Origin of the sequence: Actinorhabdospora filicis, assembly GCF_030269765.1 — a bacterium.
GTDB lineage: Bacteria > Actinomycetota > Actinomycetes > Mycobacteriales > Micromonosporaceae > Actinorhabdospora > Actinorhabdospora filicis.
In genome coordinates, this window is sequence record NZ_BSTX01000003.1 from 282554 (window position 1) to 510271 (window position 227718).

Annotated in this window: 208 protein-coding genes, 2 tRNA genes and 3 pseudogenes (2 of these 213 only partly in view); 95 read left to right on the top strand and 118 right to left on the bottom strand. The window is 71.6% G+C overall.

Annotated features, from left to right (window positions below; all coding sequences use genetic code 11):
- The 3 genes and pseudogenes from QSK10_RS21590 to QSK10_RS21600 form a co-directional block, all read right to left on the bottom strand.
- A pseudogene (locus QSK10_RS21590) lies at positions 1–25 on the bottom strand (class I SAM-dependent methyltransferase); its annotated part reaches 317 nt to the left of the window's first position; the annotation flags it as partial.
- Between the two features lie 223 nt (positions 26–248).
- Positions 249–440: a hypothetical protein gene (locus QSK10_RS21595; RefSeq protein ID WP_285664735.1), complete on the bottom strand. Its 192-nt coding sequence runs from the start codon at positions 438–440 to the stop codon at positions 249–251.
- A gap of 81 nt (positions 441–521) precedes the next feature.
- The gene (locus QSK10_RS21600; protein ID WP_285664736.1) at positions 522–1730 is read right to left on the bottom strand and encodes a Dyp-type peroxidase; all 1209 of its coding nucleotides are present in this window, start codon (positions 1728–1730) and stop codon (positions 522–524) included.
- 30 nt (positions 1731–1760) lie between these two features.
- Here QSK10_RS21600 and QSK10_RS21605 point away from each other — a divergent pair, with 30 nt between their 5' ends.
- Positions 1761–3224 (top strand): right-handed parallel beta-helix repeat-containing protein, encoded by a 1464-nt coding sequence (locus QSK10_RS21605; RefSeq protein ID WP_285664737.1) that lies wholly within the window; start codon positions 1761–1763, stop codon positions 3222–3224.
- On the opposite strand, the gene QSK10_RS21610 is transcribed toward QSK10_RS21605, so the two are convergent.
- Positions 3169–3873 carry a hypothetical protein gene (locus tag QSK10_RS21610; protein ID WP_285664738.1) on the bottom strand — a complete coding sequence of 235 codons (705 nt, stop codon included), beginning with the start codon at positions 3871–3873 and terminating at the stop codon, positions 3169–3171. The genes QSK10_RS21605 and QSK10_RS21610 overlap by 56 nt on opposite strands.
- Positions 3874–4215: 342 nt before the next feature.
- Here QSK10_RS21610 and QSK10_RS21615 point away from each other — a divergent pair, with 342 nt between their 5' ends.
- The 7 genes from QSK10_RS21615 (at position 4216) to QSK10_RS21645 (ending at position 20936) form a co-directional block, all read left to right on the top strand.
- A complete protein-coding gene (locus QSK10_RS21615) occupies positions 4216–6543 on the top strand; it encodes an SdrD B-like domain-containing protein (RefSeq protein ID WP_285664739.1) in 2328 nt (775 codons plus the stop codon).
- A gap of 308 nt (positions 6544–6851) precedes the next feature.
- Positions 6852–8195, top strand: coding sequence for an MFS transporter (locus QSK10_RS21620; protein ID WP_285664740.1), 1344 nt, complete (start codon positions 6852–6854; stop codon positions 8193–8195).
- A 38-nt stretch (positions 8196–8233) separates the two neighbouring features.
- Entirely contained in the window at positions 8234–8698 is a 465-nt protein-coding gene (locus QSK10_RS21625; RefSeq protein WP_285664741.1) for a hypothetical protein, read from the top strand.
- Positions 8699–8932: 234 nt separating this feature from the next.
- On the top strand, positions 8933–10702 hold the full coding sequence (locus tag QSK10_RS21630) for an oleate hydratase (protein ID WP_285664742.1): 1770 nt from the start codon (positions 8933–8935) through the stop codon (positions 10700–10702).
- 5 nt (positions 10703–10707) lie between these two features.
- Positions 10708–11226: a DUF7144 family membrane protein gene (locus QSK10_RS21635; RefSeq protein ID WP_285664743.1), complete on the top strand. Its 519-nt coding sequence runs from the start codon at positions 10708–10710 to the stop codon at positions 11224–11226.
- A 1862-nt stretch (positions 11227–13088) separates the two neighbouring features.
- Positions 13089–13162 (top strand) — tRNA-Ile (locus QSK10_RS21640).
- An 805-nt stretch (positions 13163–13967) separates the two neighbouring features.
- Positions 13968–20936, top strand: a complete 6969-nt coding sequence (locus QSK10_RS21645) for a ricin-type beta-trefoil lectin domain protein (protein WP_285665396.1) — start codon at positions 13968–13970, stop codon at positions 20934–20936.
- Positions 20937–20997: 61 nt separating this feature from the next.
- Here the strand turns inward: QSK10_RS21645 and QSK10_RS34325 are convergent, their stop codons facing one another.
- The 3 genes from QSK10_RS34325 to QSK10_RS21655 form a co-directional block, all read right to left on the bottom strand.
- Entirely contained in the window at positions 20998–21795 is a 798-nt protein-coding gene (locus QSK10_RS34325) for a DUF6907 domain-containing protein (protein WP_432705354.1), read from the bottom strand.
- Positions 21796–21861: 66 nt separating this feature from the next.
- Positions 21862–22665 carry a replication-relaxation family protein gene (locus QSK10_RS21650; RefSeq protein WP_285664744.1) on the bottom strand — a complete coding sequence of 268 codons (804 nt, stop codon included), beginning with the start codon at positions 22663–22665 and terminating at the stop codon, positions 21862–21864.
- Between the two features lie 69 nt (positions 22666–22734).
- Positions 22735–25089 (bottom strand): type IV secretory system conjugative DNA transfer family protein, encoded by a 2355-nt coding sequence (locus QSK10_RS21655; protein WP_285664745.1) that lies wholly within the window; start codon positions 25087–25089, stop codon positions 22735–22737.
- Positions 25090–25393: 304 nt separating this feature from the next.
- Here QSK10_RS21655 and QSK10_RS21660 point away from each other — a divergent pair, with 304 nt between their 5' ends.
- Positions 25394–26314: a phosphotransferase gene (locus tag QSK10_RS21660; protein ID WP_285664746.1), complete on the top strand. Its 921-nt coding sequence runs from the start codon at positions 25394–25396 to the stop codon at positions 26312–26314.
- A gap of 30 nt (positions 26315–26344) precedes the next feature.
- Here the strand turns inward: QSK10_RS21660 and QSK10_RS21665 are convergent.
- The 3 genes and pseudogenes from QSK10_RS21665 to QSK10_RS21675 all read right to left on the bottom strand — a co-directional run.
- Positions 26345–26533, bottom strand: a pseudogene (locus tag QSK10_RS21665) (response regulator transcription factor); the annotation flags it as partial.
- A 191-nt stretch (positions 26534–26724) separates the two neighbouring features.
- A complete protein-coding gene (locus QSK10_RS21670) occupies positions 26725–26946 on the bottom strand; it encodes a hypothetical protein (protein ID WP_285664747.1) in 222 nt (73 codons plus the stop codon).
- 182 nt (positions 26947–27128) lie between these two features.
- A complete protein-coding gene (locus QSK10_RS21675) occupies positions 27129–27569 on the bottom strand; it encodes a hypothetical protein (protein WP_285664748.1) in 441 nt (146 codons plus the stop codon).
- Positions 27570–27895: 326 nt separating this feature from the next.
- On the opposite strand from QSK10_RS21675, the gene QSK10_RS21680 reads away from it, so the two are divergent.
- The 5 genes from QSK10_RS21680 (at position 27896) to QSK10_RS21700 (ending at position 31308) form a co-directional block, all read left to right on the top strand.
- Positions 27896–29119 carry a helix-turn-helix domain-containing protein gene (locus QSK10_RS21680; RefSeq protein ID WP_285664749.1) on the top strand — a complete coding sequence of 408 codons (1224 nt, stop codon included), beginning with the start codon at positions 27896–27898 and terminating at the stop codon, positions 29117–29119.
- A gap of 3 nt (positions 29120–29122) precedes the next feature.
- The gene (locus QSK10_RS21685; protein WP_285664750.1) at positions 29123–29626 is read left to right on the top strand and encodes a hypothetical protein; all 504 of its coding nucleotides are present in this window, start codon (positions 29123–29125) and stop codon (positions 29624–29626) included.
- Positions 29626–30165, top strand: a complete 540-nt coding sequence (locus QSK10_RS21690) for a GNAT family N-acetyltransferase (RefSeq protein ID WP_285664751.1) — start codon at positions 29626–29628, stop codon at positions 30163–30165. Before QSK10_RS21685 ends, QSK10_RS21690 begins: the two co-directional genes overlap by 1 nt.
- A complete protein-coding gene (locus tag QSK10_RS21695; protein WP_285664752.1) occupies positions 30147–30890 on the top strand; it encodes a peptide deformylase in 744 nt (247 codons plus the stop codon). The genes QSK10_RS21690 and QSK10_RS21695 overlap by 19 nt, the downstream gene beginning before the upstream one ends.
- Before the next feature lie 97 nt (positions 30891–30987).
- Positions 30988–31308 (top strand): cysteine hydrolase family protein, encoded by a 321-nt coding sequence (locus QSK10_RS21700; RefSeq protein WP_285665397.1) that lies wholly within the window; start codon positions 30988–30990, stop codon positions 31306–31308.
- Between the two features lie 182 nt (positions 31309–31490).
- Here QSK10_RS21700 and cutA read toward each other — a convergent pair whose 3' ends face one another.
- Positions 31491–31820, bottom strand: coding sequence for a divalent-cation tolerance protein CutA (gene cutA / locus QSK10_RS21705; protein ID WP_285664753.1), 330 nt, complete (start codon positions 31818–31820; stop codon positions 31491–31493).
- Between the two features lie 169 nt (positions 31821–31989).
- Here cutA and QSK10_RS21710 point away from each other — a divergent pair, with 169 nt between their 5' ends.
- Positions 31990–32355, top strand: coding sequence for a hypothetical protein (locus QSK10_RS21710; protein WP_285664754.1), 366 nt, complete (start codon positions 31990–31992; stop codon positions 32353–32355).
- Between the two features lie 449 nt (positions 32356–32804).
- Positions 32805–33431, top strand: a complete 627-nt coding sequence (locus QSK10_RS21715; RefSeq protein WP_285664755.1) for a hypothetical protein — start codon at positions 32805–32807, stop codon at positions 33429–33431.
- A gap of 171 nt (positions 33432–33602) precedes the next feature.
- Here the strand turns inward: QSK10_RS21715 and QSK10_RS21720 are convergent, their stop codons facing one another.
- Positions 33603–34229, bottom strand: coding sequence for a TetR/AcrR family transcriptional regulator (locus tag QSK10_RS21720; RefSeq protein WP_285664756.1), 627 nt, complete (start codon positions 34227–34229; stop codon positions 33603–33605).
- Between the two features lie 87 nt (positions 34230–34316).
- Here QSK10_RS21720 and QSK10_RS21725 point away from each other — a divergent pair, with 87 nt between their 5' ends.
- The gene (locus QSK10_RS21725) at positions 34317–36554 is read left to right on the top strand and encodes an MMPL family transporter (protein ID WP_285664757.1); all 2238 of its coding nucleotides are present in this window, start codon (positions 34317–34319) and stop codon (positions 36552–36554) included.
- Between the two features lie 4 nt (positions 36555–36558).
- Here the strand turns inward: QSK10_RS21725 and QSK10_RS21730 are convergent, their stop codons facing one another.
- The gene (locus QSK10_RS21730) at positions 36559–37254 is read right to left on the bottom strand and encodes a TetR/AcrR family transcriptional regulator (RefSeq protein ID WP_285664758.1); all 696 of its coding nucleotides are present in this window, start codon (positions 37252–37254) and stop codon (positions 36559–36561) included.
- A 230-nt stretch (positions 37255–37484) separates the two neighbouring features.
- Here QSK10_RS21730 and QSK10_RS21735 point away from each other — a divergent pair, with 230 nt between their 5' ends.
- A complete protein-coding gene (locus QSK10_RS21735; protein ID WP_285664759.1) occupies positions 37485–38882 on the top strand; it encodes an MFS transporter in 1398 nt (465 codons plus the stop codon).
- The gene (locus QSK10_RS21740) at positions 38879–39814 is read left to right on the top strand and encodes an isopenicillin N synthase family dioxygenase (RefSeq protein ID WP_285664760.1); all 936 of its coding nucleotides are present in this window, start codon (positions 38879–38881) and stop codon (positions 39812–39814) included. The genes QSK10_RS21735 and QSK10_RS21740 overlap by 4 nt, the downstream gene beginning before the upstream one ends.
- Here the strand turns inward: QSK10_RS21740 and QSK10_RS21745 are convergent.
- Entirely contained in the window at positions 39804–41015 is a 1212-nt protein-coding gene (locus QSK10_RS21745; RefSeq protein WP_285664761.1) for an MFS transporter, read from the bottom strand. The genes QSK10_RS21740 and QSK10_RS21745 overlap by 11 nt on opposite strands.
- A 386-nt stretch (positions 41016–41401) precedes the next feature.
- Positions 41402–41557 carry a helix-turn-helix domain-containing protein gene (locus QSK10_RS21750; protein ID WP_285664762.1) on the bottom strand — a complete coding sequence of 52 codons (156 nt, stop codon included), beginning with the start codon at positions 41555–41557 and terminating at the stop codon, positions 41402–41404.
- A gap of 123 nt (positions 41558–41680) precedes the next feature.
- Between QSK10_RS21750 and QSK10_RS21755 the strand changes: the two genes are divergently transcribed.
- Entirely contained in the window at positions 41681–42415 is a 735-nt protein-coding gene (locus QSK10_RS21755) for a GNAT family N-acetyltransferase (protein WP_285664763.1), read from the top strand.
- A 60-nt stretch (positions 42416–42475) separates the two neighbouring features.
- Complete coding sequence (locus QSK10_RS21760; protein WP_285664764.1) at positions 42476–43675, top strand: hypothetical protein; 1200 nt, start codon at positions 42476–42478, stop codon at positions 43673–43675.
- A 7-nt stretch (positions 43676–43682) separates the two neighbouring features.
- Here the strand turns inward: QSK10_RS21760 and QSK10_RS21765 are convergent, their stop codons facing one another.
- The 9 genes from QSK10_RS21765 to QSK10_RS21805 form a co-directional block, all read right to left on the bottom strand.
- A complete protein-coding gene (locus QSK10_RS21765; RefSeq protein ID WP_285664765.1) occupies positions 43683–44774 on the bottom strand; it encodes a hypothetical protein in 1092 nt (363 codons plus the stop codon).
- Between the two features lie 100 nt (positions 44775–44874).
- Entirely contained in the window at positions 44875–45777 is a 903-nt protein-coding gene (locus tag QSK10_RS21770) for a WXG100 family type VII secretion target (protein WP_285664766.1), read from the bottom strand.
- 2 nt (positions 45778–45779) lie between these two features.
- On the bottom strand, positions 45780–46079 hold the full coding sequence (locus tag QSK10_RS21775; protein ID WP_285664767.1) for a hypothetical protein: 300 nt from the start codon (positions 46077–46079) through the stop codon (positions 45780–45782).
- Between the two features lies 1 nt (position 46080).
- Positions 46081–46263 (bottom strand): hypothetical protein, encoded by a 183-nt coding sequence (locus QSK10_RS21780; RefSeq protein WP_285664768.1) that lies wholly within the window; start codon positions 46261–46263, stop codon positions 46081–46083.
- 33 nt (positions 46264–46296) lie between these two features.
- Positions 46297–46494, bottom strand: a complete 198-nt coding sequence (locus tag QSK10_RS21785) for a YbaB/EbfC family nucleoid-associated protein (protein WP_285664769.1) — start codon at positions 46492–46494, stop codon at positions 46297–46299.
- Between the two features lie 53 nt (positions 46495–46547).
- Positions 46548–47381 (bottom strand): AfsR/SARP family transcriptional regulator, encoded by an 834-nt coding sequence (locus QSK10_RS21790; protein WP_285664770.1) that lies wholly within the window; start codon positions 47379–47381, stop codon positions 46548–46550.
- Between the two features lie 343 nt (positions 47382–47724).
- Complete coding sequence (locus QSK10_RS21795) at positions 47725–48225, bottom strand: winged helix-turn-helix transcriptional regulator (RefSeq protein ID WP_285664771.1); 501 nt, start codon at positions 48223–48225, stop codon at positions 47725–47727.
- Between the two features lie 13 nt (positions 48226–48238).
- A complete protein-coding gene (locus tag QSK10_RS21800) occupies positions 48239–48706 on the bottom strand; it encodes a nuclear transport factor 2 family protein (protein WP_285664772.1) in 468 nt (155 codons plus the stop codon).
- A gap of 73 nt (positions 48707–48779) precedes the next feature.
- Positions 48780–48923 (bottom strand): hypothetical protein, encoded by a 144-nt coding sequence (locus QSK10_RS21805; RefSeq protein WP_285664773.1) that lies wholly within the window; start codon positions 48921–48923, stop codon positions 48780–48782.
- A gap of 94 nt (positions 48924–49017) precedes the next feature.
- Here QSK10_RS21805 and QSK10_RS21810 point away from each other — a divergent pair, with 94 nt between their 5' ends.
- A complete protein-coding gene (locus tag QSK10_RS21810) occupies positions 49018–50022 on the top strand; it encodes an enoyl-CoA hydratase/isomerase family protein (RefSeq protein ID WP_285664774.1) in 1005 nt (334 codons plus the stop codon).
- Here QSK10_RS21810 and QSK10_RS21815 read toward each other — a convergent pair.
- The gene (locus QSK10_RS21815; RefSeq protein ID WP_285664775.1) at positions 49992–50591 is read right to left on the bottom strand and encodes a TetR/AcrR family transcriptional regulator; all 600 of its coding nucleotides are present in this window, start codon (positions 50589–50591) and stop codon (positions 49992–49994) included. The two genes, QSK10_RS21810 and QSK10_RS21815, sit on opposite strands and share 31 nt — an antisense overlap.
- A 50-nt stretch (positions 50592–50641) precedes the next feature.
- Here QSK10_RS21815 and QSK10_RS21820 point away from each other — a divergent pair, with 50 nt between their 5' ends.
- From QSK10_RS21820 to QSK10_RS21840, 5 genes are all read left to right on the top strand, one after another.
- On the top strand, positions 50642–51178 hold the full coding sequence (locus tag QSK10_RS21820) for a GNAT family N-acetyltransferase (protein WP_285664776.1): 537 nt from the start codon (positions 50642–50644) through the stop codon (positions 51176–51178).
- 196 nt (positions 51179–51374) lie between these two features.
- Positions 51375–51563 (top strand): hypothetical protein, encoded by a 189-nt coding sequence (locus tag QSK10_RS21825; protein ID WP_285664777.1) that lies wholly within the window; start codon positions 51375–51377, stop codon positions 51561–51563.
- Positions 51564–51743: 180 nt separating this feature from the next.
- Positions 51744–51917 carry a hypothetical protein gene (locus tag QSK10_RS21830; protein ID WP_285664778.1) on the top strand — a complete coding sequence of 58 codons (174 nt, stop codon included), beginning with the start codon at positions 51744–51746 and terminating at the stop codon, positions 51915–51917.
- A gap of 58 nt (positions 51918–51975) precedes the next feature.
- Positions 51976–52353, top strand: a complete 378-nt coding sequence (locus QSK10_RS21835; protein WP_285664779.1) for a YchJ family protein — start codon at positions 51976–51978, stop codon at positions 52351–52353.
- A gap of 88 nt (positions 52354–52441) precedes the next feature.
- Positions 52442–53392, top strand: a complete 951-nt coding sequence (locus QSK10_RS21840; protein WP_285664780.1) for a Gfo/Idh/MocA family protein — start codon at positions 52442–52444, stop codon at positions 53390–53392.
- On the opposite strand, the gene QSK10_RS21845 is transcribed toward QSK10_RS21840, so the two are convergent.
- The 15 genes from QSK10_RS21845 to QSK10_RS21915 all read right to left on the bottom strand — a co-directional run bounded on the left by QSK10_RS21845 (position 53393) and on the right by QSK10_RS21915 (position 67895).
- On the bottom strand, positions 53393–54202 hold the full coding sequence (locus QSK10_RS21845; protein WP_285664781.1) for an MBL fold metallo-hydrolase: 810 nt from the start codon (positions 54200–54202) through the stop codon (positions 53393–53395).
- Positions 54203–54366: 164 nt separating this feature from the next.
- On the bottom strand, positions 54367–54645 hold the full coding sequence (locus QSK10_RS21850) for a putative quinol monooxygenase (protein WP_285664782.1): 279 nt from the start codon (positions 54643–54645) through the stop codon (positions 54367–54369).
- A 4-nt stretch (positions 54646–54649) separates the two neighbouring features.
- A complete protein-coding gene (locus QSK10_RS21855; protein ID WP_285664783.1) occupies positions 54650–55597 on the bottom strand; it encodes an NAD-dependent epimerase/dehydratase family protein in 948 nt (315 codons plus the stop codon).
- On the bottom strand, positions 55597–56811 hold the full coding sequence (locus tag QSK10_RS21860; protein WP_285664784.1) for an MFS transporter: 1215 nt from the start codon (positions 56809–56811) through the stop codon (positions 55597–55599). The genes QSK10_RS21855 and QSK10_RS21860 overlap by 1 nt, the downstream gene beginning before the upstream one ends.
- A complete protein-coding gene (locus tag QSK10_RS21865) occupies positions 56808–58151 on the bottom strand; it encodes an amidohydrolase family protein (RefSeq protein WP_285664785.1) in 1344 nt (447 codons plus the stop codon). The genes QSK10_RS21860 and QSK10_RS21865 overlap by 4 nt, the downstream gene beginning before the upstream one ends.
- Positions 58148–59401, bottom strand: a complete 1254-nt coding sequence (locus tag QSK10_RS21870) for an ATP-grasp domain-containing protein (protein WP_285664786.1) — start codon at positions 59399–59401, stop codon at positions 58148–58150. The genes QSK10_RS21865 and QSK10_RS21870 overlap by 4 nt, the downstream gene beginning before the upstream one ends.
- A gap of 28 nt (positions 59402–59429) precedes the next feature.
- On the bottom strand, positions 59430–60314 hold the full coding sequence (locus QSK10_RS21875; RefSeq protein WP_285664787.1) for a transketolase family protein: 885 nt from the start codon (positions 60312–60314) through the stop codon (positions 59430–59432).
- Complete coding sequence (locus QSK10_RS21880; RefSeq protein ID WP_285664788.1) at positions 60311–61087, bottom strand: thiamine pyrophosphate-dependent enzyme; 777 nt, start codon at positions 61085–61087, stop codon at positions 60311–60313. The genes QSK10_RS21875 and QSK10_RS21880 overlap by 4 nt, the downstream gene beginning before the upstream one ends.
- 2 nt (positions 61088–61089) lie before the next feature.
- Complete coding sequence (locus tag QSK10_RS21885) at positions 61090–62952, bottom strand: M20/M25/M40 family metallo-hydrolase (RefSeq protein ID WP_285664789.1); 1863 nt, start codon at positions 62950–62952, stop codon at positions 61090–61092.
- Complete coding sequence (argC, locus tag QSK10_RS21890) at positions 62949–63980, bottom strand: N-acetyl-gamma-glutamyl-phosphate reductase (RefSeq protein ID WP_285664790.1); 1032 nt, start codon at positions 63978–63980, stop codon at positions 62949–62951. Before argC ends, QSK10_RS21885 begins: the two co-directional genes overlap by 4 nt.
- Complete coding sequence (locus QSK10_RS21895) at positions 63973–65292, bottom strand: DegT/DnrJ/EryC1/StrS aminotransferase family protein (RefSeq protein ID WP_285664791.1); 1320 nt, start codon at positions 65290–65292, stop codon at positions 63973–63975. The genes argC and QSK10_RS21895 overlap by 8 nt, the downstream gene beginning before the upstream one ends.
- Entirely contained in the window at positions 65289–65870 is a 582-nt protein-coding gene (locus QSK10_RS21900; RefSeq protein ID WP_285664792.1) for a PLP-dependent aminotransferase family protein, read from the bottom strand. The genes QSK10_RS21895 and QSK10_RS21900 overlap by 4 nt, the downstream gene beginning before the upstream one ends.
- A 12-nt stretch (positions 65871–65882) precedes the next feature.
- Positions 65883–66743: an ATP-grasp domain-containing protein gene (locus tag QSK10_RS21905; protein ID WP_285664793.1), complete on the bottom strand. Its 861-nt coding sequence runs from the start codon at positions 66741–66743 to the stop codon at positions 65883–65885.
- Complete coding sequence (locus QSK10_RS21910) at positions 66740–66928, bottom strand: lysine biosynthesis protein LysW (protein WP_285664794.1); 189 nt, start codon at positions 66926–66928, stop codon at positions 66740–66742. The genes QSK10_RS21905 and QSK10_RS21910 overlap by 4 nt, the downstream gene beginning before the upstream one ends.
- Positions 66929–67649: 721 nt before the next feature.
- Positions 67650–67895: a hypothetical protein gene (locus QSK10_RS21915; RefSeq protein ID WP_285664795.1), complete on the bottom strand. Its 246-nt coding sequence runs from the start codon at positions 67893–67895 to the stop codon at positions 67650–67652.
- Positions 67896–68240: 345 nt separating this feature from the next.
- Between QSK10_RS21915 and QSK10_RS21920 the strand changes: the two genes are divergently transcribed.
- On the top strand, positions 68241–68810 hold the full coding sequence (locus QSK10_RS21920; RefSeq protein WP_285664796.1) for a DUF7144 family membrane protein: 570 nt from the start codon (positions 68241–68243) through the stop codon (positions 68808–68810).
- A 54-nt stretch (positions 68811–68864) separates the two neighbouring features.
- Here the strand turns inward: QSK10_RS21920 and QSK10_RS21925 are convergent, their stop codons facing one another.
- On the bottom strand, positions 68865–69701 hold the full coding sequence (locus tag QSK10_RS21925; protein WP_285664797.1) for a Rossmann-fold NAD(P)-binding domain-containing protein: 837 nt from the start codon (positions 69699–69701) through the stop codon (positions 68865–68867).
- Between the two features lie 75 nt (positions 69702–69776).
- Between QSK10_RS21925 and QSK10_RS21930 the strand changes: the two genes are divergently transcribed.
- The gene (locus tag QSK10_RS21930; RefSeq protein ID WP_285664798.1) at positions 69777–70709 is read left to right on the top strand and encodes an AraC family transcriptional regulator; all 933 of its coding nucleotides are present in this window, start codon (positions 69777–69779) and stop codon (positions 70707–70709) included.
- Between the two features lie 55 nt (positions 70710–70764).
- A complete protein-coding gene (locus QSK10_RS21935; RefSeq protein ID WP_285664799.1) occupies positions 70765–72216 on the top strand; it encodes an SDR family NAD(P)-dependent oxidoreductase in 1452 nt (483 codons plus the stop codon).
- Here the strand turns inward: QSK10_RS21935 and QSK10_RS21940 are convergent.
- Positions 72197–73228, bottom strand: coding sequence for a sulfotransferase family protein (locus tag QSK10_RS21940; protein WP_285664800.1), 1032 nt, complete (start codon positions 73226–73228; stop codon positions 72197–72199). The genes QSK10_RS21935 and QSK10_RS21940 overlap by 20 nt on opposite strands.
- Before the next feature lie 53 nt (positions 73229–73281).
- On the opposite strand from QSK10_RS21940, the gene QSK10_RS21945 reads away from it, so the two are divergent.
- Positions 73282–73767, top strand: coding sequence for a DinB family protein (locus QSK10_RS21945; RefSeq protein ID WP_285664801.1), 486 nt, complete (start codon positions 73282–73284; stop codon positions 73765–73767).
- 17 nt (positions 73768–73784) lie between these two features.
- Here QSK10_RS21945 and QSK10_RS21950 read toward each other — a convergent pair whose 3' ends face one another.
- The 5 genes from QSK10_RS21950 to QSK10_RS21970 all read right to left on the bottom strand — a co-directional run bounded on the left by QSK10_RS21950 (position 73785) and on the right by QSK10_RS21970 (position 80082).
- A complete protein-coding gene (locus QSK10_RS21950) occupies positions 73785–74990 on the bottom strand; it encodes an RNA polymerase sigma factor (protein ID WP_285665398.1) in 1206 nt (401 codons plus the stop codon).
- A 214-nt stretch (positions 74991–75204) separates the two neighbouring features.
- Entirely contained in the window at positions 75205–76233 is a 1029-nt protein-coding gene (rsgA, locus tag QSK10_RS21955) for a ribosome small subunit-dependent GTPase A (protein WP_285664802.1), read from the bottom strand.
- Between the two features lie 47 nt (positions 76234–76280).
- On the bottom strand, positions 76281–77894 hold the full coding sequence (locus QSK10_RS21960; protein ID WP_285664803.1) for a hypothetical protein: 1614 nt from the start codon (positions 77892–77894) through the stop codon (positions 76281–76283).
- A 139-nt stretch (positions 77895–78033) separates the two neighbouring features.
- On the bottom strand, positions 78034–79434 hold the full coding sequence (gene lpdA, locus QSK10_RS21965; RefSeq protein WP_285664804.1) for a dihydrolipoyl dehydrogenase: 1401 nt from the start codon (positions 79432–79434) through the stop codon (positions 78034–78036).
- A 129-nt stretch (positions 79435–79563) separates the two neighbouring features.
- Positions 79564–80082 (bottom strand): hypothetical protein, encoded by a 519-nt coding sequence (locus tag QSK10_RS21970; RefSeq protein ID WP_285664805.1) that lies wholly within the window; start codon positions 80080–80082, stop codon positions 79564–79566.
- A gap of 393 nt (positions 80083–80475) precedes the next feature.
- On the opposite strand from QSK10_RS21970, the gene QSK10_RS21975 reads away from it, so the two are divergent.
- Positions 80476–84384, top strand: a complete 3909-nt coding sequence (locus QSK10_RS21975) for a CHAT domain-containing protein (RefSeq protein WP_285664806.1) — start codon at positions 80476–80478, stop codon at positions 84382–84384.
- Between the two features lie 268 nt (positions 84385–84652).
- On the opposite strand, the gene QSK10_RS21980 is transcribed toward QSK10_RS21975, so the two are convergent.
- The 3 genes from QSK10_RS21980 to QSK10_RS21990 all read right to left on the bottom strand — a co-directional run bounded on the left by QSK10_RS21980 (position 84653) and on the right by QSK10_RS21990 (position 87015).
- The gene (locus QSK10_RS21980; protein ID WP_285664808.1) at positions 84653–85414 is read right to left on the bottom strand and encodes a sigma-70 family RNA polymerase sigma factor; all 762 of its coding nucleotides are present in this window, start codon (positions 85412–85414) and stop codon (positions 84653–84655) included.
- Positions 85415–85486: 72 nt separating this feature from the next.
- Positions 85487–86251, bottom strand: a complete 765-nt coding sequence (locus QSK10_RS21985) for a GAF and ANTAR domain-containing protein (RefSeq protein WP_285664809.1) — start codon at positions 86249–86251, stop codon at positions 85487–85489.
- 194 nt (positions 86252–86445) lie between these two features.
- The gene (locus tag QSK10_RS21990; protein ID WP_285664810.1) at positions 86446–87015 is read right to left on the bottom strand and encodes a TetR/AcrR family transcriptional regulator; all 570 of its coding nucleotides are present in this window, start codon (positions 87013–87015) and stop codon (positions 86446–86448) included.
- Positions 87016–87170: 155 nt separating this feature from the next.
- Here QSK10_RS21990 and QSK10_RS21995 point away from each other — a divergent pair, with 155 nt between their 5' ends.
- Both QSK10_RS21995 and QSK10_RS22000 read left to right on the top strand, forming a co-directional pair.
- Positions 87171–87962, top strand: a complete 792-nt coding sequence (locus QSK10_RS21995) for an SDR family NAD(P)-dependent oxidoreductase (RefSeq protein WP_285664812.1) — start codon at positions 87171–87173, stop codon at positions 87960–87962.
- Between the two features lie 26 nt (positions 87963–87988).
- The gene (locus QSK10_RS22000; protein ID WP_285664813.1) at positions 87989–88789 is read left to right on the top strand and encodes an SDR family NAD(P)-dependent oxidoreductase; all 801 of its coding nucleotides are present in this window, start codon (positions 87989–87991) and stop codon (positions 88787–88789) included.
- A gap of 15 nt (positions 88790–88804) precedes the next feature.
- On the opposite strand, the gene QSK10_RS22005 is transcribed toward QSK10_RS22000, so the two are convergent.
- Positions 88805–91504 (bottom strand): ATP-binding protein, encoded by a 2700-nt coding sequence (locus QSK10_RS22005; protein WP_285664815.1) that lies wholly within the window; start codon positions 91502–91504, stop codon positions 88805–88807.
- A 26-nt stretch (positions 91505–91530) separates the two neighbouring features.
- A complete protein-coding gene (locus tag QSK10_RS22010; RefSeq protein ID WP_285664817.1) occupies positions 91531–94203 on the bottom strand; it encodes an ATP-binding protein in 2673 nt (890 codons plus the stop codon).
- A 123-nt stretch (positions 94204–94326) separates the two neighbouring features.
- Between QSK10_RS22010 and QSK10_RS22015 the strand changes: the two genes are divergently transcribed.
- Together QSK10_RS22015 and QSK10_RS22020 are read left to right on the top strand one after the other, a co-directional pair.
- A complete protein-coding gene (locus QSK10_RS22015; RefSeq protein ID WP_285664819.1) occupies positions 94327–95865 on the top strand; it encodes an MFS transporter in 1539 nt (512 codons plus the stop codon).
- Positions 95866–95882: 17 nt separating this feature from the next.
- The gene (locus QSK10_RS22020; protein ID WP_285664821.1) at positions 95883–96680 is read left to right on the top strand and encodes an alpha/beta fold hydrolase; all 798 of its coding nucleotides are present in this window, start codon (positions 95883–95885) and stop codon (positions 96678–96680) included.
- Between the two features lie 44 nt (positions 96681–96724).
- Here QSK10_RS22020 and QSK10_RS22025 read toward each other — a convergent pair whose 3' ends face one another.
- Positions 96725–97945, bottom strand: a complete 1221-nt coding sequence (locus tag QSK10_RS22025; protein ID WP_285664823.1) for an RNA polymerase sigma factor — start codon at positions 97943–97945, stop codon at positions 96725–96727.
- Positions 97942–98271 (bottom strand): YciI family protein, encoded by a 330-nt coding sequence (locus QSK10_RS22030; protein WP_285664825.1) that lies wholly within the window; start codon positions 98269–98271, stop codon positions 97942–97944. The genes QSK10_RS22025 and QSK10_RS22030 overlap by 4 nt, the downstream gene beginning before the upstream one ends.
- A 178-nt stretch (positions 98272–98449) precedes the next feature.
- Between QSK10_RS22030 and QSK10_RS22035 the strand changes: the two genes are divergently transcribed.
- The 4 genes from QSK10_RS22035 to QSK10_RS22050 all read left to right on the top strand — a co-directional run bounded on the left by QSK10_RS22035 (position 98450) and on the right by QSK10_RS22050 (position 102707).
- Complete coding sequence (locus QSK10_RS22035) at positions 98450–98917, top strand: hypothetical protein (RefSeq protein WP_285664827.1); 468 nt, start codon at positions 98450–98452, stop codon at positions 98915–98917.
- Positions 98918–98925: 8 nt separating this feature from the next.
- Positions 98926–99984 carry a sensor histidine kinase gene (locus tag QSK10_RS22040; RefSeq protein WP_285664828.1) on the top strand — a complete coding sequence of 353 codons (1059 nt, stop codon included), beginning with the start codon at positions 98926–98928 and terminating at the stop codon, positions 99982–99984.
- A complete protein-coding gene (locus QSK10_RS22045) occupies positions 99981–100664 on the top strand; it encodes a response regulator (protein WP_285664829.1) in 684 nt (227 codons plus the stop codon). The genes QSK10_RS22040 and QSK10_RS22045 overlap by 4 nt, the downstream gene beginning before the upstream one ends.
- Before the next feature lie 147 nt (positions 100665–100811).
- Positions 100812–102707 carry an APC family permease gene (locus tag QSK10_RS22050; protein WP_432705363.1) on the top strand — a complete coding sequence of 632 codons (1896 nt, stop codon included), beginning with the start codon at positions 100812–100814 and terminating at the stop codon, positions 102705–102707.
- Here the strand turns inward: QSK10_RS22050 and QSK10_RS22055 are convergent.
- Together QSK10_RS22055 and QSK10_RS22060 are read right to left on the bottom strand one after the other, a co-directional pair.
- Complete coding sequence (locus QSK10_RS22055; RefSeq protein WP_285664830.1) at positions 102692–103939, bottom strand: erythromycin esterase family protein; 1248 nt, start codon at positions 103937–103939, stop codon at positions 102692–102694. The two genes, QSK10_RS22050 and QSK10_RS22055, sit on opposite strands and share 16 nt — an antisense overlap.
- Entirely contained in the window at positions 103936–104562 is a 627-nt protein-coding gene (locus QSK10_RS22060) for a CatB-related O-acetyltransferase (protein WP_285664831.1), read from the bottom strand. The genes QSK10_RS22055 and QSK10_RS22060 overlap by 4 nt, the downstream gene beginning before the upstream one ends.
- 111 nt (positions 104563–104673) lie before the next feature.
- Here QSK10_RS22060 and QSK10_RS22065 point away from each other — a divergent pair, with 111 nt between their 5' ends.
- Together QSK10_RS22065 and QSK10_RS22070 are read left to right on the top strand one after the other, a co-directional pair.
- Positions 104674–105207, top strand: coding sequence for a TetR/AcrR family transcriptional regulator (locus QSK10_RS22065; RefSeq protein WP_285665400.1), 534 nt, complete (start codon positions 104674–104676; stop codon positions 105205–105207).
- Positions 105208–105436: 229 nt separating this feature from the next.
- The gene (locus tag QSK10_RS22070; protein ID WP_285664832.1) at positions 105437–110899 is read left to right on the top strand and encodes an ATP-binding protein; all 5463 of its coding nucleotides are present in this window, start codon (positions 105437–105439) and stop codon (positions 110897–110899) included.
- An 82-nt stretch (positions 110900–110981) separates the two neighbouring features.
- On the opposite strand, the gene QSK10_RS22075 is transcribed toward QSK10_RS22070, so the two are convergent.
- Positions 110982–111479, bottom strand: a complete 498-nt coding sequence (locus tag QSK10_RS22075) for an Hsp20/alpha crystallin family protein (RefSeq protein WP_285664833.1) — start codon at positions 111477–111479, stop codon at positions 110982–110984.
- Between the two features lie 128 nt (positions 111480–111607).
- Entirely contained in the window at positions 111608–112006 is a 399-nt protein-coding gene (locus QSK10_RS22080) for a nuclear transport factor 2 family protein (RefSeq protein ID WP_285664834.1), read from the bottom strand.
- A 114-nt stretch (positions 112007–112120) separates the two neighbouring features.
- Here QSK10_RS22080 and QSK10_RS22085 point away from each other — a divergent pair, with 114 nt between their 5' ends.
- Positions 112121–113011, top strand: a complete 891-nt coding sequence (locus tag QSK10_RS22085; RefSeq protein ID WP_285664835.1) for a hypothetical protein — start codon at positions 112121–112123, stop codon at positions 113009–113011.
- Between the two features lie 117 nt (positions 113012–113128).
- Positions 113129–114223 (top strand): alpha/beta hydrolase family protein, encoded by a 1095-nt coding sequence (locus tag QSK10_RS22090; protein ID WP_285664836.1) that lies wholly within the window; start codon positions 113129–113131, stop codon positions 114221–114223.
- Positions 114224–114245: 22 nt separating this feature from the next.
- On the opposite strand, the gene QSK10_RS22095 is transcribed toward QSK10_RS22090, so the two are convergent.
- Complete coding sequence (locus QSK10_RS22095) at positions 114246–115115, bottom strand: LysR family transcriptional regulator (RefSeq protein WP_285664837.1); 870 nt, start codon at positions 115113–115115, stop codon at positions 114246–114248.
- A gap of 83 nt (positions 115116–115198) precedes the next feature.
- On the opposite strand from QSK10_RS22095, the gene QSK10_RS22100 reads away from it, so the two are divergent.
- Positions 115199–115549, top strand: coding sequence for a DoxX family protein (locus QSK10_RS22100; RefSeq protein WP_285664838.1), 351 nt, complete (start codon positions 115199–115201; stop codon positions 115547–115549).
- Here the strand turns inward: QSK10_RS22100 and QSK10_RS22105 are convergent.
- From QSK10_RS22105 to QSK10_RS22120, 4 genes are all read right to left on the bottom strand, one after another.
- A complete protein-coding gene (locus QSK10_RS22105; RefSeq protein ID WP_285664839.1) occupies positions 115546–116130 on the bottom strand; it encodes an acyl-CoA-like ligand-binding transcription factor in 585 nt (194 codons plus the stop codon). The two genes, QSK10_RS22100 and QSK10_RS22105, sit on opposite strands and share 4 nt — an antisense overlap.
- Entirely contained in the window at positions 116108–117535 is a 1428-nt protein-coding gene (locus QSK10_RS22110) for an MFS transporter (RefSeq protein WP_285664840.1), read from the bottom strand. The genes QSK10_RS22105 and QSK10_RS22110 overlap by 23 nt, the downstream gene beginning before the upstream one ends.
- Positions 117536–117886: 351 nt before the next feature.
- Complete coding sequence (locus QSK10_RS22115) at positions 117887–118876, bottom strand: cation diffusion facilitator family transporter (RefSeq protein WP_285664841.1); 990 nt, start codon at positions 118874–118876, stop codon at positions 117887–117889.
- A gap of 97 nt (positions 118877–118973) precedes the next feature.
- Complete coding sequence (locus tag QSK10_RS22120) at positions 118974–120170, bottom strand: hypothetical protein (protein ID WP_285664842.1); 1197 nt, start codon at positions 120168–120170, stop codon at positions 118974–118976.
- 242 nt (positions 120171–120412) lie between these two features.
- Here QSK10_RS22120 and QSK10_RS22125 point away from each other — a divergent pair, with 242 nt between their 5' ends.
- Positions 120413–121090: a hypothetical protein gene (locus QSK10_RS22125; protein WP_285664843.1), complete on the top strand. Its 678-nt coding sequence runs from the start codon at positions 120413–120415 to the stop codon at positions 121088–121090.
- Here QSK10_RS22125 and QSK10_RS22130 read toward each other — a convergent pair.
- Complete coding sequence (locus QSK10_RS22130; RefSeq protein ID WP_285664844.1) at positions 121087–122622, bottom strand: hypothetical protein; 1536 nt, start codon at positions 122620–122622, stop codon at positions 121087–121089. The two genes, QSK10_RS22125 and QSK10_RS22130, sit on opposite strands and share 4 nt — an antisense overlap.
- Before the next feature lie 88 nt (positions 122623–122710).
- Between QSK10_RS22130 and QSK10_RS22135 the strand changes: the two genes are divergently transcribed.
- A complete protein-coding gene (locus QSK10_RS22135; RefSeq protein WP_285664845.1) occupies positions 122711–123082 on the top strand; it encodes a YciI family protein in 372 nt (123 codons plus the stop codon).
- Between the two features lie 33 nt (positions 123083–123115).
- Here the strand turns inward: QSK10_RS22135 and QSK10_RS22140 are convergent, their stop codons facing one another.
- Together QSK10_RS22140 and QSK10_RS22145 are read right to left on the bottom strand one after the other, a co-directional pair.
- Positions 123116–125005 (bottom strand): GTP-binding protein, encoded by a 1890-nt coding sequence (locus tag QSK10_RS22140; RefSeq protein WP_285664846.1) that lies wholly within the window; start codon positions 125003–125005, stop codon positions 123116–123118.
- Positions 125006–125136: 131 nt separating this feature from the next.
- Positions 125137–126141, bottom strand: coding sequence for an NADP-dependent oxidoreductase (locus QSK10_RS22145; RefSeq protein WP_285664847.1), 1005 nt, complete (start codon positions 126139–126141; stop codon positions 125137–125139).
- Positions 126142–126232: 91 nt separating this feature from the next.
- On the opposite strand from QSK10_RS22145, the gene QSK10_RS22150 reads away from it, so the two are divergent.
- Entirely contained in the window at positions 126233–129136 is a 2904-nt protein-coding gene (locus QSK10_RS22150; protein ID WP_285664848.1) for an AfsR/SARP family transcriptional regulator, read from the top strand.
- Here the strand turns inward: QSK10_RS22150 and QSK10_RS22155 are convergent.
- On the bottom strand, positions 129108–129878 hold the full coding sequence (locus QSK10_RS22155) for an alpha/beta fold hydrolase (RefSeq protein WP_285664849.1): 771 nt from the start codon (positions 129876–129878) through the stop codon (positions 129108–129110). The two genes, QSK10_RS22150 and QSK10_RS22155, sit on opposite strands and share 29 nt — an antisense overlap.
- A gap of 145 nt (positions 129879–130023) precedes the next feature.
- Between QSK10_RS22155 and QSK10_RS22160 the strand changes: the two genes are divergently transcribed.
- Together QSK10_RS22160 and QSK10_RS22165 are read left to right on the top strand one after the other, a co-directional pair.
- Positions 130024–131184 (top strand): serine hydrolase domain-containing protein, encoded by a 1161-nt coding sequence (locus QSK10_RS22160; RefSeq protein ID WP_285664850.1) that lies wholly within the window; start codon positions 130024–130026, stop codon positions 131182–131184.
- The gene (locus tag QSK10_RS22165) at positions 131181–131894 is read left to right on the top strand and encodes a maleylpyruvate isomerase family mycothiol-dependent enzyme (RefSeq protein ID WP_285664851.1); all 714 of its coding nucleotides are present in this window, start codon (positions 131181–131183) and stop codon (positions 131892–131894) included. Before QSK10_RS22160 ends, QSK10_RS22165 begins: the two co-directional genes overlap by 4 nt.
- Here QSK10_RS22165 and QSK10_RS22170 read toward each other — a convergent pair.
- Positions 131891–132424 carry a GNAT family N-acetyltransferase gene (locus QSK10_RS22170; protein ID WP_285664852.1) on the bottom strand — a complete coding sequence of 178 codons (534 nt, stop codon included), beginning with the start codon at positions 132422–132424 and terminating at the stop codon, positions 131891–131893. The two genes, QSK10_RS22165 and QSK10_RS22170, sit on opposite strands and share 4 nt — an antisense overlap.
- 86 nt (positions 132425–132510) lie before the next feature.
- Here QSK10_RS22170 and QSK10_RS22175 point away from each other — a divergent pair, with 86 nt between their 5' ends.
- Together QSK10_RS22175 and QSK10_RS22180 are read left to right on the top strand one after the other, a co-directional pair.
- The gene (locus QSK10_RS22175) at positions 132511–133152 is read left to right on the top strand and encodes a winged helix-turn-helix transcriptional regulator (protein ID WP_285664853.1); all 642 of its coding nucleotides are present in this window, start codon (positions 132511–132513) and stop codon (positions 133150–133152) included.
- A gap of 45 nt (positions 133153–133197) precedes the next feature.
- Positions 133198–133932, top strand: coding sequence for a LamG domain-containing protein (locus QSK10_RS22180; protein ID WP_285664854.1), 735 nt, complete (start codon positions 133198–133200; stop codon positions 133930–133932).
- A 1-nt stretch (position 133933) separates the two neighbouring features.
- On the opposite strand, the gene QSK10_RS22185 is transcribed toward QSK10_RS22180, so the two are convergent.
- From QSK10_RS22185 to QSK10_RS22195, 3 genes are all read right to left on the bottom strand, one after another.
- Positions 133934–134830 carry an alpha/beta fold hydrolase gene (locus QSK10_RS22185; protein ID WP_285664855.1) on the bottom strand — a complete coding sequence of 299 codons (897 nt, stop codon included), beginning with the start codon at positions 134828–134830 and terminating at the stop codon, positions 133934–133936.
- A gap of 87 nt (positions 134831–134917) precedes the next feature.
- Positions 134918–137521, bottom strand: a complete 2604-nt coding sequence (locus tag QSK10_RS22190) for a helix-turn-helix transcriptional regulator (RefSeq protein WP_285664856.1) — start codon at positions 137519–137521, stop codon at positions 134918–134920.
- A 20-nt stretch (positions 137522–137541) separates the two neighbouring features.
- Positions 137542–138405 carry a carboxymuconolactone decarboxylase family protein gene (locus QSK10_RS22195; RefSeq protein WP_285664857.1) on the bottom strand — a complete coding sequence of 288 codons (864 nt, stop codon included), beginning with the start codon at positions 138403–138405 and terminating at the stop codon, positions 137542–137544.
- Positions 138406–138476: 71 nt separating this feature from the next.
- Between QSK10_RS22195 and QSK10_RS22200 the strand changes: the two genes are divergently transcribed.
- Positions 138477–139049, top strand: coding sequence for a TetR/AcrR family transcriptional regulator (locus QSK10_RS22200; protein WP_285664858.1), 573 nt, complete (start codon positions 138477–138479; stop codon positions 139047–139049).
- A 19-nt stretch (positions 139050–139068) separates the two neighbouring features.
- Here QSK10_RS22200 and QSK10_RS22205 read toward each other — a convergent pair whose 3' ends face one another.
- Positions 139069–139803 (bottom strand): hypothetical protein, encoded by a 735-nt coding sequence (locus tag QSK10_RS22205; protein ID WP_285664859.1) that lies wholly within the window; start codon positions 139801–139803, stop codon positions 139069–139071.
- A gap of 146 nt (positions 139804–139949) precedes the next feature.
- Here QSK10_RS22205 and ku point away from each other — a divergent pair, with 146 nt between their 5' ends.
- The 5 genes from ku to QSK10_RS22230 all read left to right on the top strand — a co-directional run bounded on the left by ku (position 139950) and on the right by QSK10_RS22230 (position 145984).
- Positions 139950–140792 carry a non-homologous end joining protein Ku gene (gene ku, locus QSK10_RS22210; RefSeq protein WP_285664860.1) on the top strand — a complete coding sequence of 281 codons (843 nt, stop codon included), beginning with the start codon at positions 139950–139952 and terminating at the stop codon, positions 140790–140792.
- Between the two features lie 66 nt (positions 140793–140858).
- On the top strand, positions 140859–143354 hold the full coding sequence (locus QSK10_RS22215) for a DEAD/DEAH box helicase (protein ID WP_285664861.1): 2496 nt from the start codon (positions 140859–140861) through the stop codon (positions 143352–143354).
- A gap of 63 nt (positions 143355–143417) precedes the next feature.
- Positions 143418–144059, top strand: coding sequence for a tRNA (guanosine(46)-N7)-methyltransferase TrmB (trmB, locus tag QSK10_RS22220; protein WP_285665401.1), 642 nt, complete (start codon positions 143418–143420; stop codon positions 144057–144059).
- Positions 144056–144934: a 1-aminocyclopropane-1-carboxylate deaminase/D-cysteine desulfhydrase gene (locus tag QSK10_RS22225; protein WP_285664862.1), complete on the top strand. Its 879-nt coding sequence runs from the start codon at positions 144056–144058 to the stop codon at positions 144932–144934. The genes trmB and QSK10_RS22225 overlap by 4 nt, the downstream gene beginning before the upstream one ends.
- Positions 144935–144976: 42 nt before the next feature.
- On the top strand, positions 144977–145984 hold the full coding sequence (locus tag QSK10_RS22230; protein WP_285664863.1) for a serine hydrolase: 1008 nt from the start codon (positions 144977–144979) through the stop codon (positions 145982–145984).
- 357 nt (positions 145985–146341) lie between these two features.
- Here QSK10_RS22230 and QSK10_RS22235 read toward each other — a convergent pair whose 3' ends face one another.
- Positions 146342–146503 (bottom strand): hypothetical protein, encoded by a 162-nt coding sequence (locus QSK10_RS22235; RefSeq protein WP_285664864.1) that lies wholly within the window; start codon positions 146501–146503, stop codon positions 146342–146344.
- A 167-nt stretch (positions 146504–146670) separates the two neighbouring features.
- On the opposite strand from QSK10_RS22235, the gene QSK10_RS22240 reads away from it, so the two are divergent.
- Positions 146671–147276 carry a GNAT family N-acetyltransferase gene (locus QSK10_RS22240; protein WP_285664865.1) on the top strand — a complete coding sequence of 202 codons (606 nt, stop codon included), beginning with the start codon at positions 146671–146673 and terminating at the stop codon, positions 147274–147276.
- Between the two features lies 1 nt (position 147277).
- Here QSK10_RS22240 and QSK10_RS22245 read toward each other — a convergent pair whose 3' ends face one another.
- From QSK10_RS22245 to QSK10_RS22265, 5 genes are all read right to left on the bottom strand, one after another.
- On the bottom strand, positions 147278–147913 hold the full coding sequence (locus tag QSK10_RS22245; RefSeq protein ID WP_285664866.1) for a hypothetical protein: 636 nt from the start codon (positions 147911–147913) through the stop codon (positions 147278–147280).
- A gap of 123 nt (positions 147914–148036) precedes the next feature.
- Positions 148037–149092, bottom strand: a complete 1056-nt coding sequence (locus QSK10_RS22250; protein WP_285664867.1) for a hypothetical protein — start codon at positions 149090–149092, stop codon at positions 148037–148039.
- A gap of 11 nt (positions 149093–149103) precedes the next feature.
- A complete protein-coding gene (locus QSK10_RS22255) occupies positions 149104–149586 on the bottom strand; it encodes a SigE family RNA polymerase sigma factor (RefSeq protein WP_285664868.1) in 483 nt (160 codons plus the stop codon).
- Positions 149587–149652: 66 nt separating this feature from the next.
- Positions 149653–150693: an aminotransferase class V-fold PLP-dependent enzyme gene (locus QSK10_RS22260; RefSeq protein ID WP_285665402.1), complete on the bottom strand. Its 1041-nt coding sequence runs from the start codon at positions 150691–150693 to the stop codon at positions 149653–149655.
- Positions 150694–150718: 25 nt separating this feature from the next.
- Positions 150719–151351 (bottom strand): hypothetical protein, encoded by a 633-nt coding sequence (locus tag QSK10_RS22265; protein WP_285664869.1) that lies wholly within the window; start codon positions 151349–151351, stop codon positions 150719–150721.
- Positions 151352–151448: 97 nt separating this feature from the next.
- Here QSK10_RS22265 and QSK10_RS22270 point away from each other — a divergent pair, with 97 nt between their 5' ends.
- The 4 genes from QSK10_RS22270 (at position 151449) to QSK10_RS22285 (ending at position 156525) form a co-directional block, all read left to right on the top strand.
- Positions 151449–151658: a heavy-metal-associated domain-containing protein gene (locus QSK10_RS22270; protein WP_285664870.1), complete on the top strand. Its 210-nt coding sequence runs from the start codon at positions 151449–151451 to the stop codon at positions 151656–151658.
- Between the two features lie 82 nt (positions 151659–151740).
- Entirely contained in the window at positions 151741–152790 is a 1050-nt protein-coding gene (locus tag QSK10_RS22275; protein WP_285664871.1) for an NAD(P)-dependent alcohol dehydrogenase, read from the top strand.
- Between the two features lie 83 nt (positions 152791–152873).
- Positions 152874–155978, top strand: a complete 3105-nt coding sequence (locus QSK10_RS22280) for a S8 family peptidase (protein ID WP_285664872.1) — start codon at positions 152874–152876, stop codon at positions 155976–155978.
- Between the two features lie 55 nt (positions 155979–156033).
- Positions 156034–156525, top strand: a complete 492-nt coding sequence (locus tag QSK10_RS22285; protein ID WP_285664873.1) for a GNAT family N-acetyltransferase — start codon at positions 156034–156036, stop codon at positions 156523–156525.
- Here the strand turns inward: QSK10_RS22285 and QSK10_RS22290 are convergent.
- The 4 genes from QSK10_RS22290 to QSK10_RS22305 form a co-directional block, all read right to left on the bottom strand.
- Positions 156518–159061, bottom strand: a complete 2544-nt coding sequence (locus tag QSK10_RS22290; protein ID WP_285664874.1) for a helix-turn-helix transcriptional regulator — start codon at positions 159059–159061, stop codon at positions 156518–156520. The two genes, QSK10_RS22285 and QSK10_RS22290, sit on opposite strands and share 8 nt — an antisense overlap.
- 62 nt (positions 159062–159123) lie before the next feature.
- Positions 159124–159498, bottom strand: a complete 375-nt coding sequence (locus tag QSK10_RS22295; RefSeq protein WP_285664875.1) for a nuclear transport factor 2 family protein — start codon at positions 159496–159498, stop codon at positions 159124–159126.
- Between the two features lie 103 nt (positions 159499–159601).
- Positions 159602–160597, bottom strand: coding sequence for a LacI family DNA-binding transcriptional regulator (locus QSK10_RS22300; protein ID WP_285664876.1), 996 nt, complete (start codon positions 160595–160597; stop codon positions 159602–159604).
- A complete protein-coding gene (locus QSK10_RS22305) occupies positions 160597–161961 on the bottom strand; it encodes a GH1 family beta-glucosidase (RefSeq protein WP_285664877.1) in 1365 nt (454 codons plus the stop codon). Before QSK10_RS22305 ends, QSK10_RS22300 begins: the two co-directional genes overlap by 1 nt.
- 258 nt (positions 161962–162219) lie before the next feature.
- Between QSK10_RS22305 and QSK10_RS22310 the strand changes: the two genes are divergently transcribed.
- The 3 genes from QSK10_RS22310 (at position 162220) to QSK10_RS22320 (ending at position 165540) form a co-directional block, all read left to right on the top strand.
- A complete protein-coding gene (locus QSK10_RS22310; protein ID WP_285664878.1) occupies positions 162220–163533 on the top strand; it encodes an ABC transporter substrate-binding protein in 1314 nt (437 codons plus the stop codon).
- A gap of 100 nt (positions 163534–163633) precedes the next feature.
- Positions 163634–164617, top strand: a complete 984-nt coding sequence (locus QSK10_RS22315; RefSeq protein ID WP_432705355.1) for a carbohydrate ABC transporter permease — start codon at positions 163634–163636, stop codon at positions 164615–164617.
- Entirely contained in the window at positions 164614–165540 is a 927-nt protein-coding gene (locus tag QSK10_RS22320; protein ID WP_285664879.1) for a carbohydrate ABC transporter permease, read from the top strand. The genes QSK10_RS22315 and QSK10_RS22320 overlap by 4 nt, the downstream gene beginning before the upstream one ends.
- Positions 165541–166247: 707 nt before the next feature.
- Here QSK10_RS22320 and QSK10_RS22325 read toward each other — a convergent pair.
- Positions 166248–167492 carry a glycosyltransferase 87 family protein gene (locus QSK10_RS22325; protein WP_285664880.1) on the bottom strand — a complete coding sequence of 415 codons (1245 nt, stop codon included), beginning with the start codon at positions 167490–167492 and terminating at the stop codon, positions 166248–166250.
- 247 nt (positions 167493–167739) lie between these two features.
- On the opposite strand from QSK10_RS22325, the gene QSK10_RS22330 reads away from it, so the two are divergent.
- Entirely contained in the window at positions 167740–168342 is a 603-nt protein-coding gene (locus QSK10_RS22330) for a carbonic anhydrase (RefSeq protein WP_285664881.1), read from the top strand.
- A 51-nt stretch (positions 168343–168393) separates the two neighbouring features.
- Here QSK10_RS22330 and QSK10_RS22335 read toward each other — a convergent pair whose 3' ends face one another.
- Both QSK10_RS22335 and QSK10_RS22340 read right to left on the bottom strand, forming a co-directional pair.
- Entirely contained in the window at positions 168394–168939 is a 546-nt protein-coding gene (locus QSK10_RS22335; RefSeq protein ID WP_285664882.1) for a DinB family protein, read from the bottom strand.
- 61 nt (positions 168940–169000) lie between these two features.
- Positions 169001–170206, bottom strand: a complete 1206-nt coding sequence (locus tag QSK10_RS22340) for a glycosyltransferase (protein ID WP_285664883.1) — start codon at positions 170204–170206, stop codon at positions 169001–169003.
- 238 nt (positions 170207–170444) lie between these two features.
- Between QSK10_RS22340 and QSK10_RS22345 the strand changes: the two genes are divergently transcribed.
- On the top strand, positions 170445–170651 hold the full coding sequence (locus QSK10_RS22345) for a hypothetical protein (protein WP_285664884.1): 207 nt from the start codon (positions 170445–170447) through the stop codon (positions 170649–170651).
- Positions 170652–170764: 113 nt separating this feature from the next.
- Here the strand turns inward: QSK10_RS22345 and QSK10_RS22350 are convergent, their stop codons facing one another.
- The 3 genes from QSK10_RS22350 to QSK10_RS22360 all read right to left on the bottom strand — a co-directional run bounded on the left by QSK10_RS22350 (position 170765) and on the right by QSK10_RS22360 (position 173656).
- Entirely contained in the window at positions 170765–171406 is a 642-nt protein-coding gene (locus QSK10_RS22350; RefSeq protein WP_285664885.1) for a hypothetical protein, read from the bottom strand.
- Between the two features lie 91 nt (positions 171407–171497).
- On the bottom strand, positions 171498–173144 hold the full coding sequence (locus QSK10_RS22355; protein ID WP_285664886.1) for a glycoside hydrolase family 3 protein: 1647 nt from the start codon (positions 173142–173144) through the stop codon (positions 171498–171500).
- 20 nt (positions 173145–173164) lie between these two features.
- A complete protein-coding gene (locus QSK10_RS22360) occupies positions 173165–173656 on the bottom strand; it encodes a DUF3145 domain-containing protein (RefSeq protein ID WP_285664887.1) in 492 nt (163 codons plus the stop codon).
- 802 nt (positions 173657–174458) lie between these two features.
- On the opposite strand from QSK10_RS22360, the gene QSK10_RS22365 reads away from it, so the two are divergent.
- On the top strand, positions 174459–174794 hold the full coding sequence (locus QSK10_RS22365; RefSeq protein WP_285664888.1) for a hypothetical protein: 336 nt from the start codon (positions 174459–174461) through the stop codon (positions 174792–174794).
- Positions 174795–175016: 222 nt separating this feature from the next.
- Here QSK10_RS22365 and QSK10_RS22370 read toward each other — a convergent pair whose 3' ends face one another.
- A complete protein-coding gene (locus tag QSK10_RS22370; protein WP_285664889.1) occupies positions 175017–175733 on the bottom strand; it encodes a TetR/AcrR family transcriptional regulator in 717 nt (238 codons plus the stop codon).
- A 74-nt stretch (positions 175734–175807) separates the two neighbouring features.
- On the opposite strand from QSK10_RS22370, the gene QSK10_RS22375 reads away from it, so the two are divergent.
- Genes QSK10_RS22375 through QSK10_RS22385 form a run of 3 tightly spaced genes read left to right on the top strand, consistent with a single transcriptional unit; the run spans position 175808 to position 178129 of the window.
- The gene (locus QSK10_RS22375; RefSeq protein WP_285664890.1) at positions 175808–176926 is read left to right on the top strand and encodes an FAD-dependent monooxygenase; all 1119 of its coding nucleotides are present in this window, start codon (positions 175808–175810) and stop codon (positions 176924–176926) included.
- A gap of 11 nt (positions 176927–176937) precedes the next feature.
- Positions 176938–177507, top strand: coding sequence for a hypothetical protein (locus QSK10_RS22380; RefSeq protein WP_285664891.1), 570 nt, complete (start codon positions 176938–176940; stop codon positions 177505–177507).
- Positions 177508–177523: 16 nt separating this feature from the next.
- Positions 177524–178129, top strand: coding sequence for an MBL fold metallo-hydrolase (locus QSK10_RS22385; RefSeq protein ID WP_285664892.1), 606 nt, complete (start codon positions 177524–177526; stop codon positions 178127–178129).
- Positions 178130–179010: 881 nt separating this feature from the next.
- Here the strand turns inward: QSK10_RS22385 and QSK10_RS22390 are convergent.
- From QSK10_RS22390 to QSK10_RS22405, 4 genes and pseudogenes are all read right to left on the bottom strand, one after another.
- Positions 179011–180228, bottom strand: coding sequence for a beta-ketoacyl-[acyl-carrier-protein] synthase family protein (locus tag QSK10_RS22390; protein WP_285664893.1), 1218 nt, complete (start codon positions 180226–180228; stop codon positions 179011–179013).
- A complete protein-coding gene (locus QSK10_RS22395; RefSeq protein ID WP_285664894.1) occupies positions 180225–180467 on the bottom strand; it encodes an acyl carrier protein in 243 nt (80 codons plus the stop codon). The genes QSK10_RS22390 and QSK10_RS22395 overlap by 4 nt, the downstream gene beginning before the upstream one ends.
- A gap of 53 nt (positions 180468–180520) precedes the next feature.
- Positions 180521–181477: a beta-ketoacyl-ACP synthase III gene (locus QSK10_RS22400; protein ID WP_285664895.1), complete on the bottom strand. Its 957-nt coding sequence runs from the start codon at positions 181475–181477 to the stop codon at positions 180521–180523.
- Positions 181478–181497: 20 nt separating this feature from the next.
- Positions 181498–182397 (bottom strand): annotated as a pseudogene (locus QSK10_RS22405) (ACP S-malonyltransferase); the annotation flags it as partial.
- 200 nt (positions 182398–182597) lie between these two features.
- Between QSK10_RS22405 and hrpA the strand changes: the two are divergent.
- The 3 genes from hrpA (at position 182598) to QSK10_RS22420 (ending at position 187627) form a co-directional block, all read left to right on the top strand.
- A complete protein-coding gene (gene hrpA / locus QSK10_RS22410; protein ID WP_285664897.1) occupies positions 182598–186512 on the top strand; it encodes an ATP-dependent RNA helicase HrpA in 3915 nt (1304 codons plus the stop codon).
- The gene (locus QSK10_RS22415) at positions 186509–187030 is read left to right on the top strand and encodes a GNAT family N-acetyltransferase (RefSeq protein WP_285664898.1); all 522 of its coding nucleotides are present in this window, start codon (positions 186509–186511) and stop codon (positions 187028–187030) included. The genes hrpA and QSK10_RS22415 overlap by 4 nt, the downstream gene beginning before the upstream one ends.
- 114 nt (positions 187031–187144) lie before the next feature.
- Positions 187145–187627 carry a hypothetical protein gene (locus tag QSK10_RS22420; protein WP_285664899.1) on the top strand — a complete coding sequence of 161 codons (483 nt, stop codon included), beginning with the start codon at positions 187145–187147 and terminating at the stop codon, positions 187625–187627.
- Here QSK10_RS22420 and QSK10_RS22425 read toward each other — a convergent pair.
- On the bottom strand, positions 187602–188306 hold the full coding sequence (locus tag QSK10_RS22425) for an arsenate reductase/protein-tyrosine-phosphatase family protein (protein WP_285664900.1): 705 nt from the start codon (positions 188304–188306) through the stop codon (positions 187602–187604). The genes QSK10_RS22420 and QSK10_RS22425 overlap by 26 nt on opposite strands.
- A 58-nt stretch (positions 188307–188364) precedes the next feature.
- Here QSK10_RS22425 and QSK10_RS22430 point away from each other — a divergent pair, with 58 nt between their 5' ends.
- The 3 genes from QSK10_RS22430 to QSK10_RS22440 all read left to right on the top strand — a co-directional run bounded on the left by QSK10_RS22430 (position 188365) and on the right by QSK10_RS22440 (position 191372).
- The gene (locus tag QSK10_RS22430) at positions 188365–188856 is read left to right on the top strand and encodes an NUDIX hydrolase (RefSeq protein WP_285664901.1); all 492 of its coding nucleotides are present in this window, start codon (positions 188365–188367) and stop codon (positions 188854–188856) included.
- A 53-nt stretch (positions 188857–188909) separates the two neighbouring features.
- A complete protein-coding gene (locus tag QSK10_RS22435; RefSeq protein WP_285664902.1) occupies positions 188910–189227 on the top strand; it encodes a hypothetical protein in 318 nt (105 codons plus the stop codon).
- A gap of 75 nt (positions 189228–189302) precedes the next feature.
- Complete coding sequence (locus tag QSK10_RS22440) at positions 189303–191372, top strand: prolyl oligopeptidase family serine peptidase (RefSeq protein WP_285664903.1); 2070 nt, start codon at positions 189303–189305, stop codon at positions 191370–191372.
- Positions 191373–191390: 18 nt separating this feature from the next.
- Here QSK10_RS22440 and QSK10_RS22445 read toward each other — a convergent pair whose 3' ends face one another.
- The 7 genes from QSK10_RS22445 to QSK10_RS22475 form a co-directional block, all read right to left on the bottom strand.
- Positions 191391–192533, bottom strand: a complete 1143-nt coding sequence (locus QSK10_RS22445) for a PucR family transcriptional regulator (protein ID WP_285664904.1) — start codon at positions 192531–192533, stop codon at positions 191391–191393.
- A gap of 52 nt (positions 192534–192585) precedes the next feature.
- The gene (locus QSK10_RS22450) at positions 192586–193569 is read right to left on the bottom strand and encodes a WXG100 family type VII secretion target (protein ID WP_285664905.1); all 984 of its coding nucleotides are present in this window, start codon (positions 193567–193569) and stop codon (positions 192586–192588) included.
- Positions 193566–193916 carry a YbaB/EbfC family nucleoid-associated protein gene (locus QSK10_RS22455; protein ID WP_285664906.1) on the bottom strand — a complete coding sequence of 117 codons (351 nt, stop codon included), beginning with the start codon at positions 193914–193916 and terminating at the stop codon, positions 193566–193568. The genes QSK10_RS22450 and QSK10_RS22455 overlap by 4 nt, the downstream gene beginning before the upstream one ends.
- A 10-nt stretch (positions 193917–193926) precedes the next feature.
- Positions 193927–194271, bottom strand: coding sequence for a YbaB/EbfC family nucleoid-associated protein (locus QSK10_RS22460; protein ID WP_285664907.1), 345 nt, complete (start codon positions 194269–194271; stop codon positions 193927–193929).
- A 62-nt stretch (positions 194272–194333) separates the two neighbouring features.
- Positions 194334–194933, bottom strand: a complete 600-nt coding sequence (locus tag QSK10_RS22465) for a LutC/YkgG family protein (RefSeq protein WP_285664908.1) — start codon at positions 194931–194933, stop codon at positions 194334–194336.
- Positions 194930–196318 (bottom strand): LutB/LldF family L-lactate oxidation iron-sulfur protein, encoded by a 1389-nt coding sequence (locus tag QSK10_RS22470; RefSeq protein ID WP_285664909.1) that lies wholly within the window; start codon positions 196316–196318, stop codon positions 194930–194932. Before QSK10_RS22470 ends, QSK10_RS22465 begins: the two co-directional genes overlap by 4 nt.
- Positions 196315–197022, bottom strand: coding sequence for a (Fe-S)-binding protein (locus QSK10_RS22475; RefSeq protein ID WP_285664910.1), 708 nt, complete (start codon positions 197020–197022; stop codon positions 196315–196317). The genes QSK10_RS22470 and QSK10_RS22475 overlap by 4 nt, the downstream gene beginning before the upstream one ends.
- A 135-nt stretch (positions 197023–197157) precedes the next feature.
- Here QSK10_RS22475 and QSK10_RS22480 point away from each other — a divergent pair, with 135 nt between their 5' ends.
- Positions 197158–197685 carry a hypothetical protein gene (locus QSK10_RS22480; RefSeq protein ID WP_285664911.1) on the top strand — a complete coding sequence of 176 codons (528 nt, stop codon included), beginning with the start codon at positions 197158–197160 and terminating at the stop codon, positions 197683–197685.
- Here QSK10_RS22480 and QSK10_RS22485 read toward each other — a convergent pair.
- Entirely contained in the window at positions 197682–197813 is a 132-nt protein-coding gene (locus QSK10_RS22485; protein ID WP_285664912.1) for a hypothetical protein, read from the bottom strand. The two genes, QSK10_RS22480 and QSK10_RS22485, sit on opposite strands and share 4 nt — an antisense overlap.
- Before the next feature lie 198 nt (positions 197814–198011).
- Here QSK10_RS22485 and QSK10_RS22490 point away from each other — a divergent pair, with 198 nt between their 5' ends.
- Complete coding sequence (locus QSK10_RS22490) at positions 198012–198842, top strand: ADP-ribosylglycohydrolase family protein (protein ID WP_285664913.1); 831 nt, start codon at positions 198012–198014, stop codon at positions 198840–198842.
- Between the two features lie 28 nt (positions 198843–198870).
- Here the strand turns inward: QSK10_RS22490 and QSK10_RS22495 are convergent, their stop codons facing one another.
- Positions 198871–199887, bottom strand: a complete 1017-nt coding sequence (locus tag QSK10_RS22495; RefSeq protein ID WP_285664914.1) for an NYN domain-containing protein — start codon at positions 199885–199887, stop codon at positions 198871–198873.
- 107 nt (positions 199888–199994) lie between these two features.
- Here QSK10_RS22495 and QSK10_RS22500 point away from each other — a divergent pair, with 107 nt between their 5' ends.
- Entirely contained in the window at positions 199995–200468 is a 474-nt protein-coding gene (locus QSK10_RS22500) for a GNAT family N-acetyltransferase (protein ID WP_285664915.1), read from the top strand.
- A 311-nt stretch (positions 200469–200779) separates the two neighbouring features.
- Here QSK10_RS22500 and QSK10_RS22505 read toward each other — a convergent pair.
- The 3 genes from QSK10_RS22505 to QSK10_RS22515 form a co-directional block, all read right to left on the bottom strand.
- A tRNA-Val gene (locus tag QSK10_RS22505) sits at positions 200780–200851 on the bottom strand.
- Between the two features lie 88 nt (positions 200852–200939).
- Positions 200940–201404, bottom strand: coding sequence for a peroxiredoxin (locus tag QSK10_RS22510; protein ID WP_285664916.1), 465 nt, complete (start codon positions 201402–201404; stop codon positions 200940–200942).
- Positions 201404–201832: a DUF3052 domain-containing protein gene (locus QSK10_RS22515; protein WP_285664917.1), complete on the bottom strand. Its 429-nt coding sequence runs from the start codon at positions 201830–201832 to the stop codon at positions 201404–201406. Before QSK10_RS22515 ends, QSK10_RS22510 begins: the two co-directional genes overlap by 1 nt.
- 213 nt (positions 201833–202045) lie before the next feature.
- On the opposite strand from QSK10_RS22515, the gene aceE reads away from it, so the two are divergent.
- Positions 202046–204784: a pyruvate dehydrogenase (acetyl-transferring), homodimeric type gene (gene aceE / locus QSK10_RS22520; protein ID WP_285664918.1), complete on the top strand. Its 2739-nt coding sequence runs from the start codon at positions 202046–202048 to the stop codon at positions 204782–204784.
- Positions 204785–205192: 408 nt separating this feature from the next.
- Here aceE and QSK10_RS22525 read toward each other — a convergent pair whose 3' ends face one another.
- Positions 205193–206044: a GNAT family N-acetyltransferase gene (locus tag QSK10_RS22525; RefSeq protein ID WP_285664919.1), complete on the bottom strand. Its 852-nt coding sequence runs from the start codon at positions 206042–206044 to the stop codon at positions 205193–205195.
- 99 nt (positions 206045–206143) lie between these two features.
- On the opposite strand from QSK10_RS22525, the gene QSK10_RS22530 reads away from it, so the two are divergent.
- The 6 genes from QSK10_RS22530 to QSK10_RS22555 all read left to right on the top strand — a co-directional run bounded on the left by QSK10_RS22530 (position 206144) and on the right by QSK10_RS22555 (position 211161).
- Positions 206144–206665, top strand: a complete 522-nt coding sequence (locus tag QSK10_RS22530; RefSeq protein ID WP_285664920.1) for a GNAT family N-acetyltransferase — start codon at positions 206144–206146, stop codon at positions 206663–206665.
- Between the two features lie 95 nt (positions 206666–206760).
- Complete coding sequence (locus tag QSK10_RS22535; RefSeq protein ID WP_285664921.1) at positions 206761–207072, top strand: ArsR/SmtB family transcription factor; 312 nt, start codon at positions 206761–206763, stop codon at positions 207070–207072.
- Positions 207069–207311 carry a hypothetical protein gene (locus QSK10_RS22540; RefSeq protein WP_285664922.1) on the top strand — a complete coding sequence of 81 codons (243 nt, stop codon included), beginning with the start codon at positions 207069–207071 and terminating at the stop codon, positions 207309–207311. The genes QSK10_RS22535 and QSK10_RS22540 overlap by 4 nt, the downstream gene beginning before the upstream one ends.
- A 116-nt stretch (positions 207312–207427) precedes the next feature.
- The gene (locus tag QSK10_RS22545) at positions 207428–209488 is read left to right on the top strand and encodes an MMPL family transporter (RefSeq protein WP_285664923.1); all 2061 of its coding nucleotides are present in this window, start codon (positions 207428–207430) and stop codon (positions 209486–209488) included.
- 72 nt (positions 209489–209560) lie between these two features.
- The gene (locus QSK10_RS22550) at positions 209561–210349 is read left to right on the top strand and encodes an NAD(+) diphosphatase (protein WP_285664924.1); all 789 of its coding nucleotides are present in this window, start codon (positions 209561–209563) and stop codon (positions 210347–210349) included.
- A gap of 68 nt (positions 210350–210417) precedes the next feature.
- Positions 210418–211161, top strand: coding sequence for a (2Fe-2S)-binding protein (locus tag QSK10_RS22555; RefSeq protein ID WP_285664925.1), 744 nt, complete (start codon positions 210418–210420; stop codon positions 211159–211161).
- A 97-nt stretch (positions 211162–211258) separates the two neighbouring features.
- On the opposite strand, the gene QSK10_RS22560 is transcribed toward QSK10_RS22555, so the two are convergent.
- From QSK10_RS22560 to QSK10_RS22570, 3 genes are all read right to left on the bottom strand, one after another.
- Positions 211259–213544: an immune inhibitor A domain-containing protein gene (locus QSK10_RS22560; protein WP_285664926.1), complete on the bottom strand. Its 2286-nt coding sequence runs from the start codon at positions 213542–213544 to the stop codon at positions 211259–211261.
- A 112-nt stretch (positions 213545–213656) separates the two neighbouring features.
- Positions 213657–214931 (bottom strand): Gfo/Idh/MocA family protein, encoded by a 1275-nt coding sequence (locus tag QSK10_RS22565; protein ID WP_285664927.1) that lies wholly within the window; start codon positions 214929–214931, stop codon positions 213657–213659.
- A gap of 103 nt (positions 214932–215034) precedes the next feature.
- A complete protein-coding gene (locus QSK10_RS22570) occupies positions 215035–216588 on the bottom strand; it encodes an alkaline phosphatase D family protein (RefSeq protein ID WP_285664929.1) in 1554 nt (517 codons plus the stop codon).
- A 135-nt stretch (positions 216589–216723) separates the two neighbouring features.
- Between QSK10_RS22570 and yaaA the strand changes: the two genes are divergently transcribed.
- Entirely contained in the window at positions 216724–217497 is a 774-nt protein-coding gene (yaaA, locus tag QSK10_RS22575; RefSeq protein WP_285664930.1) for a peroxide stress protein YaaA, read from the top strand.
- Position 217498: 1 nt separating this feature from the next.
- Here the strand turns inward: yaaA and QSK10_RS22580 are convergent, their stop codons facing one another.
- From QSK10_RS22580 to QSK10_RS22595, 4 genes are read right to left on the bottom strand one after another with little or no spacing between them, the layout of a single operon-like run.
- Positions 217499–218236, bottom strand: a complete 738-nt coding sequence (locus tag QSK10_RS22580) for an amidohydrolase family protein (protein WP_285664931.1) — start codon at positions 218234–218236, stop codon at positions 217499–217501.
- Entirely contained in the window at positions 218233–219234 is a 1002-nt protein-coding gene (locus tag QSK10_RS22585) for an aldo/keto reductase (protein WP_285664932.1), read from the bottom strand. The genes QSK10_RS22580 and QSK10_RS22585 overlap by 4 nt, the downstream gene beginning before the upstream one ends.
- A gap of 41 nt (positions 219235–219275) precedes the next feature.
- Entirely contained in the window at positions 219276–219881 is a 606-nt protein-coding gene (locus tag QSK10_RS22590) for a hypothetical protein (RefSeq protein WP_285664933.1), read from the bottom strand.
- Entirely contained in the window at positions 219881–220096 is a 216-nt protein-coding gene (locus QSK10_RS22595; protein WP_285664934.1) for a hypothetical protein, read from the bottom strand. The genes QSK10_RS22590 and QSK10_RS22595 overlap by 1 nt, the downstream gene beginning before the upstream one ends.
- A 227-nt stretch (positions 220097–220323) precedes the next feature.
- Here QSK10_RS22595 and QSK10_RS22600 point away from each other — a divergent pair, with 227 nt between their 5' ends.
- Both QSK10_RS22600 and QSK10_RS22605 read left to right on the top strand, forming a co-directional pair.
- Positions 220324–220587, top strand: a complete 264-nt coding sequence (locus QSK10_RS22600; protein ID WP_285664935.1) for a hypothetical protein — start codon at positions 220324–220326, stop codon at positions 220585–220587.
- A gap of 108 nt (positions 220588–220695) precedes the next feature.
- Positions 220696–221085, top strand: a complete 390-nt coding sequence (locus QSK10_RS22605) for a GNAT family N-acetyltransferase (protein WP_285664936.1) — start codon at positions 220696–220698, stop codon at positions 221083–221085.
- On the opposite strand, the gene QSK10_RS22610 is transcribed toward QSK10_RS22605, so the two are convergent.
- From QSK10_RS22610 to QSK10_RS22620, 3 genes are read right to left on the bottom strand one after another with little or no spacing between them, the layout of a single operon-like run.
- Complete coding sequence (locus QSK10_RS22610) at positions 221079–221330, bottom strand: hypothetical protein (RefSeq protein ID WP_285664937.1); 252 nt, start codon at positions 221328–221330, stop codon at positions 221079–221081. The genes QSK10_RS22605 and QSK10_RS22610 overlap by 7 nt on opposite strands.
- The gene (gene ybiA / locus QSK10_RS22615; protein WP_285664938.1) at positions 221327–221881 is read right to left on the bottom strand and encodes a riboflavin biosynthesis intermediates N-glycosidase; all 555 of its coding nucleotides are present in this window, start codon (positions 221879–221881) and stop codon (positions 221327–221329) included. Before ybiA ends, QSK10_RS22610 begins: the two co-directional genes overlap by 4 nt.
- Before the next feature lie 4 nt (positions 221882–221885).
- Positions 221886–222278, bottom strand: coding sequence for a hypothetical protein (locus tag QSK10_RS22620; RefSeq protein ID WP_285664939.1), 393 nt, complete (start codon positions 222276–222278; stop codon positions 221886–221888).
- A 126-nt stretch (positions 222279–222404) separates the two neighbouring features.
- Between QSK10_RS22620 and QSK10_RS22625 the strand changes: the two genes are divergently transcribed.
- The 3 genes from QSK10_RS22625 to QSK10_RS22635 all read left to right on the top strand — a co-directional run bounded on the left by QSK10_RS22625 (position 222405) and on the right by QSK10_RS22635 (position 227063).
- Positions 222405–225551 (top strand): GH92 family glycosyl hydrolase, encoded by a 3147-nt coding sequence (locus QSK10_RS22625; RefSeq protein ID WP_285664940.1) that lies wholly within the window; start codon positions 222405–222407, stop codon positions 225549–225551.
- A gap of 148 nt (positions 225552–225699) precedes the next feature.
- Complete coding sequence (locus tag QSK10_RS22630; RefSeq protein ID WP_285664941.1) at positions 225700–226602, top strand: haloacid dehalogenase-like hydrolase; 903 nt, start codon at positions 225700–225702, stop codon at positions 226600–226602.
- Between the two features lie 89 nt (positions 226603–226691).
- Positions 226692–227063, top strand: coding sequence for a PH domain-containing protein (locus QSK10_RS22635; RefSeq protein ID WP_285664942.1), 372 nt, complete (start codon positions 226692–226694; stop codon positions 227061–227063).
- 27 nt (positions 227064–227090) lie between these two features.
- Here QSK10_RS22635 and QSK10_RS22640 read toward each other — a convergent pair whose 3' ends face one another.
- Positions 227091–227258 (bottom strand): hypothetical protein, encoded by a 168-nt coding sequence (locus tag QSK10_RS22640; protein ID WP_285664943.1) that lies wholly within the window; start codon positions 227256–227258, stop codon positions 227091–227093.
- Positions 227259–227572: 314 nt separating this feature from the next.
- On the opposite strand from QSK10_RS22640, the gene QSK10_RS22645 reads away from it, so the two are divergent.
- Positions 227573–227718, top strand: the 5' end (the start) of a protein-coding gene (locus QSK10_RS22645) for an HIT family protein (protein ID WP_285664944.1). It continues 376 nt past the right edge of the window; only the first 146 of its 522 coding nucleotides appear in the window; its start codon is at positions 227573–227575; the stop codon falls past the right edge of the window.

Sequence of the window (227718 nt, forward strand, 5' to 3'; positions counted from 1 at the left end):
CCACCGGCTCCTCAATCTCGATCATCCCGTTGCCGGGCGCGTCGTAGTTCGGCGCCCAGGACGCGAGGCGATCCTCCCGGGCCGAGCCGATCCATCGGGGCCCGCACGGCCCCCGGGCACTCGGGGCCGTGCGGGAGGTGCGGGCTAGTGGCCGCGGGGACGTCCGGCCACTCCCGGTCTCGCTCGGCGAAGACGAGTCTCATCGCGTGGCGAGGCCCGGCCGTCGACGCCCACCACCGGAGAACCGGTCAGCAGGGGCCGGTGCAGGTGCGGTCGTAGTAGCACTTGGTCTCGGCCGCGTCGTAGCAGCAGTACTTGTAGCAGTACCGGCAGTTGTCGTCGCAGTAGCAGCGGGTGCAGTGGAACCCCGCCGCCTGGACGGTGGTCCTCGGGGCGAGCTTGTCGACGATGGCGTCGGAGATGCGGTTGACGAGTCGCATGTGGAATGCCTCCTTGACGGGGGTCGCATGGTCCCAGCACGACCTTGCAGGAACCTTGCACACCCGGATGGAACCGCGCGCTCATGCCCACAGCCGCTCGCCGAGAACCCCGTCAGGCCTCGTACCGGGCAGGACGTACGCCACCGCCGACGCCCGATGCTCGACGAAGGGGCCGAGGGCGTCGCGGTCGGCCAGCCGGTTCTGCACCCGCGTGAACTGTTCCGGGTCGCGCATGAAGGCGCAGAAGAGCAGCCCGCGGTCGGTGGGGCCGTCGTCGTAGCTGTAGCTGCGGCGCAGCATCCGGGCGCCGCCGTCGAGGCGGGGGCTGGTCAGGCGCACATGGGCGGTGGCGGGGACGATGTAGGAGCCGTCGGGGTTCTTGGCGTAGACATCGGGTTCGTCGTGCTCGGCGGTGCCGCTGAGGGGGACGCCGTCGCGCATGCGGCGGCCGATCGCCCGGTCGCGCTCGTCCTCGGGGAGGGCCGCGAAGCCGCCGACGTCCATGTGGATCCTGCGGTACACCAGGACGGTGCCGTTCTCGTGGGCTCCGGGAGGGCCCCAGACCCACTGCCCGGCGTCTTCGCGACCGGGGTTGGCGGTGCCGTCCTTGGCACCGAACAGGTTGCGCGGGGTGGTGCCCGGGGTGGTGGGCGGCAGGAAGCCGGACTGGGTCCAGCGCGGGACGGCTCCGGCGGTGCCCGCGGCCGTGGCGACGAGTTCGGCGACGATGGCGAGGGTCCAGCGGTCGTCGGCGCACAGCTGCACCAGCAGGTCGCCGCCGCCGCGGTCCGGATCGAGACGGTCACCGGGGAACGACGGCAATTGGTCCAGTGTGGACGGCACGTCGAGCTCCAGCCGGGCGGCCAGCTCCGGTCCGACGCCGACCAGGGAGGTGAGCCGGGTCGTGCCGCCGCCCTGGATCCGCACGTCACCGGGGGTGTCGGAGGCTGCGTCGGCGAGTGTCCCGGTCAACGCGTCGAGCGCATCGCGGAGGGACTTCCGCCCGGCGGTGACCGAGGCCGCCGGGAGGTCGAAGGCGAGCAGGTGGGTCGCCGGTTGCTGGGGTGCCAGGACGCCGGCCTGCCGCGGGCCGTGGAACGGAATCGCGTCCACGGCCGGGACGCCGGGATCGGTGCCGCCGTCCGGGTCGCCGTCCCGCAGGAGCTCATTGGCGGCCGCCCCGGCTCCGGCGGCCAGTGCCATCCCGGCCGCGAGCAGGGCCCGGCGCCGTCCCCAGCCGATTCCCCCGAACCGGGTCAGATCATTCAGTTCTTCGTGTCCTGCTGGCATGTGCCCATTAGAGGAGATAGAACATCCTTCATGCAAACCCTCTCCGCGGACCTTCCCTCGCAGCGCCCGAAGACCGGCCGGACCGCCTTCCGGGCGACGTTAGGGCTGTCCGCATTGCTCGTCGCGGCGCTGCTGGCGACCGGATGTAGTGCTGCGGAACCGGACGCCCCGGAGGCGCGGCATCCGGCGGGGACCGTGGTGCGGGTCCCCGAGGACTTCGCCTCGGTGCAGCAGGCGGTCGACGTCGCGCTGCCGGGCGAGACGGTCCTGGTCGGGCCGGGCGTGTACCGCGAAAGCGTGCGCATCACCAAGGAACGCCTGGTGCTGCGCGGAACCGACCGCAACAAGGTGGTCTTCGACGGTGATGTGCGGCTGTCCAACGGGATCACCGTGACCGGCGCCGGATCGGTGGTGGAGAACCTGACCGTGCGCCGGTTCCTCGCCAACGGCGTGCTCTTCACCGGGGTCACCGACGAAGCCCTGCAGCGGCGGGGTGCGGGCGGCTCCGCCTACGATCCGCTGGACACCGCGCGCTTCCCGCCGGTCAGCGGCTTCCGGGCGAGCCGCGTCACCGCCTACAACAACGGCCTGTACGGCATCTACGCCTTCGACGCGCGGGACGGGGTGATCGAGGATTCCTACGCCTCCGGGCACGCCGACTCCGGTGTCTACGTCGGACAGTGCAAGCCCTGCAACACCGTGGTCCGCGGCAACACGGTGGAACGCAACGCGGTCGGCGTCGAGCTGACCAACGCCTCGGACAACCTGTGGGTGGTGGGCAACCGCGTCGCCGCCAACCGGGTCGGCATCACGGTCAACTCCAATGACCTGGAGGCGCTCGCTCCCCAGGGCGGGGCCGTGATCGCGGGCAACGCGGTCGTCGACAACAATGCCGCCGACTCACCCGAGCAGGCGGACGGCGGCTTCGGCATCGGGATCGGCATCGGCGGGGGAACCGGCAACAGCGTCCGGAACAACCTGGTGAGCGGCAACAGCGCGGCCGGGGTGATCGTCACCGACCCGCCGGGGCATCCGGCGAGCGGCAACCGGGTCGAGGAGAACCGGGTCACCGGCAACGGCGTCGATCTCGTGCTGTCCTCAGTGGACACCGGCAACTGCTTCACGGGCAACCGGCCCGGGACGCAGAGCCCGGACGCGCTGGAGGACCGCGCGGGTTGCGGAGCCGGAAGCAGGAGCGCCCTTCCGGCGGGCCGTGCCGCGCCGGTGCGGGCACCGGCGGGGGTGCCGTTCACCGAGGTCGCCGCTCCGCCCGACCAGCCGTCCATGCCGGATCCGGCGGTCCCGGGGGTTCCGGCGACCGGACTGCCCGGGACGGTCGACCCGGCCGACTACCCGCTCCCGGAGGACTCCGGCGCCGTGCCCGCGGCCCGTGGCGATCGGGCCGTGGCCGCGGCAACCGGCCGCGCGATGTCCCCGGCTATCCGGACGGAACCGGCTGGACGGGCACGTAGGAGTGGGTGTCGAAGTCGATGAGGACCGGCTTCGGCTCGGAGGCGACGGCGACCTGGACCCGGAACATGGTGCCGTCGTCGGCGATCCAGTAGCGGACGGTTCCGGAGGTGTCGTTGGTGCCGTGGGCGTTGGGGCCGGTCATGACGTCGGTGCGGTGGCCGGAAAGCTCGTCCCGTGAGATCCAGGTCGCGCCGTTCTGCGCCAGCAGCAGGGCGTTCTCCGGCCGGTCGCTGCCCAGTCCGAGCACAATGGACAGTGCGGTGTCGAGGGCGCTGCCGGAGGTCTGGAGCGGGCGGCTGGACCAGCCGGACGCCGGTGGCGGCCCCGCGGAGTCGATCTCGGGGTGGAACCGGACGGTGGTGAGCGTCCACTGGATCAGTCCGTCGCTGGACGTGTTGCGCCCGTTCCCTTGCACCGTCCCGTATCCGCTCTTCGCCCGGAAGTCCACGGAGGCGGTGACGGTCAGCTCGCCGCCGGTGTTCGGCACGGTGATCGTCACCGCCCGGCCGCCCGCCTCGTAGTTGCGGAACCGGGTGAGCGCCAGCCGGTCGGCCTCCTCGGAGGTCACCGCCCGTGGACCGTCGTCGCCCTGGGCCCCGGCGTCGTCGTCGGCGCCGATGAGGAGGGCGGTGGCCACGCCCGCGATCGTCAGGCCCGCCAGTACGGCCATCGCCCAGCGCGACCGGATTCCCTTCCGTCGGACGGCGGACGGGTCCTGACGGCCTTTCGCACTCCGCACGCGGCGGGACATTAACGGGTCGCGCGAGCGCTTCATGGTCATCTGTGCTTCGCCTCGTTCACTCGAATGGGTGAAGATCTCGCTATTCAAGCCCTGAAGTCCTGATGGTCGTACATCGACTTCAAATACTTGAATATCCCATGTTGCGATGATGTTGTCACTCCTTGCAAGATGGGAGCGTCACGCGGTGACGGGGGCACTTTCTTCAACACAACACAAGGGAGGGTGATGTTGTCCAAAGTAGCCAGACTGGGCTTGGCGAGTCTCCTGGTCATGAGCGGTGCCACCGTAGTGGTGGCGGGTCCGGGCAGGGCCGATGCGGCGCCTTCCGACGGCACACTGACCGTCCAGGTACTGCGGGACTTCTTCGGCACCGGCGTCATCAACACCGCGATGGACGTGCCGCAGCAGGGAATGAAGGTCGCCGTCACCGATCCGTCCGGACATCGGGTGGACGGAACGACCGACGCGACGGGAAAAGTCGTCATCACTCCATCGAGTGAATTGTCCGGCGGCAACTACCGGGTCGACGTGACCATTCCGGCGCCGTACAGCGGATACTTACGGGCCGCGCCCGCGGCGGCCACGGTGGCGAATCAGTTCGACAGCTTCACCTCCTTTGTGGACGTCGCCCAGGGCAAGAACGCCTCGGTGATCACCGGCGTCTGGAACGCCTCCGACTACGCACTGCCCGACACCCGCTACTTCGTGCCCATCCAGGTCGGCGCGGGCGGAACGGACGAGCGGGCCCTGGTGGCCTTCCCGACCGGCAACCGCGGCACTTGCGGAGCGGGCGACGCGTGTCCGACGGTGCTGGCCAAACAAGCGCAGGTCGGCACGACCTCGGCACTGGCCTACGACAGGTACCGCGAGCGGCTCTTCCTGGGCGCCTTCGCCCGGCGGACCACCGCCTACGGACCCGAGGGCGGCAACGCCATCTACACCCTCCCGTCCGACGGCACGGGCGCGCCGACGCTGTTCGCGAAGGTGCCGGGGGCGACCAGCACGGCCCACGACGGCGCCAACATGCTCAAGGACGCCGGATTCATCGACGCGCCCGGCAAGGAGAGCATCGGCGGCCTGGCGCTGTCCGAGGACGGCTCGACGCTGTACGCGGTGAACCTGCTGACCCGCAGCGTGGTCACCTTCGACGCGACCGGCGCCGCGGCCGGTGGCCCCAAGGCGACGGTGGTGATTCCGGACCCCGGCTGCGCCGCGTCCGGCGACTGGCGACCGGCTGGCCTGGCCGTCCACGACAACGCGCTCTACGTCGGCGGTGTGTGTTCGGCGGAGAGCACCCAGAACCGCGCCGATCTGCGGGCGGTGGTCTACCGCTACGACGGCACGCAGTTCACGAAGGTCCTCACCCAGGGGCTGGACTTCCAGCGCGGCGCCGTTTACAGCGGTATCACCGGATCCGCGCAGAACAACCACTGGAACCCCTGGAGCGCCGACCTGGCGACCTGGGACAGCCGCAGGCTCAGTGGCGTCATGATCGATCCGCAGCCCGAGCTGGCCAGCATGGCCTTCGCCCGCGACGGCTCGATGATCCTCGGCTTCCGCGACCGGTTCATGGACGTCATCGGCGGGATCGACCCGCGACCGGGCAATAACGACCGGGAGTGGGGCATGGCCGGCGGCGACATCAACATGGCCTGCGCCAAGCCCGGCGGCGGCTACGACTGGGAGGGCACCGGAGCCTGCCCCAACCACGCCACGCCCGCCAACAGCGGCGGCCAGCCCGCCGGTGTCGTCGAGTACTTCCACGGCGACTACTTCCAGTCGCCCCACCAGGAGAGCGCACTCGGTTCGGTCGCCTACATCCCGCAGCAGCCGTGGATCATCAGCACCGAGTACGACCCCGTGGAGCGGGTGAGCACGTCCGGTACCGGTTACTTCAATGTGGACACCGGCGCGGGCCCCGGCAATGCACCGAAGGCCAACGGCTACCAGTTCATCGACGCCAACGGCTTCGGGAAAGCCGGTGGCCTCGGCGACATCGCCTACGCCGCCGCCAACGCGCCCATCCAGATCGGCAACGTGGTCTGGTACGACGGCGACCACAACGGCGTCCAGGACGCGGGCCAGGTGCTGCTGCCCAACGCCACCATCAACCTGCTGGACGCCGACGGCAAGAAGGTCGCGACCACCAAGACCGACGCCAACGGCGAGTACTACTTCGGCGGCGTCGGCGCGGCCTACGAACTGAAGCGCGGCGCACAGTACACAGTGGAGTTCGACGTGTGCACCGCCGACACCGCCAGAGTCCCGGGTCAGCCGCCCGCCGCCAAGCTGGAGTTCACGCTCCCGACGGTGGGCGACGACCGCGTCCACGACTCCAACGTCGTCCCGCCGACGAAGGGACCCCTGTGCCTGGGGGTCGCACCGGTGACCGCACCGGCGCACGCGGGCGAGGTCGACCACACCATCGACGCCGGTGTCTACATCCGCCCGCCCGAGTCACCCAAGCCCAGCCCGCCCCACGCGCTGCCCAAGACGGGCACTGAAGGCCTCGGCCGCATGCTCGCGATCGGCGCCGGCCTGATCGGCGCGGGGATGGTCGCCCTGTTCGTGAGCCGCCGACGCAGGCGTGACGCCTGACGGGATCGGCTCACCTGAGGCCCCTCGACGGGCCGGTGTGCGGCGCAATCCGGCACCGGCCCGTTCCGCTGAAAGCGCGTGCCCATCGTGACCAAGCCCACGAGAGATCCATATCCCACTCCCGCACTTCTTCACGGTCGGTATTCGCCGAAAGCACCATCGGTGGCGATCGCCGGATCGCATGACGGCATTTATCACCCGAGCTCCCCTTCGGCTCCCCGCGCGTGAACCGGCCGCGCGAGGCGTTCGAACCCGCCCGCCACGAAAACGCGCTGGCACCTGTCGCACGACCCGCTGAGAATCCCCCGGTGACGATCTCCAGCCTCCTCGCCCACGCACGGCCGCCATCGCGCCTGGCCGGCCGCCTCTCCGTGCAGTCGCTGCTGTTCGCGCTCGGCGAGGGCGCCTTCATGACCGGGTCGGCGGTGTTCTTCACCAAGATCGTCGGACTCTCGGCCGCCCAGGTCGGCATCGGCCTCACCATCGCCGGTGTCGCCGCCTTCCTCGCCGCCGTACCCATGGGCAAGGTCGTCGACCGCTTCGGGCCGAAACGGATGTGGGCGGTCAGCGGTCTCCTGCTGGCGGTGGCGTTCACGCTCTGGCCCCTCATCACCGACTTCACCGGCTTCGTCGTGATGGCCGTCTGCGTGGAGGTCGTCGGCGCCCTCGGCGCCACCTCGCACGGCTCCTACACCCTCGACGTGCTGCCGCCGGCCGAACGGGTGAAGTCACGCGCCTACATGTACTCCGCCCTCAACCTCGGCTTCACCCTCGGCGCCGCCATCGGCGGTGTCGCGCTGGCCTTCCACTCCAACGACGTCCTGCGCGCCCTGCCCTGGTTCACCGCCCTGATCGCGCTGATCAACGCCATCGCGATCACCCGCCTGCCGAAGGCCCCGCACGACGAACGCAGCGCCAAGGAGCGCAAGACGCCCATCCCCGGTCCCGGCCCGATGCGCAACCCCGGCTGGCTGCTCACCGGCTTCCTGACCGGGGTGTTCTGGACCAACCAGACGGTGCTGAACGTCGTCATCCCGCTCTGGCTGGTCCAGAAGACCGACGCCCCGCCGGTGCTGCTGGCGTTCCTGTTCGGGACCAACACGGTCATGTGCATCGTCCTGCCGATGGCCGCCTCCCGCGGTGTCAAGAACATCCCCACCGCGCTCAAGGCCATCCGCCTGTCCACGACCCTCTTCGTCGTCTCCTGCCTGATCACCCTCGCGACGCACGAGACCATCGGCTGGGTCACCATCGCCCTGGTCTGGCTGGGCCACATCGCGCTGACCGGCGCCGAGCTCTACATGTCGGCGGCGACCTGGACCTTCGAGGCCGAGCTCATGGACCCCCGCCGGCGCGGCGCCTACCAGGGCGCGGCCGAACTGACCATGACCCTCGGCAAGGTCGGCGCACCGGCGGCCTACACCTTCCTCGCCCTGAACTGGGGCGCCACCGGCTGGCTGGTGATCGCCGGAGTCATCCTTGCCGCCACCGTCGGCATCCACCCGGCCACCCGGATGGCCCGCCGGTTCCTGGAGCGGCACGTCCCGGCCGACGTACTGGCCGCCGCCACCGCTGGCGGCGACACCGAGGAGTCGGCCGATGCCTCGCCGTCCGACAGTGGTGAGGTTGTCCCCGTGGGGGACAGCCGGTAACGGGCGAGGGGCTCGCAACCCGGAAACGCAGGAGGGTCATGGGTAACGATCAAGATCTGTGGACGGCCCTCGTTGAGGCTGAACGGCAACTGGCGCGGGCGCGTGCCGAGTTCTACCAGCGTGCCGAAGGACGCAGTGAGGTGCTGGCGGCTGCTCTGCAGGGGCCGTCGAACTGGGATCGCGGCACGGCCCTGGCCTTCCTTGGGAAGATCCCGGACGACGTTCCCGAGCTGCTCGATCAGCTCGTCGAGAACGCGACATCTCATGCATGGGCATTGGTGGCAAGACGTGCGATCGCAGCCGGAAGGCGCGAGCTGGTTACGCCGTTGCTGCGCCGGATAGTTCGCGAACGGCTCGAAACCGCCGATGCGGAGGACTATCGCAGGCTGGCCGAATTGCTTCGGCACATGAATGACGACGAGGCCCTTGGTGAGCTCGTGCGAAGGGCTGCTGATCTTGAGGACCCGGACATGCAAGAGGTAGCCCGGGACTTTGCGCGATGACGGAAGTGCGAGTCCCAACCCGTACGCAACGCTGATCTCGCGGAGTCGGGGTGGCTGCGCCTAGGCGTCCTCCCCGACGAGCTCCCCCAAGAGCACGAGTTGCCCTGAGCATGATCACAGGCGCCCGCCGCCACCGCGGGGTCTCCGTGAACACCTCTCACCTGCGTGTTCGCTCCGATAGCCTGGGATGCGGCCCGGGGCCGCGGGGGCGGCCCGGCACGCCTGGGGGGACGCGTGTACTACAGCAGCGGCAACTACGAGGCCTTCGCCCGTCCACGCAAACCCGAGGGCGTCGACGCCAAGTCGGCCTGGTTCGTGGGCGCGGGACTGGCGTCCCTGTCGGGTGCGGCGTTCATGATCCGCGACGGGCGCATGGCGGGGGAGCGGATCACCGTCCTGGAGCGCCTGAAGCTGCCCGGCGGCGCCCTGGACGGCATCAAGGAGCCGAAGAAGGGCTTCATCATCCGGGGTGGCCGTGAGCTGGAAGACCACATGGAATGCCTGTGGGACCTGTTCCGCTCGGTGCCCTCCATCGAGATCGAGGACGCCTCGGTCCTCGACGAGTTCTACTGGCTGAACAAGGACGACCCGAACTACTCCCTCCAGCGCGTCACCGAGAAGCGGGGACAGGACGCCGGCACCAACGGGCTGTTCGCGCTGCCGCCGAAGGGCCAGAAGGACATCACCCGGATCTTCCTCGCCACCCGCGAGGAGATGGAGGGCAAACGCATCACCGACGTGGTCGGCCCCGGCTTCCTCGGCAGCAACTTCTGGCTGTACTGGCGCACGATGTTCGCCTTCGAGGAGTGGCACTCGGCCCTGGAGTTCAAGCTCTACCTGCACCGCTTCATCCACCACGTCGGCGGCCTGCCCGACTTCACCGCCCTGAAGTTCACCAAGTACAACCAGTACGAGTCCCTCGTCCTGCCGCTCACCCGCTGGCTCATCGACCAGGGCGTCACCCTCCGGTTCTCCACCGAGGTCACCGACATCGACTTCGCCATCACCGACGGCCGCAAACAGGCCACCCGCATCCACTGGATCGCCGACGGTGAGCCCGGCGGCGTCGACCTCGGCGAGAACGACCTGGTGCTGGCCACCATCGGCTCGCTGACGGAGAACTCCGACAACGGCGACCACCACACCCCCGCCCGCCTGGACGAAGGTCCCGCCCCCGCCTGGGACCTGTGGAAGCGCATCGCCGCCAAGGACCCCGCCTTCGGGCGCCCGGAGGTCTTCTGCGGCAACATCGCCGAGAGCAAGTGGGAATCGGCGACGGTCACGACCCTCGACCCGCGCATCCCGGACTACATCCAGCGCATCGCCAAACGGGACCCCTTCAGCGGCAAGGTCGTCACCGGCGGCATCGTCACCGTCCGCGACTCCTCGTGGCTGCTGAGCTGGACCGTCAACCGCCAGCCCCACTTCAAGCAGCAACCCCCCGAGCAGATCGTGGTGTGGCTGTACTCCCTGTTCGTCGACCGCCCCGGCGACTACGTGCCCAAACCCATGCAGGACTGCACCGGCGAGGAGATCACCCGCGAGTGGCTCTACCACCTGGGCGTACCCACCGAGCAGATCGACGACATGGCCGCCACCGGAGCCAGATGCGTGCCGGTGATGATGCCCTACGTGACGTCCTTCTTCGCGCCCCGCCACGCCGGCGACCGCCCCGACGTCGTCCCCGAGGACGCGGTCAACTTCGCCTTCATCGGCCAGTTCGCCGAAACCACCCGCGACACGATCTTCACCACCGAGTACTCGGTCCGCACCGGCATGGAGGCCGCCTACCGGCTCCTGGGCATCGAGCGCGGCGTCCCGGAGGTCTTCAACTCCACCTACGACATCCGCAAGCTCCTCGACGCCATGTACCACCTCCGCGACGGCGAGAAACTGCGCGTCCCCGGCCCCGCCCCGGTGCGCAAGCACCTGCTCCACAAGCTCGACAGCACCGAGATCGGCCAGATGCTCACCGAGTTCCGGCTCATCGACGCCGAGGAGTGACGACCATGACGAGCAGAACCGCCCGCGGCTGGGCCATCGGAGGCGGCGTCCTCGCCGCGTCCGTCCTGATCCTCACCGGCATCTGGCAGATCCTGACCGGCTTCGCCGCGATGAACGGCGGCGACTACTTCGTCATCGGCTCCGGCTACACCTACGCCTTCAGCACCACCACCTGGGGCTGGCTGCACCTGACCATCGGCGCGCTGATGGCGGTCGTGGGCGCGCTCATCCTGGGAGGTGCGGCATGGGCCCGCCTGGCCGGAGTCCTTCGCCCTGATCTCGGCGACCCTGAACTTCCTGTGGATCCCCTACCAGCCGATCTGGGCCCTCATCATCATCGCCGCCGACGCGTTCGTCATCTGGTCCCTCCTCGTCATCAACGACGACACAAGCCTGGAGCAGTGACGTCGTCTTCGGAAACGGATCAAAGCGCCAGGGAGAGCGCGGTCGTGAACCCCCGACACCGAAGTCGTATTGAGAAGAGGACGCTGGAAATCTCGGCCGGGCGGCCCGCCGTGGAGTAATTGGGGCTGCGACCGCTGCCTCGGTATGGATCACACTGGGGGCGTTCACCGAACTCAAGGAGTGGCTGCTGGCAGTCTCGGCGGCGACCATACCCGCGGCGAACGCCGTGGCTGATGCGGCTACGGCGCGGCGAACTGCTCACAGGGAGGCCGAGCATCGATGTTCTTCTTGTACGAAGCCCACTGGCGGCTGCCACGCTCGACTACCTGAGCCGATCAGCACTTGGGAAGTGCCCAAGTAGGGTGGGCGGGGCTCGAACCCGCGCCCCACGGATTATGAATTTTACAAGCTTGGTGCCATTTCATCCCACTCGGTGACGTTTCTTTCCGATTTACGGGGGTCGCAGGCGGGCATGGTGTCAAATTCCGCTGCTCTGTGTCAACTGTGTCCAGACTGTCCGGACGCATCATGAGCCCACCGTGGCCCGCACACTTGCGCTCGTTGGCAAGGGCCGAAGATGCGGCGAGACTCCAGGACTTTTATCAGAGTGCTGCCCTGGCTGGAGGGGATGGGAACACGGCGCCAGTGCGAGTAATCCCTCTTCAGGAGATCCTAGATGCATGGCGATGATGAAGTTACTGTTGACCTCCGGTTTTCCTCATCCAATGACGAGGTGACGGAGCTCTGCTTCGAACCTGTGGGGACCACCTTCAGGATGAACAGAAACGATGTGATCTATCTTCGAATCCCAGTTTCGGCCGTACCAAATCTGGAGATCATAATGTGGCAGAATGGGATCGGAGTTTGGGTGGCACCTTATCCAGGTGAGTACATAATTCTGGACGGCAATAAGGTGGAACTCGATCGACTCTGAGTTTTCCGGGTTTGGGGTGACGCTTGAGTACGGGCAACATCCCAGTTCAATGCCGCCGAGCCCAGGCCCGTTGTCGTGTTATTCGAGACGGGCCCGAGCGTTACCTCCGCAGGCTGGGACCGTTACGCCGAGCGACGGTTAATCTTTCGGTGATCGGCGCGCGCAGCAGTGGGTACCGTCAGCTAGCCGGCAAGCTGAATTCCAGGGTGCAAGTACACGAATGTAATCGCATCTGCAAGATTGAATGCCGGCGTCGGCTGGTTCGGGGCTGGCAGGGATGTCGGTCTGGCTTGCGGGTGGGTTTGGCGTGGTAGCGGTCGGGGGTGCCTTCTTCGTCCCGCCTCCGTCCCCGATTGGCGGTTGGGGCGATACCGCGTGGGAGTTCTAGCTCGGCCTTGAGCTGGCCCAGTCCGGCGTGGATCCGGGTGCTTTCTGCCTTTCTATGGCCTGGATAGCCCATGAGCAACTAACCTGTCTTAGTGGCGAACTCTTCGCGTTTGGGTGGAAATGCCACCGTGGCAGGGTCGAGTTTGGGCTCGGCAGGCTTGGTGGTCTAGACAAGCCCGTCTTCGGCGCGATCGGCATCAACCTTGACGGCCGCCCCGACGTGTTGAGCATCTGGGGCGGCGACTGCGGCGAGGAGGTACGCCACGGGATGACCATGCCAACCGAACTGCGCAACTGCAGTATCGCCAACGTGATGATCGTCTGCCGAGACGGGCTTGTGAGCTCCTAACAGGATCTTCGTTCTCGTCGGTCACGGCGCGCTGGATGCTGACGGCGAGATCGGTGGGGACCGGGACGGACTGAGTCCACCGAGGGGCTTTCGGCGCACATGCGAGCCATCCCGTTCTTGATCCTCTGTGAACTGTTGATGTGGCCGAGATGCACCCGGCGAGACTCCTGCACCCACTCAAATGGCCATAGGCGAAGGTGCGGAGTTCACGAGATCTTCCCCCGTGAAGTGAGCATTGTCGCAGCTCAGCGTGCGTTTCGTAGCCTGAGGAGCCTTGGCTCGCAGGACCTGTGAGACACTGCTCTCTCCCCGGGGTGGTAGCTCAGCCGGTTAGAGCAGCGGACTCATAATCCGTGGGTCGCGGGTTCGAGCCCCGCCCACCCTACGCACGCCCTCTTAGCTGGGGACGAGTTTCTCCGTCTGGGCTACTCGACCCCACACGGCGGGACCCCGCCGTTGAACGGTTGGAGCTGATCTTGCTCGGCGATCTCCCGCCAGTTCATGGATGGCACCAGTTCGAGCACCGCCAGACCGTAAGTAGCTGGTCTCTTATGGGGCGCACAGCCACGAACCGGATTCAGCTCTCGGTGGTCCCCGAGGCGCCGTCGCAGGTGGCGGACCTGGTCAGCGACCAGTCGGCCTCTCCCGTACGGCCAGGGCACGGTGCAAAGCGCTGACGGATTCACTGTGTCAAGGATGGCGATGATCACGCCGAGAGGCTGGCGTGTTCGGAGGGCCGGTGTCCAGCATGTCTGCCGTGACAGACCAGTTCAGCGTCGGCCACCGTGGGTGGTTGAAGGGTTGACAGCCTCGCGGGTCTGGTGTGGGATCGTCTAGCCTCACTGTTCGCCCGCAGTGTCCTTTGAAGACGTAGTGCCCGCTTCTGTTGCCCCGCCTAGGTTTGCCTAGATCTCGGCCGGGTTCCGCGCCGCCGAGCTTGGCTGACGCCGCTCGTTGCGCGCTCGATGCTGGCCTCCGCGTCCTCTGTGGAGATTCGTGCTCTGTGGGGCTGCCCAGAGCCAGCCCTGCTAGAGCGCCTAACGCTTCTCGCAACAGGACGGGATCTGGGGTGATCTGTCCGTTCAAGATTGGTGGAAGCTATGAGTTCTGCCCAAAGACGTGGGCCTAGGTGGCCTCGTGGGCGTTTGTGGCGGCATCGGGTGGGGCGTGGCCTTGCCGGTGTCGTGAGCATGTCGTTGGCGGTGTCGCTGCTGGCGGGGCTTCCCAGTCCCGCGGCTGCAGCACCCGGTGGCCAGCCGACCGGACCGTCGAAGGAGTCTGTCCGGGTTGGTACGGGAAAGTCGAAGCTGGCGGCGAAGTCGGAGACCGACGGCGAGGGTGTCACCGGGCCTGGTGAGGTGAGGTTGCCGGAGGCTGCGTCATCAAAGGTCGGCACCTCGGGTGATCCGGTCGATGTCGGTGGCCTGGATGTGTCGCTGTCGACGAAGCCGCCTGAGGATGAGGCACTATCGGGCTGGATGCTGCGTGATGGTGTCCTGGCTGCTGGGCCTTCCAGCGTCGAAGTGACCGTGGCTGATGCGTCGGTCGCTGAGAAGGCCGGTGTGCACGGGGTGGTGTTGTCGCTGTCGCGTACCGATGGCGGGGCATCTTCGGTGGACTTCAGGCTGAGCGTGGATTACACGCCTTTCGCCGAGCTCTATGGCGCCGACTATGGCAGCCGCCTGCATGTGGTGGAGTTGCCGGCATGCGTGCTGAGCACACCGGAGGCACCTGAGTGTCAGGTGCAGCGTGACCTGCCATCGAAGAACCTCGCCGGCAAGGTGAGTTCCGACGTGAGCGTCAACGGCAGCTACGCCAGGGAGGCCTCTGCGCCCACGGTGTTGGCGGTGACGGCTGGTTCGTCCGGGACCACGGCGAACTTCAAGGCCACGTCGCTGTCGCCGGCCTACTCGTGGAATGCCGGTGGCCAGAGCGGATCCTTCTCCTGGTCCTACCCCCTGACGGCCCCTGATTCTTTGGGTGGCCCGTCCCCGTCGCTGGCGCTGTCCTATGACAGTGGCTCGGTGGATGCCCAGACCTTGGCGCAGAACGGGCAGGGCTCGTGGGTCGGTGAAGGCTGGGACATGCAGACCGGCTACATCGAGCGCTCCTACCGCTCCTGCACCCAGGACGGCGGGACCACGGCCGATCAGTGCTGGTTCTCGCCCTACAACGCCACGATGGTCTTCCAGGGCCAGTCGACCAAGCTCGTGCGCGACAGCGCCACGGGACTTTGGAAGTCCGATGCCGACTCCGGGATGCGCATCGAGCAGAAGTTCGACACCAGCCTCGCCAACGGCGACAACGACGGCGAGTACTGGGTTGTGACCACCATGGACGGCACCCAGTTCTGGTTCGGGAAGAACAAGCGCTACACCGGCGACACCCAGACCACCAACTCGGTGCAGACGGTCCCGGTGTTCGGCAACAACTCAGGAGAACCCTGCTACAACACCACCTTCGCCAACGCGTGGTGCCAGCAGGGGTACCGGTGGAACCTGGACTATGTCGTCGACCCGCGCGGGAACTCGATGACCTACTTCTACACCACCTGGACGGGCAACTACGGCCTCAACAACAACGCCAAAGCCGTCCCGTATGTCATGTCATCCACGCTGGATCACATCGACTACGGCACCCGCGCCGGCAGCGAGGCCAACCCCCCGGCCCCGATGCAGGTGTGGTTCACCAAGACCAACCGCTGCACCGGGTCCTGCACCAACGCCGAGTACCCCGACACCCCATGGGACCAGCGGTGCACCGCCACGACATGCCCGAACCTGAAGGCCCCGGCCTACTGGTCGCCCTACAAGCTGTCGTCGGTGTACACCCAGATCCGCCGTGCCGACGGCTCCGGGTACCGCAAGGTCGACTCCTGGGATCTGACCCACACCTACCCCGCCAGCGGTGACTTCGTGGCACCGGCGGGCGAGGACACCAAACCCAACCTCTGGCTGCAGACCCTCACCCACACCGGCTACGCCGAGGACGGCCTGACCACTCTCGCCGAGCCCGCGGTGACCTTCGGCGGGACGCGGATGTTCAACCGGGTCGACTGGGGCAACGACATCGGTGTGGCGCCCTTCGCCCACTACCGCCTCACCTCGATCCTCAACGGCGTCGGTGGCCAGACCCTGATCTCCTACTCCAACGTGGAATGCAGCCAGTTCCGCAAACCGATGCCCGGGTTCAACCCTTACCGCTGCTTCCCGCAGTACTACGTCCCCGACGACGGCGGGGAAGCCGGCTGGACCTGGTTCAACAAGTACACCGTCACCGGGGTCACCGAAAAGGACCTCACACCCGCTGGATCCCCCGACGAGGCCTGGACCTACACATACTCCGTCGCCAGCTCCAGCGACGCATCCCTGTGGGCCCACGACTTCAACGAGACCACCCAGCTGGCCTACCGCTCCTGGCCCATCTGGCGCGGATACTCCGACATCACCACCACCCACGGCCCCGCAGGTGGCACCCAAACCGTCTCGAGAGGGCTCTACTACCGCGGCATGAACGGCGACAGCCTCGCCACCTGGGACAACGAAGGCATGGTCTGGGAAGGACGACGCAACGTCCTATCTACCCCCATCGGCACCCCAGAGCTCACCGCACCCATTGGCGGTGGTGACGGCCGATGCCTTGACGCGGTCGGCGGAGGCACCGCCAACGGCACCGCCGTGCAGTTGTACGACTGCAACGGCAGTAGCGCCCAGAAGTGGGTCTACGACTCCACCGTGTTCACGCTCAAGAACACCGCCTCGGGCAAGTGCCTCGACAACAACAACAACGTCGCCGCCAACGGCAACAAACTCCAGCTGTGGACCTGCGCTTACATCCCGGCCCAAACCTGGAAACTCGCCCCCGACGGCAGCCTGAAGAGCCCCGTCGGCAAATGCATCGCCCCACAAGATGCAGGAGCGGTCAACAACACCCCCGTGGTGTTGTGGGACTGCACCGGTAAATGGGATCAGCGCTGGCAGAACCGATCCGACGACACTCTTCGCAGCAACCAGGCTCAACGCTGCATCGACGTCGCCTCCGCCAGCACCGCTGATGCGGCCAAAATCCAAACCTGGACTTGCAACGGCACCACCGCACAAGACTGGACCTACAACACCACCACCGGCGCCCTGACCAACACCAACTCCGGCAAATGCCTCGACCTGGCAGGCGGAGGCACCACAGCCGGAACCCTCATCCAGCAGAACACCTGCAACAACACCCCCGGCCAAACCTGGAAACCCCAGACCGACGGCAGCCTCAAAAACCCCGGCTCCGGCAGATGCCTCGACGCCACCACGAGCCCCGCAGCAGGCGACCAGCTCATCCTCGCCGACTGCAACGGCCAAACCACCAGCAAGTGGGCCAACCTCCTCACCGACTCCCACCCCCTCGCCGGAAGGCCACGCGAAGAATTCATCGTTGAAGACGGCACGGTCACCGGCTCGACCATTCACACCTACGAACTCACCCAGACCGGCCTACGACCTACTCCCTCGGCTGGCGGCCAGGATCTCAGGGCATGGCGAGTCAACGAGACCGACACCAAGACCCGCGCGTGGCTGCCGGATCTGGCGGGGTGGCGCTGGTCAGACAAGCGGGCCAGTTACGACAGCTACGGTCTCATCACTCAGATCGAAGACAGGGGCGATCTGTCGGTCCTCGACGACGACACCTGCACCCAGTACGGTTATGTGCGTAATGTTCCGAACAATCTAATCGGATACCGGCAGTGGGAGCGGACTCTCACCCGTTGCACGACGACGCCTGCCGATATCGACGTGCTGTCCGGAGTCCGGTTCTCATATGACGGGTTCGGATACGGGTCGGCTCCCGTTCAGGGGCTGACGACCAAGACGGAGTCACTGGCAGAGGTCAGCGCTGGAATCGAGAAATGGAAGCAGGACTCTCGAGCAGCCTATGATCCCTACGGTCGAGTCGTAGAGGAGTCCGATGCACTTGACAGGCGGACAATCACGGCCTACACGCCCGATAAGGACGCGCCCGTCGTGGAAGTCTCGGTCTCCGTGCCGATGGGACCGGATTGGGTGACCAGAACCTCGATCGATCCCGGCCGGGGGCTCACCAAGCTCGTAACCGACCTCAACGGCAAGAAGACGACGAGTCAGTACGATGCGCTCGGACGGCTCCAGCGAGGGTGGGCGAGCAACCGGACGACCACGGCCACGCCCGATGCCGAGTACGTCTACGTCCTGGGAAGCCCAAGCTCAATCGAAACAAGGACCCTCGGACCGAACGGTAACCAGGTCTCGAGTTTCGAGATTCTCGATGGCCGGCTACGGGTCTTCCAGAAACAGGAGCCGACGCCGGTGGCCAACGGTGGCCGCATGATTCAAGACATGAAGTACGATGCCCGAGGCCTAGTGGCGAAAGAGTCAAGTTTCTACAACTCGGCCGCCGCCCCTTCTGCGACACCGGTCACTTTCGCATCAGCAGACGTTCAGCTCCAGCATCGGTACACATATGACGGCCTGAGCCGAATCCTGAGGGACAGCCTATACAGTCAAGACTCTCTGAAATGGGAAACACGTTACCAGTATGCTGGCGAGAAGACGACCAAGATCGAACCGGTGGGTGGCGCTACAACCCAGAGCATTGCAGATGCACAGGGACAGACGGTAGAGCTCCGCTACTACTCCAGCAGCGATCTCAGTAGCGGCTTCCGAGCCACGCACTACTCATACGACAGGCTCGGATCGCTGATCGGCTACACAGATCCCGCCGGAAACGCCTGGTCGCGTTCATATGATCTACGTGGACGACTCATCACCGAAAGTGACCCAGATAGCGGCACAACCCGATTCAGTTACGATGACGCTGATCAACGCCTGAGCGCCACCAACGGCAACAACACCACTCTGATATACGGCTACGACAGCAACGGTCGCCAAACCAGCGAGTCGCAGAAGCATGCCGACGGCACCCTCGTTGAGCTCGCAACCTGGACGTACGACATCCTCGCGAGCGGAAAGACCGTTAAAGGCCAGGTCGGGACCACCACTCGATACGCCAGCGGCAAGGCCTACACCACCCAGATCGATGACTTTGACGACGCCTATCGCCCCTTGGGCCTCAAAACGATTATCCCGGCTGGGCACGGCGAACTATCCGGGATCTGGGCGACCAGCTCGACCTACCGTCAGGACGGCTCACCAGACTCCATCACGTACCCGGCGGCGCTCGGCTTGGCGGCCGAGTCCGTCACGTACGCATACGACGACCATGGTTTCCAGCTACGCGCTACAGGAAACCAGACCTATGTCAGTGAAACGACCTTTCAGCCATGGGGGGCCGTCTACCAGACGACGCTCGGCAATGCAGGGAAGCGTGTGAAAGTCACGCAAGGCTCCTCACCTGTCAGCCGGCGACAGGACTCCCTCCATGTCGCCACGGAGAACAGTGTTTCTCCCGGACAGTTCGATGAGCAGCTCTCTAACGCGTACCGCTGGGACCCTGCGGGCAACCTCACCGCGATTGATGACCTCGCACAAGGTGTGACTTCTTCCTCCCAGTGCTTCAAACTCGATGCCTACAAGCAGATCGAAGAAGCCTGGACGACCACATCGGCCCTGGGAGGATGTGCTACTAATCCAACACTTGCCACTGTTGGTGGAATCGATCCATATTGGACGAGCTACCGCTACGACTCTGTAGGCAATCGCGTCAGTAGCATCGATCATGGGATCAGTGGCGACGACAGAACCTCTATCTATCACAACCCGGCGGCAGGGACCCAGCAGCCTCACGCCGTCTCGTCCATCGATGTCGCCGCTGGATCGCAGAGCTCGGCGACGAGCTTCACCTACGACACCGCTGGTGCCACCACCAAAAAGGTTACCGATGGCATAACCACGGACTTCACATGGAACCCAACCGGCTCTGTCGATACGATCACATCCCACCTCGCCGGCGGAGACCACGCGACCCAGTTCATCTACGCTGCGTCAGGCGAAAAGCTGCTACGTACCACACCAGAGTCCTCGACTTTGTATCTGAGTGGCACGGAAGTTACGACCAATAGTGCGGGCAAACTCGCAACGATCCAACGGTCATATATTTGCAATGGACAGGTAGTGGCGACCCGCACAAACTACGCCCCACCCGTCTGGCAGGTCCGTGACTATCAGGGCACCGCCCGCATCGCAATTAACTCCGAAGACCTCGTCGCGATCACCCGAAAATCCGACGTCTTCGGCAACCCGCGAGGTGCTGCAGTCGCGTGGCCTGACAATCGAGGCTTCCTCGGCGGGTCCATGGAGCAGTCCGGCCTCGTCTATCTAGGCGCGAGGCTCTATGACCCCAGCATTGGGCGCTTCATCAACCCTGACAAGGTCAGCAACGCCGTCAATCCACAACAAGCCAATGGCTACGCGTACGCTAACAACAACCCCTCCACGCTTAGCGATCCCAGTGGTAACGACCCAGGTAGCACCCCAGACCACATCACCGCCGTCGCCCTGCGAGCGCAAGCGCTAATCGCGGCTTACCCTGACGCTTATATCGTCTCTGACCTCACCAATGATCCAGGTCCGGACCTTGTGTGCTACGGCTGCAAGCCCGGAGAAGTCTGGGTATGGGAGATCAAGACAGAAAACGTCACGAAGAGTGACGACGCACTGGAGAGGGAAGTCAAAAGGCACGTAGATCAAGTTGAGGACGATCCACTATTCGATGGATACACATCGTTTGTGCCGGGCCCGTCCTTCTCGGATCTCGGACTTCAGACAGTGCAGTCAGGAACGAGTATCTCGTCTCCCTTCACCATCGTGGCCGTAGATGACGATAGGCGAGTCCCCGGCCTGCAAATCTACTCCAGTAAGAGACTCAACTGGAAGGATGCACAGGCGAAGGAGCGTACCGACAGGGCAATCGAGGACGCCGACAAAGCAAACCAACATGCAAAGAAGGACGGCAAGGCCCCAAAGACGCCAGCACAGAAGGCTCGGTCTCGGAAGACCAACCTGCATAACCGAGATGAAGCGAAGATGCGCCGAGTCCGCTGGATCAACGCCCCATTCTGGACTAAAGAGAAGGGCACGAAGCACCGAGACCCTATCGATGGATTCCTCAATGATCCAGTATTTACGGGCATACTTGAAGGCATTGCTTGCATCCTCTTCTGTCCCTGGCAATCGTAAGTGAACATTGAGGCCCGGATCATGTCGATCCGGGCCTCGTGTCGCCAGTAGACCCAATTGTCTAGAGTTCAGTCATCTGGAGAGCCAGGACGACTTTCTTGAGGTTTGCGCTAAACTGGTGGGCCTGTGCAGGATCCAGGGTCATCTCAACCGCCGTCTCCTCATTTCGTATCAGTAGCTCAAGCTGATCCTCACCTCCCGCACGAAGAGCGCGGACCTGGAGCGATAGGTCTCCATCGTCGGCTGTCAGTTCTTCCCAGGAGCTGTAGTGATAGCCGTTGGCGCGATGTTGGCGGCTGCACCAGGCCGGGCAGTCCGAGTAGACAGAATCATCAGTCACAGCAGCCATTGTGCCCGCAGAGGCCGAGATCTGGCATCTGGAGCGCAAGACATAGTCGTTGCGACCTGGCCACAATGCACCACGACGTTCACTGCACAGCTGGAAGCAGCGAAGACCAGTACGTCTTCGTGGGCGATGACCACATTCGGCCGCCTGGCCCTGGTGGCTTTGTGCGCGTTGTCGAGGGCGAAGAACGGCGGCCAGGCGATCAGGTGCCCGTCTCGCCATGCGGCCAGGAGTGCCACGCACCGCGCGGCCAGGATTTAGTCCGGCCCCGTGGGCGGCGGTGTGACAAGGGCTGGCAGATCGATGAGGATGCCGTGATGGCGGTAGGGACGGACGGTGATCACAATCCACCGTTGGTGACGAGGAGCGTTCTGTAGGCCCTGAAGATGTCGATGAGCAGGTTGCTGAGGCCATGGGCTTCGCCGGTGAGCAGCGTGGTGGCTTGGTCAAGCCCAGCACGACTTTGCGTGCGATGAAGGCTGCGCCCTGTTTCGGTTGATACTTCGTGCGCATTTTGAGAGCAGAGGCTACGGCCGCGCGACCGCTGTGCGGCCTTGGATCTGATTGACCTGGTTCCACTTACCTGCGTGCCCCGAGATCCAGGATGCTGGTCGACCCCGTCCCGTGTAGCGGGGTCCAGATGGAACCTGCAGGACGGTCGCTGAGGCCGGTGTGGGTCGTGGCGACCGTGAATGGGTAGGTGCGGGTGCTGAGTGCTTTGTGGAGGTTGGCCTCTCGGACGGAGCTGGACAGCTCGATCAGGACCGGCATCGGCTCGATGAGGTGGCGGTAGCGCTCCAGTTTGGCGGCCAGGCGGTTGTGGTCCTCGCTGCCGGTGTCGTGCTCGTAGTAGAACTCGACGCGGGTGTCGGTGGTGGTGATGGTTGCGTGGGCATCGGGTTTGACCATGCCGCCGGTGCGCTCGGCCGCCTGGGTTTCGTTGTGCCAGGCCAGGTGCCAGTCGTGGGTGCGGGTGTGGGCGAGCAGGTGGGTGAGGAAGTCGTTGACGCCGAGGGTGTGGGCGAGTTTGGGGCTGCCGGCGATGCGGGCGGCGCGTTCGGCGATGGTGGCGGGTCTGGGCCAGGGTGTGCCGGTGGCGGCGGCGTGTAGGCAGGCTCCGTTGTAGCCCAGGAGGTAGTGGAAGGGTGCTGATCCGCTGGGAAGGGGCTGGCGGAATCTGGTGAGGACGTCGAGGTGGTGCAGGACGGCCAGGCGGGCGCGGGCACGCTCGGGGCTGGTGAACCAGGCGCGGGCTATCTGGTGGGTGGTGAGGACCTGGTGGGCTCCGAGGGCGTCGATGAGGTCGCGGTCTCGGTCGGTGAGGTGGTTGAGGACGTCCAGGATCGCGGCTCGGCGGATGAGAGTGTGTCGGGGTCGGTTCATGATGTGTCCTTTCTGGGGCGTGTGCTGGGGTGATGGGCTCGATGGGGGCGGTCGGTGTCCCGCTCGGTGTTAAGCGCTCGCCGGATCGGTCGGCGGAGTGACCGGGGATGGGTGTTGGCCTGAGTGACCGCCCCTGTTTCTGCGGCGGTGGTCGCGGACGCGTGGTGGCGCCGGTGTGGTGGACAGGGTGAAGGCGGGTTGTTCCTTGCCGTCGGCCACGAGGCGGCAGGCGGCGGTGAAGGCGTCGAGGTGGGACAGGTCGTGCTCGCTCAGGTGCGGGTTGGTGTGGCGGGCCAGGAGGTGGGCGTCCTCGGGGCTGGTGGTGAAGTAGATCTTGTTGCGGGCGTTGGCGGAGATCGCGAACTGGAGCTCGCGCGGCAGCTGGGCCATGTGCTGGTGGGCCAGGACCATCGAGAGCCGGTAGCCGCGGGCCTCGGCGAGGACGTCGTCGAGGGACCTGGGGAGGTTGAGGAAGTTGTGGGCCTCGTCCAGGTAGAGGGTGGCGTCGAGGCGCTGATGCTCGGCGAGGGTCGTGCGGTGAGTGGCGGCCTGCCAGGCCTTCGCGACGATGATGGAGCCCATGAGGCTGGAGGTGTCGTCCCCGAGCTGTCCTTTGGGGAGCCTGGCCAGCAGGATCCCGCCGTCCAGGACGCGGCTCATGTCGAAGGTGGTGGTGGGCGCGCCGAGGGTGGCGCGGACGAACTCGCGGGTCAGCAGCGCGCGGATCCTGGACAGGACCGGCCCGATGACCTGGGCCTGGAATGCCGGGCTGAGGTTGTCGTACCACTGCCAGAACCCGCCGAGTCCGGCCGGATCGTCGATGTCGGCCACGATCGGCGCGCGGAACGACTTCTGCGACAGCAGGCTGGGCAGGTGCTTGAGCGTCGCGGCGGGTACGCGCAGCAGGGTCAGCAGGGCCGAGCGGAGGACGTCGTCGGCGCGCGGCCCCCAGTGCCGTTCGAAGATGCGGCGGCAGATCCCGACGAGGTGGTCCACGACCAGGTCCGGGTCGTCGCCTGATAGCGGGTTGAGGCCCGGCGGGTTCGGCTGGTCGGGGTCGATGACCACGAGCCGGTCGCCCAGCACGGCGGGGTCGAGGCGGTCGAGGATGTCGGCGACGAGGTCGCCTTTGGGGTCGATGACGATCACGCCGCGCCCGGCCTTGATGTCGGCGAGGATCATGTTCAGCAGCAGCGTGGACTTGCCGACGCCGGTGGACCCGACGACATGCATGTGGTGGCGGGCGTCGCTGACATTGAGCGCGACGGTGCGTCCGTCGGCCGCGGCGGTGCCCAGGGTCTTGGTGCCGCGCCCGCCACGTGGGATCGCGATCCCGGCGGGGACGATGCGGGCGCCGGCGCGCACGAGCTGCGGGACGACCGCGTCGTAGGGCAGGTGCGCCAGCACCGCCGCCTCGGCGGGTGTGGCCAGGGCACCAGAGACCATGCGCCGCTCGTCGATGGCGCGGACCAGCCCGACCATCAGCCGGGATCGCCGGACCGCGTCGGGCCCGCTGTGGGCGGCCAGGGCCGTGGCGGCGGCGTTGGCCAGGCCGCGCATCCGGGTCCGGAGACTCACCCGGTCCCCACGCCGGGTGGTGGCCACCGCGTACCGCACGGCCACCTCCAGCATCGCTCCGGCGCTGCGGTCGAGGTCGCGCTGCCCCACGCGCCGTTGCCACGCATCGGGCGGAGCCGGGACGTGTGACCGCTTGCCGGTGTCACTCGGGCCCGGCAGGAACAGGTCGGCGAGCGCCGCTCCCCACCCCCACCCGCCGGAACGGTGTCCCAGGGCCCGCCGCCTCAGGCGCAGAATCCGCCGTCGCGGCGCCGGGCGGGCCAGCACCTGGACGAGCGCGTACTCCCCGGTCTGGAGGCCGCTGAGCGCGGCCAGCAGCAGCCGCGCCGGATCGGCCACGGCGTCTGCGCGCACGGCCGCGGTGTGGCTGTCGCCGAGGACGATCACCCCGGCCTCGACGTGGTTCGCCTCGGGCGGGAGTGCAGGCGCGGCGGGATGGGCGGTGACCGTCGCGGCGGGCCACGCGCCACGGATCCCGTCGGCGATCGATCGCGCCGACAGCGTCGCCGGAACCCACACCCGGATGTCGAGCGCCGGACCGTTCCAGGCGTACTCGAAGGCGATGTGCGGCTGCCCGTAGATCAGCCGCTTCCACCATGGGACCGCGGCGACGGCCACGAGCTGGAAGAACCCGATCGCGCCGTCCGGCTCGACCTCGGGCGGGGCCTGGACGTGCAGGACCACGCCGCCACCGGCATGCCTGCCGGCGAGGTGACGCCGCCACCATGCACGGGCGGCGACGGCCATGACGACCGCTGTGGCAGCGGCGACGGCCAGGGCGACGAGCAGCGCGGTTGGCGGAAGGTGGACCGTGGGTGGTGCGAACGGGTCGGGTGTCGGGAGCATGGCTTGGGTCCTCTCGGTTCTGAAGTGCGCGGGGTATCTGCGGCGGGAACGTCCGCCATAAGGCGAGGTGTACTCACGCTTGGGCATTGAAGGATGACTCATCGTGAGGGTGAATGGGGGATTCAGCCGGGCGTGCGGCAGGCACAGACCAGGCACAAGCCGGGCACAAAAGAGTGTCATCGCAGTTCAAAGGCAATTCTGGTGATGAGCTGTCCATGTCCTGTGCCTCGCGGCTGTGCCTGCGGTGAGGGGCTGTGACCGGGAGAGTGAGCCCCGACCGAGCCGGCGATTAGGCTGCTCGCCCATGGCCCACTCGGATGCCACACGCCCCGGCGAGCACGTCCTGCCCGACGGCGACCTCCCCGCACTACTGGACGCCTTCGGTCTCGGCGGGCCGGTCAGTGTCGGGTACATCGCCGAGGGCCTGATGAACCGCAACTGGCGTCTGGAGATCAGTGGCGGGACTTTCGCGCTCAAGGAGCTGCTGGACGCCTCGTGGGCCCACGGCGATCACATCAGCGGCCCCGACCTCACCGTGAACGAGACCGCCCGACTCGGGCGCCTGGTGGGACGACTTCACCTCGCCCTCAACTCCGGCGACATCCAGGCCCTGCTCGGCGGGGCACCAGAACACCCACGCGCGAACGTCACCGATCCGGCGACGGCCATAGCCGAGGCCCGGCGATTCCTGGCCATCGTCGAGGGGATGCCCGAGCCGGGCGAGTTCGACACCGCGGTGGCCGCAGACCTGCACCACCGGATCGAGCTGATCGGCAGGCACGCCTCCGACCGCCCCGTCGCCCAGACATCGATCGGGCCGGTGGGATGGCCCCATGGAGACCTCCAGTACCGCAACCTGCTGTGGGCCGACGGCCGGATCACCGCCGTCCTGGACTGGGATCGCATCGGCGCCCGACCGCTCGCCGAGGAGCTGGTCCCGACCGCGCAGGTGCAGTTCGGGCTCGCCGACGGGCGGCTCGACCTGGAGCGGATCGCGGTCTTCACCACGGCCTACCGCGCGGTGATCGACCTGTCCGACGATGCCCTGGTGGACGCGGTCGACAGGCTGTGGTGGAAGCGGATGACCGACTTCTGGCCCCTGCAATGGCACTACGACAAAGGCGACCACGGACCCGACGGCATCTGGACCGCCGGCGAGCGCCAGCTGGCCTGGTGGTGCCACCGGCGAGACACCATCACCCGGGCAGTCCTGGGCCGTACATGATCGGCACTCCAGAAGCTGCGCCGACCCTCATCAGGTCAGGAGACCTCCCCGGAAGGCTTTTGCGACCGCGTGGGCGCGGTCGCGGGCGCCGAGTTTGCGGTAGAGGCGCTGGGTGTGAGTTTTGACGGTGTCTTCGGAGATGAACAGCCGGGCGGCGATTTGGGCATTGCTGTGACCTTGACTCAAGCCCGCCAGGACCTCTCGTTCTCGGCTGGACAGGCATGTCCCCGCTGCCGTCGCCGACACGGTCGTGGGGCAGATGTCGAGGCCCTTGAGGGTGGTGAGGAGCTGGTCGAGGTAGCCGGTGGCGGCCCGGATGTGGTGTCGGGCCGCGGCGTGCAGGAGCGCGGTGGCGAGGTGGCTTGCCCGTCGCATCGCCGCCTGTGGCGTGGACTGGTTCTCCCCGGTGCTCATGACAGCGACCCGAGGAAGTCGTGCTGGAGGTCTTCGAGGCGGTGGCGGCCGTGGTGACGATCCAGCCGCTCGGCCAGCAGAGCGGTCCAGCACCGGCAGAACTGCGCGACGGACAGGTCGAGTGAGTGGATGGCGGAGACGGCCACGGCGGCCAGGCCCACCAGGAGCAAGGCCGCAAGGCCCGTGAGCGCCGAGACGGCTAGCATCGGAAGAGACATGAAGGGGACTCTCCTTCTCGTCGAGCAGCCGTCCCGGGTTTGTCAGGACCCTTCGGGGCGGCTGCGTTACGGGGGTCCATGGACGCTCGACTTCGGCGGAGCGTCAAGTCCCGAGCGCCGATCTTCGATGCCATTCAGGAAATGGCCCATTACCTGTCGAGACACCGGCCGTTGGCGGCTGATCACCGGATCGGTATGCGTCCGCCCAGGAGCCGCTGGTTGTCGGCGGCCTTGCGGACGCGGTCGGCGAGGAGGCCGGGCTGCTGGACTGCCGGGGAGTCGGGCACGGCGTAGGCCGGCACGAGCCGCCCCTTGCGGGCGATGACATTCGCCAGCCACCCGGCGGGAAGGGGCACCGCGCCGTTCCACAGCACGTCCCCGGGGCGGCGAAGCGTCATGAGCCGGTCCCCGCCGTGCGAGCCCTGCTCGACCATCAGGCCCCACGCGAAGAGATCGAGGATTCCTCCACCATCCGGGTCGCTCATGACGCGCCATCCCCACAGCCGTAGTTGCTCCCAAGCGGAGACGGCCCGGGTGTCGCCTGGCCAGACCCGGATCGTCTCGGGGTCGAGACGCAGCAGCAGGGCGGAGCGGAAGTCGTCGCCGCCGTCCTCTCCTCGCATGAGGACGGTTGCCGGCTCCGGGTTGCCGATGAGCATCATGAACCGGCGCAGCGGATGTGCTGGACGGTCATCGACCGTCCGCCGGGAGGAGCATGCAGGGTCATCGGGGCCTCCGAGGTTGGGGGCGTACCTGCCCGTGGTCCGCTCCGCCGATGAGAGGAGAAAAGGTCTACTTTGGGTAGACGACCGGGAGATGTGCGCTGGTCAGCGATCCGGACGCCTGGTGTCGCAAGGACACAGTGGCCGGTCGCGGAGCGCGCCGGGTATGTCAGGTGGCATAGGCGGAGGCCTTATGCCACGGCGCATGGGGCGTGATTGGGGGACCCGTGGAGGGCTACGAATGGGTGGCGCTGCCGGAGACGCGCACCGCCCTCGCACGGGGTGACTGGGCTACTGTCCTGCATCTCTACATCCGTGCCACCGGGGCGACGCAGACCCAGATCGCCGAGGCGACCGGCCTGACGCAACCGGTCATCTCCCGAATCGCCGGCGGCAAGCGCCGTCCGACGCACTTGGAGACGATCCGGGCCCTGTGCCATGGTCTAGGCGTCCCGCCGCAGTTGGCGGGCCTCGCCGATACCGACGAAGGACCTGAGACGAAACGCCGCGCCTTCCTCGCCACCGCAGCGACGGTGGCCTTCGCGGGAAGCCTCGCCCCATACGACGGGCTTCCCGATGTAGAGCAGCTCGCTGCCCCGGTCCTGGCCTACCGACGGGCCGAGGCACATACGGCCGCGCGCCTGCTGCGTCCTCCGGTGACCGCTCACCTGACGATGCTGCGGCAACTCGCCGGTATCGCCGAGAAGCAGTACGGCCCCACCACCACCGCCCGCCTGTACACGCTGGTGTCCGAGGCGGCCGGATTCGCCGGATGGCTGGCGTCCGACACCGACGATCGGGCCGAAGCGCGCCGCTCCTACCAGCTGGCGGTGCACGCCGCCGAACGCGCGGGCCACGAACTCCTCGTTTGCTACATGCGCGTCTCCCTCGCCCAGTACGCCGCCACACAGGGCGAAACGAGGATCGCGACCTCCCTGATCGACCAGGCCCGCCAAGCGCTTCCCGCGCACACACCACCGATCGTGATGGCCTGGCTGGAGTGCATCGAGGCCACGGTACTGGCCACCGCACGATACGAGACCGCCCTGCGGTTGCTGGACGATGCGGCCAACCGGCTCGATGACGCCGAACCGGTATGGCCCTGGCTGGTCCCCATCGACACCAACAAGATCAACGGCTACCGGGACCTGGTCGACGTGCGCCTGCGCCGACGCCTCGGCGACGTGGGCGATCTGCCTCACCCGGCGACGGCCACGGCCCCAAAACAGGCCGCGCTGGCCGTCGCCGAACGCGCCGCCGCGCTGGCCGACCTCGGCGACCACGACACCGCCGCGCGCCTCGGCATCGCCGTATGGGACACCGCGTACCGATACGGGTCGGAGAAGCTGCTCACCGCCGTAGCCGACGTCCGCGCCCGCATCCCGCTGGGCGCCCACGGTGACCCGATCACCGCCCTCGACGCCCGCCTCACCTCCGTCTACCAGGAGTAGCGCATGCGCATCGCCGTCAGCGGCCACATCGACCTCCACGGCAGGACCGCCGAAGCCGTCACCACCGCCATCACACGGCTCCTGGACGAGCTGGCACCCGCGCCGGACGACCTCGTCGGGCTCACCTGCCTCGCCCCTGGCGCCGACACCATTTTCGCCCGCGTCGTACTCGCTCACGGAGGCACGCTGGAGGCGATCGTGCCGGCCACGTCATACCGTGACGGGCTCGCCGAGTTCGGGCCGGACGCCGTCAGCGTCTACGACACGCTGCTGGCCAAAGCGGTAAAGGTTCAGCGCCTCGACCACGAGGAATCCACCTCCCAGGCCCACATGGACGCCTCGGTGGCCATGGTCGACGACGCCGAACACCTCATCGCGGTATGGGACGGGCAGCCCGCCCGCGGCTACGGCGGCACCGGTGACGTCGTCGCCTACGCCCGGGAGCACGGCGTTCCCGTCACGGTCGTATGGCCCGAGGGCGCCCACCGAGGCGCTGAAGCACAGTGATGACCGGCCTTCGGCTCACCGGCCATACGACGATCCTGCGAGAGTTCACCTCCGGGGATCTGGACGCCGTGCACGCCATCGTCGGTGACCCTCGGGTCACCGACTGGCTGTCTTTCGACGCACGGACCCGGGACGAAGCGCGGGCCATGCTCGACGGAATCCTCACCCGTGCCGGTCAGGAACCACGTGGCGAGTTCTATCTCGCCGTCGAAGCGGACGCGTCCCTGGTGGGGTTCGTCCGCCTCGCCACGTCCGGCGTCAAGGCCGCCAAGCTCGGCTTCGCGGTGGCCGCCGATCACTGGGGGCGCGGCTACGCCACCGACGCCGCGGCAACGATGACGCACCACGCCTTCACCGTGCTCGGGCTGCACCGGGTGAGTACAGCCATCGGCCCCGCCAACCACGCGTCCATGGCAGTGGTCACGAAGCTCGGGTTCATACCGGAGGGACGCATCCGCGACCACGTCCACACCAATGGCGCGTGGCGCGACAGCATCCTCTACGGCGTTCTCGCCCACGAGTGGACGCCGCGCGGCTGAGTTTGCCGACAGGAATGTTGCTCGGTTACACGTGCCCGACCGCTATCCAGCGCACCGAGGCCGGCGGCCGTAGCGTGTTCACGTGGGCTACGACGAGCCCCGAACTTCACGACCGCTACAAGCTCGAATGGAACTTCCGCGACATGAGCGCCGAACCCGCCACCCCGTCGCGTCCCAGCGAGACGATGGCCGCACTCGGCATCGTCCAGGCCGGCGAGAACATCCTGCGCCGCACTGCTCGTCCCTTCCGGCTCCCCGAAGAAGCCGATCACGCCCGCCGCGTCATCGACGACCTCATCGCCTCCTGCGAACGCGTCGCCCGCGCGCACACCTTCGGCAAGGGCATGGGCATCGCCGCTCCACAAATCGGCATCGACCGCGCCGCCGCCATCGCCTACACCCCCGGCGCCCCTGGGCCGATAGTCCTACTCAACCCCCGCATCACCGAAACCGCAGGCGACATCGACCAACAGTACGAAGGCTGCCTGAGCTTCTTCGACGTCCGCTGCCACATCCCCAGACCACGCACCATCCACGTCGAACACACCACCCCCGACGGCACCCAGACCATCACCATCTTCCACGACGGCATCGCCCGCCTGGTCGCCCACGAAGTCGACCACCTCCACGGCATCCTCTGCTCAGACCACCTGCCAGCTGGTGTGGCACCCACACCGATCGAGGAGTACTGCGGCATCGGATCCGCGTGGGATTACAAAGCGTGAACCCGCTCGTCATGTCGCGATGGCACGATCTGGCTGGTTGGGGGCTCAACCCAGAATGCCTCTGAGCTGGCTCTCGGAGATACCGATGAGCCAGATGATGTGGTCAAGCTCGTCCAGGCTCGGTTCTGCCCTCGTATCTCTCTTCTCCCAAGAACGCACCGGCCTACTCCGAACTGAAGGCTGTACGAACCTCTACTTCTCCGGAATCGCCACCGAGAGCTGCGTCGGGACGAGCGCCGTCGATGCCTTCGAACGCGGGTACGTTCCCTGGATACTGGCCGACGCGACCGCGAGCCATGTCGGCCCAGAAGCCCACCAAGCCGGGCTTCTGGCGACCCCGGGCGGAACAGTGGCAAGCGTCAGCTCATTACAACCGCGGAACTTCCTTGGGGCGCTTCTGCCACGCCCTAAGACTTAGCTGCGGGAACGAGTTCTTGACGTCGCTGCCGTCGACGGACGCATAGGTGAGGGCCGTAGTCTTCGCCGACCTGGTGAGGCGCCAACGGGTAGCGGAACTCCGCCTTGCTGCTCAGGCGCATCGCCACATCGCGTCGATCGTCGGCCTCGACAGTCGGCTTGCCGCACACGTGGGCCGAGGACTCACGCCTTCAGCGTCTCAGCTGTCAGCCACTCAAGGTAGGCAGGGTTACCGGCTGCAATGGGCGCCGCCACGATCTCGGGCACATCGTAGGAGTGGTTGGCGCGAATGTGCTCTTCAAGAGCGCCATATCGCGCGGCCGGCGTCTTGAAGACGACGTACCACTCCTCGCTCGTCTCGATGGTCCCCTGCCACCAGTACGTGCTTGTGAGCGGCCCAGAAACCTGGCTACAGGCGGCGACCCGCGCCTCTACTGCGCTGCGTGACAGTACTTCTGCCGCTTCGCGTGTGTCGACGGTGGTGGTGACCTGGTAGTAGCCGACTTCATCCATCGAGACCCGCCTTGCGTCGATGAGGTTCCTGCCCCAAGTTACAGGGACAGAACGGCGCCTGAGGGCCTCATGGCTCTCCGCGCTCGGAGCCAAGATCAATTTGTGGGGACCGCCATTCCCGCCCATCGGGCTGATGGTGGTCTTGGAGGCCACAGAGGACGGTGTCCCGATGAGCACAAGGGGCGAGGGCCAGGTCGAGAAGAAGTCGAGCTGGTGGCTGCGGAGGGGGTGGGCGTTCCCAGTGGGGCTGGTGCTGGCCGGTGGGGCGGGATTCCTGGTCGATGTGGTGTGGCCTGCAGCTGGCGTCGACCGGGCACTGCGGGTGGACGCGGCGCGAACGACCTTCACCATCCTCATCGGGCTGGGCGGCTCAGTGACGCTGGCGCTGCTGGTGCACCGGCAGGCCCTGGCCGCCCGTACCCATGACCACCAGGTCGCCGATCGCAGCGGCGCTTCGAGCAGGCCGAGCGGGTCGCTGCCGACAACCTCGCCCGTGCCCGCGACACCGCCGCGGCCACCCAGCGCGACGCGATAGAGAAGCGCGCTCAGGAGCTGTTCGTCAAGGCCGTCGACCAGCTGGGCTGGTCATCCACATGCTTGGGCCCCTTTGCTCATCATGACGAGAGTGCCAGCGCTTCTTTCTGAAGACAGCTTCGGTGTCGGGGGTTCACGACCGTGCTCTTCCGGCGGGTGTCCCATGCCCGGGGTGTGTCGGCGCTTTGATCGGTTTCCGAGGACGAGCGTCACTGCTCCAGGCTTGTTCTGCCCGCGTCCTGTCTCATGCGGTCCTGTCGTCGTTGATGACGAGGAGGGACCAGATGATGAAGGCGTCGGCGGCGATGATGATGAGGGCCCAGATCGGCTGGTGTCACCGACCCTGGCTCTGGGCTCCAAGGGCTGCACGAGAGACTGCTTCTTCGTGAACGTTGATGGATTCGATGCAGGCAGCTCTGTTCTTTGCGGGCCCGAGGAAAGGTGCGTCTCATGTCGGTAGCCGACTTTGTGCAGCTCGCAGGTCGTTCGGAGACGGTGGTGTCGCGTTCTGGATTCGGGGAGGTTGAAGGTCTAATAGGGACTGCACTCCCTGATGATTACAAAGCCTGGGCCGAGGCGTATCCCATGATTCAGATTGGTGGAGAGCTGGTGATTTTGAACTTCTCGACGATGGAGAGGGGTGAACTTGTCGCCGAACTCTCGCACTCACTCGCCGGAGTTGAGCGGGTTCTCCGGGCGGTGCCAGGTGGCCCGCTGGTCAGCATGGATGGCAAGGTGATCGCGCCTGACTCCTCGACTGTTTCTCTCAGGCCTGAACAGGGTGGCTTCCTGAGATGGGGTCTTACGGAGAACAACTATGCCCTCATGTGGCGGTTGATTGGTCCTCCTGAGGCATGGCCCATCGTCGTGACGGATGCGGTGGACTGGTGGGTGTACGAGGGAGGCTTCCTTGAGTTCATTACAGGCTTGATGTCGGGAGTGGTAGAGTGCCCCTTCCTTTCTGAAGAGTTTTATGAATGGCCTGCCGTTGCTGAACTTCAGGGTTACGACGTGATGGACGACGGCGGGTGTCGCCCCATATTTCGCCTGATCGGCGATTGGGCGGATGAATTTTGACTCAGCCGCGGCCGATTAGATCGGGGATGACGACCTCGTAGGCACCGCTGATGGTGGTGCACGGGCGCAGCGTATGGCTGCTCTTTCCAAGGCCACAACGCCGGAGCGGACGATTCCTGCGTGCCCTCATGAAGTTCTGTGGATGCGGTTCGTTCCTTCGGGCTCGGCCGCTCAGCCTCGGTTGTCCACCAGTGGGCCCAGGTAGCCGTTCAGGGCCTGTTTGAGGTCGGTGATCAGTGGTGGCCGCTCGTGTGCGGGCGCGGCCAGGATCATGCGCAGCAGGGTGGTGAAGATGCCGATCACGACTTCGGCTGCGCGGTGGCGGGTTGCCGGGGTGAGGTGGGGGGCGTGGGTGCTCAGGATTGTGTCGATGCGGGTGAGCATGGCCGTGTGGAGGGGCTTTTTGGCTTCGGAGACGTGGGGTGGGGTGGTGGGGTCGGCGAGGAGGGCCTGGAAGCCGGGGTGGGTGAGGTTGAAGGCGATGAGGGGGTCGACGGTGCGGTCGATGAGGGTTGGGAGGGGGAGGGTGGCGATGTCGGGGGTGAAGGCTTCGCCGTGGGCTTCTTGCAGGAGGCCCAGGTAGCGCTCGGATAGGGCGCGGGCGATGTCGTCCTTGTCGGCGAAGAACTGGTAGAGGGAGCCGGGGGAGATGCCGGCGGTGGTGGCGATGGCGTTGGTGGTGGTGGCGGCGAAGCCGAGGGTGGCGAAGCGGTCGGCGGCGGCGTCGAGGATCTGGGAGATGCGCTGCTCGCCGCGGGCTTGGCGTTTGCGGTCGTCCTGGCGCCGGGCCTGGGTCATCGGGGGATCGTAGCCGTCGTCAGGTGACGTCGTGGGCGAGGACGGCGCGGGTGTCGTTGATCTTGGTCATGCGCCCACGGTAGCCCGGTGGGCTGCGATCTCAGGATCGTCTCAGTCGCGGCCGCAAAAAATACGAGCGATCGCTCGCATTCGATGAATGCGAGTACTTGCTCGTATCTTCTCGGGAGTGACATGGAAACCTCTGCGCCACAACGGAAGCGGGCCGCCGCGGTGCTCGTCGTCGCGCTACTGGCGCTGCTCGCGTCGGCGGTGTACGGGGCCGGGGCGCTGGATGCGTTCGACCTGTCGCGTTTCGCTTCGCCGGGGGCGGAGTCGGGGCGGGCGGGTGAGGTGTTGTGGGAGGAGTTCGGTACGGGTGCGCCGAATGTGGTGTTGCTGGCCAGGGCGGCCGATGGTGATGTGGACAGTGTGGACTCGGTGGCGGCGGGGCGGGCGCTGACGGCGGAGCTCGCGGGGTATCCGGGGGTGGTGGGGGTGCGGTCGTACTGGACGGACGGGGCGCCGACGTTGCGGGGGGAGGGTGGGGCGAGTGCGCTGGTGCTGGCGCATGTGCCCGGGGATGCCACGGAGGTGCGGGCTCGGGTTCTTCCGGGGCTGACCGAGGCGTTCAGTCGGGAGGGTGGTGCGCTGGCGGTGGACGTCGGGGGCTCCGACGAGCTGTTCCGGCAGGCGGCGGGGCTGGCGCGGGGTGATTTCCTGACCGCGGAGGCGATCGTGCTGCCGGGGCTGTTGGTGCTGCTTCTGTTGCTGTACCGGCGGACGGTGGCCGCGTTGCTGACGCTCGGGGTCGGGGTGCTGTCGGTGGTGGCCACGTTGGCGCTGTTGCGGGTGGTCGCGGGGTTCACGGAGGTGTCGACGTTCGCGGCGAACCTGACCCTGGTGATGGGGATCGGGCTGGCCGTCGACTACTGCTTGTTCGTCATGACGCGCTTTCGTGAGGAGAGCGCGGCGGGTGCGTCCATTGAGGACGCCGTGCGGGCGGCTACCGCGCGGGCCGGGCGGACGGTGTTGTTCAGTGCCGGGACGGTCGCGGTGAGTCTTTCGGTGCTGCTGTTGTTCCCCTTCCCGTTCCTGCGGTCCTTCGCCTACGCGGGGATCCTCGTGCCGGTCACCGCCGGATTGGGTGCGGTCATGGTGCTTCCCGCCGCGTTGCGGTTGTGGGGGCGGCGGGTGGTTCGCGCGACCACTCAGTCCACAGGGGAGGGGCGGTGGCATCGGGTCGTCACCGGCGTCATGCGGCGGCCCGTGCTGACCGGCGGGCTCGCGCTCGTCGTGGTGCTGTTGCTGGCGTCGCCGTTCCTCGGGGTGCGCTTCGGGGTTCCGGATGAGCGGGCGCTGCCCGCTGGCGCGCCCGCGCGGGTGGTCACCGAGAGCATCGGCGAGGCCTTCGACGTGGAGGAGTCCGACGCGCTCCAGGTCGTCACGACCGCGATGGAGCCGGGTGACGATCTCGCCGCCTACGCCGCCGCGCTGTCCATGGTGGACGGTGTCGCGCAGGTCGACTCGGCCGCCGGGCGTTTCGTGGCCGGAGCCCGCGTCGGCGAGGGGGATCCGGGCCGCGCTCATGGTGCGTCCACGTGGTTGTCGGTGGTCCCGGGGAGTGAGCGGCTGGACGCCGACGGCCCCGGGCTGGTCGCCGAGGTGCGGGCGGTCGGGGCGCCTTTCGCCGTCCTCGTCGGTGGTTATCCGGCCGAGCTGGCCGACTTCCGGGACGCGATGCTCGACCGGCTTCCGCTGGTGCTGCTGCTGATCCTGGCCGCCACGGTGCTAATCCTGTTCCTGATGACCGGGAGTGTGCTGATCCCGGTGAAGGCGACGGTGCTGAACCTGCTGTCGCTGGCGGTGATGTTCGGCGCGCTGGTGTGGGTGTTCCAGGACGGGCATTTGGCGGGGGTCATCGGTTTCACGCCGCAGGGGTCGTTCGAGCCGTCGATTCCGATCCTGATGTTCTGTGTCGCCTATGGACTGTCGATGGACTACGAGGTGTTCCTGCTCTCGCGGATCAAGGAGGAGTGGGACCGGACCGGCGACAACATCGCCGCCGTCGCCCGGGGTGTGCAGCGCAGCGCGCCGCTGGTGACGATGGCCGCGGCGATCCTGGCGCTGACCTTCGCCGTCTACGCCACCGGGGATGTGGTGTTCCTGCAGATGCTGGGGGTCGGCATGGCGCTGGCGGTGCTGGTGGACGCCACGCTCATCCGCGGGGTGCTCATGCCCGCGCTGATGCGGCTGACGGGGCGGGCGAACTGGTGGGCGCCGGGGCCGCTGCGGCGGCTGCATGCGCGGATCGGGTTGCGGGAGTGAGGGGTCACCCGGCGTGGGCGGTGATGCCGTCGAGGAGGAACCCGAGTCCGGAGGAGAAGGCGGCGTCCCAGTCGGTGTCGGCGATGTAGTTGTGGGCGGCGACGGTGGGGAACTCGGCGGCGACGGACTGGAGGTGGCGGCGGCCGGCTTCGAGTTCGGCGGCGGGTAGGCGCAGGCCGATCTGGCCGGAGACCGAGCCCATCACGTGGTTGTAGAGGGCCCAGGTGGCGGGGTTCACCTGGGCCGCCGGGAGTCCGGTGCGCACGAGGGCCGACTGGAGGAACTCCATCCAGGCCAGGAAGCGCGGGCCGATGAGGGGACGGCGGCGGGCGGGGACGGCCGCCGACCACGGGTGGCGCAGCATCGCCGCGCGCCAGGCGTGCAGGAGGGCGGTGACGTCGGCGCGGGGTGAGCCGGTGGGGGACGGGACGGTGGCCTCGCCGAAGATCGCGTCGACGGCCAGGTCGATGACGTCGTCCTTTGTGGACACGTGCCAGTAGAGGGTGGTGGCGCCGGCGTCGAGGCGCTCGGCGAGGCGGCGCATGGTGAGCCGGTCCATGCCCTCGTCGTCGAGGAGGGCGACGGCGGCCTCGGTGATGCGCGCGCGGGTCAGCGGCGGGTCGCCCTTGTGGGCGCGCGCGGGCCGCAGCCACACGTCGCCGACGGGCGTGGGGGAGTTCTCGCCGGGGATGGCCCTCACCTCCGTGCTCGCCGCGGACTGGCCGCCAAGGTATCACCGGCCGCTCGCGACACCCGGACGGCGGGCGGTGTGGCCCAGGTCTCACATTCTCCCGAAAGCGCTGGTGGACGGCCGTTCGCGCGCGCCCAGGCGCGGCTTCGCGGGCGGCCTCCGGGCCGCGCGGGCGTGCTAGGTTGCCGTCACTAGAACAACGTTCTAGAGACTAGATCAATGTTCGAGAAGGGTGTCGTGTGCTCACCGAAACACCACCAACGTCCACCCGCCGCTGGTGGACCCTGCCCGTCGTCGCCCTCGCCCAGCTCATGGTCGTGCTGGACGCCACGATCGTGAACATCGCGCTGCCCTCGGCGCAGCGCGAGCTCGGCATGGCCGACGGCGACCGGCACTGGGTCATCACCGCCTACGCCCTCGCCTTCGGCGGCCTGCTGCTGCTCGGCGGACGGGTGTGCGGCCTCCTGGGACACCGGCGCGCCTTCGCCCTCGGGCTGGCCGGATTCGCGCTCGCCTCGGCGCTCGGTGGCGCGGCCGGGAACGCGGGCGTGCTCATCGGCGCGCGGGCCGGGCAAGGCGCCTTCGCCGCGCTGCTGGCGCCCGCCGCGCTGTCGCTCGTCACGCTCACGTTCACCGAGGCGCGCGAGCGCGGGCGGGCCTTCGGGACCTTCGCCGGGGTCGGCGCCGGTGGGGCCGCGCTGGGCGTGGTCGCCGGTGGCCTGCTCACCCAGTACGCCGACTGGCGCTGGTGCCTCTACATCAACGTGCCGATGGCGGTGATCGCGCTGGCCGGGACGCCGCTCATCGCCCGGCACCGGCCCGCCGGGCGGCTCGCCGAGCTGGACGTCGCCGGCGTCCTGCTCAGCGCGGGCGGCTTCGTCGCGCTCGTCTACGGTTTCACCCGCGCCGAGGCGCGCGGCTGGGGCGACCCGGAGGTCCTGGGCCTGCTCGGCGGTGGCCTCGCGCTGCTGGCGGTCTTCGCCCTCACCCAGCGGCGGAGGCGGCATCCGTTGCTGCCGCCCAGGATCCTCGCGCACCGGACGCGGGCGATGGCGCTGGTCTCGGTGGCCCTGATGTTCCTGGCGATGTTCGGCTTCTACCTCTTCGTCAGCTACTACACCCAGACCGTGCTGGGCTACAGCGCGGTTCGGGCCGGGCTGACGCTGCTGGTCAACGCCATCGCCGCGATCGCCGGATCCATGCTGCTGGCCCGCATCCGCGTCCCGGCGTGGGCGCTCATCGTCGGCTCGCTGCTCACCGCCGCCGCCGGGATGGCCGTGCTCACCGCGATGACCACCCCGGCGCTGCTGGTCGCGCAGGTCCTCACCGGCCTCGGCCTGGGCTGCCTGCTGGCCGCCGCGACGAACCTGGTCACCGCCGGGGTCGGCGGCGCCGAGGACGCCGGTGTCGCCTCGGCCGCCTACAACGCCGTCCAGCAACTGGGCGCGGCCCTGGGGACCGCGCTGCTCAACTCCATCGCCCTCGGCGTCACCGCCGCCCGGCTCGACGCCGGGACGCCACCCGCAAAGGCCACAGTGGACGGCTACTCCGTCGCGCTGTGGATCGCCTTCGCCGTCCTCGTCGCGGCGGCACTCATCGCCGCCGCGCTCGCCAACCCGTTCCGGAGGAAGCCATGACCCTTGTGCCGATCATCGACCTGTCCACCCGCGACACCCCCGAAGGCCGCGCCGCCATCGCCGCGCGCATCGGCGACGCCTGCCGGACCTCCGGCTTCTACGTCATCACCGGCCACGGCGTCCCCGCCGACCTCGTGGAGCGCATGTACACCGTCACCAACGACTTCTTCCGCCTGCCGCGCGCGCTGAAGGACCGGGTCGCCACCCGGCCGGGCGTCTCCGGCTTCCGCCGCGCCGGCGGCAGCACCGCCGCCAGCATCGGCGAGGAGACCCCGCCCGACCTGTGCGAGGTCTACGCCGCGCACGTCACCGGCGAGCTCCCCGACGACGAGCGCGCCGCCCTCGGCGGCCCGTGGGCGACGTGGACGCTGGCCAACATCTGGCCCTCGGCGGAGTTCAAGGCCGTGTGGTGGGAGTACATGGACACCGTGGGCGCGCTGGCCGCCGACCTCATGCGGCTGTCGGCGCTGGCCCTGGGGCTCGACGAGGAGTACTTCGCCGGGCGCTTCGACCGGCACGGCTCCTCGGTCGCGGCCAACTACTACTACCCGCAGGTCCGCCCGCCGCTGCCCGGACAGCTGCGGCGCGGCCCGCACACCGACTTCGGCGGCCTGACCGTGCTCTACCAGGAGGACCACCGCTCCGGCCTCCAGGTCGCCGACATCACCGGCGCATGGCGGGATGTCGCGGTGGTCCCGGGGAGCTTCGTGGTCAACATCGGCGACCTGATGTCGCTGTGGACGGGCGGGCGCTGGCTGTCCACAATGCACCGGGTGATCAATCCCGATGACGCCGGGACCTCGCGGCTGTCGATCCCGTTCTTCTACCTGCCCAATCACGACGCGGTCATCGAGCCCGTCGACGGCGGCGGGGACGCCGTGATCGCCGGTGAGTGGATGTCGCGCAAGCTGGAGAAGCTCTTCACCGGGTGAGTTTCGCCGGGGCGCGGCCGATCCGCGGCGCCAGCGCCGCCGCCGTCAGGCACACCGCGGCGCAGCCGCCGAAGAACCACGCCGCGCCCCAGCGCTGCGACACCAGCCCCGCCAGGGGAAGCAGCAGCGGACTCAGCCCGAGAGTCGCCAATGTGGACACCGCCGTGATCCGGCCCAGATAGCGCGGCTCGGTGCGGGCCTGGAGCTCGGCGGCGCCCACCACCATCGCCACCCCGCCCGACAGCCCCAGCGCACCGGAGCACACGATCGCGGCCACCGGCGAGGCGAGCACGCCGGTGGCCGCCACCAGGATCCCGCTCGCCGCAAGGGACAGTGCCATCACCGCACCCGGCCGCCGGAACCGGCCCACCGCCAGCAGCCCCAGCCCGGAGACCGCGCCACCGACGCTGAAGCCACTGAGCAGACCGCCCAGGACGCCCGCCGCCCAGCCACGCTCGCCGGTCAGCAGCACCAGCCCGGCCGCCACCGGCCCGCTGAAGCACATCTCGCCGAGCCCGATGACCACGACGAGGCGGGACAGGACCCGGTCGCCGCGCAGGTGCCGCAGGCCCTCGCGGAGATCGCGCCACGGACCGCCCGCGCGAGGGGAGTCCGGGACGGGCCGCAGCCGGGTGGCGGCCAGCAGCACCAGCGAGACGGCGAAGAGCGCGGCGGCCGTCCCGAAGCCCGCGGGCGAACCGAGGCCCAGGGCCGCGGCGGCGATGAGGGGGCCGCAGGCGTTGCTCGCGCGCACCGCCAGCGACCGCATCGCCTGGACGCGGGTGAGCTGATCGGGGCCGGTCAGCCGGGGCGGCAGCGCGCCGACGGCGGGCATGAACATCGCGTCGGCCGCGCCGAAGACCAGCGCGACGCCCACCAGCGTCCACAGGCTCGGCCCGAACAGCGCCGAGACCGCGGCGGCGCCCATGACCACGCAGCGCACCAGGTCGGCGGCGATGACCACCCGGCGCGGCCCGAAACGGTCGGCGACCACGCCACCGGCCAGCATCAGCACCGCCCGGGGGACCGCGCCCGCCGCCAGCACCAGGCCGACCTGCGCCGGTCCGCCCGCGCGCGAGGCCGCCCACGACAGGGTCAGGAAGTACACGACGTCACCGGTCACCGAGGTCGTGTAGGCCCCCAGCCAGCGCAGGACGTTGCCGTCGCGGTGGGCGGCGCGCGCGGGCGCCTCCAGCAGCATCAGGACTCCGCGAGCGGGAACGCCTGGAGCCGCACCGAGACCGGCTCGCCGCCCTCCTCGCTCGCGCGGGCGGCGATGAGGGCGTGCAGCTCGCGCTTGAGCGCGTCCAGCCCGGCCGGGGTGAGGCGGAGGGTGTGGTCGCTGAAGACCGAGGCGGCGAACCAGTCCTCGGACAGGGCGGGGACGCGCTCGGCGACGCGGCGCAGCCCGTCGGCGTAGGCCAGCGCGAGCGCCTGGACGTAGGCGCGCCCGTCCTCGCGCTCGCCGGGGGAGCCGGCCGGATCGTGCAGGGACCGCTCGTGGACGGCGCGCCACCAGCGCTCGCGGCGGTTGCCGCGCTCGGCGTCCTCCGCGATGAGGCCACCGGCGGCCAGGCGGCGCAGGTGTTAGCTGGCCGCGCCGGAGTCGAGCCCGAAACGGGTCGCGAGCTGGCGGGCGGTGGCGGGGCCGTGCTGGCGGAGGTGGCCGAGGAAGGTCAGGCGCATGGGGTGGGCCAGCACGCGCAGCGCGGCGGCGTCGAGGGTGACGAAGCTGTCGGCCATGCGGGAGAATGTAGCTTGGAGAAGAACTCTTCGCGAAGAACTCTTCTCCTTTTGATTGGCCCGATCCGTTGCCCGCCGATTGGCCCTCGCGCGGGAGGCCGCCGCGCGTCTACAGTCGCGACCATGATCAACGAAACCGGTGACATGCTGCGGCGTCAGGCCCGCAACTCCGCCGCCTTCTGGGCGGCCAAGGGCCGCGCGCGCGGGCACGAGGTGGTGCGCGAGCGCGGCTTCCTCGCCGCGGCCGGGGACGAGCGGGCCGGGCTGCGCGTCCTCATCCAGGAGCCCGACCTGTCGGCCGCCGAGCTGGACGCCATCGGCGACCTGGTGAAGGCCGCGTCCGGGCCGGTGGACGTGGAGGATCCCTACAGCGCCACCGACCTGAGCGCCTTCGGGTGGCGCTCGTGGCAGATGCCGGTGATGGCGCGCCCGGCGGGACCCGCTGCCGCGCCCGCGATGGAGGTCGTCCAGGTCGCCGGTGAGGCCGATCTGCGCGAGGCCGAGCGGGTGGTGATCGAGAGCTTCGGGCTGGCGCGCTTCGAGCCCTACCGCGCCGGTGAGCTGTTCCCGCCGTCCTTCCTGGAGCAGGAGGGCGTGGGCGTGTTCGTCGCGCGCCTGGACGGCGAGGTCGCCGGGGCGGCGGTCACCGTGGTCGCCGGCGGCTGGGGGAGCCACTACTGGGTGGGCACCTCGGAGAAGTTCCGCTCGCGCGGCGCCGGACGGGCGGTCATGCTCGGCTCGCTGGCCGCCGCCGACGTGCCGTGGACGCTGACCGCCTCGCGCCTGGGACGCCCGCTCTACGAGTCGCTGGGGTACTCCGAGGCCGCGCCCTCGACGTGGTGGTCCTCGACGCCGTGACGGGTGGCGGCCGGGCCGTACGATGTGGACGGTCCGGCTCCGGTTCCCCTGGGGGAGGCCATGACCGCCGTCGCCCGCCATTTCTTCGCCCCCCGCGTGCTGTGGCGGATCGCCGTCACCCTCCTCGCGATCGCCCTGCTGCGGCTCGGGCAGCGCGTGCCATTGCCCAATGTGGACGCTCCCGCAGCCCCCGGCGGGGTCCTGGACCTGGTCAGCGGCGGCGGTATCGGGCGGCTGTCGGTGTGCGCGCTCGGCGTCTGGCCCTACCTCATCGCCCGGCCGGTCACGGCCGCGCTCATCGGCGCGATTCCCCGGCTGCGGTCCCTGGCCGAGGCCGGGATCGCCGGGACGCGGCGGCTGAACCGGCTGCTGTGGGCGGTGGCGGTGCTCCTGGGTCTGGGACTGTCCACGGTGGTCGTCGCGGTGGCCGCCGGTGGCGGTTTCGGCGCGCGGGCACTGGATTCCACCGCCTTCGGCCCGCTGGCGCTCATGGCCGCGGTGCTGGGCGCGGGCTCGGTCGCGATGCTGCCGCTGGCGTGGGCGGTCAACCGCTTCGGCTTCGGCAACGGCCACCTGATCCTCGCGCTCGCGCCGCTGCTGGCCGGGTTCACCGGCCGCTTCGGGGCGGTCCTGCGCGAGGACGGGCCGGCGGTGTTCGCCGCGATCGTCATCGCGGTCCTCGCGGCCATCGCCGTGCGCGCCGGGGTGTCGCAGGCGCAGCGGCGGATCCCGATCCAGTACGCCAAGCGCATGATCGGCCGCCGGGTCCACGGCGGCGGCCCCACCTACCTGCCGATCCCGCTGGTGTCCGGTGGCGACAAGGCGCTGCTGTGGGTGAGCCTGCCGCTGCTCGCGCCCGCGCTGATCTGGCCGGGCTGGCGGGCCGGGAGTCCCTGGTACGTGGCGGCCTTCGCGGTCCTGGTCTGGGTGGCGACCCTCTTCGTCACCGTCGGGGCGCGCGACTGGTCCGGGGAGGTGCGGCGGCTGGAGCGCACCGGAGCCTTCGTCCCCGGGATCCAGCCGGGCGCGCCCACCGAGCGGTACCTGGCATACGTCCGCGACCGGCTGTCCCTGGCCGGGGCGACACTGTGGACGCTCGGCGCGGCCCTCCCGCTGGTCACCGCCGCCCTGCTCGGCGCCGATCCGGGCCTGTTCCTCCTCCCGGTCACGGTGTTCCACATCGTCGAGATCGCCATGACCACCGCCCGCCAGATCGACACCCGGGTGCGGATGCGCGCCTACGCGGGCGTCCTGCGCTGACCGCGTACTAGGCCACGGTCCGCTTCTGCCGTTTGCGACCACCGCCGCCCGCCGCCTGCGCGAAGAGCGCCTCCAGGCGGGTGAGCCGGGACTCCGCCTGCGTGCGCCAGTCGCCGACCGCGGTCGGGCTGAGCGGATTGGCCCACCACTTCATCCGGGTGCGCGGGAAGTACTCGCCGACGATCGCGTTGGCCTGCCCCGGATAGGACGAGATGGGGTATCCGGCCTGGCCGGGCTGCCCGGCGTCGTGCAGGAACAGCGCGTCGGCGTTCCAGCCGAAGGCCTCCGCCCCGCTGACCCGCGTGTCGTGGTCGTCGTCGGCCATGTCCTGGAGCGCCTGGTAGACCGCGCCCGGGTCGCGGCCGGGCTGGCGCAGCGAGTCGTCCATGGACGCCGAGTGCGCCAGGCTCTCGATCAGCTCGACGTGCAGGCCGGGCTGCCCGGCCTGCGGATGGCGCAGGACGAGGGTGAAGCCGTGCCCGGCGAACTCCACCCGGAAGACCGCCTCGTTCCCGGCCGCCGCGTAGCCCTGCATGGACGCCACCAGCCGCCCCACCTCGGCGCGGAAGGTGTTGGCGTCGGGCAGGGCGGCGATGCCGTTGGACTGGCCCTGCACGGCGGCGCCACCGGCGGCCCGGTTCGCCAGCTGCTCGGAACTCTCACCCGGCTGGGCGGCGATGCCCGACAGCAGCGGGAACAGGTGCTGCGCGGTGGGATAGCAGGAGGCGAAGGTGACGGGGTCGCGGATGTTCTCGCGCAGCATCCCGTTGCCGATGTCGGCGGCCAGCGCCAGCGCGTCGTCGAAGGCGAAGGCCGGGTCGAGCAGGACGTCGGCCAGCTTCCATCGGTTGGCGGGGCTGGCGGTCGTGGTGAAGTTGCGCAGCAGCGCGTTGAGGCGGGCCGCGCCGAAGGCGCCCGGGTTCAGCTGGTCGCCGATGGTGGCGCGCTGGACGACCAGGCGCGAGGTGGCGGCGTTCCCGATGCTGCGCTGCAACTCCGGGAACGCCCCGGCCCGCAGCGGCGCGAGGAGGGCCGGGGCGGACGGTCTGGCGCGGGCGGCCGGTCGCGGGGTCTCGGCGCCGGGCAGGAGGTCGCGCATACGCATGTGATCCCCCCGAAGTCGGGAATGGCGGAATAGACGCTATACCGCCGGTCTCATGAACGCCACCGCCGTCACCCGTCGGTGTCCGATGTGGACCTCACCAGGAGATCGGCTCCTCCTCTTCCTTCTCGCCGTTGATGCCCTCGTAGCTCTTGTCCCAGATCCACCCGGTGATCCCGCCCAGGCCCGCGTGGTCGTCCTCGGGGTCCTCGCTGCCCTCGTCATTGGGGACGAACAGGTTGGAGATGTCGGCGCCGAGCAGCCCGACCATGCCCAGCGGGAAGCCCTTGTGCATGAGCTTGCCGAAACCGAGCTGCTCGCCCAGGCCCAGCCCGCCCTTGAGGATGTCCAGCAGGCTGCCCTTGAGGCCCTCGCCGAGGGAGGCGAAGACGTCGGTGTTGCCACCGGCGAGCTGAATGCCGATGTCGATGACCGCCGCGCCGGTGATCATGGCCGCGAAGGCGTTCCCGGTCATCTCGATCGCGGTGGTCAGCTGCTTGAGGGCGGTGTACCCGGCGGTGGACACCATCGTCACCGTCGGCGCCAGCACCAGCCGCCACGGCGGGAACAGCGAGGCCACCGCCAGCGCCGCCAGCACCGAGGAGACCACCGTCATGGCCACGATCAGGAAGTAGAGCAGCCCGCCGGTGATCGTCATGGCCAGCGCCATCACCCCGGCCAGCACGCGGACGGCGGTCAGCGCCGTGCGAACCTTGGCCATGTGCGTCACGAACGCCTCCTGGTCGGCGCCCGTCCAGCCCCGGACGAGCTGGTCGGCCAGGATCGCGTCGATCGCGGCGATCGTCTCGCCGAGCTTGTCGGAGAACTCGCCCCACTTCTCGCCGGTCTCCTTGACCTCCACCGGATTGCACTGGCCGCCGTAGACGATCTCGGCGATGCGCCAGACCTTGGGATCGGTCCGCAGGATCACCGCGGCGATGTTGATCTCGATGAGTGCGGCCTTGGCGGCGGCCGTCCACTCGTTCTCGGCGAACTTCACCCTCAGATCACCTCGAAGGTGTTCTGTTCCTCGGTGTAGGCCCAGGCCGCCGAGACGCGCTTCAGATTGGCCTCCACGTCGTGGAGGTGCTCCCACAGCTGCTTGGTCTGCGCCTCGGCGAAGCGCACGCCCACCACGTAGGCGCCGGCCAGGGCCGGGCAGACGGTGGTGAACCAGCCGTCGAGGCCGTCGGTGAGCTCGGTGAGCATGTTCATGGCCGCGGCGGCGGGCTCGCCCGCGCGCGCCGGGATCATCGCCGCGATCGTGTCGATGGCGGCCGGGTCGACGTCCACATTGGGCATGTCAGCGCGCCATCCGGCCGATGCGGGCGACGAGCTCGGCGGCCGCGCCCGAGACGCTCTCGGCGATCTTCCCGGTCTGCGCCATCAGTTCGGCGGCCTCGGCGGGCCCGAAGTCCTCTTCGGAGGATTCGGCCCGGCACTCGGCGATCTTGCGGTCGAGGTCGAGGCGCGCCTCGCGGGCCACCGCCATGATCCAGTGGGCGAGTTCCTCACCGCCTCAGCGCAGGGCGCGGGTGTCGATCCACAGGTCCCGCAGCGGATCCTCCCCGTCGGCGCGGACCGAGATGAGCCCGTCCTCGCTGGTGGCCTCGCCGACGAGCCCGGCGACTTCCTCCTCCAGCGCGGCGGCCCGCTCGGCCCTAACGGCGGCCTCGCCCAGGAAGCGCTCCAGCTCTCCGGCGGCGTCGAACCTCACAATGGCGTCCTTTCGTCTCACGGTGAGACACCACTGTCGCGGTCGCCTGTTGGTTACCCGTTGGTCACCGGACGCTCGCCGCCCGTCCACCGCAGCCGCCGCGAGCGCTCCCTGGGGTAGGTGCCCAGCAGCGCGCTCAGGTCGGGATGCGCCGGCGGGACCGCCGTGGTCGCCATCGGCGCGGCGCAAAGGATGCCGCGGTGCAGGTCCCGCAGCGAGGGCGAGGGATCGGCGCCGAGCTCCTCGCGGAACCGCTCGCAGGCCATCGCGAAGGCGGCCAGGGCGTCCACGGGACGTCCCGCCGCGCACTCGGCGAGCATCAGCTGCCGCCACAGCTGCTCGCGCGGCGGCAGCGAGGGCGCCAGCTCCCGCAGCCGCGCCACCACCGGCTCGGGACGCCCGCGCGCCAGATCGATCTGGTTGAGGCACTCCAGCGCGCGCATCCGCTGCTCCTCCAGGCGCGCGGCCACCGCGCGCAGCGCCGGGACGGTGGCCAGGTCGCCGTAGGCGTCCCCGCGCCACAGCCCGAGCGCGGCGGTGAAGAGCCCGGCGGCGCGGGCGGTGGCGGTGGCCGCGCGGGCGTCCAGGGCGGCCCGGTAGAGGACGGCGAACTTGGCCGCGTCCAGCTCGTCGACCCCCGCGTCGACGAGATAGCCCGCATCGGTCCGGCGCAGCAGCGCGGGCTCACCGAGCAGCCGCCGCAGCCGGTGCACGTGCCAGCGCAGGGTGCCCGCGCTGGCCTCCTCCTCGCCCCACAGCGCGCGGAGCAGGAACGCGTCGGGCACCGGCGTCCCCGCCCGGCTGAGCAGGACGGCCAGCAGCAGCCGCTGCATCCCGGCGACCGATGCGCCGGTGACCGTCAGTGGTCCGAGTACGGAGAAGCGCATGGGCGGTCCCGGGGTGGCTCAAGGGGAGTGGGCCCGATGAGGGTGTCACATGATCTTCCGGGCGGCTCGCGCTACCTTCGTGGCATGTCGGACGAGACGGGCACACCGAACGCGCCGGGCGACGTGCGAGGCGGCACGGGTGTCCCGCCGCGCACGGTCTCCGCCCGCAAGGCGGCCTTCTTTGTCGCGTACAACGTCGCCGGGTTCGCCGTGGCGGCGGCGGGTTTCGGGCTGGCGCTGGCGACGGGCTCCGGCGTGTTCACCGCGCTCAGTGTGCTGTCGATGGTCGCCTGGGCGGGTACGGCCGGATCCCGGCTGGCCGTCCTGGAGAAGGCGCGAAAAGCTAATGCGGACGGTGCCCGGCCCGCTCCGCCAGCCGCCGCGCCACCACCATCGTCCCCGGCGCCGCCCGCCCGCCCGGGCCCGGCTTCGGGGTGATCCCGGCCGGTTCCAGGGCCTCCCCGCACTCTCCACAGGAGACCTGCGGGCGCACCTCGTGCCCGTGGTGCTCGAAGCGGATCGGCGGGCCTTCGGCGGGTGCGCGCCAGCGGTCGCCCCACGCGGTCAGCGCGATCAGCACCGACACCAGTTCCTCACCGGCCTCGGTGAGCGCGTAGCGGTGGCGCGGTGGGCGCTCGCTGTAGGGCACGCGGGTGAGGATCCCGTTGTCCACCAGGGCGGTCAGCCGGGCGGTGAGCAGGTTGCGGCTGATGCCCAGGTCGTCGGCGAGGTCCTGGAAGCGGTCGACGCCGAGGTAGACGTCGCGCACGATCAGCGGCGTCCACCAGTCGCCCATCACCTCCAGGGACCGCGCCAGCGAGCAGTGCATGTCGGCGAAGCTCATCTGCCGCAACGGATCACACCCCGCTCGCGACGGGCTCGTCCACGATGGGCGCGGCCAGGGCCTCGGGGATCTCGGGCGCGATGCGCTCGCAGAGGCGGGCGAAGCGCAGGGAGTCCTCGTAGACCTCGTACCAGGCGATCTTGCCGTAGCGCAGGGTCACGAACTGGGTGAACACGTTCTCGTAGGGCTGGCCGCCGACGGTGGCGCGCAGCGTGAACAGCCCGGCGACGCGGGTGCGCCAGGGCGGGCCGTCCACGGCGACCTCGCGCATCTCGAAGCTGGCGTCGGGGAACAGCCGGAAGAGGCGCTCGAACCAGGCGGCCATGCTCTCGCGGGTGGTGCGGGTGCCGCCGAGGGTGGTGTCGCCGATGAAGGTCATCCGGAAGCGCGGCGCGAACTGGTCGATGATCGCCCGGTAGTCGTGGGCGTTCATCGACTTCCAGGCGCGCTGGTACTGGCGTTTGACGATGGCGTGGTACACGGGTGGCCTCCCTGGGAGTCAGTTCAATGCTGATACTAACTCCGGGAGGCTGAGAGCGGGCTGTGGAACCGATCTAGGCCTTGCGGCGGGTGGCGCGCACGATCCCGAAGATCACGATCGCCAGCCCGAGCAGCGCGACCGCGGCGGCCAGGCCGATCCAGACGGGGGTGAGATCGGTCCCGGCGTCGGGCGAGACCGGAGTGGTGGTGGCTTCCACGGAAGGGGCCTCCCGGTACATGGGTGGGGTGGAGCCTGAAGCCCAGGCCGCTAGAGTCGACGGCCGGTGATCATCGCGACGATGGGATGAGCGAATGGTGGAATTCGAGCCGGGACGCATCGGCACCGGCGAGGTCCTGTACGCCCGCCACGGCGCGCTCGGGCGCGTCCGGCTGAACCGGCCCAAGGCCATCAACGCCCTGACGCACGACATGATCCGCTCGATGCTGGCGCAACTGGAGGACTGGGCCGCCGACGACACCGTCGAGGCCGTCGCCATCGAAGGCGCCGGCGAGCGCGGCCTGTGCGCCGGGGGCGACGTGCGCGCCATCCGCGAGGCGCTGCTGGACGGCGTCGGCGACCCCGAGGCCTTCTGGGCCGACGAGTACCGCCTCAACAACCTCGTCGACGTCTACCCCAAGCCGTTCGTGGCGTTCATGGACGGCGTCACCATGGGCGGCGGCGTCGGCGTCTCCGCGCACGGATCGCTGCGCCTGGCCACCGAGCGCTCGGTGATCGCCATGCCCGAGACCGCCATCGGCTTCTTCCCCGACGTCGGCGGCCTCTACCTGCTCTCGCGCGCCCCCGGCGAGACCGGGACGCACCTGGCGCTCACCGGCCTGCCCGTCGACGGGCCCGGCGCCGTCTACTGCGGCCTGGCCGACGCCGTCGTCCCCAGCGCCGAGATCCCCGCCATCATCGAGCGCCTCGCCGCCGGTGAGCCCGCCGGGGACTTCGCCCCCGCGCCCGAGGCCGCCATCGCCGCCGACCGCGCCTGGATCGACGAGTGCTACGCCGGAGACGACCCCGTGGCGATCCTGGACGCCCTGCGCGAGCGCCACCCCGCCACCGCGGCGGTACTGGCGGCGCGCTCGCCGTTCTCCGTCGCGGTCACCCTCGCCGCGATCCGCCGCGCCAGGGACCTGGACCTGCCGGGCGTGCTGGCCCAGGACCTGCGCCTGGGCCGCGCCTTCGCCGCCGGGCCCGACTTCGCCGAGGGCGTGCGGGCGGTGCTCGTCGACCGCGACAACGCGCCCCGGTGGCGCCCGGCCACGCTGGCCGAGGTCGACTACGACGCGGTGCGCGCGCTGATCAGCTGAGCCAGGTAGGCGTCCAGCAGCGCCACCTGCCGCTCGGCGGGGAACGCCGGCGGGTCCAGCAGAGCCTGCACGACCAGGCCCAGCGCGAAGGACATCACCGCCGCGGCGGTCTGCGCCGGGTCGCCCGGCGGGAGCTCGCCGAGCTCCTGGGCCTCGGTGATGATCCCGCTCACCTTGTCGCGGGAGGCGGCGTAGCGGGCGGCGTGGTCGGCGCCCAGGACGGGGTCGGCCAGCGCCGGGTCCCAGGAGGAGACCCAGATCCGGTTGCTGGCCACCGCCGCGTCGTCGATGGGGATGATGTCCAGCAGGACCGCCCGCAGCCTGGCCAGCCCCGGGGGCGCCACGCGCCGCTCACGCGTGGCCGCCCGCTCGGCGAGCAGGTCGAGGGCGTGGGCGACGAGGTCGCGTTTGGCCGGGAAGTAGTGGGTGAGCAGTCCGGTGGACGCGCCGAGCTCGGCGGCCACCGTCCGCATCGACAGCCCGCCGAAGCCGCGGGCGGCGAGCACTCGCCACACCGCCTCGGAGACTTCTCGGCGGCGGGCTTCGTGATCTCCCTTGATGCGCGGCACGGTCCTATCGTACTGTTCCCAGAACGAATGTTGTGTGATCGGAGGCCCCCATGTTCTCTCTCGCCATCCGCGAGGACGCCGTCCTGCGCCCGCTGGCCCCCTGGCACGCCGAGGAGTTCGCCGCGCACATGGATCGCGCCCGTGAGCACATCCGCCCCTGGGTCGGCGCGTCCTTCGTCACCGAGGGCGTCGAGGGCGCCCGGACCCTGATCGGCAAGTACGGCGAGCGCGCCGCCCAGGGCACCGGCGGACTGTACGGCCTGTGGCGCGCGGGGACCCTGGTCGGCGGGACCCTCGACTTCAACGCCGCCGGCGGCTCCATCGAGGTCGGCTGCTGGCTGGAGCCGGCGGCCGTCGGCGGCGGTCTGATCACCGACGCCTGCACCGCGCAACTGAACTGGATCTTCGGCGAGCGCGGCCTGCACCGCGCCGAGTGGCACTGCCGCGCCGACAACGTCCCGAGCGCGGCGGTCGCCCGGCGGCTGGGCATGACCCTGGAGGGCACGATCCGGGAGAACTGGGAGTTCGAGGGAGCGCGCTACGACACCCAGATCTGGGCGGTGCTGGCCCCGGAGTGGAAGAAGTAACGCACACGAGACCGCATAACGGTGATGGGTCGATGCGTCCGGATCCATCCGGGAATGGCGCGCCGATCCGTCCCGAATACGGCATTCACCAAAAGTGATCATGGTACGCACGGTGATCAACGGGAAACGAAACGGCGGACGCGCGGCGTGCAGGCTCACGACAGCGCAATTCGTTTCCACGGGGAAGGCAAGACCGATGATCTCGAAGTTCAACGCGATCGCCGACAAGATCACCGAGCGCTTCGCGCCCAAGGCCCGCGCCGCCGCGGCCTGTGCGCCCTGGTGCGAGCCGAGGGGCAAGTGCACCGCCGACGGCTCCTGGCTGCGCACCTGCTGCAAGTACGAGGACTGCACCTACCGCTGCGGCTGCACGCCCGCCGAGTAGGCGATTTCGGGACGGGTCGCGCCTTCGGGTGCGGCCCGTTTTCGCATACGCGGATTCGGGCACCGCATATCCACGGCATAGCCGTAATACATCCGGTAATGAGTTGATCACCGCGGAACCCTCCACGGCGTTATGGTCGGCGGCGATTCGGCCTTTCACCTGGAGGTTTCCATGGCCAAAATGACCGCTCTGCTCGACGCGATGACCGAGCGCTTCGTCCCCAAGGCGAAGGCGGCCGCCGCCTGCAAGCCGTGCACCTACGCCCCCGGCACCTGCGGTCCCGGCAACACCGGCACCCGCATCTGCTGCTGGTCGGGCGCCTCGTGCCGCTACATGTGCGGTTGCGCGCTCTGATGAAGTGACGGGACGCGCCCACCCGGGCGCGTCCCGTTCCCAATGGGATCATGGCCGGATGCGCGCATCCGACATCTGCCCCTGCGGCCTGGGCGGCACCTACGGCGAGTGCTGCGGCCGCTGGCACCGGGGCGAGGACGCCCCCACCGCCGAGCTGCTCATGCGCTCGCGCTACACCGCCTTCGTCGTCGCCGACGCCGCCTACCTGCGGCGGACCTGGCACCCGAGCACCCGCCCGGCCGAGCTCGACCTGTCCGGCGGCCCGGAGTTCACCGGGCTGGAGATCCTCGACGGCGTCGGCGGGAGCCTCTTCGAGCTCGCCGGGACGGTCCGGTTCCGGGCGCACTACCGCGAGGGCGGCGCGCCCGGGGTGATGGAGGAGCACAGCCGCTTCGTCCGCGAGGACGGGCGCTGGTTCTACCTCGACGCGATCTAGGCGTTCTGGCGCACATTCCCGCAGGACGGTGTGACGCCGGTCCGGCGGGTTCCTTGCCGCCACCCCCGCGGTGATCCAGAATGGCCGGGTGGCTGAGGAGAAGGTAAGGCTCGGGATCATCGGTCTCGGCGCGATGGGTACCGACATGATCGAGGCCGCATCCGGCCACCGCGACGTGAAGGTGACCGTCGCGGCCGACGTGAGCCCGGAGACGGTGGCGCGGCACGCCCATCGGGCGGGCATCGAGTTCAGCACGGTCCCCGCCGACGTGCTGGAGTCCGATGTGGACGCCGTCTACATCGCCACCCCGCCGGTCTTCCACCCCGAGCTGGTGCTGGCCGCGGCGGCCAAGGGCATGGGCGTCTTCTGCGAGAAGCCCCTCGCCGTCGACCTCGCCGACAGCCGCGCCATGCTGGACGCCGTCGAGAAGGCCGGGGTCGCCGCCGCGGTGAACTTCGCGCTCTCCGACCGGTGGGCGGTCCTGGAGGTCGAGCGGGCCCTGCGCTCCGGCGAGCTGGGCGAGCCGGCCGGCGTCGAGATCCGCCTGCGCTTCCCGGAGTGGCCGCGCGCCTTCCAGCGCCACGCCGCCTGGCTCGACGGCCGCGAGCAGGGCGGGTTCGTCCGCGAGGTCTTCTCCCACTTCGCCTATCTCACCGACCGGCTGCTGGGACCGCTGGAGCCGGTGAGCGTGGGCCTCGACTACGCCGACGGCGGGCGCGCCGAGAAGGCCGCGCACGGGCTGTGGCGCGCCGGTGGCGTCCCGGTGCAGCTGACGGGCCTGGCCGGAGTCGCCGCCGAGGAGACCTACGAGTGGTACCTGTGGGGCACCCGCCGCTCCTACCTGCTGCGCGACTGGGCCAGGCTCTACGTCTCCGACGGCGGCGACTGGGAGCCGGTCCCCGCGCCCGAGCGGCGCGGGAACGACGCGACCCGGCTGGCGCTGTTCGCGCGGGCCGTGCGCGGTGAGCGGGTCGCCGACCTCGCCGACTTCGCCGCCGCCTATCGCGTGCAGGAAGTCGTCGAGGCCTTCCACCGCTAGCTAGCCGTCCACTTTGTACCAGAGGTGGAAGGCGGCGTGCTTGTGGATCCCGGGCGCGCCGCCCGCCTCGGCGACCGCCGCCTGGACGTCGCGCAGGTCCTCGACGGTCATCGGCAGCGCGCGCTCGTAGGGCGTGTAGTTCCAGCCGCGCGGGTAGTCCTGGCCGTCCTCAATGGACATTTCGATGTGGCAGCCGAGGACGTGGGAGACCTCGTGGGCGTCGCTCCAGGCGACCAGCCGGTCGATGGTGGCGGCGAAGGCGTCCCAGTCCTGGACGTAGAGGCGGCCCGGGTAGACGGTGTCGCCGGTGAGCAGCGCGCCGGTGCGCCGGTCGTAGAAGGTGACCGCCGACGCGTGGTGCCCGGGGGAGGGGATCACGTCGACGACCCGGCCGCCCAGGTCCAGCTCGCGCGGGGTGTGCGGCCAGTCGGTGAAGCCGTAGTATTCGGCCACCTCGGGCTGGCCCTTGCCGACGATCGTGGTCCGGCCGCGCCCGGTGAACTGCTCATCGGCGGCGACGTGGTCGCCGTGCCCGTGGCTGTGGGCGACGATGAGGCGGTGCCCGTGGGGGACGAGACCGTCGACGACCTCGCGCAGCGGGAAGTACTCGGCCTCCGGGGTGGCGCCGGTGTCGATCAGCAGCGCGGTGTGGCGGCCGATCAGCAGGTACATGAACGGCGCCTCGAAGTTCACCGAGCGGTTCTGCCGCAGGATGTAGGTGCGGGCGTCGGCCTGGTGCACCTGGATCTCGGGCGCGGGGTCGTGCTTGGCCGAGGGCCAGCCGTGGTGCCAGGTGACGTCAAGATCCATGGGCCGAAGATTAGCCGCGTTCGACGCGGATGGAAATAGGACGGTCGCCCCGGCGCCGAGCGCGGCGGCGAGGAGGGTGCGGCGTGTTGTCACACCGGTAGCCTCCCCGCCGCCGCGGGCCCCATCCTCGGCGCGCGGAACGAGATCCGCTTGCGCCGAAGGGACTACAACCGCGCGCTCGGGTGGACTTCCCGCTGCACCCGGGGGAGGATCTCCGGCAGGTAGACGGCCTGGATGGCCTCGCCCTCGCCGTGCTCCTCCCACGCCCGCTCGCTCTCCCAGCGCTCCACCAGCGTGAAACGGGACGGGTCGGCCGAGGAGCGGTAGGCCTCCCAGCTCACGCAGCCGGGCTCGGCCAGGCACATCGGGCGCATCCGCGCCAGCGCGGCGGCCACCTCCTCGGGCTCCTTCTCCGCGGTGATCAGCACGATCAGGTCGAACACTCCGCTACCTCCTCGCCTCGGCGACCGCGCGGACGGCCATGTCCCGCAGCCATTCCCGGGCCGGGGTGAAGGCGAATCCCCGCGCGGCCGCAAGATCCACCGACATACCGTAGTCGGCGGGGCAGCTGAAGGGCGCCAGGTCCGGATCACCCCAGGCCGCGTCCAGCTCCTCGACCACCGCGGCCAGGCCCGCCGCGCCCTCGATGGGCGCCAGGACCTCGTAGAGCGTCACCGGGTCCGGCGAGCACGCGTTGACCGGGCCGGTCACGTCGTTCAGGGCCAGCCACACCAGGAACCGCGCCAGGTCATCGGCGTGGACCAGGGACGTGCGGCCCGGGTCGCGAAACGACGTCATCCGCCCGCCCGCCAGGACCCGCTCGACCAGGAACTCCACCCGGCCGGTGAACTCGTCGCGGTCGGAGAGCACGTGCGCGGCACGGGCGAAGGCCAGCGGGAAGCCCGCCGACTGCGCCAGCGCGCTCTCCGCCTGCCGCTTGCCCTCGCCGTAGTTGGCGCCGGCGAACTCCGGGTCGTCCCAGGGCAGGCCCAGGTCGTAGCCGTAGGCCAGCGGGTCCAGCTCGCCCTCCTTGGCCCAGGTGCTGAAACCTGGGCTGGCACGGTGATGCCGGAAGGTGTCGGAGTTGTAGACCTCCATCGTGGAGGTCACCACCAGCTTGCCCGCGTGCCCGGTGAAGGCCTTGGCCGCCGCCAGCGCGGTGACCGGCCGGTAGCAGACCTGGTGGACGACGGCGTCGAAGGACGCCGTCCCGATCGCGCGGCCCAGCTCCCCGGCGGAGTCGGCGTCGGCGGTCCGCCGCAGCACGGCGTCTCCGAACGGGTCGGGCGTGCGGCCCCGGGTGATCAGCGTGACCCGGTGCCCCTCCTCGATGAGGCGCGACACCACGAGCTTGCCGAAGAAGCGGGTGCCGCCGATGACGCAGACCTCGGCCATCACGCCGCCTCGGGGACGGGCGCCGGCTCGGCGGCGGCCTCGCGCCGGACGCTGGCCAGGCTCACCACCGCGCACCCGAGGGCGACGGCGGCCAGCGCGAACCAGTTGAGCCCGGGCACGTCCGCCGAGCGCGCCAGATCGTAGAGCGCACCCGCCGCCAGGGTCCCGACCATGTTGCCGAAACTGCGGAAGAAGTGCATCGCGCCCATCGCCTTGGCCAGCCGGTCGGACGGGAACCGGCCGGAGACCCAGATGTCGAAGGACGGGGTGAACAGGATGTCGCCGAGCACCACCACGAAGCAGCCCGCGACGACGAACCAGGCGCTGCGCCCGGCCCCGAAGATCGCGTAGGCCACCGCCATCGCCCCGAACGCCACGGCCATGACCTGCCCGGGCTTGAAGCGCTTGATCATGAACTGGAACAGGAACAGCTGGAGCGCCAGCAGCGTCAGCCCGGTGATCCAGAACGGGACCGAGGCCGGCCACTGGCCCACATAGGCCTGCATGTGCAGCGGGATGCCCACCAGGAAACTGATCGACAGGAACCAGAAGACGCTCGACAGCAGGAAGTAGCGCGCCCCGCCGCCGACCTGGAGTCCCTTCAGGACGGTGGCGTTGAACAGCGGCGCCCTGCTGTCCGGCGCGGCCTTGCCCGCCGGGATCAGCAGCAGCCCGAAGACGCAGTAGGCCAAGAACAGCGCGAAGACCACGCTGAACAGGATCCGCAGGTCGGCGTGGGCGAAGACACCGCCGATGAGCGCGCCGCCGAAGGCCCCGACCTGGCAGGCCATCTGGAAGGTGGAGAACGCCTTGGGCCGCGCCTCCTCCGGGAAGGAGCTGAGGATGTTCTTCAGCCCCGGGAATGAGATGCCCGAGCCGAAACCGATGAAGAACGCCAGGACGCTGTACAGGGCCACGCCCTCCACGAAGCCCATCAGCCCCAGCGCCACCGCCTCCAGCAGCACCGCCAGGACCACCGTCGTCCGGTTGCCCAGGCGGGTGGACACGCCCTCGAAGAAGAACGTGGCCAGCAGCCGCCCGATGTAGGTCAGGAACATGACGAACCCGGCCCAGAAGCCGCTGCTCGTCGCGCCCAGGGCGGCCACGAAGATCGGGAACCAGATGTAGTTGCCCACGTGGGCCAGGGAGATCCCGGCGTTGATGCCGAGCAGGGTCCTTCGCTGTACGGGATTCAGGGTTGCGGGGGCGGTCATGGCGCGACCTTGCCTTTCGTCTCTTCGCCGCGCAGCGCGCGGATCCGCCGGGTGATCTGCGCGCGGTCCACCACCGACCCGCCGGCGACGCTCGCCAGCGGGAGGGAAGAGAGCGGCCCGGCCGGCCGGAGGAGGTTGTAGCCGGCCGGACCGCCCTCCGTCATCGGGGAACGCGCCGATCCACCGGCGAGCTCCCCGAAGAACCGCTGCCCGCCCTCGGTCGCCACCTTCAGCAGCGGCTCACGCAGGGCGGGGTCTCCTCCGGCGAGCAGATCGAGCTCGCTCAGGAGGCTGTATCCGTGATAGGCGCCGGTGTTGCCGCAGTCGGTGCCGATGAGCAGGACGCCCCGGCGCAGCGCGGCCAGCGCGTTGGCGCGCATGACCTCCAGCGCGGCGGTACGGGTGTCCTGGAGGCCGAAGGAGATCCCGAAGGGCTCCTCGACACCGCGCACGAAGTCGAGGTTGGCCTCGTCCTGGGTCTCGGTGAAACCCGGGCGGCCGTACTCCTCCAAGAACTCCTCGCGGGTCATCACCATCGGCCGCAGACCGGCCAATGTGGACACGAACCGGGCGCCGTCCAGGGCGGCCCAGTCCCCTTCGGACAGGACCACGTCGCGCACCGAGTGCGCGAACAGCCGGAACCCGCAGTCATAGGCCCGCAGGACCTCCTCGCGGGTGTTGCAGTCGATGACCGCCGGGACGCCCGCCGCCGCGCTCGTCGCGGCCGCGTCGGCCAGGATCGGCTCCGACAGGCGCGAGAAGCGCACCTGCGCGCCGGGCTGCTCGGTGCCGTCGGTGAACATGATCTTCAGGAAGGTCCCGCCCCGGCGCGCGTTGGCGCGCAGGACGTCCTCGATGTCCCCGGCCGTGCCGAGCATGTGCACCGGCGCGGGGAACTCCACGCCGTGCCCGTTGCGGCCGGTGGCGTCGCGCATGGACGTGGCGGCGTAACCGCAGTGGGCCAGCGCCGGATAGGGCGGGTCGGCCTCGGCGGCGCCCTTGTCCCACAGGTCCTTGACCAGCGGGAAACCGAACATGTCCACCACGTGGGTGACACCGTGGTAGAGGTACTGGAGGCCGATCAGGCGCGGGTCGTCCACCGAGTCGTCCCAGTTGGCCGGCAGCGCCAGATGCGCGTGCGTCTCCACGAACCCCGGCCACAGCTCAGGCGTGTCGGCCCGCCGCTCACCGGTCTGCCGCACACCGGTGATCCGGCCCTCGGCGGCGGTGACGTCGAAGGTCGCGTCGGGGTCCAGCAGCGGGATCGCGGCGTTGCGGACGCGGGACGCGCCCGGTCCGTCGTCGATCAGAACGGTCGGGCCGAAACGTGTCTCGTTCACCGTGCCACCTCGACCGACACCCGCAGGTCCACGTCGTCCAGGGCAGCCGCGCACCGCTTGTTCACCTCTTCGCGGTCCTCGCCGGTGAAGATGACGTGCCCCAGCCAGTCGAAGTTGCTCTTCGACAAACGCCCGATCGCGGTGTCCGGCTTCTTGTAGGCAAGGGCCTCCACGAAACCGGCGCGCTTGTCGATGTCACCGAAGTCCACCGCGCGCAGCACACCGGCGACCGGCGAGCCGAACCAGTGCCCGCCCGCGGTCCGTCCATTGAGGATCGGCAGGTTCGGGCGCTCACCCAGGGCCTGGCGGATGACCTCCAGGTAGGCGTTCACCCCCGATGCCAGCCGCATCAGCGAGGGCACGAAACCGCCGACCAGGCGGCCGTTGACCTCGCACAGCACCGGCCCGCTCGGCGAGAGCAGGAACTCGGTGTGGATGAACCCGAAGTCGATGCCCAGGCCCTTGAGGGCCCGCTTGGTCAGCGCGAACAGCTCCTCCTGCAACGGGTGCCCGGTGAAGTAGGTCGCGCCCATCTCGATGAAGTGCGGGAAGCCCGACAGTGGACGGTCGGTCAGCCCCAGGTTCACGATCTCGCCACCGGCCAGCACGCACGACTCCACCGAGATCAGCTCGCCGGGCACGAACTCCTCGACCACCACCTCCGGCACGCGGACCACACCGCGCCCGTAGTCGGCGACCCCGGCCAGCTCGGCGAGGTAGGCGTCCAGGTCGGCGGTGTCCTTCAGGTGCAGCACGTGCAGGCTCGCGGTGCCGTCGGAGGGCTTGACCACGCACGGGAAACCGACCTCGGCGACCGCCGCGGCGATGCCCGCCGGGTCGGTGGCGTGCGCGAAGCGCGGCTGCGGAACGTCGCCGTTCGCCAGGGTCAGCCGGGTGAGGTGCTTGTGGCGGGCGTTGCGGGCGCCGTCCACGCTCATCCCCGGCAGCCCCAGCGCCTCGGCGACCGCGGCGGTGTGGACGGTGTGGTACTCGCTGTAGGTGGTCACCCCGTGGACCGGGTTGCGCGCGTGGACCTCGCGGGCGATGCCGATGAGGGCGTCGATCGAGAACGCCACCTTGCTTTTGATCACCTCGCAGCGCGGGTGCGCGAACGCACCCGCCGCCAGCGGCGAGACCGCGAGGTAGAAATCGGGGTCGGCGGACACGAGGGTGACCTCGTGACCCAGTTCCAGGGCGTCGTTGACGCCGACGAATCCGTTCGGATTGCACTCGACCATGAAGACGTGCATTGCCTTTGTTCCTCCTCCGTTGGTGGGACTAGCCGTCGACGGCCGCGAGCACGGCCCGCAGGTCCAGGCCCAGCGCGGCCATGACCTCGGCGTGGTCGCCGCCCTCCGACGGCCATCCGGTTCCCGCGTTCACGCCCGCCACCCGCGCGGTGGGCATCAGCAGCGCCAGCGCCTCGGCGACGCCGCCCTGCGCCCGGTGCTCCTCGACCACGACGAAGCGCGCGTGCAGCCGCTCCAGCTCCACCGCCGCGGCGGCCAGATGCTCGTGGTCCACATAGGGCAGATGCGCGTGGGCGAGCCCGGGCCGCCGGTGACGGGCCTCCAGGCACAGCCGCGTGCCCTCCTCGCCCACGCTCACCAGGCACAGCTCGCCGCCCGCCGCCTCCCACGCCACCGGATCGCCCCACGGGAGGCTCTCGTAGGCGGCGTTGCGGCCGGTCCGCACATAGTGGGGACGCCCGCTCGCCACCGCGGCGGCGATCACCGCGCGGGTCTCGGCCTCCCCGTGGGGCGCGGCGATCACCACGCCCGGGAACGCCCGCAGGACCGCCAGGTCCTCCAGGCAGTGATGCGTCGTCCCGAACCAGGCCCCCGACACCCCGGAGTAGGGCGCGACCACGGTCACGCCCGCCGCCAGGTAGCCCAGGGTCAGCTTCAGGCTTTCGGCCGCCCGCAGCGCCGCGAAGGGCGCGAAGGTGCTCACGAACGGCTTGAAACCGGCCGAGGCCAGCCCCGCCGCCATGTCCACCATCGCCGCCTCGGCGATGCCGAGATTGAAGAAGCGCTCGGGGTGCTTGAGCTGGAACGGGTGGTTCTTGCCGCCCAGATCGGCCTCCAGGCACAGGATGCGCCGGTCGGCCTCGGCCAGGCGGGTCAGTTCGTCGCGGTAGGCGTCGCGTCCCGAGAGCGTCATCGGATCAACCGCTTCCACTTGGCCGCGCGGGCGGCGTCGATCGTCACGTAATGCGAGGCGGCCTTGCCCTCCACGGGCGGGACGCCCTTGCCCTTGACGGTGGCGGCGATGACGGCCAGCGGCCGCCGCTCACCGGCCCGATCGGGCGACAGCACCGCCGACAGAGCCGCCGGGTCGTGACCGTCCACCTCGGACACCTCGAAACCGAAGGACGCGAAACGCGCCCCCAGGTCCGGAAGCGGCGAGATCTCGGCCACCATGCCGTCGTTCTGGCCGCCGTTGCGGTCGACGACCAGCACGAAATTCCCCAGCCCCTGCGCGGCGGCGACCTGGCAGGTCTCCCACACCAGGCCCTCCTGGAGCTCGCCGTCACCGGCGACGGCGATGCCCAGGCCGGGCAGCCCGTCCAGGCGCCGGGCCATCGCCCAGCCCGCCGCGTAGGCGACCCCGTGCCCGAGGCTCCCGGTCGGGAACCGCACACCGGGCACCTTCGGCCCCGGATGGCCGGTGTAGGGATGGCCCTTCTGGCCGTACACCGGCGCCGGGTTCTCCTCGATGACCCCGCTGGCGTGCAGGGCCGCGTACAGCCCGGCCGCCGCGTGGCCCTTGCTCAGCACCACCTCGGTGCCGTCCCCTGTGGACGCCCGGTGCAGCGCGGCGACCAGGATGTCCAGCACCGACAGGGACCCGCCCAGGTGGCAGCCGCGCGGCGAGGCCGCCATGTCCACCACCAGCTCACGCGCCCGCCGGGCGCGCTCGGTCAGGAGTTCCACGGTCACAGGGCACCTCCGGTGCGCTCGAACCAGCCCGCGACCGCGTCGGCCAGCACCGCCCGGGAGGAGCGGTACTCGCCGGCGCCGACGCGCTCGTGCTCGGTGTGGTCCAGCGCCGAGTCGCCCGGCCCGTAGGCCACCATCGGCACCCCGCGCCACGTCGTGGCCAGGGTGTTCATGTCGGAGGTGCCCTTCTTGACCACGAAACGCGGCCGGATCCCGGCCCGCCCGAAGGCGGCGGTGAAGGACTTCACCAGCGACGACGTGCGCCCACCGGCGTGACCCGGCGTGGCCCGCTCCACCGTGATGTCCACATCGGGGGCCCGGTGCGCCAGCGCGACCGCGGTCAGGTCGACCGGGTCCACCCCCGGCGGGACGCGGAAGTTCAGCACGCCGGTGGCGGTGTCCCCGCCCCGGCCCGGCTCGACCCGCAGGTCGATGACCGCGCTGAGCGCCTCGGGCGCCTTGGCCAGCACGTCGGCGCGGATCCCCGCCAGCGCGCCGATCAGCGCGTCCGGAGCAGAAATGAAGCTCTTTGAAGCAGAGTGTCCACTGGGGACCCGCACGGTCACGCGCAGCTTGAACAGCCCGAAATAGCCCAGGGTCAGCGTCCCCGACCCGCTCGGCTCACCGATCACCACCGCGTCGGCCGGGTAGTTGTCGCGGGCGTGGAATCCGCCCTTGGACGAGGAGACCTCCTCCTCGACCGCCCCGACCACGCGCAGCCGCCCGTCGGCGGGCACCTCCGCCCCGGCCAGGACCTCCAGGAACGCCGCCAGGCAGCCCTTGGCGTCGACCGTGCCGCGCCCCGACAGCTCCTCGCCGTCCCACGACACCGGCCAGTGGTGCGGCACGGTGTCCAGGTGCCCCAGCAGCATGAGCGTGCGCGGCCCGGCGCCCTTGGTGGCCACCAGGTTCCCCGCCTCGTCCACGCCGGCCTCGATGCCGCGCTCGGCGCACCATCCGGCCAGGTAGGACGCCAGCTCGCCCTCATCGCGCGAGACCGACGGGATCGCCGCCGCCCGCGAGAGCAGCGCCAGGTCCGGCGCGGGCTCCCGCGCCGGCCAGAACCGGGTCCAGCCGGAGCGGTCGGCCATCGTGTGCGGACCGGTGACGGCCACGTCGGCGCCACCGGACAGCGCCAGCTCGGCCGCGCGGACCTTCTGCCGCATGCGCCCGCCCGCGAAGGACGCGCCCTCGCCCTCGTGGAGGTCGGTGAGCGTGGAGGCCGGATCGGCCACGTCCCGCAGCAGCCCGGCGGTGCCGGTCACCAGCCGCAGGTGGTCGGCGCGCAGCGCGTTGGCGAGAGCCGCGGCCAGCACGTCGGCGTCCACATTGACTGGTCCCAGCCCGTCTTCCCCGGCCACCGGCGGCGACACGCAGACCACGTCGTAGGCGTCCAGCAGCACGCCCAGCCGCGCCACGTCCATATCGGACGGGGTACCGGCCCGGTGGTCGCGGACCAGCCTCGGGCGGCCCTTCTCGACCACCTTCAGCGGCCGGTTCAGCCGCCCGCTCACCAGACCGCCCCGCGAGGCGGTCGCGGCGAAGACCGAGCGCCCGTGCGCGGCGAGCCCGGCCTCCACCATCGGCAGGGTCACGTGCTCATAGGCCGACACCAGGCTCGGCATCTCCGAGGGCGGGCAGTAGCGGACGGCGTCGCCGTTGGCGAGGGTGAGGGTGCGGACCGGCTTGCCGATCTCGCGGTAGTGCCGCTCGATGCCCGCCGCGCCACCGGCCACCAGCAGGACGCGCGCCCCGCGCGCCACCAGTTCGGACAGCTCACCGAAAATCCCCTCGTGCTCCAGCGTCGCGCTGCCGACCTTCACCACGTACAGCGGGCTCGTCTTGTCCTTCACGGTCATGGCGCCACCGCCGTTCGCGGCAGGCCCAGGCCCTCATCGAGGCCGTGCAGCAGGTTCATGGCCTGGATCGCCTGCCCCGCCGCGCCCTTGACGAGGTTGTCGATGGCCGCCACGGCCACCGCCTCGCGGCCCTTGACGCTCACCGCGACCTCGGCCACGTTCGAGCCGACCACCGCCTTGAGCATCGGATAGTCCTGCGGCGCCTTGGGAGCCGTGCGCACCCGCACGAACGGCTTGCCCACGTAGGCGCGGGCATAGGCGCGCTTGACGTCGAGGGCGGTGACCTCCTCGCGCAGCCGGGCGTAGCCGGTCACGAGGATGCCGCGCGGGACGTCCAGGCTGTGCGTGGAGAACTGGATCTCGGGCGTGGCGCCGGTGAAGCTGCGCAGCGCCTGGGTGATCTCCGGCAGGTGCCGGTGCCCGTGCGGCTTGTGCACCCGGAAGTTCCCGGCCCGCTCGGCCGGATGCTCCCCGCCGCCGCGCCCGCCGCCGGTGGAGCCGGTCTTGGCGTCCACGACCAGGCGCGGCTCGGCCAGATCCCCGGCGATCAGCGGGTACAGCGCGTACAGCGAGGCCACCGCCATGCACCCGGGCAGGTTGACCAGGCGCCCCTCCGGCACCGCCGGGGACAGCTCGGGCACGAAGTACTCGAACTCCGGCGAGCCGATGGAGGCCGGGTAGTGCGCGCGGATCTCATCGTCGTCGGTGAGCCGGAAGTCCCCGGCCACGTTCAAAACGAGCTTCGCGCGGTCCAGAATGGACGGCAGCAGGCCCGGCAGGACCCCCGTCGGCAGGCACCCGAAGGCCACGTCGACCTCGCCCAGCGTCGCGGCCTCGGCGAACTTGAGGCCACCGGCGCCGGGATGGTTGCGCAGCCAGGGATGCACCGCGCCCACGTTCGTCCCGGCGTGCCGCTCGGAGCTGAGGAACACCGGCTCGGCGGCCGGATGGTCCAGCAGCAGCCGGATCAGCTCGCCCCCGGTGTACCCGCTGCCGCCGATGACGGCGACGCGCAGCTTGTCAGCCAAGGCGGGCCGCCTTCTCGTACGGGCGCGGGTAGTCCTTCTCCCGCACCAGGTCGCGGATGGCGTCGGGACGGCGCGCGACCTTGCCGAAGGCGTCGGCGTAGCGCAGGACCCGCTCGTACTCCACCGGGGAGCGCAGCTCCCGGCACAGCACCAGCGTCGACTCCAGCATTCGCAGCGTCACCGGGAAGTCCTGCGGCACGTGGTCGCGGACGGCGCCCGGGTTGAGCGTGAACGGGTGGCCGTTGCCGAAGCCCGCGCGGTGGGTGAAGGGCAGGTGGCACGGGATCGGCGTGTTCTGCCACTCCCGGGCCGGGACGCCCTCGGCGACCAGCAGCTCGTGCACGGCCTCCTTGACCGCGTGGACGGGCAGGTCGCCCAGCCCGGCGGCCTCGGGGTTGAGGGTGATCCGGTACATGTTGTAGGCGTGCACGTGCCCGGACGGGACGTGCGGCGGGCTGAACAGCCCGGTGCCCTCCAGCGCCTCGCCCAGGAGCGCGGCGTTGCGGGCGCGGACGGCGTCGTAGAACGGCAGCCGCTCCAGCTGGCTGGCGCCGAAGGCCGCGGCGATCCACGACATCCGGTAGTCGATCCCGTGGCGGGCCAGGTATTCCACGGCACGGGCGTGGGCGTCGGCGGTGGCGAAGAAGGCGATGCCGCCCTCGCCGCCGAGCGGGAAGTTCTTGTCGGCCATCAGCGACTGCCCGGCGGCGTCCCCGATCGAACCGGCGATCCGGCCGTCGACGGAGGCGGAGTGCGCGTGCGAGGCGTCCTCCACGAACGCCAGCCCGTGCCGCTTCGCCAGCTCGCGGATCGCGGTCACGTCGGCCGGGAGGCCGTGGGTGTGGACGGGCATGATCGCCCGGGTCCGCTCGGTGACCAGGTCCTTGGCGGCGGCCGGGTCCAGGCAGTAGGTGACCGGGTCGATGTCGGCGAAGACGGGGATGGCGTGGGCGGCCACCACCGCCTGCGCGGTGGCGATGAACGTGAAGGCCGGGACGATGACCTCGTCACCGGGCTCCACACCGGCCCCGACGAGGGCCGCGTGCAGGCTGGCGGTGCCGCTGGCGGTGGGCAGCGCGTACGCGGCGCCCACGTAGTCGCGGTACTTCTCGGCGAAGCCGGCCACCACCGCCGCAGGATCCTGGCGGGTGGCCAGCAGCAGGTTGAACACGTCCTCCTTGGTGATGACCGGGAAGATCGTGCGGCGCAGTCCCTTGGGGACGATCGCCTCGCCGCCCAGCGCGGCCAGCTCGGCGGTGAGTTCGTCCTCTGAGGGCAGCGGCAGGGGAGCGGAGGGGAAGTCGGTGATCACGACCGGGCTCCTTTGGTCAGGGCCAGCCGCGCGCAGGCGGCCACCAGCGGGCTGAGCCGGTAGTTGAACTGGACGCCCGGTACCACCTCGGCGCCCGACTCCTCCTGCGTCCACATGGTCCGCAGGTCATAGGAGCCGAAGATCTTCAGCCGCTCGGCGCGGGCGTGGGCGCCCGCGTCGTCGGTGAGGAAGGCCGCGGCCGGGCCGAAGCCCAGCCCGGTCAGGTCCACCACCAGCGCCACTGCGTCCACATCGGACAGGTCGTCGGCGTGGGTGAGCAGCGCGAAGGGCGGTGGGACGTCATCGTCGGCGGTGACGCCCAGCCAGGCCAGGAAGCTCCGCTCCGGCGGGCCCAGCCCGGCCCCGCCGGTGGCGTCGCCGTGCCCGATGCCCAGACCGGTGAGGGCGGCGTGGATCGCCGCCGAGCGGCTGTTGACCAGGCAGGCGTGCCGCCGTCCGGACGCGCGGGTCAGGGACCGTTCGAGCCCGGGCAGCTCGCGGTCGCTCTTCTCGATGCTCATCACCACGCCGGAGGTGAGCACCCGGCTCAGCACCAGGGCGGTGTCGTAGTCGTCCATGGGGTTCTCCTCTCAGACCGCGGCCGGAACGCGCACGCGCTCGGCGATGTAGGCGGCCAGGTGCCCGGCCACGTCCACGCCGTGCACGGCCGAGGAGCGGGCGAAGTCGGGATTGGCGTTGACCTCCAGGACGAGCAGCTCACCGGTGAGCCGGTCCTCGACGAGGTCCACGCCGTAGAAGCCGTCGCCGAGGACGTCGACGACCTGCGCGCACAGCTTGGCCATGTCGCGGGTGACGGGGACGCCCTCGATGCTCGCGCCCAGGTGGGTGTTGGTGCGCCAGTCGGCCGAGCTGCGGCGGATCGCCGCGATCGGGGTCCGGCCGACGACGACCACGCGCAGGTCGCTGCCCGGCTTGTCGACGTGGCGCTGGACCAGGACCGGGAAGAGCTTCCCGGAACCGTCGGCCGACTCGCGGCCGCCGATCCAGGCCTCCAGGCAGGGCTCGTCCAGGACGCGGGTGACACCGCGTCCCCACGCGCCGCTGACCGGCTTGATGACGGCCGGCCAGCCGACGGCGCGCACGGCCTCGCGCACCTGGTCGACGCTCCAGGCGTGCCGCGACTCGGGGTGCGGGACGCTCTCACGGGCGAAGGCGATCGCCTGGAGCCCCTTGTCGTTGCAGACCTCGATGGCCGCCGCCGAGTTGAGCACGTGGACCCCGGCCAGCTCCAGGCGGCGGGCGACCGAGTGCGCCTCGGCGTGCGAGAGGTTGCGGATGAGCGCGACGGCGGGGGTGTCGGGGCCGTCCACGAGACCGGCGAGGTCGTCGCGGAGGGCGGCGGTGGCCTCCAGGCCCTGCGAGCGCAGGGCCGTCAGCAGCAGTTTCTCCTCGGGACGAAGCATCGTCACCGAGACGACGACGTCGCTCACTCGCCCCAGTCCTCCTCGACCTCGGGGGCCAGTTCGAGGCGGGCGCCGCTCGCGTCGTGCGCCACCACCTCGTGCTCCTGGCCGCAGGCGGCGCATTCGACGATCTCGCCCTTCTCCCAGTCCGGCTGGACCTCGATGGCGCTGTCGCAGACCAGGCACTGCGGCGCGGTGAGACTTGCGGTCATGGCTGTTCTCCCCAGAAAAACGCGTGCGGAATTGATGTGGCGCTATTACGAAGGCGATGATGAAAAATCACACGGGGAAGCGTGTGATGAAAAGACGTGGGGGATCTCGGTACGCGGCTAGCCGCGACATGAAGGCGCGGCCGCCGTCGCGCCGAGGGCGCGCACGGTCGGATACGTCAATGGACCTCCCCGGTGGTCGGACGGGTGCGCGGTGACGGCAGGCGCCCCCGGGGCGCCCATCCGGCACCCGTCCGGAATTGGATCTTCCGACTCGTCCTGCGACTCTCGGTCCGCCCCCTGGCGACCGGTGAATCGCGGTTCTCGTCGCAGCGGACGCTACCCACGCCGGTCAGCGAGTGTCAACCGTTCTAGGGGCGCGGCAAGATCGGTAAATGGGGCTGCACTGTGCATGTCGGCGGGCAGTCGAGCTGCGGGCAATGCGCCGCCCAGATGAGCGAAAGGAAAATGAATGGCATTCCCCGGAGCGGCCGGCGCGGGCCGATGCGCCATGTTCGCCACCGTCGTTGAGACGGTCAGGCGTCCGAACAGTTGTTCGAGTGATGCTCGTGAGCAGTGTTAACGGATGGTTTCGCGCAGGCGCCCGGCGCGGGTGCCGCTGTTCCGGGCTCGCGCCGGGCCGCCTTAGTGGTCGTTCGGGCCGGGCGCCCGGCGGAGTCGCCGACGGAAAGCCGCCGATCCGAAAACGGTTACCGTGAGTCGATCAAGGGTGTACCTGCGATGACGCCGGATTGGTGGGAATCGTGGCGGAAAACGGCAGGGGCGCACCGGTGGAGATCGGCACCGCCGTGGCGGTCATTCCGTACGCGGCGTTCGGAATATTCAACTCGCCCGCCGGGAATTGCCGATCACATTCACCGGGCGTTTCCATTCGACCGACGATGATCGGGATTCGGGAGAGGCGGGCTAAGTGGACACCGCTTTCCGTTTCCCGGTTATCCGGTTTCATCGAATCGAGCGAATGTCCAGGCCGTGTCCGCCTGCTGAGATAACGGACGATGAATGCCGGGAAATGATCGGCGGGCCGAAGGTCCCCTGCGAGACCGGGCCGACCCCGGGTTGGGTCTCGGACGGCACCGGAGGAGTGGCGTAGTTCACTTTTAGAGGTTCGCCCTGATGATTCCCGCCGCGCATCGAATGGTGGCCGGGCGGTGAATGCGCGGCCGAACTGGCGGCGGTGAACACTCGCCCGGCGGGCCTGCGGCGGTCACCGGCTACCCGGGGCGAAATATGAAAATCATGCGAATTCTGGGTGGGAAGCGTAGAAAGGTGTCAGAGAGACAGGGGGAGCGACATGGCTGGTAACGGTGCGCGCAACGCGTGGTCGATCGGCGGAGCGACCTTCGCCGGATGCATGATGGTCATGCTGGGCATCTGGCAGGTCCTCATCGGGATCGCCGCGATCGCCAAGGACGGCTTCTTCGTCGTCGGGGCGAACTATCTCTACGAGTTCAACACCGCCGGCTGGGGCTGGCTGCACCTGATCATCGGCGCGCTCTCGGCGATCGCCGGTTTCTTCGTCTTCACCGGAGCTTCCTGGGCGCGCGGCGTGGGCATCGGCCTGGCGGTCGTGTCGGCCACCGTGCAGTTCTTCTGGCTGCCCTACGAGCCGATCTGGGCGCTCGTGGTGATCGCGCTGGACATCTTCGTGATCTGGGCGCTGATGACCATGGGCCAGGCGATGGCCGATGACGAGCGGGCCGAGGCGCGCGAGGCCGCGCAGTGGAACGACCAGGGCACGCGCGACTGGCAGGCCGCGAACCGGGCGCGACCCGACGTCAGCGCCCCGCAGGCGCCGCCCGTCCCGCCGAGCGGCGCGACCCCGGGCATGCCGACGAGCGGTGAGACACCACCGCGGCACTAGGTACATGGGTTAGGGCCCGGACCGCCATGGTCCGGGCCCTTCTCTTTTACGGTGTTACTTCCAGGCCGCGGCGTTCTCCCGCGCGTAGTCGGCGAAGTCGCGCGGCGCGCGGCCGAGGACGTCGCGGACCCCGTGGGCCAGGCTCTGGTTGCGCCCGTCCAGGACCTCGGCGAGCAGGTCGCGGAACAGCGCGGCGAACTCGGCCGGGGCGCCCTCGGCGACCATGCCCTCCTCGAAGGCCTCCAGCGGCACCGGGGCGTAGGCGATCTCCAGCCCGGTCGCTGCGGCGATCTCGGCGACGGCCTGCGCGAAGGTGATCAGGCGCGGCCCGGTGAGCTCGTAGGTGCGCCCGATGTGCAGCCCGTCGGTGAGCGCGGCCACCGCCACGTCGGCGATGTCGTCGGCGTCCACGAAGGGCTCGGCGATCCCGTCGGCGGGGAAGTAGACCGTCCCGGAGCGGACGGCGTCGATGAGGAAGTCCTCGGAGAAGTTCTGCGCGAAGAAGGCCGCGCGGATCACGGTGAGGTCGGCGCCGGTGGCCCGGACCGCCTCCTCGGTGCGCACCGCGCCCTCCTCGCCGCGCCCGGTCAGCAGCACGATCCGGCTGGCCCCGGCGGCCACGGCCCGCTCGGCGAAGGCGCCGACGATCTCGGCGGCGCCGGGGAAACCGGCGTCGGGGGAGTAGGCGAGGTAGACCTTGCCCACGCCCGCCAGCGCGGCGTCCCAGGTCTCCGGCGCGTCCCAGTCGAAGGGGATCTCGGCCGAGCGGGAGGCCTTGCGGACCGGCAGGCCCAGGCCCTCCAGGCGCTCGGTGACCCGGCGGCCGGTCTTGCCGGTGGCTCCGGTGACGAGGATCAGGTCGGTGGCGGCGGTGTTCTTGGTGTTCGTCATGTGCATAAGTAAACCGGCGAATCTTGAGACTTCACATGGTTGAAAGACTCGAAAACATACGTCAGACTCTCAATCATGGATGCGCTCACCGGACTACTCGACGGCACCCGCGCCAAGGGCGCCTTCCTCCTGCGCTCGGCGATGAATCCGCCCTGGTCGGTGCGGGTCCAAGACCGCGCACCCCTCACCCTCGTCGCCCTCACCGCGGGCGACGCATGGATCGTCCCCGAGGGCGGCGAGCCCCGCCAGATGCGCGCCGGGGACATCGCCCTGCTGCGAGGACCCGAACCCTACGTGGTCGCCGACACCCCCGCGACCCCGCCGCAGATGTTCATCCACCCCGACCAGCGCTGCACCACCGCCGACGGCACCGAGCTCTACAAGGACTTCGCCCTCGGCGTCCGCAGCTGGGGCAACGCCGCCGAAGGCGCCACCGGCATGCTCATCGGCACCTACCGCTGCGACCGCGAGATCGGCCGCCGCCTGCTGGGCGCCCTCCCACAGCTGGCCGTCGTCCCCGCCTTCGACTCACCCCTCCTGCCCCTGCTCGGCGAGGAGATCGTGCGCGACGCCCCCGGGCAGGACGTCGTCCTCGACCGGCTCCTCGACCTGCTCATCATCGCCGTCCTGCGCGCCTGGTTCTCCCGCCCCGAGGCCGAGGCCCCCGCCTGGTACCGCGCCCACGGCGACCCCGTCGTCGGACGCGCCATGCGCCTCCTCCAGGCCGACCCCGCCCGCCCCTGGACCGTGGCCTCCCTGGCCACCGCCACCGGCGTCTCCCGCGCCACCCTCGCCCGCCGCTTCGGCGACCTCCTCGGCGAGCCCCCCATGGGCTTCCTCGCCGACCTGCGCCTCACCCTCGCCGCCGACCTCCTGCGCGAGCCCGACGCCACCGTCGGCGCGGTGGCCGGAAAGGTCGGCTACGGCACACCCTTCGCCCTGTCCGCCGCCTTCAAACGCGCCCGCGGCGTCAGCCCGCGCGAGTACCGGCGCCTGGCCGGCGTGTGACCCCCGGCGCCCTTTTTGGCCAGACCGGGCGACTCGCATAGAGTTCTACGTCGCGATGAACGAGGAGAACAGCGTGGAAGCCGGCATCGACCCCGCCCGCATGGAGATCTGCATGAGCGTGCTCGCCGAGGTGCGCGAACTGCCCGGGGACCACCCCGACTCCATCGCCGTCCGGCGCGCCACCGCCGGCATCTACAAGGCCGTCAAGCAGGGACGACGCCGCGACAAGCGCGCCGCCGTCACCGCCGCCGACGCCGAGGTCACCTCCCGCACCGCCACCGGCGCGCCCGACCGCATCGACGACGAGACCCAGGGCGTCCTCCTGGAGGCCACCGCCACCAGCGAGACCGTCGGCTTCCTCCAGCGCGCCCGCTCCTGCTACATCTGCAAGGACCGCTACCGCGAGGTCGACGCCTTCTACCACCAGCTCTGCCCCACCTGCGCCAAGGAGAACTGGAGCCGCCGCGACATCCGCGTCGACCTCACCGGCCGCCGCGCCCTCCTCACCGGCGGACGCGCCAAGATCGGCATGTACATCGCCCTGCGCCTCCTGCGCGACGGCGCCCACACCACCATCACCACCCGCTTCCCCAACGACGCCGTCCGCCGCTTCAAGGCCATGGAGGACAGCGGCGACTGGATGCACCGCCTCAAGATCGTCGGCATCGACCTGCGCGACCCCGCACAGGTCGTCGCCCTCGCCGACGACGTGGCCGCCGCCGGTCCCCTCGACATCCTCATCAACAACGCCGCCCAGACCGTGCGGCGCTCGCCGGGTGCCTACAAGGCGCTGATCGAGGCCGAGGCGGCCGAGCTGCCCTCCGGCGCGCTGCCCGAGCTGGTCAGCTTCGGCGGAGTGACGGCCAAGAACGCGCTGGCCATCGCCGCGTCCACCGAGGGCTCCCCGCACGCGTTGACGCCCCAGATGCTCACCTCGCTCGCACTGACCTCCGGCTCGGCCTCGGCCGCCCGCATCGAGACCGGCCTCGCCGTCGACGCCGGTGGCCTCGTCCCGGACCTGGTGTCGACCAACTCCTGGGTGCAGGTCGTCGACGAGGTCGACCCGGTGGAGCTCCTTGAGGTCCAGCTGTGCAACCAGACCGCGCCGTTCATCCTGGTGTCGCGGCTGCGCTCGGCGCTTCGGGCGTCCACCGCGCACCGCAAGTACGTGGTCAACGTGTCGGCGATGGAGGGCGTGTTCAGCCGGGGGTACAAGGGCCCCGGACACCCCCACACGAACATGGCCAAGGCCGCGCTGAACATGCTGACGCGCACCAGTGCGCGCGAGATGCTGTCGGACGGGATCCTGATGACGGCCGTGGACACCGGGTGGATCACCGACGAGCGCCCGCACACCCAGAAGATGCGCCTCCACGAGGAGGGCTTCCACGCGCCCCTGGACCTGGTGGACGGGGCGGCGCGCGTGTACGACCCGATCGTGCGGGGCGAGGCGGGCGAGGACCTGTCCGGGGTGTTCCTGAAGGACTTCAAGCCCTCGAACTGGTGATCGCCGCCTCCCCGGGTGCGCACGCCTCCCACAGCGCCGCCCTGTCCTCCACCGGCAGTGACAGGGCCGCGCCACGGCGGGACGGGTCCAGCCGCGCGGTCGCGGTGGCCAGCCACGCCTCGTCCGGGCCGGTGCCGGCGAACTCCGCCAGACGGGTCAGCTCGCCTCTCGGGTCGTCCAGCAGGTCCTCGTAAGCGAGGGTCGTGTGGCGCTCGCTCGGGAGCTTCGCCAGTTCCTCGCTCGCCTGGATCACCTGCATTGACCACAGCCGCCCGAAGCCCTCGATGGGCATGTCGGGGTCCATCAGCAGGGACCGCTCGAAGGGGTCGGCGAACAGCCCTCGCAGGTGCGGGGGCAGGGCCGCCATGTGTTCCGGGCCGAGGTCGGCGATGCCCTCCACCCCGGCGAGCTCGACGACCTCGTGCAGGCGGTGGAGCATCCGGTAGCCCGGGTGCAGGCTCATCGACATCGCACAGTCGGGACCCTGCCGGTAGAGGTGGACGAAGCGCGCGTCCGGGAAGACCTCCCGCAGCCGGGGGATCCACCAGGTCGAGTAGCCCGAGCGTTCCACGACGACCTCGCGGCCCAGGTCGGCGCACAGGACGTCGAAGAGCGCCTCGTAGTGGCCGCGCGCGTCACGCTCCGGCCAGGAGCGGACGAGGGGTTCGAGGCGGTCGTAGAGGGCGTCGGTGTCGTCGGTGAGCAGCGGCAGCGTCATCAGCGCGATGCCGGGGATCCCGCCGTCCTCGCTGGAGAACCGGCCGGGGTTCTTCGGGTACAGGAACTCCGGCAGCGGCGCCTGCGAGCGGATCATCCGCTCGAAGGTCTCCTGCGGCTCGCTCAGGATCGCCCAGAACTCCTCCCCGTCGAGGGTGCCCTCCGGCAGCGCGTTCGGTGTCAGGGCCGAGAGCATCTCGTTGAGACTGAGGACGCCGGGGTGCAGGTTCAGGATCCGCGACAGCTCACTGGATCCGCTGCGACCCGTACCGACCACGAATGTCACTGGGCGCATGCGCGTCACCTCCACCGGGCAGATTATCGGTGGCGGCTGGCAGGATGCGCCTCATGACGAGCGACCGGCCCGAAGCACCCCTCACCGGCGACGAGCGCAGCCTGCTCACCGGCTTCCTCGACTACCAGCGCGCCACCCTCGCGATGAAATGCCACGGCGTGTCGGCCGACGACCTTCGCGCGCCCACCGTGGCCCCCTCCGCGCTGACGCTCCAGGGCCTCGTCCAGCACGCCAGCGACTGCGAGCGCGGCTGGTTCCAGCAGATCATGGGCGGCCGCGACGAGCCCGACCTGTACGGCGCGCCGAAGGACTTCGCCGACCTCACCGCCGACTTCGCCACCGTCCGCGCGACCTGGGAGCACGAGTGCGAGCGCTCCCGCGCGACCGTCGCCGCGCTCGACCTGGACGCCGTCGGCGTCGCCGGTGACGAGACCTTCAGCCTGCGCTGGGTGCTCATCCACATGATCGAGGAGTACGCCCGCCACAACGGGCACGCCGACCTGCTGCGCGAGCGCATCGACGGCGTCACCGGGGAGTAGTTGAGGTTATGGAGTAGCTAGAGCCCGGCGGCCTTCTCCTCCAGATACCGGCGCTCGGGGGCCGAGGCGGTGCGCTCGGCCGCCAGCAGATACGCCTCCCGCGCGGCCTCGCGCTCGCCCTTCATCTCCAGCAGGTGCGCGCGGACGGCATCGAGGCGGTGACTGCCGTCCAGCCCCTTCTCCAGCGCGGGCAGCAGCGCCAGCCCGGCGTCGGGGCCCTCGACCATGGCGACGGCGACCGCGCGGTTCAGCGAGACCATCGGGCCGGGCTGGACGCGGTCCAGCAGGTCGTAGAGGGCCAGGATCTGCGGCCAGTCGGTTTCGGCGGCGGTGGGCGCCTCGGCGTGCACGGCCGAGATCGCGGCCTGGAGCTGGTAGGGGCCGACGGTGGTGCGCGACAGCGAGTCGGTGATGAGCGCGACGCCCTCGTCGATGCGCGCCCGGTTCCAGCGGGAGCGGTCCTGACCGGCGAGCGGGACGAGCCCGCCGTCGGGCGTCGTGCGGGCCGCGCGGCGGGAGTCGGTGAGCAGCATCAGCGCCAGCAGCCCGGCGACCTCGCCGTCCTCGGGCCGCAGGCGGCGGACCATGCGGGTCAGGCGCATCGCCTCGTCGGCGAGGTCGAGCCGCTGGAGGTCCTCGCCGGAGGTGGCGGTGTAGCCCTCATTGAAGATCAGGTAGAGGACGTGCAGGACCACCGCGAGGGACTTGCGGCTCTCCTCGATGGGCGGCATGTGGAAGCCGGTGCCGCTGGTCTTGATGGACTTCTTCGCGCGGCTGATGCGCTGCCCCATCGTCGACTCCGGGACCAGGAACGCCGCGGCGATCTCGGCGGTGGTCAGGCCGCCGACCGCGCGCAGCGTCAGCGCGATCTGCGAGGACGGTGACAGCGACGGGTGGCAGCACAGGAACAGCAGCGTGAGCGTGTCGTCCCGATCGGAGACCTGCTCCTCGCCGGGCCCGGGCAGGTGCCGGTCCTCCTGGAGCGCGACGGTCGTCTCGCGCTTGCGGCGGGCGTCCTCGCTGCGCCACTGGTCGGTGAGGCGGCGGGAGGCGACGGTGATCAGCCACGCGCGCGGGTTGTCCGGGACGCCCTCGGCCGGCCACTGCTGCGCGGCGGCGAGCAGGGCCTCCTGGACGGCGTCCTCGCAGGCGTCGAAGCGCCCGTAGCGGCGGATGAGCGCGCCGAGCGCCTGCGGCGCGGCCTCGCGCATGAGGGTTTCGATGGCGGCCACCGGGGCTCCTCTCGTCCCCGGCAGTCCATCACGGGCGGGTGTGTCCTGGTACATCGCCCTCGCCGTGCCGGTGGTGGCCGGTGGCCGCGCCTGGCAGCCTCGGGGCCAAGACCGGTCCGGCGCCCGCGCGATGTTCTGTCGCCTGACCCCGCGCGGGCGCTCCACACGAGGGGCCGGGCCGGAGACCACCGGCCCGGCCCGTCGCCTATCGCGGCTTGCGGGTGCTCTTGGACAGCTGCTTCCACTTCTGCCGCTCGGCGGCCATCGCGGCCGGGTCGTTGCGGCGGGCCTGGTAGGCCATCTCGCGGCGGATCGCCCGCCAGCTCGCCAGGCGCCGCTCGGGCAGCGTCCCGGCGGCGACGGCCGCCTCGACGGCGCAGCCCTGGTCGCCCTCGTGGGAGCAGTCGGCGAAGCGGCAGGACGCGGCCAGCGCGGTGATGTCGGCGAAGGTCTCGCCGAGCGCCTCGTCGTCGACGAGCAGGTCCAGCGAGCGGATGCCGGGCAGGTCCAGCAGGACGCCGCCGCTGGCCAGCCGGTACAGCTTGCGGGTTGTGGTGGTGTGGCGGCCCTGCCCGTCGCGGCTGACGTGCGCGACGGCCTCGGTGTGCCCTTCCAGCGCGTTCAGCAGCGAGGTCTTGCCCGCGCCGGACGCGCCCAGCATCGTCGTGGTGGTCCCGGCGCCCATGCGGGCCCGCAGCTCGTCGAGGCCGCGCCCGTCGGCGGAGCTGGTCAGCAGCACCGGGACGCCCGGCGCGGCCGCCTCGGCCTCGGCGACGGCCTCCTCGGGGCTCTCGGCCGCGTCGGCCTTGGTGAGCACGACCAGCGGGTCGGCGCCGCTGTCCCAGGCCATGATCGCCAGGCGCTCCAGGTTCTTCGGGTTGAGGCCCAGGTCGACCGGCAACACGATGAGGACCGTGTCGATCCCGGCGGCCATGACCTGCACGTCCTTGCCGTTGGGGTCGGGCCGCTTGAGGGTGGTGCGCCGCTCGGCGACGCGCGTGAGGTCGCCGTCCTCGATGGCGACCCAGTCACCGGCGACGGGCCGCAGGTTCAGGTCCCGGCGCAGCTCGAAGACGGTCGTCTCGGCCTCCTCGTCGCCGGGGAACCAGATCACCTCGGCGGCCGAGCCGTGCATGATCGACACGCGGCCGGGGCGTTCGCCGCCGGTCCAGAATCCGGGGTCGCCCTCCTTCCAGCCGAGTGTCGCCAGGGCACGGGTCAGGGACTGCGTCACGCTCGTTCTCCTCGCATCGGGTTCCGGCGCGCGAGACTACACCGATGTCACGGCCGCGGCATGCGGTGGCGCGTGGTGGCCTCCAGGACCCGGATGTGCTCACCGGCCTCGATCTCGGCCGAACTCCAGCGCTCACCGGTCGGCGGCGGCGTGGGGATGATCAGCTGGAAGTGCAGGACCATGGTCAGGAACGCCGGTCCGTACATCGCCGCCAGCCGCTGCCGCTCGGCCTGGATGTTGGTGCGCAGCAGGTTCCCGGCGAGGCCGTTGGAGGCGCGGTCGAGCAGCTCGTAGTTGAGGAACGAGTCGAAGATCGCCTCGTCGGCCGCAGCCGTCGCCGAGGCCACCGCGGCCTGGAGCTCGACGATGTGGTCGACTTCGAAACGCCCGATGCGGTTGCCGTGCCGGTCCCAGTTGGGGCGGTACAGCAGCGTCACGACCGGGTCGGTCGACGTCGGGTTCGTGTCGCGCGGCAGGCCCAGCGCGGTCAGGCCGCGCCGGAACGTCCGCAGGTTCATGCCGCCCTGCTGGCTGGTGCTGGACCCGCCGGGGCGCACACCCTGGTCCCACACCGAGGCCTGCGCGGTGGCCGGGCGCGTATAGGCCGGGTCGTGCTTGAGCAGGCCCAGGAAGCTGCCGTAGTGCGCGATCTGCTCCAGCCCGCTCTTCTGCGGGGGCAGTACGAGCTGCACGATCGGCGGCGGCGGGACGGGCGGCGACGGGGTCGGCGCGGGCGCCGGGACGGGGATCGGCCCGGGGACGGGCACCGGCACCGGCACGGGCACCGGCGTGGGAGCGGGCATCGGTCCCGGACCCGGTGCGGGAGCGGGTGCCGGGGCAGGCGCGGGAGCAGGGGCGGGTGCGGGAGCCGGGCTCGGGGACGGCGCGGGAGCCGGTGGCGCCGGACTCGGTGCGGGTGCCGGGCCCGGGGCGGGCGCGGGCGGAGTGCCGGTATCGGTCGGCGGCGCCGGAGCGGGCGCGGGGGAGGGGTTCCACCAGCCGTCCTGCACGCCGACGAACGCGACCACGATCAGCAGGATGATCAGCACCGCCAGCACCAGCGGCCAGTCGATCGCCAGCGCCAGCCCTTCGAGGGCCTCCATCACCAGCGGCCACAGCGCCTCACCGGTCTCCAGCAGCGGTGGCAGCATCGGCGGCATCGGCCCCACCAGCCGCTGGACGCTCGCCAGCCGCTGCACCGGTGCGCCCCCGCCACCACCGCGTCCGGCCAGCCGCGAGCGCAGGAACGCCTCGGCCGGCGCGGTCGTCCGCGCGTCGAAGGCCTCGGCGATCCGCCGCTTGAGGGCGTCATCGCCCGAGGCGAGGGCACCCTCAAGCAACCCCCGCATCGGCATGGCCCGCGCGATGAGCGGCCCCACCTGCCGCTCGGCACCCGGCGGCAGCGCACGCGACTCGGCGATGACCCGGTCGACGCGGGCGAGGGCGGCGCGCAGCCGCGCGTCCAGCGGCGAGGCCGCGGCGGGCCCGGCGTCGCGCTGAAGCGTCCGCGCCACCGCCTGGTTGCCCGCGAAGCGCTGGAGCCCCAGTAACCGCAGCGCCGTCGGCGGCGCCAGCAGCGGGCCCTCCGGCCGCTCGCCCTCCCGGAGCGGGAGCGGCGCCGGTCCGGCGGCCTCGGCCTTGTCCACCGTGATGTCGCGCATGCTTCGAGTACAGCGGGGGCCGCGGCTGCCCCGCCATACGAACGGTCCCGTCCTTGCGGGAAACACGGAATGCGCGAACGGGCGAAACGACGACGGCCGCCGCGCCCGATGCGCGACGGCCGTCCCGATGCGCTGTCGGCTACATGTTGATCATGTGACCGGCGAGGCCGTGGATGGCCTCCTTGACCGCCTCGCCCAGGGTCGGGTGGGCGTGCACGTTGCGGGCGACCTCGTTGACGGTGAGGTCCCACTGCTGCGCCAGGGTCAGCTGCGGGAGCAGCTCGGTGACGTCCGGGCCGATCATGTGCGCGCCGAGCAGCTCGCCGTACTTGGCGTCGGAGAGGACCTTCACGAAACCGCCGGTCTCGCCGACGCCGTGGGCCTTGCCGTTGGCCGAGAACGGGAACTTCGACACCTTCACGTCGTAGCCCTTGGCCCGCGCCTGCTCCTCGGTCCAGCCGAAGGAGGCGATCTGCGGCTGGCAGTAGGTGGCGCGCGGGATCATGACGTAGTCGAGCTCCATGGTCTCGGCGCCACCGATGGTCTCGGCGGCGACGACGCCCATGGCCTCGGCGGTGTGGGCCAGCATCAGCTTGGCGGTCACGTCGCCGATGGCGAAGATGTGCGGGACGTTGGTGCGCCCGCGTCCGTCGATCTCGATGGCGCCGCGCTCGGTCAGCTTCACACCGGTCTTGTCGAGGCCGTAGCCCTCGACGCGCGGCTGGAAGCCGATGGCCTGCAGCACCTTCGCGGCCTCCAGCACCTCGGACTTGCCGTCCTTGGAGACGGTGACCTGCACGCCCGTGGCGGTCTCGGCGATGCCGTCGACACGCGTGGCCAGCCGCACGTCGATGCCGTACTTCTTGTAGCGCTTGGCCAGCTCGGCGGAGACCTCGGCGTCCTCCAGGGGCACCATCCGGTCGGCGAACTCGACGATGGTGACCTTCACGCCGTAGTTGCTGAGGATGTAGGCGAACTCGACGCCGATCGCGCCCGCGCCCGCGATGATGATCGACTCGGGCAGCTCGTCGCTGAGGATCTGCTGCTCGTAGGTCACGACCTTGTCGGTGACCTGCGTGCCCGGCAGCAGACGCGTGGTCGCGCCGGTGGCGATGACGGCGTGCCCGAACGTGACCGTCTCGGTGGTCCCGTCGGCCTTGTTCACCACCAGCTCGTTCGGGCTGGTGAACACGCCACGCCCGTCGAACTCGGTGATGCCGTTCTTCTTCATCAGGTAGTGGACGCCCTTGACGCGGCCGTCGACGACCTTGCGGGAGCGGGTCCAGGCCTTGCCGAAGTCGGGCTTGGGGGTGCCCTCGATGCCCAGGCCGAAGAAGTCGGCCTCCTTGGTGACGATGTGGGCCAGTTCGGCGTTGCGAAGGAGCGCCTTCGACGGGATGCAGCCGACGTTGAGGCACACACCGCCCCAGTGGCGCTCCTCGACCACGGCGGCGGTCAGTCCGAGCTGCCGCGCCCGGATCGCGGCGACGTACCCGCCGACCCCGGCGCCGAGGACGACTACGTCGAAGTGGTTGCTCATCGAAATGCACTCCCGATCGTTGGATGGCCGGTAGACCTGTCCGCGATGGTATTCGCACACCGGGGGCGGGTACCGGGGAGTGTGACGGGTGAGACGTGCAGGACAACCTGGCCGGAGGAAGCGTGGCGGTCAGGCGGTACCGGCGATGTCGGTGAGCGTGACCGTGAACAGGGCGCAGAGCACGAAGAGGATGACGAAGACGAGTTGCGCGAGCTGACCCGCCAGGGCCCAACGCGCCATCAGGTTGTTGCCGTGCCGCAGGGAGGTGATCTCGGCGACTCGCAGCCTCGCGACGATGTTGCGGGAGTCGACCTGGTCGTCGCCCCAGTGGGTGTCGAGCATGGCGGACAAGGTCGACTCGTCGGCGACCCGGTACCGGTAGGCGCGTCCGGCCCAGATTCCGGCGGTGACGGCGACGATCAGTGCCGTCACCGCGATGAAGTACCCGGCTTGGAGCCACCCGGGGATCCGGCGCGGTCCGGAGAATTGGAGGAACACGACGACGGCGGTCATCAACGTCAGCAGAGTGGTCGAGGAACTGAGGAGCCACTGCGCTCTTCCCTGCAAGCTGACGCGTCGTGCGTGTTCGGCGGCGAGCTGGTCGGCGATGTACTCGGTGTAGGCCGCTCCCTGCCCCGAATCGCTCACTCGACGGGCCCGATGTCGCCTGAACGTGGATCCGGCGGCCGGTTGAGTGGGATCGGAGCCTCTTCGAAGCCGCTGCCGCGAATCTCCTCGGTCACCAGCCAGGACGCGTCCGGGGGCGGCTTCGCCCGGTCCGATGCGGAGGGCTCGGCGCCGGCGGGGTCCGGGGGTGGTTCCTCAGGGGCATGGGACATGAATTCATGCTAATCGCCCCATGCCGCACCACCACCGGCGTGAAGCCGCCCGGGCGTCACACCCGCGTTCGCGGCGGGAAGCGTTCAGCCCTGAACGAACCTTCGTTCGAGCTGAACCGAATGGTGAAGGAGGCGGTGCGGGGCCGCGAGACTCTAACCTTGAGTGACACCGACGGAAGGGGCGCCGATGCGGTCGGTTCCGGTGCTGATCGAGCAGTTGTCCCAGCACATCGACGCCCTGCTCGCGGGGAGTCCGGAGCGGTTATCCGATGAGCGGGCCATGGGCATCGCCGAGGAGTTGCGGCAGCGGCGCATCACCGAACCCGGTCAGGCACTCGGCGCCTGCATCGCGATCGCCACGCTGTATTTCATCCAAGGCGCGCCGTCAGCCGAGAATCAGCGGCGATCAGAGACCGTACGCACCGCCGCCGCCCTCTTCGCCACCATCGGGCCGATAGCGCCCGAGGCGATCCCGGCCGAGCTCCGGACACTCGTCAAGACCGATGCCCGGGTACCGAGGACGGCTCCGGAGCGGCTCGACGAGATGCGCGACAACGCGATCGACTCCCGGGATCCGGCCGCTCTGAACCTGGCCGCCGCGATCCTGCGGGCGACCGTTTCCGCTGACTCCGGCGGCCTGGCCGAAGTCGCGAGCCTGGCCGAGGTTCTGGGGGCTCGCGCCGAACGTACCCGTGACATCGAAGACCTCGACGAAGCCGTCGCGGTCGGGAAGATCTGGCTCGACAAGGCCGCCACATCCGATCCCGCCCGTGCCTTCCGGTTGTGGCGACTCGGCCTCGCCGAGTTCGGGCGGCACATCGTGCTCGGCGACCCCGCACCCCTCGACCAGGCCGTCATCCACACTCGCGCCGCCGTGAACACCGCGTCCCCGGACGACCCGAAACTCCAGTCGTACCTAACCGATCTCGGCCTGGGCCTGCATCTGAGAGCGGCGGCCACACGGAACGCCGGAGACATCGACGCCGCGATCACGGGGTGGCACCTGGCGCTGGACCGCACTCCACCCGGCGCCCCCGATGGCGTTGCGTACCAGTACAACCTGGGCTACATGTACTGGTTCCGGTACGCCGGCTCCAGCGACGGTACCGCGCTCGACTCCGCCATCGACATGTGGCGCGTGGTGGCCAACACGCCTTCCGGCGACCACTCGCGCGCTGAGTCGGCGCTGCCGTTGCTGGCCGAGGCGCTCCAGGTCAGGGCGTCGCGGAACGGGACGCTGACCGATGTCGACGAGAGCATCCGGGTACTCCGTGCGGGCATCGACTCCGGTGCGTCCCGCAACGATGAGGCGACTTTCGCCGCCGTACTCGGTAACGCGCTCTGGACCCGGCACGGCATCACCGGCGATCTCGGTGACCTGGATCAAGCCGTTGAGGAGACGCGGAAGGCGATCGCCTCGACTTCGGCCGAATCGTCCTCGCTCATCTCCCGAAAGGCCGGCCTCGCCAGTTTCCTGGTCACCCGGCACCGGGTCACCTCGGATGATCACGACCTCGCCGAGGCCGTCGATCTCGCCCGCGCCACCGTCGCCACGATGCCACCCGGCGGCGAGAAATCCGGCCTGATCCTGTCGAACGCCGGTGACATCCTGCGCACGCTCGCCGAACGCAATGGTGACCTCGCGGGTCTCGAAGCCGCGACGGCTCTGCTCCGGCGGGCGGTCGACGTCCTCGCCGTCACCGATTTCCACCGGGTCGCCACACTGGGCAACCTCGCCCTGGCCCTGTACCGAATGGCTTTCTGGACCGGGGACGTGGAACGGATCGACACGTCCATCGAGGTCGCTCGGGATGCCCTGCGAAGCGCGACCGAAGGCGGCCCGGACCAGGCGCGCGTTCTCGCCAACCTGGCGGTCGCGCTGCGTACGAGATACACGTTCACCGGAACCACCCGCGACCTGGACCAGGCCCTCGCCGCGGTCGAGGAAGCGCTGAACCGGACGCCCGCCGCGCACCCGAGCCGCGCTCAGCGTTTGGACGTACTCGCCTCCGTCCAGATCGAACAACACCGACGATACGCAACACCCGGTGTTCTCGACACCGCCATCGCCCGAGCCCGGCAGGCGGTCGACCTCACGTCGCCCGCGCACTCGTACCTCGCGTCGAGGTACACCACCCTCGGCGACGCACTCCTACTCCGATTCCATCGAAGCGGAGGCGGAGCGGACCTCGACGAAGCCGTCAGTTCGGCCAGGGCAGCGGTCGAGGCCACACCCGACGACGATCCACTCCACGCCGTGATGCTCGTGAACCTCGCGCACACGTTGCGCAACCGAGTCACCGTGACACACGATCCCGGTGACCTGGATGAGGTCGTACTGTCCGCGCGAAAGGCTCTGACTGAGCTACCGGACGACAGCCCGTACCGCACCAATGCCTGCTGGGCGCTGGCCACGGCGCTCAGCGAACGCTCCGAAATCGCCGACGGCGAGGCTTTCCCGCCGGAGACCATCGCGATGTTGACGGAGGCGTCAGCCGTCCCCGCTGGGGCGGCCCCGTTGCGTGTCAAGGCGGCCTACATCGCCGCCAGAATGCTCGTCCACGAGGGAGCCGAGAGCGCAGCTTTGCCACTGCTGCGAACCGCCGTCGAGCTTCTTCCACGCCTCGCCCGCCGCGACCTTGAGCGCCGCGATCAACGGCATCTGCTGGACGCGGAGGTTCCGATCCTCGCGATGGACGCCGCCGCCTGCGCCATCGGCGTCGGCGACCTGCCCGAGGCGGTGCGGCTGCTGGAACACGGCCGGGGTGTGATCTGGGGCCAGCTGCTCGATCGGCGCTCCGACCGTGGCGCGCTGCACGAGGCGTACCCGGACATCGCGGCCGAACTGGAACGCTGCCTCACCGCCTTGGACTCCGTCGACCGCCAGACGAACCCCGACTCGGGACTGACGCGGCACACGCAGCGGACCGGGAGCTCCACCGCGCGCCGTCTGGACGAACTGGTGGCCGAGATCCGCGCCCTCCCGGCGACCGAGGCGTTCCCGCACCCGGCCGAGTTCATGGGATCCCCGCGTCTTGAGCCGCTGATGCCACCTCCCGGTACCGGCCCGGTCGTGATCCTCAACATGAGCCGCTGGCGGTGCGACGCCCTCATCGTCACCGAGGACGAGATCGCCGTGGTTCCGTTGCCATTCGAGCAGCCCGAGGCCGCCGCGGTGACGACCCGGTACCTGGACGCACTACGCCGCAACACGGGCCCGGTGCGCGACCCGGAGTTGGAGACGCGAGCCAACCGGGTCCTCGAATGGCTGTGGGATCACGTCGCCGAACCGGTACTCGACCACCTCGCCTTCACGCCGGGGCGAACGAATCCGCCGCGCATCTGGTGGTGCCCGACCGGACCGCTGGCGCTCCTGCCGATCCACGCCGCCGGGTACCACCCCCGGGGAGACGGCCGTACGGTGCTCGACCGGGCTGTGTCCTCGTACGTCCCGAGCCTCCGCGCCTTGGCGTACGCACGGTCGCGGCAGGTCCCGGACCAGCGCCCCTCGGCCCTACTGGTATCGATTCCCAGGACCCCCGGCCTCGCTGAGCTGCCTGGCGTCACGAGGGAACACCGGATGTTCACCGAGTGCTTCGGGGCCGAGGCGGTCACCACGTTGACCGGCGTGTCCGCGACCCGCGAGGCGATCATCGCCGGTCTCGGTGAGAACGCGATCGTGCACGTCGCCTCGCACGGCGTCCAGAATCTGACGCGTCCGAGCGACGGTGGCCTGGTGCCCTACGACTGGGAGACGGCAGGTCTCGTTCGCGCCGACGACCTCGCGGGAACGCGCGGCGGGCCGGGTGGCCTCGCATTTCTCTCGGCGTGCCAGACCGCCATCGGGGGCGTGGTGAGCCTTGAGGAATCCGTCAACGTCGCCGCCGCGATGCACTACGCCGGGTGGCCGCACGTGATAGGCACCCTTTGGACGATCTTCGACGGAGCCGCCGCCGCGATCGCGGAGCGCTTCTATGAGCGGGTCATCCACGATGGGCGCGCCGACCTGTCCGTCAGCGCGTACGCACTGCACGACGCCGTCTTGGAACTCCGGGACAGGAATCCGCGCGACGCCGCCTACTGGGCCAGGTTCGTGCACTTCGGGCCCTGACCACTCGCTGCGACTGACCAGATCGCCACCAGCCAGGCACGAGAGATCAGGGGCAATGGGCTCGGCATGAAGCCGAACCAGCGGCTCGTCTTCGTCGGCTTCGTGACTCGACAGGCTGGGCTGGAGTATCCGTGAGCCACCGAAGGACGTCTGTGGGCGATGCTCAGGGGATCTCGGGATACGTACCAGCATAGGCGGCGAGTGCGTTCGTGTGGCGTTCCTCGACCACGGCGGCGGGTGGCCGGGCAGGCAACAAGACACCACCCCCTCACCCACTCAGCGCGGTGTGCAGCCGCTTCAGCGCCTTGGCCAGTAGCCGCGACACCTGCATCTGGGACACCCCGATCTCGGCGCCGATTTCGGCCTGGCTCATGTGGAGGAAGAAGCGCATCACCAGGATGCGGCGTTCGCGGGGTGGGAGGCCGATGATGGCGGGGCGGAGCCAGAGGTGGTCGTCGACGGCGGCGAAGCCGGGTTCGTCGGTGATGCCGGTTTCGACGTGGGCGGTGCGGGGATTGGGGGCGTCTAGGGAGACGAGGTGGTAGGCGTGGACGGCGCCCATGGCGTCGCGGACGGCGGACTGGTCGGCGCGCAGGTGGGTGGCGAGTTCGGCGATCGTCGGGGGGCGGGCGTGGCGGTGGGTGAGTTCTTCGGCGGCGGCGGTGAGGTCGCCGATGAGTTCCTGGGTCGAGCGGGGGACCTTCATGGTCCAGGCGAAGTCGCGGAAGTGGTGTTTGAGGGAGCCGACGATGTTGGGGATCGCGAAGCCGACGAAGGGGGTGCCGTGGCCGGGGTCGAAGGCGTCGACGGCTTTGACGAGGGCGGCGCGGGCGGTCTGGACGAGGTCCTCGACGGGTTCGCCCTTGCCGCGGAAGCGCCTGGCGAGGCGGCCGGCGAGGGGGAGCTGGGACTCGATGATGCGCGCGCGGAGGCGGGCGCGGCCGGGGTGGGTGGTGGGGAGGTCGTGGAGCGTCCGTAGTTGATCGTCGACGGTGAGGAGGGAGACGGTCGGCGCGAACCGGAAGGACATGGTGATCGACACCCTTGGTCGGAGGCGGCGGGTGGTGATCGCGGGGTCCGGGCGACCTGGCTGTGCGGTGGGTCAGCGGGTCTCGGTGCTGTCGACGATCGCCCTGGCGAGGTCGGCGACGCGCCGGTTGCGGTTGCGCGCGGCCGAGCGCAGGAGCTCGAAGCACTCGTGCATGTCGAGCCCGGTGCGTTCGGCGAGGACGCCCTTGGCCTGCTCGATCACCACGCGGCTGTCGAGGGCGTGGCGGAGCTGCCGGGCGAGGACGACGCGGTCGTCGACGGCGCGGGCCTGGAGGAGCCCGATGGTGGCGACGTCGGTGAGGGCCTGCCCGAGCCGGTGAGTGGCCGGGGGCAGCGGGCCGTACTCGGTGTCGAAGAGGTTGAGCGCGCCGATGACGTCGCCGCGCAGCCGCATCGGCAGCGCGTGCACGGAGCCGTAGCCGAGGGCGCTGGCCGCCTGGGCGAACTCCGGCCAGCGGACGGTCGCCGCGGGCGCCTTCAGGTTCGGGACGGCGACGGGCTCGCCGGTGCGGAAGCACTCCGGGCAGGGCCCCTCGCCGGTCTGCAGCTGGAGCAGCTCCAGCAGGTGCGTGCGCTCGCTCGAAGCGGCGGCGGTGCGCAGGTTCCCGCGCTGGTCGCTGAGCAGGACGCCGGCGGCCGAGACGCCGAGGACCTCGGAGCAGCGGACGGTGACCTGGTGCAGGAAGTCGAGGACGTCGAAGTCGGCGACGAGGGTGTCGGCGAACTCGGCGAAGGCCGTCGCGATGGCGTCCCATCGGCGTTCGCCGGCGGCATCGGAAGCACTGCGGGTAGATCGATTGTCGGGTGCGGTGGGCATGTGCACATCACCTGGGCTCAAGCGGCTAGGCGTTCACCGGACATGCGCGTTCGACCGCCGGGGGCATGGGCGACACATCGAGTCTAGGGCCACCGGGGTGATTCGGCACGATTCGGAACGTGCCGTTCGTGATCCGCATTTCATCCACTGTGGACGTCGTGACGCGCCCCCAAGTCCACGGTGGACGGTCCGGATCAGGCCCGGGGACGCAGCAGGTCGGCCGCCAGGTCCCGCGCCCGGGCCGCCGGGCCGTCGGCGCCCAGTGCCTGCGCGGAGGCGTAGACGCCCTCCAGGATCAGGGCGAGCCGGTCGGCGAGGCGTTCGGGCTCGGGGAGGCCGGTGGCGGCGGCGAGCTCGCCGAAGCGGGTGCGGACCCAGTCCTTGGTGTTGAAGGCGGCGCGGTGCACGGCGTGCGAGGCGTCGCCGAACTCGGCCAGGGCCATGAGGAACGCGCAGCCGCGGTAGACGTCGAGGCGGACGCTCGCGGCGGCGAAGTCGAAGACGGCCAGGACGCGGTCGGCGGGGTCCTCACCGGCGGCCGCGACGGCGGCGTCGAAGTCGGCGCGGTAGGCGGCGTCGGTGTGTTCGAGGTAGGCGAGGACGAGGGCGTCCTTGGACGGGAAGGCCCGGTACAGCGAGGTCGGCGCGATACCGGCCTCGGCGGCGATGAGGTCGACGCCGGTGGCCTGGATGCCGCGCCCGTAGAAGAGCCGCTGGGCGGTGGACAGGATCAGCTCGCGGGTCTCCGCCGCGGTTCGTCGCACGCGGGCCTCCTCTCCTCGGCGTCAATGATCCTTCAGTGTGGCGGCAGGCGCGAGGGCGGGCGGGCGTGTGACCCAGGTCATGTTAGGGAACGTTCCCTAACATGCTAGCTTCAGGCGGCGAACATCCGACACGTGTTCTAAGGAGACCTCCCGTCATGGACCTCGAACTCGCCGGTAAGACCGCGATCGTCACCGGCGGCAGCAAGGGCATCGGCCTGGCCACCGTCCGGCTGCTCATCGCCGAGGGCGCCCGCGTGGTCAGCGGATCGCGCACCATCACGCCCGAGCTCAAGGAGACCGGCGCGCACGCCGTCACCGTCGACCTGACCACCCCCGAGGGCGCGATCGCGCTCGTCGAGGCGGCCGTCGCCGAGTACGGCGGCGTGGACGTGCTCATCAACAACGTCGGCCTCGGCGACCACGCCGAACTCGCCGAGGGCGCCCTCACCGGGGTCTTCGACCTGGCCGAGGACGCCTGGGCCCGCGTCTTCGACCTGCACTTCTACAGCGCGCTGCGGGTCTGCCGGGCCGCCATGCCGCACCTGCTGGAGACCGGCGGCGTCATCGTGAACGTGTCCTCGGTGGGCGCGCGCCTCCTCAACGCCGGGGCACCCCACTACAACGTGGCCAAGGCCGCGCTGAACGCCCTGACGAAGCTGACCTCCGAGCAGTTCGCCCCGCGCGGCGTGCGCGCGCTGACCGTCTCGCCGGGACCGGTCGGCACCGGCGTGTGGACCGACCCGGACGGCTTCATCGCCCAGCTCGCCCGCAGGCAGGGCATGGGGCACCGGGAGTTCGCCGACCGGCTCATGGAGTCCATCGACGCGCCGACGGGCCGCATCTCCACGCCCGAGGAGGTCGCCCGCACGATCCTGTTCGCCGCCTCCCCGAACAACACCACCGGCGCCGAGCTCTTCGTCGACGGCGGCCTGGTCCGCCACCTGTGAACCACCGAGAGAGAAGAGGAACGGACATGCCGCTCGAAGGAAAGAACGCCGTGATCTACGGCGGCGGTGGCGCCATCGGCGGCGCCGTGGCACGCCACTTCGCCAGGGACGGCGCGCGGGTCTTCCTCGCCGGACGCACGATCGCCACGCTCGACGCCGTCGCCGCCGAGATCACCGCCCACGGCGGGCGGGCCGAGACCGCCCGGGTCGACGTCTTCGACTCCGACGCCGTCGAGGCCCACGCCGAGGCCGTCGCCGCGACCGCGGGCGGCATCGACATCGCGCTGAACGCCGTGAGCGTCATGCACGACCAGGGCACCACCCTGGCGGGCCTGTCCATCGCGGAGTTCATGCGGCCCGTCGACGGGTTCCTGCGCTCGCTGTTCATCACCAGCAAGGCCGTCGCCCGGCACATGGGCGGCGACCGTCCCGGGGTGATCCTGACCCTGTCGGAGCCGGGCGCCAAGCTCGCCATGCCCGGCCTCCTCGGGCACGCCGCCAGCGCGGCGGCCAAGGAGGCCTTCACCCGGGTCCTGGCCGCCGAGCTGGCCCCCGCCGGCGTGCGCGTCGTCGGCATCCGCCCGCACGCCGTCGCCGACGCCCCGGCGGCCGGGTCCTACACCGGCGAACTCTTCGCGCCGATGGCCGCCGCGAGCGGCCTGTCGGTCCCGGAGTTCCTCGACGGGGCCCTGGCCGGGGGCACCATGCTCAAACGGCTGCCGGAGCTGGCCGAGATCGCCGAGATGGCCGCCTTCCTGGCCTCCGGCCGGGCCCGCAACGTCACCGGGACGATCGTGAACCTCTCCGGCGGCGCGCTCGTGGACTGAGCGCACGGCGGTCCCTCACCCGCGAGGCACCGCGCAGCCCATCTCCCGCAGCTCCGCCGTCCCCTCGGCCTCCCCGCCGGGCAGCAGCAACAGTGTGATCGCCCGCTCGGCGCGCGCGCCGATCTTCTCCCACAGCCGCACCGAACGCTCCAGCTCGCCGGCGTCGCCGCTGAGACGGCCGTTGGCGCGGGCCAGGCAGGCCGAGGCCCAGTCGCTGAGGACGGCCATCGGCGCCGCCCGCGCCAGCAGCGCGGCGGCGCCGGGGAGCCCGGCGACGATGGCGAGCTCGGCGATGGCGGCCGGAAGGAGGTAGCTGGCCGGGGTCGACCACGTGGTGGCCAGCAGGCCCGCCACCAGCGCCGAGGGGTCGGCGGGGACGCCGGTGTGCACGGCCACGCGGACGTCGACGAGCCCGGCGAAGGGCCGCGGCGGCCCGTAGTTGGCCTCCTCGGCGCGGGCCCGCCACAGCCGGTGCCCGTCGAGGTCGCCGCGCATCCCGTGGGCGAGCGCGGCGGCGGAGAACGCCGAGCGCAGGGGCCCGTTGGCGGGGCGGCCGGTGTGGATCCAGCGCGTCCAGGCCGTCTCGGCGTGGGCGAGGGCGGCGTCGTAGTCGCCGGCGAGGGCCAGCGGCGGGACGAGCGTGCTCGCCGCGAGGTAGGTGTGGTCGCCGACGAGGTCGTCGGTGAGGGCGCGGCGGGCCACCGACAGCGCGGCGGGCAGGTCACCGGCGGCCAGGGCGTAGGTGGCGGCGGTGTTGATCACGTCGACGATCTCCACGGCGCCGCGCGGGTCCTCACGAGGCGCGGTGGACAGCACCGCCAGGCGCTCCAGGGTGTCGTGGTGGGCGTCGCGGATACGGCCCTCGGCGGCCGAGACCGCGCACTGGGCGTCCAGTCCGGTGCTCACCAGCATCGGGTCGCCGATGGCGTGGGCGGCGCGGGTGGCGGCCTCGGCGAGCGCGCGGTCGGGGCCGGTGCCGTCCCAGAAGGACGACCAGCTGGTGGCGGCGGCGAGGTGGGCGGCGGCGACGGGGTCGGACGGGTCGTGCGCGGCGATGGCCTCGGCGCGCAGCGCGTCGAGGTGGGCGCGTTCGGGCCGTTCGCGGAAGCCGCCGGGGAAGCGGTTGGCGGTGACCAGCGCCCAGGCGAGGGTCACGGTGAGGCCGAAGGAGTCCCCGGCCTCGCGGGCCTCGGCGGCGGCGTCGAGGAGCAGCCGGTAGGCGCCCTCGGGCGCCTCGATCGCGTGGGTGATGGCCGCCGCGCCGTGCAGGTCGTGGACGGCCTCCTCCCGCAGCGGGGCCAGCCGCGCGGCGCGCACGTAGTGCCCGAGGGCCTCGTGCAGGAAGCGGCGGGCGTAGGTGAGCCGCCCGAGCCCGCGCGCCAGGCGGTGCGCGCGTTCCTCGCGCTCCTCGGGCGCGGCGGCCAGCGCGGCGCGCAGGTCGTCGGCGACGATGTCGAACTCCGCGCGCCGGTCCGAGTCGTGCGGACGGGCCAGCAGCGCCGAGGCGGTGCCCGCCGCCCACGTCAGGTGCAGGTCGGCGACCTCGGCGGCGTCGGGACCGGCGCCGAGCTCGTCGAGGGCGTAGGCGCGGACCGTTTCCAGCATCCGCCACCGGTTCGCCGCCCGCTCGTGGGCCACCAGGCTCTTGTCGACCAGGCGTCCCAGGATGTCGGCGACGACGGCCCGGTCGGGATGCGCGGCCACCGCCACGGCCGCGTCGAGGTCGAAGCGCCCGGCGAAGACCGCCAGGCGCCGGAAGAGGGCGCGTTCGTGCTCGCCGAGCAGGTCGTGGCTCCAGGCGATGACCGCGCGCAGCGAGCGGTGCCGCTCGTCGGCGGCGCGGCCACCGGCGAGGAGCTGGAGGAAGTGCCCGCCGACGCCCGACAGGGCCGCCAGCAGCCCGGCGGCGCCGAGCGCGCTGGCGCGGGCGGCGGCCAGCTCGATGGCCAGTGGCATCCCGTCCAGCCGCGCGCAGAGCGCGGTCACCGCGGCCGGATCGTGATGGAAGCCGGGATCGGCGGCCAGGGCCCGGTCCCGGAACAGGCTCTCGGCGTCGGAGCCCAAGGGCAGCGGCCCCAGCGGGACGACGCGCTCACCGGGGACGCCCAGCCGCTCCCGGCTGGTGGCCAGTATCCGCACGCCCGGGCAGGCCGACAGGATCCGGTCGGCGAAACCGGCGGCGGCGTCCAGGAGGTGCTCGCAGTTGTCTAGGACCAGCAGCGCCGGTTCCCGCCCGAAGTGGGCGATGACGGCGTCCTCAAGGGACTGCGGCGCGTGCTCGGTGACCGCCAGTGTCGCCGCCACGGCCTGGACCAGGAAGTCCGCCCCGACCGGCACCAGGTCGGCGTAACCGCCGGGCAGGCCGTGATCGCGGGCGAAGCGCGCCGCCAGCCGCGTCTTGCCGACCCCGCCCGGCCCGGTCACCGTGACCAGGCGCGACACCGCCAGCGCGGCCCGGATCGCCTCGCGTTCCTCCTCGCGCCCGATGAAGGATGTGCGCGGCGCGGGCAGCCCGGCGAACTCCCCGCGCGGGCTCGCCGGGGCGAGCTCGCCGAGCTCGCGGCGGTCGGCCACGCCGTACTTGCGCAGCAGTGAGGAGACGTGGCTTTCGACGGTCCGGACGGAGATGTGCAGGCGGCGGGCGATCTGGGCGTTGGTGAGCCGGTCCCGCAGTGCCGCCAGGACTTCCGTTTCGCGTTCGGAGACTCCAGCCACCCGCCGAAAGCTACCAGCGGCCTGGGTCAGGACGCCGGGACCGCGCACTCCAGGGCGTCCAGCTCCGACGCGCCCTCGGCCGCCCGGCCCGGCAGGAGCAGCAGCGTGATCGCCCGTTCGGCGCGGGCGCCGATCTTCTCCCACAGCGTCACCGAGCGCTCCAGCTCGCCCTCGTCACCGGTGAGGCGGCCGGTGGCGCGGGCCAGGCAGGCCGCGGCCCAGTCGCTGTGTTCGGCCATCGCGGACGCCTCGGCGAGACGTTCGGCGGCGCCGGGGAGCCCGGCGGCGACGGCGAGCTCGGCGGCGGCCGGGAGCAGATAGGTCGGCGCCGGTCCCCACGCGCCGCCGAAGGCGCGCTCGACGAGCCCGGCGGCGTCGCGGAAGTCCCCACTGTGGACGGCGACGCGGATCTCCACGAACTCCGGGAAGGAGCCGCGCACACCGAACTGGGCGTCCTCGGCGCGCGCCTGCCACACCCGGTGCCCCTCGGCGTCCCCGCGCATGCCCAGCGCGAGGGCCGCCCCGGCCAGGGCGGAGCGGACGCGCCCGTTGGCCGGTCGGCCCGCGCGCAGCCAGCCCTCCCAGCTCGCGCGGGCGCGATCGAGAGCGGAGTCGTACTCGCCCATCAGCGCCAGCGGCGGGACGAGGGTGCTCGCGGCGAGGTAGGGGTGATCGCCGACGAGGTCGTCGGTGAGCGCGCGGCGGGCCACCGCGACTGCGGACGGCAGGTCGCCCACGGCGAGGGCGTAGGTGGCGGCGGTGCGGACGACGTCGACGATCTCCACCGCTCCGTGCGGGTCCTCGCGGGAGGCCGTCGACAGCACCGCCAGGCGCTCCATGGCCTCCCGGTGGGCGTCGCGGACGTGCCCGGCCATCGCCGAGACCGCGCACAGCGCGTCCAGCCCGGCGCTGAGCAGCATCGGCTCACCGGCGGCGCGGGCGGTGGCCACGGCCGCCTCCGCGAGGGCGCGGTCGGGCTCGGGCCCGGTCCAGAAGGACGCCCAGCTCGCCGCCGCGGCCAGGTGCGCCACGGCCACCGGGTCGCCCGGGTCGTGGGCGAGCTCGGCCTCGGCGCGCAGCGCGTCGAGGCGGGCGCGGTCGGGGCGGTCGCGGAAGCCGCCGGGGAAGCGGTCGGCGGTGACCAGCGCCGAGGCGAGGCTGACGGCCAGCGCGAAGGAGTCTCCGGCGTCCCGGGCGCGCGCGGCGGCGTCGAGGAGCAGCGCGAAGGCGTCCTCGGGGGTCGCGGTGGCGTGGGTGAGGGCGGCGGCGCTGCGCAGGTCGCGCACGGCCTCGCCCGGGGACGCCGCCAGCCGCGCGGCACGCAGGTAGTGGCCGAGGGCCTCGTGGACGAAGCGGCGGGCGTAGGCCAGCCGCCCGAGGCCGCGCGCGAGGGCGTGCGCGCTCTCGCCCCCGGTGGCCGTGGCCGCGCGGAGGTCGTCGGCGACCAGGTCGAAGTCCGCGCGCCAGCCGGGCTCGTCCAGGCGCGTCTGGAGCGCGCTCGCGGTGGCGGCGGCCCAGTCGAGGTGCCGCCCGGCGAGCCCGGGATCGGCCGGCAGCTCGCGCGCGTAGGCGCGGACCGCCTCCAGCATCCGCCACCGGTTCGCCGCCCGCTCGTGGGCGACGAGGCTCTTGTCGACCAGCCGCCCGAGGGTGTCGGCGACCAGCGGCCGCTCCATCGCGGCCACCGCCACGGCGGCGTCGAGGTCGAAGCGGCCGGCGAAGACGCCCAGGCGGCCGAAGAGGACGCGCTCGTCGGCGTCGAGCAGGTCGTGGCTCCAGGCGATGACCGCCCGCAGCGAGCGGTGCCGCTCATCGGCGGCGCGGCCACCGGCGAACAGCCGCAGGAAGTCGCCCCCGGACAGCGCGGTGAGCAGCCCGGACGCGCCCAGCGCGGCGGCCCGGGCGGCGGCCAGCTCGATCGCCAGGGGCATCCCGTCCAGCCGCGCGCACAGCTCGGCGACCGCGCCGGGCTCGTCGTGGAAGTCCGGGTCGGCCGAGGCCGCCCGGTCCCGGAACAGCTCCTGCGCGTCCGAGCCCACCGGCAGCGGCCCCAGCGGGACCACCCGCTCACCGGGGACGCCCAGCCGCTCACGCCCGGTGGCCAGGATCCGCACGCCCGGGCAGGCCGTCAGCAGCCGGTCGGCGAAACCGGCGGCGGCGTCCAGGAGGTGCTCGCAGTTGTCGAGCACCAGCAGCGCCGGATCGGCGCCCAAATGCGCGATCACCGCCTCCTCAAGGGGCTGCGGTGCCCGTTCGGTGACGCCCAGGGCCGCCGCGACGGTCTGGACGAGGAAGTCCGCCCCGACCGGGACGAGGTCGGCGTAGGCGCCCGGCAGGCTGTGCTCGGCGGCGAAGCGCACCGCCAGCCGCGTCTTGCCGACCCCACCGGGCCCGGTCACCGTCACCAGGCGCGACACCGACAGCGCCGCCCGGATCGCCTCCCGCTCCTCCTCGCGCCCGATGAACGACGTCCGCGGCACGGGCAGGCCCGCGACCACCCGGACGGGCGGCGCGTCGGACGCCGGGGCCAGCCCGGCGAGCTCCCGGCGGTCGGCCACCCCGTACTTGCGCAGCAGCGAGGACACGTGGCTCTCCACCGTCCGCACCGAAATGTGCAGCCGACGGGCGATCTGGGCGTTGGTCAGGCGCTCACCCAGCGCCGCCAGCACCTCGTTCTCCCGCTCCGACACCCCGGCCACCAGCCGAAACTACCAGCAAGATCCACGGTGTTCTCCGTGGTGGATCGGTGGCCGCCACGGATGCCCTCGCGGTCGCCCCCGCCGGAGTCTGGGACCCGAAGCGAAAACGAAAGGTCCCCTCTCATGCAACTCACCGCACCAGCGCAGACGGCCCCACCCCGGGCGACCGCCCGGGAATGGACCGGCCTGGCCGTGCTGGCCCTGCCCACCCTCCTGCTGTCGATGGACGTGAGCGTGCTCTACCTGGCGCTGCCGCAGATGAGCGCCGACCTCGGCGCCACCGGCACCCAGCAGCTGTGGATCCTCGACATCTACTCCTTCATGCTGGCCGGGCTGCTGGTCACCATGGGCACCCTCGGCGACCGCATCGGCCGCCGCCGGCTCCTGCTGATCGGCGCGACCGCCTTCGCGGGCGTCTCCCTCCTGGCCGCCTACTCCCGCAGCCCGGAGACGCTCATCGCGGCCCGCGCGCTGCTCGGCGTCGCCGGGGCCACGCTGATGCCGTCCACGATGGCGCTCATCCGCAACATGTTCCGCGACCCCAAGCAGATGGCCGCCGCCATCGGCGCCTGGTTCGCCTGCTTCATGGGCGGCATGACCGTCGGGCCCCTGGTCGGCGGGCTCATGCTCGGCCACTTCTGGTGGGGCTCGGCGTTCCTGCTCGGCGTCCCGGTCATGGTGCTCCTGCTGATCGCCGGTCCCCGCCTGCTCCCCGAGTACAAGGCCCCCGACGCCGGACGCCTCGACCCCCTCAGCGTCGTGCTGTCGCTGGCGGCGATCCTGCCGGTCATCTACGGCCTGAAGGAACTGGCCCGCCAGGGCTGGCACCCGCTGCCCGCGCTGGCGATCGTGGCCGGACTGGCCGTCGGCGTCCTCTTCGTCCGCCGCCAGGGCAACCTCGCACACCCCCTGCTCGACCTGCGGCTGTTCACCAACCGGCGCTTCACCACCGCACTGGCCATGATGCTGTTCGGCGGCGTCGTGATGGCCGGGATCTCCCTCATGGGCAGCATCTACCTGCAACTCGTGGTCGGGCTGACCCCGTGGGCGGCGGGACTGTCGATGATCCCGCAGAACATCGCCATGGCCGTCGGCTCCGGGCTCGCCCCGGCCCTGACCCGCAAACTGCGGCCCACCACCGTCATCGCCACCGGCCTGCTGCTGGCCGCGGCCGGCCTGGCCATGCACATCCTCGCCGACGGCGGGCGCGGCATGGTGATCGCCGGGATGACCGTCGCCTCGCTCGGGCTGTCGATGCCCATGTCGCTGCTGATGAACGTGATCATGTCCGCCGCGCCACCCGAGCGCGCCGGATCGGCCGCCTCGGTATCGGAGACCAGCGGCGAGTTCGGCATCGCGCTGGGCATCGCCTCCCTCGGCAGCGTCGGGACGGCCGTCTACGCCGCCACCCTCGTCGTCCCCGACGGCGTGCCCGCCGCGCTCGCCGAGACCGCCCGCGGCGATCTCGCCGCGGCCACCGCGGTGGCCGCCGAACTGCCCCCGAGCGTCGGCGCCGAACTCCTAGACGCCGCCCGCAGCGCCTTCACCGGCGGCATCAACGCCGTCGGCGCGATCGGCGCGGCGATCTTCCTGACCCTGGCGGTCCTGGCCGTGGCGGTCCTGCGCCGCCACGAGACCGCCGCCGAGACCACCGAATCCTGACGAGAGAAGAGACCATCGTGCAGTTCACCACCTCCGCCGACGGCACCAAGATCGCCTACGACATCGTCGGCGAGGGCACCCCCGTCGTCCTGGTCGCCGGGGCCATCGGGCACCGCGCCATCGACCCCGTCTCCGGCGCCCTCGCCGGGCTGCTCGCGCGGCGGCACACCGTCCTCAACTACGACCGCCGGGGCCGCGGCGACAGCGTCGACACCGCCCCCTACGCCGTCGAACGCGAGATCGAGGACCTGAACGCCGTCATCGAGGCCGCCGGAGGCGAGGCCGCCATCTACGGGATCTCCTCCGGCGCGGTCCTGGCGATCCGGGCCGCCGGAGGCCTGCCCGGCATCACCCGCCTCGCCGTCTACGAGCCGCCCGTCATCGTCGACGACAGCCGCCCCCCGCTGCCCGGCGACTACGTCGAGCAGCTGGACGCCCTCCTCGACGACGGCCGCTCCTTCGACGCGCTGGCGCTGTTCATGACCGCCGCCGTCGGCGCGCCCGTGGAGTACGTCGACGCGATGCGCGGCGAGCCGTTCTGGCCGGGCATGGCCGCCGTCGCCCACACCCTCGCCTACGACGGCCGCGTCATGGGCGAGACGATGTCCGGCCGCCCGCTGCCGGCCGAGTGGGCCGACATCACCGTCCCCGCCCTGGTCATCGACGGCGGCGCCAGCGACCCGTACGTGCGCTCGGGGGCCGACGCCCTGGGCGCGCTGCTGCCGAACGCCTCCCGGGTGACCCTGGACGGGCAGACGCACATGGTCGACCCGGCGGTGCTGGCCCCGGTCCTCCTGGACTTCTTCGCCGCCTGACACACACCACCGCAAAGCCCCGTGGCCCCTGGGCCACGGGGCTTTCAGCCGAGCTGGTCGCGCCGCCGCGCCAGATGGGCCCGCTCGGCGGTGTTGCCCGCCAGCGCGATCGCCCGCTCATAGGCGTCGCGGGCCTCACCACCGCGGCCCAGGCGGCGCAGCAGATCGGCGCGGGTGGCGTGGAAGGCGTGGTACCCGTCCAGCGGCAGCGCCTCGATCTCGGCGAGGGCGACCTGCGGCCCGTCCAGCTCGGCCAGCGCGATCGCCCGGTTCAGCCGCACGATCGGCGAGGGATCCACCCGCGCGAGCTGGTCGTAGAGGGCCACCACCTGGTTCCAGCAGGTGTCGCGGACGTCGGGGGCGTCGGTGTGGACGGCGTTGATCGCGGCCATGATCTGGTACCGCCCGGGCGCCTCGCCCGAGGCCAGCCGCGCGCGGACCAGCGCGTGTCCCTCGGCGATGAGCGCGCGGTCCCAGGAGCCGCGGTCCTGCTCGTGCAGGCCGACGAGCTCACCGCTCGCCGAGACGCGCGCGGTCCGGCGGGCCTCGATGAGCAGCATCAGCGCCAGCAGCCCGGCCACCTCGCCGTCACCGGGCAGCAGCTCGCGAACCAGGCGGGTGAGGCGCACGGCCTCGGCGGTCAGGTCGCCGCGCACGGCTTCCGTCCCGGGCCCGCTGGTCAGATAGCCCTCATTGAAGATCAGGTAGAGGACGGCCAGGACGCCCGTCACCCGCGCCGGGAGATCCTCCCGCGACGGCACCCGGTACGGGATCCGCGCCGCCTTGATCTTGGCCTTGGCGCGCGTGATCCGCTGCCCCATCGCCGTCTCCTGCACCAGGAACGCCCGCGCGATCTCGGCGACGGTCAGCCCGCCGACCATGCGCAGGGTCAGCGCGATCCGCGTCTCCATGGCCAGCGCCGGATGGCAGCAGGTGAAGACCAGCCGCAGCCGGTCGTCGTCGATGGCGCCCAGGGGCTCCGGGGACGGGGTGTCGGACCGCATGAGCGCCTCCCGGTGCAGCTCGTCGCGTCTGCTCTCCCGGCGCAGCCGGTCGATGGCCTTGCGGTGGGCGGTGGTGGTCAGCCACGCGCCCGGATTGGGCGGGACGCCCTCGTCAGGCCAGCGCTCCACGGCCACCGCGAAGGCCTCGGCGGCCATCTCCTCGGCGATCCCGAGATCACCGATCCGCCGCGCGAGGGTGGCGACCACCCGGGCCCATTCCTCACGGTGGACCCGGATGATCGCCGAACCGATGTCGCTCATGCGCCGTGGAAGGCCCGCAGCTCGACCCGGCGGTTGCAGGCCCGCGAGCCCTCGGCCGCCAGCCGGGAGGCGACGTCGAAGTCGGCGGCCTCGATGATCCAGAAACCGACGATGAACTCCTTCGACTCCAGGTAGGGCCCGTCGGTGAGGACCGGCTCACCACCGCGGCCGTCGATGACGGTGGCCGCCTCCGGGCCACTGAGGCCGTTGGCGAAGACCCAGTGGCCCTCGGCGCGCAGCGCGTCGTTGAACACGTCGATCGCGGCCATCTCCTCCTCGGTACCGGGGTTGGTGCCGTCGTCGAGGACCGAAATCAGGTACTGCATGCGACTCTCCCGTCGTGTGGGGCCCGCTCTCCGGGCCGCCTCTCACCCCTACTACGAACGCCGCGACCCCGATCCGACACCGCCCGAAAGAAAAAGTTCGGCGTACTTCCCCGGCGGTACGACCAAGACGGCACCGCGGCACGACGACCGGCGCGCCCGTTTCGGACAGTCTCGTCCCATGAGAGTCCCGACGCCAGCCACCCGTCCACTGCAAGTCGCCGTCGCGGTCTGCGCCGCGGTCTTCACCGCCGGGACGGCCCTGCACAACTTCGCCGTCGTCGACCGCGACCTGGTCACCGCCATGATGGCCGCCTCCGGGGTCGCCGACCCGGACGGGCGGGCCGCCGGGTTCACCACCGGGTTCCGGATCGTCGGCTGCCTCTACGTCCTCGGCAACGCCGTCGGCCTGCTCGCCTTGAGCACCCCGCGCGCCTGGGTGTACTGGACGGTCCTGGCCGTCAACGCCACCCAGGCCCTGGGCTGGGTGATGATCCCGCCGGTCATGTGGCCGACGGTGGTGGACGCCCACGGGCCCGCCGGGGTCCTCCCCGCCGCCGTCACCGACGGCGGCGCGGCGGTCCTGACGCTGGTGCTGCTGGCCTTCCTCGTCCGCCATCGCGCGCCCTGGGCGATGCGCGCGCGATAATCACGATGATGCCGATCCGCGCCATGGTCTCCCTCGCGCTCGCGGTCTTCTGCGTGGCCGCCACGGCCTCGCTGGACGGCGCGATGCCCACGCCCGGCACGGCGGCGCTGCTGGCCGTCCCGTGCCTGCTCCTCGCCCTGCCGGACCGCCTGCTGCCGGTGACCGTGGCCGGCGCGGTCGCCGGGCCGCTGCTCTTCTACGGCCTGGGCCTCATGAGCATCTTCGCCGCCACCCCCACCGTGGTGGCCGTCTTCCTGGCCGCGCGGGCCGGGCGGACGCTCCTCGCGCCGGCCGCCGCCGTCCTCGTCCCGGGCGTCTACCTCGTCGCCCCCGCCCTCGACGGTCCACTGTGGATCGCCGCCTGGCTGGCCGCCGGATGGTGCGCCGGATACGCGCTGCGCCAGCGCGACCGGCTCCTGGCGGGCGAGCGGCTGCGGGCCGAGGCCGCCGAGCGGCAGGGCGCCGAGCGCGAGCGCCTGCGCATCGCCCGCGAGCTCCACGACTCGCTCACCCACGGCATCTCGGTGATCAGCGTCCAGGCGGGCGTGGCCCAGCACCTGCCCGAGCGCGCGCCGCAGGCCCTGGCGGTGATCCGCGCGGCGGCCTCGGACGCGCTGCGCGAACTGCGCGCCACCGTGGAGGTCCTGCGCCGCGTCGACGACGGGAGCGACCCCGCCGCGCCCGGCCCCGGCCTGCGCGACCTGGCCCGGCTCGTGACCGCCTCCGAGGCGGCCGGACTGACCGTGACGGTCCACCGCGAGCCGCTGGCGCTCACCCCCGAACTCGACCGCGCGGCCTACCGCATCGCCCAGGAGTCCCTGGCGAACGCCGCCCGGCACGCGCCCGGCGCGAGCGTCACCGTCCACATCGGAGTAAAGGAGTCCCGGCTGGTGCTGCGCGTGCACAGTGGGCCCGGCACACGGCCCGGCGCCGGAGGAGGCGCGGGCACCGGTATCGCCGGGATGCGCGAGCGCGCCGCCCTCCTCGGCGGCGAGCTCACCGCCGGGCCCGAGCGCGGCGGCTTCACCGTCCACGCACTGCTGCCGATGGAGAGGGGGACGCCGTGATCCGCGTGCTGCTGGCCGACGACCAGGCGCTCATCCGCGCCGGATTCGCCGCGCTGCTCGGCTCGGTCCCCGGCATCGAGGTCGTCGCCGAGGCCGCCGACGGCGCCCAGGCCCTCGCGCGAGCGCGGGAACACCGCCCCGACGTGGTCTTCATGGACGTCCAGATGCCCGGCGTCAACGGCATCGAGGCCACCCGCGCCATCACCGCCGACCCGGACCTCACCGCCACCCGCGTGGTCATGCTGACCAACTACGAACTCGACGTCTACGTCTTCGAGGCACTACGGGCGGGGGCGTGCGGATTCCTCCTGAAGGACACCGAACCCGCCGAACTCATGCGCGCCGCCCGGATCGCCGTCGACGGCGGAGCCCTGCTGTCGCCGGGCGCCACCCGCAGGCTCGTCGCCGAGTACGTCGCCCGCCCGCCGACACCGGTCACACCGCCCGGCCTCGACCGGCTCACCGCCCGCGAGCGGGAGATCCTCACCCTCGTCGGGGCCGGGCTGTCCAACCACGACATCGCCGCGCGCCTGCACATCACCGGGACCACCGCCAAGACCCATGTGAGTCGCGTCATCGCCAAACTCGGCGCCCGCGACCGCGCGCAGCTCGTCGTGGCCGCCTACGAGGGCGGACTCGTCGTCGCACGCGGTGACCAGGGGTGGACCGGCTGGCCATGATGGTGCACCCTTACGCGAGGTCGCCGTCAAAACGGCGTCAGACCGCATAAGGAGACGGGTGTGAGCGGCGAGGTCGAGTACGCGGTTCCGGCGTCCATGGACGGGCCCGGCCGAAACGGCCGCCCCGCCAAGGGCTTCGCCGGGTGGATGCTGAAGCTGGTGGTGCACCCGACGGGCCCGGAGTCCGGCGACGACCACGGCAAGCCCCAGTCGTGGTGGAAGGTCATGTGCCTGACCGGCGTCGACTACTTCTCCACCCTCTCCTACCTGCCCGGCATCGCCGCGCTGGCCGCCGGCGCGCTGTCGCCGCTGGCCACGCTGCTGATCGTGCTGCTGACGCTGCTGGGGATGCTGCCGATGTACCGGCGGGTGGCGCGCGAGAGCCCGTCCGGGCAGGGCTCGGTGGCGATGCTGGAGAACCTCCTGCCGTTCTGGCGGGGGAAGCTGTTCGTGCTGGTGCTGCTCGGGTTCGTGGCCACCTCGTGGATCATCACGATCACGCTGTCCTCGGCCGACGCAACCGTGCACATGGTGGAGAACCCGTACCTGCCGGAGTTCCTGCACGGCCACGAGGTGCTGATCACCGTCGTCCTGCTGCTGATCCTGGGCGCGGTGTTCCTGATGGGCTTCAGCGAGGCCGTCGGGGTGGCGATCCCGATCGTGGCGGTGTTCCTGGCGCTGAACGCGGCCGTCGTCGTCGCCGGGATCATCAAGCTGGTCAACGACCCCGCCGATCTGAGCGCCTGGACCGACGCGCTCACCGAGGGACGCGGCGGATTCGGGGGAGTGGTGGGACCGGCGATCCTGGCCTTCCCGCTGCTGGTGCTGGGCCTGTCGGGCTTCGAGACCGGCGTGAGCATGATGCCGCTGGTGGCCGCGTCGGGCAAGGACGCGAAGGCGCGCCTTGAGTCGCGCATCCGCAACACCCGCAAGCTGCTGACCGTCGCCGCGCTGATCATGTCGGTGTACCTGATCACCACCAGTTTCCTGACCACCGTGCTGATCCCGGCCGAGGAGTTCAAGCCCGGCGGCGCGGCCAACGGGCGCGCCCTGGCCTACCTCGCCCACGACATCCTCGGCGAGGGCTTCGGGACCGCCTACGACGTCGCCAGCATCATCATCCTGTGGTTCGCCGGTGCCTCGGCGATGGCCGGGCTGATCAACATCGTCCCCCGCTACCTGCCCGCCTACGGCATGGCGCCGGAGTGGGGACGCGCGGTGCGGCCCGTGGTCGTCGTTTACACCGCCATCAGCGTCATCATCACCATCGCCTTCGGCGCCGACGTCGACGCCCAGGCCGGGGCCTACGCCACCGGGATCCTGGCGATGATGGTCTCCGGCGCGATCGCGGTGACCATCTCGGCGGCCAAGCGCCGCCAGAAGGCCGCCGGGATCGGCTTCGGCGTCCTCACCCTGATCCTGCTGTACGCGCTGGTGGAGAACGTCATCGAGAAGCCCGACGGCATCGCCATCTCGGCGATGTTCATCGCCGGGATGATCGTGGTGTCACTGATCTCGCGCGTCTCGCGCACCACCGAACTGCGCGCCGAGCGCATCGAGTTCGACGAGGACGCCCGCCGCTTCATCACCGACAGCATCGAATTCGACGGCGCGCTGACCATCATCGCCAACCGCCGCCAGGCCGGTGACCGCGAGGAGTACGCGGCCAAGGAGGGCGAGCAGCGTGGGATGAACCCCGTCCCCGGCAGCGCCGACGTGATGTTCCTGGAGATCGACGTCCTCGACCCCTCCGAGTTCAGCAACACCCTCACCGTCCGCGGCGTGGAGGTCGACGGCTTCCGCATCCTGCGCGCGGGCAGCCCCGCCGCGCCCAACGCGATCGCGGCGATCCTGCTGGCCCTGCGCGACGCCACCGGCGTCCGCCCGCACTGCCACTTCGAGTGGGCCGAGGGCAACCCGCTGATGCACCTGTTCCGCTACCTCATCCTCGGCCGCGGCGACACCGCGCCGACGGTGCGGGAGATCCTGCGGGCCAGCGAGCCGGACCCGGCGCGGCGGCCGGGGATTCACGTCGGCGGGTAGTCCACGGTGGACGCGCCGGTGCTGATGAGGCCGTCGAAGGCCGACAGCACCGGCGTTTCGACGTAGCCGCCGTGCAGGCGGATCCGCTCCGGGCCACCGCCGGTGCCCTCCGCGCGGGTCTTGCGCAGGTCGGTGAGGACGGGACCCTCCGGCAGCTCCGCCTCGACGCTGCCGGGCGCGGGCGGGTCCAGCGGGGTGTCCTCGACGGTGAAACCGAAGCGCGCGGCCGGATCCAGGCGCATCTCGGCGGTGCTCCCGGTGACGGAGGTGAGCGCGATCGGGACGTAGTCGCCGCCCAGGTCCGCGCGCAGGTAGTGCCCCATCGGCAGCGCGGTCAGCCGGCCGCCGAAGGAGATCGGCTCGGTCTGGATGTGCGCGTTGTGGGCGGCCAGCACGATGCGCGCGCCGGGCCCGAGCCGGTCGAGGTGCCAGCGCACCGACCCGGCCATGTAGGCGTCTCTCGCCGAGGTGTCGGCGGTGCGGCCCGTCCCGGCGAACAGGCCCGCCATCGCCTTGAAGGTGTAGTCGGCGTGGCAGGCGCCCTCCAGGCGCCGCACGGCCACGTCGTAGGCCTCGCGCCCGCCGCGCGCCACGTACAGCGGCTCCAGCGTGCGGAAGCGGATGAGCAGCCGGGCCAGCGACGCCGTGAGGGCGTCCTGCTCGGCCGCCGCCAGGCCCGCCCAGGCCGGTGCGGCCACGGCCCCGGAGTCACCGGCGAAGGACGCCGCGATGCGCGCGGCCGTCTCGGCCTCGGGCAGCGACTCGGCGTCGACCTCGCGCAGGTAGGCGATGACCGGGTCGAGCGCGGGCAGGACCGAGCCGCCCGCGGCCGGGATGTCGATCCCGGCGAAGGCGACGGGCGCGGCGGCGGTCCGGTTGTGGCGGCGCATCCAGCGCAGCGGGCCGTCCAGCCCGATGGGGACGCTCCCGGCCAGCCGGTCGCCCAGGTCGGCCTCGGCGCCCTCGCCGCGCGCCCAGGCGTCCAGCGCGAAGCCCTCGCTGAAACCGAACTCGAAGGCCAGGACGCCGAAGCCGCAGCGCTCGGTGAGGAAGCGCAGGACGCGCTGCCGCATGTGCGTGAACTCGGCGATGAAGTGGGAGTTCTCGCCGAGGGCGACCACCCGGGCCTCGCCGACGATCGCGCGCAGCGGTTCGAGATCGTCCAGCGGCGCCTCGGGGTCCAGCGTGGACAGCGGGACGGTGTTGGCGCGCAGCCGCGCGGTGGCGCTCACGCCTTCTCCAGTTCCTCGACCGTCCCGGCCATGATCGCGCGCATGTTCGCGGTGATCTTCTCCACCGGCCAGTCCCACCACGCGATCGCCAGCAGCCGGTCGATGTCGGCGTCGCTGAAGCGGCGCCGGATCAGGCGGGCTGGGTTGCCCGCGACGACGCCGTAATCGGGCACGTCCCTGGCGACCAGGGCGCCCGCGCCGACGATGGCTCCATGCCCGATGCGCACGCCCGGCATGATCGTGGCGCCGTTGCCGATCCAGACGTCGTTGCCGACGATCGTGTCGCCGCGGTTGGGCAGGTCGGCGACGAGGTCGACGTGCTCGGCCCAGGCGCCGCCGAGCATGGGGAAGGGGTAGGTCGACGGCCCGTCGACGCGGTGGTTGGCGCCGTTCATGACGAAGCGGACGCCGGTGGCCAGCGCGCAGAACCCGCCGATGACCAGCTTCTCGGGACCGTAGTGGTAGAGCACGTTGCGGGTCTCGAAGGCGGTCGCGTCGTCGGGGTCGTCGTAGTAGCTGTAGTCGCCGACCTCGATGAGCGGCGAGGTGACCAGGGGCTTGAGCAGGACCACGCGCGGCTGCCCCTGCATCGGGTGGAGGGTGGCCGGGCTGGGGATCGTCATACGACTCCTTCTAATGCGACGGTTGTTGCATTAAGATGGTGCCATGATCTTCTCCCGGCGGCAACCGTGACCGCCCGACCCGGCGGGCGCACCGCCCGCGTCCGCGCCCAGGTGCTCGACGCCGTCCGCGCCGAACTGGCCGAACACGGCTTCGACGCCCTCACCGTCGAGACCGTCGCCGCCCGCGCCGGCGTGCACCGCACGACCGTCTACCGCCGCTGGGGCGACGTCGGCGGACTGCTCGCCGACGTCTTCGACGCCACCGGCGGCGACGACTGGAGCCCACCGGACACCGGCTCGCTCACCGGCGACCTCACCGCCCTCAACCACGAGATCCAGGACGCCTACACCGCCGAACCATCCGTGATGGCCGCCCTCATCGCCGCGTCCTTCCGCTCCGAGGCCGCCGAGAGCGCCCAGCGGCGGCTCTGGGACGACCGCTACGCCCGCTGCGAGGCCGTCGTCGAGCGCGCCCGCCACGTCCTGCCGCCCGGCACCGACGCCCGCCGCCTGCTGGTCGCGGCCACCGCGCCGCTCTACCACCGCCTCGTCCTGCTGCGCGAGCCCGCCGATCCGCTGCTGCCCGGCGAGGCCGCCCGCGCGGCGGTCCTGGCCGCCGAAGGCGGGGCCTTCGTACGCCTGTGACCCACACCGGACACACCGCCCCCGCGTGCACCCCCGGACGGCCCGGTAAGGGATCGTGATCACACCGCCCCGCGCCGTTCACGCCGATGTCTCCACCGCGACTAAGCCCTTTTGTATAGTTCCTACAACCGTGGCCGTGTAGATCGCGTACCCCGCGGCATGGTGCGAGCACCGTGCTCCACGGAAGGGTGGAGTCTGCCCGTCGTTGTCTACAGGAGGGTCCGTACCGGTGTTCAGTCGTGTCGCCATCGTCAACCGGGGTGAAGCCGCGATGCGGTTGATCCACGCCGTGCGGGACCTCGCAGCCGAGACCGGGGAGCGCATCGAGACCGTCGCGCTGTACACCGACGTCGACAAGACCGCGACGTTCGTCCGCGAGGCCGACCACACCTACGACCTAGGCCCGGCCGCCGCGCGCCCCTACCTCAACCTGGAACTGCTGGAACGCGCCCTGCGCGAGACCGGCGCCGACGCCGCCTGGGTCGGCTGGGGCTTCGTCGCCGAAGACCCCGCCTTCGCCGAGCTCTGCGAACGCGTAGGCGTCACCTTCGTCGGACCCAGCCCCGACGCCATGCGCCAGCTAGGCGACAAGATCGGCGCCAAGCTCATCGCCGAAGAGGTCGGCGTCCCGGTCGCGCCGTGGAGCCGCGGACCCGTGGAGACCCTCGACGCGGCCCTCAAGGCCGCCGAGGGCATCGGCTACCCCCTCATGCTCAAGGCCACCGCCGGCGGCGGCGGGCGCGGCATCCGCGTCGTCACCAACCCCGACGAGCTCGCCGACGCCTACGAGCGCACCAGCCAGGAGGCCGCCCGCGCCTTCGGCAGCGGCATCGTCTTCCTGGAGCGCCTGGTCACCGGCGCCCGCCACGTCGAGGTCCAGGTCATCGCCGACGGGCAGGGCACCGCGTGGGCCCTGGGCGTGCGCGACTGCTCGGTCCAGCGGCGCAACCAGAAGGTCATCGAGGAGTCCGCCTCGCCCGTGCTGCCCCCCGAGCGGGTGCGCGAGCTGAAGGAATCGGCCGAGCGGCTCGCCATCGCCGTCGGCTACCGCGGCGCGGCCACCGTCGAGTTCCTCTACCACCCCGGCGAGAACCTGCTGGCCTTCCTGGAGGTGAACACCCGCCTCCAGGTCGAGCACCCCATCACCGAGGCCACCACCGGCTTCGACCTCGTCAAGGCCCAGCTGCACGTCGCCTCCGGCGGCCGGCTGGACGGCGCGCCGCCCGCCGAGCGCGGCCACGCCGTCGAGGCCCGCCTCAACGCCGAGGACCCCGACCGCGACTTCGCGCCCTCCCCGGGCCGCATCGCGCACCTGGCGCTCCCGGCCGGACCGGGCATCCGCGTCGACACCGGCGTCAGCGAGGGCGACTCCATCCCCGCCGACTTCGACTCCATGATCGCCAAGATCATCGCCTACGGCCGCGACCGCGAGGAGGCCCTCGGCCGCCTGCGCCGCGCCATGGCCGAAACCCTCGTCATAATCGAGGGCGGCGCCACCAACAAGAGCTTCGTCCTGGACCTCCTCGACCAGCCCGAGGTCGTCGACGGCAGCGCCGACACCGGCTGGATCGACCGCGTCCGCGGCGAGGGACGCCTGGTCTCCCACCGCCACTCCTCCGTCGCCCTGGCCGCCGCGGCCATCGAGGCCTACGAGGAAGAGGAGCGCGCCGAGCAGGACCGCCTGCTGTCCACCGCGTTCGGCGGACGCCCCCAGGTCCGCCACGAGAGCGGCCGCCCCCTCGACCTGAAACTGCGCGGCGTCTCCTACCGCGTCCGCGTCGCGCGCGTCGGCGCCCACCGCTTCCGCGTCGGCATTGAAAGCGGAGGGGCCGGACTCGATATTCGCTTCGCCGACGTCGAGCTGGAGCGCTTCGACCGCTACACCGGCCAGATCACCGTCAACGGCGCCCGCTACCGCCTCCTCACCGGCACCCACGGGCCCGTCCACCTCATCGAGGTCGACGGCGTCGCCCACCGCGTCAGCCGCGACGAGGGCGGCGTCCTGCGCTCCCCGATGCCCGCGCTCGTCGTCGCCACCCCACTGGAGGCCGGCGCCGAGGTCGAGGCGGGCGCGCCCGTGCTCGTCCTGGAGAGCATGAAGATGGAGACGGTGCTGCGCGCACCGTTCAAGGCCCGCCTCAAGGAGATCGCGGTCTCCGTGGGCAGCCAGGTCGAGACCGGCGCGCCCCTGCTGCGCCTGGAACCGATCGGCGACGCCGAGGACGCCGCCGCCGTCGAGTCGGCGCCCGTCGAACTCGACCTCCCCGAGACCCCCCGCGAGCTGCCCGCCGCCGAGCGCGCCGCGCGCGGCCTGGAGGACCTGCGCTCCCTCCTGCTCGGCTACGACGTCGACCCCCACGACGAGGGCCGCGTCCTCGACGACTACCTCGCCGCCCGCCGCGAGGCCACCGCCGCCGGACGCCGCCCCCTCACCGGCGAACTGGCCCTCATGGAGGTCTTCGCCGACCTCGCCGAGCTCAGCCGCAACCGCCCCACCGGCGAGGACGGCGGCAGCGACACCCACGTCCACAGCGCCCGCGAGTTCTTCCACACCTACCTGCAGAGCCTCGACGTGGAACGCGCCGGACTCCCCGCCGGCTTCCAGGCCAAACTCGCCAAGGCCCTCGGCCACTACGGCGTCAAGGACCTGGAGCGCACCCCGGACCTGGAGGCGGCGGTCTTCCGCATCTTCCTCGCCCAGCAGCGCGCCGGAACCGACGCCGCCGCCGTGGCCTCGCTGCTGCGCTCCTGGCTGGGCGAGCCCGCCCCCGAGGAGAGCCTGCGCGAGCCCGCCGGACTCGTCCTGGAACGCCTCATGGCCGCCACCCAGGTCCGCTTCCCCGCCGTGGCCGACCTCGCCCGCGGCGTGGTCTTCGCCTGGTTCGCCCAGCCCCTGCTGCGACGCAACCGCGCGCTCGTCTACGCCGGGGTCCGCAAGAACCTCCGCCACCTCGACGCCCACCCCGGCGCCGCCGACCGCGCCGAGCGCGTCGCCGAGATGGTCCGCACCACCGAACCCCTCGTCCGCCTCCTCGGGCAGCGCCTCAACCGCGCCGACGTCGACAACTCGGTGATGCTGGAGGTCCTGACCCGCCGCTACTACGGCAACAAGGGCATCGACGACGTCCGCACCGTCCAGGCCGGCGGCTGCACCCTCGTCATCGCCGAACGCGCCGACGCGCGCGTGGTCTCGGCCGCGGTGTCCTTCGACGCGCTCGCCGACGCCCTGCGCGGCCTGGCCGAGCTGGCCGCCGGCGGCGAGACCGTCGACGCCGACATCTACCTCGCCTGGGAGGAGCAGCCCGCCGACTCCGACGCGGCCGCCGCCGCCCTGTCGGACGCGGTGCGCGCGGTTCCGCTGCCGGGCAACGTCCGCAGGCTCACCACCACCGTCGCCGGTCGCAGCGGTGCCGTGATGCACCACCACTTCACCTTCCGTCAGTCGTCGGTGGGGATGACCGAGGAGCGGCTGATCCGCGGCCTGCACCCGTTCATCGCGCAGCGGATGCGGATGGAGCGCTTCGGCCAGTTCGACCTCACCCGCCTGCCGTCCTCCGACGAGGAGGTGTACCTGTTCCGGGCCGTGGCGCGGGAGAACCCCTCCGACGATCGCCTGGTGGCCTTCGCGCAGATCCGCGACCTCACCGAGCTCCGCGAGCACGACGGGCGCCTGGTCGCGCTGCCGACCGCCGAGGACACCATCGCCGCCTGCCTGGACTCCATCCGGCGCGCGCAGGCCGTCCGCCCGGCCAAGAACCGCTTCAGCACCAACCGCATCGTCATCTACGTGTGGCCGCCGGTCGACATCACCCGCGAGGAGCTGGAGATGATCGCCGGGCGCGTCCGCCCCACCACGGTCGGGGCGGGCCTGGAGGAGATCCTGTTCATCGCCCGCCGCCGCCGCTCCACCGGCGAGCTGGTGAAGACCGAGGTCAAGATCACCTTCGACGCCACCGGCACGGCGAGCCTGAGCATGGGCGACCCCTCCGACGCGCCCGTCCAGCCCCTGGACGACTACCGCCTGAAGGTCCTGCGCGCCAGCAGCCGCAACGCCGTCTACCCCTACGAGCTCACCGAGCTGCTCGGCGCCTTCACCGAGCACGACCTCGACGAGACCGGCACGCTCGTCCCGGTGGAGCGGCCCAAGGGCCGCAACACCGCCGCGATGGTCGCCGGTGTGGTCACCACGCCGACCCCGGCCTACCCCGAGGGCGTGACGCGCGTCGTCCTGCTCGGCGACCCCACCAAGTCGCTGGGCGCGCTCTCGGAGCCCGAGTGCCGCCGCGTCATCGCCGCCCTCGACCTCGCCGAGCGCATGGGCGTCCCGCTGGAGTGGTACGCGCTGTCCTCGGGCGCGCGGATCTCCATGGAGTCCGGCACCGAGAACATGGACTGGGTGGCCGCCGCGCTCAAGCGGATCGTGGAGTTCACCCAGGACGGCGGCGAGATCAACATCGTCGTCGCCGGGATCAACGTCGGCGCCCAGCCCTACTGGAACGCCGAGGCGACGATGCTCATGCACACCAAGGGCGTCCTGGTCATGACCCCCGACTCGGCGATGGTGCTCACCGGCAAGCAGTCCCTGGACTTCTCCGGCGGCGTGTCGGCCGAGGACAACTACGGCATCGGCGGCTACGACCGCGTCATGGGCCCCAACGGGCAAGCACAGTACTGGGCGCCGGACCTGGCCGGTGCGCACGGCATCCTCATGGCCCACTACGAGCACACCTACGTCGCGCCCGGCGAGGAGGCACCGCGCCGCGCCACCACGTCCGACCCCGTCGACCGCGACATCTCACCGTTCCCGCACGCGATCGAGGGCAGCGACTTCACCACCGTCGGCGAGATCTTCTCCGCCGAGGCCAACCCCGACCGCAAGAAGCCCTTCGACATCCGTACCGTCATGCGCGCCCTGGCCGACCAGGACCACGCGGTCCTGGAGCGCTGGGCCGGGATGGCCGACGCCGAGACCGCCGTCGTCCAGGACGTCCACCTCGGCGGGCACCCCGTCTGCCTCCTGGGCATCGAGTCGCGGGCCGTGCCGCGCCGCGGCTTCCCGCCCACCGACGGACCCGACACCTACACCGCCGGGACGCTGTTCCCGCGCTCGTCGAAGAAGGCCGCCCGCGCCATCAACGCCGCCAGCGGCAACCGGCCGCTGGTCGTGCTGGCCAACCTCTCGGGCTTCGACGGCTCCCCGGAGTCGATGCGCAAACTCCAGCTGGAGTACGGCGCCGAGATCGGCCGCGCCATCGTCAACTTCCGCGGGCCGATCGTGTTCTGCGTGATCTCCCGCTACCACGGCGGCGCGTTCGTGGTGTTCTCCAAGGCCCTCAACCCGAACATGACGGTCCTGGCCCTGGAGGGCTCCTTCGCCTCCGTGCTCGGCGGCGCGCCCGCCGCCGCGGTGGTCTTCTCCGGCGAGGTCAACCGCCGCACCGCCGCCGACCAGCGCGTCCGCGACGCCCAGGACCGCGTCTCGGCCGCCACCGGCACCGAACGCGCCTCGCTCACCTCGGAGCTGGACGAGCTGCGCGCCTCGGTGCGCGCGGAGAAGCTGGGCGAGGTCGCCGCCGAGTTCGACCGCGTGCACAGCATCCGCCGGGCCGTCGAGGTCGGCTCGGTGGACGCGGTGATCGGCGCGGCCGAGATGCGCCCGCGCATCATCGAGGCCATCGAAGCGCGCATGTAGCGACACCATGGGAGAGGCCGCGTCCCGGAAGGGGCGCGGCCTTTCGTGTCGCCAGTGTGCGTCGTGGTGCTGCCGGGTCCTCCTACTTCACCTTGCCGGAACGCTCGTTCACGCGCGCCTCGCCCTCGATCTGCTTGACGTCCCCGCCGGAGCCGGAACGGATGGCGATCTTGCGCGGGCGCTCCACGGGCCGGGTCACGTCCCTGACGCGGATGCGCAGCACGCCGTGGTCGAACGAGGCGTCCACGCGCTCGGCGTTCACCCCGTCGGGGAGCTGGAAGGTGCGGCGGAAGGAGCCGTACCGCAGCTCGCGGACCAGCAGGCGGCCCCGCTCGGCGTCGACGGTGTCCTTGCGTTCACCGGAGACGGTGAGACGGCCTTCGGCGATCTCGATGTCGACGTCCTCCGGTCGCACGCCCGGCAGCTCCATGCTCACCACGACGTCGGCGCCGTCGGTGGCCATGTCGACGCCCGGCACGAAGTGCTGCGCCCTCGGGCCGAAGCTCTGCCTGATGACCTCGTCGAACGTGCTGTCCAGCCGGGACAGCGCGGAGAACGGGTCGCGGTTGATCAGGGCCATGAACAATCACCTCCGAAAGAGTTGGCACTCTCGACATGCGAGTGCTAATCCATGGTGTACGGACACCCCTCGGAGCGTCGATATTTCCGGCGAAAAATGTGGCCTAGATCACTGTCTTGGGGGTGTGGTCACGCCTCGTCCCACCAGGAGAAGGCCGCGATGCGCCAGCCCTCCGGCGTCCGCACGAACTGGAAGGTCTTGCTGCCCCTGCCCTCGTACGGCTCGCCGTCCATCAGCCCCGACTTGGCGTAGGTGCCGATGCGGCAGGCGATGTCGCCGTCCACGATCGTGGTCTGCGAGGTCTCCCACTCGGTGAACTCGGTCAGCCGCCCGCCGGTCAGCAGGACCTCGCGCGGGCCGATGAACTCCTCCACCGTGTACGTCGCGTACTTCGGCGCGGTCACCGCGATCACGCCGCCGGGCAGCATCAGCCGCCGGATCCGCGCCACGTCGGGGGCCTTGCCGCCCCGGTTGTCGAAGGCGCCGAAGAACTCGGCGGTGATGGAGTCGATCGCGTCGTCGGCCATGGGAGCCGACGCTAGCACCGCCGTGCGCGGGGCGCGGGGGCCGTTAAGGCGCGGTGTGGATGACGTCCGATTCCTACAAGGCGGCGGGGGAGCACGGCTCGTAGCTTCGGGGCCGTGAACACGATCATGACGAAGGCGGAGGCGTTCATCTGGCGCTCCGGCCGGGTCCTCGAACAGCACCGTTTCGCCCACCTGTTCCTCGGCGCCCCCGCCGAGCCCGTCGCCCGCGCCATGGACGCCTACCGCGCCGCCGACGGCGGTTACGCCTACGGCCTCGAACCCGATGTGCGCGGCCCCGACTCCCAGCCGTCCACATTGCGCGCGGCCGTGCCGATCCTGGCGGAGGCGGGCCTGCTGGACCGGGCCACCGCCGGCCGGCTGTGCGACTGGCTGCTGACGGTGACCGCGCCCGACGGCGGCGTCCCCAATGTCCTGCCCACGCTGCTGCCCTACCCGCGCCCGCCGTGGCTGCCGGTGCCGGACGCACCGGTGGGCATGATCCTGCCGACCGGCGACATCGCCGGGCCGCTCCTGCGCCACCGCCTCGACCACCCGTGGCTGGCCCCGGCCGTCGCCTTCACCCGCGAGGCGATCGCGCGACTGGCGTCCACGCACCCCTACGAGGCCGAGTCGGCGATCCGGTTCCTCGACGGGCTCGCCGTCCACGAGGACGTCACCGCCGCCGCCGACGCCCTCGGCGACCTCGTGCGCCAACAGCGGATCGTGCTCCTCGACCGTCCCGAGGACGCCGTCATCGCACCCGGGTACGCCCCCGGCGAGCACCACCGCCCGCACGACTACGCCCCGGCCCCCGGCAGCGTCGCCGCCCGCTGGTTCACCACCGCCGAGATGGACCGCTCCCTCGACGCCCTCGCCGCCGGGCAGGACGCCGACGGCGGGTGGCCGGTCCGCTGGGCGAAGTGGGCGCCGACCACCGAGGCCGAGGCCCGGCCCGGGGTCACCCTCGACGCCCTCCTGACCCTGCGGGCCTGGGGCCGCCTCTGAGCCCCGACTACCTCTCGGGGATGACTCCTACGGGAATCATCCCCGCGGAGTCTCCTGTGGACGGATGTGCCGGGCCGATCGTCTTCATAGCCTGACGCCACCGACGAAAGGACCCACATGAGACGCCGCACCTTCGCCCTCACCCCCATCGCCGTCGCCATCGCCGCCGCCCTCCCCGGCACCGCCCGGGCCGACGCTCCCGCCGCCCCCGCGATCCCCGCCCCGAGCGGGCCCGAGCCGGTCGGCCACGCCGCGATGCGCCTGGTCGACACCGGCCGCGCCGATCCGTGGAAACCCGACGAGCGCCGCGAGCTGATGCTCTCGATCTGGTACCCCGCCAAGCGCCCGGGACGCGGCCCGGCCCAGTACGTGACCGCCGAGGAGTCCCGGATGTTCCTGGAGGGACGAAACGTCCAGGGACTGCCCCTCGACATCCTCAGCACCGTGCGCACCAACTCCACCGTGGACGCGCCCGCGCACGGCGGCAGGCACCCGCTCGCGCTGCTGTCACCCGGCTTCGGCGCACCGCGCGCCGAACTCACCGGCCTCGCCGAGGAACTCGCGAGCCACGGCTACCTCGTCGTCGGCGTCGGCCACAACTACGAGACCCTCGGCACCACGTTCCCCGACGGCCACACCACCCCCTGCCTGGCCTGCGGCACGGAGGAGAACCTCAAGCTCATCGAGGGCCGCGCGGCCGACTTCACCTTCGTCATCGACGCGCTGACCGCACGGCACTCCCCGTGGCGGCGGCTCATCGACCGCGACGCCATCGGCCTGGTGGGCATGTCCATCGGAGGCGCGGCGGCCGTCCCGACGCTGCTGACCGAACCGCGCGTGAAGGCGGCGGTCAACCTCGACGGCGCCTACTGGCACACCACCACCGCGCCCATCCACCGGCCGCTGATGGCCATCGGTCACCCCAACAAGATCCCCGGCGCGGAGACCATGGGCTGGGGCCGGACGTGGAACCAGCTCACCGGCTGGCGGCGGTGGGTGACCGTGGACGGCTCCGTGCACGGCTCCTTCAACGACCTCCCGGTCCTCGCCGAGCAGGCGGGCCTGCACCTGCCCGGCCTCGACGGGGCTTACGCGCTGTCGCTGACCCGCGCCTACGTGCGGGCCTTCCTGGACCGGCACCTGCGCTGCGAGTCGGGGGCGCTGCTGGACGGGCCGTCCCCGGCCTGGCCCGAGGTCCGCTTCCACGGCTAGAACGCCCGCCACCCGGCTCGCGCTAGAACGCCGCGAGGCAGCAGTCCACGAAGTCCCGCACCACCGGATCGCGATCACCGGCCCGGGCCACCGCCACCCGGCTCGGGCCGACGCCGTCCAGCGGCACGTACGTCACACCCGGCCGGGCGTAGAAACGCGCGGCCGAGGCGGGCGCGAGGGCGATCCCGTCGCCGTTGGCGATCGCGGTCAGCCACTCGTCGGGATGCTCGGTGACCGCCCCGACGCGGACGGGGTGGCCGCCGCGCTCCTCGACGGCCAGCCAATGGTCGCGCCAGGCCCCCGTGGCGCCCGGCGCGGCCACGAAGGGCTCGTCGAGCACCTCGCCGATGGCCACGCGCTCGCGGGCGGCCAGCGGCCCGGCGGAGGACACCGCGAGCACGCGCGGCTCGGTGAGCAGGACGTCGACGGCCCACGCGTCCTGACCGGGGAACGGCAGGCGGACGAGCGCGACATCGACGTCCCCTGTGGACAGCCCGGCGGCGGGATCGGCCCACGAGCTCTGCCGCATCTCCACCCGCCAGCCGGGGCGGCGGGCGGTGAAGGCGGCCACGATGCCCGGGGTGGCCTCGTTGGCGGCGCTGGCCAGGAAGCCGACGCGCAGGACGCGGGCGGCGGCCCGGGTCTCGCGCGCGATGCCGTCCCAGGCGTCCAGGAGGGCCGGGACGCGCGCGGCGAGCGCCTCACCGGCGGGGGTGAGGCTCATCCCGGCCTTGGAGCGGGTGAACAGGCGCGCGCCGAGCAGGTCCTCCAGTCGCGCGACCTGCCGGGTCAGCGCGGGCTGGGTGACGTAGAGGACCGCGGCGGCGCGGGTCAGCGTCCCCTCCTGCGCGACGGCGGCGAAGTAGCGCAGGAGGCGGGTGTCCACATCCATGCCGACAGGTTATAGATGACGGCATTGGACGCGGGAGCCGCGCGGGCCGAGGCTGAGGGCACACCACCACCGTGGAGGCTCTGATGCACATCGCGTTCCTCATCGTCGCCGCCCTCACCGTCCTGGCCAACGGCTTCGAGATGGTCGCCGGGTTCGCGCGGGCGTCCTTCGTCCGCGGCAACGCCGCCCTGGTCGGGCTGGCGCCGAAGTGGATCGTGCCGCTGGCGGTGCTGAAGGGCGCCGGGGCGGCCGGCGTCCTGCTCGGCCTGCTCGGAGTGCCGCTGATCGGGGAGGCCGCCGCGATCGGGCTCGTGCTGTTCTTCGTGGGCGCGATGATCGCCCACGTGCGCGCGAGGGTCTTCCACAACATCGCGTTCCCGGCGGCCTTCCTCGCCCTCGCCGCCGGGACGCTCGTGCTGGGGCTGCTGGACTAGAGCGGCAGCCCCGCCTCCAGGTAGGCGAGGTTGGCGTCGAGGTACTCGGCGAGCGGCCGGACGCCGTCCTCGGCCGACCACGTGCGCATCGCCGTCACCCACGCGGCCAGCACCGCCCCGGCGAAGACGTGCAGGCGCATGTCGCCGGGGTCGCGGCCGAGGCGCTCGGCGAGGATCCCGGCCAGCGCGGCCTCGGTGGCCAGCGCGTGCTCCAGGGTGCGGGCGCGCAGGTCGGGTTCGCCGAAGGCCAGGCGGGTCATGGCGAGCATGTCCCCGGCGGGCGGGGTGTGCCCGTCGAGGACGGCGAGGATCGCCTCGCGCAGGCCGCGCGCGACGGGGACGCCCTCGGGCAGCGCCCGCGCGGCGGCCACCAGCACCGGGTCGGCGTCCTCGTCGAGGACCACGTGGTCCTTGGTGGGGAAGTAGCGGAAGAACGTCGAGGGGGAGACCTCGGCGGCCTCGGCGATCTGGTCGACGGTGGTGGCGGCGTAGCCGCGCTCGGCGAACAGGCGCAGGGCGTGCTCCCGGATCGTCCGGCGCGTCCTGGCCTTCTTCAGCTCACGCAGTCCCGGCGAGGTCATGGACCGATTCTCCCGCGCGCGCCCGCCCGGGCAGCCGCCGGGCCGCGAGCAGCCCGGTGAGGACGGCCGTGGCCGCGCACACCGCGAGGACGGCGCGCAGCCCGCCGGCCAGGTCGCCGGTGTCCAGCCTGGGGCTTCCGGCCGCCCAGGTCAGCAGCCCGCCGAGGACGGCCACGCCGACGGCCGTCCCCACGCCCCGCAGGCTCTGGTTGAGGCCCGATCCGGCGCCCGCGCGGTCGGGTGGCAGCGTCTCCAGGACCGCGGTGATCGCCGGGACCATCACCACGCCCATGCCCGCGCCCGCGGCGGCCGTCCACGCGGCGAGGAAGACGTGCCCGCTGGCGGCGGTGGTGAACACGCCCGCGGCCAGCGCGGCGGCCAGGACGCCCGAACCCCCGGCGACGGCCGCGCGCAGGCCCGCGCGGGCCAGGACCCGTCCGCCGATCTGCGCGCCCGCCATCATCCCCGCCGCGAAGGGCAGCAGCGCCAGTCCCGTGGGGACGCCGTCGAGCCCGCGCGTCAGCCGCAGGTACTGCGGGTAGGCGAACAGGAGCCCGGCCAGGACCAGCGAGACCTGCACGGCCACGATCGTGCACCAGCGAAACCGCGCGTCGGCGAACAACCGCAGGTCCACCATCGGCGCCCTCGCCCGCAGCTGGCCCCGGGTGAAGAGGGCGAGCAGGACCGCGCCCCCGCCGAGCGCGGCGAGCACGAGCGGATCGCCCCACCCGCGCTCCGGGACGGCGATGACGCCGTAGGTGAGGGCCGCCAGGCCCGCCACGAGCAGCGCGGTCGGGACCGCGCGCGGCGGCGGGGTGCGGCCACCGGCGTCCGGCGGGATCGCCACGGCGCACGCGGCGAGGACCGCCACCGCCAGCGGCACGTTGATCACCAGCACCGAGCCCCACCAGAACCGGTCCAGCAGGAAACCGCCGAGCACCGGTCCCAGCGGGAAGCCGATCAGGCCCGCCACCGACGCGAAGGCCATCGCCCGCCCCAGCTGCTCGCGCGGGAAGAGCGCGGGCACCAGCGCCATGGTCAGCGTCAGCATCGCCGCCGCACCCACGCCCATCACCGCCCTGGCCGCGATGAGCACACCGGCGTCGGTGGCGTAGGCGCCCACTCCCGAGCCGACGCCGAAGGCACCGACGGCGCAGAGCAGGACGCGCTTGCGGCCGAGGCGGTCGGCCAGCGCGCCCGCCGGGATCAGCAGGGCGGCCGAGACGATCGTGTACGCGTTCAGGACCCATTGCAGGGCGCCGGTGGAGGCGCCGAGATCGCCGGAGAGGGCCGGGAGGGCGACATTGAGGACGGTGGTGTCGAGGTCGATGAGCAGGACGCAGAGCATGAGCGCGCCGAGCGCGGCCCAGCGGCGGGTGGGGGAGGGGGCGGTGGCGATGGACATGGGGCTCCCGGGGGTGGGCGGCGGAAGGGAGATTCTGACAGTGACTCTCAAATGAGAGTAACTGTCAGAATCTCGCGTGGCCACCCGCCCGGCTCACCCGGGCCTGCGGCCATGCCCCACCACTGGCCGGGCTGGGGCCGCCGGCCGGGTCTACGGCCGCTGCGGCTCGCGCCTTGCCGACTGAACTCGGGTGGGAGCGTCCCGCTCACCCCGGGCTCGCCGGGCACCGGCCGGGGCCTCGTGGCCTTGCCGCGCCATGACAGCCCGCGCCCGGTCCGCGGCCTTCCCGCCGGTGCGGCCTCGCCCATCCGTGCGTGGCCCTCGTGCTGGCGCGTCGTGATTCCCGGTGGGTCACCCCTGCCGGTACACCACCCCGTGCGGGTCCGCGCAGTGCTCGTCGGCGTGCTCGCCGCCCGCCGGGCCGCTCTCCAGGTGGTCGACCTGGAGGGTGCTGTGGTCGAGCTCGTGCTCGGCGCGCAGCCAGGTCTCGATCTCCTCGCGGACGGCGTGGCAGTCGGCGTCGGGGGTGACCAGGACGTGCGCGGACATGGCCGGCTGGCCGGAGGTGATCTGCCAGACGTGCAGGTCGTGGACCTCCACGACCTGCGGCATCTCGGCGAGGTGGCGGCCGAGGGCGGCGGGGTCGATCCCGGCGGGCGCGGCCTCCAGGAGGATGCGGCCGGAGGCGGCGACGAGCCCGATACCGGCCTTGATCATGAGGGCGGCCACGAAGAGGGAGGCGATGGCGTCGGCGCGGGCGAAGCCGGTGAGGACCATGACGAGCCCGGCGACGGCGGTGCCGATGAACGCGAAGAGGTCGGTGAGGATGTGCTGGAAGGCGCCCTCGACGTTCAGGCTGGTCCGGTTCGCCCGCGACAGCGCCCAGGCGGCGGCGAGGTTGACCACGATGCCCACCAGGGCGGTCACCAGGACCAGGCCGCCGGCGACCTCGGGCGGGTCGATGAGGCGCTCGATCGCCTCGTAGACCAGCCAGCCCGCCAGCAGCAGCAGCGTGAGGCCGTTGGCCTGGGCGGAGAGGATCTCGGCGCGCTTGAGGCCGTAGGTGTAGCCGCCCGCCGGTGGGCGGGCGGCCAGCCGGATCGCGATGAGGGCCAGCACGATGGAGGCGGCGTCGGTGAGCATGTGCGCGGCGTCCGACAGCAGCGCCAGCGAGCCGGAGACGACGCCGACGACGACCTCGGCGGCCATGAACACCACGATCAGCCCGAGGGCGATGCTCAGCCAGCGCTTGTCGGCGTCGGCCGATACCCCGTGGGAGTGACCGGCGTGGCCCCCGTGGCCGTGCCCCTCATGAGAGTGGTCCCCGTGGTCGTGGCCCATCGCCGGTCCTCCCCGTGTCCGAAAGCTGCGCCTCCAATATATGCGTTGTTCGCAATATGACGCGCCCGGGCCGGGGCGACCCGGGCGGCCGGGCGGATCAGTGTTCGCCGTCGGGGTCGCAGTAGTCGATCTCGTCGGTCGCCCGGAACGGCCCCGTCACCAGCTCGCGGGTGAAGCGCCCACCGGCGGGGATGTCGTCGGCGGAGGTCCGCAGCGTGAACTGCTGCATGACCCGCAGGCCCCGGCCCATGATCCGCACCGGGCGGCGGACCTCGTACAGCGCGGGCCACGGACACTCGTAGTAGCAGGTCCCGCCGCCCTTGATGCTGATCGGCGCGATGTCCCCGGCGGCCAGGGCGGCGTCGATCTCGGCCTTGGCGGCCATGGTCTGGGCGGGGTTGTCGTCGAACTCCCACATCTCCTTGACGGCCTGGCGGGCGCGCTTGTCGGCGCGCCAGCGCGACAGGCTGCGCGGGTCGGTCAGCGCCCACGGGTCGAAGCGGGCACCGCCCGGCAGGCGGGAGACGTCCGGACGCGCGGCGGGCCGCGGCGGGCGGTAGCCCGTGGTCAGCAGCCGCGGCATGGCGGCCAGCTGGCCGATCTGGAACCACAGCTCCAGGGCCTGCTTCAGGTTGTTCTCGATGAGCTCGTGCAGGCGCGGATTGTGCTTGGGCGTGCGCAGCCCGAGCGCGTAGTCGACGGCCGCGGCCGCCTCGGCGCTCATCTGGCGCAGCCGGTTCACGATCGCCCGCCGCTCGGGCGGCAGGCCCTCGGCGCCCAGGGCGTGCAACGCGACCTCGGCGTGCTCCCGGATCGGCGGGACGGCCGCCAGCAGCGCAGTCAGGTGCTCCTGCGGGCACGGGTCGACCTCGATCCACGGCGGCAGCCCGGCCGGGAGGGCCAGCTCGGCGGCCAGGTCGTGGTCGGGATTGCTGCGGGCCTGCCGGGCGCGGCTCAGCCAGCCCTCGACGGCCCCGAACCACTCCGAGACCTGCCCGAAGGTGACCTCCGGGACGTACCCGACGGTGCCCGGGTCGGCGGCGTAGTCGGCGTCCAGCAGCGTCTCACCGAGGATCTGCAGGACATAGGCGTTCCACGAGGCCAGGAGCTGCCCGGCGACGGCCGGTGAGGCCTCCCACGGCGAGCCCTGGACGCGCGCCTGTTCGGCGTCCAGCAGCTCCTGGTAGGCGCTCTTGCCGGCCTGGCGCAGCGCCTCCAGGAGACCGGCGTCCTGTTCGCGGCGCGCGAAGGCGCGGATCTTGGTGAGCATGGTCGGAGCGAGCGGATCGGGCACGGGCATGCCTCCTTCAGAGAGGAGAAAAGGGTAATTCCGCGGGGCAAGCCGGGCCCGCCGCGCCGTTCACCGTTTCACCGTCGGGTGTGGGCCGAAACGCCGATTTCCTCCCCCGTAGGTGTGATCGGTGAGACTTCCTTGGACCCCGCTACGCCCGAGGGCTGAAAAGAGGGCGGCGTAATCCCTGGAATGTGTGGCAGGCTGCGCGCATGTCCACACTTCCCCATCTCGACAATTCGTGGATGTTCGACCTGGTTTCGGACGATCCGCGACTGCGCGGAGCGGCCCTGGCCCGCCACGAGGTCGCCAGTGACGAATACAGCGAACAGTGGCAGCGGGCGCACGAGCTCGACGCGTTGATCTGGACCCTCCGCGACGACGACCGCGAGGTTCCCCCCGGGCTCCTCGCCGAATCCGACCAGGTCGGGCGCGCCCTCCGTGAAGCCGGTGACGGGACCCTCTGCGGGCTGGTCGACCGCTTCGCCTACGGGGACGCCGACGAGAGCGCCGCCCTGGCGCCCTACGCGGTCCTGTTCCTGACCCTGGAGAACCGTTACCCCGAGACGTGGGACACCGAGCTGGCCGCCGGGTCCCCGTGGCACCTGAAGAAACGCGTGCTCGACCGCTTCGTCCGCGACGGCGTCCCGGTCGGATCACGCGACATGGCCACCGAGGCCGTCATCGACGCCGCCTACCGCCTCCACCGCTGCGAGGACCGCCGCTATCCGCTGCTGGCCAGGCACCTGGACTCCGTCGCGCTCCGCGAGGAGCTCGCCGAGGCCTACGACAACGAGGACGTCATCGTCGCCGCCCGCGCCGGATACCTCCTGTGGGCCCTGGAGAACCCCGCCGCCCCGGTCACCCTGCGCTCCTGGCGCGACTGGATCGTCGAGGACCTCACCGAGAGCCTCACGACCTAGAGCAGGGCCTGTGCGGCCCGCCGCCACTCGCCGTCCTCGGTGAAGGCGCGCCAGCCGCCGAAGTGATGCAACCCGCCGACGTGGTCGAGCACCCGACGGGCCAATGGCGCAGCGGCCTCCCGCGCCCCCATCTCGCCGAGGTGGACGAGCGCGGCACGTGCCGCCGGTGACGCCTGCCCGCCGTCGAGGGACCCGGTGACGACGGCGACGAGAACCCGCGCGGCGACGGTGTGGTCGCCCGTGGACCGCCACTCGGCACGAGCCGCACGCACCCGCGTCCACTCATCGGAGGCCGTCAGCTCCTCCGCGGCCGGACGCGCCGGAGCGTCCCGGATCGCCTCCTCCGCCCGCCGGGCGAGCGGCGGATCGAGCGCCGCCACCTCCGGCAGCGCCTCCACCGCGAGCGCGCCCCAGGCGATGAGCGTGTTCAGGTAGTCCAGCCGCTCCTGCCCGCCACCCAGCCGCAGCCGCTCCCGGACCGCCGGGAGCACCGCCGCGACCCGCTCGCGGGGCAGCGCCTGCAGCACCTCGCCGATCGAGGGCAGGTCGCCCACCCGGTGCGTGCCGGTGAAGTGGGCCCGCGTGTGATGCCAGGAGTCCTCGCGCACCCGCCGTACCAGCGGGGCGATGACGCGCTCGTCGCCCAGCCGCGCCAGGGCCCAGACCGCGATGTCACCGACCTCGGGATCGTCGATGAGACCCGCGAACAGCGCCGGGCACGGGACCGACAGGACCGCCAGCAGCCGCAGCGCGTCCGGGTCCGGGCTCAGGGTCGCGATCGCCCCGGCGAACTCGCCGTCCAGATCCCGGCGCTCCGACAGCAGGACCGCCGCCGCGCTCAGGCCGCGTCCGGCGGTCAGGAGACGGTGGACGAAGCCGGGCCGGGCGTCGGCGCCCATGCGTCGCACGACGGTCGTCTCGTCGCCCCAGGCCGAGAGCACGGCGGGATCGGTGGCGATGAGGGCGTCGTAGACCCCCTCGGCCTCCGCCCCCGCCGCCACGAGCGAGATCAGTCGCACCTCGGGCGAGGGGTCCCCGCGCAGGTCGTCCCCGGCCTCGATGAGGTACGTGGCGATTTCGACGCGCACCATGGGATCGGTCTCGGCCGGGAAACGCGCCCGCAGCGGGCCGTGCTCGCCGCAGGCTGCCAGGCCCTGCGCCGCCGCCGACCGGATCCGGGGCTCGGGGTCGCCGAGCAGGGCGGTGACGCGGGGGAGGACCGCCACCCACGCCGCCGCCCAGCCCGGGTCGACGTGTCGCGACCAGGTCGCCTCCTGCGCCAGTTCCCCCACGATCTCCAGCATGTCCGGGCGTTCGTGGGTCCCCGGTGTCCCGGCCAGCTCGACCAGGAACGGCAGGGCGGCCGTCGCCGCGCTCGGCACCCATCCGCCCTGGTGGTAGAGCAGGTTCCGCAGGTCGTCGTCGGGTTCCTCGCCGGCCGCGTGCGCCCGCAGCAGCCCCGGCACGTCCCCGGCGGAACCGTAGTTGTGCCGAAGCGCGCCCCAGTCGATGTCATCGAGACCGTCCAGCACCGAAATCCCTCCGCGCGGAAATGTCGAGAAGCCCCCGACGGCCCCGACCGACCGGTGAAAGGCTCTCAACCGACCTAAGGAGCACACCATGAAGTACATGCTGATCATGCACGGCAACCCCGCCATCTGGGACGCGCTGCCCGAGGAGCGCCGCCAGGCCGTCATGAACGGCCACGGCGCGTTCATGGAGGCCACCCGCGCCAGTGGCGAGCTGATCGGCACCGCCGCCCTGGACCCCGACCTGTCCAAGGCGAAGGTGGTGCGCGTCAAGGACGGCATCAAGGTCGCCACCGACGGCCCCTACCTGGAGGCCAAGGAGTTCTTCGGCGGCTTCTACCTCGTCGAGGTCGCCGACGAGGAACGCGCCCTCGAACTGGCCGCGATGATCCCCGACGCCGCCGTGGACGGCCTGGGCATCCAGGTCAGCCCGGTGGTGTTCTACGCCTCGGCCGAGGTCTGAGAAACGGGGGCGGGACCACCGGTCCCGCCCCGCTCACTTCACGTCCAGCAGGTACGCCGCCTGGTTGAACGGGTCGGGACCCACCCGCTCGCGCACCGGCGGATCGCCGTCCACGCGGCGGTGGCCGTGCGCCTCGGCCAGGAACAGGAACTCGCCGGAGGTGATCGGCGGCAGGCGGCGCTCGAAGCCGTGCAGGGACCCCGCCTCCAGCAGCCCGGTCATGTGGCACACGCCGTCCAGGACGTGCTGGGAGCGCAGCTCGCCGTCGAACTCCTTGAGCAGCACGATCAGCGCGCCCAGCGACTCCGCGGGGGCCTCCAGCTCGAAGGAGTGCAGCGGCACGTGCACGTCGGTCCCGGCGGCGGCCAGGGCCTCGGCGAGGGCCAGCGGCACGATCCGCCGGAAGTGCCCGGCGTTGGTCGACACGCTGCTGTAGGCCGAGGCGGTCAGGGTGACCCGGACGTCCTCCACCCGCCACGCGTACACGCCCTGCTTGAGCACCTCGTACACGGTGTCCTCGATCGCCGGGTGGTAGGCGGGCAGCAGCGCGCCGCGCTCGATCTCGAAGCCGTAGGTGACGCCCTCGGCGGGTTCCACGCGCAGTTCCACCGCGGCCGGCCAGGGCGTCTCGCCCCACCAGCGGCGGGCGGTGGCCGTCCCGGTGGGCCGCTCGATGTGGACGGTGCGGGTCTCGTCGAAGGTCACCTCGACGCCGAACTCGGCGGCCAGGGTCGCGGCGATGACTTCCTTCTGGACCTCCCCGTACAGCGACACGGTGATGTCGTCACCGGCGCGGACGTCGATGAGCGGATCGCGCTCGGCCAGATCGGTCAGGGCCGCGAAGAGCTTGCGCCGGTCGGTGGCGCGGACCACCGTCTCCAGCGTCGGCGGCGCGAAGAGCGTGCGCGGCGGCAGCAGCTCGCGGGAGCCGATCGCGTCGCCGATGCGCGCCTCGCGCATCCCCCACACCTTCGCGATGCCGCCCGCGCGCAGCTCGCCCGGCGCGGTGTGCGAACCGCGCGTGAAGGGCCGCACGGCGGTCGGTTTGACCTCGTAGCCACCGGCGGGCCGGTGCGCCTCGACGCGCTCGCGGGGACGCAGGACGCCCGAGCGCAGCCGCACGTAGGCGACCTTCTCCCCGGCCGGGCCGCGCTCGATCTTGAAGACCGAGCCCTGTGGCGGGCCCTCGGATTCGGGCGTGACGGGCAGGAACTCCACCAGCCCCGACATCAGCTCGGGCACCCCGGCGCCGGTGATGGCCGAACCGAAGTAGACCGGGTGCGCTCGCCCGGCGCGGGTGTGCTCGGCGAGGATCGCGCGGGCCTCACCCTCGGGGAGCGCGACGCCGTCCACGTAGGACTCCAGGAGCCGGTCGTCGGGCAGGGTCTCGGCGAGCGCCTCGAACAGCGGCCCGCGCGGCGACACGGTGGCCGCGCGCGTGCCGAGCCCGTCGACCCCGGTCATCGCGACCACGCCCGGCGCGAGCTTGGCGGCCAGGTCGGCCAGCAGCCCGTCCTCGCGGGCGCCGACCCGGTCCACCTTGTTCACGAAGATGAGCGTGGGGATGCCCAGGCGGGTCAGGACGCGGTGCAGCACACGTGTCTGCGCCTGCACGCCCTCCACGGCCGAGACCACGAGCACCGCGCCGTCCAGGACGCTCAGGGCGCGCGAGACCTCGGCGATGAAGTCGCCGTGGCCGGGGGTGTCGATGAGGTTGACGTCGAGCCCGTCGAGGGTGAAGGCCACCACGGCGGACTGGATGGTGATGCCCCGGCGGCGCTCCTGTTCGAGCGTGTCCGTCTGGGTGGAGCCCCGGTCCACGCTGCCGATGTGGTCGATGACCCCGGCGAGGTGGAGGAGGCGTTCGGTCAGGCTGGTCTTACCGGCGTCGACATGGGCGACGATCCCTAGATTGAGCGGCAAAGAAGATCCCCAAAGGCTCGGCTGCGATGAAGGCGAAGGCAGGCGAGCGTCGGCGCATGGGGGTCTCCAGCCACTAGGGAGTACGGATGCGGCGGACGCTACGAGAGCGCCCGCCGCATCGCAACCGGTTTTTAGAGACGAACGAGCATCTTCCCGACGTTCGCCCCCGACAGCACGCCCAGGAACGCCTCCGGGGCCTTCTCCAGCCCGTTCAGGACGGTGCTCGTCCCGCGCAGGCTGCCCTCGGCCAGCAGCGGCGCGGCCTCGCCGATCCACTCGCCGAAGCGGTCCAGGTAGTGGTTGACCAGGACGCCCTTGACCGAGGCGCCCAGCGCGGCCAGCCGGAACAGGTTCGCCGGTCCCGGCGCGGGCTCGGTGTCGTTGTAGGAGGAGATCGCGCCGACCAGGGCGATGCGCCCGCCGGGCCGCAGCGCGCCGATCGCGGCCTCCAGGTGGTCGCCGCCGACGTGGTCGACGTAGACGTCGATCCCCTCGGGCGCGGCCCGCTCCAGCTGCCCGGCCAGGTCCCCGGCGCGGTAGTCGAGGGCGATGTCGTAGCCGAAGTCGCGCACCGCCCGCGCGCCCTTGTCCGGGCCGCCCGCCGAGCCGATGACGCGGGCGGCGCCGTAGCGGCGGGCCAGCTGCCCGGCGACGCTGCCGACGGCCCCGGCGGCGGCCGAGACGAACACCGTGTCGCCCTCCTTGACCGGCGCGGCGTCGGTGAGCGCCGCCCACGCGGTGAGGCCGGTGGTGCCCAGGACGCCCAGGAAGTGCTCGGCGGGGATGCCGGTGGCGTCGATGGGGAAGACCGCCGTGGCGGGCAGCAGCGCGTGCTCGCGCCACCCGGCGAAGTGCGAGACGAGCGTCCCCACCGGCACGCCCTCGGCGCGGGAGGCGATGACCTCGCCGACCGCCGAGCCCTCCAGCGGCGCGTCGAGGGCGAAGGGCGGGATGTAGGAGGGCGCGTCGTCCATGCGGCCGCGCATGTAGGGGTCCACCGACATCCACGTGTTGCGGACGAGGACCTCGCCCTCGGCCGGGGCGGGCAGGACCGTCTCGGCGAGCCGGAAGTCGCTGCGGGCGGGGACGCCGGTGGGGCGGGCGGCCAGGTGGATCTCGCGGGTCGTGACGGTCATTTCTGCGCTCCTTCGTCGTTCGCTGTGAGGGGAACGATGCGAGAGGTCGCTGCCGGAAACCTGTCGGTGGACTGTCGGCTAGCTTTGCGCGGTGAGATTCGCGCTGCTCGACGAGGTCGCCGCCTTCACCGACGCCGGGGCGCGCGTCGAGGTGCCCGAGGCGAAGGTGCGGGCGCTGCTGACGATCCTGCTCACCGTGCCCGGGCGGGCGGTGCCCGACGAGCGGCTGCTGCGCGAGCTGTGGGGCGAGGACCTCCCCGAGAACCCCGCCAACGCCCTCCAGGCGAAGGTCTCGCGCCTGCGCAAGGCCCTGGACGCCGCCGAGCCCGGCGCGAAGGCCCTGGTGGCCCGCCGCTCCGGCGGCTACCTGCTCGACGTGCCCGAGGACGCCGTCGACGCCGGGGAGTTCCGCCGCCTGGCGCGCGCCGCCCGCGCCGCCACCGGCCGCGAGCGCGAGCGGCTCCTGTCGGCCGCCGCCGGACTGTGGAGCCGCGACCACCTGGGCGAGGGTGAGGAGACCGAGCCGGTGCTGCGCGCGGCCCGCGTCCGCTACCTCGACGAGCTCCAGGTCGTGTGGGACGAGCTGGGCGAGGCCCGCCTCGGCCTCGGCGACGCGCAGAGCGCCTTCGAGGTCGCCCGCGGCACCGTCGGCCTCGGCCGTCCCCGCACCCTCGCCGTCTACATGCGCGCCCTCTACGCCCTGGGCCGCCACGCCGAGGCCATCGCCGCCTACGCCGAGCACCGCGACCGCCTCGCCGAGGACAGCGGACTCGACCCCGCGCCCGAGCTGGCCGCCCTGCACACCGCGATCCTGCGCGGCGACCCGTCCCTGGGACCGGTGGCCGCACCGGCCGCCGCCCCGCGCGGCAACCTGCCCGCGCCCACCGCGCCCCTCATCGGCCGCGACGGCGAGATCGCCGCCGTCCGCGCCCTCCCCGGTCGCCTGATCACCCTCACCGGGCCCGGCGGAGTCGGCAAGACCCGCCTGGCCGTCGAGGTCGCGCGCGGGCACACCGACCCGGTGTGGCTGGTCGACCTCTCCGGCCTGCCGCGCGGCGCGTCCGCGGCCGCCGTCGCCGAGGCCGTCACCGCCGCCGTCGGCCACGAACCCGCCGACCTCGCCGCCGCCGTCCTGCTGCTCGACAACTGCGAGCACGTCATCGAGGCCGCCGCCGAGGTCGCCGCGACCCTCCTGCGCGGACCGGGCGCCCGCGTCCTGGCCACCAGCCAGGAACCCCTCAGGCTGGCCGCCGAGACCGTCCACCCCGTCCCGCCCCTGCCCGCCGGGCACGCCGCCGCCCTCTTCCGCGCCCGCGCCACCGCCATCCCCGACGGCGCGGACAAGGCCGTCGACGCCATCGTCGCCCACCTCGACGGCCTGCCCCTCGCCCTCGAACTGGCCGCCACCCGCGTGCGCACCCTCGGCGTCCACGGCCTCGCCCACCGCCTCGCCGACCGCTTCACCCTCCTCACCGGCGGCGCCCGCGACGCCCCCTCCCGCCAGCGGACCCTGCGCGCGGTCATCGACTGGAGCTGGGAGCTGGCCGCCGCGCCCGAACGCGACGCCCTGCGCCGCCTCTCCGCCCACGCCGGAGGCTGGGACCTCGACGCCGCCGAGGCCGTCGCCGGACCCGGCGTCCTGGACCCCCTGTCCCGCCTGGTCGACCGCTCCCTCGTCGCCCTCGCCGACACCCCCGCCGGGCCCCGCTACCGGCTCCTGGACTCCGTGCGCGCCTACGCCGCCGAACGCCTCGCCGCCTCCGGCGAGGCCGACACCGTCCGCCTGCGCCACCTCGACCACTACCTGAGCGCCGCCGCCGACGAGAGTCGCGTGGACGCCGAGGCCGCCAACTTCCGCGCCGCCCTCGACACCGCTCTGCGCCTCGACCACGCCAAGGCCGCCGCCCTCGCCGGGCGCCTCGCCGGGCCCCTCGTCCGCCGCGGCCGCTACGCCGAGGCCGCCCGCGCCCTCGACGACGTCCTCGCCTTCTGCGACGACCCCGAGCTGCGCGTCTGGCGCGCCGGCGCCGGACTGTACACGGGAGACACCCTCCCCAAGGCCGAACTCCTGCGCATCGCCCGCGGCGTCCCCGCAGAACGGCGGCCCTGGTCCCACTGGTACCTCGCGCACGCCAACCGCGGCTTCGGGAAACTCGCCACCACCGAGGCCCTCGTCGAGGCCGCCCTCAACGCCTCCGGCCGCGAGCACTACCCCATCATCGCCGCCGCCCACGCCCTGCGCGCCACCGTCCACCGCGCCCGCGGCGACCTCCCGGCCGCCGCCCGCGACGCCGCCGAGGCCGAACGCATGACCCGCGGCGGCGAGGACCGCCTCACCCGCCTCCAGGCCACCGGCACCCTCGCCGAACTCGCCGAGATCCGCGGCGACTACGACGAGGCCGCCCTCCTCCACGCCGACGGCCTGCGCGCCGCCGAGGACGCCGGACTGTGGATCGAGGCCTCCTTCAAGACCTCCGGCCTGGGCCGCATCGCCCTCCTGCGCGGCGACTTCACCACCGCCGACGCCCACCACACCCGCGCCCGCGACCTCGCCCGCGACCAGGCCCACCGGGTCGCCGAGGAATTCGCCGAAGTGGGCCTCGCCCTGTCCCTGCGCCGCCAGGGCCGCCTCGACGAGGCCGAGGCCCACCTGACGGCCTGGGTGCCCTGGCTGCGCGGCGTCGGCGGCGAACCCGGCCTCGCCCTGGTACTGGCCGAACTCGGCTTCGCCGCCGAACAGCGCGGCGACGCCGAGGCCGCCCTGCGCCTGCACCGCGAGGGCCTGGCCGCCGCCGAGGCCATCGGCGACCCCCGCGCGCTCGCGCTCGCCTACGAGGGCATGGCCGGGGCGCACGCCTTGGCCGGCGACCGCGAGGAGGCCGGGCGCCTGCTGGCCGAGGCGACCGCCCTGCGCGAGGAGGTCGGCGCCCCGCTGCCACCCGGCGAGCGGGGCGACGTCGAGCGGATCAGGAGCCGCCTCGCGCGATCGGCATGATCGTCGGGTTCGGCTCGCGGGTCAAGAACTCCTCCACGGTGCGCGTGTAGAGCTCGGGACGGTCCAGGAACAGCACGTGCGAGGCGCGCGGGATCACCGACAGCTCGGCGTCGGGAATCGCCCGGTACATCGACAGCGTGTGCTCCAGCGTCACCAGGTCGTCGTCACCGGACACGATCAGCGTGCGGGCCCGGACCCCGGCCAGGTCGTCGGTGGTCCACGGCTTCTCGGTGCGCGCCGCCTCGGAGAGCTTGGCCGCGACCACGTGGATGTGCTCGCGCCCGTCGGGGGAGACCGCCCCGTACATGTCCTTGATGATGTCGGGCACGAACGAGCCGTCGCCGTCGGCGGGGGAGAACAGCAGGCCCGCCAGGTCGTAGCAGCCGCTGATCAGCACCAGCCGCTCGACCAGGTCGGGCCGCGCCATCGCCACCCCGAGCGCCACCGAGGCCCCCATGCTGTAGCCGGCGAGCCGGACCGGCCCGCCGCCGACGACCTCGTCCAGGAACGCGATCGCGTCCTCCACCTGCACGCCGATGGTCAGCGGGCCCTCCACGTCGGGGGTGTGCCCGTGGCCCCGGCGTTCGGGCAGGTAGGTGGTGAAGCGGGACGTCAGGTCGAGCAGGTTGCCGTGGAACTCCCCGGCGTTGGACAGGCCGCCGTGCATCAGCACCAGCGGCTCGCCCTCCCCCTGCACGTCGTACCAGGTGCGGACGCCGTTGACCTCGGCGTACTGGGCCATGTCGATCCCTTTCGGTCGTCGCTGCGGTGTTTCACGGTGGCGCCCACAAGGTATAAGCCACATGTGACACCGTCACCTGCGTGCTTGTTCTTTGCAAGTGATCGTGTCAGGGTAATGCCGCCCCCCGACAATCAGGGAGCCACCGTTGATCGACCGGGAACGCCTGGCCCTGCGCCGCCACGTCCTGTCCCGCCATGTCGACGCCGGGCGCGTGCCGGGCCTGGCCGCGCTGGTCTCGGTGGACGGCGACGTCCACGTGGAGACGATGGGCGTGCGCGACCTCGACACCCGGGCGCCCTTCACCCGCGACACCATCGTCCGGGTGGCCTCCTTGACCAAGGTCGTCATCGCCGCGGCGACCATGGCCCTCATCGAGGACGGCTCGCTGCGCCTGGACGACCCCGTCGGCGGGCTGCTGCCCGAGCTGGCCGCGATGCGCGTACTCAAGACCCCCGCATCGGCGCTCGACGAGACCGTCCCCGCCGAGGGGCCGATCACCGTCCGGCACCTGCTGACCTGCACGTGGGGCTTCGGCGTGCTGCCGGGACCGGACCTGCCGGTCAACCGCGCCGCCACCGAGGCCGGGATCGCCAACGTGGCCCGCCCGGCGGGCATGGACGGCGACGACTGGCTCGCGCGACTGGCGGAACTGCCGCTGATGCGCCAGCCCGGCGAGACGTGGCTGTACAACACCGGCTACGACGTCCTGGGCGTGCTCATCGCCCGCGCCTCCGGCCGCGCGCTGCCCGACCATCTGCGCGAGCGGATCCTGGACCCGCTGGGGATGCGCGACACCGGCTTCCACGTGCCCGCCGAGCACCTCGACCGGCTGGCCACCGCCTACGAGCCCGGGCCGGACGGCGCGCGGGCCTACGAGCGTCCCGAGGGCCGCTTCTCGGTCCCGCCGGACTTCCCGGGCGGCGCGGGCGGCCTGGTGTCCACCGTGGACGACTTCCACGCCTTCGCGCGCATGCTCATGACCGGCGGCGCCGGGGTCCTGTCACGCGCCTCCACCGAGCTGATGACCATCGACCAGCTCACCCCCGCGCAGAAGGAGGGCGCCGGGCTCGTCCCGGGCATGTTCGACCACACCGGCTGGGGCTTCGGCATGGGCGTCGTGCACCGCCGCTTCGACTACCCCGTCAAACCCGGCGGCTACGGATGGGACGGCGGCCTGGGCCCCACCTGGGTCAGCGATCCCGCCGAGCGCCTGATCGCCCTGATCTTCCACCAGCTCTCCTTCGGCGAGGGCCGGCCCGCCGTCAACGGCGACTTCCTCACCTGGACCTACCAAGGACTGACATGACCGCGAACACCGCCACGATCGGCTACGACCGCCTCATCTCCGCCCTCACCGAGCAGACCGGGCACCTGGCCCGCGCCCTGCGCGACGCCGACCCCGCCACCGGCGTCCCCACGTGTCCCGAATGGACCCTCGCCGACCTCGACCGGCACGTGGAGGGCAACCTGAACTCGCTGGCCCTCGCCGCCGGCGGCACGCCCGGACGCGGGCTCGGCGAGGCCGCCGCGCGCTGCGCCGCCGCCTTCGCCGGACGCCACCCCGAGGACGACATCGAGCAGTTCGGCCTGACCTGGACCGCCCGCGAGTGGCTGCGCCGGGCGGTGGCCGACCTCGTCGTCCACCGCGCCGACGCCGCCACCGCCCTCGGCACCGGCTACGACGTCGACGACGACCTGGCCGCCGACGCCGTCGACGAACTGCTGGAACTGCTGGCCCGCCCCGAGATGAAGGGCGCCCGCCCGGAGCTGGCCGCCCTCGTCGGCACCGGCGAGACCATCCACCTGCACGCCACCGACACCGGCGGCGAATGGCTGATCGAGCTGACCCCGGAGGGCTTCGAGTGGAACCGCGCCCACGCCAAGGCGACCGTGGCCGCGCGCGGGCGGCTGGCCGACCTCATGCAGGTCATGCTGCGCCGCCGCCCCCTGGAGGCCGTGGAGGTCCTGGGGGAGGCGGCGGTGCTGGAGGGATGGCTGTCCCGGTCGGCCTTCTAGCCGCGCAATCCCACGGAGTCGGTCAGCCAGAACGCCTCGGGGTACACCAGCCGCCCGGTGATCCACGGCTCGTAGGCGGGCAGTTTGACGATCTGGAAGGCGGGTGCGGGGATCCGCGTCGACGGCGGCTCGAAGCCGTGCGGCCCGCCCGCCTCCCAGCCGAGCCTGGAGTAGTAGCGCGGGTCGCCCTCCAGGAACACCACCGGCCAGCCCTCACCGGCCAGGACGGACACGCCGTGGGCGACCAGCGCGCGCCCCACACCGCGCTTCTGGACGTCCGGGCGCACGCCGAGCGGGCTGAGGACCGCCACCTCGGCCAGCCGCTCGGGCGCGTCCACCCAGCCGCGCGTGAACGCCACGTGCCCGACGACCTCTCCCTCGGCCTCCGCCACGAAGGAGTACCGCCAGTGGCCGCTGGACCGCAGCGCGGCCAGCAGCCTCGGCAGCTTCTCCTCCCCGAAGGCCGCCAGGTGCAGGTCGTCGATGATCTTCTCTTCGCCGGGCAGCTCCGCCCGGATCACGATGTCCATGGCGCGCACGCTAAGCAAGCCGGGCTTGCGCGTCACGCGCTTATTCACCGAGCGGAGCCGCGGATCCGGCTGGCTAGGATCTGCCCATGGTGAAACGCTCCTACGGACAGTTCTGCGGGGTCGCGCGCGCCCTGGAGCTGGTCGGGGAGCGCTGGGCGCTGCTCGTCGTCCGCGACCTCCTCGTGGGACCCCGCCGCTACAGCGACCTGCGGCGCGGCCTGCCCGGCATCCCCACCAACATCCTCGCCTCGCGGCTCAAGGAACTGGAGGCCGCCGGGATCATCGAACGCGACGTGCTGCCGCGCCCCGCCTCCGGCGTCGTCTACCGGCTCACCCCGCTCGGTGGCGAGCTGGAGCCGGTCGTGCTGGCCCTGGGCCGCTGGGGCTCGCGCGTGATGACCCACCCCCTCGACGGCGAAGTCGTCACCCACGACTCGATGGTCATGGCCCTGCGCACCACCTTCCGGCCCGAGGCCGCCGAGGGCGCCAACCTGGTGTTCGTGCTGCGCGTCGGCGACGTCGTCGTGCACGCGCGCGTCGACGACGGGCACCTGGCCGCCGCGGCGGGCCCGGCCGAGGCCCCCGACCTCGACATCACCGCCGGGCCGCTCGTCCGCGACCTCATGGCCGGTGCGCTGTCCCCTGAGGACGCCCTGGCCACCGGCGCGGTGGCGGTCGCCGGCGAACCGGCCCTGCTGAACCGCTTCGCGGCGATCTTCGCCATCTGACCACCTCGGGCACCGCGCCACCGTCCATCGGGAATAATCCCCCTCATGGGGCGTATCCGGCATATCGTGGTGGCCGCGCTGACCGCGCTCGCGCTCATGCCGGGCCACAGCGCGCAGGCCGCCGAAGAGACCGCGGCCGGGGCGGTGCTCGCCTACGACTTCGGCGACGCCCCCGGCGGGCGCGCCGAGGGCCCGTGGTCGAAGGGCTGCTTCCTCGACGAGATCCGCGAGGTCCCCGCCTGCGTGGTGGCCCGGGGCGCCTCGATCACGCGCGTCGACGGCGAGGGGCCCGCCATCGCGTTCCCGTCACCGGGCGCGGGCACCGCCGTCCTCAAGATCGCCGCCAGCGAGCGCTTCAACCCCGGCGCCCGCGACTTCGCCATCGAGGTCCTCGTCCGGCTCGACCCCGGCGAGCGCACCCACGGCGAGAACGTGATCCAGAAGGGCCACTACGACGGCGGCCAGGGCCAGTGGAAGATGCAGGTCGACGAGGGCCTGCCCAGTTGCCGCATCGCCGGGTCGCGGGCGGGCGCGCACGTCGCGGCGATCGCGCTGGGCGGCTCGATCGAGGGCATGGGCTGGGTGCGGGTGCGCTGCGAGCGCAGCGGGAACCTGCTGACGCTGACCGTGGGCGACCTGCCGCCGGTCTACGCGCCGGGCGACGCGTCCATGCTCATCGCCAACGACGACGAGCTGACCATCGGGGGCCGGTTGCCCGGCGCCCCCGACAATGACCAGTTCCACGGCGACGTCGACGGTGTGCGCCTGGAACTGCGCTGACTCACCGGACGTGCTTCAGGATCGCGTCGGCCAGCTCCGCGTGGACCTCCGGCGGCAGGGTGTGGCCCATGCCCTCGATCATCAGCAGCTCGGCGCCGGGGATCGCCTCGGCGATGAGCCTGCCGTGACCGGGCTTGACCGGCTCGGCGGTGCCCTCCACGACCAGGGTCGGCGCGGTGATCTCACCGAGCCGCCCGACCGGCTCGAACTCCATGTCCGCGGCCGCCGCCAGGCGGTGGTTGACGAGCTTGGACAGGTCCCGCGAACGCGCCACCAGCTTCTCCTGGACCGCGCGCTCGGCGTCCTCGTCGAAGGGCAGGTCGCCGTGCAGGGCGCGGGCGTCGGCGACGAGGGAGTCGATGAGCTCGCGGTGGTTCGACGGCGGCGTCGCCGTCATGGCGGAGCGGATGTGCGCCAGCCACTCCTCGCGCGGCGCCGGCAGGCCGGTGCCCGGACCCTCGGTGCCCATGATCGCGGCCATCAGGACCAGGCCCTCGCGCCCGCCCAGGGGTGAGGAGCCGATGACGGTGAGGGTCCGCACCAGCTCCGGTGCGGCCACCGCCAGCCACTGCGCCAGCAGCCCGCCCGCGGAGTGGGCGACGATGTCGGCGCGGTCGAGACCGTAGGCGTCCATGACCCGCACGATGTCGTCGCGCACATCGGCCCACGTGTAGGGGTCCCGCTCGAAGTCCACGCTCCCGGAGCGGCCGGTGTCGCGGTGGTCGTATCGGATGACGTGGTGCCCGGCGGCGGCCAGGCGGCCCACGAACGCGTCGGGCCACAGCGCGCCCTGCGACATCGAGCCCATGACGAGCAGGATGGCCGGGTCACGCGGATCGCCGAAGCTCTCCGTCCACAGCTCGACGGCGCCGGGGACGATCTTCTCGGTGTAAGTCAAACCAGATCCTCTGTTCGGTGCCTCGCGGACCGTTCCGCGAGTGCTTCGAAAGCATCGCCGAGATCGCCACCGGTGCCATCCGTAGTCCTACTGGTCCCCCAGTAGCCGCGCCAGTTCCGTACGGGAGGTCACCCCGAGCTTGGGATAGGTCTTGTACAGGTGGTACTCCACGGTCCGCGGGCTCAAGAACAGCCGCGCGGCCACGTCCTTGCTGGTCAGGCCCTCACCGACGAGCCGCGCGATGCGCAGCTCCTGCGGCGTCAGCGAGGCCAGCGCGTCGGCCTCGGGACGCTCGGCGCTCTCCCCGGACGCCCGCAGCTCACCGTGCGCCCGCTCCATCCACGGCACCGTGCCGGTGCGGGAGAAGACCTCACTCGCCCGGCGCAGCGGCGCGCGGGCCTCGGCCGGACGCTGCGCGCGGCGCAGCCGCTCACCCAGCAGCAGGGCTGTACGGGCGTCCTCGAACTCCGAACCGGTCGAACCCGCCGCCGCCAGCAGCGCGATCGCCTCCTCGCCCTCGGCCACCAGTGCCCGGCACCGCGCCAGCAGCGGCGCGGCCGTCGGCGAGGGCGCCGACTGACGCTCGAAGCCCGCCAGGATCCGCCGCGCCGCCTCAAGATCCCCGGCACCCACGGCCGCCTCCACCCGGTCCGGCGACGACCGCCACGTCCCCATCGGGTGACCGACACCCGGCGCGCTCGCCGCCAGCGCCTCGAAACGGTCGTGCGCGGCGGCATGGCGGCCGAGCCCCAGGTCCAGCATCCCCAGCGCGTAGGTCGCGGTCCCCGCGCGCAGCCCGATGCGGTGGGGAAGCGCGATCGCCAGCGCCTCGGCGGCGTGCGAGCGGCAGGCGTCCTCATCACCGCGCAGGGCCGCGATCACCGCGAGATTGGCCAGGTGCGCGGCCACCGAGTTGACGTACCCGGCCTCCCGCGCCAGCGCCAGGCCCTCCTCGGCGATCGCCTCACTGTCGGCGATCCGCCCGGCCAGGCGCTCGCCGGTGGCGGCGAACTCCAGGACGATCGGCAGCTGCCCGGCCAGGCCCGCCACCCGCGCGAAACGCGCCGCCCGGGTCACCATGCGCGCGGCGGTGACGGCGTCCCCGAGGCTGCTGGCGGCGCCCGACGCCCACAGGCACCGCACGGCGTCCTCACTGTCCTCGGCGGCCGCGATGGTGCCGCGCAGCAACGCCACCCCGGTGGCGGTGTCCCCGGCGGCCATCGCGGCGGTGCCGGTGAGCACATCCCGCAGGAAACCCGGCTCCCGGTACCGCGCGAAGGCCCCCGCCTCGGCGGCCAGCGCGACGTCGCCGACCACCGAGGCGGCCTCGACGGTGTCGGCGAGCAGCTCGATGGACGCCTCCGGGCCGATGTGCGCGCGCAGCAACCGCAGCGCCTCGGCGGCGTCCCCGGAGGTCAGCTCGGCGCGCGCCTGGAGCCGGTCCAGCTCCGGACCCGGCCCGCCCAGGGCCCGCGCCTCGGCCAGGTGCCCGGCGGCGCGCCCCGGACGCCCGCCCAGCCACGCCGCACGCGCCGCGTCGGTGAGCCGCCCGGCCCGCAGCCCGGCCTCGGGGGTGAGGTCGGCGGCACGCGCGTGTGCCGCGGCGGCCTCGGCGAACGCGCCCCGCTTCTCCGCCCGCTCCGCCGAGCGGGCCAGCGCCCCGGCGGCGGCCGCGTCCGGGCCGACGGCGGCCTCGGCGAGATGGTGGGCGGCCCGGTCCGGCGTGCTCACCCCGGCCAGCGCCGCGTGCGCCCGCCGCCTCCGCGCGGGATCGACGGCGGCGGCACGCACGAGAGGATGCCGGAACGAGATGGTCGCGCCCACACTGATCAGCCCCGAAGCCTCGGCCTCATCGAGCGCCTCCGGTGCCGCGCCGAGCAGTTCCGCCGCCTCGGTGACCGCACGCGGATCGCCGCCGCCGTCCAGCGCTGCCACCAGCAGCATGGTTCGCGCGCCCGGTGAGAGGGCGGCGACCTGCGCGGCGAAGATGTCGGCGCCCACCGGGAGCGGGTCGGGTAGTGGCTCGCGGTCGGTCCACTGCGTTGTGTTGAGAAGTCCCGCCGCCTCGGTGAGGGCGAGCGGGTTGCCGCCGGTCAGCTCCGCCAGCTGCGCCAGGACCGTCCCGGCGGGTGGGACCGGGGCGAGCGCGGTCAGCAGGTCGGCGCTCGCCGTGGCGTCCAGGCCGCCGATGTGCAGGGTGTCGAGCCGGTTGGCCCAGTCGGGTTTGCCGCCCCGGGCCGCGAGCAGGAACGCGACCGGCTCACCGGCCAGGCGCCGCACGGCGAACATGAGGGCGGCGGCGCTGGCGGGGTCGAACCACTGGACGTCGTCGGCGATGACCAGGAGGCCGCCTTCGCCTTCGCTCGCCTCGGTGAGCAGCGAGAGGACCGCCGCGCCGGTGAGGAACGGGTCGGCCGGGCCCGCCGCTTCGCCGAACGCGGCCGCCAGGGCGTCCCGCTGCGGTCCGGGGAGCGCGGTGGTGAGCGCCGCGACCGGGCGCAGCAGCTGATGGAGCGCGGCGTAGGGGAGCCCGGCCTCGGCGTCGACGCCCGTCGCGCGCAGCGTTCGCCAAGGGCGGGCGGCGGCGTCGAGCAGTGCGGACTTCCCGGCGCCCGCGTCGCCGGTGAGGAGGAGCGCGCCGGAGGTGAGGGCGGCGAGGCGGGCGAGTTCGGGGGCGCGGCCGTGGAGCATGGCTCGATCATCTACGGCCGTCAACGCGTCGCGGCGAAGGCCCCCGCGATGAGCGCCTCGACGCGGTCCACGGCGCTCATCGCGCCGAAGGCGAGGACGCGCAGGAGATCGCCCTCGTCCCCGGCGAACGCGGCGATGTCTGCGTCGGTGACCGCGTGCGGGTCGGCGGCCGCCTTCCGCGCCAGCGTGGCGGCCGGCTCGTCGAGCGGGCCGACCTTGCGGGTGATGGCGCGCAGGGCGGCCAGTCCCGGGCCCGCCAGGCCCGCCCACACCGGGGCCGGTCCCGTGTCCTGGAGCAGTGCGATCGACTCGCCCGGCCCGCCGCGCCCGGCGACCGTGCGGGCGAAGGCGCGTCCCCCGACCTTGCGGACGACGCCGATGCGCTGCGCGCCGCCGGGGAGGAAGCGCTCGTCCATCGTGGACGAGATCAGCCGGTTGACGATGTGGAAGGCCAGCGCCGTGCCCCCGTAGCCCGCCACCTCCCCGGCCGGGAACGGGAAGGCGCCGGACGTGGTGAGCCCCCAGTCGTGCAGCGCCTTGTGCTCCGGTGACAGCTCCCGCCCTTTGGCGAGCGCCTCGGCGACGTCCCCCGCGCCATTGGCGTGCAGCAAGACCGTGTGCGCGTCCATGCAGTAGGCGCACTTGTTGGCGGTGGACACGCCGTGCGCGACGAGCTCCTTGCCCACCGCGTCACCCGGTCCGGTCAGCAGCGACTCGCGCATGAGCGACCAGACGGCGGCCAGCAGGTCCGGGGCGGGGGAGAGGGCCATGAACAGCGGCATCGGCGTTCCGCCGAAGTCTCGTGCTTGCTGCCGGTAGACCTCGGCGACCAGGCCGGTGGCGGATTTCGGGGGGACCGGGGTGGTGTAGCGGTAGCGGGACATCATCGCTCCTTCGCAACTCGCAGTAGCTTTAGCTTGCCACGCGTTCACCGCTATCGCAACTGGGAGTTGCAATGCCTCAGGTTCGAGGAGCCCGGCTCGAAGCCGCCGTCCTGTCCGCCACGCTCGCCGAACTCGCCGACACCGGCTACGCCGCCTTCACCATGGAAGGCGCGGCCCGCCGGGCGGGCGTCCACAAGACGACCGTGTACCGGCGCTGGGCGGATAGGGAGACGCTCATTTCGGCCGCCCTCGTGGCGAACGTGGCGGTGTCGGTGCCGACCCCCGACACCGGGTCCTTCGAGGGCGACCTGCGCGCGCTCGCGAGCGACCTCGTGGCCTGGCTGACCTCGCCGGTGGGCGGCGCGGTGGTCCGCGTGATGCTGACGGAGGCTGGACGGCTGCCCGGGGTGGCGGCGGTGAAGCACGCGCTGTACGAGGACCGCTTCGCGCGGGCGGGGGTCGTGGTCGGGCGGGCGGTGGAGCGAGGGGAGGTCGGCTCCTCGGTGTCGGCCCCGGCGGTTCTGCGGGCGCTGGTGGCGCCGTTCTACCTGCGGATGCTCGTCACCGGGGAACCGCTGGACGAGGGGGTTGTGGAAGCGGCGGTGGCGGTGGTGGTCTGCGCGGTGCGGGCGGGGGTCCTCTAGCCGGACGCCGCCGCGCGTCCTACAGCACCACCGGGTTCTCCGCCACCTCCGTCACCGCACCGTTCGGCTTCGTCTCCGGCATCGCCTGCACCGGCGTGAAGGTCACCGCCAGTACCGTCACCTCGCCCGACACCACGGCCAGCCGTGACACGCGGCCGTCGGTGATGGTGACTTCCACGTCGCTGGTCTTGATGGGGCGTTCGGGGGCGGAGACGTTCAGGCCCTTGGTCATGCGGGCGAGGAGACCGGCGGTGTCGGGGTAGACGTCGGACCAGGTCAGTACCGCGCGGTGGGTGCCGGTGTTGGTGGGCTGGAAGTCGCCGGCGGTTTCGATGAGGAGGGCGGCGAGGTCGGTGGCGCTGAACTGGCCGAGGATGCGTACGCCTTCGCTCTGGTTGGCGTAGTGGGCCCAGCCGGTGCCCCAGGTGCCGCCGGAGGTGGTGGTGGTCCAGATGTCGGGGCCGTTGACGTGGACGGAGGTCTCGGTGCCGTCCTCGCTCTGCTTCCACAGCAGCGCCAGGCCGGGGGATTCGGTGCCGGAGGCGGTCAGCACCGTCTTTTCTCCGGTGGCGTCCTTGAGGACGATCTCGAAGGCGACGTTGGAGGTGCGCAGGTTCGCGCGGGCGCCTTCGACGCCGGGCGCGGCGGCCGCCGAATCGGACGGGGCGGGGCTCGGGGCCTCTTTCTCGCAGGCGCTCAGGAGCAGCGGGACGGCGAGGGCGAGGGCGGCCAGGCGAGCGCGGCGACGGGACACTGATGCGCCTTTCGGGTGGCATGAGGGGAGCGAGCGGGTCAAGGATGCCATTCGGGCGTTCGCGCACATCCGGACCACCGGCCACAGCCGTCCCAAGATCGCCCAAGCGGGCCCGCGCCCGCCCCGACCTGAGACATCCTCATCTCATGCCCCGCAGCATGTGGAAGGGCTCCATCTCCTTCGGGCTCGTCACGATCGCCGTCGAGATGTACTCGGCGACCGTGGACCGCGACGTGCGCTTCCACCAGGTCCACCGGGACGACGGGGGACGCATCCGCTACAAGCGCGTGTGCGAGCTCGACGGGGAGGAGGTCCCCTACGAGCGCATCGGGAAGGGCTTCGACGTCGACGGGGAGACCGTCATCCTCGAAGACGCCGACTTCGAGTCGATCCCGCTGGCCGCCAAGCACGTCATCGACGTCGTGGAGTTCGTCCCGGCCGCCCAGATCGACCCGATCCTTTACGAGAAGTCCTACTACCTCGAACCCGGCAAGGGCGCGGCGAAGGCGTACGTGCTGCTGCGCGAGGCGCTGGCGCGTGCCGAGCGGGTCGCGGTGGTGAAGGTCGTCATGCGGCAGAAGGAGCAGCTGGCGGTGCTGCGGGTGCACGACGAGCTGCTGATGCTGGGCACGATCCGCTGGGCCGACGAGGTCCGCGCGCCCGGCTTCCCCGTCCCCGAGGCCGAGGTGCGCCGCCAGGAACTCCAGATGGCCGGATCGCTCATCGAGACGATGAGCGCCGACTTCGACCCCGCCGACTTCACCGACGACTACCGGGAGGCCGTCGAGAAGCTCATCGAGGCCAAGGTCACCGGCAACGAGACCGTCCCCATGCCCGGGACCGAGGAGGGCGCCGAGATCATCGACCTCCGCGAGGCCCTCAAGGCCAGCATGGAGCGCCTGAAGAAGGACACCCCGGCCAAGAAGGCCACCGCGAAGAAGACGGCGAGGAAGGCCGCGAAGAAGGCCGCCCCCAAGCGTGCCTCCTGACCTGCGGGAATGTCCTTCGCCACACCGCTTGCGCGGTCCGGGCGCCGACCGGGGAACATGGACGGCGTGAATCTCCTCGACGTGCTGCCCGCCAACGCCGACCCCGACGACGTCTTCGACGCCTACTCCTCGTGGGTCGCCGAGCAGGGCATCACCCTCTACGAGGCCCAGGAAGAGGCCCTCATGGAGGTCGTCGCGGGCAACAACGTGATCGTGAACACCCCCACCGGCTCCGGCAAGAGCCTCATCGCCGCCGGCGCGCACTTCGCCGCCATCGCCGCCGACCGCACCACCTTCTACACCGCGCCCATCAAGGCCCTGGTCAGCGAGAAGTTCTTCGACCTGTGCGCGCGCTTCGGCACCGACAATGTCGGCATGATGACCGGGGACGCCTCGGTCAACCCGTTCGCGCCCATCATCTGCTGCACCGCCGAGGTCCTGGCCAACATCGCGCTGCGCGACGGCGACTACGCCGACGTCGGCCAGGTCGTCATGGACGAGTTCCACTTCTACGCCGAACCCGAGCGCGGCTGGGCGTGGCAGGTGCCGCTGCTGGAGCTGCCGCACACCCAGTTCATCCTCATGTCGGCCACCCTCGGCGACGTCGCCCGCTTCGAAGAGGACCTCACCCGCCGCACCGGGCGCCCCACCGTCACCGTCAAGTCGGCGCACCGCCCGGTCCCGCTGCTCTACAACTACTCGATGAACACCCTCACCTCGACGCTGGAGGAGATGCTCTCCACCAAGCAGGCACCGGTGTACATCGTGCACTTCACCCAGGCCGCCGCCATCGAGCAGGCGCAGGCGCTGATGAGCATCAACATGTCCACCCGCGAGGAAAAGGACCGGATCGCCGCCCTCATCGGCGACTTCCGCTTCACCACCAAGTTCGGCCGGACCCTGTCCCGCCTCGTCCGGCACGGCATCGGCGTCCACCACGCCGGGATGCTGCCCAAGTACCGCCGCCTCGTGGAGCGCCTCGCCCAGTCCGGCCTCCTCAAGGTCATCTGCGGCACCGACACCCTCGGCGTCGGCGTGAACGTGCCCATCCGCACCGTCCTGTTCACCGCCCTCTCCAAGTACGACGGCCGCCGCGTCCGCCGCCTGCGCGCCCGCGAGTTCCACCAGATCGCCGGACGGGCCGGGCGCGCCGGATTCGACACCGTCGGCTACGTCGTCGCCCAGGCACCCGAGCACGTCATCGAGAACGAGAAGGCGCTCGCCAAGATCGGCGACGACCCGAAACGCCGTCGCGGCTACGCGCGCAAGAAGCCGCCGGAGGGCTTCGTCGGCTGGAGCGAGGAGACCTTCACCAACCTCCAGGAGGCCGAGCCGGAGCCGCTGGTCTCGCGCTTCGCGGTGTCCAACTCGATGCTGCTGAACGTGATCGCCCGCCCCGGCGACCCGTTCCAGGCGATGCGGCGGCTGCTCACCGACAACCACTCCGACGCCAAGGAGCAGCGCCGCCTGATCCGCCAGGCGATCGCGATGTACCGGTCCCTGCTGGCCGCCGGTGTCGTGGAGAAACTCGACGAGCCCGACGAGAACGGCCGCACCGTCCGCCTCACCGTCGACCTCCAGGCCGACTTCGCGCTCAACCAGCCCCTGTCGTCCTTCGCGCTGGCCGCGCTGGAGCTGCTCGACGCCGAGGACGGCGACTACGCCCTCGACGTCCTGTCGGTAATCGAGTCGACGCTGGAGGACCCGCGCACGATCCTGGCCGCGCAGCAGAACAAGGCCCGCGCGGCGGCGATCGCGGCGATGAAGGCCGACGGCGTGGAGTACGAGGAGCGCATGGAGCGCATCCAGGAGGTCACCCACCCCAAGCCGCTCACCGAGCTCCTCGAAGGCGCCTTCGAGACCTACCGGCGCGGCCACCCGTGGGTCGCCGACCATCCGCTGAGCCCGAAGTCGGTCGCGCGCGACCTGTACGAGCGGGCCATGAACTTCGGTGAGTTCGTGTCCTTCTACGAGCTGGCGCGCGGCGAGGGCCTGGTCCTGCGCTACCTCGCCGGGGCGTACAAGGCCCTCGACCAGACCGTCCCCGACGACGCCAAGACCGAAGAGGTCCACGACCTCGTGGCCTGGCTGGGCGAGCTGGTGCGCCAGGTCGACTCCAGCCTGCTGGACGAGTGGGAGCAGCTGTCCCACCCCGACCCCGACAACCCGCCCACCGAGATGCGCGAGACGACCACCGCCGTCACCGCCAACACGCGCGCCTTCCGCGTCCTGGTCCGCAACGCGATGTACCGGCACGTGGAACTGGCCGCGCTGGACCGTCCCGCCGAGCTGGCCGGGCTGGAGACGGGCCTGTCGGAGGACGAGTGGGCCGACGCGCTCGACGCCTACTACGACGAGCACGACGTGATCGGCACCGGCCCCGACTCGCGTGGGCCCAAGATGCTGTCGATCGAGGAGAAGCAGGGCGTGTGGGAGGTCCGGCAGGTCCTCCACGACCCCGCCGGGGACCTCGACTGGGCGATCCTCGCCGAGGTCGACCTGGCGGCCTCCGATGAGGCCGGGGAGGCCGTCGTCCGTGTCACCGCGATGGAGCGAATGTAAGTGAGCACCGAACAGATCCCGCAGGACCGCACGGAGCACCCGCAGGCCCGTATTCGCACGTTCATGGCCCGCCGTGGCCGGGTCAGCGGACGCCACGAGGAGGGCCTGGAGCGCTTCATGCCCGTCTACGGCGTGGACGGGGCGGTGCCCTTCGACGCCCAGAAGGCCTACGGCCGCAAGGCACCGATGGTGCTGGAGATCGGCAGCGGCATGGGCGACGCGACCGCCGCGATGGCCGAGGCCGATCCCGGCCGCGACTACCTGGCGGTGGAGATCCACCCGCCGGGCATCGCCAACCTCCTGTGGCTGATCGAGGAGAAGGGGCTGTCGAACCTGCGCATCTACGACGGCGACGCCCTCGACTTCGCCGGCACCGCCCTCAAGGAGGACTCCCTGGCGGCGGTGCACGTCTACTTCCCCGACCCCTGGCCGAAGCCGCGCCACCACAAGCGCCGCATCATCAGCCCCGAGCGGGTCGCGCTGCTGCGCTCCCGGCTGGCCGTGGGCGGCTACATCCACTGCGCCACCGACTGGGTGGAGTACGCCGAGCAGATGCTCCGGGTGCTCACCGCCGACCCGGGCCTGGGCAACACCTCCGAGGCGTACGCCCCGCGTCCGGACCACCGGCCGCTCACCAAGTTCGAGAAGCGCGGGGTCGAGGCCGGGCGGGAGATCCGCGACCTGGTGTTCCAGCGGGTGCGGTGACACCGGCGCTACCTTCGCCCCTGCACGACATCGGGGGCGGCGTCCTGCTCAAACGCGACGACCTCATCCACCCGCTGCTGCCGGGCAACAAGTGGCGCAAGCTCCACCTCAACCTGGCCGCCGCCGAGGCCGCCGGGGCGAGCGCGCTGCTGACCTTCGGCGGCGCCTACAGCAACCACCTGCGGGCCGTGGCGGCGGCGGGACGGGCGCGGGGGCTGCGCACCGTCGGCGTCGTGCGGGGTGAGGAGCACGCGCCGCTGAACCCGTCGCTGGCCTTCTGCGCCGCGCAGGGCATGGAACTGTCCTATCTGGACCGCGCGAGCTACCGCCGCAAGGACGACCCGGAGGTCCTGGCCGCCCTCCTCGACCGGCACGGCCCGGCGTTCGTGGTGCCCGAGGGCGGCGCCAACGCCGATGGGGCGCGCGGTTGCGTCCCCATCGCCGCCGAGATCGACGTGCCCTACGACCTGCTGGTGTGCCCGGTGGGCACCGGCACGACCCTGGCCGGGCTCGCGCACGGCACCACCGCCGAGGTCGCCGGGGTGTGCGTGCTGAAGGGCGCGCAGTACCTCGACGAGCGGATCGCGCTGCTCCAGCGGGAGACCTTCGGCGAGACCGGCGGCAACTGGCGCGTCGACCACCGCTTCCACCACGGCGGCTTCGCCAAGACGCCCGCCGAACTGGCCGACTTCGCGGCGGACTTCGCCGCCGAGCACGGCTGGCGTCCCGAGCCGGTCTACGTCGCCAAGGCCCTCTACGCCGTCCTGCGCGGCGGCCTGGGCGCCGGGCGGCGGGTCGTCGTGCTCGTGACGGGCTTAGCCCCGTCCACCGAGAGATCCACTGTGTCCGGTGTCTCCCGGCCGAACCACTGTTGATCTTCGACGTGTCTCTTCGGTGACCACCCCGAAAGGATGCGCATGACCACCATGAAGCGACGCGGAGTCCTGGGTCTCGGCGTCACCGCCGCCACCGGCCTCGCCCTGCCCGCCGCCCCCGCGTCCGCCGCCGAGGACGACGCCGCCCCGGCGTACTCCGCCGCCGACGCCGCCCGCCGGATCGCCCGCGTCTACGCCCGCGAGACCGCGCGCGCCGGGGGCACCTGGCACGCCCACATCACCGTCACCGGCGCCGACGGCGTGCCCGTGGTCGCCGTCGACGACAAGTCCGACGTCGTGGTGTCGGCCTTGAGCACCAACAAACTGCCCGTCGCGCTGGCCGTCCTGGACCGGGTCGACAAGGGACTGGCGAGCCTGGCGGCCACCGTCGACGTCAAGGACCCCTTCATCGTCTGGGACGGCGACGGCGTCATCCCCCTCGACGGCGCCTACCCCAGCACGATCGTCCTCGGGCACGCGCTGTCGCTGCTGCTGAGCATCTCCGAGGACACCTCCTCGCGCCTGTGCTCCCAGGTCGTCACCGCCGCCGAGGTCAACGCGTTCCTCACCGCCAAGGGCTTCGCCCGGACGCAGGTGGAGCCGATCCCCGACTCCCGCCGCTGGTACCTCGGCGACACCACCGCCCGCGAGATGCACGGCGTGTGGCGGGGACTGGTGCGCGGCGAGATCGTCTCCCGCGCCTCCTCCGACCACCTCCTGCGCGTGCTGGCCTCCCCCGACGCGTTCCACGAGGGCGTCCGCCGCCACCTGAGCACCACCGAACGCGCCCGCGTGGCCACCAAGGCCGGCTGGCTGGAGAACGACGGCCGCCACGAGGCCGGGGTCATCTTCGACGCCGCGGGCGCCCCCGTCGTCGGCTACTCCATGTACGCCTTCCACCCCGGGCACACCACCGACTACACCGGCAACCACCCGCTCATCGAGGCCCGGGCGCGCATGGGCCGCGCGTTCTTCACCACCGTGGAGAAGCTGACCGGCGCGCCCGGCCACCCCCACCCGCCGCGCACCTACAACCCCTCGAACGGCTGAGACGGCGAGGTCGGCCTCCCGGACGCCGCGAGTGTCCGGGAGGCCGACCTCATCGACGTCCACCTCTGCACCGTCATGAACCCCGGCGAGCTCACTAGCCTCACCCGAATGCAGTGGACCAACGAAAAGGCCGCCGCCCAATGGGAGCACGTGCCACCCGAGATCGCCGAGGCCATGGCCGATGACGGCGACTTCGCCAAACGCCACCTCGCCAACCCCCGGCCATGCGCGCCTGCGTCGAGGCACTCGTCCCCGGCGGCCTGTTCGTCTTCGCCGTCACCCACCCCGCCTTCGAGGGACCCGGCGAGCGGTGACCGGGGCCCACCCGGTCATGCCGCCCGGGTGGGCCGGGCACGATCAGCAGCAGGTGTCGAAGCGGTAGCACCCGCGCTGGGTACAGCAGTACCAGTAACAGTCGGTGAGATCGCAGATGTAGGGGCTGCACGTCTCCGCGCTCGCCTCCGCCTTGGGGGCGAGCACGCCGAGCAGCCGGTCGGCGAGCTTGTTGATCGCGGTCATGGGTGACCTCCTTGTCCGTCGGCCCGACGGGCCGGGAATGGTTCCGGCCAAGGTATCGACGGCCGTGATCTCCCGCCTCCCGGCTTCACGTAACGGATGAATCGGGCGAACGGGTCCGGCACCATCGGCCGATCCCACTGAGAGCGCTCTCAAGCCACCATGTCCGCATGACCGCCTTCATCCGCCCCTACCGTCCCGCCGACGAGCCGGAGCTGCGCGACATCTGCGTCAGCACCGTCCACCTCGGCGGTGACGGGCGTCCCCACTACCGCGATCCGGGCATGCTGCCGGAGATCTTCGCGGTGCCCTACGTCGTCCTTGATCCCGATCTCGCGTTCGTCGTGGACGACGGCGGGCGCGCGGTCGGCTACATCGTCGGCACCGCCGACACCGCGCGCTTCGTCCGCCGGTTCCGGCAGGAATGGCTGCCGCGCGTCTCCGGGCGCTATCCGCGCCTGCCGGGCGAGCCGCGCGACGGCGACGAGATGATGCGCGAGCTGCTGCACACCCCCGAGCGCATGGTCCTGCCCGAGCTCGCCGACCACCCCGCGCACCTGCACATCGACCTGCTGCCCGGCCATCAGCGCGCCGGTCACGGCCGCCGCCTCATCGACACGCTGGTGGCGGCGCTCAAGGCCAAGGGGGTGAGCGGCCTGCATCTGGCGATGGTCACCGAGAACACCGCCGCGCGCGCCTTCTACGACCGGGTCGGGTTCGGCGTCATCGACGTCCCCGACCCGGGCAACCTGACCTATCTCGGGATGCGCTGGTAGCTCAGGCGTCCGCGCGCTGCCCGGCCAGTTCACGGGCCAGCGCCAGGAACGCCCGGTCCCGGGGTCCCAGCGCGCGGAAGCCCGCCCACCCGGCGGCGCCCTCGGCGGTGCGGAAGCGGACGCGTCCCTCACCGTCGGCGTCGACGCCCTCGACCACCGCCCACGGCAGGACGTGCCGCCCGCGCCGCAGCCCGGCGGCGTCGGCGGTCAGCCGTCCCACCGTCACCGTGCCGCCTTCGGCGACGGCCGTGCGGAACCCGTTCAGCCGCAGCCGTGTCACGATCTCCCGCGCCTCGGCGGCGAAGGCGGCCAGCTCGCCGCCGCACAGGAAGATCCGCGTCCCGTCGAGGAGCTGCACGGCCACGGCCTCACCCGTGCCGAGCACCTCCACGTCGTCCACCTGTGTCCACAGTGCCCATTCAGTGCCGTGGCCGCCGGGATAGGTCTTGGCGAAACCGTTGGCGTGGACGGTGAGGGTCTTGCCGCCGTCCAGGCGCAGGACGCACGGCGTCCCGCTCAGCCCGCTCGGCCCCGGCCGCGCCGCCACCCACCCGCGCCTGCGCGCCGCCGCGCGCGTCAGCGCGGCGATCGCGGCGAGGGCGGCGACGGCGATGGCCGCGGCGATTCCGTACTCCATGGCCGGCACCCCCTTTCGTGCGTTCTCTCTCCATAGTGGACGCACGGGTCAAGGGGAATGTTTCCACGAAAAGGGAACCGGCCGCGCGGACACGCGGCCGGTTCCCCGGGGAGGGAGGAGTGGTCAGTTGCCGGGGATGAGCGGGAACTCCGAGTGCGCGCCGCCCGGGTCACCACCGGGCGAGACACCCGTCACCCACGGCCCGGGATCGCCGTAGACGGCCGGTTCGAGGTGGCAGCTGAGCCACAGGTTGACCGTCGTCTCACCGATCAGCTCGTCATCGGTGGCGTAGAAGCCCTCCGGTGGCGAGACGATCATCGGAGTGCCGTCGCGGCCGGTGAAGTAGATCGCGTGGGCCGATCCACTGTCGGCCTCGGTGCCGACCAGATACCCCTTCTTTCCGTAGAAGTCGATCTCACGCGCCCCCTCGGGGGGCGAGTCGGTCGCCGGACGGCCCCACTCGCGCATGGTGCCGATGCTGCTGTTGCAGAAGACGCCGGGCCCCGCCTCGTACAGGCCCTCCGTGAAACGCTTGACCTGCGCCACGGACAGCAGGTGCGCGCGCACCCGCCACTCACGGCCCAGCTCCGACCAGGAGAGCACGATGTCGTCGCCGGTGACCTTGATCCGGCCAGGCGCACCCCGGATGGTGAGCTCCTCACCGTCGGTGAGGGAAACGCCCGGGCCGGTGTCGTAGACCAGCGAGGACCGCACCGGGGACGCGCCGCCGTAGATCTGCTCGTCGGTCGCCCCGTTCTGGGGGGTGTACAGGAACCCGAAGGTGTAGACCCGCCCGTCGAGGGTGTACCAGTAGTCGCCGGCGAACCCCTCGGGCACCGAATCCTCGTCGCCCAGCGGGTTCCCGGGATAGAGGGGGAAGCTGGTGAGCTCACCGGGCGGCGGCATCAGCTTCAGGAAATAGGGGTACTCCGCCGAGGAGGAGGCCGACGGCTCCGCCGCCACCGACGTCCCTTCCCCGCCCAGGTTCTGCACCGCGACCACACCCGTGGCCGCCAGCACCGCCAGCGCGCCGGCGGTGATCCCGGTGCGCCGCTGCAGCATCCGCCTGCTGCGCCGGTGCACGTTCCCGAGGAGCGCGTGCCCGTCGGGCGCCTCCCCGGCTCGGCCGTCGAAGAGCGCGCGCAGCTCCTCGCCGTCCTTCTCGTCTCTCATGTCCATGTTCCGCTCCATCACACGTGGGCCAGATCGGTGGTCCGCAGCGTGGCGAGTCCCTTGTGGACGTGCACCCGGGCGGTGGACTCCGCGCAGCCCATCAGGGCCGATATCGCCGCGTAGTCCAGGTCCAGGTAGAAACGCATCACAAGGGCCGCCCGCTGCTTTCGTGGCAGCGCGGCCAGGCGCGTCCAGAGGACGCTCCTTTCCGCACGGCTCGCGCTGCCGTCGTCCAGCGACCTCTCATGGGCGGTCATGTCCGCGGTGATCTTCTCCATCGCGCTCTTGCGGCGCCGCCACGACAGGAACTGCCGCAGCACCGCCTTTCGCACGTACGCGTCGGGATCACCGGCGTTGGACACGCGCTTCCACGAGCGGTGGCAGCGCGCCAGAGCCTCCTGGGTCAGGTCTTCGGCGAGATGCCGGTCCTGGCACAGCAGGTAGGCGAACCGCAGTAGTCCACTCCCACGTGCCCGGACGTATTCGTCGAATGAGCTCAAGGCGCGCTCCCCGTCTTCTTCGTTCCGCGCTGGCGCCACTGTCACGCGGTGGGGCGGCCGGAGTGTTTACCCGCGCACGGCCTTCAGCGCGGTCTCCACATCGGACTCGGTGTTGTACAGGTGGAACGAGAAGCGCATCCGCCCGTCCCGCTGCACCGCCACGACACCGGCCTCCCGCAACCGGCCGGGGACGTCCTCGGCGACCGGCACCGACACGATCGCCGAGTCGGACGCCGCCAGCCCCAGCCCCTCCCGGAACGCGTTGGCCAGCCCCAGGTTGTGCGCGTGGATCCGGTCCACACCGAGCGCGGCCAGCAGGTCCAGGGCGGGCGCGCCGCCGATGATCGCCGGCCAGATCGGGGACAGGTCGAAGCGCCGCGCGTCGGGCGCCAGCCGCAGCGGCGGCCCGTAGAGCGACTGCCACGGGTCGTCCCCGGCGTACCAGCCCGACTGGGTCGGCGTGACCCGCGCCAGCGCCTCCGGCGTGCCCCACAGGTAGGCGGTCCCGCGCGGGGCCAGCAGCCACTTGTACCCGGCGGCGATGACGTAGTCGAGATCGCCGACGGGCAGCGGCAGCCACCCGGCGGCCTGCGTGGCGTCCACCAGGATCCGCGTGCCGAACCGGGCCCGCGCCTCGGCGAGCGCGGCGAAGGGCGCGACCCGCCCGTCGGAGGACTGCGCGGCCGAGACGGCCACCATCGTCACGTCCCCGGTCAGCGAGTCGGCCAGCCGCTCCAGGGGGACCACGCGCACGGTCACCCCGCGCGCCCGCGCCACCAGGAACGGGAACAGCAGCGAGTTGAACTCCTCCTCGGCCGCCAGCACCACCGCGTCATCGGGCAGCGAGGCCGCCACGAGCCCGATCAGCGGCGAGGCGTGCGAACCCATCGCCACCTGATCGGCGGGCACCCCGATCAGCCGCGCGAAGTTCTCCCGGCAACCGGCGACGAGCGCGTCGACCGGCGGGACGGAGAACCGCCCGCCGCGCCGCTCGTTCTCATGCGCGGCCAGGGCCTCGCTCGCGGTGCGCGGAGCGAGGCCGTAGGTCGCGCTGTTCAGATAGACCGTCTCGGGAGTGAACAGGGCACGCGCTTCCTCGAACGTCATGGTCATTCCCCGGACGCTATCCCGTTCAGGCGCGCAGCCACACCCGCAGTGGCCCGGCGACGGCGAAACCGGCGGCGAGCGCGGGCGCCACGTCGTCCCCGGACTCGTAGCCGACCAGGGGCAGCTCACCGAAGAGCTCGCGCGCGGCGGCGATCGCGCCGGGCCAGGCGTCCCCGTGGACGTTCGACACCCCCACCACGTCACCGGTGCGGTTGAGGACCGCGCCGCCGCCGGGCGTCCGCACGATCCGGACCTCCGGCTCGGCCAGCAGCGCCGGGACGAACAGGCCGCTCGCCCCGCCCCAGCCCTCCTCCCACGCGGCGAGACCACCGTCGGTGTCCACGAGGCTCCACTCGGCCGCGGCCGACGGGCCCGGCTCACGCCGGATCCAGCTCGCCTCGAACAGCACCGAGAAGCCGTGCCCGGACAGGTCCAGGTCGGCGAAGGAGTCCTTCACCGAGGCCCCCGGACCGGCGTCGACGCCGTCCAGGACGGCCGCGGCCGACAGCCCGGGAACGAGGGTCACCGCGTCGGGGTAGTACAGCGGCGTCCGCACCGGACTGCGCCACACCCGCCCGTCCTCACTCGTGGCGATCCCGTGGGCGCGGCACATGGCAGCGCACCACGCGGCGTTGTTGCTGACATGGGTGTTGATCACGGGCGCATCATCGGCGACCGCCCACCCTTCCCGCCACCCCTTTCCCCGCGAGGTAGATTCGACCCGGTACCCGTACCCAGTATCCGAAAGGGGCGTCATGGAGACCGTCACGTACCAGGTCAACGGCATGACCTGCGGCCACTGCGAGAAGGCCGTCACCGAGGAGGTCGGCGCCATCGACGGGGTCGGCGAGGTCAAGGTCGACCTGACCAGCGGGCACGTCACCGTCACCGGCGAGGCCCTCGACGACGCCGCCGTCCGCGCCGCCGTCGACGAGGCCGGATACGAGCTCGCCGGGCGCGTCTGAGACATCTCTCACGGGCGCGGCGGGCCACGGCCGGCGGGAGTAGTCTCGCCGCGTCAGATCCCCGACCCCCGGGAGCACCCCCATGAGCGTCACCACAGTCCGCGCCTACGCCGCGCCCGCGCCGAAGGCCCCGCTGGAGCCGACGGACGTCCCGCGCCGCCCGCTCGGCCCCAATGACGTGCTCATCGAGATCAGGTACTCCGGGATCTGCCACAGCGACATCCACCAGGTCCGTGACGAGTGGGGCCGCGGCACCTACCCGATGGTCCCCGGCCACGAGATCGTCGGCGTGATCACCGAGATCGGCGCCGAGGTCACCCGCCACGCCGTCGGCGACCTCGCCGGTGTGGGCTGCTTCGTCGACTCCTGCCGCGAGTGCGAGGCCTGCCTGGCCGGACTCGACCAGTACTGCCGCAACGGCGTGGCCACCTACAACTCCACCGGACGCGACGGCGAGCCCACCTACGGCGGCTACAGCACCCACATCGTCGTCGACGCCGACCACGCCCTGCGCGTCCCCGCCGGACTCGACCTCGCCGCCGCCGCGCCCCTGCTCTGCGCCGGCATCACCCTCTACTCCCCGCTGCGGCACTGGAACGCCGGTCCCGGCAAGAAGGTCGCCATCGTCGGCCTCGGCGGACTCGGCCACGTCGGCGTCAAACTCGCCCGCGCCATGGGTGCCGAGGTCACCGTCCTGAGCCAGACCGACCGCAAGAAGGACGACGCCGCCCGCCTGGGCGCCGACCACTTCCGCGCCACCGCCGACGGCACCGTCTTCAAGGACCTGCGCGGCACCTTCGACCTCATCCTCAACACCGTCTCCGCCCCCGTCGACGTGAACGCCTACCTCGGCCTCCTCAAGATCAACGGGACCCTCGTCGCCCTCGGCCTGCCCCCCGAGCCGCTCCCGGTCAACATGGGCGCCCTCGTCGGCGGCCGCAAGAGCCTGGCCGGCTCGATGATCGGCGGCATCGCCGAGACCCAGGAGATGCTCGACTTCTGCGCCGAGCACGGCGTCGTCAGCGACATCGAACTCATCGCCGCCGACTACATCAACGAGGCCTACGAGCGCGTGATGGCCAGCGACGTCCGGTATCGATTCGTCATCGACACGGCCACGATCACCGCCTGAACCCAACCTCCCCTCCGGTCGCGGCGTCGTCACAGGCGACGCCGCGACAACGCGGCGTGCCACCCCCTCCGGGAGGAACCCGCATGAGGAACCGCTTATCGGCCCTGACGGCCGCGGCGACCCTGCTCGCGCTGATCGTCGCGCCCAACCCCGTCTCGGCCAGCTCACCCGAGTTACCCGACACCACCGCCCGCAACACGCCAGGCATCACCCTCATCACCGGTGACACCGTCCACGTCCTGCCCGGCGGCGGCATCGCCGTCCGGCGCGGACCCGGCCGCGACCGCGTCCACTACCGCCACTACACCCGCGACGGCGACACCTACGTCATCCCCGGCGACGCCGAGCGCCCACTCGCCAGAGGCCTCCTGGACGAACGCCTCTTCGACGTCACCGACCTCACCCGCCAGGGCTTCGGCGGAGAACCCGCCCTGCCCCTCATCATCGAGTCCGGAACCGCCACCGGACGCCACCTCACCAGCATCGACGCCGTCGCCGTCACCCCCGGCGACCCCGGCCGCTTCTGGACCGGGCTCACCGGCGACCACAAGATCTGGCTCGACGCGCGCTACACACCGGCGCTCGCCGAAAGCGTCCCGCAGGTCCGCGCCCCCGAGGCGTGGGCGGCCGGATACGACGGCACCGGCGTGACCGTGGCGGTCCTGGACACCGGCTACGACGCCGCGCACCCCGATCTCGCCGGGCGCGTCATCGAGGCGAGGGACTTCACCGGCTCGCCCGAGGGCACCGGCGACGCGGGCGGTCACGGGACGCACGTGGCCTCCACGATCGCCGGGACCGGCGCGGCCTCGAACGGGAAGTACCGGGGCGTCGCACCGGGGACCGGGCTGCTCATCGGCAAGGTCTGCGGAGCGGAGTACTGCCGCGAGAGCGACATCATCGCGGGGATGGAATGGGCGGCGCCACGCGCGCCCGTCATCAACATCAGCCTCGGCGGGGGCCGTCCCTCCGACGGAACCGACTCGCTCTCGACGGCGGTCAACGCGCTGAGCAAGTCCACCGGCACCCTGTTCGTGGTGGCCGCCGGGAACGAGGGCCCCAACAGCGAGGTGAGCGCACCGGCCGCCGCCGACCTGGCCCTGGCCGTCGGCAGCGTCGACAAGCGGGACCGGCTCAGCGTCTTCTCCAACCGCGACCGGATCACCGACCACGCGGTCAAACCCGAGATCACCGCCCCGGGCGAGGACATCACCGCGGCGCGCGCGGGAGGCGCCGGCGGACCCTACATCGCCCGATCCGGTACCTCGATGGCCGCGCCGCACGTCGCCGGGGCCGCCGCCCTGGTCCACCAGGCGCACCCCGACTGGGACGGGCAGCTGATCAAGGCCGCCCTCGTCGGTTCGGCGCAGCCGCTGCCCTACCCGGTGAACACCGTGGGCGCCGGACGGCTCGACGCCGCCCGGGCCGCCCTCCAGGACGTCCAGGCCACCGTCGCCACCATCGGCTTCGGCGTCCCGGGACCCGGCGACGGGCCGCTGACCCGCCGCGTCGGCTACGCCAACGGCACCGACGCGCCGGTCACCCTGTCGCTGTCCCTGACGGCCACCGCCGCCGACGGGACGCCCGCACCGGCCGGCCTTTTCACCCTCGACCAGGAGACCGCGACCGTCCCCGCCGGGGAGACCGTCCCGGCCTCGCTCACCCTCCACCCCCGCACCGGCCTCCCGCCGGGCGTCTATAGCGGCGTGGTCACCGCGACCAGCGGTGACACGGTGCTGCGGACCCCGTTCAGCACCTACGTCGAGCAGATGACCCACCAGGTCACCCTGCGCTACGAGGGCGGCGAACTCGACGGGTTCGGCGCGTGGCTCGTCGGCGACGACGGCACCCGGACCGAGGTCGAGGCCGACGGGGAGAGCACCGTGACCGCCCTGGTCCCCGAAGGCCACCAGGTCGTCATCGCCATGGGCTACCGCCTCTCGGAGGACGGTTTCGAGCACCTCACCTTCATGTCCGCCGACCTCTCGGTCACCGCCGACACCTCGTACACCTGGGACGCCGCCCGCGCGGTCGTCCAGTCCGTCGCCGTCGATCGCCCCGGAGGCACGATCCTGGAGGCGCACGGGCTCATGACCGTCACCCCGCCCGGTGGGCACACCGACGGATTCGGCATGTTCACCACCGGGGACGAGGAGATGCGCGTCATCCCCTCCGCCCCGATCCCCGGACTCACCTTCGGCTACAGCCCGACCGTCACCGGCCCCGGCTACGCCTACCACCTCATGTTCGAGACGACCGGACGCATGCCCGACACCGGCGCCCACCGCGTCCGCGACCGCGACCTGGCGATCGAGGAGAGCACCTACCACCGTGTCGGCGAACCCGAGACCGCGCTGAACCTCACCGCCGCGGCCACCCCCACCGGCGGCAACTTCGGGGTCTACACCGAACACCCGCTGCCCATGCGCCGCACCGAACTGTTCACCGCCGACCCGGCCGTCACCTGGCTCGCCTCCGATGACGTCTTCTACGGCGACGACGTCTTCGAGACGCGCGAGGGGCACCGCGAACGCGGACGCACCACCGTCAACTGGCACGCCGCACCGCTCGCCCCGATGGTCCCCACCGGCGGCGGCCTGGTGCGCGGGCCCGACGGCGTCACGGTGTCGGTGCCGCTGCTGGCCGGACCCGATCCCCGGATCCGCACCGGCCACTCCGGGCAGCTGGGCACGACCACCCTCTCCTGGCCCGGCGGAAGCGCGAGCTCCGAGGCGCCCTGCGTCCTGGACGCCCAGGTGCCACCCGGTGTCCGGGAGTTCACCCTGTCCTGCTCGGCCACCCGCGACCTGGCGGGCCTGCCGATCGGGACGGCCGCCAGCGCCACCTGGACCGTCCAGGCGCCCGAGGCCGGGCCCGCGCCCCTGATGTCGGTCGGCCTCACGTCCCCGCAGGTCGTGGACGGGACCGCCCCGGCGAACCGGCCGCAACTGCTCGTCCTCAAGGCGTCCCGGCAGTCGAGCGCGGTCACCACCGCCCTCACCCTGGAGACCTCCTACGACGGCGGCGCCACCTGGCGTCCCGTCCCCGTCGCGCGCCTGGGCGACACCGGGCTCGCCGTCCTGTTCCACCCCGGCGGCGAGCATCTCGTCTCGGTCCGCGTCACCGCGGCCGACTCCGGCGGCGGAACCTACACCGGCACCGTCATCGGCTCCTTCGCCGTCCGATAGCCGCCTCGCCCGCGGGGCCCGATGCTTGTCGGACCCCGCGGGTACCTTCGGGATCATGATGACCCTGCGCCGATACGCCGAGGGCGACTTCTGGCTCCTGGAAGCCAAGAACACCCCCGAGATGACCGCCAAGCTCGGCGGCCCGGAGACGCCCGAAAAGCTCGCCGACCGCCACCGCCGCTACACCGACCCCGACGGCTTCGCCGGTGGCGGCGGCATGTTCGTCGTCCTCGACGGCGGCGAGCCCGTCGGCACCGTCGGCTACTGGGTGCGCGAATGGCACGGCGAGCCGGTCTACGAGGCCGGGTGGGGCGTCCTGCCCACCCACCAGGGCAAGGGTTACGCCACCAGCGCGGCGAAACTCGCCGTCGAGCACGCCCGCGAGCACGGCGACCGCGCCTGGCTGCACGCCTACCCCAAGGTCGACCACCCCGCGTCCAACGCCATCTGCCGCAAGGCCGGTTTCGAGCTCATGGGCGAATGCGACTTCGAGTACCCCGTCGGCAACCCGATCGTGTGCAACGACTGGCGCGTCGCCGTCAAATAGCGCCCGCCAGCTCACCCCGCGACAGCACCCCGAGCTTCGGATACGCCTTGTACAGGTGGTACCCGACGGTGCGCGGGCTCAGGAACAGGGTCGCGGCGATGTCCTTGTTGGACAGTCCCTCGGCGGCCAGCCGGACGATCCGCGACTCCTGCGGGGTGAGCCCCGCCAGCGGGTCCGGCGCCGTCGACGGCACCGCCGCCCCCGTCGCGGTCAGCTCCTCCCGGGCGCGACGCGCCCACGGCTCGGCGCCCTGGCGCTCGAAGATCTCCAGCGCCGCCGTCAGCCGCTCCCGCGCGTCGCCCTTGCGCTTGGCCCGCCGCAGCCACTCCCCGTAGAGCAGCAGCGTCCGCGCCTCCTCACCGGCCCGCCGGTCCTTCCCATGCCAGTCCAGCGCCGCCAGATAGTGCGCCTCGGGCTCGCCCGCCAGCAGCGCCCGGCACCGCTCCACCAGAGCCCACGCCCACGCCCGGTCCACCGCGCCCGCCCACGCCTCGAAGAACGCCACCGCACCGGCCGCGCGCTCCGGCTCACCGAGCCGCACCGCCGCCTCGGCCAGGTCCGGCACCGCCCGCAGCATGCACAGCTCCGGCCGGTGGACGACGCCGTCCAGCTCCGCGAACGCCTCCCCGGGCCGCCCCGCGCCCAGGTGCAGCCGCGCCAGCCCGGCCCGCGCCCACGCCCCGCCCGGCTCGCCCGGCAGCCCGAAGACCAGCGCCGACAGCCGCCGGCACTCCTCCTCGCGCCCCTGGATCCCGGCCAGGTACGCGCCCAGTGCGGCGAACTGGCCCTCCCAGTGGCGCTGCCCGGTGTCGCGGGCCAGCCGCCGCGCCTCGTCCGCGCCCGCCCGGGCCTCCTCGTGGCGACCGGCGAAGACGTCGGCCTCGGCGAGGAAGAACAGCGCGGTCGGCAGCAGCCCCGCCGCGCCCTCGGCCCGGATCCGCTCCAGCAGCCCGGTGATGATCACCCGCGCCTCGGCGTCCTGGCCAGTCGTCAGCCCGATCCCGCACATGATCAGCAGCCGCGCCACCGCGATGTCCCCGGCCGCCGCGACCGCCTCCGGCAGCGAGCCGACCCGCCCGCGCAGGGCCGCCGAGACGAACTCCGCGTCGGCGCCCGGGACCCCCGCCAGCCGCTCGCCGAGCGCGGCCAGCGCGTCCTCGCCGCTGTACCAGGCCGCCATCAGCGCGCACATCAGCAGCGAGGCGGCCTCCGGTGGGGTGTCGGGCCGCGCGGTCTCCTCCATTGCCATCGCGAAGGACCGCGTGGAATCGCCGTTCAGCATCGCGATCGCGGCCCGGACCCCGGTCACCCGCGCCCGCACCTCCGGCGGGTACGGCGGCATCATCCGCGCCAGGTCGCCCTCGGCGATGTCGTGCCGCCCGGCGGCCAGGTCCAGCTCGGCCGCGCTCAGGTTCCGCCGGTTGGCCGCGTCCCGGTCGGGGGAGCGTTCGGCGGCGGCGATGTAGTAGGTGCGGGCGCTGGCCAGCGCGCCCCTCGCCGCGACGCGCCCGGCGGCGGCCTCCAGTTCGGCGGCCACGTCCTCGCGGTGACCGAGGTCGGCCATCCCGCGGTGGTAGGCGCGCTCGTCGGGATCGGTGGACACCTCGGCGATCGCGCGGTGCGCCTCGTGGTCCTCGGCGGCCGTGGACGGGATGGCGTGCCGCACCAGCGGATGCCGCAGCTCCATGCGGTCGGTGAGCAGCCCGGTCGCGCGGGCGGCGGCCAGGTTCGCCGGCCCCGCGCCCATCGCCTCGGCGGCGCGGGCGACGAGCTCGGGCCGGGCGCCGCGCGCGGCGACCAGCAGCACCAGCCGCGCCTCCTCGGGCACGGGCGTGGCGAAAACGCGCGCCAGGCGGCCCTTGAGCTCGATGGCGTCCTCACCGGTCACCACCCTCGGCAGCTCCAGCAGTGCCAGGGGGTTGCCGCGCGCCTCGGTCAGGACGCGGTAGCGCAGCCCGGGGGAGAGCTCGGCGTGCGCGTCCAGCAGCGCGGCGGCGTCCACGGGGGAGAGGCGCTCCAGGATCAGCTCGCCGAACCCGGCGGCGATGTCGGGCCGCTCGGTGGCCATCAGCAGCGCGACGTTCTCGGCGCTCATGCGCCGGACGGCGAACAGCAGCGCGGCGCTGGAGTCGGGGTCCCACCACTCGGCGTCGTCGACGACGATCAGCACCGGCCGCTCGGCCGCCGCCTCGGCCAGCAGCGTCAGCACCGCCAGCCCGATGAACATGGCCTCCGGGGGCGGCCCGGCCTCCAGCCCGAAGGCGACCGCGAGCGCGGTCCGCTGGGGCGCGGGCAGGCCGTCGAGGCCGCCCATGAGGTCGCGCAGCAGCATCGTCAGGCCCGAGTAGGGCAGCATCGCCTCGAACATCGCGCCCCGGCAGCGCAGCACCGTCGCCTCGGTGGCCCGCGCGACGGCGTGCTCGATCAGCGCGGTCTTGCCGATGCCGTCCTCGCCGCGGAGCACCAGGACGCGCCCGTGCTCACCGGCCAGGAACTCACCGATCGCCGCGACCTCCGCCGCCCGTCCGTACAGCATGATCGCAAAAGTACTTCGGCCCGGACCGCGTGCGCGGTCCGGGCCGTGAAGGGGTGGGGTGACTAGGCGGGGACCTTGTCCAGGAAGCCCAGGACGTTCTTGATCCGGCCGTCCTCGGCGATGGTGATCACGTCGAAGCCGATCACGATCGGCTCGGCGCCGGGCAGGCCCAGGTTCCAGGTGAAGCGGGCGACGTCGTGGTGGGCGTCGACGGGACCGAGGGTGAAGACCAGGCCCGCGAAGGCCTCCTGCACCCCGGCGATGCCCGCGTCGATCTGGTCGTGACCGGCCAGCTCGGCCATCGGGTCGACGTAGGTGCCCTCGGCGACCCAGGTCTCCTCGATGAGCTTGCGGCGGGCCCCGGCGTCGGTCTCGTTCCAGACGGCGATGTAGTTGGCGGCGACGGTCTCGGCGTTCACGCGGTTGTCGATCGACATCTTCGCTCCTCAGGGGGTGTTTCTCGCTGACAGGAACGAATCTACGGACGACGGAGAGGCGCGGAATCCGTCGCCGTATAGGTAATTCCGCGCCCCTCTTAGGTCATGCCGACGACCGCAGCACCAGCTGCGTCGGCAGCGTCACCGGCTCGACGGGCACCTCCCCCGACAGGATGCGCGTCATCATCCGCACCATCTCCCGCCCCAGCAGGGGAGAGGGCTGGTGGACGGTGGTCAGCGGCGGCTCGGCGTAGCGGGCCTGCTGGATGTCGTCGAAGCCGATCACCGCCACGTCGTCGGGCACGCGCCTGCCCTTGGCGCGCAGGGACGCCAGGGCGCCCACCGCCATCAGGTCCGAGCCGCAGAACACCGCGTCCAGGTCCGGCTCGTCGGCCAGCAGCGCGTGCATCGCGGCCTGCCCGCTGTCGCGGCTGAAGTCGCCGTAGGCGACGATGGCCCGCCGCCCGTGCTTTTGCACCGCCGCGCGGTACCCGGTGAGCCGGTCGACGCCGGCGTTCATGTCCTGCGGACCGGCGATCGTGGCGATGCGCCGGCGCCCGGCGCGGATGAGGTAGTCGACGGCCTTGTACGCGCCGCCGGTGTTGTCCACGTCCACATAGGACGTGTTCGCCGCGTACAGCGGGCGCCCGCCGCACACCACCGGCGGCCCCTGCGCGTTCAGGGCGGTGTACAGCGGGTCGTTCCCGTGATGGGAGACCAGCAGGACGCCGTCCACGTGCGCGCTGGTGTACCGCCGGACGCGGTCGCGCCCGGCGGCGGTGTCGGTGGTCAGCAGCACCAGCTGCTTGTCGGACAGCTCCAGCTCCGCCGAGACCCCGCGCACGATGTCGGCGAAGAACGGGTCGTCGCCGAAGACCTGCGCGGTCGACTCCGAGACCACCAGCGCGATGGAGTCGGTGCGCCGGGTGACCAGGCTGCGCGCGGCCGGGTTGGGCACGTAGCCGAGACTGTCGACCGCCGCGCGGACGGCGTCGCGCACCGCCGCCGAGACCCCCGCGCCGCCGTTGACGACGCGGGAGACGGTGGCGCGGGAGACCCCGGCCAGGCGCGCGACCTGTTCGAGTGTGGGACGCGACATCACGTGAGCCCGTTGGCCGCTATCACCGCCCGGTACCAGTCGGCGCTGGCCTTGGGCGTGCGGCGCTGCGTGGCGTAGTCCACGTGCACGAGCCCGAAGCGCCGGGTGTACCCGAAGGCCCACTCGAAGTTGTCCATGAGGGACCACGCGAAGTACCCGCGCAGGTCGACCCCCGCCTCGATCGCGGTGTGCGCGGCCCGCAGGTGCGCGTCGAGGTAGGCGATCCGGTCGGTGTCGCGCACCTGACCGTCCACGACGGACTGGTCGGCGTAGGCCGCCCCGTTCTCGGTGATCATCAACGGCAGGCCCGGGTAGTCGGCGGCGATCCGGGTGAGCAGGTCGGTCAGGCCCGTGGCGTCGACCCGCCAGTCCATCTCGGTGACCGGGCCGGTGGGCGCGGTGAAGTCCATGCCCTCACTGCCCGGATGCGCCGGCGAACCCGGCGCGCCCGGGCGCGTCCGCACCCACGTCGGCGTGTAGTAGTTGAGGCCCAGGACGTCCAGGGGCTGCCGGATGATCGCCCCGTCCCCGGCCTTCACGTACCACTGCGGCGTGAAGCGCTCGGCGAGGTTCACCATGTCGTCGGGGTACTCGCCGCGCAGCAGCGGCTCCAGGAAGATCCGGTTCTGCAGACCGTCGATCTGCCGGACGGCCGCCTCATCGTGCTCCGGGTAGGCCGAGCCCGCCCGGACCGCGGTGCAGTTGAGCGCGATGGACGTCGCGCCCGCGCCGTTGGCCGCGATCGCCTGCGCGGCCAGGCCGTGCCCGAGCAGCAGGTGGTGGACGGCGGCGAAGGCCTGCGCCGGGGCGGTGATCCCGGGCGCGTGATCACCGGAGGCGTACCCCAGGAACGCCGCGCACCACGGTTCGTTGATGGTGAACCAGGTGCGGACGCGGTCGCCCAGCCGTGCCGTCATCACGTCGGCGTACTCGCCGAAGCGCTCGGCGGTCTCCCGGGCGGCCCAGCCGCCGCGGTCCTGGAGGGCCTGCGGCAGGTCCCAGTGGTAGAGGGTCGCGACGGGCGCGATCCCGGCCGCGCACAGCTCGTCCACGAGCCGGTCGTAGAAGGCCAGGCCGCGGCTGCTGACCGGGCCCGAGCCCGAGGGCTGGATCCTCGGCCAGGCGATGGAGAAGCGGTAGGCGTTCAGGCCCAGACCCGCCATGAGCTTGACGTCCTCGCCGTAGCGGAGGTAGTGCTCGCAGGCCACCTCGCCGGTGTGGCCCTCGCTCACCGCGTCCGGAACCGCCGAGAACGTGTCCCATATGGACCGTCCCCGGCCGTCGTCGCCGGTGGCACCCTCCACCTGGTAGGCGGCCGTCGCCGCGCCCCACACGAACCCGTCGGGAAACCGCAGTCCGCTCATCCTCACACCCTCCCGCATAACGGATCGGCCACCGTGATCACTCTCCTGCAAGAACCATGAGAGCGCTCTCAAGAGCGTTGTGGAGGACCTGCGCCGATGTCAAGACCGGGTCCAGAAATCGGATGATAACCATTGGGTAACAAGCACTTGACATCAGTGATTGGCTTCACCACTCTTCGCTGAGAGCGCTCCCAATGGGGCGCTCGGGGAAGGGAACGCGCGCGACCATCCACAGTGGTCGCAGAGGAGGCACGACGGATGTCGAACATGAGGAAGCGCTGGCTGCTGGCCGCGGTGGCGGCGGTCAGCGTCCCGCTGGCCCTCTCGGCCTGCGGGAAGGCCGACAAGGGCGGGAGCGCCGACTGCGCCCCGTACGCCGACTTCGGCAAGCACGAGGACACCCAGGTCACGATGTACTCCACGGTCCGTGACGCCGAGGCCGACCAGCTGACGGCGACGTTCAAGGACTTCGAGGAGTGCACCGGGATCGAGATCAAGTACGAGGGCAACGGCGACTTCGAGGCCCAGATCGGCATCCGTGTGGACGGCGGCAACGCCCCCGACATCGCGGTGTTCCCGCAGCCCGGCCTGATGGCCAAGTTCGCCGGGAAGCTCAAGCCGGCCAGCGAGAAGCTGAAGTCGATCGTCACGGCCAACTACAGCAAGGACTGGCAGAACTACGGCACCGTCAACGGCACGCTGTACGGCACCTCCTTCGACGCCAACGTCAAGTCCTTCGTCTGGTACTCGCCGAAGCTGTTCAAGGAGAAGGGTTACGCCGTCCCGAAGACCTGGGCCGAGCTGATCACCCTGACCGACAAGATCAAGGCCGACGGCATCGCCACCCCGTGGTGCGCCGGCATCGAGTCCGGCGAGGCCACCGGCTGGCCGGCCACCGACTGGCTGGAGGACATGGTCCTGCGCACCGCCGGTCCGGAGACCTACGACAAGTGGGTCAAGCACGAGATCCCGTTCGACGACCCGGCCATCGCCACCGCGCTGGACCGCGTCGGCTCGATCCTGCGCAACCAGGACTACGTCGGCAAGGTCTCGGCCATCGCCACCACCTCCTTCCAGGCGGCGGGTCTGCCGATCCTGGAGAACAAGTGCGGTCTGCACCGCCAGGCGTCCTTCTACGCCGCGCAGTGGCCGCAGGGCACCAAGGTCGCCGAGGACGGCGACGTGTTCGCCTTCTACCTGCCCGGTGACGACGCCGCCAAGAAGCCGATCCTGGGCGCCGGCCAGTTCGTGACCGCGTTCACCGACCGGCCCGAGGTCGAGGCCGTCCGCCAGTACCTGGCCTCCGGTGTCTTCTTCAACGAGCGCATGAAGAAGGGCCCGTTCACCACGGCCAACAAGCAGGCCGACCCGAACAACGCCACCGACCCGGTCATCAAGCTGTCGATGCAGCTGCTGCGGGACGACACCGCCACCTTCCGCTTCGACGGCTCCGACCTGATGCCCGCCGAGGTCGGTTCCGCCAAGTTCTGGAAGGAGATGACCGCCTGGATCGCCGAGGGCAAGGACACCAAGGCGACCCTGGCCGCCATCGAGGCCGCCTGGCCGAAGTAACTAGCCGTACCGGATGCGTCCGCCCGGGTCCGCGCCGTTCCGCCCTCACCGGCGGCGCGGCGGCCCGGGCGGCCCCGTCCGGGGCGGATGGAGGTCTTGAGTGGATCAGATCGACATTCTCGATGAGCTGCCCAAGTTCGGTCAGCTCGGCATCGGCGTCGTCGCCTTCGTTCTCGTCGTCGGGTTCCTGCTGTTCCTGGTGGACCGCCTGCCCGGCTTCGACAAGGGGCGTTTCGCGGCGGCCGTCTTCCTCTTCCCGACCGTGCTGCTGCTGGCGGTCGGCCTGCTGTTCCCGGCCCTGCGGACGGTCTGGCTGTCCTTCTTCGACAAGGACGGCGAGAGCTTCGTCGGCGTGGCCAACTACACCTGGATGTTCAAGGACCCCGACATTCGCGGCGTCCTCGGCAACACCCTGATCTGGGTCATCGCGGTGCCGATCCTGTCGGCCGGCATCGGGCTGATCTACGCCATCATGATCGACCGCCTGAAGGTGGAGGCCCTCGCCAAGGCCCTGGTGTTCTTGCCGATGGGCATCTCCTTCGTCGGCGCGGGCATCATCTGGCGCTTCGTCTACGCCTACAAGCCCGAGGGCGAGGACCAGATCGGCCTGCTGAACCAGATCGTGGTCTGGCTCGGCGGCGAACCCCAGCAGTGGCTGCTGAATCCGCCGTGGAACACGTTCTTCCTGATCGTGGTCATGGTCTGGATCCAGACCGGTTTCGCCACCGTGGTCCTGTCGGCCTCGATCAAGGCCATCCCCACCGAGATCGTGGAGGCCGCCCGCCTCGACGGCGTCAACGCCTGGCAGATGTTCTGGCGGGTGACCGTCCCGTCGATCCGCCCGGCCATCGTCGTCGTCCTGGTGACGATGTCGATCGCGGCCCTGAAGCTGTTCGACCTGGTCCGCACCATGACCGCCGGCAACTTCAAGACCAGCGTCATCGCCAACGAGATGTACACCCAGGCGTTCCGGCTCCTCGACAAGGGCCACGGCGCCGCCCTAGCGGTGTTCCTGTTCGTACTGGTGACGCCGATCATCTTCTACCAGGTCCGCGCGATGCGGGCCCGCCGGGAGGAACGATGACGACCGCCACGGTCACCACCGACCAGCCCGAGCCGAAGGCCGAGAAAGGCCCCGGCCGCGCCGGCCGGGCCAAGAAACGCCTCACCGGCCGCACCGCGAGCCTCATCGCCCTGGTCATCGCCCTCCTCTGGACGACACCCACCTTCGGGCTCCTACTGTCGTCCTTCCGTCCGGAAGGCGAGATCAAGACCAACGGCTGGTGGAACTTCTTCACCGACCCCGCCTTCACCTTCGACAACTACACGCAGGTCCTGCTCTCGGACACCTCGTCGGGCCGCCTGGGCAGCTACTTCTTCAGTTCCCTGGTGATCACGATCCCCGCGGTCCTGTTCCCGGTGGCATTCGCGTCTTTCGCGGCCTACGCGCTGTCCTGGATCAGGTTCAAAGGACGCGACACTCTGTTCGTGCTGATCTTCGCCCTCCAGGTTGTCCCACTGCAGATGGCACTGGTGCCCCTGCTCCAGATGTTCCAAGCCTGGTTCGGCTTCGAGGACGAACAGAAGTTCATCCAGATCTGGTTCGCCCACACCTGCTTCGCCCTACCCTTCGCGGTGTTCCTCCTGCACAACTTCATGTCGGAACTCCCCGGAGACGTGATCGAAGCAGCCCGAGTCGACGGCGCCAACCACGGCACCATCTTCCGCAAGATCGTGCTCCCCCTGGTCACCCCGGCCCTGGCCTCGCTGACCATCTTCCAGTTCCTGTGGGTGTGGAACGACCTCCTGGTCGCCCTCGTCTTCGGAAACGGAAAAGAAACAGCCCCCATGACAGTCCGCCTGGCGGAACTCGCGGGCAGCAGAGGCGAGGAGTGGCAACGCCTGACGGCGGGCGCCTTCATCTCGATCGTGGTACCCCTGATCGTGTTCCTGGCACTCCAGCGCTACTTCGTGAGAGGCCTCCTCGCCGGATCGGTGAAGGGCTGACCCGAACGAAGAACGAAGCCCCCGCCGAAGAACCCGGCGGGGGCTTCGCCATGCAGGACGGACCGGACCGGACCGGACCGGACGCGATGAGATGGGATGGGCTCTAACCCGGGCAAGGTGACTGGCGGGCAACGGGGTCAAAACCCGGGCACGGACAGAAGCTCGTTGTTTTAGACCCGGGCAAGGTGACTGGCCCGCTACGGGGTCAGAACCCGGGTGGGGTCGAGAGCCTGTTGTTTTAGAGCTGGACCGAGACGGCCCGCAACCCGCGAACAAACCGCGACCCCGAGACCAGATCCGCTGAAGCTGTCTCGGGATAGGAGAGGATCCTCCCTCGGTCGGCCGGATGGTTCTTCGAACGAGGGTTCTCGGGGTGTCAAGCCGCGTTCTTTGGCTTGACACCCCGGGGTTCATCGTTCACCGTCGCAAAGGCCGAACGCGGGTGGAGCCTCCCGAGAGAGGTCCGGCGTCCAGGGGCCGCACCCCTGGTCGGGTCCCAGGGCTGAAAGCCCTGACCAGACGGCGACCGTGACATAGCCCCAGCACGGCGAATAGAGGACGGTCGATCCGCGGGGAAGAGAGACCAGAAGCGAGACGGCCCGAGCGGTGACAGAAGCGCGCCCGGCGGCTGAGGCTCGTTGGGGGCACGGGGCACGGGGCACGGGGCACGGGGCACGGGGCACGGGGCACGCAGGGGAGAGAACCCCCTACCCCACCCGCGCCCTAGGAACCCGCCCCCGCAAAAACGGAACCGAAAACGGCATCCCCGCCACCAAAACAATCAACCCCACCGCAAAGCTATTCTCACAAATCACCCGCATAGCCCCATCCCCCCAATGCGTACTACTCCAAGGGCTATAAAACCAAATCGGCGAAACCACGAACAAAAGATAAGTCCCCACCGCCCAAAAGAGCACGCCCCGCGACCGCCGCTCCACCCCCACAACCCCCATCACCAGCACCGCCGGCACCACCCAAACCAGATGATGCGACCAGGAAATCGGCGAAACCACATTCGCCGTCAACCCCACCAGCGTGAAAGCCGCCGCCTCATCCCCGGCTCGGTGCGCCGCCAGCGCCCGCGTCAGCCCGAGTGCCAGCACCACCAACCCGAACGCCACCCACAAGAGCTGAGGCGTACTGGTCCGGTCATAGAGCCGCGCCAAAAGCCCACCGAGCGACTGGTTGGGCGTGAAGTCCGCCCGCCCGATCCGCCCGGAGTTCCACAGCACGTTCCCGAAGTACGTCGCCGAGGACTGCGGCGCGGCCAGAAAAGCCAGCCCCCACGCAGCCAAGGTCGTCGCGCAAGCCACCGCCGCCGCCCGCCATTGCCGGGCGACCAGCAGGTACACGATGAACAACCCCGGGGTGAGCTTCACGGCCGTCGCCAGTCCGATGCCCACACCCGCCCACTTGTTGCCGCTGCGGATCCCGGCCATGTCGGCGAGCACGAAGGCGGCCAGGACGAGGTTGATCTGCCCGTAGCCGAGGGTCTGGCGGACGGGTTCGACGAAGGCGGCGATGAGCCCGACGCCCAGGACGAGCGTCCAGACGTTCCAGCCGCGTTTCTGCGCGTAGGGGGCGAGTACGAAGTAGACGCAGGCGAGCAGGGAGACGATCCCGGCGGTGGTGGTGAGGATCCCGGAGATCCACATGGGCCACGCGGTGAGCGGGGTCAGGAAGAACGCGCCGAAGGGCGGGTAGGTGAAGCCGAGTTTGAGGTTGCCCTGGTAGTAGGCGTACAGGTCGGCGCCGCCGAGCCAGGCTTGGATGGCGTTGTGGTAGATCCGCAGGTCGTAGAGCCGGTAGAAGGGGATCGCGGCCAGGGGCAGCGCGATCCAGGCGGTGATGAGCGCGATGAGGGTGTAGCGCACCCGCCGGCGCCGCCTGGTGGCGTCGACTGTGGACGATTCTGCTGTCGGGCGCGCGGGCTCGCGCAGCTCAAGGGGCATGTGGCCTTCTTCGACCGGGTCGGGATCCGATTCGCAGCCTAGACGACCGGGGCAAGTCCCGGTCCTTGGGACGTCCCGCGTGTCCTCTGCATTAATATGCGAAAAGCCGCGTATCCTCCCGAACATGCCCGTGCGACGACTCTTCATGCCGCCACACGTGAATGTGCGAGCCATCACTGCGGTCCCTCATGAGACCCATTCGGGAAAGGCTTGCGGCTGCCTGAACGACGCTGGCAGGATCGCTGACATGTCGATCAAGTTGTCCGCGGAGGAGACGCGCCCCAGCGCGACCGAGGTCCTGCGCATGCTGCAAGAGGGCAACCGTCGCTTCGTCGCCGGGACGCCGGAGCACGGCCACGACGTGGCCGCCGCACGCCGCCACGCCAACTCGCAGAACCCCATCGCGGCCGTCTTCACCTGCATCGACTCGCGGGTGACCGCCGAGGCGCTCTTCGATCAGGACTTCGGCCAGCTGATCGTGGTCCGCACCGCCGGGCACGTGCCCGACCGGGCGGCCATCGGCTCGCTCGAATTCGCGGTGGCCAAGCTCGACGTGCCGCTGATCGTGGTCCTCGGCCACGGCAACTGCGGCGCCATCACCCTGGGTGTGGACGCCGCCCGCGACGCTCCCGCCTACGGCAGCGGCTCGATGTCATACCTCGTGGGGTCCCTGTACCGCTCCTCGGCGCAGGCGCTGCGGGAGGACCCGCAGAACCCGTACGAGGCGGCGATGCGCCTCCAGGTCATCCACACCGTCTCCGAGCTGCGCGCCGCCAAGGCCCTCAAGGCCGCCTACGTCGTCGGCGCGCGCTACGACCTCGAATCGGGCCTTGTCCGGATCGTGGACTGAACCACCGAACGCAAAAAGAGGGGGCCGCGTCGGCCCCCTCTTTTTTCACGCTCAGCCCCAGTTCTCCCCGGACTCCTCGGCCATCAGGCCCCACGCGGTCTTGCCGTCGATCGACTCGCGGATGATGTCGGCGTGCCCGGCGTGCCGGTTGATCTCGCGGATCAGGTGCAGCAGGATCCAGCGCACCGAGATGTCCTCCTTGGGGTACCACGGCTCGTCCGGCAGCGGCACGGTCACCTCGATGCCGTCGAGCCCGAGCACGTAGGCCTCGGTCTCGGCGGCGACCTTCTCCCAGTAGGCGAGCTGCCCGGCCACCGTCTCCTCGCCGACCAGCCGGAAGCACTCGTCCCAGTTCTCCTGGCTGCGCGCCACGGCCGGGTCGACGCCCTTGGCGCGGGCGATCCAGCCCTGCTCGACCTCGGCGACGTGCTTGACGAGCCCGGACAGGGTCAGCTCGCTGGCCGTGGCGCGCTCACCGGCCCGCTCGTCGCTCAGGCCCAGCACCGAGCGGCGCAGCCCGGCGCGTCCCTCGGCGATGAACCGGAGGAGGAGGCCGCGCTCGTCGTCGGAGGCGCCTGCGGGAACGTGGGCAACCATGTGGTTCCGCCTTTCGGAAGGTCTCTCTCGGCTTCTGACCTCACTCTATGAGCCGTTGCGGTCAGATACGGTCCTCAACCGTTCGGGAGATGCGGCCCGCCGCGATGTCCGCGCCGTCGGTGACCACGTCCCGCGCGACCCGTCGCGCGTTCGCGCCGGTCACGGCGGTGAGCGCGGCCAGCGCGCCCGCGAGCGAGGCGGCGTCCGGGGCCTGCGGCGGATGCGCCACGCCGATGCCGAGCCGCTCCACCCGGGCCGCCCAGTAGAACTGGTCGAAACGCTGCGGCACCACCACCTGCGGGACGCCCGCCAGCGCCGCCGTGGTCGTCGTCCCCGCCCCGCCGTGGTGCACCACCGCCGCCACGCGCGGGAACAGCGCCCGCTGGTTGACCTCGCCGACGGCGAGCACGTCCGGTCCGGCCGCACCGGTGTCGAGCCCGGCCCAGCCGCGCTGCACGATCGCCCGCGCGCCGTCCCGCCGCGCCGCCTCGACCATCGCCGCGCCCAGCTCCGGCGGCGCGGTCATGCTGCCGAAACCGAAGTAGACCGGCGGCCCGCCCGCGCGCAGGAACGCCTCCACCTCGCCGGGGAGAGGCCGCTCGTCGGCCAGCAGCCACGCGCCGGTGGTGAAGACCCCCTCGTCATCGGGTTCCGGCCACGGCCCCAGCACCGGGTCGGCGGCCAGCCACGGCGAGGAGGTGTGCACGTGCTCGCGCACGTCGCCGACGGGCGCGAGGCCGAGTTCGGCGCGATGCCGGTTCAGCAGCGGGCCGAACAGCGCGTTCCACTGGACGGCCTCCTGCGCCCACATCTCCTCGATGCCGTCCCCCGGCCGCTGCCACGGCATCCTCGGCGGCGCGTGCAGCGGCGAGGGCAGGCTGATGGCGCAGTAAGCGGCGAAGATGTAGGGGACACCGAGCTTCTCGGCGACCGAGCGCGCGGCGATCTGCAGCGACCCGGCCGCGACCACGACGTCCCGGTCCCGCGCGGCCTCACCGACCACCGCGAACTGCTCCCGCACGGTGTCCTCGGTCAGCTTCCGCGCCTTCTCTGGCGTCATCCCCGCCGCCCAGTCGCCGGTGCCCGGCGGGCGCCGCAGCGTCGGGCCGATGGGCACCATCGCGAAACCGAGGTCCTCGACGAGCTCGCGAAAGTCCGGCGGCGCCACGATCCGCACGTCGGCGCCCCGCTCCCGAAGCGCCACCGCCAGGCCGGTGACCGGCTGGACCTCGCCCCGGGAACCGATGGTGGAAAGAAGTACGCGCATCGTCATATGGCCGCCCCTCCCGCGTGCCGGACGCCCGGGGACCCCGGGCCGGGGGCGATTATGCGCCCTTGGCGGGGGGTTGCGGCAAGTGCCCCATGCCGATATATGTTGATAGTGGCGGGGAGTTCGCCGCGCCCACCGTCCACAGAGCCACCGCGCGCACAGATCTGCCGGGCAGGCAGAGACGCACGCCGACCGGCCGATGGCGATCATGACCGGCCTCTCGTAACTTCCCGGCATGGGCGACGAGAACGGCGACATACCCGGCGGGCAGGGCTCTGATGGGCATGGCCCCGACCGGCACGACGACTTCCCCGACGACGGCAGGCGCGTCAAACGGCAGCTCAAGCAGTGGTGGCAGGCGACGCCGTGGTGGGCGATGGCGCTGCTCGTCGTGCTGGTGGTCCTGTGCTGCCTGCGGGGATTCTCGCGGGCCTTCGGCTGACCTCGCTCGCCGATTCCCTCGCACGCACAAGCCACCGCCCCCGGCCCATCCCCGAGTGGGCACCGACGGCCGCCCCACCGGGCCACGATCGCCCGGCGAGCACGCCTCGCCCCTTAGCGGGGCGGCGCCGCCTTCCGCCGCGGCGGAGCCAGCATCAGCCCCCAGCGCTCGATCAGCCGCCCGATCCACCAGAAGCAGCGGCCGATGCCGCGCAGCAGGAGCCCGAAGGCGATCCGGAACACGCGCAGGACCTTCGCCCCACCGCTCGTCGCCGGAGGCAGCGGCGGCGGCGGCTGCCACGCCGCGGGGGCCGGACGGTGCTCGGCCACAGGGGCGGGCTGGTAGTCCGGTGCCGCCGCGCGCGGGTCGTAGGGCTCGCGCGAGGACTCGTACTGCGGGCTCTCGTAGGCCGGCGTGGCCGGGTACGGCTCCATCTCGTACGACGTGTGCGCCACCGGCTCATAGGCCGGCGCGGGCGGCGGGGGAGCGGCCGCACGGCGCTGCGAGGGCGCGGGAGGAGGCGGCGGCGGAGGCGGACTCTGCGCGCCCGCGCGCGACATCCCGGCCGAACTGGCCGGAGGCAGCGAGTAGCTGCCCGCCGAGGGCTGCGGCGGCGGAACCGAGGCGGAGGCGGGCGGCGCGTCCCACAGCGGGTTGCCCGGCGTCGGCGCGGGGGCCTTCGGCTTCGGCGGGGCGGGCCGTGCTTCCTCCGGCCACAGGGGGACGTCGTTGGGAAGCTGCGGGGGGTTGGTCATCGCGACGCCTCACAGTCTCGGGGTGGGGCCCATCGTACGGACCGGACGCCAGGCGTCCCGGCCGATCCGGGCCCCTCGCGGCGGGCCCGCCTCAGCAGCCGTCGTCGACGCCCTTCACCGGCACCGGCAGGTGCCCGGTCGCCTTCGCCCGCCCGGTCAGCACGTCGGCGACGGCGTCCATGGAGAACGACGTCGTCCCGAAGGCCGCCAGCCGGATGCGCGAGTCCACGTTGGCCAGGTTATAGGGGGTGTCGGTGGACACCGTGACCTCCGCGCGCGGGTCGACGTCGGCGGCGGTGTCCAGGAACCCGGTCAGCTGCACCGTCGTCGGCGCGCTCGCCGAGACGGCCACCCCGCGCTCCTTGAGCGCCTTGGCGAGCCGCTCGCGGGTGGCGTCGGCACCGCCGGTGAGGCGCACCGGACCCGAGACGGTCTGCCCGCACCCGGCGACCTGCGTGACGGCCGCGTGGGCGATCTCGGCGGCCACCGGCGCGGCCGAGCCGAGCTCCGCGCCACCGTTGGCGTGCGTCTTGAGCCACTGCCGCAGCGCCACCACGCGCGTGGCGGCCTCGACGAGGCGCTCGCGCGGCAGGCGCCCGTCCTTCAGCGCCTCCTTGAGCCCGGCGTAGGCCTCGGTCACGTTCTCCGGCATCAGGATCAGGTCATTGCCCGCCAGCAGCCCCTGCAGGGACGCCTCACGCGGCCCGTACCGCTCGGTGATCGGCGCCATCTGGAACGCGTCGGTGATGCACACGCCCTTGAAGCCCAGCTCACCGCGCAGCAGGTCCACCAGGACCTTCTTCGACAGCGACGCCGGGACGCCCGGGTCGATCGCGCGCACGTCCAGGTGCCCCGACATGACCATCGGGACGCCCGCCGCGAAGGCCGCCTTGAACGGGACCAGGTCCTCCTCCAGCAGCTGCGCCTTCGGCTGGTCCAGCTCCGGCAGGCCCTGGTGGCTGTCCACGTCGGTGTTGCCGTGCCCGGGGAAGTGCTTCACCGCGCCCGCCAGGCCCGCGCCGGACAGCCCCGCCAGCACCGCGGTGACCTGCGCGGCGACCGCCGCCGGGTCCGAACCGTAGGAGCGGGAACCGATCACGGTGTTGCCCTGGTTGGCCAGCACGTCGGCGGTGGGCGCGAAATCGGCGTTGATGCCCAGGCGCATCAGCTCGCCGCCCACACCCCGCCACGCGCGCTCGGTCAGCCCCGGATCGGCCGCGGCGCCGAAGCCCATCGCCGCCGGCAGTGCCGAGATGCCGGAGGTGATGCGGGTGACCGCGCCGAACTCCTGGTCGATGCCGATGATCAGCGGCAGCTTGTCACCGGCGGCCTTCTGCAGACCGGACGTCAGCCGCCCGATCTGCTCGGGGGAGTCGAGGTTGCTCGTCGGATTCGTCCCGGCGGTGGGGTCCTCGGCCGAGAAGCGCATCAGGATCAGTCCCGACAGGTGGTACTTGCGCACCATCTCCGCCGGGGTGTCGACTCCCGCGTGGGCCCGGTTGGCGGCCTTCGACGCGTCGGTCACGTCCTCGGCCTCATGGCCGAAGGCGTGCGGCATCAGCACGAGCCCGAGCAGTTCCTCGTCCGTCATGGCCGACACCATAGCCGCCGGATCGAACTCCGGCGAGGGGCTGGACGAGGCGGGAGCCCTCGGCTCCTCCTTCCGGGAGCAGGCGGCGAGCGCGGCCGCGCACGACGAGATCAGCAGGGACCGGCGGGACAGCTTTGCGAAAAGCATCCCGAAAAGGCTAACCCGGACTAACTCACCTGTGTCAACCATGTCGCCGGCGCACCGTCTCCGGCGTGGCGGAAGGGCTCCAGCTCGGTGTCCCAGGAGGCGCCGAGGAGTTTCTCCACGCTGTGCCGGATCGCTTCGGCACCCGGATTACCGCTCAGCAGCGCGCGCAGGCGGTCCTCCGGGACCACCAGATCGCCGTTGGCGCTCATCGTCGCGCGGAACACACCGCGTCCGGGGACGTACATGATGCGCTCGCCGTCGACGCCCGGCGAGGGCTCCTCGGTGACCTCGAACCGGAGCATCGGCCACTGCTTGAGGGCAGCGGCTATCTGCGACCCGGTGCCGGCGGCACCCGACCACGTGCATTCGGTCCGCAGCGTCGTAGGGTCTGCGGACTGCTTCGACCACTCCAGCGTCGCCGGGGTGACCAGCACCCTGCCGATCGCCCACTCGACGTGCGGACACACGGCGGGTGGGCTGGAGTGGACGTAAACGACCCCTCGCGTGGGCACGTGCTACCTCCTGGGTTGTCGTGATGCGCCTTCCCCCAACGCACCTGGCGAACCACAAGACGGCCCGTACCCGCGAGCCGATCCCCATCTTGACTTATGGGCCGTGCCTCGCGCCAGTGATTCGGCCAGATTGGACCGCCGGGATTCCGGCCGTCCAACGTGGAGAATACGGGGAGTCACCGTCGGCTCCACTCCGCTGTGGGCCGGATGCGTTCTCGGTTGATCGGGTAAAGTTGCCCGGTTGGCCGGGGTGCGAATGTGGACGCTTCGGGCGCGGGGGTCGCCCGGGGACGGGGTTCTCGGGGGCCTTCGGGGATCTCGGACGGGTGGATCTCTCTCAAGAGAGCGCGTGCCGGTGGCCGCAGATACCTTCCGTAATGGCGAAGCTCTTAAGAGGCCGTGCCGACCCGGTGAACGACACGGGGCGGACGGCACCTTGCCCGGACGCGGCCCGTCCGATAGGGCGTGTTCGATGGAGTACCCGTCCGGTGGGGGCCGGTCCGACGGGCACGGGCGGGACGCGGGTGCTCGCCGGGTGTGGGCGCGAGCCGGGCGTGGGTATGGGCCGGATCACCGGCCGGAAGGCGCGTGTGAGAGCGTCAGTGGCGGGTCTTCAGGACCCGATCACGGCGAGTGACCTGCGCGACCCGACCGCGCTGGCCGTCTCCGGGCGGCGGCCTGTAGGGTTGTACGGTCCCATGTAATGGCGCGTAGAGGCTGACTCGACCGCCGTCACTGGCGGCCGATTCCAAGTTCTCTGCAAGGCAGCCTTGCAAAGACCGATTTCGTGAGGAGTAGCTGCGTGGCCAGCAACACGTCTAAGACCGCGCGCGCATCAGTCCGCGCCGGCCAGGCAGGCCAGGCGGGCGGCGCGCTGAGCGTGCTCGGTGAGTTCAAGTACCTCATCCCGCTCAACCAGGGCAAGCACGCCTACGTCCGTAACCTCACCAACGGCAAGACCGTGCACGCCGCGACCAACTCTGAGAAGTTCGTCGAGGAGATCCGCGTGCTCGGTGCCGCGGGTCACGGCGCGAAGATCCAGGCCGAGCTGGAGGCCCTCGCCACCCAGTTCCCCTCGGACGGCTGGGACGCGACGAACAAGCGTCTCGCCGAGGCCGGTGTCTTCGGCGGCGAGTAAGTCGCCGGTAGGCCGATAGGTTTGAAAGCGCCCGGGTCGATGACCCGGGCGCTTTTATGTGCCCCGCGTTGGTGGGGACCACGGCCCGGAACTCACCGCAGGGCTCCGCAAGCTCGGTTCACCCCCACGCCCGTGTGGAGCACAAGTACAGCTCCTGGACGTAGAGTTCGCCGGGCGGTTCACCCCCACGCCCGTGGGGACCACCCTTCGCGACCTGCGCTTCTAGAGCGTGCTCGTCCGATTCTCATCCCCCGAGCCGCCGCCCACAAGCCCCTCGGCCCGCCCGCCGCGCTCGGTCTTCCCCGTCTTCTCCGCCTTCTCCGTCTTCCAGGGCGCCAGCGCCACCGCGATCGCCCTCTCCAGCCGTGCTCGCATCGCGTCCGGGTCCAGCGGCTCGGCCCCGTCCGGCTCGCCCTCCCCGTCCCGCAGGAGCGCCTGGAGCGCACCCGTGATCGCCCCTGTGAACGCTCCCACCAGCGCGCCCGCCGTCACCTCGTCGAGCTCCTCCGGGTAGGCCTCGCGCAGGGCCGCCGCGATCTGCTCCTGCGCCTCCAGCTGACGGGTCAGCGCGGCACCTCTCACCGCCGGTACCGTCCGGGTCAGCCGGAGCCGGAGCGCCGCCGTGCGTCCCACCATGTCCGCCCCGGCCGCGCCGAGTCCGCCGAGGGCGGCCAGGAGGACGTCCACCGGCCGGTCGTGCGGCTCGCGGGCGGCGATGGCGTCCAGGGACCGCTGGATGCGCGCGTCCGACCCGGGGAACAGCACCTCTTCCTTCGTGGCGAAGTAGCTGAAGAAGGTCCGCGTGCCGATCTCGGCGGCGGCGGCGATGTCGGCGACGGTCGTCGCGTCGTATCCGTTCCGCTCGATGAGGTCCGTGGCGGCCTCGATGATGGCGGCGCGGGTGCGTTCGCGCTTGCGTTCTCGCAGGGTCTGGGCCATGCCGCCATCCTACGGCACTCACTGTAGAGCTGCATTCATTGCAAAGCTGCATTGAGTGCAGTAATCTCCTGGGCATGACTTCCACCGTGCTCGTCTCCGGCGGCGGCATCGCCGGTTCCACCCTCGCGTTCTGGCTCGCCCGGAACGGCTTCACCGTCACCGTCGTCGAGAAGGCCGCCGGGACGCGCTCCAGCGGTGCGCCCGTCGACGTGCGCGGCGAGGCCCTCGATGTCGCCGAGGGCATGGGCCTCGTGCCCGAACTGCGCGAACTCGCCACCCGCACCGACCGCATGACCGTCCTGAACCGCTCCGGACGCCGGGTCGGCAGCCTCCGCCTCCCCACCAACGACGCCAACGGCGTGGAGATCCCGCGCGGCGACCTCGCCGCCGTCCTCGCCCGCGCCGCCGTGGACACCGGAGCCGTGGAGTACCTGAACGGCGACCACATCACCGCCATCACCCAAGACGACGGAGGCGCCGACGTCACCTTCGCCGCGCACCCGCCCCGCCGCTTCGGCCACGTCATCGGCGCCGACGGGCTGCACTCCGGCGTCCGCCGCCTCGTCTTCGGCCCCGAACGCGACTACGTCCACGGCCTCGGCCTGTTCGTCGCCACCACCGCGCTGCCCGACGAGGACCCCGACCCCCGTGAAGTGCTCATCCACAACACTCCCGGCCGCGCGCTGTCCGTCCACCCCTCGCGCGGCCGCGCGCTCGCCGCGTTCATCTTCCGCGGCGACACCACCGCCCACGACCACCGCGACACCGCCGCGCACCGGCGGCTCGTCCGCGACTCCTACGCCGACGCCGGCTGGCGCGCCCCCGAGCTCGCCGCCCGCGCCGCCGAGGCCGAGGACCTCTACCTGGACGCCGTCGCCCGCGTCGTCACACCCACCTGGTCACGCGGCCGCGTCGCCCTCGTCGGCGACGCCGCCAGCTGCGTGTCGCTGTTCGGGGACGGGTCGAGCACCGCCATGGTCGGCGCCCACACCCTCGCCGAGGAACTCGCCCGGGGCGGCGACGCCCTCGCCCGCTACGAGAGCCGCCACCGCGTCCGCACCGAGGCCAAGCAGCGCGGGGTGGGGCTGGCGAGCGGGCTGATCGTGCCGGGGAGTGGGGCCGCGCTGGCGGTGCGCAACCTGGGCGTCCGGGCGGTGTCGCTGGTGCGGCGGCCGCGTACCCTCTCGGCGTGACTGTACGAGGAGTGACGGCTCAGCCGGGTGGGAATGTCGAGGTGGAGGCGGGGCACCGGGGCCTGCGCATCGTGCCGATCGGCGTCTGGGACGTGCTGCTGTCCGATGGCGCGGTGGCGCTCTCCGCGCTGTGGATGCTCGCCGCGCTCATCGGCGGGGGCGTGGTCATCGGGCAGAAGCCGTTCGGGGTGGCGAGTCTGCCGATCGGGCTGACGCTCCTCGTTCTCGCCGTGATCGGTGGGGTGCCGGTGATCGTGAACATGCTGGGGGAGATCGCGGCTTACGCGTTGTTCATCGTGCTGGTGCCGTTGCTGCCGCTGTTGCTGTTTCCGGGGGTGCGGCGGGCGTTGCGGGGGAAGGGGAAGAAGGCGAAGGAGAGCCTGACCGTGTGGCGGGCCGTCGACTCCGTGCGTACCTACGATGGCGGTGGCTCTGCCTCTGCCTCTGCTTCTGCCTCTGCCGGGCCGGTGGTCGACATCCGGTTCGCCGATGGGGCCGTCATCCGGCTCTCGGCTAGCGGGAAGAAGGGTGCCGCGCTGGTCGCCGAACTCGGGAAGCTCTCCATCGGGCCGCGCTGGTGAGCTTAGGCTCGGTGGCATGCGCTTGACCAAGCACAATCATGCCTGCGTTCGCTTCGATGACGGTGACCGTGCGCTGGTCATCGACCCGGGGATCTGGGCTTCGCCCGAGATTCTCGACGGGGTCACCGACGTGCTGATCACCCATGAGCACGCCGATCACCTGAACCCCGCTCTGCTGGAGGGGGTGCGGGTTCACGCTCATCCCGATGTGGCCAAGGGGATCGATTCGGCCGTGCCCATTGAGGTGGGGGAGGTGCGGACCATCGCGGGGTTCCTCGTGGAGGCGGTCGGGGGGACGCACGCGGAGATCTATGAGGGGTTGCCGGGGGTGGCGAACCTGGGGTTTCTGGTGGACGCGCCCAGTGGGGTGGTTTATCACCCGGGGGATTCGCTGTTCGTGCCGGAGGTGCGGGTGGGGACGCTGCTGGTTCCGGGGGGTGGGCCTTGGATGAAGCTGGGGGAGGCGATTGATTTTGTGCGGGCGGTGCGGCCGCGGCGGGCGCATCCTATTCACGACAAGGTGAATAGTGCGGAGGGGAATGCGCTGGTGGATCGGTGGATGGAGATGAAGGCGGGGGTGGCTTATAGCAGGGTTGGGGATGGGGGGGAGGTTTCGGTTTAGGGGGTGGGCTGCCCAGCGCACCCAGCGCACCCAGCGCACCCAGCGCACCCAGCGCACCCAGCACACCCAGCACACCCAGCACACCCAGCACACCCAGCACACCCAGCACACCCAGCACACCCAGCACACCCAGCACACCCAGCACACCCAGCACACCCAGCGCGAGCGGCGCTACCACACGCAGGGGCTCTCCCCGGTGCAGCCTTCACCCGTCACCCGAGGCCGTTTCACCCGGTCTTCGTGGTCGTCTCTAGGCCGGGGGTCGTGTGTTTCCGACGCCTGTTGGGGCTTGTCGTGCTTCTTGTTTGGCGCCCCGCGGATCGTTCGTCTGCTATGTATCCACGGCGTTGCGGCTATGACACGGTCGCCGTCTGGTCAGGGGTTTCACCCCTAGGACCCGACCAGGGGTGCGGCCCCTGGACGCCGGACCTCTCTCGGGAGGCGTCTCCTCCTCTGGCCGGCCAAAGCGACGCTGAACGAGGAACCTGGGGGTGTCAAGCCAAAGAACGCGGCTTGACACCCCCAGAACCCTCGTTCTGAAACCACGTCTGGCCGACCGACGGAGGATCCACCTCTCCTATCCCGGGCGAGCTCCCGCGGATCTGGTCTCGGGGCCGTGTTGTCTTGCGGCTTACGGGCCGTCTCGTTGCTGCTCTACTACAACGAGCTTTTGTCCGTGCCCGGGTTTTGACCTCGTTGCCTGCCAGTCACCTTGCCCGGCTTCAAGCCACGGGGTTCGCCTTCGCCTCGCGTGGCCTGGTCTTTTCATCCGCGCGACGTCTGCGCGTGTTCGTGCCCGGAGAGGGGCCCGGCCCGGCGTTCTTCCCTGCCGGGGGGCCCGCTCTCTCCGGGTCTTGTCTTACCTCTTGCTTCTTCCTTCTTTACGCCTTGACGTACAGGATCGAGGCGTTGTGGCCGCCGAATCCGAAGGAGTTGTTCAGGGCCGCCGTGACGGTCAGTTCGCGTGCCTTGCCCGCGGCCACTTCGAGGGTGAGTTCCTCGTCGGGCTCTTCCAGGTTGATGGTGGGCGGGACGATGTTGTTCTTGACGGCGAGGATCGCCGCGATCGACTCCACCGCTCCGGCGCCGCCGAGGAGGTGGCCGGTCATCGACTTGGTGCTGGTGAGCAGGACGTGGTCGCCGATGGCGGTCTTGATGCCGCGGACCTCGCCCATGTCGCCGACGGGGGTGGACGTGGCGTGCGCGTTGACGTGCACGATGTCCTTGCCGGTGAGACCGGCGTCCTTGAGGGCGAACTGCATCGCGCGGATGCCGCCCTCGGGGTCGGGCTGGACGATGTCGAAGCCGTCGGAGGTCATGCCGGCTCCGGCGACGCGGGCGTAGACCTTGGCGCCGCGGGCGGCGGCGTGGTCGGCGCGTTCCAGGACGATCGCGCCGGCGCCTTCGCCCATGACGAAGCCGTCGCGGTTCTTGTCCCAGGGACGGGAGGCGCGCTCGGGCTCGTCGTTGCGGGTGGACAGGGCGCGCATGGAGGCGAACCCGGCCAGGGGGAGGGCGTGGATGACGGCTTCGCAGCCGCCCGCGACGACGATGTCGGCACGGCCGGAGCGGATCATGTCCAGGCCCCAGGCGATGGCTTCGTTGCCGGTGGCGCAGGCGCTGGTGGGGGCGTGGACGCCCGCCTTCGCGCCCAGCTCCAGGCCCACCCAGGCGGCGGGGCCGTTCGGCATGAGCATCGGGACGGTGTGGGGCGACACGCGGCGGGGGCCCGACTGCTCCAGGATGTCGTCCTGGGCGAGCAGGGTCAGGGCACCGCCGATGCCGGAGCCGAAGCAGACGCCGAGCCGGTACTTGTCCACCTGGTCGTCCACGGCGGCCAGACCGGAGTCGGCCCAGGCCTCGTGCGCGGCGATGATGGCGATCTGCTCGCTGCGGTCGAGGCGGCGCAACTTGACGCGGTCGATCTTCTCGGACGGCTCCACCGCGAGCTGCGCCGCGATGCGGGCGGGGAGCTGCGCGGCCCACTCGGGCAGCGCGGAGACGCCTGAGCGGCCTTCGAGCATGGCCGCCCAGGTGGACGCGACGTCCCCGCCGAGCGGGGTCGTCGCGCCAAGTCCGGTGACGACTACGTCGGTCACGCGCGAGCCGTCTCGATGAACGACACGGCGTCGCCGACCGTCTTGAGGTTCTGAACCTCGTCGTCCGGGATCTTCACCTCGAAGCGCTCCTCGGCGGCCACGACGACCTCGACCATGGACAGCGAGTCGACGTCCAGGTCATCGGTGAAGGACTTCTCCTCAAGGGCCTCCTCCGGGTTCACACCGGCGACCTCTTCGAGGATTTCGGCCAGGCCCTCACGGATCTCTTCACGGGTCATTTCGGCATTTTCCTTCCGGGTTGTTAACGGTGAGCAAAGGTACAGGGGCCGCCTCAGGGGCAGCGGATGATCTGTCCGGCGTAGGTCAGCCCGCCGCCGAAGGCGAAGAGCAGGATCGGGGCGCCGGAGGGGACCTCGCCGGCCTCGATCATCTTCGACAGGGCCAGCGGCACCGAGGCCGCCGAGGTGTTGCCGGAGCCGACGATGTCCTTGGCGATGACGGCGTTGTCGGCGCCCAGGCGCTTGGCGATGCCCTCGATGATGCGCAGGTTGGCCTGGTGGAAGACCACCGCGCCGACGTCCTCGATCTTGACGTCGGCGGCCTCGGCGGTCTTGCGGGCCAGGGGCGCCAGCGTCGTGGTGGCCCAGCGGAACACCGACTGGCCGTCCTGCTTGATGTGGGGGTCCTCGGCGGTGATGCGCACGGCGGTGCTCATCTCGGGCACCGAGCCCCACACGACGGGTCCGACGCCGGGCTCCTCGCCGTCCTCGACGCCGGTGAGCACGACCGCGCCCGCGCCGTCGCCGAAGAGCACCGCGGTGGAGCGGTCGGTCCAGTCGGTGAAGTCGGAGAGCTTCTCGACGCCCACCACGACGGCCTTCGTCGCCGAGCCCGCGCGGATCGCGTGGTCGGCGACGGCGACGGCGTGGGAGAAGCCGGAGCAGGCGGTGTTGACGTCCATCGCGGCCGGCGAGGCGACGCCGAGGCGGGCCGCGACGGTGGAGGCGACGTTCGGGACGCGGTCGATCGCGCTGCACGTGGCCACGACGACGATGTCGATGTCCTCGGCGGTCAGACCCGACTTGGACAGCGCCATCTCGGCGGCGGCGGTGGCCATGTCGGCGACCGACTCGTGCTCGGCGATGCGCCGCTCCTTGATGCCGACGCGGCTGACGATCCACTCGTCGTTGGTGTCGACCATCTTCGCCAGATCCTCGTTGGTGAGGACCTTCGAGGGCTGGTAGTGGCCGAAGCCGATGACCTTCGTCCCGTTGACGCCGGTTGTCACAGGTTGCCTCCAGGCAGGGTGCGGGCGATCAGATCGCGCGCCTTGGCCAGGTCGTCCGGCGTGTTCACCGTGACGATCTCGATGCCCTTGAGGGCGCGCTTGGCGAGCCCGGCCAGAGTCCCGGCGGGCGGCAGCTCGATCAGGGCGGTGACGCCCAGCTCGGCCAGGGTGTTCATGCACTCGTCCCAGCGGACCGGGGAGGTCACCTGCCGGACGAGCCGGGCCAGCACCTCGGCGCCGTCGCCGACGGCCGAACCGTCGGCGTTCGACAGCAGCGTCGCGCGCGGGTCGGCGGTCTCGATGCCCCCGGCGAGCCCTTCGAGGGCCTCGCGGGCGGGAGCCATGTACGGGGTGTGGAACGCGCCGGCGACCTGGAGGGCGATCACGCGGGCCTTCGCGGGCGGCTGCGCGGCGAGTTTCGCGATGGCCTCCACCGAACCGGCGGCCACGATCTGACCGGCGCCGTTCACGTTGGCGGGGTAGGCGCCGGCGGCCTCGATCGCGGCGGTCACCTCACCGGCGTCGCCGCCGAGGACGGCGGCCATCGTGGTCTCCTCCAGCGCGCACGCGGCGGCCATCTCGCGGCCGCGGACGGCCGCGAGGGTCATCGCGCTCTCCGGGGAGAACACCCCGGCCAGCGCCGAGGCGGTGATCTCACCGATGGAGTGACCGGCGAAGACGGGGACGTCGCCCAGCGGCAGGTGGCCGGCCGCGAGCAGACCGGCGGCGACGAGCAGCGGCTGCGTCTTCGCGGTGTCCTTGATCTCCTCGGCGTCGGCCTCGGTGCCGAGGTGGACGAGGTCGACCCCCGCGACCTCCGACCACGCCCTCAGGCGCTCGGTGGCGCCGGGCAGGTCGAGCCAGGGGGTGAGGAAGCCGGGCTTCTGGGAGCCCTGGCCGGGAGCCAAGAGAGCAAGCACCTAACGACTGTCGCCTACGCGTCACTCTGCGGTCGAGAGCGCCCCGTACGAGATCAACCGAAGACTTTTGTATGAACCCTACAAAAGGGGCTGGTGTGTGTACCCAAACCGACGGGTAATGGAACGGGCGTCACACCCGCGCCCGCGCCGGGCGAAAACCGGGCGACCCCACTCGCGGCCTGCCCTATTCTTGATCGGCCATGGCTGCTTCAGAACGCTCTCCCCTCGCCGCGCTCCGCGACCGTCTGCCCGCGCTCATGCCCGCCGACGAAGCGCGACTGCGCCGTCGGCTCGACGGGTTGCGCGGTGTCCGCGACGAAGCGGCCCGGTCCTCGGTACTCGACGAGATCACGCTGACCATAGAGGAAGCCGAGGAGCGCGTGGCCAAACGCCGCGCCGCCGTTCCGAAGATCACATACCCGCCGGCGCTGCCGGTCAGCGGCCGCCGCGACGAGATCCTGGCCGCCATCCGCGACCACCAGGTCGTCATCGTCGCCGGTGAGACCGGCTCGGGCAAGACCACCCAGATCCCCAAGATCTGCCTGGAGGCCGGACGCGGCATCCGCGGCCGCATCGGCCACACCCAGCCCCGCCGCATCGCCGCCCGCACCGTGGCCACCCGCATCGCCGAGGAACTGAACACGCCCCTGGGCGAGGCGGTCGGCTGGAAGGTCCGCTTCACCGACAAGGTCTCCGACAAGACCCTCGTGAAGCTGATGACCGACGGCATCCTGCTCGCCGAGATCCAGTCGGACCGCATGCTGCGCGGCTACGACACGATCATCATCGACGAGGCCCACGAGCGCAGCCTGAACATCGACTTCATCATGGGCTACCTCAAGCAGCTGCTGCCCAAGCGCCCGGACCTGAAGGTCATCATCACCTCGGCGACCATCGAGACCGAGCGCTTCGCGCAGCACTTCGGGGACGCGCCGGTCATCGAGGTCTCCGGCCGCACGTTCCCCGTCGAGGTCCGCTACCGCCCGATCTTCGAGGACGCCGAGGACCGCGACGAGGACCCCGACCAGATCTCGGCGATCTGCGACGCCGTCGACGAGCTGTCCCTGGAGAAACCCGGCGACATCCTGGTCTTCCTGTCCGGCGAGCGCGAGATCCGCGACACCGCCGACGCGCTGAACAAGCGCAAGCTGCGCAACACCGAGGTCCTGCCGCTGTACGCGCGGCTGTCGACGGCCGAGCAGCAGCGCATCTTCCAGCCGCACGGCGGTCGCCGGATCGTGCTGGCGACCAACGTCGCCGAGACCTCGCTGACGGTGCCGGGCATCAAGTACGTCATCGACCCGGGGACGGCGCGCATCTCGCGGTACAGCCACCGCACGAAGGTGCAGCGGCTGCCGATCGAGCCGATCTCGCAGGCCAGCGCCAATCAGCGCAAGGGCCGGTGTGGACGGACCTCGGACGGCATCTGCGTCCGGCTGTACGCCGAGGCCGACTTCAATTCGCGGGCCGAGTACACCGATCCGGAGATCCTGCGCACGAACCTGGCCTCGGTCATCCTGCAGATGACGGCGGCGGGCCTGGGCGAGATCGAGTCCTTCCCGTTCATCGACCCGCCGGACCGCCGCAACATCAAGGCCGGTGTGGAGCTGCTGGTCGAGCTGGGCGCGATCGACCCGAAGGCGGAGGACCCGCGCAAGCGGCTGACGCAGATGGGCCGCCAGCTGGCCGCGCTGCCGGTGGACCCGCGCCTGGCGCGCATGGTCATCGAGGCCGACCGCAACGGTGCCGTCCGCGAGGTCATGGTGATCGCCGCGGCGCTGTCCATTCAGGACCCGCGCGAGCGCCCGGCCGACAAGCAGGCGCAGGCCGATCAGAAGCACGCCCGCTTCGCCGATCCCGAGTCGGACTTCATGGCCTACCTGAACCTGTGGAACTGGCTGGGGGAGCAGCAGGAGGAGCTGTCGGCCAACCAGTTCCGGCGCACGGTCAAGGGCGACTTCCTGAACTTCCTGCGGATCCGGGAGTGGCAGGACATCCACTCGCAGCTGCGCCAGGTCCTGAAAGGCATGGGCGTACGCCAGAACGACGTGCCGGCCGACCCCGCCAATGTCCACACGGCTCTTCTTTCGGGGCTGCTGAGCCACATCGGGCTCAAGGACACCGACAAGCGCGAGTACACCGGGGCCCGGGGGGCGCGTTTCGCGGTCTTCCCGGGTTCCTCCTTGTTCAAGAAGACCCCGCGCTGGGTGATGGCGGCCGAGCTGGTGGAGACCTCGCGGCTGTGGGGCCGCATCGCCGCCAAGATCGAGCCGGAGCAGATCGAGCCCCTCGCCCAGCATCTGGTGAAGCGCACCTATTCGGAGCCGCACTGGGAGCGCAAGGCCGAGGCGGTCATGGCGATGGAGCGCGTGACGCTCTACGGCGTGCCGATCGTGGCGCAGCGCAAGGTCAACTTCGGGCGCATCGACCCCGAGACCTCCCGCGAGCTGTTCATCCGGCACGCCCTGGTGGAGGGCGACTGGAACACCCATCACCGCTTCTTCCACGACAACCGCGAGCTGCTCGACGACGTGGAGGAGCTGGAGCACCGGGTCCGCCGCCGCGACATCCTGGTCGACGACGAGACCCTGTTCAACTTCTACGAGGAGCGCGTCCCGGCCGAGGTCGTCTCCGGGCGGCACTTCGACACCTGGTGGAAGCGGGTCCGCAAGGAGCAGCCCGATCTGCTCAGCTTCGAGAAGTCGATGCTGATCAACGAGGGCGCCGGCGGCATCAACCGCGACGACTACCCCGACTGGTGGGAGTCGGCGGCGGGGATCCGGTTGCGGCTGTCCTACCAGTTCGAGCCGGGCGACGCCGCCGACGGCGTGACCGTCCACATTCCACTCCCGGTGCTCAACCAGGTGACGCCCGAGGAGTTCACCTGGCAGATCCGGGGCCTGCGCGAGGAACTGACCACCGCGCTGGTGAAGTCGCTGCCCAAGAGCCTGCGCACCAACTTCGTCCCCGCCCCCGACTACGCCCGCGCGGCCCTGCACACCATGGGCCGCACCGAACGCTCCTTCTACGATGAGCTCGGGCTGGCGCTGCGGGCGATCACCGGAGTGTCGGTGCCGCAGGGCAACTGGGACTTCACCAAGATCCCGCCGCACCTGCTGATGACCTTCCGGATCATCGACGAGAAGGGCAAGCGGCTCGGCGAGAGCCGCGACCTGTCGGCCCTGCGCACCGAGCTGGCCACCCAGATCCGCGCCGAGGTGAACCTCGCCGGTGACGGGCTGACCCGCGAGGGCATCAAGACCTGGGACTTCGGGACGCTCCCGCGCGTCCACGAGCGCACCCGCGGCGGCTACGAGGTCAAGGCCTATCCGGCCATTGTGGACGAGGGCGCCTCGGTGGCGATCCGGCTCCTGGACACCCCCGCCGAGCAGCAGCGCGCGATGTGGGCGGGCGTGCGGCGACTGCTGCTGCTGAACAGCCCCTCGCCGATCAAGGCCGTCCTCGGGCGCCTGTCGAACCCGGCGAAGCTGGCCCTGGCGGCCAATCCCTACGCCAAGATGCCCGACATGTTCGAGGACTGCGTCACCGCCGCCGTCGACCACCTCATGACCCGCAACGGCGGCGCGGTCTGGGACCGCGACTCCTTCACACGCCTGCACGACGCCGTCCGCCAGGAGCTCGTGCCGACCGTGGAGACCGCCGTCCAGTCCACCCGCCAGGTGCTGGGGCTGTGGCAGAGGCTCGACAAGCGCCTCAAGAGCACCACGAACCTGTCCTGGCTGCCGTCGCTGACCGACATGCGCCAGCAGCTCGACGGGCTGATCTACCCGGGCTTCATCTCCCAGATCGGCCTGCACATGCTTCAGCACCTGCCGCGCTACCTGGAGGCCATCGAGCGCCGCCTGGACCGCATCGGCGCCAACCCCGGTCGCGACCGCGACCTGACCGAACAGCTGGAGTACGCCCAGGAGGCCTACGCCAAGCTGATCGCCGAACTTCCGGCGTCCCGCCGGTACTCGGTGGACGTGAAGAACATCCGGTGGATGATCGAGGAACTGCGGGTGAGCTTCTTCGCGCAGAACCTCGGCACGGCCTATCCGATCTCAGAACAACGCATCGCCAAGGCGATCAGCTCGGTGAGGAGCGCCGTATGAACACCTTCATCCACGATGGACTGTCCTTCGTAGAGGTCCCGCGCGAGGCCATGGGCGCCATCCAGGACGGCGACGTGGCCCTCGCCGCGAAGATCCTCGGCCTGGACCTGCCCGGGTACTACACCACCGCCCGCCCCAAGCGCCAGTTCGGCCGCCGCTACCACCAGCTCGCCGACACCCCCGGCGACGCCCACTGGGTCACCCGCCTGGTGGTGTCCGATGTGGACAGTGTGGTCGGCCACGCCGGATGGCACGGCGCCCCCGACGCCGAGGGCACCGCGGAACTGGCCTACACCACCGTCCGCGAGCACCGCCGCAAGGGCTACGCCACCCGCATGCTCGCCGGGCTGCTGGCCTGGGCGGCGTCGGAGCCCTCGGTGGTGACCGTCCGCGCGACCATCGCGCCGGACAACGCGGCGTCCCTGGCCACCGCGGCCAAGTTCGGCTTCGCCCAGGTGGGCGAGCAGATCGACCCCGAGGACGGCGTGGAGCTGATCTTCGAGCGGGCGGCGCGCTAGGGACCATCTCACGGTGATCGCGCGAGCGCGGGCGGTGTTGCCCGGCGGCGCTAGCCTGTCCACGCCCCGGGGAACGGCCCCGGCCGCGCGGCCACCGGAGAGGATCCTCCCGCCATGTTCAACGCCACGACCCCGTTAGTCGACCGCCTGCGCGGCTGGATCGGCGTGGCCATCGCCGTCGCCTCCCTCGCCTGGTCGGTGTTCGTCTACCTTGTGCCGACCCTCGGGCTGAGAGGCGCCGGCGGCACCGACAAGACCGCCACGGAAGGCGGCGTCGACGCGGTGCTGGGCATCGCGGGCTTCCGGCACGCCACCGTCGACCTTCCATGGTGGACGGTCGTGGGCGTCTGGGTGGTGGAGGCCTGCGCGACGGCCTTCGTCTTCCTGCTGTGCGACCAGCTCGTCCGTGACCGCAGCTTCCCGTGGCGGCTGCAGAAGCCCACCCGGATCGCCGTCGGCGTCATCACCTCGACCCACCTCTTCGGTTTCCACCTGTGGTTCTTCTGGCCCCGGCTGACCTCGGCGGGCATCGCGGCCTCGATCGTGGCCTCGGTGGTGGTGATCGTCATGCTCAGGAAACACGCCGTCCGGCACTGAGCCGGTGCGCCAGGAACCCCACCCGCCCGGCCAGCTCCTCGGCGCACGCGTCGAAGGCCGCCGCCACGTCCGCGGCGCCCGAGGGGTCGGCGATGCTCCAGTGCGCCGCCCCCGGGAACGGCGGGCACTCCTCCCGCAGCCGGTCGCATAGGGTGACCACCAGCGCGAACGCCGCCGGGTCCACATCGGACACCGGCCGCGGCGGGCGCGCCGGGTCCAGCCCGCGCTCGGCCAGTACCCGCGCGGTCTGCGGATGCAGCTCCTTGGGACGGCTCCCCGCGCTCTCGGCGGCCACCCCGAGCGCCCGCAGCAGCGCCGCCGCGAGCTGCGAACGCGCGCTGTTGCCCGTGCACAGGAACAGCACGCGCACCCCCTCGGGCACCCGCGCCACCGGCGGCACCAGCGCCAGCCCCGGGTGCAGAGCGGCTCCCGCGTCCGACAGCAGCGCGCCGAAGCGGCCCAGATCGGCGGTGTAGTACGTGTCGCGCCCGTCGGCCGAGCTGCGCCGGGACCGCACCAGCCCGCCCGCGCGCAGCTTCCCCAGGTGATACGACACCAGGTTCTGCGGCTCACCCGCCAGCGCGGTCAGCTCACGGACCTGCCGGTCGCTGTCGGCGAGCGCGGCGAGCAGCGTCCAGCGCAGGGGATGGGCGGCGAGTCCGAGGATCTCCGGGGTCACCCGCCAAGCCTATCGAAGGATATTGCATCAATTCAGTTTGATGGACTAGCGTGAACGCATGGAGTACAAGTACTGCCCGATGTGCACCACCCCCCTCGTGCTCGCCGTCGACCCCTTCGACGACCGCGAGCGCGCCACGTGCCCCGGCTGCGGCTGGATCCACCGCCCGGCGCACCCGATCGGCGTCCTGGCCGTCCTGGAGCACGAGGGCGGGATCGTCCTGACCCACCCTCTCGGCGACGGATACGCCGCCCTGCCCGGGCTGTTCGTCGACCGCGGCGAGACGGTGGAGTCCGGCATCGCCCGCGCCGTGCGCGAGCAGACCGGGCTGGAGATCGCCGTCCTGGCCGACATCGCCCGCTTCACCCAGCCCGGCACGCCGCTGGGCACCGCCGTCATCGTCGGCGTACGGGCGCATTCGATCGGCGGGAGCCTTCTCACGCGTGGGAGCGACGGCGAGGTGGGGCTGTACGCGAGGGACGCGCTGCCGGAGATCATCCCGGTGCGGGCGGCGAACCTGCGGGTGATGGCGGCTTGGCTGGAGGGGTGAGGGGCGGCGTGTCGCGACACGGGGAACGCGACCCGCTGAGATAGATCTCCCGTATGACGAAGAGGGTCACCATCTCGGTTCCGGACGATGTCGCCGACGTGCTCGAAGCGCTGCCACCGGCCGAGGCGACCGCGCACCTCACCGGGGCCGTACGCCGACTGTGCGCCGCCGGGACCATGCGCGCGTCGCTGGCGGACTCCGGTGTGCGGGACGAGTCCACGATCACCCTCGCGATGGCGCTGGCCGATGCGGCGGCCATGCGCGCCGAGATCCATCCCGCACTCCTGGAAGCCGCCCACCTGCGACTGGCGGAGCTCCTCGGCCTGCCGGTCGAGGACGTGCGGGAGGCGGTCCGGCGGGGTCGTCTGTGACTCCCGGCGTGCCACCCCCAATCAGCGAGTTCTCACGCCCTACCTCCCCAGTTGATCACCTGGCAGGATTGGCGGATGTCCGACACCCTTCCCCGCCAGCTCGCCCGCACCCACTCCTTCACCCTCGGTGCCCCGGGCGACTGCTCCGTCACCGCCGACGGCACCGTCCTCTTCCTGCGATCGCGCGCCGGGGACGATCCGGCGCTGTTCCTGTGGGCCTACGATCCCGCCACCGGGGAGGAGCGCGTCGTCGCCGGTCCCGGTGACGAGCCGGAGGACCTGCCCGAGGCGGAGAAGGTCCGCCGTGAGCGCGAGCGCGTCCACGCGGCGGGCATCACCCGCTACGTCACCGACGGCGAGGGCACCGTGGCCGTCTACGGCCTCGGCGGCAAGGTCTGGATCGCCGACGTGGCCACCGGCGAGTCGCGTGAGCTGCCGGTCGCGGCGGGCGCGGTCGACCCGCGTCCGGACGCCACGGGCGCGCACGTCGCCTATGTCGCCGAGGGCGCGCTGCGCGTCATCGGCGCCGACGGGAGCAACGACCGGGTCCTGGCCTCCTCCGAGGACGAGGCCGTCTACTGGGGACTGCCCGAGCACGTGGCGGGCGAGTCGATGCACCGCTACAAGGGCTACTGGTGGTCCCCGGACGGCGCGTTCATCCTCGCCGCCGAGGTCGACGAGTCGCCGATCGCCACGTGGTGGATCAGCGACCCCTCCGAGCCGGCCGCCGCGCCGCGCTCCTTCCGGTACCCCGCCGCCGGTACCGACAACGCGATCGTGAAGCTGTGGATCCTGGGCCTGGACGGCTCGCGCGTCCCGGTCCAGTGGGACCGCGAGGGCTTCGAGTACGTCGCCACCGGCGGCTGGGACGCCCACGGCCCGATCATCTCGGTGCAGAGCCGCGACCAGCAGACCGTGCGGATCCTGGCCATCGACCCCGCCACCGGCGCCACCTCGCCGCTGCGGGAGCTCCAGGACGACAAGTGGGTCGAGCTGTTCCCGGGCGTCCCGGCGCGCCTGGCCTCCGGGAAGCTGCTCACCATCGAGGACTCCGACGACACCTGGTACCTGTGCGTGGACGGCGCGCCCGTCACGCCCCCGGCCACGCAGGTGCGCGGCGTCCTGGGCGTCGACGGCGAGAGCGTCCAGTTCACCGCCAGCACCAACGGCCTCACCGTGCACCTGTGGACGTGGGACGCCGAGGAGGGCCCGCGCCGCCGCAGCGTCGAGCCCGGCGTCCACCGCGGCGTGCGCCGCGGCGAGGTCTCCGTGCACGTCTCCTACACCCCCGAGCGCGTCGGACCCCGCGTGCGCGTCACCGCCTTCGGCCGCACCGGCGAGATCACCTCGCACGTGGAGCAGCCCGTGCTGACCGCCGTGCCCGAGTACAAGGTCATCGGCGAACGCAAGATCCAGGCCGCGATCTACCGCCCCACCGGCTACGACGGCGAGCGCCTCCCGGTGCTGCTGGACCCCTACGCCGGTCCCGGCGGGCAGAAGGTCACCGCCACCCTCGGCGGCGGCGCCCTCGCCTCGCAGTGGTGGGCCGACCAGGGCTTCATCGTGATCGTCGCCGACGGCACCGGCACGCCCGGCCGCGGCCCGGCCTCCGACAAGCTGATCCACCAGGAGAAGCTCGCCTACGCCCTGGAGGACCAGATCACCGCCCTCCAGGCGGTGGCCGCCGAATACCCCGGCCAGGTCGACACCGAGCGCGTCGCCATGCGCGGCTGGTCCTACGGCGGGTACCTCGCCGCCGCGGCCGTCCTGCGCCGCCCGGACGTGTTCCACGCGGGCGTGGCGGGCGCGCCGGTCACCGACGTGACCCTCTACGACACCCACTGGCAGGAGCGGTACCTGGGCCACCCGGCTCAGTTCCCGGACGTCTACCGCCGCAACTCGCTGCTGGACGACGCGCCCAACCTGCGCCGCCCGCTGCTGCTGGTGCACGGCTTCGCCGACGACAACGTGGTCATGGCGCACTCGCTGCGCCTGTCGGCGGCGCTGCTGGCCGCCGGGAAGCACCACGAGGTCCTCCCGCTGCTGCGCACCACGCACATGCCGACCGACGAGGAGAGCCGCATCGGGCTCCTCCTGCACGAGCTGGCCTTCCTCAAGCGCGCGCTCGCCGAGCCGGAGAAGTAGCCGAGAGGGTGGCTGGGCCTACGGGTCCAGCCGCCCGATCGCCAGCGCGAGCCGCAGCGTGAACGCGTCATGGGAGACCGTCGGGGAGAACCCGGTGACCTCCGTGATCCGCCGCAACCTGTACCGCACCGTGTTGGGGTGCACGTACAAGGCACGCGCCGTCCCCTCCAGCACGCCACCGGAGGTGATGAACGCGTCCATCGTCTCCAGCAGCTCGCCACCGGCCTTCATCAGCGCCTGGTAGACCTGGCTGGACAGGAAATGCCGCGCGCCCTGGTCGCCCAGCAGCGCGCGCTCGGGCATCAGCTCACTCGCCGAGACCGGGCGCGGCGCGTCCGGCCACGCCGCGGCGGCCCGGAAACCCATCTGCGCCGCCCGCGCCGACTCGCTGGCCTGCTCCAGCGTCGGGACCGCCGGGCCGACCACGATCGGGCCGTCCCCGAACTTCCCCGCCAGCTTCTCCACCGTCGCCAGCGGCTCGGCCACCCCGCCCAGGACCGCCACCAGGCGGTCGCCGTGCACGCCCGCCAGGACCTCCACGCCCAGCCGACGGGTCGTGCGGTGCAGCCCGTGCAGGACCGCGCTCGCCTCCCCGCCGGGGGAGCGGCCCACGGCCACCGACACCGGTGTGGCGTCGGACCAGCCGAGCGCGGCGGCGCGGGAGGTGAGCTCGTCCCCGGCCTCGCCGCGCAGCAGCGCGTCCACCAGCAGCGCCTGGAGGCGGGCGTCCCACGCGCCGCGCGTCTCGGCGGCGCGGGCGTAGACGCGGGCGGCGGCGAAGGCCACCTCGCGGGAGAAGCGCAGGACGGCGGCGGCCAGCTCGGCCTCCTCGCCCTTGGCGGCCAGCGCCGGGACCTGCGCCTCGACGACCTCGATGGTCACCTTCACCAGCGCCACGGTGTGCTGGAGGGAGATCGCGCGCGCCAGTTCGATGGGCGCGGCCTCGAAGACCTCGTCGCTGATGGCGGAGTCGGTGCCGTCGGCGCGCAGCCACTCCACGAAGGAGCGCACCCCGGCCTGGGCGACGAGCATGACCATCGAGCGCTGGTCGGCCGGCAGGTCCCGGAACCAGGGGAGGACCTCGTCCATCCGCGCGACGCTCTGCGTGGCCAGGGTCCCGGCCGCGCGCTCGACATTGCGGATCGTGGCGGCAAGGTTCATCGCGTCAGCCTGTCATGGGCCGGGGCACTGCGGGGCATGGGTCTCCGGTCGATCAGTCGTCCAGGTGCTCGGAGAACACAGTGGTGCTCTCATCGTCGATCATGCCGTACAGGTGACCGATCTCGCTCAGCGCGCCCGCGACGGTGTCCATCCGCGCGTCGGCGTCCCGGTACAGCCGCCGGTCGCGGGTGATGACCTGCTGGACGTCGTCGTAGAAGGCCAGCCCGAGCCCGAACGCGCGCGGCGTCAGGTGCCCTTCACCGGCCTCGATCTGGTAGCGGACGGCGTTGTCCCAGTAGGCGCCGTTGTCACGGAAGGCGTGGACGGTCCGGCGCAGCGCCACCGGGTCCATCCGCAGCTCGCCCTGCCGGTCGGTGGAGTTCCAGTCGGGCACCGGCAGGCGCCCGTCGACCACGCCCGCCAGTTCCTCGCCGAGGCCGTCGGCGGCCTTGTAGCGGCCGTTGGCCAGGTTCAGCAGCGCGCGGGCGACACCGGAGACGTACTCGGCGAAGCGGTCCACCACGCCCAGCACGGCCGGGATCGACTCGCCGGTGTGCCCGCCGTTCTGGGCGACCACGGCGGTGATCTCCCCGCCGGTGAGCCAGGTGCGGTCGACGATGCGTCCCCACAGCTCGGCCAGCGCGCGCCGGAAGGCGCGGACGGCCCGCGCGGTGCGGGCGGCGGAGTCGGCCATCGACCCCATCGCCCCCGTCAGGCGCGGCAGGTAGGCCTGGAAGGCCTCGGACCCGCCGCCGCTCCAGGACGGCGACAGCGCCGCCGCGGCCTGCCCGATCTCGTCGCGGGCCCGGCCGATCTCGGCGGCGACCTTGCCGTCGAGCAGGTCGCTGCCGGCGTCCAGGCGCTCGGGATCGCCCTTGGCCTCGCGCAGGACCCGGAAGGCCAGCGCGAGGGTCTCCCCGGCGTCGGGGCTGACGGCGGTGGCCTTGCCGTAGAGGTCCTGCGCGGCCGGGCGCAGGTCGGCGGGCAGCGTGGGGAGGATGTCGGCCATCGACTCCATTCCGTAAGGCTCGGTCACGACCGCTCACCCCCGAAGGCCGCGCCGACCGCCGAGGACGGGTCGTCGGGATGCCGCCGCCAGTTGCCGACGGTGTCGCCGGCGACGCGGACGTCGTCGTAGGCGTGCTGCCGCAGCGCGTCCACCGCCCGGTCGGCGGCCTGGAGCGCGGCGGTGATCATCTCCGCGACCGCCTCGGGCGTCTGCTGCCGCTTGGCGCCCGGGCGCAGCTGGAGGGACAGGACGTTGCCCGTGCCGTCGCAGATCGCGCGCGCGACGTTGCGGGGGGAGGTGGCCGTCACCCGTGCCGCGCGCAGTCTCTCGGCCAGTTCGCCGACCTGGCGGGTGGGTGAGCCCTCTTCGTCCACAGTGGACCTCCTAGCGGCGGTGTCGCTCGAAGTCGCGCCATATGCCGGCGGCCGACTCCGCGGCCTTCCGGCGCGCCCTGGCGAGGGCGGCGAGGACGGCCGCGCAGAGCTGGTCCTCCGTCGCTCTGTTGTACCGGACGCTGTCAAATTCGACCCGCTGAACCTTTCCGCGACCATCGCACGTGACCGTGGCCAGACCGTCCGGGGACCCCGCCGCGACGCGCACGTCGGCCACCCGCTCACGGACGTCCTCGGCGCGCTCGGCGGCGGCGAGCATGGAGCGCCGGGCGGCCGACAGCCGGCCGAGGAGACCCTCGACCTCTGCGGCGCGCTCCAGCATCTCCGCGTTCCCCATGGAACTCCCCGTATGTCAAGCCGTGCAGGCAAGTGTGCCAAACATTCGCCCGGCCGGACCGCTCAGTATTCGGCGATCACCACGTCGAGCCTGCGCGGCCCGTGCACGCCCTCCACCCGGCTCAGCTCGATGTCGCTGGTCGCCGAGGGCCCGCTGATCCACGTCAGCGGCGCGGTGGGACGCAGCCGCGCCAGCGCCTGCGCCACCCCGGGCGCGATCTGGCGGGTGAACAGCACGCACACGTGCCGGTCGGGGACGAGGGTGAGCGCGCGGCGGCCCTGCGCGGGCCCGGCGTCCAGCACGATCGTGCCGGTCTCGGCGACCGCCACCGCCGCGCCGGTCAGGACGGCGTCGACGGTGTCGAGCGCGGCCACGTCCGGATCGCGCAGGACACGGCCGGAGTGGGCCGACAGCCACGCCTCCGGCAGGTCCGGCGGCACCGCCAGCACCCCCACACCGGCGAGGACCCCGCCCAGCACCGCCGCCAGCTCACCCGGGCCCGCCCGGTGCACCACCGCCTTGTAGTCCCGCAGCCGCCCGGCCATCAGCTCCGGATCGCCCTGCGCCCGGGCGTCCACCACCGGACGCGGCGGAGCGGGCGCCTCGGCCGCCCCGTCCAGGGCACCGCGCAGCCGGGCCAGGATCTCCTCGCGCGCGCTCACACGCCCTCCTTCCACCGCTCCCGGAACGACTTCGCCGCCGGGAGCGGCAGGTCCCGCGCCGCCGTCCACGCCGACAGCGGCCACGGCGCCCGCCGAAGCGTCCGCCGCCTCCGCAACGGCAGCGCCGCCGCGCGCAGCGCCCGCGCGTAGCGGCGCGGATCGCGCATCACCCACGACATCGCCCGCATCGCCGCCCGCTCCACCGGGCTCTTGGGCGCCTCCTGCCGCAGATGCACCAGCACCCGCGGGATGTCGATCTTCACCGGGCACACCTCGTAGCAGGCCCCGCACAGCGTCGAGGCGAACGGCAGCGACCGGTTCGCCGCCACCCCCGTCAGCTGCGGCGACAGGATCGCCCCGATCGGACCCGGGTACACCGACCCGTAGGCGTGCCCGCCGGTGCGCTCATAGACCGGGCACACGTTCAGGCACGCCGAGCAGCGGATGCAGTGCAGCGCCTGGCGTCCCACCTCGTCGGCGAGCACCGCCGAGCGCCCGTTGTCCAGCAGCACGATGTGCACGGCCGACGGGCCGTCGGCCACACCCGTCCACATCGACGTGTAGGGGTTCATGCGCTCGCCGGTGGAGGAGCGCGGCAGCAGGCGCAGGAACACCTCCAGGTCGGCGAAGGAGGGCACGATCTTCTCCACGCCGACCAGGCTGATGAGCGTCTCGGGCAGGGTCAGGCACATGCGGCCGTTGCCTTCGGACTCCACCACCACGAGGGTGCCGGTCTCGGCGACGGCGAAGTTGGCGCCGGAGACGGCGACCTTCGCCGAGAGGAACTTCTCGCGCAGGTGGCGGCGGGCGGCGGCGGCCAGGTCGGCCGGTTCGTCGCTCACGTCCTGTGCCCCGGGCATCGCCGCGCGGAACAGGTCGCGGATCTCGCCGCGGTTCTTGTGGATGGCCGGGACCAGGATGTGCGAGGGGGTGTCCCCGGCGAGCTGGACGATGAGCTCGGCCAGGTCGGTCTCCACCGCGGTGATGCCGCGCGCTTCGAGGGCCTCGTTGAGGCCGATCTCCTGGGTGGCCATCGATTTGACCTTGACCACTTCGGACTCGCCGGTGGCCGCGATGAGGTCGCCGATGATCGCGCAGGCCTCGGTGGCGTCCCGCGCCCAGTGGACGGTGGCCCCGGCGGCCGCCGCGGCCTCCTCGAAGCGCTCCAGCAGCTCGGGCAGGTGGCGCATGGTGTGCGCCTTGATGGCGCGACCGGCCTCGCGCAGCTCCTCCCAGTCGTCCACCTCACCGACCACGGCGGCGCGCTTGGCGCGGATGGTGCCGGTGGCGTGGCGCAGGTTGCGGCGCAACCGGTCGTCGGCCAGCAGCGGCAGCGCGGCCCTGGGGAAGTCGGCGCCGGAGAGGTTGCCGGTGCCGTGCGTCATGAGCCCTCCCCGGCGGCCAGGATCTCGGCGTAGTGGACGGTCCGCAGCCCGGATCCGGCGCGGGACAGCCCGCCGCCGATGTGGGCGAGGCAGGAGTTGTCGGCGGCGGCCAGAACGTCGGCGCCGGTGGACTCGGCGGCGCGGCACTTGTCGGCCAGCATCGCCGCCGAGACCCCGGCGTTCTTCAGCGCGAAGGTACCGCCGAAGCCGCAGCACTCCTCCGCGCCGGGCAGCGGGACGAGGTCGATGCCGCGCACCGCCCGCAGCAGCCGCAGCGGCCGCTCGCCCAGCCCGAGGACGCGCATCCCGTGGCAGGTGGGGTGATAGGCGACCCGGTGCGGGTAGGACGCGCCGGTGTCGGTGACGCCGAGGACGTCGGTGAGCAGCTCGGAGAGCTCGTAGGTGCGCGCGGCCACGTCCGCCGCCTCCGGCACCAGGCGCGGATACCACTCGCGGACCATCGCCGCGCACGAGCCGCTCGGGGTGACCACGGCGTCGTAGGGGGCGAAGACCTCGGCGTAGTGCCGCACGAGCGGCAGCGCCTCGTCCCGGTAGCCGGAGTTGGCGTGCAGCTGGCCGCAGCAGGTCTGCGCCCCGGGGAACTCCACCGCGTGCCCGAGCCGCCGCAGCAGGCGCACCACCGCCTCGCCCGTGGCCGGGTACACGAGGTCGTTGACGCAGGTGATGAACAGCGCGAGCCGCATGGCCGCCATCCTGCCGTACGCCACGCGACCGCCGGTGGAGGCGGCACCACCCGCGGGAAGCGGCAGTAGGGCATCATCGCGGCGAAGCGCCGCTTCGGCGCGAATTCCGGCATCCCCTCAAAGAGGAGTACATCCGTGTACCCCGACGCCCTGACCGATCTCGAACAACGGCTCCACGACGGCGACGACATCGCCGACGCACACCTCCTGGCCGCGCTCCCGGCACTGCTGGCCAAGGCCGTCCACGCCGAGCCCGCCTTCCGCGACCGCGTCCTGCGCATGGCCGCCGCCGGCGTGACCGGCCACGCCCGCACCCGCCCCGAGCCGACCCGCCGCCACTGGGACGGCATGTGGCGCTCGGCCCTGCCGACCGTGCTCACCCTCACCGGGCACGAGCAGCCGCAGGTCCGCCGCACCGCCGTGTACCTGCTCACCGGCGCCACCGCGCACGCGCCGGACGTCTGCCGCGCCCTGCGGGAGCGCTACCCGCGCGAGCCCGAGCCCTACATTCGCGTGACGCTGCTGCACACGATGGCCGCGCTCGTCCCGGCCCTGCCCGAGCCGGAGAGGCGTGAGATGTACGAGTGGGCCGCGCCGCTGACCGGCCCGGCCGGTACGGAGGGCTCGTACGCGGCGGCGCTGCTGGTGCGGGCGGCGTTCTAGCCGAAGACCCGCATGAACGCCCAGACGCCCTCGTCCAGCAGGCGGTCCACCACCTCCGGCGCGATCTCCACCGCCCCGAAGTAGGACTGCCTGCCGCCCGGGTGGGGGCTCGATGGTGTGGAGGCCACGGTGGTCCTGGACGGCAACGGCGGCGAGACCGGACGGGCCCCGCTGGAGCGACCGGTGCTCGGCGGGCGGCAGGTGGTGTTCGGGGGGGCCTCGGGTACGCAGGTGGAGTCGTCGGCCGCGGATCTGTTCGAGCGGGGGACCGTCGCGCGGTCGGGGTGGTGGGGAAGGTGGTGTTGGTGCCGTAATTTCGATCCCACATGACTTCCCACATCGAGCGCGCCCGCGCCTCCCTCGACGGCCTGTCCGTCGGGGACGCGCTGGGCGCGCAGTTCTTCGTGCCCGCCAACCGCCCCCACCACCGCGACCACACCATCCCCCCGGGCCCGTGGCCCTGGACCGACGACACCCAGATGGCCGCCGCCCTCCTCACCCACCTGGAGCGGCACGGCACGGTCCAGCAGGACCGGCTCGCCGCCGACTTCGCCGAAGCCTTCGACCTCTACCGCGGCTACGGGCCCGGCGCGGGCCGCCTCCTGCGCCTGGTCCGCGACGGAGGCGACTGGCGCGAGCTGTCCCGCGAGTCCTTCGGCGGCACCGGATCCCTCGGCAATGGCGCGGCCATGCGCGTCGCCCCGCTCGGCGTGTGGTTCCACGGTGACCCGGACACCGCCGCCGCCCAGGCCGCCCTCTCCGCCGCGATCACCCACGCCCACCCCGAGGGCGTCGCGGGAGCCGTCGCGATCGCCGTCGCCGCCGCCACGTCCCCCGACGGCGTCCTCGATCGCGTCCTCCCGTACCTGCCGCCCGGCCCGCTGCGCGCCCGTGTCGACCGCGCCCGTGCCATCACCGACCCGGCCGAGGCGGTCTACGAGCTGGGCAACGGCGCCGAGGTCACCGCGCTCGACACCGTCCCGTTCTGCCTGTGGACCGCCGCCCGGCACGCCGGCGACTTCCGCGCGGCCTTCTGGGCGACCGCCTCCGCCGGGGGCGATGTCGACACCACCTGCGCCATCGTGGGCGGCCTGGTCGCGGCATGGGGAGCGCGCTCGCCGAAAGAGTGGCTCGCGAGGCGCGAGCCACTCTCCTGACGCGTGTGTCGGTGTCCGTCATCGGGGGTCACCGTGTGGCGGCCTCCTTCTCCGGCGTGGCGAGCTCGGGCCGGTCGCCCGTCCGGCGGACCCAGTAGGCCCAGGCGGCCGTTCCCAGCGCCATTCCCCACACCGCGAAGAGGGTGGCGGGCATCGTGGTTCCCCAGTTCTCCCACTCGGGGATCATTCGCACGCCCATCAGTCCGGCGGGGATCACCGCGATCGCCACGATTCCGGCGGGGATGACGGCGGTGAGGGGGTGGATCGGGCGTCCGGCGCGCCAGAACACCCAGCGGGGCCACACTTCGCCCCAGCGGGCCACGAGGCCGTGGGTGAGGAGGGCGCCGACGGCCGAGGCGGCGGCGAGGCCGAGGCCGATCTCCAGCATCCCGGGCGTGTCCTGCATCATCTTCAGGAAATCGTCGGTGATGCCGAGGGGCCAGCCGAAGTACCAGGCCAGGCGGGTTGTGTCGTAGGGGATCGTGGCGGCCAGCGAGACCCAGACCGCGATGCGGCCGATGCGGGCGGCTCTGGCGTAGGGGACGCGGCGGACCTTCGTGCGTCCGGCGGTGACGGCGGTCAGCGCCCACAGCGCGCCCCAGACGAACACCAGGATCAGGTTCACGCGGTGCCAGTAGAGGATGTCGCCGATGCCGTCCTGCGGTCCGGGGACGCCGGTGAAGGCGAAGACGATCAGCAGCGGCGAGAACGCCACCACGGCGAGCAGTGTGTAGTCGGGGATCAGCAGGCCGAACACACCCGCCTGGATCCAGGCGAGCACCAGCCACCACTTCTTCGCCGGGCGCTTCGCCATCACCACCGCCAGGACGGCCCCGGCGATGCCGATCGCGGCGATGAAGGGGCCGACCACGGCGGCGCGGCTGGGTTCGAGGAGGGAGGCCGACGAGTGGTCGTCGTCGACCTTCGCGAAGGGGTAGCCGTCCCCGCCCAGGGCCCAGTAGGCCCCGGCGAGTCCGTACAGCAGCGACCAGGCGGCGGTGGCGTAGGCGACCACGTGCGGTCGCGTCTTGACCCATCGGAACATGCCTCCAGCCTCATCGGACGGACGCGATCGCAGGAGATGCCGATCGGCACCTTCGGCCCCGCGTTGACCGCCCTCGATGTGCCGGACGGCACGGGTAGCCTTCGGCGGTGATCAAGATCGAGCTCGTCCGCGCCGACCACGCACCCGCCCTGCTGGCCTTCGAGCGGGCGAACCGCGAGTACTTCGCCGCCTCCGTGCCCGACCGCGGCGACCACTTCTTCACCGAGTACGCCGAACGCCACGCCGCCCTCCTGTCCCGGCAGGAGGAGGGGACCGACTGGTTCCACGTCCTGCTCGACGGCGACGCGGTCGTCGGCCGCGTCAACCTCGTCGAGGCCAACGACGGCTCGGCCGAGCTCGGCTACCGCATCGCCGAGAGCGCCACCGGACGCGGGCTCGCCACCTGGGCCGTCGGCGAGGTCGTCGAGCTGGCGCGCGGCTATGGGCTGCGCGAGCTGCGCGCCAAGACCACCGCCGATAACCTCGCCTCGCGCAAGGTCCTCACGCGCGCGGGCTTCACCGAGACCGGCGAGCTGGAGATCAGTGGCGCGCCGGGGTTCGGGTACGTGCTGGCCTTGTGAGACGAGCTGGAACCTTACAAGCGGAGGGTCGCAGGCCACCGGACGCGCGAGAGCGTGGGAGCCGCGCCGGGGCGGTGACGGTCCCGCCCAAGCCTTGCCCTGGAAGAGACCACCGTGCGATCCGGCCGGCGCTCGAAGGCTTCGCCCGCAGCTCCGAGCGGTGGGAGCGGAACCCCCGGGCGTGACGCACGCGAGGTCGCAGCCCGCCGCCATCGACACCGGAGTGGGCCATGTCGGGCTGCCCCGGCCATCCGTCCCCGGCCTGCGAAAAAGGGCCCCCACCCACCATCCGGTGGGCGAGAACCCGAGTGTGGGCGCGGCAGGTTTCGAACCTGCGACCCTCCGCTTGTAAGGCGGATGCTCTCCCGCTGAGCTACGCGCCCTTACCGCCCGTTAACCCGGGCGGGTCCGACAAGACTACCCACCGGCTTCCGGCGCGCGCACGCCACCCGTGGGCGGCGTGCGGGCCGGTCAGCCGTTGAGGTCGGCGAGGGCCTTGGCCCAGCGGGTGGGGTCGCGGGGTTCGCCGGGCGGGTTCATCTCCGCGAAGCGGATGACGCCCGCCCGGTCGATGACGAAGGTGCCGCGGTTGGCGACGCCCTTCTCGTCGTCGAAGACGCCGTAGGCCTGTGCGACCGCGCCGTGGGGCCAGAAGTCGGCCAGGAGGGGGAAGTCGAACCCCTCCTGGCGGGCCCAGACCTTGTGGGCGAAGACCGAATCGACGCTGATGGTGAGGACCGCCACATCGCCGGAGCCGAAGGCGCTCGGGTCGTCGCGGACGCCGCACAGCTCGCCGCGGCACACGCCGGTGAAGGCGAGGGGGTAGAAGACCAGCAGGACGTTCTTGACGCCGTGGAACGACGACAGGGTGACGTCCTGGTTGTTCTGGTCCCGCAAGGTGAAGTCGGGTGCCGTGGCGCCGACTTTCAGGGGCATCAGCGCCGGCCGGTCTTGGGGCTCACCAGGCGAGAAGCGATCCAGTCCTTGCCCGCGTTCACGTTCGAGGTCTGCTGGAGACCGACGGTCGAGGCCGCCTCGGCGATGTCGGAGGGCTCGATGTGCCCCTCGCGGCCCGCCTTGGGGACCAGCAACCAGATGACGCCCGACTCGGCGAGCGGCGAGCGGACGTCGACGAGCACGTCGGCGAGGTCCCCGTCCTCCTCTCGCCACCACAGGAGCACGGTGTCGACCACCTCGTCGGTGTCCTCGTCGACGAATTCATCGACCCGCTCCAGAACCGCGTCACGGAGTTCCTCGGCCACGTCCTCGTCGTAGCCGACCTCCATGACGACCTGTCCCGGCCCGATGTTCAGCCGATCGGCGAGGTCCTGGACTCCGCCGGCCTGACCAGCCGTCGCGCTCACTGTGTGGTGCCTCCTTGTCTCATGCCCATGTGTTGGTCATCGCGCGCCCTGAGAATAGCGAAAACCCGCCCGCGCGTGGTCGAGGAATGCCGCCCCGCCCGACGTGTGGTCGCCGTCCCAGTAGATCGGGTCCTCACGCTACCTGCCGGGGGCTCAGGGGGCAGGATGGGGAGCGACACCGTAGTCCATTCGTCGAGTTATGAGGGAACGCTAGTGTCCACCGAACGTAAGCGCCCGGTAATCAGCGACGGTCTGCCAAGCCAGCTACCCGACATCGACCCCGCCGAGACCGCCGAATGGCTGGAGTCTCTGGACGGCCTGCTCGACGAGCGTGGCCGCGAACGTGCGCGGTACGTCATGCTCAGGTTGCTGGAACGTGCCCGTGAACACCAGGTCGGTGTGCCCGCCTTGACGAGCACCGACTACATCAACACGATTCCTCCTGAGCGCGAACCGTGGTTCCCGGGCGATGAGCACATCGAGCGCCGCATCCGCGCCTTCATTCGCTGGAACGCCGCCATGCTGGTCCACCGCGCGCAGCGGCCCGGCATCGGAGTGGGCGGTCACATTTCGACCTACGCCTCTTCGGCGAGCCTGTACGAGGTGGGCTTCAACCACTTCTTCCGGGGCAAGCAGCACCCGGGCGGCGGCGACCAGATCTACATCCAGGGGCACGGCTCGCCGGGCATCTACGCCCGCGCCTTCCTGGAGGGCCGCCTCAACGAGCACCAGCTGGACGGGTTCCGCCAGGAGCTTTCGCACCCGGGCGGTGGGCTGCCGTCCTACCCGCACCCCCGCCTGATGCCCGACTTCTGGGAGTTCCCGACCGTCTCGATGGGCCTGGGCCCGCTTTCGGCGATCTACCAGGCGCAGTTCAACCGGTACCTGCACCACCGCGGCGTCAAGGACACCTCCCAGCAGCGCGTGTGGGCCTTCCTCGGCGACGGCGAGATGGACGAGCCGGAGTCGCTGGGCGCGATCCACCTGGCCGCCCGCGAGGAGCTGGACAACCTCACCTTCGTCGTCAACTGCAACCTCCAGCGGCTCGACGGCCCGGTGCGCGGCAACGGCAAGATCATCCAGGAGCTGGAGTCGATGTTCCGCGGCGCCGGCTGGAACGTCATCAAGGTCGTGTGGGGCCGCGAGTGGGACCCGCTGCTGGCCGCCGACGCCGACGGCGCCCTGGTGAACATCATGAACACCACCCCCGACGGCGACTACCAGACCTTCAAGGCCGAGTCGGGCTCGTTCGTCCGCGACCACTTCTTCGGGCGCGACCCGCGCACCAAGAAGATGGTCGAGGACTACTCCGACGACCAGATCTGGGGCCTCAAGCGCGGCGGTCACGACTACCGCAAGCTGTACGCGGCGTACAAGGCGGCCACCGAGCACACCGGCCAGCCGACGGTCATCCTCGCCAAGACCATCAAGGGCTGGACCCTCGGCTCCCACTTCGAGGGCCGCAACGCCACCCACCAGATGAAGAAGCTGACCGCCGACGACATCAAGACCTTCCGCGACCGGCTGTACCTGCCGATCCCGGACTCCGAGCTCACCGACCCGTACCTGCCGCCGTACTACCACCCCGGCACCGACTCCGACGAGTACCAGTACGCGATGGAGCGCCGCAAGGCGCTGGGCGGCTCGATCCCGGCCCGCAACACCACCGTGATCCCGCTGAAGCTGCCGGAGAAGCCCACCTACGACGTCGTCAAGCGCGGCTCGGGCAAGCAGAAGGTCGCCACCACGATGGCCTTCGTGCGGCTGCTGAAGGACCTCATGAAGGACAAGGAGACCGGACACCGCTGGGTGCCGATCATCCCCGACGAGGCCCGCACCTTCGGCATGGACGCCATGTTCCCGACGGCCAAGATCTACAACCCGAACGGGCAGAACTACCTCTCGGTCGACCGGGACCTGTTCCTGTCCTACAAGGAGGCCGAGAAGGGCCAGATCCTGCACCTCGGCATCAACGAGGCCGGATCGACCGCCGCGTTCACCGCCGCCGGCTCCTCTTACGCCACGCACGGCGAGCCGATGATCCCGATGTACATCTTCTACTCGATGTTCGGGTTCCAGCGCACCGCCGACTCGCTGTGGGCGGCCGCCGACCAGATGGTGCGCGGCTTCCTCCTCGGCGCCACCGCCGGCCGCACCACCCTGAACGGCGAAGGCCTCCAGCACGAGGACGGGCACTCCCACCTCATCGCGGCGACCAACCCCGCCGTGGTGGCCTACGACCCGGCCTTCGGCTTCGAGATCGCCCACATCGTCGAGGACGGTCTCCGCCGCATGTACGGCGACGACCAGGAGAACGTCTTCTACTACCTCACCGTGTACAACGAGCCGATCTTCCAGCCCGCCGAACCGGCGAACCTGGACGTGGACGGCGTCCTCAAGGGCATGTACCTGTACGCGCCCGCGCAGGGGCACCCGAACCTGCCCCGAGTACGCCTGCTCGCCTCCGGCACCGGCATGCAGTGGGCCCTCAAGGCCCAGGAACTGCTCGCCGCCGACTGGGGCGTGGCCGCCGACGTGTGGTCGGTGACCTCGTGGACCGAGCTGCGCCGCGACGCCGTGGAGGCCGAGGAGCACAATCTGCGCCACCCCGGCGAGGACGCCAAGGTCCCCTACGTGACCCGCCGCCTCCAGGAGGGCACCGGGCCCGTCATCGCCGTCAGCGACTTCATGCGCGCGGTGCAGGACCTCATCGCCCCCTGGGTGCCCGACACCTACGTGTCGCTCGGCACCGACGGGTTCGGCCAGTCCGACACCCGTGGCGCGCTGCGCCGCCACTTCAACGTCGACGCCGAGTCGATCACCGTGGCGGCCCTGTCGCAGCTCGCCCGCGCCGGGGTCGTCCCCGGTGAGGCGGCGGCGCAGGCGGCGCGGAAGTACGCGATCACGGACGTGACGGCGGCGGACGCGGGGGAGACCGGCGGGGACAGCTAGAGGGTTTCGGGGGCGGTCTCGGGCCGCCCCGTGGTGAGACCAGGGGCGGCCTTTGGGCCGCCCCTTTTGGGTGGGTGGCTGCGGTGTCCCGGCCGGTTGCGGGTTGTTGGTGCGAGAGCGCAGGCGCTTCGCCCTGCACCCGACCAGGCGCTTCGCCCTGGACCAGACCAGGGAACTCCGTCCCCTGGACCCCGGAAGTCAAAACACTTCCCCCGAGCCGGAGGAGGGCTCAGTTTTTCGGCACCCGCTTGGGGTGTGGCTCTGGGGGTTGGTTGCGCCGCTGCACGCGCGCGTCCCTCACAGACACACGGTCAAGACACTTCCCTCTCGGCGGTGGTCGCTCTTGCGTCTCGGCCTACGGCTGCGTGTTGCTTGCGGTGGTTTGCGGTGTGTGTGGTCGTGGCCCGGCTAGACCGCTTGGGTCACCGGTGCCCACAGTCTTCGCTGGTCACCCGGTAGGGCGGCGCCGCCCACGACCATGAACGAGGTCTCGAAGTACGGGGTGACTCCCGAGGCCGTCAGCCAGTCGCGGAGGTCGGTTTTGGCGTGCAGGGCGTCCACGCGGACCTTTCCGCCGTCCTTGGCGGCGATGTCGGCGATCAGGGCGCGGGCGGTGCGGGCGTCGTCGGCCACGACCGGGCCGATGACCAGCATCGACGTGTTCCGCCAGGCCGCGGCGTAGCCGGAGCCGTCCTCGGCCACCACGAAGTGCTCGGCCGCGCCGAACAGGGTGGTCAGCAGGTCGGAGCGGTCGGCGCCGAAGGCGATGAGGTCCCCGGCCAGGACGCGGGGGAGATCGGCGTCGGTCACCGGGCGTGTCGCGGGGCCGTCCGGGCGGGGGCCGTCGAAGACGCCGACGTGGGTGACGTTGCGGTCGGTGGTCCGGAAACCGAGCTTCTCGTAGAGCGGGCGGCCGATCTCGGTCGCGTACAACGACACCACCGCGACACCGGCCAGGCCCATCGCGTGCGTCATCAGCCGCCGCCCGAGCCCGCGGCCCTCGAAGCGCTCGGCGACCAGGACCATGCCGATCGCCGCCGACGTCGTCCCGTAGCGGGTGAGCGTGCAGCAACCGGCGAGCTCGCCCGACGGGCCGTCGATGCCGTAGACCTCGGCGACGTCGAACAGGAACCGCCACTTGGGATCCTCCGGCCCCCAGTCGCGGGAGACCGCAAGGTCCATGCAGGCCGCGCGGTCCTCGTAGGTCAGGCGGCGGACGGGGACGAGATCGGCGTCGGTCCACAGGTCGTGTCGCAGCATGGTCGCCTTTCGTCGAGGTGCGGGGCGAGGATATGCGGGGCCCTCCAACCGCACCAGTCCATTTCCAGGTGGCGGTGGCGGGCGGGTAGGTTCCGACACATGATCGAAAATCTCGGCCCGGACGTGCTCGCCCACGGCGCCCAGTTGCGCGAGGTCTACACCGAGGCGTTTTCCGGACCGCCCTGGGGCGAGGACCCCACCGAGACCGCCCGGTGGTGGGAGCGCGCCACCGCCGACGTCCGGCGGCCCGGCTTCCGCGCGGTGGTGGCCCGCGGCGAGCGCGTCGACGGCTTCGGTTTCGCGTGGACGACCGCGGCGCCGTTCCCGCGCGACCGGGCCTACCGGCGCGTCCTGGACCTGCTCGGCGAGGACGGCGTCGCGCGCCACCTCGTCGGCGCCCTGGAGGTCGACGAGCTCGCCGTGCGCCCCTCGGCGCAGGGGACCGGGCTCGGCCGCCGCCTGCTCGCCGAGCTCGTGGGCGAGCGGCCCGCCTGGCTGCTGACCGCCCGCAAGGCGGTCGACACCGTCGCCTTCTACGACCGGGTCGGCTGGCGCCGGGCCCCCGCCCTGCCGGGGCAGGAGGAGAACCCGGTGATCGTGTTCCTGTCCCCACAGGACTGAGCTCTTTCGTTTGCGCCCCAGGAGATCCGGGTGATCCCTGAGGGCGCCTCCGGCATTCACCTGCTAGCTTTTCTTGGCATGTGCAGGATGGAGCTATGACGTCCCCCCATCTCGTCCAGGTCCTCGCCACGCTGTCCAATCCGCACCGGATGCGGGTCGTGGCGGCGCTGGCCGCCGAACGCGGCTATGTGAGCGACCTGGCGCGGCGGCTCGGGATCAGCCGCGCCCTGCTCCAGCTCCACCTCAAGAAGCTGGAGGCGGCCGGGCTGGTGAGCGCCACCCTGGAGTTCTCCGCCGACGGCAAGGCCCTCAAGTTCTACGAACTGATCCCCTTCGACCTGCGCCTGACCCCCGAGACCGTCGCCCTGGCGGCGCGGACCCTGCCCGAGGAGAGTGATACCCCATGAACGACTGCATCGAAGTCATCGGCGTGGTCGGCATGTTCGTCCTGGTCATCGCGACCGTCGTCACGGTGCTGCGGCAGGTCGGGCAGAGCCGCCGGGCGCGGCTGGTGCTGGCGCGCGAGCGGTCCTACGAGTCCCTGGCGGACCGCTCGGTCACCGAGCAGGAGCACGCCCGGCGCGAGCTGGCCGAGCTGCGGGACCGCGTCACCGCACTGGAGAAGATCCTCGCCGAGGTCGACTGACCCGGTACACGAGCCCCGGGCCGCCGAGCGGCAACTCGGCGACCCGGTGAAGGAGTTCCACCCCGCCCGAGGGCGGGTCTTCATCGCGTCACCCCTTCACCGAAAGGACAGCATTCATGCTGCCCGAAATCAAATCGGACCGCGTGACCGCCTGGTCACTGCGGCACCGGGCCCTCGCCGTGGGGCTCTGGTTCGCCTTCGTGGCCGCCGCCGTCCTGGCCGGCTCCCAGTTCTCCGGAGGCGCCCGCGCCGAGGATCCCGGCGACACCGGGCGCGCCCAGCGGGTCCTGGACGCCCAGGAGGACCGGGGCGCCTACGACCCCGCCCGCGAGAGCGTCCTCACCGAGCCCGCGGCGGCGGCCGGGCCGCTCGCGGAGGCCCTGCGCGCCCGTCCCGACCTCGTCGCCGAGGTCCGCTCGCCACTGGACGCCGACGGCGCCGACCTGCGCTCGGGCCCGGCCGGGCTGGTCACCTTCGCCATCGCCGGGCCGCCCGAGGGCGTCCGGGACGCCTTCACCGCGGTGAGCGCCCTCATCGCCGAGCACGCCGCGGCCCACCCGGAGGCCCGCTACGACCAGACCGGCGACCTGTCGCTGTCCACCGTGGTCGATCAGGCCATCAAGGAGGACGTGCAGCGGGCCGAGTTCATCAGCCTGCCGCTGACCCTGGTGGTCCTGGTCATCGTGTTCGGCGCGCTCGTGGCCGCCGCGATCCCGCTGCTGCTGGCCGCCAGCGTGGTCGCCGCCGGATTCGGCGTCCTGGCAGTCCTGGACGACGCCGTCCCGATGAACAGCGCCACCTCCGTGATGATCATGCTCGTCGGCATGGCCGTCGGCGTCGACTACGCCCTGTTCTACCTGCGCCGGGTCCGCGAGGAGAGGGCCGCCGGACGCCCCACCGCCGAGGCCGTGCGGACCGCCGCGGCCACCTCCGGCCGGGTCGTCACCGTCTCCGGCATCACCGTCGTGCTCTGCCTGGCCGGGCTGCCGCTGACCGGACTGGACAACTTCACCGGCCTCGCCCTCGGCACCGCCGTCGTGGTCGGCCTCGCCCTCGCCGGCTCGGTCACGGTGCTCCCGGCGGCCCTGTCGCTCCTCGGCGAGCGCGTCGACCTCGGCCGGGTGCCGTTCCTGGGCCGGACGCGCGAGTCGCGCCTGTGGGGCGGGATCGCGCGCTCGGTCACCCGCCGTCCGCTGCTGTGGGGCGCCCTGGCGGTCCTGGCGCTGCTGCTGATGGCGCTCCCCGCGCTCACCATGCGCCTCCAGAGCCCCGCACCGACCGAGAGCCTGACCCCGGACGTCCCGGCGGTCGCCGCGGCCCTGCGCGTGCAGGAGGCCTTCCCCGGGGCCGCCTCGCCCGCGCGCGTGGTCCTGTGGGGCCCGGGCCTGGCCGAGGTGGACCCGGCGGTCGCCGAGCTGCGCGGGCGCGTCACCGGACCGGTCGCGGCGGCACGGGTCGGGGACGCGCTGGTCCTGCGGGTCCCCCTCCCGGGCGCGGGCGGTGACGAGGAGTCGGTCGCGGCGCTGGAGCGGCTGCGCTCGCGGGTGCTGCCGGAGACGGTGGGCCGGGTGGACGGCGTGGACTTCGCGGTGGCGGGCCGCACCGCCTTCGCGCACGACTTCGCCGCGCGGCTGACCGCGCGCACGCCACTGGTCTTCGCCTTCGTGCTGGTGACGGCCTTCGTGGTGCTGGCGGTGGCGTTCCGCTCGGTGGTGGTCTCGCTGATCTCGATCGCGCTGAACCTGCTGTCGATCGGGGCGTCCTACGGAGTCCTGACCTGGGCCTTCCAGGGCGGCGCGCTGGAGTCGCTCCTGGGCTTCCGGGCCTACGGCGGTGTCGTGGACTGGCTGCCGCTGTTCATGTTCGTGCTGCTGTTCGGGCTGAGCATGGACTACCACATCTTCGTGCTGAGCCGCGTCCGCGAGCGCCGCCGGGCGGGCCTGGCGATGCCGGAGGCGGTCACCGGGGGAGTGGCCGCCAGCGCGGGCGTGGTGACCGGCGCGGCGGCGATCATGGTGGCGGTGTTCTGCGTGTTCGCCAGCCTGTCGGCGGTGGAGTACAAGATGCTCGGGGTCGGCATGGCGGTGGCGATCGCGCTGGACGCCACACTGGTCCGGGGGATCCTCCTGCCGGTCGCGCTGTCCCTGCGCTTCGCGCGGCGCTCCCTGTCCGTCTAAGGGAAGTGGGACGCGGCCGGGCTCCTCACCTCTTGGCCGCGTCCCCGCTTGCGCCCGGTGGGAGAATCGCCCATGACCTTCGCGCCGCTGACCGCCGCACCCCGTCCCGCCAAGCCCGATGACGTCTGGATCCCGGTGCGCGGCAAGGAGGCCGGGCACGCCGCCGACGGCTACCTGACCGTCGCCGAGGCCGGGGACGCCGCGCTGATCTGCGTCGGCTCACTCGACGGCGACCGTCTCCTGTGGACGAGCGAGGCGCCCGCCGGGGTGACCACGACCCTGTGGTCGGAGCTGTTCGCGCGCCCGGAGTTCGGCCAGGGACCGGTGCTGCGCGCCGTGCAGATCATGGACTGGCGCGCCGGGCACCGCTATTGCGGCTCGTGCGCGGCCGAGCTCGCCGACTGCGCGGGCTACCTGTCGCGGAAGTGCCCCTCGTGCGATCGGCTGTACATGGTCGGGCTGAACCCGGTGGTGCTGGTGCTGGTGACGCACGAAGAGCGGGTGCTGCTGGTGCGGCACAGCTACCAGCTGTCGCACAAGTGGCTGCTGGTGTCGGGGTACATGGAGTCGGGGGAGACCTTCGAGCTGGCCGCCGCGCGGGAGGTCTTCGAGGAGACCGGGGTGCGCCTGGCGTCGCTGGCCTACGCGGGCAGCGGGCCCAGCGCGTTCGGGGACCCGCACGTGCTGATGGCGGGTTTCGAGGGGATCGCGGCCTCGCCGGAGGTCGTGGTGGACCCGGTGGAGATCGAGGAGGCCCGCTGGTTCACCCGCGAGGAGGTGCTGGCGCTGCCGGAGGAGGTCAAGCCGCTGCGCGGGGTCCTCGGCCGGGAGCTCCTGGACCGCTGGACCGCGGGAGGATGATCACCCCGGCGTGGACATCGCCGGGGGATTAGCTTAGCCTCACCTTAGCTACCGAGGTGAGGAGTTACATGACCACCCTGTCGGCCGAACCCCTCGGCGCGCGCCTGGCCCCGCACCTGTCCTACCCCCTGGTCAGCGTCGCGCCGGGCGAGGGCGAGTGGCACAGCCTGAGCTCCATGCTCACCGGTGACGGCCTCTTCGGCCAGTTCCGGCGCCTCGCCGAGCGCACGGCCTCGCCGCCGGAGGTGCAGGTCACGCACGTGATGGGCTGGCTCGCGGCGGCGATCTCGATCCCGATGGTGACCGCCTGGCGGCTGGAGGGCGTGGTCCCGCTGCTGGACCCCGACGAGACCTTCGTGCGGCCCGACGAGGGCGGCTGGTTCAACGCGACCGCGATCGGCGAGCCGGTCACCGTCGACGGCGACGAGGCCACCCTCATCCGGCACGTGACGGCGCTGATGGAGCCGCTGGTGGCGCGCGTGCTGCCGCACTCGCGGCTGGGCCGCCGCACGATCTGGGCGGTCATCTCCGACCGGATGTGGGTGAGCCTGTACCCGCGTGACCCCAGTGACCCCTCCTGCCCGGACGCCAAGGTCCGCCTGGAGTCGCTGTTCGCCGGTTGCGGCCCGCTGGACCAGCGGCGGCGCTGGACCTCGGTGGACCTCCCGCCGGACCGCTCGGCGCTGGCGCCGACCGCCTCGGCGTGCTGCCTGGCCTACAAGAGCGAGGGCGGGGAGTACTGCGCGGTGCTGTGCCCGAAGACCTCCGAGGGGCAGAAGCAGGACGAGCTGCGCACCATGTGCGCTCGTTAGAAATGGGAGTGCGCCCGTTAGAAGCGAAGACACGTGAACGGCCCCCGGGAGAACCCGGGGGCCGTCTTCACGCCTTGCCGTTACGCGTTTTCAGCCGTCAGTGCGACCGCGTCACCGTGATCAGCATCGGGCTGTTGGCCGAGCCGTCCAGGAGAATGCGGATCTTGACGCCCTCGCCCGCGACCTTGGTGCTGTGCAGCGGGTTGTCGGCGCGCCAGTAGCGGTTGACGTCGGAGTCGTCGAAGACGTTGACGCCGTTGCTCGGCTTGATCACGGTCGGCACGCCGTTCTTGTACCAGGTGATCTTGTCGGTCTTGGCGTTGCCGAAGGTGGCGTCGAACGACTGCTGGGCGTTGCCGATGAGCGTGCCGTCACTCCACTTGAGGGCGTCGGGACGGGCGTCGATCGGCAGGACCCAGCCGTGGCCGTTGTGGCGGCTCACGTCGTTGTCGGCGAAGGTGGTGTCGACGTACCAGATCAGCGCGCCGTCCTGGTACGGGTAGCGGTTGACCCACTCGTACTTGGTGTCGGCCCAGCCGCGCTGGTACGGCCCGACCTGGAGGGTCTTGTCGTAACCGACGTAGCGGCGGTTCTCCACCAGGTAGTAGCGGGCCTTCTTCTCGGTCTCGGTGCCGGTGGTCCGCTTCCAGTTGTAGGCGGTCCAGCCGTTGTCGCCGTTCTCGGCGCCGTCGGTGAAGGCCACCGAGCCGTTGACCGTCACGGCGTAGTCGTCCAGGAAGACGCCGGTGCCGTGGGTGTTCTGGTCGGAGGTGTAGCGGTAGCGGACCTTGATCTTCTTGCCCTTGTACGCGCTGAGGTCCCAGGTGACGTTCTGGAAGCCGCCGTTGTCGCCGGACAGCTTGTCGCCGAGCTGGGTCCAGGAGCCGCCGTTGTCCACGGAGGCCTGGGCGAAGAAGTAGTCGTAGTCCTGCTCGGTGTCCAGGCGGACCTTGGCCGACATGGACGCCGTGGTCGCGTTCGTCAGGTCGATCTCGCGGGCGAGGGAGGCGTTGATCTGGTCGCCCTCACCGCCGAACCACTCGTAGGAGCCCGAGGCGGGCTTGGTGTACTCGTGGACGGTGTCGACCGACGGGAGGTTCACCAGGGTGGCCTCCTTGAAGACGCTCGTTCCTCCGGCCGCGCCCAGCAGGCTGGCCGAGAACTTCTCGTTCAGCTCGACCTTGTCGTAGTCGAGCCAGCCGAGGAAGAGCTTCTCCCACGGTCCCATGTAGCCGGGGATGTCGCCGGTGGCGTTGCCGCCCATGTTCAGCCACGAACCGCTGGACATGAGGGTCCAGTAGCCGGTGCCGTTGGTGCCGGAGCGCCGCTCGTAGAGGTCGGGCAGACCGAGGTCGTGGCCGTACTCGTGGGCGAACACGCCGAGGCCGCCGTTCTCCGGCTCGGTGGTGTAGTCGCCGGCCCACAGGCCGGTGTCACCGATCGGGGAACCGCCCAGCGGGTTCCAGCTCGGGCCGCTGCCGCCGCCCTGCGAGAACCAGCTGTGCGACCAGATCGCGTCGTCGCCCTGGGCGCCGCCGCCGGCCTCCTCGCCCTCACCGGCGTGGATCAGCTGGACGTGGTCGATGTAGCCGTCGGGCTCGTCGAAGTTGCCGTCGGCGTCGTAGTCGTAGCGGTCCCAGATGTCGAACTGCTTGAGGTAGTCCTTGATCTGGGCCGGGGTCTTGCCGGCGGCGACCTGGGCGTTGTACCAGGCCGACATCGAGTCGTTGACGAACGTGCCGTAGGAGTCGGCGTCGCTCTGTCCCGGCGGAGGGTTGTATCCGTAGCGGGACTCGTTGTAAGGCAGGGTGACCCAGTTCTCGACGGTGCCGTCGACGGTGTAGCGGCCACTGGACTGCTTCAGGTAGAAGTCCGTCATGGACGGACCCTTCTTGCTGAACAGCATGTTCTGGTAGTAGCTGCGGTTCTGGTACTCCGAGCTCCAGGCCGTGCTGTTGTCCACGCTGCGGTCCGGCTCGGGCAGCTGACCGGCCCGCGGCCCGGCGGTTCCGCCGTGCTCGCTGATCTGGTCGCCGAACTGGACGAGCAGCGTCCAGATCTTCTCCGTCTTCGGCGTGCCCCACTGCACCCACGTTCCGTTGGGCAGCAGGACGCCACGGGACTCGCCGCGCTGCTGCACGGTCGCTTCTCCGTTGACGACGGCGTCCATGGCCGCCATGCGGTTGTTCCGCAGTTCCTGCTGCTCGGGGGTGAGCGGCAGGTTGTCGCGGTTGACCTCATTGGGCTTGGACGTCGCCGACAGGCCGAGGGCGCTGGGGATCTGGTCACCGTCGGGTGGGGACGCCTGCGCGGGCGTCACCACTCCGAGGGTCAATGCTCCGGCCGCCGTCATGGTGGCCAGGAGGCGTGTGCGTCGTCGCACCGGGCTCCTCCCCTAGAAAGGATTTCGGGCAGCGCGCTCACTCCCGGAGTGGGCGCGCTGGATCACCTTCCCGTATCAAGGACCGGTAACGCAATACCGAAACGCCGCTCGGTCAAACCGTGACGACGGTTCCCGTTTCGCGTGAGCGTTCGGCGGCGAACACCACTTTGTGCGTCGCGAGGCTTTCGGCCACATCCGTCAGAATGAGTTCCCGCTTGCCGGTGGAGAGAGCCTCCACGAAGGACTTCATGAGCCCGTAATCGCCGCCGCCGTGCCCGCCGCTGGCGGTGTGGTCGACGGGGGCGGTGGGGTGCACGACGGTTTCCTTGGTGCCGAAATCAGTGACCGAGATGGTGTCGGAGTCGCCCACGATCATCCCGTGGGTGCCGAAAATGGACGTCTTGCGCCCGGCGATCAGCGTGAACGCGGTGACCGTGAAGGACGCCGTCACACCGCCCTCGTATTCCAGGTTCACCACCTGGTGGTCGGCCACGTCGTTGTCGCATTCGTAGACGCAGCGCCCGTACTGGCTGGTCAGCAGCGCCTCGGAGACCAGCTCCGGGGTCGGCTGGCGCCCGCCCAGCATCGCCGAGAGCGCGAACGGCAGGTTCCCGATCTCGTAAATGCGCGTGGCGTCGTAGGGACAATCGGCGGCCACGGCGCACCCGACGCAGCGGTCGGCGGCCCCGGCGGGCTTGTTGGCGGCGGTGAAGTGCCGCAGGCTCCCGAAGGACTGCACCCGTTCCACCGGCCGCCCGATCACATAGGACAGCCAGTCGATGTCGTGACAGGACTTCGCCATCAGCATCGGCGCCGCCTCTTTCGTGGTGCGCCACGAACCGCGGACGTAGGAATGCGCGAAATGGTCGAAACCGATCGGTTCGAGATGCTCCACGCTGACGATGTCGCCGATGGCACCGTCACCCAGCAGTTCCATCAGCCGCACGGTGTAGGGCGTGTAGCGCAGAACGTGGCAGACGCTGATGGAGACGCCGTACTCGCGCGAGGCCGCCTCGATCGCCTCGCATTCGGCCTCGGTGATGGCCATCGGCTTCTCCAGCAGGATGTCGTAGCCGAGACGCGCGAAGGCGAGGGTGGGTTCGAGGTGGTCGTTGTCCTGCGTGCAGATCAGGATCGCGTCGGCCAGCCGGGGACGCCCGGCGAGCTCGCGCCACGAGTGGAACAGGCCGTCCTCGGGGACGCCGTGCTCGTCGCGGACGTAGTCGAGGCGGCCCTGGGCGGGGTCGGCGACGGCGACGATGCGGGCCGGGTTCTCCAGCAGCGCGTTCATGCGCGCGTACTGGGATCCGCGGCCGCCGGCACCGGCGATCGCGATGGTCAGCGGTCGGTCGAGGGGGGATTGTGAAATCAGGTTGTGAAACTCCATGGCCGCCGAGGGTAGTACCGATGATCGTCTCGGGGAAGGGCATTCGGCACCGGGCGCGCCGATGGGACGCCGCGGGGTCACGGCGTCCCATCAGGCGAGAGGATCAGTTCGCGGCGGGGAGCGTCACCTCGAACAGCACGGTGTTGTCCAGGTCGCGCAGCCGGACGGTGAGGTCCTCGCTGTCGCCGTCGATGGCGACCTCGCCGAAGAACTGGTACCCGTCGGCCGGGGACGTGTTGGCCACCGGCGGCGCCTTCACGTACCGGGCCTCGGGCCCGAAGGTCCCGTCCAGCTTGTTCGGCCCGAACGCCCCGGCGTTCAGCGGGCCGGAGACGAACTCCCAGAACGGGTCGAAGTCGCGGTAGGCCGCCCGCGAGGGGTCGTAGTGGTGGGCGGCGGTGTAGTGGACGTCGGCGGTCAGCCACAGCGTCCCGGTGATGTCCTTGCGCTTGATGTGGGTCAGCAGCTCGGCGATCTCGCGCTCGCGGCCCATCGGCAGGCCGTTGTCGCCCTGGGCGACGCCCTCCTGGTTGACGGGGCCGTCGGGGACTACCAGACCGAGCGGCAGGTCGTTCGCGATGACCTTCCACGTCGCCGTCGAGCGCCGCAGCTCGCGCTTGAGCCAGTCCAGCTGCTCGCGTCCGAGCAGCCCGGCCGGAGCCTGCGGGTCGCGTCCGGGGCCGTTGGGGTCCTTGTAGGTGCGCATGTCGAGGACGAACACGTCCAGCAGCGGGCCATGGGAGATCTTCCGGTAGATGCGGCCGGTGCCGTCGGCCGACAGGCGGTTGGGGGTGTACTCCCCGAACGCGCGCCGGGCGCGGGCGGCGAGCACGTCGATCGACTTCTCGGTGTAGCGGGCGTCGTCGAGGATCTGGCCCGGGTACCAGTTGTTGCGGACCTCGTGGTCGTCCCACTGGTTCACGATCGGGGTGGTCGCCAGGAACGCGCGCAGCTTGTCGTCGAGCAGGTTGTACTTGTACTGCCCGCGGTACTCGTCGAGGCTCTCGGCGACCTTCTGCTTCTCCGGGACCACGATGTTGCGCCAGGTCCGGTCACCCGGCAGCGCGACGGTCTCGGCGAGTGGGCCGTCGGCGTAGTAGTAGTCGCCGCTGCACAGGAAGAAGTCGGGGTCCACCGAGGACATCGCGTCGAAGATGCGGAACCCGCCCAGCTCGGGGTTGATGCCCCAGCCCTGCCCGGCCAGGTCGCCCGACCACACGAAGCGCACGTCCTGGCCGCGCCTGGGGGCGGTACGGAACTCACCGGCGACCGGCGTGCCCTCGGTGCGGCCGTCGGAGGCCCACACGCGGTAGTGGAGGGCGCGGCCGGAGCGCAGGCCGTCCACGGTGAGCTTGCCGGTGTAGTCGGTGGCGGCGGTCAGGCGCGGGCCGCGGTAGAGGCGGGCGTGCTTGAAGTCGGGACGGGCGGAGACTTCCACCCACATGCGCGACTCGCGGTCGGCGCGGGTCCAGATGACGGCGGTCTCGCCGGTGACGTCACCGGCCTGGACGCCGTGGGTGAGGGCGGGACGGCCGCGCAGCAGGGCGGGCGCGGCGGGGGAGGCGGAGGCGCTCGTGGCGGTCAGGCCGCCGCCGATCAGCAGGCCACCGCCGATCAGTGCGCCGCCGGTCAGCAGACGCCGTCGGTCCACGGTCATGGTCACTCCTCGCAGGGGTTCGTGTCTGTCGCCTGCGGTTCTATCGGGGCGGTGCGGCCCCCGCGTGACGCCTAGGTGAACACCTGCGGCGGCGCGGCGAAGATCACCGTCCGGGCGGGCCGATAAGCTGCCCGGGTGCTGATTCTGCTGCCGCCCTCGGAGGGGAAGGCCACCGCGAAGCGGGGAGCGCCGGTCGACCCGGCCTCGCTGGTCCTGCCGGAGCTGGCCGGCGCGCGCGAGGAGGTCGCCGAGGCCCTGGTGTCGCTGGTGAGCGGCGATCGGGCCGCCGCGCGGGCCGTCCTGGGCATCAGCGAGGGCCAGGACGGCGAGCTGGACGTGGACGCCCGGGTGCGCACCGCCCCGGCGATGGCGGCCTCGAAGCTGTACACCGGCGTCCTGTACGAGGCCCTCGGGCTGTCCACACTGGACGCGGCGGCCAAGCGCCGGGCGAACGCGCGCCTGCTGGTCTTCTCCGGTCTGTGGGGCGTGGTGCGGCCCGGCGACCGGATCCCGCAGTACCGGCTGTCGATGGGCGTGCGGCTGCCCGGCGTGGGCGGCCTGGCGTCCTTCTGGCGCGAGCGCATGTCGGCGTCCCTGACGGACTTCGCCGGGGGCCGGGTGGTGCTGGACCTGCGCTCGTCCACCTACACCGGCGCCTGGAAGCCACCGGTCGATGTACCGGTGGTGACCGTGCGGGTCCTGCACGAGCGCGAGGTCGGCGGCGAGATCCGCCGCACCGTGGTCAGCCACTTCAACAAGGCCACCAAGGGACGGCTCGTGCGGGATCTCCTGACCGCCGGGGCGAACCCGAAGAAACCCGCCGAGCTGCTGGACGCCATGCGCGACCTGGGCTACACCGTCGAGGGCGAGGGACCGGGTCAGGCCGACGTCGTCGTCTCCGAACTCTGACTCACTCCAGGCCGTAGACCTCGGCGGCGGTGCCGCCCAGGATCCGGCGGCGGCCGGTGGGCGCGAACTCGTCCAGGAGCTCGTCGGCCAGCGCGAAGGCCGCCCGGGCATCCCCTTCGGGTCCCCGCGAGCCCCACATCAGCCGCTCGTCGCCGAAGGCCGCCACGGCGTGCTCGAAGAACGGCCGCGCCACCGCGACCGTCCAGTCCACCGGCCAGGTCAGCTTCGCCACCACGTGCGGCTGCGCGGCCAGCGGCGCCAGGGCCTCCCGCCACGCGGCGAACCCGTCCGGCGAGGGCTCGCCCATGTGGTCCAGCACGAACAGGGTCTCCTCGACCGCGGCGGCCAGCTTCGCCGCGTAGGGCATCTGCTCGGTGCGCACCGCCAGGTCGAAGGTCAGGCCGCGCTCGGCGAGGGTCCGCAGGCCCCGGATGGTCTCCGGCCCGGAGCACTCGCCCGGATCGCCGTCGTGGCGCAGGTCGTGGCGGACGCCGCGCAGCTTCGCCGCGCCGGGCAGCTGCGCGTAGCGGTCCAGTGTGGACGCGAGTCCGGCGCCGCGCACGTCGGCGTCGGCGACGATCCCGGCCACGGCGTCCTCGGCGCCCGCCGCGAGCAGCGCGGCGGTGTCCTGGCCGCGCGAGGCGACCAGCACCACCCGGTCGGCTCGGCCGCCCGCGACCGGCGGGCCGCCCTGGGTTCCGGCGGGTCGCCGGAGATGAAGATGAGCGTCTATGATCATGATGGGACGAGAGCTTTCTCGCCGAGCAGGCCCTCGCGTTGCAGCTCGGGCCACAGGCCGGCGGGTATGGCGTGGCGGGCCATCGCCACGTTATCGGTCACCTCTTCGGGGCTGCGCGCGCCGACCACGACGGAGCTCACCGCCGGATGGGCCGACGAGAACCGCAGGGCGGCGGCACGTAGCGGGACATCGTAGCGTGCGCACACGTCCCGGATCGCCACAGCTCGGGCCAACACCTCCGGCGCGGCCTTCGCGTAGTCGTATGTGGACTGTGCCGAGGGATCGGCGAGCAGCCCGGAGTTGTAGACCCCGCCCAGGATCACCCCGACGCCCTCCCGCTGACACAGCGGCAGCAGATCGGCGTCCCCGGACTGGTCCAGCAGCGTGTAGCGCCCGGCCAGCAGGACGACGTCGACGGCCCCGGCGCGCACGAAGTCGGCCAGCATCGCCGACTGGTTCATGCCAGCGCCCACGGCCCCGATGACGCCCTGGTCGCGCAGCTCGGCCAGCGCCCTCGCCGCCCCGGAGATCGCGTCGTCCCAGTGCCGGTCGGGATCGTGGATGTGGACGACGTCGAGGCGGTCGAGCCCGAGCCGGGTCAGGCTGTCCTCAATGGAGCGCAGGACGCCGTCGCGCGAGTAGTCGAAGACGGGCACGAGCCCGCTGTCCTCGGCCCAGAAGGCCTGCTCGCCGCCTTCGCCGGGCACCAGGTTGCGCCCGGCCTTGGTGCACAGGACGAACTCCCCGCGAGGCCGGTCCCGCAGCGCCTCGCCGGTCCGCCGCTCGGACAGCCCGTGCCCGTACAGGGGCGCGGTGTCGAACAGGCGCAGCCCGGCCTCCCACGCGGCGTCCACGGTGGCGCGCGCGGCGGCGTCGCCGACCTCGGCGTACAGGCCGCCGATGGGCGCCAGGCCGAGGCCCAGCCGGGTGACCGACAGGCCCGTCCGGCCGCCGAGCGGGACGCGGTCGGTGGGCTCGAATGCGGCGACTGGGGCCATGGGACGCCTCCGTGGGGTGCGGTGGCGTCACAGCATAGGGCTCACCGCCGGGTCAGGCGCCCGGCCTCCTCTCTCATGCCCACGGTGAGCGTGGCCAGCAGCGTCCGCGCCGGCTCCAGCTCGCCGTCGAGCGCGCGCAGGATCGCGCGCACGCGCGCGATCGGCCCGGCCAGGACGGCGGCCACCCGCTCGGGGTCGGGCGGCTGCGGCGGTCCCTCGGGGACGGTCACCGGCTCGCTGGCCCGGCGCAGGGCGGCCACCGCGCCGAGGAACTCCTCGATGACGCGGCCGCGGGCGCGTTCGACCGCGATGGCGGCCGCCTCGGCGGCGGCGACCAGGTCGAGGGCGCGAGAGGACATGCGGCCCACCGACTCCGCGGCGGCCAGGACGCGGCGGCGGTAGGCCAGGCCCTCCGGCGACCAGGTCCCGGGCAGGTCGGTCTCGGCCGAGGCCAGCAGCGCGCCCCGGTCGTCGGCGAGCGCGGCGGCCATGACCCGCCAGGTGCCCGCGCAGGCCGACAGCCAGGCGGGATCCCCGGCCAGGTCCAGGATCGGGCCGGTGAGGGGCGCGAAGTCCCCGGCGAAGTCGGCCAGCCCGCGGTCGGCCAGGTGCTCGTCGGGGTGGACGGCGAAGGCGTGGTGGGGCATCACGGCGCATCGTCCATCGTGGACGGCCGCAGCGCCTCGGCGCCGGCCCGGCACCAGGCGGCGAAGGCGGTCTCGGCCTCGGCGAAGGACGCGGCGAGCTGCGCCGGCACGGCCCGCCCGAAGCGGGCGGTGGCGGCGACGTCGGCGTGGGCGGTGAGGTGGCGGGACAGGACGGTCAGGGTCCGGTGATGACGGGCACCGGGCGACGTGTTCATGCGCGGCTCGTCGGATGGGTGGGCATTCCCATGAAACTCCCCGTTTTCTTCCGTGTTGCCGAACAAGAATGCTAACCGCGAGAGGGGTGATCTCGCCGTCCCTTAAGAAGACGCTCCCCGGCGGCAGTTCGTTTACACCCCGGCGCGGGACGCCGCCGGGCGTCCCGCGCGAGTCGGCTAAGTCCTTCTTCTTGCGCCAGATCCAGGTCGCCAGTGGGATGAGGCCGATGCCCAGGGCCGTCACCCCGACGAGCCCGACCTGGACGGTCCCCGGCCCCTCGGACGCGGTGGCGGGCGCCGAGGACGAGCCGCTGGACGGCGTGGGCGCGGGGGTGACCACCGCCGAGCGGGTCGGCGGGTTCGGGGGAGTGGGCGGGGCGGGCGGTGAGCCGAGGCCGAGGGCGGCGGTGATGGCGGCGACCACGTTCAGGACCGTGCCGAGGATTCCGTTCAAAAGACTGCCGAGCATGGGGCACCTCTTTGACCGTTGATGATCGGATCCCGGTGACCGTAACATCGCTTTTGGACGGTGTTAACCCCGTAGATTCGCTTTGTCGGGATACCGTCTTCTCGGTGGACAGCGGAGAGATCATTGCGGCATGGATCTTGAACTGACCGCCCGTGGACCCGTCGCCGACGACGAGATGCACACCCTGTTCGACGCCGCCTGGGGCGGCACCTCCGGCACCGCCTGGGGCCCGCTGCTGGAGCGCAGCCTGACCTGGGTCACCGCCCGCCGCGACGGGCGCCTCGTGGGCTTCGTGAACGTGGCCACCGACGGCGGCGCGCACGCCTTCCTGCTGGACACCACCGTCCACCCCGACGAGCAGCGCAAGGGCCTGGGACGGCTGCTGATCGACGAGGCCGCCGCCGACGCGCGGGCGCGCGGCGCGCACTGGCTGCACGTGGACTTCGAGCCGCACCTGACGGAGTTCTACCGGGGCGCGGGATTCCGCGACACCCCCGCCGGGCTGATGCGGCTTCAGTAGAAGCGCCAGCCCACCTCGGCCGGGCCGTGCCGGACGATCCAGAAGCCCGTCACGGCCTCGCCCTCGTCGTCCACAAGGGACAGCGGCGGCACCGACTCGTCGGACACCTCCGGCAGCTCCGCCCACGGCCCGAAACCGGGCAGCGGGCGGATCGTGCCGTGCAGCCACGGGAAGTCGCCGCCGGTCACGCACAGCTCGGCGACCCTGGCGCCCCCGGCGTCCAGCAGGGTCCAGGGAGCGCTCACGAGAGGCGGTCCCGGGCGTCCATGAGCGCGAAACCCAGCAGGTTCAGGCCACGCCAGCGGCCGGGATGATCGGCGTCGGGATTGCCCGCGCCCATCCCGATGCCCCAGATCCGGTCGCGCGGGCTGGCCTCGACCAGGACGCGCTTCGCGGTGGCGCGCAGGAAGTCCCCGATGTCGTCGTGCTGACCGAACTTGGCGACGTTGGCCTCGGTCACCACGCCCATCCGGTGGGCGACCCAGGTGGCCTCGTCGAAGCCGCGCACCTTGCGCCCCAGCGCCTTCGCCTCGGCGGCGGTGGACGCGTCCAGGATCAGCCGCTCGTGCTCCTCATCGCCGAACAGCCGCGCCTTCGCCGCCATCATGTAGTGCTCGCAGGTGGCGTAACCGACACCGTCCACGGTGAACGGATGGCCCGTCCACCACTGGCTGAAGCACGAGGCGGTCACCTCACCGCTGGCCGAGGGGCGGTGGCCCCAGAAATGCACGAACCGCAGGCGCTCGCCGCGCGCCACGGCGGCGACGGCCTCTTCACGGGAACGGGGCAGGGACATCGGGTCAGCCTCCCACGAGGGGGACCAGCTTGACGAACGAGATCGCGGGATCGCGGTCGAGGTCGATGAGCGCGCCGGGATCGTCCACCTGGCGCTCGCCGACCAGGACGATGAAGCCGTTGCGGCCGAAGGCGTCCAGGGCGATGGCGGCCTGCTTCTCCCAGTCGAGCGTGCGCGCCTTCGGCAGCCGGAAGCCGTTCAGGGCCGTCTCGGCGTCGGTGGGGCGGACCAGGCCCTGGTAGAGCTCGGTGGGGGCGGCGTTGTGACGGGCGACCTCCTCGCGCACCCGCAGGCGGATGAGATCGCGCAGCGCGATGGTGGAGGGCAGGTCGGGGACCGAGAACTCGGCGATGGGCTTGCCGGTCATCGTCTCGTCCCGGAAGGTGACGGTGGCCATGGACGCATCATGCGCCACGGGTGCGACGGTTTCGCCCGCCGCCGCTCGCCCTTGACATCGCGGGCTCGGCTCAATACGTTCCAGACAACGTTGTCTCGCCACTTCCGAGCCACCCCTGGAGCCCCCATGCCCACACGCTCGAAGAGAGCCCTCGCACCCGCCTTATTACTGGCGGCGGGCCTCCTTCCCATGGCCGCGCCCGCCCCGGCACAGGCGGCGGCCGACCTCTCCCTCACCCAGTACGTCAACCCGTTCATCGGCACCGACGACAGCAACTCGCCCAACCCGGTGCCCGGCGGCGCGGGCGGCAGCACCTACCCCGGCGCGACCGTTCCCTTCGGCATGACCCAGTTCAGTCCCGACACCCCGACCGGCTCGCCCTCGGGCTACCGGTACTCCGATACGAAGATCGAAGAGTTCAGCCTCACCCACTTCAACGGCGCCGGCTGCGCCAACAACGAGGACCTCGGCATCCTGCCGATGACCGGCGCGATCGGGACCTCGCCCGGCACGGGCTGGACGGGTTACGCCGGCACCTACGCCAAGGCCAACGAGGCGGCCTCGCCCGGCTACTACAAGACCGTGCTGGACAACTACGGCGGCACCGGCGTCGAGCTGAGCGCGACCACGCGCACCGGCGCGATGAAGCTGACCTACCCGTCCTCGGCGAGTTCGCGGATCCTGGTCAACACCGGCCGCTCGGCCACCGGCAACCGCTCGGGCACGATCGCCATCAGCGGCGCCGAGATCACCGGATCGGTGACCGGCGGCGGGTTCTGCGGCTCGTCCAAGACCTACCAGATCTTCTTCGTGATCCGCTTCGACCGCGCGCCCAGCGGGCAGGGGACGTGGGTCGGCTCGACGGTGACGGCCGGTTCGGGCTCGGCCTCGGGGACCAACTCCGGCGGGTACGTCACCTTCGACACCACCGCCAACCGGACGGTCAACGCCACCGTCGGCATCTCCTTTGTGAGCCTGGACGGCGCCAAGGCCAACCTGAACGCGGAGAACCCCGGCTTCGACTTCGCCGCCGTGCGGGCCGCCGCCGACCAGCGCTGGAACGCGATGCTCAACCGGGTCCAGGCCACCGGCGGGGCCTCCGCCGACCTGCAGAAGTTCTACACCGCGCTCTACCACGTGCTGCAGAACCCGAACATCGCCTCCGATGTGGACGGCCGCTACAAGGGCTTCGACGGGCAGCTGCACACCGCCTTCCATCAGGTCTACCAGAACTACTCCGGCTGGGACATCTACCGCTCCTGGGCCTCGCTGGTGGCGCTGATCGCGCCCGTGGAGATGGCCGACATCGTCAAGTCGATGGTTCTGGACGGGCAGCAGGGCGGCCTGCTGCCGAAGTGGTCGCACAACTCCAACGAGCACTTCGTGATGACCGGCGACCCGGGCCCGATCATCGTGGCCAGCGCCTACGCCTTCGGCGTCACCGGCTTCGACACCGCCGCCGCGCTGTCCCTGATGGACAAGTCCAGCAACGGCGGGACCGCGCAGGGCAGCCCGATCCGCGGGCTCCAGGGCACCTACACCGCCAACCACTTCATCCACCAGGACCCCTCGGACTCCCTGGAGTACTCGGCCTCCGACTTCGCCGTCGCGCAGTTCGCCAAGGGTGTCGGCGACGGCGGGAAGTACACCACCTACATGCAGCGCGCGCAGTGGTGGATGAACGTCTTCAATACCGATTCGGGCTACGTGCACGACCGCAACTCCGACGGCTCCTGGCCGTGGCCGCTGGATCCGGCCGGCCCCGGCGGTTACACCGAGGGGAACGCCTCCCAGTACACCTGGATGGTGCCCTACGACTTCGCCGGGCTCATCGACCTCATGGGCGGGCGCGACACCGCCGTCCAGCGCCTCGACCACCACTTCACCGAACTCAACGGCGGGCTGTCGCGGCCCTACTTCTACATCGGCAACGAGCCCGAGCACGGCGTCCCGTGGGCCTACCACTTCGCCGCGCATCCACAGGGGACGATGTCGGCGGTCCGGCGGGTGATGAACGAGTCCTTCACCACCGGCCCCGGCGGCCTGCCGGGCAACGACGACCTGGGCGCGACCTCGGCCTGGTACGTGTGGAGCGCCATCGGGATGTACCCGCCGACCCCGGCGGCCGACACCCTGGCCCTGCACGGGCCGCTGTTCCCGTCCGTCCTGATCCAGCGGCCCGGCGGGAACATCCAGATCAACGCCACCGGCGCCGGGCCGGGAAACCAGTACGTGCAGTCGTTCGCGCTGAACGGCGCGGCGCGCTCCAAGGCGTGGCTGCGGTACCCGGACCTGGCCGCCGGGGCGACCCTCAGCTACACGATGGGCTCCTCGGCCTCGACCTGGGGCAACAACCCCGCCGACGTGCCGCCGTCCTTCACCGACGGCGCCTCCCAGCCCCCGGCCGCGCCGGAGCTGGGCCCGAACCTGGCGCTCGGCAAGCCCGCCACCTCCTCGGCCACCTGCAACGCCGACGAGAACGCCGCCAAGGCCTTCGACGGCAGCCTCAGCGGCAACAGCAAGTGGTGCTCGACGGCCTCGGGGACCAAGTGGCTCCAGGTCGACCTGGGCGCGCCCACCAACGTCGGGTCCTTCGTGGTCAAGCACGCCGGGCTGGGCGGTGAGACCACCGGCTGGAACACCGGTTCCTTCGCGATCCAGACCAGTGTGGACGGTGCGAACTGGACGCAGGCCGTCTCGGTGTCCGGCTCGCGCGCCAGCCGCACCTACCACCCGGTGAGCGCGCGGACGGCCCGGTACGTGCGGCTGGACGTCACGACGCCGACCAACAACGGCAACGGCGCCGCCCGGATCTACGAGTTCGAGGTGCACGGCAGCCCGTCGGGCACGTCCAATGTGGCCCTGGGCAGGCCCGCCACCGCCGATTCCTCCTGTAACGCCAATGAGGGGCCGGAGAAGGCGGTCAACGGCTCGGTGAGCGGCGGAACCACCGACAAGTGGTGCTCGGGCGGCTCCTCGCGCTGGCTGCGGGTCGACCTGGGCGCCTCCTACGCGGTGAAGTCCTTCACCGTGCGGCACGCGGCGGCCGGAGGGGAGTACGCCGGGTGGAACACCCGCGACTTCGACCTCCAGGTCTCCACCGACGGGACCAACTGGACGACCGTCTCGCAGGCGCGCGGCGTCAACGCGGCGGTCACCGAGCATCCCCTCGCGACACCGGTGAACGCCCGGTACGTGCGCCTGTCGGTGATCACCCCGACGCAGGACGGCGGCACGGCCGCGCGGATCTACGAGCTGGAGGTCTACGCGTGAGGTGAGCGGGGCGGCCGTCACCGATGGTCGCCCCGCACGACGTGCGGTGTCCCCGCCGTCACCTTTTCCGTCCCCGTACCTCCCCGCGCCCCCTCTCGTTGGGGATGATGGAGGTTCGGGGACGGATTCGCAACGCGTGGGGGCGCACATGAGCAGCACGTTGTCCAAGGGCTGGCGGCACGGAACCGCGTGGCTGGCCGTCACCGGTTTCGTCACGCGGGTGGCCACCGCCGGGTCGCGCGACTTCGTGCCGCCCGAGGAGCGGATCGCCGTCCTCGACGACGACGGGACACTGTGGACGGAGCGGCCGGTATCCATGCGGCACGACTTCATCCTGCGCCGCCTGGTCGAGCGCGCCAAGCGCGACCAGGCCCTGCGCGGGCGGCTGCCGTGGCGGGCCTCGGCCGAGGTGGACCTGGCGAAGGCCTCGGCGTACCTGGCCGAGGCGGTGGCCTCCTTCGACGAGCAGGACGCCGAGTCCTACGCCGAGCAGGTGGCCTGGTTCCTGGCCGCCGAGGCGCACCCGGAGCTGCGGGTGCCCTACGCCCACGCCGCCTACCTGCCGATGGCCTCGCTGATCGAGTACCTGGAGGCGCACGCCTTCACCGTCTACGTCCTCACCGCCGGGGACCGCGACTTCGCCCGCCCGGCCGCCGCCCGGCTCTACGGCGTCCCGCCCGAGCGGGTCATCGGGGACGCGGCCGGCCTGCGCTACCGCGACGACGGCGCGACCATCGCCCACGAGGAGTACGCCGGGGGAGCGGAGGCCGCGGCGCGCCCGGCGGTGTTCTGGAGCCGGGTGGGGCGGCGGCCGATCCTGGCGATCGGCAACTCCAACGCCGACATCCCGCTGCTGCGCTTCGCTGGGGGACAGAGCACCGGGGGGCAGAGCGGCCGTCCGGTGCTGCGGATGCTCGTCGTCCACGACGACGCCGAACGCGAGTACGCCTACACCGACGGCGCCGAGGACGCCCTGGCGCACGCCAACACCGAGGGCTGGACGCAGATCTCGATGCGGGAGGACTGGTCGGCGGTCTTCGGCCGTCCCTAGTGGACGGTCACGGTCGGCTGTTGCCGCGTCTCGCGGGCACCGAGTACGGTGGCGCCGTCACAGCGCGCCTCACCCCTTAGGGAGCCCTCATGACCAACCCGGAGCCGGTCTTCGACAAGAATGGACAGCTGGAGCAGGTCCAGGAGGTCCTTCTCAACGGCGAGCAGGTCATCGCCGTCTACGACGCGATCGGCGTCGGCACCGGCTTCATCGGCCTCACCGACCGGCGGGTCATCTTCATGGACAAGTCGTTCGTGGGCAAGGAGGAGGCGCTGACCAGCGTCCCCTACAGCAAGATCAGCGCGGTGAGCCTGGTCAGCAACCGATCCTTCGCCGGGCAGTTCTTCTCCTCGGGCAAGATCGCGGTGCACATCGGCACCCACATCCAGGAGGTCGAGTTCCGCGGCGACAAGAAGACCAAGCACGTGCACGACGTGATCATGCACTACTCGACGGTCTGAGCTGCGGAGCCGGGAGGCCCCGGCTCCTCACTCGTCCTTCGCGGCCGCGTCGATCGGCGCGGCCGGCTTGGCGTCCTTGCCCGCGAGCAGGCTGCGCCGCTTGCGGCGGTGCTTGGCGACATAAGCGCCGGTGCCCACCGCGGCGGTGCCGAGAACCGCTCCGGCGACGACCGCCCACCACTTCTTGACCTTCATTAGCTCTCCACCACCCCTTCGTTGTCAGCGCCAACGTACCGTCGGCGTGCGACATCCGCAGCCGAGTCGGCGCGAGTCGAAACCGGGTGTAACCGGATCGTGTGTCACCCGGTCGGGGGAGAGAAAGCCCAGGTCAGTGCCTCGATCATGGCCGAGCGTCGGTTAACGCCCGGTGACGTCGCCGGTGAGACCCTGTGCGGGAGGTCACCGGCGGCCGGACGCGCCGGATCTCACACCGCCGCGCGCGAAGCGGGGTGGAGCGGGATGATCTGGGCGGGGTGGCGCCGACGGCGCTCCGCACCCAGAATCACCCGATGACCGCAGAGCTCCCCGGCGTCCCGACGCCCCCGCCCGCCAAAGTCCCCATGGACCTCGCGGCCTACGAGACCCGCGTGCGCACCGGCGGCTGCTTCATCTGCCCCATCGCCACCGGGGAGGAGCGCACCCACGAGGTCGTCTA

Coding starts and splice junctions, on each gene's coding strand:
- QSK10_RS21595 (WP_285664735.1), bottom strand. CDS start 440: ATGCGACTCGTCAACCGCATCTCCGACGCCATCGTCGACAAGCTCGCC.
- QSK10_RS21600 (WP_285664736.1), bottom strand. CDS start 1,730: ATGCCAGCAGGACACGAAGAACTGAATGATCTGACCCGGTTCGGGGGA.
- QSK10_RS21605 (WP_285664737.1), top strand. CDS start 1,761: ATGCAAACCCTCTCCGCGGACCTTCCCTCGCAGCGCCCGAAGACCGGC.
- QSK10_RS21610 (WP_285664738.1), bottom strand. CDS start 3,873: ATGGCCGTACTGGCGGGCCTGACGATCGCGGGCGTGGCCACCGCCCTC.
- QSK10_RS21615 (WP_285664739.1), top strand. CDS start 4,216: ATGAGCGGTGCCACCGTAGTGGTGGCGGGTCCGGGCAGGGCCGATGCG.
- QSK10_RS21625 (WP_285664741.1), top strand. CDS start 8,234: ATGGGTAACGATCAAGATCTGTGGACGGCCCTCGTTGAGGCTGAACGG.
- QSK10_RS21635 (WP_285664743.1), top strand. CDS start 10,708: ATGACGAGCAGAACCGCCCGCGGCTGGGCCATCGGAGGCGGCGTCCTC.
- QSK10_RS21645 (WP_285665396.1), top strand. CDS start 13,968: ATGTCGTTGGCGGTGTCGCTGCTGGCGGGGCTTCCCAGTCCCGCGGCT.
- QSK10_RS34325 (WP_432705354.1), bottom strand. CDS start 21,795: ATGCGCACGAAGTATCAACCGAAACAGGGCGCAGCCTTCATCGCACGC.
- QSK10_RS21650 (WP_285664744.1), bottom strand. CDS start 22,665: ATGAACCGACCCCGACACACTCTCATCCGCCGAGCCGCGATCCTGGAC.
- QSK10_RS21655 (WP_285664745.1), bottom strand. CDS start 25,089: ATGCTCCCGACACCCGACCCGTTCGCACCACCCACGGTCCACCTTCCG.
- QSK10_RS21660 (WP_285664746.1), top strand. CDS start 25,394: ATGGCCCACTCGGATGCCACACGCCCCGGCGAGCACGTCCTGCCCGAC.
- QSK10_RS21670 (WP_285664747.1), bottom strand. CDS start 26,946: ATGTCTCTTCCGATGCTAGCCGTCTCGGCGCTCACGGGCCTTGCGGCC.
- QSK10_RS21675 (WP_285664748.1), bottom strand. CDS start 27,569: ATGCGAGGAGAGGACGGCGGCGACGACTTCCGCTCCGCCCTGCTGCTG.
- QSK10_RS21685 (WP_285664750.1), top strand. CDS start 29,123: ATGCGCATCGCCGTCAGCGGCCACATCGACCTCCACGGCAGGACCGCC.
- QSK10_RS21690 (WP_285664751.1), top strand. CDS start 29,626: ATGACCGGCCTTCGGCTCACCGGCCATACGACGATCCTGCGAGAGTTC.
- QSK10_RS21700 (WP_285665397.1), top strand. CDS start 30,988: ATGTGGTCAAGCTCGTCCAGGCTCGGTTCTGCCCTCGTATCTCTCTTC.
- cutA (WP_285664753.1), bottom strand. CDS start 31,820: ATGGATGAAGTCGGCTACTACCAGGTCACCACCACCGTCGACACACGC.
- QSK10_RS21710 (WP_285664754.1), top strand. CDS start 31,990: ATGAGCACAAGGGGCGAGGGCCAGGTCGAGAAGAAGTCGAGCTGGTGG.
- QSK10_RS21715 (WP_285664755.1), top strand. CDS start 32,805: ATGTCGGTAGCCGACTTTGTGCAGCTCGCAGGTCGTTCGGAGACGGTG.
- QSK10_RS21720 (WP_285664756.1), bottom strand. CDS start 34,229: ATGACCCAGGCCCGGCGCCAGGACGACCGCAAACGCCAAGCCCGCGGC.
- QSK10_RS21740 (WP_285664760.1), top strand. CDS start 38,879: ATGACCCTTGTGCCGATCATCGACCTGTCCACCCGCGACACCCCCGAA.
- QSK10_RS21745 (WP_285664761.1), bottom strand. CDS start 41,015: ATGCTGCTGGAGGCGCCCGCGCGCGCCGCCCACCGCGACGGCAACGTC.
- QSK10_RS21750 (WP_285664762.1), bottom strand. CDS start 41,557: ATGGCCGACAGCTTCGTCACCCTCGACGCCGCCGCGCTGCGCGTGCTG.
- QSK10_RS21755 (WP_285664763.1), top strand. CDS start 41,681: ATGATCAACGAAACCGGTGACATGCTGCGGCGTCAGGCCCGCAACTCC.
- QSK10_RS21760 (WP_285664764.1), top strand. CDS start 42,476: ATGACCGCCGTCGCCCGCCATTTCTTCGCCCCCCGCGTGCTGTGGCGG.
- QSK10_RS21765 (WP_285664765.1), bottom strand. CDS start 44,774: ATGCGCGACCTCCTGCCCGGCGCCGAGACCCCGCGACCGGCCGCCCGC.
- QSK10_RS21775 (WP_285664767.1), bottom strand. CDS start 46,079: ATGCCCAATGTGGACGTCGACCCGGCCGCCATCGACACGATCGCGGCG.
- QSK10_RS21790 (WP_285664770.1), bottom strand. CDS start 47,381: ATGCGCTTCTCCGTACTCGGACCACTGACGGTCACCGGCGCATCGGTC.
- QSK10_RS21795 (WP_285664771.1), bottom strand. CDS start 48,225: ATGAGCTTCGCCGACATGCACTGCTCGCTGGCGCGGTCCCTGGAGGTG.
- QSK10_RS21810 (WP_285664774.1), top strand. CDS start 49,018: ATGGTGGAATTCGAGCCGGGACGCATCGGCACCGGCGAGGTCCTGTAC.
- QSK10_RS21820 (WP_285664776.1), top strand. CDS start 50,642: ATGTTCTCTCTCGCCATCCGCGAGGACGCCGTCCTGCGCCCGCTGGCC.
- QSK10_RS21825 (WP_285664777.1), top strand. CDS start 51,375: ATGATCTCGAAGTTCAACGCGATCGCCGACAAGATCACCGAGCGCTTC.
- QSK10_RS21830 (WP_285664778.1), top strand. CDS start 51,744: ATGACCGCTCTGCTCGACGCGATGACCGAGCGCTTCGTCCCCAAGGCG.
- QSK10_RS21835 (WP_285664779.1), top strand. CDS start 51,976: ATGCGCGCATCCGACATCTGCCCCTGCGGCCTGGGCGGCACCTACGGC.
- QSK10_RS21845 (WP_285664781.1), bottom strand. CDS start 54,202: ATGGATCTTGACGTCACCTGGCACCACGGCTGGCCCTCGGCCAAGCAC.
- QSK10_RS21855 (WP_285664783.1), bottom strand. CDS start 55,597: ATGGCCGAGGTCTGCGTCATCGGCGGCACCCGCTTCTTCGGCAAGCTC.
- QSK10_RS21860 (WP_285664784.1), bottom strand. CDS start 56,811: ATGACCGCCCCCGCAACCCTGAATCCCGTACAGCGAAGGACCCTGCTC.
- QSK10_RS21870 (WP_285664786.1), bottom strand. CDS start 59,401: ATGCACGTCTTCATGGTCGAGTGCAATCCGAACGGATTCGTCGGCGTC.
- QSK10_RS21875 (WP_285664787.1), bottom strand. CDS start 60,314: ATGACGCTCTCGGGACGCGACGCCTACCGCGACGAACTGACCCGCCTG.
- QSK10_RS21885 (WP_285664789.1), bottom strand. CDS start 62,952: ATGACCGTGAAGGACAAGACGAGCCCGCTGTACGTGGTGAAGGTCGGC.
- QSK10_RS21900 (WP_285664792.1), bottom strand. CDS start 65,870: ATGGACGACTACGACACCGCCCTGGTGCTGAGCCGGGTGCTCACCTCC.
- QSK10_RS21910 (WP_285664794.1), bottom strand. CDS start 66,928: ATGACCGCAAGTCTCACCGCGCCGCAGTGCCTGGTCTGCGACAGCGCC.
- QSK10_RS21915 (WP_285664795.1), bottom strand. CDS start 67,895: ATGAAACCGGATAACCGGGAAACGGAAAGCGGTGTCCACTTAGCCCGC.
- QSK10_RS21920 (WP_285664796.1), top strand. CDS start 68,241: ATGGCTGGTAACGGTGCGCGCAACGCGTGGTCGATCGGCGGAGCGACC.
- QSK10_RS21925 (WP_285664797.1), bottom strand. CDS start 69,701: ATGACGAACACCAAGAACACCGCCGCCACCGACCTGATCCTCGTCACC.
- QSK10_RS21930 (WP_285664798.1), top strand. CDS start 69,777: ATGGATGCGCTCACCGGACTACTCGACGGCACCCGCGCCAAGGGCGCC.
- QSK10_RS21935 (WP_285664799.1), top strand. CDS start 70,765: ATGAACGAGGAGAACAGCGTGGAAGCCGGCATCGACCCCGCCCGCATG.
- QSK10_RS21940 (WP_285664800.1), bottom strand. CDS start 73,228: ATGCGCCCAGTGACATTCGTGGTCGGTACGGGTCGCAGCGGATCCAGT.
- QSK10_RS21945 (WP_285664801.1), top strand. CDS start 73,282: ATGACGAGCGACCGGCCCGAAGCACCCCTCACCGGCGACGAGCGCAGC.
- QSK10_RS21960 (WP_285664803.1), bottom strand. CDS start 77,894: ATGCGCGACATCACGGTGGACAAGGCCGAGGCCGCCGGACCGGCGCCG.
- lpdA (WP_285664804.1), bottom strand. CDS start 79,434: ATGAGCAACCACTTCGACGTAGTCGTCCTCGGCGCCGGGGTCGGCGGG.
- QSK10_RS21980 (WP_285664808.1), bottom strand. CDS start 85,414: ATGTCCTTCCGGTTCGCGCCGACCGTCTCCCTCCTCACCGTCGACGAT.
- QSK10_RS21985 (WP_285664809.1), bottom strand. CDS start 86,251: ATGCCCACCGCACCCGACAATCGATCTACCCGCAGTGCTTCCGATGCC.
- QSK10_RS21995 (WP_285664812.1), top strand. CDS start 87,171: ATGGACCTCGAACTCGCCGGTAAGACCGCGATCGTCACCGGCGGCAGC.
- QSK10_RS22000 (WP_285664813.1), top strand. CDS start 87,989: ATGCCGCTCGAAGGAAAGAACGCCGTGATCTACGGCGGCGGTGGCGCC.
- QSK10_RS22015 (WP_285664819.1), top strand. CDS start 94,327: ATGCAACTCACCGCACCAGCGCAGACGGCCCCACCCCGGGCGACCGCC.
- QSK10_RS22025 (WP_285664823.1), bottom strand. CDS start 97,945: ATGAGCGACATCGGTTCGGCGATCATCCGGGTCCACCGTGAGGAATGG.
- QSK10_RS22030 (WP_285664825.1), bottom strand. CDS start 98,271: ATGCAGTACCTGATTTCGGTCCTCGACGACGGCACCAACCCCGGTACC.
- QSK10_RS22035 (WP_285664827.1), top strand. CDS start 98,450: ATGAGAGTCCCGACGCCAGCCACCCGTCCACTGCAAGTCGCCGTCGCG.
- QSK10_RS22040 (WP_285664828.1), top strand. CDS start 98,926: ATGCCGATCCGCGCCATGGTCTCCCTCGCGCTCGCGGTCTTCTGCGTG.
- QSK10_RS22050 (WP_432705363.1), top strand. CDS start 100,812: ATGCTGAAGCTGGTGGTGCACCCGACGGGCCCGGAGTCCGGCGACGAC.
- QSK10_RS22060 (WP_285664831.1), bottom strand. CDS start 104,562: ATGACGATCCCCAGCCCGGCCACCCTCCACCCGATGCAGGGGCAGCCG.
- QSK10_RS22075 (WP_285664833.1), bottom strand. CDS start 111,479: ATGGCCCTGATCAACCGCGACCCGTTCTCCGCGCTGTCCCGGCTGGAC.
- QSK10_RS22080 (WP_285664834.1), bottom strand. CDS start 112,006: ATGGCCGACGACGCGATCGACTCCATCACCGCCGAGTTCTTCGGCGCC.
- QSK10_RS22090 (WP_285664836.1), top strand. CDS start 113,129: ATGAGACGCCGCACCTTCGCCCTCACCCCCATCGCCGTCGCCATCGCC.
- QSK10_RS22095 (WP_285664837.1), bottom strand. CDS start 115,115: ATGGATGTGGACACCCGCCTCCTGCGCTACTTCGCCGCCGTCGCGCAG.
- QSK10_RS22100 (WP_285664838.1), top strand. CDS start 115,199: ATGCACATCGCGTTCCTCATCGTCGCCGCCCTCACCGTCCTGGCCAAC.
- QSK10_RS22105 (WP_285664839.1), bottom strand. CDS start 116,130: ATGACCTCGCCGGGACTGCGTGAGCTGAAGAAGGCCAGGACGCGCCGG.
- QSK10_RS22110 (WP_285664840.1), bottom strand. CDS start 117,535: ATGTCCATCGCCACCGCCCCCTCCCCCACCCGCCGCTGGGCCGCGCTC.
- QSK10_RS22115 (WP_285664841.1), bottom strand. CDS start 118,876: ATGGGCCACGACCACGGGGACCACTCTCATGAGGGGCACGGCCACGGG.
- QSK10_RS22125 (WP_285664843.1), top strand. CDS start 120,413: ATGTTCGACCTGGTTTCGGACGATCCGCGACTGCGCGGAGCGGCCCTG.
- QSK10_RS22135 (WP_285664845.1), top strand. CDS start 122,711: ATGAAGTACATGCTGATCATGCACGGCAACCCCGCCATCTGGGACGCG.
- QSK10_RS22145 (WP_285664847.1), bottom strand. CDS start 126,141: ATGACCGTCACGACCCGCGAGATCCACCTGGCCGCCCGCCCCACCGGC.
- QSK10_RS22155 (WP_285664849.1), bottom strand. CDS start 129,878: ATGGCCCAGTACGCCGAGGTCAACGGCGTCCGCACCTGGTACGACGTG.
- QSK10_RS22165 (WP_285664851.1), top strand. CDS start 131,181: ATGACCGCGAACACCGCCACGATCGGCTACGACCGCCTCATCTCCGCC.
- QSK10_RS22170 (WP_285664852.1), bottom strand. CDS start 132,424: ATGGACATCGTGATCCGGGCGGAGCTGCCCGGCGAAGAGAAGATCATC.
- QSK10_RS22175 (WP_285664853.1), top strand. CDS start 132,511: ATGGTGAAACGCTCCTACGGACAGTTCTGCGGGGTCGCGCGCGCCCTG.
- QSK10_RS22180 (WP_285664854.1), top strand. CDS start 133,198: ATGGGGCGTATCCGGCATATCGTGGTGGCCGCGCTGACCGCGCTCGCG.
- QSK10_RS22190 (WP_285664856.1), bottom strand. CDS start 137,521: ATGCTCCACGGCCGCGCCCCCGAACTCGCCCGCCTCGCCGCCCTCACC.
- QSK10_RS22195 (WP_285664857.1), bottom strand. CDS start 138,405: ATGTCCCGCTACCGCTACACCACCCCGGTCCCCCCGAAATCCGCCACC.
- QSK10_RS22200 (WP_285664858.1), top strand. CDS start 138,477: ATGCCTCAGGTTCGAGGAGCCCGGCTCGAAGCCGCCGTCCTGTCCGCC.
- ku (WP_285664860.1), top strand. CDS start 139,950: ATGCCCCGCAGCATGTGGAAGGGCTCCATCTCCTTCGGGCTCGTCACG.
- trmB (WP_285665401.1), top strand. CDS start 143,418: ATGGCCCGCCGTGGCCGGGTCAGCGGACGCCACGAGGAGGGCCTGGAG.
- QSK10_RS22230 (WP_285664863.1), top strand. CDS start 144,977: ATGACCACCATGAAGCGACGCGGAGTCCTGGGTCTCGGCGTCACCGCC.
- QSK10_RS22235 (WP_285664864.1), bottom strand. CDS start 146,503: ATGACCGCGATCAACAAGCTCGCCGACCGGCTGCTCGGCGTGCTCGCC.
- QSK10_RS22240 (WP_285664865.1), top strand. CDS start 146,671: ATGACCGCCTTCATCCGCCCCTACCGTCCCGCCGACGAGCCGGAGCTG.
- QSK10_RS22245 (WP_285664866.1), bottom strand. CDS start 147,913: ATGGAGTACGGAATCGCCGCGGCCATCGCCGTCGCCGCCCTCGCCGCG.
- QSK10_RS22250 (WP_285664867.1), bottom strand. CDS start 149,092: ATGGACATGAGAGACGAGAAGGACGGCGAGGAGCTGCGCGCGCTCTTC.
- QSK10_RS22260 (WP_285665402.1), bottom strand. CDS start 150,693: ATGACGTTCGAGGAAGCGCGTGCCCTGTTCACTCCCGAGACGGTCTAT.
- QSK10_RS22270 (WP_285664870.1), top strand. CDS start 151,449: ATGGAGACCGTCACGTACCAGGTCAACGGCATGACCTGCGGCCACTGC.
- QSK10_RS22275 (WP_285664871.1), top strand. CDS start 151,741: ATGAGCGTCACCACAGTCCGCGCCTACGCCGCGCCCGCGCCGAAGGCC.
- QSK10_RS22280 (WP_285664872.1), top strand. CDS start 152,874: ATGAGGAACCGCTTATCGGCCCTGACGGCCGCGGCGACCCTGCTCGCG.
- QSK10_RS22285 (WP_285664873.1), top strand. CDS start 156,034: ATGATGACCCTGCGCCGATACGCCGAGGGCGACTTCTGGCTCCTGGAA.
- QSK10_RS22290 (WP_285664874.1), bottom strand. CDS start 159,061: ATGCTGTACGGACGGGCGGCGGAGGTCGCGGCGATCGGTGAGTTCCTG.
- QSK10_RS22295 (WP_285664875.1), bottom strand. CDS start 159,498: ATGTCGATCGACAACCGCGTGAACGCCGAGACCGTCGCCGCCAACTAC.
- QSK10_RS22300 (WP_285664876.1), bottom strand. CDS start 160,597: ATGTCGCGTCCCACACTCGAACAGGTCGCGCGCCTGGCCGGGGTCTCC.
- QSK10_RS22305 (WP_285664877.1), bottom strand. CDS start 161,961: ATGAGCGGACTGCGGTTTCCCGACGGGTTCGTGTGGGGCGCGGCGACG.
- QSK10_RS22310 (WP_285664878.1), top strand. CDS start 162,220: ATGTCGAACATGAGGAAGCGCTGGCTGCTGGCCGCGGTGGCGGCGGTC.
- QSK10_RS22320 (WP_285664879.1), top strand. CDS start 164,614: ATGACGACCGCCACGGTCACCACCGACCAGCCCGAGCCGAAGGCCGAG.
- QSK10_RS22325 (WP_285664880.1), bottom strand. CDS start 167,492: ATGCCCCTTGAGCTGCGCGAGCCCGCGCGCCCGACAGCAGAATCGTCC.
- QSK10_RS22330 (WP_285664881.1), top strand. CDS start 167,740: ATGTCGATCAAGTTGTCCGCGGAGGAGACGCGCCCCAGCGCGACCGAG.
- QSK10_RS22335 (WP_285664882.1), bottom strand. CDS start 168,939: ATGGTTGCCCACGTTCCCGCAGGCGCCTCCGACGACGAGCGCGGCCTC.
- QSK10_RS22340 (WP_285664883.1), bottom strand. CDS start 170,206: ATGCGCGTACTTCTTTCCACCATCGGTTCCCGGGGCGAGGTCCAGCCG.
- QSK10_RS22345 (WP_285664884.1), top strand. CDS start 170,445: ATGGGCGACGAGAACGGCGACATACCCGGCGGGCAGGGCTCTGATGGG.
- QSK10_RS22350 (WP_285664885.1), bottom strand. CDS start 171,406: ATGACCAACCCCCCGCAGCTTCCCAACGACGTCCCCCTGTGGCCGGAG.
- QSK10_RS22355 (WP_285664886.1), bottom strand. CDS start 173,144: ATGCTTTTCGCAAAGCTGTCCCGCCGGTCCCTGCTGATCTCGTCGTGC.
- QSK10_RS22370 (WP_285664889.1), bottom strand. CDS start 175,733: ATGGCCCAGACCCTGCGAGAACGCAAGCGCGAACGCACCCGCGCCGCC.
- QSK10_RS22375 (WP_285664890.1), top strand. CDS start 175,808: ATGACTTCCACCGTGCTCGTCTCCGGCGGCGGCATCGCCGGTTCCACC.
- QSK10_RS22385 (WP_285664892.1), top strand. CDS start 177,524: ATGCGCTTGACCAAGCACAATCATGCCTGCGTTCGCTTCGATGACGGT.
- QSK10_RS22395 (WP_285664894.1), bottom strand. CDS start 180,467: ATGACCCGTGAAGAGATCCGTGAGGGCCTGGCCGAAATCCTCGAAGAG.
- hrpA (WP_285664897.1), top strand. CDS start 182,598: ATGGCTGCTTCAGAACGCTCTCCCCTCGCCGCGCTCCGCGACCGTCTG.
- QSK10_RS22415 (WP_285664898.1), top strand. CDS start 186,509: ATGAACACCTTCATCCACGATGGACTGTCCTTCGTAGAGGTCCCGCGC.
- QSK10_RS22420 (WP_285664899.1), top strand. CDS start 187,145: ATGTTCAACGCCACGACCCCGTTAGTCGACCGCCTGCGCGGCTGGATC.
- QSK10_RS22430 (WP_285664901.1), top strand. CDS start 188,365: ATGGAGTACAAGTACTGCCCGATGTGCACCACCCCCCTCGTGCTCGCC.
- QSK10_RS22435 (WP_285664902.1), top strand. CDS start 188,910: ATGACGAAGAGGGTCACCATCTCGGTTCCGGACGATGTCGCCGACGTG.
- QSK10_RS22440 (WP_285664903.1), top strand. CDS start 189,303: ATGTCCGACACCCTTCCCCGCCAGCTCGCCCGCACCCACTCCTTCACC.
- QSK10_RS22445 (WP_285664904.1), bottom strand. CDS start 192,533: ATGAACCTTGCCGCCACGATCCGCAATGTCGAGCGCGCGGCCGGGACC.
- QSK10_RS22460 (WP_285664907.1), bottom strand. CDS start 194,271: ATGGGGAACGCGGAGATGCTGGAGCGCGCCGCAGAGGTCGAGGGTCTC.
- QSK10_RS22470 (WP_285664909.1), bottom strand. CDS start 196,318: ATGACGCACGGCACCGGCAACCTCTCCGGCGCCGACTTCCCCAGGGCC.
- QSK10_RS22475 (WP_285664910.1), bottom strand. CDS start 197,022: ATGCGGCTCGCGCTGTTCATCACCTGCGTCAACGACCTCGTGTACCCG.
- QSK10_RS22490 (WP_285664913.1), top strand. CDS start 198,012: ATGACTTCCCACATCGAGCGCGCCCGCGCCTCCCTCGACGGCCTGTCC.
- QSK10_RS22495 (WP_285664914.1), bottom strand. CDS start 199,887: ATGTTCCGATGGGTCAAGACGCGACCGCACGTGGTCGCCTACGCCACC.
- QSK10_RS22510 (WP_285664916.1), bottom strand. CDS start 201,404: ATGCCCCTGAAAGTCGGCGCCACGGCACCCGACTTCACCTTGCGGGAC.
- QSK10_RS22525 (WP_285664919.1), bottom strand. CDS start 206,044: ATGCTGCGACACGACCTGTGGACCGACGCCGATCTCGTCCCCGTCCGC.
- QSK10_RS22530 (WP_285664920.1), top strand. CDS start 206,144: ATGATCGAAAATCTCGGCCCGGACGTGCTCGCCCACGGCGCCCAGTTG.
- QSK10_RS22535 (WP_285664921.1), top strand. CDS start 206,761: ATGACGTCCCCCCATCTCGTCCAGGTCCTCGCCACGCTGTCCAATCCG.
- QSK10_RS22540 (WP_285664922.1), top strand. CDS start 207,069: ATGAACGACTGCATCGAAGTCATCGGCGTGGTCGGCATGTTCGTCCTG.
- QSK10_RS22545 (WP_285664923.1), top strand. CDS start 207,428: ATGCTGCCCGAAATCAAATCGGACCGCGTGACCGCCTGGTCACTGCGG.
- QSK10_RS22550 (WP_285664924.1), top strand. CDS start 209,561: ATGACCTTCGCGCCGCTGACCGCCGCACCCCGTCCCGCCAAGCCCGAT.
- QSK10_RS22555 (WP_285664925.1), top strand. CDS start 210,418: ATGACCACCCTGTCGGCCGAACCCCTCGGCGCGCGCCTGGCCCCGCAC.
- QSK10_RS22565 (WP_285664927.1), bottom strand. CDS start 214,931: ATGGAGTTTCACAACCTGATTTCACAATCCCCCCTCGACCGACCGCTG.
- QSK10_RS22570 (WP_285664929.1), bottom strand. CDS start 216,588: ATGACCGTGGACCGACGGCGTCTGCTGACCGGCGGCGCACTGATCGGC.
- QSK10_RS22580 (WP_285664931.1), bottom strand. CDS start 218,236: ATGATCATAGACGCTCATCTTCATCTCCGGCGACCCGCCGGAACCCAG.
- QSK10_RS22585 (WP_285664932.1), bottom strand. CDS start 219,234: ATGGCCCCAGTCGCCGCATTCGAGCCCACCGACCGCGTCCCGCTCGGC.
- QSK10_RS22590 (WP_285664933.1), bottom strand. CDS start 219,881: ATGCCCCACCACGCCTTCGCCGTCCACCCCGACGAGCACCTGGCCGAC.
- QSK10_RS22595 (WP_285664934.1), bottom strand. CDS start 220,096: ATGAACACGTCGCCCGGTGCCCGTCATCACCGGACCCTGACCGTCCTG.
- QSK10_RS22600 (WP_285664935.1), top strand. CDS start 220,324: ATGCCCAGGGCCGTCACCCCGACGAGCCCGACCTGGACGGTCCCCGGC.
- QSK10_RS22605 (WP_285664936.1), top strand. CDS start 220,696: ATGGATCTTGAACTGACCGCCCGTGGACCCGTCGCCGACGACGAGATG.
- ybiA (WP_285664938.1), bottom strand. CDS start 221,881: ATGTCCCTGCCCCGTTCCCGTGAAGAGGCCGTCGCCGCCGTGGCGCGC.
- QSK10_RS22620 (WP_285664939.1), bottom strand. CDS start 222,278: ATGGCCACCGTCACCTTCCGGGACGAGACGATGACCGGCAAGCCCATC.
- QSK10_RS22625 (WP_285664940.1), top strand. CDS start 222,405: ATGCCCACACGCTCGAAGAGAGCCCTCGCACCCGCCTTATTACTGGCG.
- QSK10_RS22630 (WP_285664941.1), top strand. CDS start 225,700: ATGAGCAGCACGTTGTCCAAGGGCTGGCGGCACGGAACCGCGTGGCTG.
- QSK10_RS22635 (WP_285664942.1), top strand. CDS start 226,692: ATGACCAACCCGGAGCCGGTCTTCGACAAGAATGGACAGCTGGAGCAG.
- QSK10_RS22640 (WP_285664943.1), bottom strand. CDS start 227,258: ATGAAGGTCAAGAAGTGGTGGGCGGTCGTCGCCGGAGCGGTTCTCGGC.